Origin of the sequence: Rhizobium sp. F40D2 (assembly GCF_051810745.2) — a bacterium.
Lineage (GTDB): Bacteria > Pseudomonadota > Alphaproteobacteria > Rhizobiales > Rhizobiaceae > Rhizobium.
Genome location: NZ_JBPWQX020000002.1, coordinates 1 through 230,686, shown reverse-complemented (window position 1 = coordinate 230,686; position 230,686 = coordinate 1). Strand labels below are relative to the sequence as shown.

At 60.6% G+C, this 230,686-nt stretch carries 194 protein-coding genes and 25 pseudogenes (1 of these 219 cut by a window edge); 93 read left to right on the top strand and 126 right to left on the bottom strand.

The features are described 5' to 3' along the window. Positions 1 to 200, bottom strand: a pseudogene (lov, locus tag ACS4RS_RS25795) (blue-light-activated histidine kinase); it reaches 837 nt to the left of the window's first position. 206 nt (positions 201 to 406) lie between these two features. Between lov and ACS4RS_RS25790 the strand changes: the two are divergent. From ACS4RS_RS25790 to ACS4RS_RS25770, 5 genes and pseudogenes are all read left to right on the top strand, one after another. Continuing rightward, a pseudogene (locus tag ACS4RS_RS25790) lies at positions 407 to 1,422 on the top strand (sensor histidine kinase). Positions 1,423 to 1,770: 348 nt separating this feature from the next. Further along, entirely contained in the window at positions 1,771 to 2,295 is a 525-nt protein-coding gene (locus tag ACS4RS_RS25785) for a nutrient deprivation-induced protein (RefSeq protein ID WP_449314093.1), read from the top strand. Continuing rightward, entirely contained in the window at positions 2,288 to 2,704 is a 417-nt protein-coding gene (locus ACS4RS_RS25780; RefSeq protein ID WP_184377937.1) for a phage holin family protein, read from the top strand. The genes ACS4RS_RS25785 and ACS4RS_RS25780 overlap by 8 nt, the downstream gene beginning before the upstream one ends. Next, positions 2,704 to 3,714 carry a DUF3618 domain-containing protein gene (locus ACS4RS_RS25775; RefSeq protein WP_439012886.1) on the top strand — a complete coding sequence of 337 codons (1,011 nt, stop codon included), beginning with the start codon at positions 2,704 to 2,706 and terminating at the stop codon, positions 3,712 to 3,714. Before ACS4RS_RS25780 ends, ACS4RS_RS25775 begins: the two co-directional genes overlap by 1 nt. Positions 3,715 to 3,823: 109 nt before the next feature. Further along, positions 3,824 to 4,770 (top strand): IS630 family transposase gene (locus tag ACS4RS_RS25770; protein ID WP_439009225.1). Its coding sequence is split into 2 segments (ribosomal slippage): positions 3,824 to 4,162 and positions 4,165 to 4,770, totalling 945 coding nucleotides; the frame shifts between segments, so codons are not numbered across the junction. Between the two features lie 302 nt (positions 4,771 to 5,072). On the opposite strand, the gene ACS4RS_RS25765 is transcribed toward ACS4RS_RS25770, so the two are convergent. The 8 genes from ACS4RS_RS25765 to ACS4RS_RS25730 form a co-directional block, all read right to left on the bottom strand. After that, complete coding sequence (locus ACS4RS_RS25765; RefSeq protein ID WP_449314092.1) at positions 5,073 to 5,366, bottom strand: alpha/beta hydrolase; 294 nt, start codon at positions 5,364 to 5,366, stop codon at positions 5,073 to 5,075. 121 nt (positions 5,367 to 5,487) lie between these two features. After that, positions 5,488 to 5,772, bottom strand: a complete 285-nt coding sequence (locus ACS4RS_RS25760) for a hypothetical protein (protein WP_449314082.1) — start codon at positions 5,770 to 5,772, stop codon at positions 5,488 to 5,490. 8 nt (positions 5,773 to 5,780) lie between these two features. Further along, a complete protein-coding gene (locus ACS4RS_RS25755; protein ID WP_439012884.1) occupies positions 5,781 to 6,230 on the bottom strand; it encodes a DUF2383 domain-containing protein in 450 nt (149 codons plus the stop codon). Between the two features lie 431 nt (positions 6,231 to 6,661). Beyond that, positions 6,662 to 6,820 (bottom strand): hypothetical protein, encoded by a 159-nt coding sequence (locus ACS4RS_RS25750; protein WP_439012883.1) that lies wholly within the window; start codon positions 6,818 to 6,820, stop codon positions 6,662 to 6,664. A gap of 392 nt (positions 6,821 to 7,212) precedes the next feature. Further along, positions 7,213 to 7,575 (bottom strand): hypothetical protein, encoded by a 363-nt coding sequence (locus ACS4RS_RS25745; protein WP_439012882.1) that lies wholly within the window; start codon positions 7,573 to 7,575, stop codon positions 7,213 to 7,215. 11 nt (positions 7,576 to 7,586) lie between these two features. After that, positions 7,587 to 7,835 carry a DUF6894 family protein gene (locus ACS4RS_RS25740; RefSeq protein WP_439012881.1) on the bottom strand — a complete coding sequence of 83 codons (249 nt, stop codon included), beginning with the start codon at positions 7,833 to 7,835 and terminating at the stop codon, positions 7,587 to 7,589. A gap of 8 nt (positions 7,836 to 7,843) precedes the next feature. Next, positions 7,844 to 8,800: an SDR family oxidoreductase gene (locus ACS4RS_RS25735; protein ID WP_439012880.1), complete on the bottom strand. Its 957-nt coding sequence runs from the start codon at positions 8,798 to 8,800 to the stop codon at positions 7,844 to 7,846. 300 nt (positions 8,801 to 9,100) lie between these two features. Further along, entirely contained in the window at positions 9,101 to 9,346 is a 246-nt protein-coding gene (locus ACS4RS_RS25730; RefSeq protein WP_449314081.1) for a hypothetical protein, read from the bottom strand. 525 nt (positions 9,347 to 9,871) lie between these two features. Here ACS4RS_RS25730 and ACS4RS_RS25725 point away from each other — a divergent pair. From ACS4RS_RS25725 to ACS4RS_RS25680, 10 genes are all read left to right on the top strand, one after another. Next, positions 9,872 to 10,111 (top strand): hypothetical protein, encoded by a 240-nt coding sequence (locus ACS4RS_RS25725; RefSeq protein ID WP_439012878.1) that lies wholly within the window; start codon positions 9,872 to 9,874, stop codon positions 10,109 to 10,111. Between the two features lie 381 nt (positions 10,112 to 10,492). Next, positions 10,493 to 11,014 (top strand): sigma-70 family RNA polymerase sigma factor, encoded by a 522-nt coding sequence (locus ACS4RS_RS25720; RefSeq protein ID WP_439012877.1) that lies wholly within the window; start codon positions 10,493 to 10,495, stop codon positions 11,012 to 11,014. A gap of 245 nt (positions 11,015 to 11,259) precedes the next feature. After that, on the top strand, positions 11,260 to 13,662 hold the full coding sequence (locus ACS4RS_RS25715; RefSeq protein ID WP_439012876.1) for an FdhF/YdeP family oxidoreductase: 2,403 nt from the start codon (positions 11,260 to 11,262) through the stop codon (positions 13,660 to 13,662). Positions 13,663 to 13,678: 16 nt separating this feature from the next. Next, complete coding sequence (locus tag ACS4RS_RS25710) at positions 13,679 to 14,272, top strand: c-type cytochrome (RefSeq protein WP_439012875.1); 594 nt, start codon at positions 13,679 to 13,681, stop codon at positions 14,270 to 14,272. Further along, the gene (gene coxB / locus ACS4RS_RS25705) at positions 14,269 to 15,249 is read left to right on the top strand and encodes a cytochrome c oxidase subunit II (protein ID WP_449314080.1); all 981 of its coding nucleotides are present in this window, start codon (positions 14,269 to 14,271) and stop codon (positions 15,247 to 15,249) included. The genes ACS4RS_RS25710 and coxB overlap by 4 nt, the downstream gene beginning before the upstream one ends. Beyond that, positions 15,246 to 17,159, top strand: a complete 1,914-nt coding sequence (ctaD, locus tag ACS4RS_RS25700; RefSeq protein WP_439012874.1) for a cytochrome c oxidase subunit I — start codon at positions 15,246 to 15,248, stop codon at positions 17,157 to 17,159. The genes coxB and ctaD overlap by 4 nt, the downstream gene beginning before the upstream one ends. Beyond that, positions 17,156 to 17,758, top strand: coding sequence for a cytochrome c oxidase subunit 3 (locus tag ACS4RS_RS25695; RefSeq protein WP_449314079.1), 603 nt, complete (start codon positions 17,156 to 17,158; stop codon positions 17,756 to 17,758). Before ctaD ends, ACS4RS_RS25695 begins: the two co-directional genes overlap by 4 nt. After that, a complete protein-coding gene (locus ACS4RS_RS25690; protein ID WP_439012872.1) occupies positions 17,755 to 18,657 on the top strand; it encodes a cytochrome c oxidase assembly protein in 903 nt (300 codons plus the stop codon). The genes ACS4RS_RS25695 and ACS4RS_RS25690 overlap by 4 nt, the downstream gene beginning before the upstream one ends. After that, a complete protein-coding gene (locus ACS4RS_RS25685) occupies positions 18,632 to 19,054 on the top strand; it encodes a c-type cytochrome (RefSeq protein WP_439012871.1) in 423 nt (140 codons plus the stop codon). Before ACS4RS_RS25690 ends, ACS4RS_RS25685 begins: the two co-directional genes overlap by 26 nt. A gap of 210 nt (positions 19,055 to 19,264) precedes the next feature. Next, a complete protein-coding gene (locus ACS4RS_RS25680) occupies positions 19,265 to 19,486 on the top strand; it encodes a hypothetical protein (RefSeq protein WP_439012870.1) in 222 nt (73 codons plus the stop codon). A gap of 69 nt (positions 19,487 to 19,555) precedes the next feature. Here ACS4RS_RS25680 and ACS4RS_RS25675 read toward each other — a convergent pair whose 3' ends face one another. The 14 genes and pseudogenes from ACS4RS_RS25675 to ACS4RS_RS25610 all read right to left on the bottom strand — a co-directional run bounded on the left by ACS4RS_RS25675 (position 19,556) and on the right by ACS4RS_RS25610 (position 37,715). Beyond that, complete coding sequence (locus ACS4RS_RS25675) at positions 19,556 to 19,951, bottom strand: response regulator (protein ID WP_439012869.1); 396 nt, start codon at positions 19,949 to 19,951, stop codon at positions 19,556 to 19,558. Beyond that, a complete protein-coding gene (locus ACS4RS_RS25670; RefSeq protein WP_439012868.1) occupies positions 19,944 to 23,918 on the bottom strand; it encodes a CheR family methyltransferase in 3,975 nt (1,324 codons plus the stop codon). The genes ACS4RS_RS25675 and ACS4RS_RS25670 overlap by 8 nt, the downstream gene beginning before the upstream one ends. 84 nt (positions 23,919 to 24,002) lie before the next feature. Beyond that, positions 24,003 to 25,007, bottom strand: a complete 1,005-nt coding sequence (locus ACS4RS_RS25665) for a chemotaxis protein CheB (protein WP_439012867.1) — start codon at positions 25,005 to 25,007, stop codon at positions 24,003 to 24,005. A 137-nt stretch (positions 25,008 to 25,144) separates the two neighbouring features. Continuing rightward, complete coding sequence (locus ACS4RS_RS25660) at positions 25,145 to 25,540, bottom strand: response regulator (protein WP_439013265.1); 396 nt, start codon at positions 25,538 to 25,540, stop codon at positions 25,145 to 25,147. Between the two features lie 556 nt (positions 25,541 to 26,096). Next, positions 26,097 to 27,238 (bottom strand): annotated as a pseudogene (locus ACS4RS_RS25655) (helix-turn-helix domain-containing protein). 151 nt (positions 27,239 to 27,389) lie between these two features. Continuing rightward, on the bottom strand, positions 27,390 to 28,304 hold the full coding sequence (locus ACS4RS_RS25650) for a c-type cytochrome (RefSeq protein ID WP_439012866.1): 915 nt from the start codon (positions 28,302 to 28,304) through the stop codon (positions 27,390 to 27,392). Between the two features lie 27 nt (positions 28,305 to 28,331). Further along, on the bottom strand, positions 28,332 to 29,066 hold the full coding sequence (locus ACS4RS_RS25645) for a TIGR04290 family methyltransferase (RefSeq protein ID WP_439012865.1): 735 nt from the start codon (positions 29,064 to 29,066) through the stop codon (positions 28,332 to 28,334). 20 nt (positions 29,067 to 29,086) lie between these two features. After that, positions 29,087 to 30,133, bottom strand: coding sequence for an NAD-dependent epimerase/dehydratase family protein (locus tag ACS4RS_RS25640; protein WP_439012864.1), 1,047 nt, complete (start codon positions 30,131 to 30,133; stop codon positions 29,087 to 29,089). Positions 30,134 to 30,145: 12 nt separating this feature from the next. Then, positions 30,146 to 31,246: a CgeB family protein gene (locus tag ACS4RS_RS25635; RefSeq protein ID WP_439012863.1), complete on the bottom strand. Its 1,101-nt coding sequence runs from the start codon at positions 31,244 to 31,246 to the stop codon at positions 30,146 to 30,148. Next, the gene (locus tag ACS4RS_RS25630; RefSeq protein WP_439012862.1) at positions 31,243 to 32,334 is read right to left on the bottom strand and encodes a CgeB family protein; all 1,092 of its coding nucleotides are present in this window, start codon (positions 32,332 to 32,334) and stop codon (positions 31,243 to 31,245) included. The genes ACS4RS_RS25635 and ACS4RS_RS25630 overlap by 4 nt, the downstream gene beginning before the upstream one ends. After that, positions 32,331 to 33,461 carry a CgeB family protein gene (locus ACS4RS_RS25625; protein WP_439012861.1) on the bottom strand — a complete coding sequence of 377 codons (1,131 nt, stop codon included), beginning with the start codon at positions 33,459 to 33,461 and terminating at the stop codon, positions 32,331 to 32,333. The genes ACS4RS_RS25630 and ACS4RS_RS25625 overlap by 4 nt, the downstream gene beginning before the upstream one ends. 2 nt (positions 33,462 to 33,463) lie before the next feature. Next, positions 33,464 to 34,576 carry a glycosyltransferase gene (locus ACS4RS_RS25620; RefSeq protein ID WP_439012860.1) on the bottom strand — a complete coding sequence of 371 codons (1,113 nt, stop codon included), beginning with the start codon at positions 34,574 to 34,576 and terminating at the stop codon, positions 33,464 to 33,466. Then, positions 34,573 to 36,615, bottom strand: a complete 2,043-nt coding sequence (locus ACS4RS_RS25615) for an NAD-dependent epimerase/dehydratase family protein (protein ID WP_439012859.1) — start codon at positions 36,613 to 36,615, stop codon at positions 34,573 to 34,575. Before ACS4RS_RS25615 ends, ACS4RS_RS25620 begins: the two co-directional genes overlap by 4 nt. Beyond that, on the bottom strand, positions 36,612 to 37,715 hold the full coding sequence (locus ACS4RS_RS25610; protein WP_439012858.1) for an NAD-dependent epimerase/dehydratase family protein: 1,104 nt from the start codon (positions 37,713 to 37,715) through the stop codon (positions 36,612 to 36,614). Before ACS4RS_RS25610 ends, ACS4RS_RS25615 begins: the two co-directional genes overlap by 4 nt. A gap of 179 nt (positions 37,716 to 37,894) precedes the next feature. Here ACS4RS_RS25610 and ACS4RS_RS25605 point away from each other — a divergent pair, with 179 nt between their 5' ends. Then, positions 37,895 to 38,884: a zinc-binding dehydrogenase gene (locus tag ACS4RS_RS25605; RefSeq protein WP_439012857.1), complete on the top strand. Its 990-nt coding sequence runs from the start codon at positions 37,895 to 37,897 to the stop codon at positions 38,882 to 38,884. Continuing rightward, positions 38,881 to 39,912 carry a Gfo/Idh/MocA family protein gene (locus ACS4RS_RS25600; RefSeq protein ID WP_439012856.1) on the top strand — a complete coding sequence of 344 codons (1,032 nt, stop codon included), beginning with the start codon at positions 38,881 to 38,883 and terminating at the stop codon, positions 39,910 to 39,912. Before ACS4RS_RS25605 ends, ACS4RS_RS25600 begins: the two co-directional genes overlap by 4 nt. A 174-nt stretch (positions 39,913 to 40,086) precedes the next feature. On the opposite strand, the gene ACS4RS_RS25595 is transcribed toward ACS4RS_RS25600, so the two are convergent. After that, positions 40,087 to 40,284: a hypothetical protein gene (locus ACS4RS_RS25595; RefSeq protein ID WP_439012855.1), complete on the bottom strand. Its 198-nt coding sequence runs from the start codon at positions 40,282 to 40,284 to the stop codon at positions 40,087 to 40,089. Continuing rightward, complete coding sequence (locus tag ACS4RS_RS25590) at positions 40,281 to 40,502, bottom strand: hypothetical protein (RefSeq protein ID WP_439012854.1); 222 nt, start codon at positions 40,500 to 40,502, stop codon at positions 40,281 to 40,283. The genes ACS4RS_RS25595 and ACS4RS_RS25590 overlap by 4 nt, the downstream gene beginning before the upstream one ends. A 238-nt stretch (positions 40,503 to 40,740) precedes the next feature. Here ACS4RS_RS25590 and ACS4RS_RS25585 point away from each other — a divergent pair, with 238 nt between their 5' ends. Together ACS4RS_RS25585 and ACS4RS_RS25580 are read left to right on the top strand one after the other, a co-directional pair. Next, positions 40,741 to 41,910, top strand: a complete 1,170-nt coding sequence (locus ACS4RS_RS25585; RefSeq protein ID WP_439012853.1) for an alcohol dehydrogenase catalytic domain-containing protein — start codon at positions 40,741 to 40,743, stop codon at positions 41,908 to 41,910. Positions 41,911 to 41,922: 12 nt separating this feature from the next. After that, positions 41,923 to 42,715, top strand: a pseudogene (locus ACS4RS_RS25580) (SDR family NAD(P)-dependent oxidoreductase). Between the two features lie 54 nt (positions 42,716 to 42,769). Here the strand turns inward: ACS4RS_RS25580 and ACS4RS_RS25575 are convergent. Next, positions 42,770 to 43,057, bottom strand: coding sequence for a hypothetical protein (locus ACS4RS_RS25575; protein ID WP_449314091.1), 288 nt, complete (start codon positions 43,055 to 43,057; stop codon positions 42,770 to 42,772). Next, on the bottom strand, positions 43,029 to 43,268 hold the full coding sequence (locus ACS4RS_RS25570) for a hypothetical protein (protein ID WP_054184956.1): 240 nt from the start codon (positions 43,266 to 43,268) through the stop codon (positions 43,029 to 43,031). The genes ACS4RS_RS25575 and ACS4RS_RS25570 overlap by 29 nt, the downstream gene beginning before the upstream one ends. A 450-nt stretch (positions 43,269 to 43,718) precedes the next feature. Between ACS4RS_RS25570 and ACS4RS_RS25565 the strand changes: the two genes are divergently transcribed. The 5 genes from ACS4RS_RS25565 to ACS4RS_RS25545 all read left to right on the top strand — a co-directional run bounded on the left by ACS4RS_RS25565 (position 43,719) and on the right by ACS4RS_RS25545 (position 46,909). Next, positions 43,719 to 44,942 (top strand): protein-L-isoaspartate(D-aspartate) O-methyltransferase, encoded by a 1,224-nt coding sequence (locus tag ACS4RS_RS25565; protein WP_439012852.1) that lies wholly within the window; start codon positions 43,719 to 43,721, stop codon positions 44,940 to 44,942. A gap of 10 nt (positions 44,943 to 44,952) precedes the next feature. Beyond that, positions 44,953 to 45,411, top strand: a complete 459-nt coding sequence (locus tag ACS4RS_RS25560; RefSeq protein ID WP_439012851.1) for a YetF domain-containing protein — start codon at positions 44,953 to 44,955, stop codon at positions 45,409 to 45,411. Positions 45,412 to 45,527: 116 nt separating this feature from the next. Then, on the top strand, positions 45,528 to 46,055 hold the full coding sequence (locus ACS4RS_RS25555; protein WP_439012850.1) for a DUF4142 domain-containing protein: 528 nt from the start codon (positions 45,528 to 45,530) through the stop codon (positions 46,053 to 46,055). A 73-nt stretch (positions 46,056 to 46,128) separates the two neighbouring features. After that, on the top strand, positions 46,129 to 46,524 hold the full coding sequence (locus ACS4RS_RS25550) for a DUF2934 domain-containing protein (RefSeq protein ID WP_449314078.1): 396 nt from the start codon (positions 46,129 to 46,131) through the stop codon (positions 46,522 to 46,524). 85 nt (positions 46,525 to 46,609) lie between these two features. Continuing rightward, a complete protein-coding gene (locus ACS4RS_RS25545; RefSeq protein WP_439012848.1) occupies positions 46,610 to 46,909 on the top strand; it encodes a hypothetical protein in 300 nt (99 codons plus the stop codon). 38 nt (positions 46,910 to 46,947) lie between these two features. Here ACS4RS_RS25545 and ACS4RS_RS25540 read toward each other — a convergent pair whose 3' ends face one another. Then, positions 46,948 to 47,232, bottom strand: a complete 285-nt coding sequence (locus ACS4RS_RS25540) for a hypothetical protein (RefSeq protein WP_439012847.1) — start codon at positions 47,230 to 47,232, stop codon at positions 46,948 to 46,950. A gap of 463 nt (positions 47,233 to 47,695) precedes the next feature. Here ACS4RS_RS25540 and ACS4RS_RS25535 point away from each other — a divergent pair, with 463 nt between their 5' ends. The 6 genes and pseudogenes from ACS4RS_RS25535 (at position 47,696) to ACS4RS_RS25510 (ending at position 53,296) form a co-directional block, all read left to right on the top strand. Further along, positions 47,696 to 48,496 carry an alpha/beta fold hydrolase gene (locus ACS4RS_RS25535; RefSeq protein ID WP_449314077.1) on the top strand — a complete coding sequence of 267 codons (801 nt, stop codon included), beginning with the start codon at positions 47,696 to 47,698 and terminating at the stop codon, positions 48,494 to 48,496. 1 nt (position 48,497) lies between these two features. Beyond that, positions 48,498 to 49,106, top strand: a pseudogene (locus tag ACS4RS_RS25530) (PAS domain S-box protein); the annotation flags it as partial. A gap of 194 nt (positions 49,107 to 49,300) precedes the next feature. Further along, the gene (locus ACS4RS_RS25525; RefSeq protein ID WP_439013263.1) at positions 49,301 to 49,624 is read left to right on the top strand and encodes an ATP-binding protein; all 324 of its coding nucleotides are present in this window, start codon (positions 49,301 to 49,303) and stop codon (positions 49,622 to 49,624) included. Between the two features lie 288 nt (positions 49,625 to 49,912). After that, positions 49,913 to 50,773 (top strand): tyrosine-type recombinase/integrase, encoded by an 861-nt coding sequence (locus tag ACS4RS_RS25520; RefSeq protein WP_439008560.1) that lies wholly within the window; start codon positions 49,913 to 49,915, stop codon positions 50,771 to 50,773. Positions 50,774 to 50,786: 13 nt separating this feature from the next. Continuing rightward, positions 50,787 to 51,962 carry an IS91 family transposase gene (locus ACS4RS_RS25515; protein ID WP_439008559.1) on the top strand — a complete coding sequence of 392 codons (1,176 nt, stop codon included), beginning with the start codon at positions 50,787 to 50,789 and terminating at the stop codon, positions 51,960 to 51,962. 387 nt (positions 51,963 to 52,349) lie between these two features. Next, positions 52,350 to 53,296, top strand: a protein-coding gene (locus ACS4RS_RS25510; RefSeq protein WP_439009996.1) for an IS630 family transposase whose coding sequence is annotated in 2 segments (ribosomal slippage) — positions 52,350 to 52,688 and positions 52,691 to 53,296 — 945 coding nt in all. Because the reading frame shifts where the segments join, the coding sequence is not laid out codon by codon here. A gap of 12 nt (positions 53,297 to 53,308) precedes the next feature. Here the strand turns inward: ACS4RS_RS25510 and ACS4RS_RS25505 are convergent. From ACS4RS_RS25505 to ACS4RS_RS25475, 7 genes are all read right to left on the bottom strand, one after another. Next, positions 53,309 to 54,073 (bottom strand): FCD domain-containing protein, encoded by a 765-nt coding sequence (locus ACS4RS_RS25505; protein ID WP_439012845.1) that lies wholly within the window; start codon positions 54,071 to 54,073, stop codon positions 53,309 to 53,311. Between the two features lie 21 nt (positions 54,074 to 54,094). Further along, complete coding sequence (locus ACS4RS_RS25500; protein ID WP_439012844.1) at positions 54,095 to 55,156, bottom strand: four-carbon acid sugar kinase family protein; 1,062 nt, start codon at positions 55,154 to 55,156, stop codon at positions 54,095 to 54,097. Next, a complete protein-coding gene (locus ACS4RS_RS25495) occupies positions 55,153 to 56,145 on the bottom strand; it encodes an oligopeptide/dipeptide ABC transporter ATP-binding protein (protein ID WP_439012843.1) in 993 nt (330 codons plus the stop codon). Before ACS4RS_RS25495 ends, ACS4RS_RS25500 begins: the two co-directional genes overlap by 4 nt. Further along, complete coding sequence (locus tag ACS4RS_RS25490) at positions 56,145 to 57,152, bottom strand: ABC transporter ATP-binding protein (protein ID WP_449314076.1); 1,008 nt, start codon at positions 57,150 to 57,152, stop codon at positions 56,145 to 56,147. Before ACS4RS_RS25490 ends, ACS4RS_RS25495 begins: the two co-directional genes overlap by 1 nt. Further along, positions 57,149 to 58,108, bottom strand: coding sequence for an ABC transporter permease subunit (locus ACS4RS_RS25485; RefSeq protein ID WP_439012842.1), 960 nt, complete (start codon positions 58,106 to 58,108; stop codon positions 57,149 to 57,151). The genes ACS4RS_RS25490 and ACS4RS_RS25485 overlap by 4 nt, the downstream gene beginning before the upstream one ends. Before the next feature lie 2 nt (positions 58,109 to 58,110). After that, positions 58,111 to 59,067, bottom strand: coding sequence for an ABC transporter permease subunit (locus tag ACS4RS_RS25480; RefSeq protein WP_439012841.1), 957 nt, complete (start codon positions 59,065 to 59,067; stop codon positions 58,111 to 58,113). Between the two features lie 125 nt (positions 59,068 to 59,192). Next, complete coding sequence (locus tag ACS4RS_RS25475; protein WP_439012840.1) at positions 59,193 to 60,830, bottom strand: ABC transporter substrate-binding protein; 1,638 nt, start codon at positions 60,828 to 60,830, stop codon at positions 59,193 to 59,195. A 326-nt stretch (positions 60,831 to 61,156) separates the two neighbouring features. Here ACS4RS_RS25475 and ACS4RS_RS25470 point away from each other — a divergent pair, with 326 nt between their 5' ends. From ACS4RS_RS25470 to ACS4RS_RS25450, 5 genes are all read left to right on the top strand, one after another. Beyond that, the gene (locus tag ACS4RS_RS25470) at positions 61,157 to 62,062 is read left to right on the top strand and encodes a dihydrodipicolinate synthase family protein (RefSeq protein WP_439012839.1); all 906 of its coding nucleotides are present in this window, start codon (positions 61,157 to 61,159) and stop codon (positions 62,060 to 62,062) included. Positions 62,063 to 62,073: 11 nt separating this feature from the next. Continuing rightward, positions 62,074 to 63,258 carry an exo-alpha-sialidase gene (locus ACS4RS_RS25465; protein WP_439012838.1) on the top strand — a complete coding sequence of 395 codons (1,185 nt, stop codon included), beginning with the start codon at positions 62,074 to 62,076 and terminating at the stop codon, positions 63,256 to 63,258. Between the two features lie 352 nt (positions 63,259 to 63,610). Further along, a complete protein-coding gene (locus ACS4RS_RS25460; protein ID WP_439012837.1) occupies positions 63,611 to 64,744 on the top strand; it encodes an iron-containing alcohol dehydrogenase in 1,134 nt (377 codons plus the stop codon). Positions 64,745 to 64,758: 14 nt separating this feature from the next. Then, the gene (gene pdxA / locus ACS4RS_RS25455; protein ID WP_439013262.1) at positions 64,759 to 65,745 is read left to right on the top strand and encodes a 4-hydroxythreonine-4-phosphate dehydrogenase PdxA; all 987 of its coding nucleotides are present in this window, start codon (positions 64,759 to 64,761) and stop codon (positions 65,743 to 65,745) included. A 222-nt stretch (positions 65,746 to 65,967) separates the two neighbouring features. Beyond that, complete coding sequence (locus ACS4RS_RS25450) at positions 65,968 to 66,864, top strand: universal stress protein (protein WP_439012836.1); 897 nt, start codon at positions 65,968 to 65,970, stop codon at positions 66,862 to 66,864. Positions 66,865 to 66,975: 111 nt separating this feature from the next. Here ACS4RS_RS25450 and ACS4RS_RS25445 read toward each other — a convergent pair. Continuing rightward, positions 66,976 to 67,455: pseudogene (locus ACS4RS_RS25445) on the bottom strand (RES family NAD+ phosphorylase); the annotation flags it as partial. Beyond that, a pseudogene (locus ACS4RS_RS25440) lies at positions 67,452 to 67,712 on the bottom strand (antitoxin Xre/MbcA/ParS toxin-binding domain-containing protein); the annotation flags it as partial. The pseudogenes ACS4RS_RS25445 and ACS4RS_RS25440, both read right to left, overlap by 4 nt. Here ACS4RS_RS25440 and ACS4RS_RS25435 point away from each other — a divergent pair. Continuing rightward, entirely contained in the window at positions 67,664 to 67,837 is a 174-nt protein-coding gene (locus ACS4RS_RS25435; RefSeq protein ID WP_439013284.1) for a hypothetical protein, read from the top strand. The pseudogene ACS4RS_RS25440 and the gene ACS4RS_RS25435 sit on opposite strands and share 49 nt — an antisense overlap. A gap of 52 nt (positions 67,838 to 67,889) precedes the next feature. Here the strand turns inward: ACS4RS_RS25435 and glpK are convergent, their stop codons facing one another. The 14 genes and pseudogenes from glpK to ACS4RS_RS25365 all read right to left on the bottom strand — a co-directional run bounded on the left by glpK (position 67,890) and on the right by ACS4RS_RS25365 (position 83,589). Next, positions 67,890 to 69,392, bottom strand: coding sequence for a glycerol kinase GlpK (gene glpK, locus ACS4RS_RS25430; protein WP_439012835.1), 1,503 nt, complete (start codon positions 69,390 to 69,392; stop codon positions 67,890 to 67,892). 152 nt (positions 69,393 to 69,544) lie between these two features. Further along, complete coding sequence (locus ACS4RS_RS25425) at positions 69,545 to 71,269, bottom strand: ABC transporter substrate-binding protein (protein ID WP_439012834.1); 1,725 nt, start codon at positions 71,267 to 71,269, stop codon at positions 69,545 to 69,547. Between the two features lie 81 nt (positions 71,270 to 71,350). Continuing rightward, on the bottom strand, positions 71,351 to 71,647 hold the full coding sequence (locus ACS4RS_RS25420; protein ID WP_054184982.1) for a DUF2160 domain-containing protein: 297 nt from the start codon (positions 71,645 to 71,647) through the stop codon (positions 71,351 to 71,353). Continuing rightward, positions 71,647 to 72,558 (bottom strand): ABC transporter permease subunit, encoded by a 912-nt coding sequence (locus ACS4RS_RS25415; protein WP_439012833.1) that lies wholly within the window; start codon positions 72,556 to 72,558, stop codon positions 71,647 to 71,649. Before ACS4RS_RS25415 ends, ACS4RS_RS25420 begins: the two co-directional genes overlap by 1 nt. A 1-nt stretch (position 72,559) precedes the next feature. Beyond that, positions 72,560 to 73,426 (bottom strand): ABC transporter permease subunit, encoded by an 867-nt coding sequence (locus ACS4RS_RS25410; RefSeq protein WP_439012832.1) that lies wholly within the window; start codon positions 73,424 to 73,426, stop codon positions 72,560 to 72,562. A 2-nt stretch (positions 73,427 to 73,428) separates the two neighbouring features. Then, complete coding sequence (locus tag ACS4RS_RS25405; RefSeq protein ID WP_439012831.1) at positions 73,429 to 74,499, bottom strand: ATP-binding cassette domain-containing protein; 1,071 nt, start codon at positions 74,497 to 74,499, stop codon at positions 73,429 to 73,431. Between the two features lie 9 nt (positions 74,500 to 74,508). Next, entirely contained in the window at positions 74,509 to 75,588 is a 1,080-nt protein-coding gene (locus ACS4RS_RS25400) for an ATP-binding cassette domain-containing protein (RefSeq protein ID WP_439012830.1), read from the bottom strand. A 41-nt stretch (positions 75,589 to 75,629) separates the two neighbouring features. Then, positions 75,630 to 77,143, bottom strand: a pseudogene (gene glpD / locus ACS4RS_RS25395) (glycerol-3-phosphate dehydrogenase). A gap of 143 nt (positions 77,144 to 77,286) precedes the next feature. Further along, the gene (locus ACS4RS_RS25390; RefSeq protein ID WP_003595810.1) at positions 77,287 to 78,060 is read right to left on the bottom strand and encodes a DeoR/GlpR family DNA-binding transcription regulator; all 774 of its coding nucleotides are present in this window, start codon (positions 78,058 to 78,060) and stop codon (positions 77,287 to 77,289) included. 63 nt (positions 78,061 to 78,123) lie between these two features. Beyond that, positions 78,124 to 78,294, bottom strand: coding sequence for a hypothetical protein (locus tag ACS4RS_RS25385; RefSeq protein WP_439012828.1), 171 nt, complete (start codon positions 78,292 to 78,294; stop codon positions 78,124 to 78,126). Between the two features lie 169 nt (positions 78,295 to 78,463). Then, positions 78,464 to 78,697: a hypothetical protein gene (locus ACS4RS_RS25380; protein WP_439012827.1), complete on the bottom strand. Its 234-nt coding sequence runs from the start codon at positions 78,695 to 78,697 to the stop codon at positions 78,464 to 78,466. A gap of 52 nt (positions 78,698 to 78,749) precedes the next feature. Then, positions 78,750 to 79,220 (bottom strand): Hsp20 family protein, encoded by a 471-nt coding sequence (locus tag ACS4RS_RS25375; RefSeq protein ID WP_439012826.1) that lies wholly within the window; start codon positions 79,218 to 79,220, stop codon positions 78,750 to 78,752. 539 nt (positions 79,221 to 79,759) lie between these two features. Next, a complete protein-coding gene (locus ACS4RS_RS25370; RefSeq protein ID WP_439012825.1) occupies positions 79,760 to 80,020 on the bottom strand; it encodes a DUF4242 domain-containing protein in 261 nt (86 codons plus the stop codon). A 41-nt stretch (positions 80,021 to 80,061) separates the two neighbouring features. Continuing rightward, positions 80,062 to 83,589: an adenylate/guanylate cyclase domain-containing protein gene (locus ACS4RS_RS25365; protein ID WP_439012824.1), complete on the bottom strand. Its 3,528-nt coding sequence runs from the start codon at positions 83,587 to 83,589 to the stop codon at positions 80,062 to 80,064. 158 nt (positions 83,590 to 83,747) lie between these two features. Here ACS4RS_RS25365 and ACS4RS_RS25360 point away from each other — a divergent pair, with 158 nt between their 5' ends. Further along, positions 83,748 to 84,380 (top strand): hypothetical protein, encoded by a 633-nt coding sequence (locus ACS4RS_RS25360; protein WP_439012823.1) that lies wholly within the window; start codon positions 83,748 to 83,750, stop codon positions 84,378 to 84,380. Positions 84,381 to 84,420: 40 nt separating this feature from the next. Here the strand turns inward: ACS4RS_RS25360 and ACS4RS_RS25355 are convergent, their stop codons facing one another. Next, on the bottom strand, positions 84,421 to 85,338 hold the full coding sequence (locus tag ACS4RS_RS25355; protein WP_439012822.1) for an EamA family transporter: 918 nt from the start codon (positions 85,336 to 85,338) through the stop codon (positions 84,421 to 84,423). Positions 85,339 to 85,410: 72 nt separating this feature from the next. On the opposite strand from ACS4RS_RS25355, the gene ACS4RS_RS25350 reads away from it, so the two are divergent. Next, positions 85,411 to 86,340 carry a LysR family transcriptional regulator gene (locus ACS4RS_RS25350; protein WP_439012821.1) on the top strand — a complete coding sequence of 310 codons (930 nt, stop codon included), beginning with the start codon at positions 85,411 to 85,413 and terminating at the stop codon, positions 86,338 to 86,340. A gap of 11 nt (positions 86,341 to 86,351) precedes the next feature. Here the strand turns inward: ACS4RS_RS25350 and ACS4RS_RS25345 are convergent, their stop codons facing one another. The 9 genes from ACS4RS_RS25345 to ACS4RS_RS25305 all read right to left on the bottom strand — a co-directional run bounded on the left by ACS4RS_RS25345 (position 86,352) and on the right by ACS4RS_RS25305 (position 94,426). Next, complete coding sequence (locus ACS4RS_RS25345; RefSeq protein ID WP_439012820.1) at positions 86,352 to 86,822, bottom strand: GNAT family N-acetyltransferase; 471 nt, start codon at positions 86,820 to 86,822, stop codon at positions 86,352 to 86,354. Between the two features lie 93 nt (positions 86,823 to 86,915). Then, positions 86,916 to 87,437, bottom strand: coding sequence for a DUF992 domain-containing protein (locus tag ACS4RS_RS25340; RefSeq protein ID WP_097627832.1), 522 nt, complete (start codon positions 87,435 to 87,437; stop codon positions 86,916 to 86,918). 291 nt (positions 87,438 to 87,728) lie between these two features. Continuing rightward, a protein-coding gene (locus tag ACS4RS_RS25335; protein ID WP_439009225.1) for an IS630 family transposase occupies positions 87,729 to 88,674 on the bottom strand; the annotation gives its coding sequence in 2 pieces (ribosomal slippage) (positions 87,729 to 88,334 and positions 88,336 to 88,674; 945 coding nt in all). Between the two features lie 387 nt (positions 88,675 to 89,061). Further along, on the bottom strand, positions 89,062 to 90,231 hold the full coding sequence (locus ACS4RS_RS25330) for an IS91 family transposase (protein WP_449314075.1): 1,170 nt from the start codon (positions 90,229 to 90,231) through the stop codon (positions 89,062 to 89,064). A 13-nt stretch (positions 90,232 to 90,244) separates the two neighbouring features. After that, positions 90,245 to 91,105: a tyrosine-type recombinase/integrase gene (locus tag ACS4RS_RS25325; RefSeq protein ID WP_439008560.1), complete on the bottom strand. Its 861-nt coding sequence runs from the start codon at positions 91,103 to 91,105 to the stop codon at positions 90,245 to 90,247. A 280-nt stretch (positions 91,106 to 91,385) separates the two neighbouring features. Next, positions 91,386 to 91,550, bottom strand: a complete 165-nt coding sequence (locus ACS4RS_RS25320; RefSeq protein ID WP_003571841.1) for a DUF1328 domain-containing protein — start codon at positions 91,548 to 91,550, stop codon at positions 91,386 to 91,388. Between the two features lie 101 nt (positions 91,551 to 91,651). Next, positions 91,652 to 92,242, bottom strand: a complete 591-nt coding sequence (locus tag ACS4RS_RS25315) for a hypothetical protein (protein ID WP_037074471.1) — start codon at positions 92,240 to 92,242, stop codon at positions 91,652 to 91,654. A 69-nt stretch (positions 92,243 to 92,311) separates the two neighbouring features. Next, the gene (locus ACS4RS_RS25310; protein ID WP_439012819.1) at positions 92,312 to 92,698 is read right to left on the bottom strand and encodes a VOC family protein; all 387 of its coding nucleotides are present in this window, start codon (positions 92,696 to 92,698) and stop codon (positions 92,312 to 92,314) included. Between the two features lie 105 nt (positions 92,699 to 92,803). Then, positions 92,804 to 94,426: an ATP-binding cassette domain-containing protein gene (locus tag ACS4RS_RS25305; RefSeq protein WP_439012818.1), complete on the bottom strand. Its 1,623-nt coding sequence runs from the start codon at positions 94,424 to 94,426 to the stop codon at positions 92,804 to 92,806. A 201-nt stretch (positions 94,427 to 94,627) separates the two neighbouring features. On the opposite strand from ACS4RS_RS25305, the gene ACS4RS_RS25300 reads away from it, so the two are divergent. Next, positions 94,628 to 94,960 (top strand): DUF6665 family protein, encoded by a 333-nt coding sequence (locus tag ACS4RS_RS25300; protein WP_439012817.1) that lies wholly within the window; start codon positions 94,628 to 94,630, stop codon positions 94,958 to 94,960. Between the two features lie 92 nt (positions 94,961 to 95,052). Beyond that, positions 95,053 to 95,922 (top strand): aldose 1-epimerase family protein, encoded by an 870-nt coding sequence (locus ACS4RS_RS25295; RefSeq protein ID WP_439012816.1) that lies wholly within the window; start codon positions 95,053 to 95,055, stop codon positions 95,920 to 95,922. A gap of 78 nt (positions 95,923 to 96,000) precedes the next feature. Here the strand turns inward: ACS4RS_RS25295 and ACS4RS_RS25290 are convergent, their stop codons facing one another. Both ACS4RS_RS25290 and ACS4RS_RS25285 read right to left on the bottom strand, forming a co-directional pair. Further along, positions 96,001 to 97,584, bottom strand: a complete 1,584-nt coding sequence (locus ACS4RS_RS25290) for a DHA2 family efflux MFS transporter permease subunit (protein ID WP_439012815.1) — start codon at positions 97,582 to 97,584, stop codon at positions 96,001 to 96,003. Positions 97,585 to 97,608: 24 nt separating this feature from the next. After that, a complete protein-coding gene (locus tag ACS4RS_RS25285; RefSeq protein WP_439012814.1) occupies positions 97,609 to 98,793 on the bottom strand; it encodes an efflux RND transporter periplasmic adaptor subunit in 1,185 nt (394 codons plus the stop codon). Positions 98,794 to 98,929: 136 nt separating this feature from the next. Here ACS4RS_RS25285 and ACS4RS_RS25280 point away from each other — a divergent pair, with 136 nt between their 5' ends. Then, positions 98,930 to 99,577: a TetR/AcrR family transcriptional regulator gene (locus ACS4RS_RS25280; RefSeq protein ID WP_439012813.1), complete on the top strand. Its 648-nt coding sequence runs from the start codon at positions 98,930 to 98,932 to the stop codon at positions 99,575 to 99,577. 66 nt (positions 99,578 to 99,643) lie between these two features. Here ACS4RS_RS25280 and uxuA read toward each other — a convergent pair whose 3' ends face one another. Together uxuA and ACS4RS_RS25270 are read right to left on the bottom strand one after the other, a co-directional pair. Next, positions 99,644 to 100,831, bottom strand: a complete 1,188-nt coding sequence (gene uxuA / locus ACS4RS_RS25275) for a mannonate dehydratase (protein WP_439012812.1) — start codon at positions 100,829 to 100,831, stop codon at positions 99,644 to 99,646. Positions 100,832 to 100,875: 44 nt separating this feature from the next. Next, positions 100,876 to 101,592 carry an FCD domain-containing protein gene (locus tag ACS4RS_RS25270; protein WP_439012811.1) on the bottom strand — a complete coding sequence of 239 codons (717 nt, stop codon included), beginning with the start codon at positions 101,590 to 101,592 and terminating at the stop codon, positions 100,876 to 100,878. Between the two features lie 163 nt (positions 101,593 to 101,755). Here ACS4RS_RS25270 and ACS4RS_RS25265 point away from each other — a divergent pair, with 163 nt between their 5' ends. The 3 genes from ACS4RS_RS25265 (at position 101,756) to ACS4RS_RS25255 (ending at position 104,072) form a co-directional block, all read left to right on the top strand. Further along, positions 101,756 to 102,157, top strand: coding sequence for a DUF2934 domain-containing protein (locus ACS4RS_RS25265; protein WP_439012810.1), 402 nt, complete (start codon positions 101,756 to 101,758; stop codon positions 102,155 to 102,157). A gap of 36 nt (positions 102,158 to 102,193) precedes the next feature. Further along, on the top strand, positions 102,194 to 102,445 hold the full coding sequence (locus ACS4RS_RS25260) for a hypothetical protein (RefSeq protein ID WP_439012809.1): 252 nt from the start codon (positions 102,194 to 102,196) through the stop codon (positions 102,443 to 102,445). A 352-nt stretch (positions 102,446 to 102,797) separates the two neighbouring features. Continuing rightward, positions 102,798 to 104,072 carry an O-antigen ligase family protein gene (locus ACS4RS_RS25255; protein ID WP_439012808.1) on the top strand — a complete coding sequence of 425 codons (1,275 nt, stop codon included), beginning with the start codon at positions 102,798 to 102,800 and terminating at the stop codon, positions 104,070 to 104,072. 111 nt (positions 104,073 to 104,183) lie between these two features. On the opposite strand, the gene ACS4RS_RS25250 is transcribed toward ACS4RS_RS25255, so the two are convergent. The 3 genes from ACS4RS_RS25250 to ACS4RS_RS25240 all read right to left on the bottom strand — a co-directional run bounded on the left by ACS4RS_RS25250 (position 104,184) and on the right by ACS4RS_RS25240 (position 108,770). Then, entirely contained in the window at positions 104,184 to 106,178 is a 1,995-nt protein-coding gene (locus ACS4RS_RS25250; protein ID WP_439012807.1) for a polysaccharide biosynthesis protein, read from the bottom strand. Between the two features lie 122 nt (positions 106,179 to 106,300). Then, on the bottom strand, positions 106,301 to 106,867 hold the full coding sequence (locus ACS4RS_RS25245; protein ID WP_439012806.1) for a sugar transferase: 567 nt from the start codon (positions 106,865 to 106,867) through the stop codon (positions 106,301 to 106,303). A 667-nt stretch (positions 106,868 to 107,534) separates the two neighbouring features. After that, a complete protein-coding gene (locus ACS4RS_RS25240; RefSeq protein WP_439013261.1) occupies positions 107,535 to 108,770 on the bottom strand; it encodes an alpha/beta fold hydrolase in 1,236 nt (411 codons plus the stop codon). A gap of 556 nt (positions 108,771 to 109,326) precedes the next feature. Between ACS4RS_RS25240 and ACS4RS_RS25235 the strand changes: the two genes are divergently transcribed. From ACS4RS_RS25235 to ACS4RS_RS25210, 6 genes and pseudogenes are all read left to right on the top strand, one after another. Then, entirely contained in the window at positions 109,327 to 109,992 is a 666-nt protein-coding gene (locus ACS4RS_RS25235; RefSeq protein ID WP_439012805.1) for a hypothetical protein, read from the top strand. A gap of 51 nt (positions 109,993 to 110,043) precedes the next feature. Beyond that, the gene (locus tag ACS4RS_RS25230) at positions 110,044 to 112,581 is read left to right on the top strand and encodes a sulfatase-like hydrolase/transferase (protein ID WP_439012804.1); all 2,538 of its coding nucleotides are present in this window, start codon (positions 110,044 to 110,046) and stop codon (positions 112,579 to 112,581) included. 144 nt (positions 112,582 to 112,725) lie between these two features. Next, entirely contained in the window at positions 112,726 to 114,960 is a 2,235-nt protein-coding gene (locus ACS4RS_RS25225; protein WP_439012803.1) for a mechanosensitive ion channel domain-containing protein, read from the top strand. Between the two features lie 326 nt (positions 114,961 to 115,286). Then, positions 115,287 to 117,533 (top strand): tetratricopeptide repeat protein, encoded by a 2,247-nt coding sequence (locus tag ACS4RS_RS25220; protein ID WP_439012802.1) that lies wholly within the window; start codon positions 115,287 to 115,289, stop codon positions 117,531 to 117,533. A 181-nt stretch (positions 117,534 to 117,714) separates the two neighbouring features. Next, on the top strand, positions 117,715 to 118,506 hold the full coding sequence (locus ACS4RS_RS25215) for a hypothetical protein (RefSeq protein WP_439012801.1): 792 nt from the start codon (positions 117,715 to 117,717) through the stop codon (positions 118,504 to 118,506). Positions 118,507 to 118,788: 282 nt separating this feature from the next. Then, a pseudogene (locus ACS4RS_RS25210) lies at positions 118,789 to 119,377 on the top strand (integrase); the annotation flags it as partial. Between the two features lie 607 nt (positions 119,378 to 119,984). Here the strand turns inward: ACS4RS_RS25210 and repB (ACS4RS_RS25205) are convergent. The 3 genes and pseudogenes from repB (ACS4RS_RS25205) to ACS4RS_RS25195 all read right to left on the bottom strand — a co-directional run bounded on the left by repB (ACS4RS_RS25205) (position 119,985) and on the right by ACS4RS_RS25195 (position 124,975). Beyond that, positions 119,985 to 120,956, bottom strand: a complete 972-nt coding sequence (gene repB, locus ACS4RS_RS25205; RefSeq protein ID WP_439012800.1) for a plasmid partitioning protein RepB — start codon at positions 120,954 to 120,956, stop codon at positions 119,985 to 119,987. 75 nt (positions 120,957 to 121,031) lie between these two features. Then, positions 121,032 to 122,227: pseudogene (gene repA, locus ACS4RS_RS25200) on the bottom strand (plasmid partitioning protein RepA). Between the two features lie 2,400 nt (positions 122,228 to 124,627). Then, positions 124,628 to 124,975 carry a hypothetical protein gene (locus ACS4RS_RS25195; RefSeq protein WP_439012799.1) on the bottom strand — a complete coding sequence of 116 codons (348 nt, stop codon included), beginning with the start codon at positions 124,973 to 124,975 and terminating at the stop codon, positions 124,628 to 124,630. Positions 124,976 to 125,245: 270 nt separating this feature from the next. On the opposite strand from ACS4RS_RS25195, the pseudogene ACS4RS_RS25190 reads away from it, so the two are divergent. Further along, a pseudogene (locus tag ACS4RS_RS25190) lies at positions 125,246 to 125,537 on the top strand (PIN domain-containing protein); the annotation flags it as partial. A 144-nt stretch (positions 125,538 to 125,681) separates the two neighbouring features. Here ACS4RS_RS25190 and ACS4RS_RS25185 read toward each other — a convergent pair. The 5 genes and pseudogenes from ACS4RS_RS25185 to ACS4RS_RS25165 form a co-directional block, all read right to left on the bottom strand. Then, a complete protein-coding gene (locus ACS4RS_RS25185; protein ID WP_439012798.1) occupies positions 125,682 to 126,353 on the bottom strand; it encodes a winged helix-turn-helix domain-containing protein in 672 nt (223 codons plus the stop codon). 36 nt (positions 126,354 to 126,389) lie between these two features. Then, positions 126,390 to 127,166, bottom strand: coding sequence for a 3-oxoacyl-ACP reductase FabG (gene fabG / locus ACS4RS_RS25180; protein WP_439012797.1), 777 nt, complete (start codon positions 127,164 to 127,166; stop codon positions 126,390 to 126,392). Beyond that, positions 127,163 to 128,871: pseudogene (locus ACS4RS_RS25175) on the bottom strand (acetolactate synthase catalytic subunit). Before ACS4RS_RS25175 ends, fabG begins: the two are co-directional and overlap by 4 nt. Before the next feature lie 2 nt (positions 128,872 to 128,873). Continuing rightward, positions 128,874 to 130,235 (bottom strand): aminotransferase class III-fold pyridoxal phosphate-dependent enzyme, encoded by a 1,362-nt coding sequence (locus ACS4RS_RS25170; RefSeq protein ID WP_439013260.1) that lies wholly within the window; start codon positions 130,233 to 130,235, stop codon positions 128,874 to 128,876. 106 nt (positions 130,236 to 130,341) lie between these two features. Then, complete coding sequence (locus ACS4RS_RS25165; protein WP_439012796.1) at positions 130,342 to 131,040, bottom strand: FCD domain-containing protein; 699 nt, start codon at positions 131,038 to 131,040, stop codon at positions 130,342 to 130,344. Positions 131,041 to 131,284: 244 nt separating this feature from the next. On the opposite strand from ACS4RS_RS25165, the pseudogene ACS4RS_RS25160 reads away from it, so the two are divergent. From ACS4RS_RS25160 to ACS4RS_RS25145, 4 genes and pseudogenes are all read left to right on the top strand, one after another. Beyond that, positions 131,285 to 132,393 (top strand): annotated as a pseudogene (locus tag ACS4RS_RS25160) (ABC transporter ATP-binding protein). A 1-nt stretch (position 132,394) separates the two neighbouring features. After that, the gene (locus tag ACS4RS_RS25155) at positions 132,395 to 133,303 is read left to right on the top strand and encodes an ABC transporter permease subunit (protein WP_439012795.1); all 909 of its coding nucleotides are present in this window, start codon (positions 132,395 to 132,397) and stop codon (positions 133,301 to 133,303) included. A gap of 70 nt (positions 133,304 to 133,373) precedes the next feature. Beyond that, complete coding sequence (locus ACS4RS_RS25150) at positions 133,374 to 134,144, top strand: ABC transporter permease subunit (RefSeq protein ID WP_439012794.1); 771 nt, start codon at positions 133,374 to 133,376, stop codon at positions 134,142 to 134,144. A 28-nt stretch (positions 134,145 to 134,172) separates the two neighbouring features. Continuing rightward, positions 134,173 to 135,231, top strand: coding sequence for an extracellular solute-binding protein (locus tag ACS4RS_RS25145; RefSeq protein WP_439012793.1), 1,059 nt, complete (start codon positions 134,173 to 134,175; stop codon positions 135,229 to 135,231). A 45-nt stretch (positions 135,232 to 135,276) separates the two neighbouring features. Here ACS4RS_RS25145 and ACS4RS_RS25140 read toward each other — a convergent pair whose 3' ends face one another. Next, the gene (locus ACS4RS_RS25140; RefSeq protein WP_439012792.1) at positions 135,277 to 136,518 is read right to left on the bottom strand and encodes an aminotransferase class I/II-fold pyridoxal phosphate-dependent enzyme; all 1,242 of its coding nucleotides are present in this window, start codon (positions 136,516 to 136,518) and stop codon (positions 135,277 to 135,279) included. Between the two features lie 124 nt (positions 136,519 to 136,642). Continuing rightward, complete coding sequence (locus tag ACS4RS_RS25135) at positions 136,643 to 137,326, bottom strand: winged helix-turn-helix domain-containing protein (RefSeq protein WP_439012791.1); 684 nt, start codon at positions 137,324 to 137,326, stop codon at positions 136,643 to 136,645. Between the two features lie 913 nt (positions 137,327 to 138,239). On the opposite strand from ACS4RS_RS25135, the pseudogene ACS4RS_RS25130 reads away from it, so the two are divergent. Next, positions 138,240 to 138,455, top strand: a pseudogene (locus tag ACS4RS_RS25130) (type II toxin-antitoxin system ParD family antitoxin); the annotation flags it as partial. 151 nt (positions 138,456 to 138,606) lie between these two features. On the opposite strand, the gene ACS4RS_RS25125 reads toward ACS4RS_RS25130, so the two are convergent. Beyond that, positions 138,607 to 139,367 (bottom strand): IS5 family transposase gene (locus ACS4RS_RS25125; protein ID WP_449314074.1). Its coding sequence is split into 2 segments (ribosomal slippage): positions 138,607 to 139,040 and positions 139,040 to 139,367, totalling 762 coding nucleotides; the frame shifts between segments, so codons are not numbered across the junction. Between the two features lie 68 nt (positions 139,368 to 139,435). Here ACS4RS_RS25125 and ACS4RS_RS25120 point away from each other — a divergent pair. Next, a pseudogene (locus ACS4RS_RS25120) lies at positions 139,436 to 139,635 on the top strand (hypothetical protein); the annotation flags it as partial. Positions 139,636 to 139,839: 204 nt separating this feature from the next. Here the strand turns inward: ACS4RS_RS25120 and traA are convergent. Then, positions 139,840 to 144,488, bottom strand: a pseudogene (traA, locus tag ACS4RS_RS25115) (Ti-type conjugative transfer relaxase TraA). A gap of 178 nt (positions 144,489 to 144,666) precedes the next feature. On the opposite strand from traA, the gene ACS4RS_RS25110 reads away from it, so the two are divergent. Together ACS4RS_RS25110 and ACS4RS_RS25105 are read left to right on the top strand one after the other, a co-directional pair. After that, positions 144,667 to 144,954 carry a TraC family protein gene (locus tag ACS4RS_RS25110; RefSeq protein WP_449314073.1) on the top strand — a complete coding sequence of 96 codons (288 nt, stop codon included), beginning with the start codon at positions 144,667 to 144,669 and terminating at the stop codon, positions 144,952 to 144,954. Beyond that, positions 144,944 to 145,177 (top strand): conjugal transfer protein TraD, encoded by a 234-nt coding sequence (locus ACS4RS_RS25105; protein WP_179612401.1) that lies wholly within the window; start codon positions 144,944 to 144,946, stop codon positions 145,175 to 145,177. The genes ACS4RS_RS25110 and ACS4RS_RS25105 overlap by 11 nt, the downstream gene beginning before the upstream one ends. Positions 145,178 to 145,247: 70 nt before the next feature. On the opposite strand, the gene ACS4RS_RS25100 is transcribed toward ACS4RS_RS25105, so the two are convergent. Beyond that, complete coding sequence (locus ACS4RS_RS25100) at positions 145,248 to 145,694, bottom strand: hypothetical protein (RefSeq protein ID WP_439012787.1); 447 nt, start codon at positions 145,692 to 145,694, stop codon at positions 145,248 to 145,250. Between ACS4RS_RS25100 and ACS4RS_RS25095 the strand changes: the two are divergent. The 3 genes and pseudogenes from ACS4RS_RS25095 (at position 145,693) to ACS4RS_RS25085 (ending at position 148,494) form a co-directional block, all read left to right on the top strand. Then, a pseudogene (locus tag ACS4RS_RS25095) lies at positions 145,693 to 146,177 on the top strand (hypothetical protein). The gene ACS4RS_RS25100 and the pseudogene ACS4RS_RS25095 overlap by 2 nt on opposite strands. A gap of 123 nt (positions 146,178 to 146,300) precedes the next feature. Next, positions 146,301 to 147,704 carry an NfeD family protein gene (locus ACS4RS_RS25090; RefSeq protein WP_439012786.1) on the top strand — a complete coding sequence of 468 codons (1,404 nt, stop codon included), beginning with the start codon at positions 146,301 to 146,303 and terminating at the stop codon, positions 147,702 to 147,704. 28 nt (positions 147,705 to 147,732) lie between these two features. Beyond that, positions 147,733 to 148,494, top strand: a complete 762-nt coding sequence (locus tag ACS4RS_RS25085) for an SPFH domain-containing protein (RefSeq protein ID WP_439012785.1) — start codon at positions 147,733 to 147,735, stop codon at positions 148,492 to 148,494. A gap of 85 nt (positions 148,495 to 148,579) precedes the next feature. Here ACS4RS_RS25085 and lpdA read toward each other — a convergent pair whose 3' ends face one another. From lpdA to ACS4RS_RS25050, 7 genes are all read right to left on the bottom strand, one after another. Then, the gene (gene lpdA, locus ACS4RS_RS25080) at positions 148,580 to 149,977 is read right to left on the bottom strand and encodes a dihydrolipoyl dehydrogenase (RefSeq protein WP_439012784.1); all 1,398 of its coding nucleotides are present in this window, start codon (positions 149,975 to 149,977) and stop codon (positions 148,580 to 148,582) included. A 3-nt stretch (positions 149,978 to 149,980) separates the two neighbouring features. Beyond that, on the bottom strand, positions 149,981 to 151,210 hold the full coding sequence (locus ACS4RS_RS25075; protein ID WP_439012783.1) for a 2-oxo acid dehydrogenase subunit E2: 1,230 nt from the start codon (positions 151,208 to 151,210) through the stop codon (positions 149,981 to 149,983). Between the two features lie 3 nt (positions 151,211 to 151,213). Continuing rightward, positions 151,214 to 152,227: a transketolase C-terminal domain-containing protein gene (locus tag ACS4RS_RS25070; RefSeq protein ID WP_439012782.1), complete on the bottom strand. Its 1,014-nt coding sequence runs from the start codon at positions 152,225 to 152,227 to the stop codon at positions 151,214 to 151,216. A 1-nt stretch (position 152,228) separates the two neighbouring features. Next, positions 152,229 to 153,461, bottom strand: a complete 1,233-nt coding sequence (locus ACS4RS_RS25065) for a thiamine pyrophosphate-dependent enzyme (protein ID WP_439012781.1) — start codon at positions 153,459 to 153,461, stop codon at positions 152,229 to 152,231. Positions 153,462 to 153,525: 64 nt separating this feature from the next. After that, on the bottom strand, positions 153,526 to 154,653 hold the full coding sequence (locus ACS4RS_RS25060; protein ID WP_439012780.1) for an acyl-CoA dehydrogenase family protein: 1,128 nt from the start codon (positions 154,651 to 154,653) through the stop codon (positions 153,526 to 153,528). Between the two features lie 14 nt (positions 154,654 to 154,667). Continuing rightward, positions 154,668 to 155,855 carry an acetyl-CoA C-acyltransferase gene (locus ACS4RS_RS25055; RefSeq protein ID WP_439012779.1) on the bottom strand — a complete coding sequence of 396 codons (1,188 nt, stop codon included), beginning with the start codon at positions 155,853 to 155,855 and terminating at the stop codon, positions 154,668 to 154,670. 20 nt (positions 155,856 to 155,875) lie between these two features. Beyond that, the gene (locus ACS4RS_RS25050; protein WP_439012778.1) at positions 155,876 to 156,643 is read right to left on the bottom strand and encodes a 3-hydroxyacyl-CoA dehydrogenase; all 768 of its coding nucleotides are present in this window, start codon (positions 156,641 to 156,643) and stop codon (positions 155,876 to 155,878) included. Between the two features lie 137 nt (positions 156,644 to 156,780). On the opposite strand from ACS4RS_RS25050, the gene ACS4RS_RS25045 reads away from it, so the two are divergent. Further along, positions 156,781 to 157,806 carry an AraC family transcriptional regulator ligand-binding domain-containing protein gene (locus ACS4RS_RS25045; RefSeq protein ID WP_439012777.1) on the top strand — a complete coding sequence of 342 codons (1,026 nt, stop codon included), beginning with the start codon at positions 156,781 to 156,783 and terminating at the stop codon, positions 157,804 to 157,806. On the opposite strand, the pseudogene ACS4RS_RS25040 reads toward ACS4RS_RS25045, so the two are convergent. After that, positions 157,790 to 158,209: pseudogene (locus ACS4RS_RS25040) on the bottom strand (hypothetical protein). The gene ACS4RS_RS25045 and the pseudogene ACS4RS_RS25040 overlap by 17 nt on opposite strands. Then, a complete protein-coding gene (locus ACS4RS_RS25035; RefSeq protein WP_439012776.1) occupies positions 158,199 to 158,459 on the bottom strand; it encodes a type II toxin-antitoxin system prevent-host-death family antitoxin in 261 nt (86 codons plus the stop codon). Before ACS4RS_RS25035 ends, ACS4RS_RS25040 begins: the two are co-directional and overlap by 11 nt. A gap of 154 nt (positions 158,460 to 158,613) precedes the next feature. Here ACS4RS_RS25035 and ACS4RS_RS25030 point away from each other — a divergent pair, with 154 nt between their 5' ends. Genes ACS4RS_RS25030 through ACS4RS_RS25010 form a run of 5 tightly spaced genes read left to right on the top strand, consistent with a single transcriptional unit; the run spans position 158,614 to position 164,524 of the window. Further along, the gene (locus ACS4RS_RS25030; protein ID WP_439012775.1) at positions 158,614 to 159,759 is read left to right on the top strand and encodes an isovaleryl-CoA dehydrogenase; all 1,146 of its coding nucleotides are present in this window, start codon (positions 158,614 to 158,616) and stop codon (positions 159,757 to 159,759) included. Beyond that, a complete protein-coding gene (locus ACS4RS_RS25025) occupies positions 159,756 to 161,366 on the top strand; it encodes a carboxyl transferase domain-containing protein (protein ID WP_439012774.1) in 1,611 nt (536 codons plus the stop codon). The genes ACS4RS_RS25030 and ACS4RS_RS25025 overlap by 4 nt, the downstream gene beginning before the upstream one ends. A 7-nt stretch (positions 161,367 to 161,373) precedes the next feature. Continuing rightward, positions 161,374 to 163,239: an ATP-binding protein gene (locus tag ACS4RS_RS25020; protein WP_439012773.1), complete on the top strand. Its 1,866-nt coding sequence runs from the start codon at positions 161,374 to 161,376 to the stop codon at positions 163,237 to 163,239. After that, entirely contained in the window at positions 163,239 to 163,691 is a 453-nt protein-coding gene (locus tag ACS4RS_RS25015) for a MaoC/PaaZ C-terminal domain-containing protein (RefSeq protein WP_439012772.1), read from the top strand. Before ACS4RS_RS25020 ends, ACS4RS_RS25015 begins: the two co-directional genes overlap by 1 nt. Then, on the top strand, positions 163,688 to 164,524 hold the full coding sequence (locus ACS4RS_RS25010) for an aldolase/citrate lyase family protein (RefSeq protein WP_439012771.1): 837 nt from the start codon (positions 163,688 to 163,690) through the stop codon (positions 164,522 to 164,524). The genes ACS4RS_RS25015 and ACS4RS_RS25010 overlap by 4 nt, the downstream gene beginning before the upstream one ends. A gap of 10 nt (positions 164,525 to 164,534) precedes the next feature. On the opposite strand, the gene ACS4RS_RS25005 is transcribed toward ACS4RS_RS25010, so the two are convergent. The 4 genes from ACS4RS_RS25005 to ACS4RS_RS24990 form a co-directional block, all read right to left on the bottom strand. Beyond that, positions 164,535 to 165,986, bottom strand: a complete 1,452-nt coding sequence (locus ACS4RS_RS25005) for an efflux transporter outer membrane subunit (RefSeq protein WP_439012770.1) — start codon at positions 165,984 to 165,986, stop codon at positions 164,535 to 164,537. A gap of 440 nt (positions 165,987 to 166,426) precedes the next feature. Beyond that, positions 166,427 to 166,909, bottom strand: a complete 483-nt coding sequence (locus tag ACS4RS_RS25000; RefSeq protein ID WP_439012769.1) for a CBS domain-containing protein — start codon at positions 166,907 to 166,909, stop codon at positions 166,427 to 166,429. Between the two features lie 275 nt (positions 166,910 to 167,184). Then, positions 167,185 to 168,474: an ATP-binding protein gene (locus ACS4RS_RS24995; protein ID WP_439012768.1), complete on the bottom strand. Its 1,290-nt coding sequence runs from the start codon at positions 168,472 to 168,474 to the stop codon at positions 167,185 to 167,187. 2 nt (positions 168,475 to 168,476) lie between these two features. After that, positions 168,477 to 169,163: a response regulator gene (locus ACS4RS_RS24990; protein WP_439012767.1), complete on the bottom strand. Its 687-nt coding sequence runs from the start codon at positions 169,161 to 169,163 to the stop codon at positions 168,477 to 168,479. Between the two features lie 346 nt (positions 169,164 to 169,509). Here ACS4RS_RS24990 and ACS4RS_RS24985 point away from each other — a divergent pair, with 346 nt between their 5' ends. Then, complete coding sequence (locus tag ACS4RS_RS24985) at positions 169,510 to 170,583, top strand: efflux RND transporter periplasmic adaptor subunit (protein ID WP_439012766.1); 1,074 nt, start codon at positions 169,510 to 169,512, stop codon at positions 170,581 to 170,583. After that, positions 170,583 to 173,735 (top strand): efflux RND transporter permease subunit, encoded by a 3,153-nt coding sequence (locus ACS4RS_RS24980; RefSeq protein WP_439012765.1) that lies wholly within the window; start codon positions 170,583 to 170,585, stop codon positions 173,733 to 173,735. The genes ACS4RS_RS24985 and ACS4RS_RS24980 overlap by 1 nt, the downstream gene beginning before the upstream one ends. A gap of 585 nt (positions 173,736 to 174,320) precedes the next feature. Here ACS4RS_RS24980 and ACS4RS_RS24975 read toward each other — a convergent pair. From ACS4RS_RS24975 to ACS4RS_RS24930, 10 genes and pseudogenes are all read right to left on the bottom strand, one after another. Then, complete coding sequence (locus tag ACS4RS_RS24975) at positions 174,321 to 175,736, bottom strand: mandelate racemase (protein WP_439012763.1); 1,416 nt, start codon at positions 175,734 to 175,736, stop codon at positions 174,321 to 174,323. A 2-nt stretch (positions 175,737 to 175,738) separates the two neighbouring features. Beyond that, positions 175,739 to 176,755, bottom strand: a complete 1,017-nt coding sequence (locus tag ACS4RS_RS24970; protein WP_439012762.1) for a hydroxyacid dehydrogenase — start codon at positions 176,753 to 176,755, stop codon at positions 175,739 to 175,741. Between the two features lie 4 nt (positions 176,756 to 176,759). Then, a pseudogene (locus ACS4RS_RS24965) lies at positions 176,760 to 177,577 on the bottom strand (sugar phosphate isomerase/epimerase family protein). 11 nt (positions 177,578 to 177,588) lie between these two features. Further along, positions 177,589 to 179,459 (bottom strand): annotated as a pseudogene (locus ACS4RS_RS24960) (GH39 family glycosyl hydrolase). A gap of 44 nt (positions 179,460 to 179,503) precedes the next feature. Next, complete coding sequence (locus tag ACS4RS_RS24955) at positions 179,504 to 180,337, bottom strand: 5-deoxy-glucuronate isomerase (protein ID WP_439012759.1); 834 nt, start codon at positions 180,335 to 180,337, stop codon at positions 179,504 to 179,506. Further along, complete coding sequence (locus tag ACS4RS_RS24950) at positions 180,337 to 181,395, bottom strand: oligopeptide/dipeptide ABC transporter ATP-binding protein (protein WP_439012758.1); 1,059 nt, start codon at positions 181,393 to 181,395, stop codon at positions 180,337 to 180,339. Before ACS4RS_RS24950 ends, ACS4RS_RS24955 begins: the two co-directional genes overlap by 1 nt. Beyond that, positions 181,395 to 182,441, bottom strand: coding sequence for an ABC transporter ATP-binding protein (locus ACS4RS_RS24945; protein WP_449314072.1), 1,047 nt, complete (start codon positions 182,439 to 182,441; stop codon positions 181,395 to 181,397). The genes ACS4RS_RS24950 and ACS4RS_RS24945 overlap by 1 nt, the downstream gene beginning before the upstream one ends. Next, positions 182,431 to 183,564 (bottom strand): ABC transporter permease subunit, encoded by a 1,134-nt coding sequence (locus ACS4RS_RS24940; protein WP_439012756.1) that lies wholly within the window; start codon positions 183,562 to 183,564, stop codon positions 182,431 to 182,433. Before ACS4RS_RS24940 ends, ACS4RS_RS24945 begins: the two co-directional genes overlap by 11 nt. Before the next feature lie 12 nt (positions 183,565 to 183,576). After that, entirely contained in the window at positions 183,577 to 184,563 is a 987-nt protein-coding gene (locus tag ACS4RS_RS24935) for an ABC transporter permease subunit (protein WP_439012755.1), read from the bottom strand. Positions 184,564 to 184,664: 101 nt separating this feature from the next. After that, complete coding sequence (locus tag ACS4RS_RS24930; protein WP_439012754.1) at positions 184,665 to 186,590, bottom strand: ABC transporter substrate-binding protein; 1,926 nt, start codon at positions 186,588 to 186,590, stop codon at positions 184,665 to 184,667. Between the two features lie 188 nt (positions 186,591 to 186,778). Between ACS4RS_RS24930 and ACS4RS_RS24925 the strand changes: the two genes are divergently transcribed. Together ACS4RS_RS24925 and ACS4RS_RS24920 are read left to right on the top strand one after the other, a co-directional pair. Continuing rightward, positions 186,779 to 187,786, top strand: a complete 1,008-nt coding sequence (locus ACS4RS_RS24925; protein WP_439012753.1) for a substrate-binding domain-containing protein — start codon at positions 186,779 to 186,781, stop codon at positions 187,784 to 187,786. Positions 187,787 to 187,812: 26 nt separating this feature from the next. Continuing rightward, positions 187,813 to 189,150 carry an alpha-L-fucosidase gene (locus tag ACS4RS_RS24920; protein WP_439012752.1) on the top strand — a complete coding sequence of 446 codons (1,338 nt, stop codon included), beginning with the start codon at positions 187,813 to 187,815 and terminating at the stop codon, positions 189,148 to 189,150. A gap of 163 nt (positions 189,151 to 189,313) precedes the next feature. On the opposite strand, the gene ACS4RS_RS24915 is transcribed toward ACS4RS_RS24920, so the two are convergent. Continuing rightward, positions 189,314 to 190,372 carry a substrate-binding domain-containing protein gene (locus ACS4RS_RS24915; RefSeq protein ID WP_439012751.1) on the bottom strand — a complete coding sequence of 353 codons (1,059 nt, stop codon included), beginning with the start codon at positions 190,370 to 190,372 and terminating at the stop codon, positions 189,314 to 189,316. 144 nt (positions 190,373 to 190,516) lie between these two features. Here ACS4RS_RS24915 and ACS4RS_RS24910 point away from each other — a divergent pair. The 7 genes and pseudogenes from ACS4RS_RS24910 to ACS4RS_RS24880 all read left to right on the top strand — a co-directional run bounded on the left by ACS4RS_RS24910 (position 190,517) and on the right by ACS4RS_RS24880 (position 197,757). Continuing rightward, a pseudogene (locus ACS4RS_RS24910) lies at positions 190,517 to 192,840 on the top strand (family 78 glycoside hydrolase catalytic domain). Positions 192,841 to 192,877: 37 nt separating this feature from the next. Beyond that, a complete protein-coding gene (locus ACS4RS_RS24905; RefSeq protein WP_439012749.1) occupies positions 192,878 to 194,161 on the top strand; it encodes an extracellular solute-binding protein in 1,284 nt (427 codons plus the stop codon). A 122-nt stretch (positions 194,162 to 194,283) separates the two neighbouring features. Further along, positions 194,284 to 195,162, top strand: a complete 879-nt coding sequence (locus ACS4RS_RS24900; protein WP_439012748.1) for an ABC transporter permease subunit — start codon at positions 194,284 to 194,286, stop codon at positions 195,160 to 195,162. Next, on the top strand, positions 195,159 to 195,986 hold the full coding sequence (locus ACS4RS_RS24895) for a carbohydrate ABC transporter permease (protein ID WP_097626279.1): 828 nt from the start codon (positions 195,159 to 195,161) through the stop codon (positions 195,984 to 195,986). Before ACS4RS_RS24900 ends, ACS4RS_RS24895 begins: the two co-directional genes overlap by 4 nt. Before the next feature lie 3 nt (positions 195,987 to 195,989). Then, positions 195,990 to 196,967, top strand: coding sequence for a sn-glycerol-3-phosphate ABC transporter ATP-binding protein UgpC (locus ACS4RS_RS24890; RefSeq protein ID WP_439012747.1), 978 nt, complete (start codon positions 195,990 to 195,992; stop codon positions 196,965 to 196,967). Positions 196,968 to 197,089: 122 nt separating this feature from the next. After that, positions 197,090 to 197,338 carry a FitA-like ribbon-helix-helix domain-containing protein gene (locus ACS4RS_RS24885; RefSeq protein ID WP_439012746.1) on the top strand — a complete coding sequence of 83 codons (249 nt, stop codon included), beginning with the start codon at positions 197,090 to 197,092 and terminating at the stop codon, positions 197,336 to 197,338. Beyond that, positions 197,335 to 197,757, top strand: a complete 423-nt coding sequence (locus ACS4RS_RS24880; RefSeq protein WP_439012745.1) for a type II toxin-antitoxin system VapC family toxin — start codon at positions 197,335 to 197,337, stop codon at positions 197,755 to 197,757. The genes ACS4RS_RS24885 and ACS4RS_RS24880 overlap by 4 nt, the downstream gene beginning before the upstream one ends. A 90-nt stretch (positions 197,758 to 197,847) precedes the next feature. Here the strand turns inward: ACS4RS_RS24880 and ACS4RS_RS24875 are convergent, their stop codons facing one another. Together ACS4RS_RS24875 and ACS4RS_RS24870 are read right to left on the bottom strand one after the other, a co-directional pair. After that, entirely contained in the window at positions 197,848 to 199,140 is a 1,293-nt protein-coding gene (locus tag ACS4RS_RS24875; RefSeq protein ID WP_439012744.1) for an FAD-dependent oxidoreductase, read from the bottom strand. Position 199,141: 1 nt separating this feature from the next. After that, the gene (locus tag ACS4RS_RS24870; protein WP_439012743.1) at positions 199,142 to 200,539 is read right to left on the bottom strand and encodes an aminotransferase class I/II-fold pyridoxal phosphate-dependent enzyme; all 1,398 of its coding nucleotides are present in this window, start codon (positions 200,537 to 200,539) and stop codon (positions 199,142 to 199,144) included. A gap of 237 nt (positions 200,540 to 200,776) precedes the next feature. Between ACS4RS_RS24870 and ACS4RS_RS24865 the strand changes: the two genes are divergently transcribed. The 5 genes from ACS4RS_RS24865 (at position 200,777) to ACS4RS_RS24845 (ending at position 205,475) form a co-directional block, all read left to right on the top strand. Next, positions 200,777 to 201,859 (top strand): polyamine ABC transporter ATP-binding protein, encoded by a 1,083-nt coding sequence (locus ACS4RS_RS24865; protein ID WP_439012742.1) that lies wholly within the window; start codon positions 200,777 to 200,779, stop codon positions 201,857 to 201,859. Positions 201,860 to 201,906: 47 nt separating this feature from the next. Continuing rightward, on the top strand, positions 201,907 to 202,956 hold the full coding sequence (locus ACS4RS_RS24860; protein WP_439012741.1) for an extracellular solute-binding protein: 1,050 nt from the start codon (positions 201,907 to 201,909) through the stop codon (positions 202,954 to 202,956). A 68-nt stretch (positions 202,957 to 203,024) separates the two neighbouring features. Continuing rightward, positions 203,025 to 204,281 (top strand): ABC transporter permease subunit, encoded by a 1,257-nt coding sequence (locus ACS4RS_RS24855; RefSeq protein WP_439012740.1) that lies wholly within the window; start codon positions 203,025 to 203,027, stop codon positions 204,279 to 204,281. Next, on the top strand, positions 204,281 to 205,102 hold the full coding sequence (locus tag ACS4RS_RS24850; RefSeq protein ID WP_439012739.1) for an ABC transporter permease subunit: 822 nt from the start codon (positions 204,281 to 204,283) through the stop codon (positions 205,100 to 205,102). The genes ACS4RS_RS24855 and ACS4RS_RS24850 overlap by 1 nt, the downstream gene beginning before the upstream one ends. Positions 205,103 to 205,118: 16 nt before the next feature. Next, positions 205,119 to 205,475 carry a RidA family protein gene (locus tag ACS4RS_RS24845; protein WP_439012738.1) on the top strand — a complete coding sequence of 119 codons (357 nt, stop codon included), beginning with the start codon at positions 205,119 to 205,121 and terminating at the stop codon, positions 205,473 to 205,475. A 52-nt stretch (positions 205,476 to 205,527) separates the two neighbouring features. Here the strand turns inward: ACS4RS_RS24845 and ACS4RS_RS24840 are convergent. Then, positions 205,528 to 205,788, bottom strand: a pseudogene (locus ACS4RS_RS24840) (phosphate/phosphite/phosphonate ABC transporter substrate-binding protein); the annotation flags it as partial. Positions 205,789 to 205,802: 14 nt separating this feature from the next. Next, positions 205,803 to 205,943 (bottom strand): annotated as a pseudogene (gene tnpB, locus ACS4RS_RS24835) (IS66 family insertion sequence element accessory protein TnpB); the annotation flags it as partial. Positions 205,944 to 206,101: 158 nt separating this feature from the next. On the opposite strand from tnpB, the gene ACS4RS_RS24830 reads away from it, so the two are divergent. The 4 genes from ACS4RS_RS24830 (at position 206,102) to ACS4RS_RS24815 (ending at position 210,519) form a co-directional block, all read left to right on the top strand. Next, positions 206,102 to 206,962, top strand: coding sequence for a tyrosine-type recombinase/integrase (locus ACS4RS_RS24830; RefSeq protein WP_439009998.1), 861 nt, complete (start codon positions 206,102 to 206,104; stop codon positions 206,960 to 206,962). Between the two features lie 12 nt (positions 206,963 to 206,974). Beyond that, positions 206,975 to 208,150: an IS91 family transposase gene (locus ACS4RS_RS24825; protein ID WP_439008559.1), complete on the top strand. Its 1,176-nt coding sequence runs from the start codon at positions 206,975 to 206,977 to the stop codon at positions 208,148 to 208,150. A 387-nt stretch (positions 208,151 to 208,537) separates the two neighbouring features. Further along, positions 208,538 to 209,483 (top strand): IS630 family transposase gene (locus ACS4RS_RS24820; RefSeq protein WP_439009996.1). Its coding sequence is split into 2 segments (ribosomal slippage): positions 208,538 to 208,876 and positions 208,878 to 209,483, totalling 945 coding nucleotides; the frame shifts between segments, so codons are not numbered across the junction. Positions 209,484 to 209,577: 94 nt separating this feature from the next. Continuing rightward, positions 209,578 to 210,519, top strand: a complete 942-nt coding sequence (locus ACS4RS_RS24815; RefSeq protein WP_439012737.1) for a phosphatase PAP2 family protein — start codon at positions 209,578 to 209,580, stop codon at positions 210,517 to 210,519. Between the two features lie 141 nt (positions 210,520 to 210,660). Here the strand turns inward: ACS4RS_RS24815 and ACS4RS_RS24810 are convergent, their stop codons facing one another. From ACS4RS_RS24810 to ACS4RS_RS24750, 13 genes and pseudogenes are all read right to left on the bottom strand, one after another. Then, complete coding sequence (locus ACS4RS_RS24810; RefSeq protein ID WP_449314071.1) at positions 210,661 to 211,461, bottom strand: phosphate/phosphite/phosphonate ABC transporter substrate-binding protein; 801 nt, start codon at positions 211,459 to 211,461, stop codon at positions 210,661 to 210,663. 41 nt (positions 211,462 to 211,502) lie between these two features. Next, complete coding sequence (locus ACS4RS_RS24805) at positions 211,503 to 212,957, bottom strand: NAD-dependent succinate-semialdehyde dehydrogenase (protein WP_449314070.1); 1,455 nt, start codon at positions 212,955 to 212,957, stop codon at positions 211,503 to 211,505. 10 nt (positions 212,958 to 212,967) lie between these two features. Then, positions 212,968 to 214,044: an ATP-binding cassette domain-containing protein gene (locus ACS4RS_RS24800; protein ID WP_439012734.1), complete on the bottom strand. Its 1,077-nt coding sequence runs from the start codon at positions 214,042 to 214,044 to the stop codon at positions 212,968 to 212,970. After that, positions 214,041 to 214,841: an ABC transporter permease gene (locus ACS4RS_RS24795; protein ID WP_012556340.1), complete on the bottom strand. Its 801-nt coding sequence runs from the start codon at positions 214,839 to 214,841 to the stop codon at positions 214,041 to 214,043. The genes ACS4RS_RS24800 and ACS4RS_RS24795 overlap by 4 nt, the downstream gene beginning before the upstream one ends. Before the next feature lies 1 nt (position 214,842). Beyond that, a complete protein-coding gene (locus ACS4RS_RS24790) occupies positions 214,843 to 215,715 on the bottom strand; it encodes an ABC transporter permease subunit (RefSeq protein ID WP_439012733.1) in 873 nt (290 codons plus the stop codon). A gap of 112 nt (positions 215,716 to 215,827) precedes the next feature. Further along, the gene (locus ACS4RS_RS24785; RefSeq protein WP_439012732.1) at positions 215,828 to 216,838 is read right to left on the bottom strand and encodes an extracellular solute-binding protein; all 1,011 of its coding nucleotides are present in this window, start codon (positions 216,836 to 216,838) and stop codon (positions 215,828 to 215,830) included. Positions 216,839 to 216,886: 48 nt separating this feature from the next. Further along, positions 216,887 to 217,210: an NIPSNAP family protein gene (locus ACS4RS_RS24780; protein WP_439012731.1), complete on the bottom strand. Its 324-nt coding sequence runs from the start codon at positions 217,208 to 217,210 to the stop codon at positions 216,887 to 216,889. A 5-nt stretch (positions 217,211 to 217,215) separates the two neighbouring features. Then, the gene (locus ACS4RS_RS24775) at positions 217,216 to 218,679 is read right to left on the bottom strand and encodes an aldehyde dehydrogenase (RefSeq protein ID WP_449314069.1); all 1,464 of its coding nucleotides are present in this window, start codon (positions 218,677 to 218,679) and stop codon (positions 217,216 to 217,218) included. A 4-nt stretch (positions 218,680 to 218,683) separates the two neighbouring features. Next, positions 218,684 to 219,724 carry an LLM class flavin-dependent oxidoreductase gene (locus ACS4RS_RS24770; protein ID WP_439012730.1) on the bottom strand — a complete coding sequence of 347 codons (1,041 nt, stop codon included), beginning with the start codon at positions 219,722 to 219,724 and terminating at the stop codon, positions 218,684 to 218,686. Beyond that, complete coding sequence (locus ACS4RS_RS24765; protein ID WP_439012729.1) at positions 219,721 to 220,656, bottom strand: flavin reductase; 936 nt, start codon at positions 220,654 to 220,656, stop codon at positions 219,721 to 219,723. Before ACS4RS_RS24765 ends, ACS4RS_RS24770 begins: the two co-directional genes overlap by 4 nt. Then, on the bottom strand, positions 220,653 to 221,498 hold the full coding sequence (locus ACS4RS_RS24760; protein WP_439012728.1) for an alpha/beta fold hydrolase: 846 nt from the start codon (positions 221,496 to 221,498) through the stop codon (positions 220,653 to 220,655). The genes ACS4RS_RS24765 and ACS4RS_RS24760 overlap by 4 nt, the downstream gene beginning before the upstream one ends. A gap of 16 nt (positions 221,499 to 221,514) precedes the next feature. Next, positions 221,515 to 222,117: an amino acid synthesis family protein gene (locus ACS4RS_RS24755; protein ID WP_004676653.1), complete on the bottom strand. Its 603-nt coding sequence runs from the start codon at positions 222,115 to 222,117 to the stop codon at positions 221,515 to 221,517. A gap of 454 nt (positions 222,118 to 222,571) precedes the next feature. Next, positions 222,572 to 222,716, bottom strand: a pseudogene (locus ACS4RS_RS24750) (JAB domain-containing protein); the annotation flags it as partial. A 136-nt stretch (positions 222,717 to 222,852) separates the two neighbouring features. On the opposite strand from ACS4RS_RS24750, the gene ACS4RS_RS24745 reads away from it, so the two are divergent. The 4 genes from ACS4RS_RS24745 to ACS4RS_RS24730 all read left to right on the top strand — a co-directional run bounded on the left by ACS4RS_RS24745 (position 222,853) and on the right by ACS4RS_RS24730 (position 225,469). Further along, positions 222,853 to 223,212, top strand: a complete 360-nt coding sequence (locus ACS4RS_RS24745) for an AraC family ligand binding domain-containing protein (protein WP_439012727.1) — start codon at positions 222,853 to 222,855, stop codon at positions 223,210 to 223,212. Continuing rightward, entirely contained in the window at positions 223,181 to 223,660 is a 480-nt protein-coding gene (locus tag ACS4RS_RS24740; protein WP_439012726.1) for a helix-turn-helix domain-containing protein, read from the top strand. Before ACS4RS_RS24745 ends, ACS4RS_RS24740 begins: the two co-directional genes overlap by 32 nt. Before the next feature lie 171 nt (positions 223,661 to 223,831). Beyond that, a protein-coding gene (locus ACS4RS_RS24735; protein WP_197727565.1) for an IS630 family transposase occupies positions 223,832 to 224,775 on the top strand; the annotation gives its coding sequence in 2 pieces (ribosomal slippage) (positions 223,832 to 224,168 and positions 224,168 to 224,775; 945 coding nt in all). 55 nt (positions 224,776 to 224,830) lie between these two features. Further along, positions 224,831 to 225,469: a LysE family transporter gene (locus ACS4RS_RS24730; protein ID WP_439012725.1), complete on the top strand. Its 639-nt coding sequence runs from the start codon at positions 224,831 to 224,833 to the stop codon at positions 225,467 to 225,469. Positions 225,470 to 225,718: 249 nt separating this feature from the next. Here the strand turns inward: ACS4RS_RS24730 and ACS4RS_RS24725 are convergent, their stop codons facing one another. Continuing rightward, positions 225,719 to 226,414: an FCD domain-containing protein gene (locus ACS4RS_RS24725; protein ID WP_439012724.1), complete on the bottom strand. Its 696-nt coding sequence runs from the start codon at positions 226,412 to 226,414 to the stop codon at positions 225,719 to 225,721. Positions 226,415 to 226,686: 272 nt separating this feature from the next. On the opposite strand from ACS4RS_RS24725, the pseudogene ACS4RS_RS24720 reads away from it, so the two are divergent. After that, positions 226,687 to 226,935 (top strand): annotated as a pseudogene (locus ACS4RS_RS24720) (type II toxin-antitoxin system RelE/ParE family toxin); the annotation flags it as partial. Positions 226,936 to 226,978: 43 nt separating this feature from the next. On the opposite strand, the gene repC reads toward ACS4RS_RS24720, so the two are convergent. From repC to repA (ACS4RS_RS24705), 3 genes are all read right to left on the bottom strand, one after another. Further along, complete coding sequence (repC, locus tag ACS4RS_RS24715) at positions 226,979 to 228,283, bottom strand: plasmid replication protein RepC (protein ID WP_439012723.1); 1,305 nt, start codon at positions 228,281 to 228,283, stop codon at positions 226,979 to 226,981. A 199-nt stretch (positions 228,284 to 228,482) separates the two neighbouring features. Then, on the bottom strand, positions 228,483 to 229,472 hold the full coding sequence (gene repB, locus ACS4RS_RS24710; protein WP_449314068.1) for a plasmid partitioning protein RepB: 990 nt from the start codon (positions 229,470 to 229,472) through the stop codon (positions 228,483 to 228,485). Next, positions 229,469 to 230,686 carry a plasmid partitioning protein RepA gene (gene repA, locus ACS4RS_RS24705; protein WP_439012721.1) on the bottom strand — a complete coding sequence of 406 codons (1,218 nt, stop codon included), beginning with the start codon at positions 230,684 to 230,686 and terminating at the stop codon, positions 229,469 to 229,471. Before repA (ACS4RS_RS24705) ends, repB (ACS4RS_RS24710) begins: the two co-directional genes overlap by 4 nt.

The following is a 230,686-nucleotide window of genomic DNA, read 5'->3' as shown; positions in this document are numbered from 1 at the left end:
GCGGCATACCCTGTCAGATCGAGGAATGATTTGTTTGCCAGAACGATGGGCAGATCGGGGTTGCGTGCGTCGGTGACGACCATGGGCATCCTCGTGCGTTCGAACGCGACCGCCGCTAATTCTTTCCGATCGGCCAAGGCTGCCTTTGACGATGCCGAAGGCAGGTCTCCGTGCAGTTTCTTTGTCGAGTGGGTCGTCATGCGTCTACGCTTTATAAGTCATTGGCTGATAACGTCGTCTGCGTTCCTTTGTTTCCCCGACGATCACCTATTTGACTTACTTAAGAGGCTTTGCGAACACCGTGCCGCATAAGCATCACGCGCGATGGCAATACGGCAGCGTCAGGTATAGGATTGAGGCAAGTTCATTCTCAAGTGATTTGAACGATCAGGCGCGGAACTAGACCATGAACCGCTTTTCCCATTCCAGTCCCGCTCGTGAACGCTTTCTCGAAGCGATCCTCCGGAGTGCCATCGAATATGCGATTATCGTTGTGGATCTCGAAGGTTTCGTGACCACGTGGAATGAAGGTGCACGCCGGATCCTTGGTTGGGAAGACACGGAAATCATCGGCCAGCCCGTGGCCTTGATTTTCACGGAGAAGGACCGTGAAGGGGGGTGCCGCAAAGGGAAATGACCGCCGCTTTGACGGACGGTCATGGGGATGACGAACGATGGCACGTTCGAAAGAATGGCTCGTTGTTCTGGGCGTCGGGCCAGATGATGGCGTTGAGGTCGGATGTCGGCGAACTCGAAGGCTTCCTGAAGATCCTCAGGGATCGAACCGAGCAGAGAGAAAACGAGGAGCGCCAGCGCGTCCTGATGCACGAGCTCTCCCATCGCATCAAGAATACGCTGGCCGTCGTTCAGGCGATCATCAGCCAGTCCTTTCGAAGTGCGAGCAGCATTGCGGAAGCCGAGCAGTCGATCTCGGCGCGCATCAATGCCTATGCAAACGCCCATGATATTTTACTGCAGAAGAACTGGCTGTCGGCGACCATGGGTACGATTGTCGAGGCGACCGCAATCAATCTCGGACTTGAGCCAGACCGTATCGTAGCAAGTGGTCCTGACGTTCACCTGAACCCCCAGGCGGCGCTTTCATTCTCCCTCGTGCTGCACGAATTGGTCACGAACGCGACAAAATACGGGGCTTTGTCGGCGGACAGCGGATCTGTCAAAATCGAGTGGTCGGTGCTGCGAAAGGCCGGTGACGATCGCTTTTACCTGCTTTGGCAGGAAAGCGGCGGACCGGCTGTTGAAAGACCAAAGAGAAAGGGCTTCGGCTCGCGGCTCGTTAGAGCGAGTCTCGCCGCGTTCGGAGATGTTTCTCTCGATTACGCTCCAACAGGTATCGCCATCAGGTTCGATGCGTCGCTTCAGAAGCTGGAAGCCAAAGATTGTTCCGGCTCCCAGCTGTAAATATTTCCTCGGCGGGCCGTTCGAACCGGCGCGATACAGGCCCGTGGCATGCGGCACGAGCAGCTTGCGGCCAACAGCGCGGACGGGCGCTGAAGACGTCACGACGCTCGAACGTTATTCCGTCGAACTGCCTGGCATCTGCTTTGATCACTATGGTGGCGGGATGTTGGGACGATGGTCTTGTGGGTGCCCGGTTCGCTCGTTTCGTCTGCGCTGATGTCTGAAGCACGCTCTGCCTCCTGGGCTGTGGCGCAAAAAGTTTTTTTGGAACACACAAACCCACCGGGAACAAAGCTGGAAGATCGAGGTTCGGCGCCCACAAAGGAATCGGATCCAGGGAGGCTCTCGATGACAAATGATTTTTCCGCTCCGGTAGGAGAAGGCAGTCCGTCTGCGAACGCCTCGCCAGTGACTGACCTGAAAAACAAACTCAACGAGGATGTCAGCTCGACGAGAGAGATGATTAAGGAGGGCTCCGGCGCCGTCATCGAGAAGGTCGACGAGGTGGTTTCCGAGCAGACCCACTATGCCGCCCATCAGGTGAGCGGCATAGCAACGGCCCTCGAAAAGGTCGGGGCTGAACTGGAGGGGGCTGATCAGCGGCAGGTCGGCCGCTACGCCCGCGAAATCGGTCGCAGCATTGCCGATGTTGCCAAAAGGATCGAAGGCAAGGACCTCGGTGAAATGGCAACTTTGGCCGAGGATTTCGGGCGCAGGCAGCCAATGGCATTTCTCGGAATCGCAGCACTCGCGGGCCTAACTGCAAGTCGTTTCCTGATCGCCTCTGCAAAAAGGAACGATCAAACCCGACCGACCGGGCCATCGCAAGCGGTGAGATCAGTTTCCGGAAGCGAGGGCAATTCAAATGACTAAGATCTCGGAAAACACGCCGCTGTCCGAATTGATCAGCGGACTTCTGCGCGACGTCACTGGTCTCTTGCGAAAAGAAATCGACCTGGCCAAAACCGAAGCGGCCGAGAAGCTATCGGATGCTTTGGGCGGTGTCGAAATCCTCCTGATCGGCCTGGTTCTGGCGATCGGTGCGGTCGGCGTCCTGTTGAGTGCCATCGTCAGCGGTGTCGCCGCATTCCTCGTGGCTCAAGGGTTTGCCGAGCCGACTGCCAATGCGCTGGCGTCCGCAGCCGTCGGCGTCGTCATCGGGCTGATTGCATGGATCATGATCGCACGCGGTCTCGCCGTCTTCCGACGCAACAACCTGACGCTCGAACGAACCACGACTTCGCTTGGCCGTGACGTGCAAACCGTGAAGGATAAACTCTGATGGAAACCTCTCCAGACAAAACATCCGCTGAGCTCCAGCGAGAAATTGAGCGAGATCGGCAACGGCTTGGAGATCGAATTGACGCTATCCAGGAACGAATGTCACCCGGCCAACTGGTGGATGAGGTTCTGGCTTACGCGAGGAATAGCGGAGGCAGCGAGTTCGTCGGAAACCTTGGGCGTGCCCTTAAAGACAATCCCCTGCCTGTGGCGCTGATGGGCGTCAGTCTAGCCTGGCTGATGGCCAAAGGCGCCCCTTCGGCGACCGCATCCGCTTCTTCACGGGAACCGGAATATGAACTCTATCCCGTTCAAGGGCCGGTTCGTCGCCTTGGCCCGCCCACATCGATCGGGGGCGTGCGATACAGTCACTTCGGCGACGGCTCCGGCCGGCAACTGAAAGCGCTCACCGACGAAACGGGACGCCGCGCCGGCCATTTTATGGACGACACAGGTAAGATCTATCGCGGTTTCGTCGATGCCAGCGGAAAACAGGTCAATCAAATCCTCGACGAGACGGGGGCGATCTTCGACGCGGCATCCGGCTGGGCTGCGGAAAAATGGGAGCAAGTTAAGGCGACAGCGCACGATATAGCAGAGAGCGCGGCGGGGACGGCAAGCTCGCTGACCAGCCGAACGACATCTGCTGCGACAAATCTGCAGGAACAGGCCACGGACCTCAACACCCTGATCCTTACCCAGTTTCGCGATCAGCCGCTGGTTGGAGGGGCGTTGGCATTTGCTGTCGGAGCTGCTATTGGCGCAGCCCTTCCTAGCACGGAGACGGAAGACGAATTGGCAGGAGAGGCCTCAGACGGCGCCAAGGACGCGTTGGGCGCTCAGAGCTCCGAGCTAGTCGATCGAGGAACAGCCGCTGCATCGGACATCTATGAACGCGCAGCCAGTGTGGCATCGGACGCTCACGACGAGATCAAGGACCGCCTTTCGGAGGAGGTTGATGCGTTGAAAAGCGGAGCAGCAACCAGTCGAGATACTCCAACCCCAAGCTGACGATGTCTTTGGCGCTAGAGCGGGATGATTTTAGGTGGAATCGCAATTGGGATTCCCTTTTGGACGCAAATCAGATTCATCCTTCAGGCCGGTAAGGAGGCCGGTCTGGATGGCGAGACCTTTTTCGAATGATCTGCGAGAGCGTGTTGTCGGGGCGGTGACGCAGGAGGGGCTGTCGTGCCGGGCTGCGGCCAAACGCTTCGGTATTGGCATCAGCACCGCGATCGATTGGGTACGGCGGTTCCACACAACGGGCAGCGCAGCACCCGGCCAGATGGGCGGCCACAAGCCGCGGGCGATCTGCGGTGGCCACCGGGAATGGCTTGTCGAACGCTGCCGCGCGAGTGCGTTCACGTTGCGCGGGCTGGTCGCGGAATTGGCGGAGCGGGGTCTGGACGTGGATTACCGGTCCGTCTGGGCCTTCGTCCGGGATGAAGGGCTGAGTTATAAAAAAAGACGCTGGTCGCCAGCGAACGGGAGCGACCCGACGTCGCCGCCAGGCGGGCGCGCTGGCTGAAGCATCGCCATCGCATCGATCCGGCCCGTCTTCTCTTCATCGACGAAACCTGGACGAAGACGAACATGGCGCCGCTCAGAGGCTGGGCGCCGCGTGGCGAGCGGCTCTTGGGCAAAGCTCCTTTCGGCCATTGGAATACGATGACCTTCATCGCCGCGCTTCGAACCGACCGCGTCAGCGCACCATGGATCATTGATGGCCCCATCAACGCCGAGCGCTTCCTCATCTATGTCGAAAAGGTGCTGGTGCCAGAGCTCAAACCTGGCGACATCGTCGTGATGGACAATCTCGGCTCGCATAAAGCCAAGGCGATCCGGGTCGCCATCCGCAGGGCAGGCGCCCGACTATTCTTTCTGCCGCAATACTCCCCAGATCTCAATCCGATCGAGAAGCTCTTCGCCAAGCTCAAACACGGGCTGCGACAGGCACAGGCCAGAACCCGCAACGCCATCGACGACGCACTGGCAGCCATCCTCCAAACCGTCTCGCCAAAAGAGTGCCTAAACTACTTCAAGGAAGCCGGATATGAACGGACGTAAAATCATCCCGCTCTAAGTCGTTCACCCAAGCGAATACCAACGTTCTAGCGGTGGCGGTCGGGTTTCTCACTTGATCCAGACGGGCGATGATCGCTGCTGTGGCCTCGGCCACGGACGTGGTTGTCCACCTTCGCTTTTCGCTAGAGGGTTAGTGCCGGCGAATTTAAGAGGATGTGATCGATACGAAGCCCAGCATAGCGGGGGCAGGCGTTCAGCAGGTAGTGCCAAAGCGTCGATCGCTCGTCGGAATTCAGACGACCGAGCGCGCCCGTCACGTCGAATCGACCAGGTTTCTCTCGAACCTAAAGCAGCGACTTCTTGAGGAAAGATAACGCCTTCTGCGCGCCGGCGGTGGAAATCGTGTGACCTGTTCCCCGCTCGACGTGCAGCTCGACCTTGAAGCCGGCCGTTCCGAGCTGGGCGGCGGCGAGCCTGGAAGCGAGCGGCGGGATTGTCCTATCATCCTCGCCGTGCACGAGAAGAACGGGCACGTTCCTGCTTGCTGGCGAAACCGGCTGTGGCGGAAGAAGGCCGGAAAATCCGACGAGAGCTCCGATCTGCCAGCGACCTGAGGCAACAGCGTCGAGGGCAACGATGGCTCCCTGGGAGAGACCGACGAAGGCGATCCGGTCATGGGCGTTTCCGAAGCCTTCCCGCCGGGCGACGTCGGTGATTACGCTATCGAAGGCCTCTCTGACCGCGACAATGCGGTCGTGGTTAAGCGGATTGCCCCTCGACGCTGAACCACTGATGTCCGTAGCGATGATGATGGAAGGGAGCGTCCGGTGCCGCGAAGCGGGCGTTGGGGAGGCCGGCGATCCAGGAAGAGGCCAACGGCATAAGCTGTGCCCCAGACGCGCCTATGCCATGGAGTAAGATGATCAACGAGTGTTCAGTCAATTGCCCTCGCTCAAGATTGCCGGACAAGCCGAGGGCGCTCGACCCGATATCGGGAGCGCCTTCGCGCGATTGGACGGCCGCAGGCTCGTTGGTTCGGGCCATTGTCAAAATCAGAGCGTCTTGGCTTTCGTCTCCATCCAGGACCTGTGTTTCTCCTCGTCCTGATGAGCCTTCATGAAAAACGCCTTCGAGGCGGGGATGGCATCCTCATGACGGATCGCCCGCTCGTAGGCAGTCACCGTGTCGTCTTCATTCGTCTTCATCGCTTTCAAGATCGCGGCGTCACCCATGAGGTCGGCTAGCGCGATCTTGCCGGTCGTCAGCATCTGCTTCATGTCCCCTTCTGTCGGAGCTTCGATACCGAGTTCCCGTGCCATTGCCGTCAGGACCTGAACGTGCTGCAGGTGGTCTTCCTTGAAGACGGAAATCTGGCTGGCGAACTCCCGGCTGTCGAGGCGCTCAATGCAGGAGTCATACGCGGCGATCGCGTCGTGCTCGAGGTACAGCAGGTTCTTCACAAGATCCTTGATGTCCGCCTCGTTACCTACCATCGTGACCATGTCGTTCTCCTTTGGTTAGGGAGATCAGGGAACGGGGTTCGGGAACTCTTGTTCCAGCCGTAGGTGGAGCGTCCTGTATCGTACAGTTTTTTCGTGGGCTCCGCGCTGAAACTCCAGCCGTTCCGATGGTTTGACGTTGTTGATGCCGCCGCATCTTCAATGCAAGATGGAGAGATCATGCCCCTCGAACGCGAGCACTTCGAGTATATCGGTCATGACCAATGAAGGCTGAGATCTGCCGCTCTCTTGACGAGGGAACGCTCCTGGCTGGTGGACGAAAAAATCGCCTTCCTCGAGGAGTTCAGCAGGCTGCTTGTCAGCGGACGCGAACCATCCGTCAAGCAAGGCAAGGCGCCTCCGCAGCATCGCTGATGCAGTTCGGGCGCGGAATGATCCGCGCCCTTCGAGGACATTCACATAGAGGATTGAAGCTACTTCGAGTTCTTGTGGCTCTGCTCGCCGGCTTTGACGTGCTGCTCGTGGGAGCCACCCTGCTTGCCTGACGAGGCGCCTGTCTTTGCCGACGAAGCGCCCTTGGCTGCGCCCGACTTCGAGCCGCCTTTGGAATGCGATGTGTCTGTGGATGCCATGATTGTATTCCTCCTTGAGACCTTGATGACCTCGGGAAGTGAACTTTGATGAGAAGATCATGTTCCCAATAATTTTGATTTTACGAGACGGCCACACTGCATCCGCAATGAATGCGCTGGTCACCGACGTCTTTCAGTCCGAGCAGCCGCCGAGGGTGGAAGCTCGTCTGCCCCACCTTCTTCTGTCTGCCGTCGTTAATTCGCCGGAGTCATGGTTTTTGGATCGGTTACGTCTGCGCCCTCTCGCTCCGTGGCCTCGTGCTGCTCCTTGGCTCCCAGTGATCTTCATCTGGTCCTCCGGGCGGCCTTCGTTCGTTAGAGGCGCGGTCGATTTGACATGACGCACCTGCCGGGATTCCGGGCCTTGATCGACCCGCCGCAGCGGACATTGGCTACCGGGTTTTCTCCGTCCCCGCCGGCGTCGTAACCTGCGTCGGGCCACCACCGTTACCGCTCGGGCTTGGAGACCGGTCCGTGGCTTCAGGCGGACGGCTACTGCCGTCGGCGGCGTTGTTGTCAAAGGTACCCGCGCCGGAAGGCTGCGCGTTGATCGGATCGGGCGTCGTCGATGCGGTCGGCTTCGCATCTCGATCGATACTCTCGCCCCATATTTCGACGCCTCCCCACGCCAGCAATGCGAGTAGAATACCGAAGACAAGAACGGCGAACACGGGCTTTCCATAGCTCCCTTGCCTGGCTTCGGTGGCGGTTTCCGTGACCCTGGGCGCTCCGGGATCGTTGCGGTTGGTGACCATATTAAATCTCCTCAAGATGAGCCCGTAGACTTGTCGATCTCCTCGAGAACAAGCCTGATTTCCCGGATGGGGTTGCGCTGTGCGTCGAAGACTTCGATGGACAACATATTGTATTCGCTAGCCGGGACACCCTCCGCCGCCATTTCGGACAGGGCCCTTCGCGCCTCTTTGATCGCCGCTTCGGCGGAATCGAAATCGTACGCCATTTCCATTGGGCGAACGCCTTCATGATCGAGCAGTTGGAAATAGAACATCGCCATCGCCGGCCTCAATATCCGCCGACGATCGGCAAAATCTCGCCGGTGATGTAGCTCGACATCTGCGGGGAGGCGAGGAAGACGTAGGCGGGCGCGATCTCCTCGGGTTGCGCCGCACGCTTCATTGGCGTCTGACTGCCGAATTTGGCAACGTCATCGGCCTGCTTGTCCGAAGGGTTCAATGGCGTCCAGACGGGTCCCGGCGCCACGGCATTGACCCGAATGCCCTTTGGAACGAGTTGGCTTGAGAGAGCCTTGGTGAAAGCATGGATACCACCCTTGGTCATTGAGTAGTCCAGCAGCTCCTTCGATCCTTCCAGTCCTGTGACCGATCCCGTGTTGATGATCGCCGACCCCTTCGTCAGGTGAGGTATGGCCGCCTTCGCCATGTAGAAGTAGCCGTAAAGGTTGGTTTTCAGCGTCTCATCAAAGTGCTCGTCGGTCAGGTCCTCGATGTCGGCGGTGTGGACCTGGAACGCGGCATTGTTTACGAGTACATCGAGGCGCGAGAGGTGCTTGGCAGTCCTTTGGACAGCGTCGCGGCAGAACTCCGGATCCTTCACGTCACCCTTGATGACGAGGCATTCGCGGCCCTCCTTTTCGATAGCCGCCTTCGTGTCGGCCGCATCCCGATCCTCGTCGAGATGAACGATGGCGATGTCGGCGCCCTCCCTTGCAAACAGAATCGCCACGGAACGGCCGATGCCGGAATCGCCACCTGTTATGAGGGCGACCTTGTCCTTTAGCTTTCCCGAGCCTTCGTAGAACGGCGCGTCGTACATTGGGGCGAGCGGAAGATCAGCCTCCGAGCCGGGCTTGTCCTGATGCACTTTCGGAAACGGTGGTTCGGGATAGTGCCGAGCGCCAGCCTGCATCGCGCCGGTCGCCTTTGATTTCGCTTTCTCGTCGGCCTTTTCGACCTCAGCCTGGATATCGCGTTGCTTGGCAGTGGTGGCTTTTGATGACATCTCGCTCTCCTCTTCTCCTTGGAAGGCAACGTTGGGGGCGCAAAAAGGTCCCGATGGCGTGCAGCAAAAAGACCGGTTTCTGGTGACACGGTTGGCGCGGGCACGTTCGGTGCAATCTTCTCACTCGCCAAAGACAATCATTTTCCTGCGACGGATTCTGACCCGCCCTCGAAGGCACCGTCGTTCTCTGCGGTAGCTGTCGTAGAAGGGAACGAATGGAAAGGCGCCCTTGCGGGACCTCGGTTCCGACACTCGGGCGATGGCTTAGATGATCCGTTTCGCGAACGATCCGGATCGTTTTCAAGGCTCGGTTTTTTTCATGCAATAAACCATGACCTCTTGCTCAATTTCACGGCAAACCTGTTCGTACTCGTTGATCAGTGTCTGTTGCCTGGGATGTTGCCTTTGGAAGCGGTCCAGAGCATTGGAGGCAAGATCATAAGCCTCAAAAATCTCCCCCAACGCCTCACTATATCGATCTGCCAACGCATGACGGAGCTCGGGGAGCCTCAACATCAGTTTCCTCCGTCCAGCCTCTTTGCCCATCGATTAGCTCCGCGGTTACACCTGCGAGGCACCCGAACCGTGCGAACGGCAAATCGTTCCCTCATAGATCTATAGAACCTCGACATGGACGATTCAGCAGGTTCGTTTTGACATCGAGGCGTGGGCTTCGAAGGAAGTGCGGTGAACGCCGAGGTGCAAAGAGGACGAAGTCTCATCTTTCGCCAGGCTGGTCGTTGCCGTCGCATCGGAATGGGGCTCATCGGCAAAGGTTTCTTTCATTCCGGCTGTCTTGATCGGTCGCGATCCTGTCCGGGAGCACGCTCTTGCGCCTGAAGATGTATGGCGGACCCGTTCCGCCGCGTCTGGCTCGGGCGAGGGATTCCAACCGCAAAGGCGGTTGCGCCTATACCGAAACGGAGGCGACCGTTGGGCACTCGGGATGTCCGGTCGCGGCCGCAAGGACGGCTCATCAGAGGGAACGAAAGCCAGACGGCTTGGTTAGGTTTTCGAATGCGGCGTCTTACCCTGGTGCCGCACGATTGACATCTAGCGGAGGAGCATGTTGTGAACGTTTTGATTTTCAGCAGAGTAAGAAATAATCGAGACGCTCCCGATGCCGCCTTCGTGACCACGGATGGCGATAATCGAAAGCTCTACAGGTTTGCGCTGCAATACAATATGGGCGGAAAGAGCTGGGCGAGCGAAATATGGGCATATTCGGCTAAAGATGCCGAAGAGCGCGTGGCAGCGATGCGCCGTTCGCTGACAATGTGCGGCCAGCTTTACGGCGAGGTGGAAGCGTAAAAGCATTGAGCCAGCAAAGCGGAACCCCTAAAATACTTTAGCCACTGCTTCCGCTTGACGTCGATATGAGACCTGATCTGCCTTGCCTCGGCCCCTTCTGCTTTTCCACCGTGCTGGGCCTACATACCCATCTTTTGTGGATCGCACGACAAAGCGCACACCTCATTAGCGGCCACACGTAAAGCGGCACGCCGATGACGTGGCCTGGCCGACCAGGCCGCGCCGGCGTGGCAACGAGTACGCTTCTGCAGTTAGTTCGTGCGGAGGCCGCCCCATCTCCCCTAAAAGCGGACATCGGTCACCGGGATCAGACTTTGGTCCGCTATCGTACAGCAACGAAGAGCTCCAACGCAGCTTTCCTTCTCATCATAGGAGGGAAAAATGACCTCATTCCCAATTCGCTCTGCGTCAAATTGTAAAAGCAAAACCGCTCTCGAATCGGAGATCGTCCAGTTGACGCCGGCGTTGCGTGCCTTTGCCCGACGGTTCCTGCGCAGCGAAGACGATATCGATGATCTTGTGCAGGAAACTCTGGTAAAGGCATTGAACTCGCTCCACCTCTACCGACCAGGCACCTCTCTCAAATCCTGGCTGTTCACCATCCTGCGAAATACGTTTTGCACCAATTACCGCCGACAGAAACGCGAGCCGACCGCAATGGAAGCGGCAATGGAACAGGTCTCGATTGCGCCGAGCCAGGAGTGGGCGCTGCGCGAGCGCGAGCTTGAACATGCGCTGACGCAACTTCCAGACGACAGGCGCCGCGCGCTGATACTGGTCGCGACCGGGACGAGCTATGAGGACGCTGCACGGCTGTGCGGGTGCCGGATCGGTACTTTGAAAAGCCGCGTCAACCGTGCCCGCGGGTCTTTGCTGTCAATGCTCGGGGATAACTACGACTGAACGTCCCGCGAAGGGGCCTGTCGAAGGCCCAGCACTGTACGCAAGGCTTCCAGCCAGCTTCAGTGCCGTGGAGCCACCCGACGCCGGAATTTTCCGCCCGCCTCCATGGATCAGTTCCCGACGAACAGGCCGACGCGCATAAAGCGCCCCGATGCCTCCGCATGGAACAGTTTGGTCTCTGTCGGAGTTCGGCGTGACGGAATGTCGGTCGGGAATTCCTGCGCAGAAATTGTCGAGAGGCGAAAATGTCAGCGAGATCAAAAAATCGTCCTAAAATCGGTAAAGGCAGCCATGCAGCAGGCGGTTGGGGAGCCGCCCGATCTACGGGAGAAATCCTTCTGCGCGAGCACGTGCCGCGATCCGGACCGTCGCTGCTTGCCCATCAAAACAAGGCCGACGGTTATATGTGCGTCAGCTGCGCCTGGGCCAAGCCTGCCAAGCCTCATCCGATGGAATTTTGCGAAAACGGTGCGAAGGCGACCGCCTGGGAGATCACCAGCCGGCGTGCCGACCGCGCTTTTTTCGCAGCCCACACCTTGCAGGAGCTGGAAGGATGGAGCGATCACGATCTTGAAGAGCAAGGCCGCCTCACTCACCCGATGCGGTGGAACAGCGAAACCGACAAATACGAGCCGGTGAGCTGGGCCGAAGCCTTCGAAGAAATCGGCAGCGAGCTTCGGTCGCTTGCTCCGCAGCAGGTCGATTTTTACACTTCCGGACGGGCATCACTGGAAACGGCCTACATGTACCAGCTGCTTGCCCGCATCTTCGGCAGCAATAACCTGCCCGACTCCTCCAACATGTGTCACGAGAGCTCCTCGGTCGCGCTCCCGGAGAGTATCGGCTCCCCCGTTGGGACGGCGATCCTTTCCGATTTCGAAAACTGCGACTGCATTTTCTATATGGCCCAGAACGTCAACACCTCCTCTCCGAGGATGCTTCACGACCTGCAGGATGCAGTCGACAGAGGCGTAAAGATCGTCACCTTCAACCCGTTGCGTGAACCGGGCCTCGAACATTTCATCAATCCGCAAATGCCGAGCCAGATGCTGACTGGCCGCTCAACGCCGATCTCCTCGGAATATTACCAGGTGCGGAACGGTGGCGACATTGCAGCACTCTTCGGCGTCTGCAAGGCGCTGATCGAAGCTGACGATGCCCTGAAGGCATCTGGCATGAGTAAGGTCGCTGGCACCGATGCCGTGCCAAAAGATCCGTCAAATGCGGCAACGGTCGCCTTTGCCGCCTCGATGGCGGCAGCTGACAAGAGGCATGTGCTGGATCATGATTTCATCCAGACACACACTGCGGGTTTCGAAGAATTCGCCGCTGCTGCGCGCGGACACGACTGGGCGGAGTTGGAGCGCGTGTCTGGTCTGACCCGCGCGCAGATGACCCAGGCAGCACACACCTATGCCAAGGCCGAAGCCGTGCTGATGATTTACGGCATGGGACTGACCCAGCATGTGATGGGCGTCCAGAATGTTCATATGGTGGCCAATCTCGCTCTTTTACGCGGCAATGTCGGCAAACCCGGCGCCAATATCTGTGCTGTGCGAGGTCACTCGAACGTTCAGGGTCAGCGCACGGTGGGGATAACCGAAAAGCCTGGCCTTGCGCCGCTCGACAAGCTCTCGGAACTCTACCAGTTCGAGCCGCCGACCTGGGAGGGTCGCTCGACCGTCGACACCTGCAATGCAATCATGCAAGGCGAAGCCAAGGCTTTTGTCAGCCTTGGCGGTAATTTCCTGCGCGCCGTCCCGGAAACGGACGCGATGGAAGAAGGATGGCGAAAGCTCCGACTGAGCGTCCAGATCGCCACTAAGCTCAACCGCAGCCATGTCGTCCATGGCGAGATCGCCTATCTCTTGCCCTGTCTCGGCCGGCTTGAGATCGACGAACAGGCAAGCGGCCCGCAGGCCGTCTCCATCGAAAGCTCGGTGGCGCATTTCCACGGATCGCGGGGAAGGGCTAAGCCCGCAAGCAAGGAGCTGCTTTCGGAGCCTGCGATCATCGCCGGCATTGCAAAAGCAACGCTGACAAAGGGCCAGGTCCCCTGGGACGAATGGGTGGGCGATTATTCCAAAATTCGCGATTCAATCGAAAGGACTTATCCCGAAACTTTCAGAGACTTCAACAAACGCATGTTCCAGCCGGGCGGCTTTCCGCGGCCGGTGCCGGCCCGGCAGCGCAAATTCGCCACATCCAACAAGAAAGCCAATTTCATAACGCCGCCGCAGCTCTTTCCGGCTTTCGACATCAACCCGGCCGCCGCCGAAGTTCTCAATCTCGCTACGTTGCGCTCGAACGACCAGTTCAACACGACGATCTACGGTTACGGCGACCGCTACCGCGGCGTGGATGGCACCAGAAAGGTCGTTTTCATGAACGAAGAAGACATCGAGCGGCTGGGTTTTAAGGACGGCGACTTGGTGGACCTGACCACCGCTATCGACTATGCCACGGCGCGCCGTGTCACCGGCTTCAGGGTCGCCCGGCACGACATGCCGAAGGGATGCTGCGCGGCCTATTACCCCGAAGCCAACCCGCTTTTTCCGCTGGGCCATCATGACGCCAAGGCAAAGACCCCATCCTACAAGCTGTTGCCGGTGAGCCTCAGCCTCTCCGACACCCCGTCGCCATCCTGATCCACGAGCTGCGGCGATGAGCGAGACCAGACGTTTCCATTGGCTTGCGGCAGGAACGCTTCTCTGCATGCTGCTGATCGGCGCGACGATCGGCTGGGCACGACACCCCCGCCAATACCGGGCCGATCCGCCGGTCACCTCAGCACTCGATCAGTTCAAGCTGATGCCCGACCGCATCGGCGGCACGCCGCCGGACGTCTATTTCGCGCTTAACAAACCCTATGAGACGACCGCCTATGATCTGAGCCAGGGCAAACGTCTTTATTCCTGGTTCGGCTGCTCTAGTTGCCATGGAGATGGACGCGGTGGAACCGGTCCCTCCTTTCTCGACGGGTGGTGGTTCTACGGTTCTGAAATGGTGTCGGTCGTGGCATCCATTCGCGATGGCCGGCCCCACGGCATGCCACCCTTCGGGAAGAAGATGACGAGCGACCAGATCTGGCAGCTCGCCGGCTATGTCAGGACGATCGGTGCCTATTCGGCGCCTTACACTGCACCGAGCCGGAATGACGACAAGCATACCAGACCGTCCGAGAACCGCGCACCGGCCGCGGGACTTTTTGAGGAAGGACCGGCCGGCGTCCGCTCCGATCGAGGTGTCCAGCCTTGAAAATCGCCCCGGCCTGCGTGCTGTTACTCTCTGGTTGTGCCGGCGCGCAATCGGCGCTCGATGCGGACGGACCGTCCGCCTTGGCAATCCAAAACCTCATATTTCTGTTCTTCACGGTCTGCGGCGTCGTTTTTGTGCTGGTCATGGGCGTTATGGTCTGGGCTCTCGTTCGTGGAAGAAACGAGCCCGCTCGCAGACCGCAGACCGAGCATTCCATGGGCAGGGTCGTCGCCGGCGCAGTCGTTGCGACGTTCCTCGTCATAGCCTTCCTGACAGCCGCCAGCTTCTACGCAACGCCGAGCCTCGATCGGGGGAAGGGTGATCCGCCGACGATCCTCGTTCGGGGCCAGCAATGGTGGTGGCAGTTTTCCTATCTCGACGCCGATCCTGCAAAGGCCTTCCAGACCGCCAACGAGCTGCATATCCCCGTTGGGACAGATGTGCGCCTGCGCCTGGAGGCAAGCGATGTCATCCATTCCTTTTGGGTGCCAAACCTCACCGGAAAGCAGGACCTGGTCCCCGGACGTGAAAATGTGCTGACGCTGAAGGCCGCCAAACCCGGCGTCTACCGCGGCCAATGCGCCGAATTCTGCGGCCTGCAGCATAGTCATATGGCATTGCTGGTTATCGCCGAGGAGCCCGCGGACTATGCTCGATGGCTGGACGTGCAAAGGGGGCTAGCCACCGCGCCGACTGATGGAGAAGCGGCGGCGGGAAAGCTCGTGTTCATGAGCAAGTCCTGCGCCGCTTGCCATACGATCCGCGGCACGGAGGCAGCCGGCACCACAGGCCCCGACCTGACCCACGTCGGCAGCCGGAGTACGATCGGCGCGGGATTGCTGGATAATACACGGGGATCGGTTGCCGCATGGATTGCCGATCCGCAAACCCTTAAGCCGGGAAACAACATGCCGCTGGTCCCCGTCACAAGCGAAGAGCTGCGCCAGCTGAGCGCCTATATGAAGGGGCTCCAATGACATGGTTTGGTAAAACTCCCTCACCTGCCGATCTGGCTGCCGGCGACGAAAAGGCCGAAGCCTTGCTCCGGCGCACATGGTCGACGCCGGAAGGCGTGCTGGCTGCGCTCTCGACCGTTGACCACAAGATCATCGGCCGGCGTTATATTGCCACAGCCTTCGTGTTTCTGATGCTCGGCGGCGTCCTGGCGTTGACCATGCGCCTCCAGCTCGCCTTCCCGGAGGCCCGCTTCATCAGCGCAGACCGTTACAACCAGATCTTCACCGTACACGGGAGCAACATGATGTTCCTGTTTGCCGTCCCGGTGATGGAGGCGATGGCGGTCTATCTGGTTCCCCTGATGGTCGGCACCCGCAACATCGCCTTTCCCAGGCTGAATGCCTTCTCCTACTGGATCTTTCTCGCCGGCGGGTTGCTTTTGTGGACTTCGCTGGCACTCGACACTGCCCCCGATGTCGGATGGTTTGCTTACGTGCCACTGGCGGGGCCCCAATACGGTCTGGGCAAGCGGGCAGACATCTGGGCCCAGATGATCACCTTCACGGAAGTCTCAGCCCTTGCCGTTGCCGTCGAGATCGTCGTGACGGTCTTTAAAATGCGTGCACCCGGCATGTCGCTCGACCGGATCCCGATCTTTGTCTGGTCGATGCTTGTCACCGCCTTTCTGGTCATCATGGCAATGCCGGCGATCATGCTCGCCAGCTCGTCGCTCATTCTCGACCGGCTGGTCGGCACGCAGTTCTTCAATCCGGCAGAAGGCGGCGATGCCCTTCTCTGGCAGCATCTGTTCTGGTTCTTCGGGCATCCGGAGGTCTATATCATCTTCCTGCCTGCCGTCGGCATGGTCTCGGCGATGATCTCGACCTTCACGCAACGCCCGACCTTCGGCTATTTGCCGCTGGTGCTGGCGATGCTTGCAACCGGTGTCCTTGCCTTCGGTCTATGGGTGCACCACATGTTCGTGGCGGGCCTGCCGCGCGTCGGCAGCAGCTTCTTCACTGCATCGAGCATGGCAATCGCCATTCCGGCAGGGACCCAGATTTTCTGCTGGCTGGCAACGCTTTGGGACGGCCGCCCCATCTTCAAGACACCGATGCTGTTCATCATCGGCTTCCTCATTACCTTCGTCATCGGCGGGTTGACCGGCGTCATGGTGGCATCGGTGCCTTTCGATACCCAGGTCCATGACACCTATTTTGTCGTGGCGCATTTTCATTATGTGCTAATCGGAGGTTCGGTCTTCCCGCTCATCGGGGCGATCTATTATTGGTTCCCGAAGATGACCGGCCGGATGATGAGCGAGAGGCTTGGCCGCTGGGCCTTCGGGCTGATCTTCACAGGCTTCCACCTCACCTTCTTCCCGATGCATATGCTGGGCCTGCAAGGCATGCCACGGCGCGTCTACACCTATCCGCCAGAGCTGCCCTGGGCGGGTCTGAACCTCTTCGTCAGCCTCAGTGCCGTCATCCTGGCCGCCGGATTCCTGGTGTTTTTCATCGACGTCCTGCGTAGTGTCCGACATGGGCCTCCGGCCGGCCCCAATCCATGGAACGCCTCGACATTGGAATGGGCAATGCCCTCGCCCCCGCCGCCTTATAATTTCCGGCACATTCCTCTGGTCGAATCCCTGGAGCCGCTCTGGACGTCGGGTGAGGCGCTTCCGGTGGCAACGGGATTGCGGCTCGATCGGCGTGAACTGGTCGTCAGCAGCGTCACAGCAGGCGAACCGGAAGCACGGGAATCCTCGCCGGCCGATTCCATCTGGCCATTTCTAGCAGCCATCGCCACGAGCATCATGCTGATTGCCTCGATCTTCAGCCCCTGGGCGGTCGTCTGGGGAGCCATCCCCGTGGCGATCACCCTCACCGGGTGGTTCTGGCCCAAGCAAACGCCGGAGGACGAGTCGTGAAGGAACGTATAGCGCTCGATCTGTCAAAACTTTCCCCGCATGGCATGGGCAGCGCGAGCCTGACCTTCTGGGGCACCAGCGCCTTCATGCTGATCGAAGGCACGGGCTTTGCTTTGGCGATCGCGGTCTATTTCTACCTGATGAGCCTGGCGCCACAGTGGCCGATCAAAGCCCCGCCTCCGGACCTTCTTGCCGGCACGATCCTGACCTTGCTGCTTCTTTTAAGCGTGGTGCCGAATATGCTGGTATCGCGATGGGCAAAGCAGAGGGACCTCCGCAAGGTACGGGTGGGACTGGTGGTCATGGCTATTCTCGGCCTTCTACCCCTCATACCCCGCGCCTTCGAATTTCCTGCGCTTCATATCAGCTGGGACGACAACGCCTATGGATCGATCGCCTGGACCCTGCTCGGCCTGCATACGACTCACATCGTCACCGACATCGTCGATACGGTCGTTCTTGCCTGCCTGATGTTTTCAAAGCACGGAGACAATGCCCGGCGCTACGGCGACGTCGAGGACAACGCGCTCTACTGGAACTTTGTCGTCCTGACTTGGCTTCCCCTTTACGGATGCATCTATTGGGTGCCGCGGCTATGAAAGCTGGGAGCCCGATCCTATTCTTTCTGACCCTTACGGTAAGCCAGCCGGCGGTTGCGCATGAAGGCCATGCGCATTCGACCTCGCTTCCATGGACGACCGATCCCTGGATAGTTGCGCCACTTGGTCTCAGCGCAATCCTCTATAGCTACGGCAGCCTTCGCTTCCGGACGCGGTCCCCGGCTGGCCGACGCGCCTTGGGCCGTCGGGCTTTGACCTTCTGCATTGGGTGGCTCGTTCTTGCCGGTGCGCTTGTCTCGCCGCTGCATTGGCTAGGAGAACAGCTGTTTGCCGTCCATATGGTCGAGCACGAACTGGTCATGGCGGTTTCAGCGCCGCTCATCGTCTTGGCGCGCCCGGCAGCGATGCTGCTCTGGGGACTTCCGAAGGGGATCAGGCGCGGGGCCGGACAGGCCCTTGCCACCAGGACGGTGCGCAGGACATGGACTTTCCTCAGCCGCGGCACGGCTCCAACGTTGGTCCATGGCATTGCGATCTGGGCATGGCACGCGCCGGTTCTCTTCGACGCAGCGATCGAAAGCGTTTCCCTCCACCGCCTGCAGCATCTTTGTTTTTTTGCAACCGCCATCCTGTTCTGGTGGTCTGTCATCTGGAAGACCAACAGGGGACTTGCCGCATGGCACCTCTTTCTGACCATGCTGCACATGAGCATTCTTGGCGCCCTGATCGCGCTTTCGCCGAAGGTACTTTATGGCCTGCAGACGCAAACCTCCGGGGATTGGGGGCTCTCGCCGCTTGAAGACCAGCAGATGGCCGGCCTGGTCATGTGGGTTCCCGGCGGGATCGTCTACGCCGCTGCGGCGCTTGCCTTGGTAGCTCTTTGGATCACGGATTCGACAAAGGGAGGTGCAGGTGGAACACGCATCGTTGCTTCGTAGCCCGCTTCGCCCCGTCGTCGTCGTCGGTGCCTGTGCGCTGAGCCTTATCGCAACGTTGATATTGACCGACATCTATCGCGTGCGATCCGAAAAGCTCGCGAGTGCGATCGCCCTGACTAAGGGCAATCCCAATCGTGCCGCGGTGATCTTTCGTCGATACGGGTGCAGTGGATGTCATACCATCCCCGGTATCGACGGTGCGGACGGCAAGGTTGGAGGCGATCTCTCCGGCCTGCGCGAGCGGGTCTATATTGCCGGCGTGCTCAACAATTCAGCCGATAATCTGGTTGGCTGGATCGTTGCGCCCCAGAGCTATTCTCCCAAGACTGCGATGCCGACGACCGGCATATCGGAAAAGGAAGCGCGTGACCTCGCGGCCTATCTCTACGCGCATTAGAAACAAGCACTTTCGGCCGGAGCTCCTTACCGAGGTCGTTCGTAACGACGTTTGCGCGTCTGCAATATTTTGTTGCCATCGCACAAAGCAAGGAGGAGGATCAGCGGTAAGCGTGCCTCACGACGTCACATTCCTCATCGAGCAGCGCTTACCTGTATCCCAAGCTTGATAATAAGCGCATGATCTTCGTTTGGGAGAAAGGACGTCGAGATGGACAGATGTATTGTCGAAAAACATCTGCAGCAGGCGCTGGAGCATGTGGCCCTGGGAGGACAGCACATCGCGCGCCAGCGCGAGATCGTGGCTCAGCTGACGAACCGCGGCTCGGACGCCAGCGACGCGCGACGGCTTCTGGAGGTCTTTGAGGAGTCGCAGCTCTTGCATGTCGCTCACCTTGATAGGCTGAAAGCGGAGTTGATTTCCATGCGATGAGAAGCATGTTTACCGGCTCAAGCCGGGTCGAAGGGTAGCGGCGATGGATCCGCAGAGGATCGCGCGCGCTCAATTGCCAGGCTGGGCTCGCCTTGAAATCTCGATAGCAGACTGCACCGCTTCCAATAATTTCGTGATGTCGACGGGCTTGGCGCAGCAGGCAACCGACTTGAACCTTACCGGTAAAACAGAGGGATCATAGCCGGTGGTGAACACGAACGGGATATGGCGCTTCAGAAGCGTATCGGCAACCGGATATACCGGCTCCCCATGAAGATTGACGTCCAAGACAGCTGCGTCAAGAACATCCGATGCCGCCAGCAGCTCAACAGCACGGGTTAGAGATTGCGCCGGTCCAATGACAATGGCGCCTGCGTCGGTCAGTTCCTGGGACAGATCCTCTGCCAGCATGAATTCGTCCTCGACGACGAGGACGCGGTATCCGAAGAGCGTCCGTTCAGCCATGATGAGCAACCTCGAACAGGTTGCTGAGGGAAACAGGGATTGCGATTGTGCAATGGACCCCATCCTCATCAAGCACATAAGACGTCTTCGCATCGAGCTGGTAAGGCAGCGCGCGCTCGATCAGCTCACGACCCTGGCCGCCTCCTTGTGGGCCAGAACCGGCGGGCGGCATCTTCACCTGGCTTTCCCGCCAATCGACGTGCAGCCATGGCTTGCCGTCTTCGCCTTGTTTTTCGACACGCCAAAGGATTGCCAGATGGGCCTGAGGTTGGCTAAGCGCCCCATACTTAACGGCATTGGTCGCAAGCTCGTGCATCGACAGTGCCAATGTCTGGACAGTCGTCGATCGAAGCCTGACACCGTCTGGACCTTGCAAGATAACTCGGCTCGCCTCGCCTTCCGCCACGCCGTGAGATGCCAGTTCGGAGCGGATAAGCTGATCGAAGGTGATGCGATCCCCATCCTGCAGCCGCGATAAGAATCCCTGCACCCGCGCCATGACATCCAGCCGGTCGCGGAACTTCTTGTGGAAATCTGCCAGATCTGTGCTGGTACGCAGGGTCTTGTCGGCCATCGACCGGACGACTGCCATGAGGTTTCGCGTGCGGTGCTGAAGCTCGCCGACAAGGACTCTCATACGATCGGCAGAAACCTTTTCATCGGTGATATCGCGGCCGATACCGCCGATCTGGGTAAAATCTCCTTCCTCGCGGAAAAGCGGGAACTCGGCGTTACGCAACCATCGGATTTCGTGGTCAGAGGCGCGCCTGATGCGGTACTCGTATTCCGAACGCTCCCCTTTACGCACGCGACGAATTTCGGAAAGCGCCTGTTCCCGGTCTTCAGGGATGATCAACTCTACCCAATTGCGAAAATTGTTGTCCGTGAGGGCCTGATGCCGCTCGACACCGTAGATGGTCTCGAAGGCAGGCGCGAGATAGTTCCATTGCAGCGTGTCGGCATCGCGAATCCATAAAACGTCGGAAGAAGCTTCGCCAAACAGCCGGAACTGCTCCTCCTCCTGGCGCAAAGCTGCCTGTGCCAGTTTTCTTGCCGAGATGTCGATGCAGAACTCAGCGGTCGTCCCGTCGCCAAGATCGCGTCCGGCAAACAACATCCAGCGACGGGTGCCATCGGCGAGGAGATACTCCTTTTCATATGGGCCCATGCGGCCCGTTTCCTTCAGAGTTTTAATCTGCAATTCAGTTTCGGCGATATGCTCCGCCGGGGTCAGCCGGCGCCAGTGAAGCTCCGGGCGACCCAATTGGGAGCGCCTGTAACCGGACATCTGCAAGAAAATTTCGTTGGCGTCGACGATCACGCCTTCCTCATTGAGAAAAACCACGCCGACCGCATCAGTCTCCAGAACGCGCTGCAGGCGTTCTTCGCTGCGTCGAAGCGCCATCTCCGCCTCGTAGGTCGCCGTCAGGTCTGTGAAGGTAACGACAGCTCCGCCGATATAATTATCAACGCTGCGATACGGCAGTGCGCGGGCTGCGTAGTGCCGGTTCTCTGTGGGGTCGCTGACCTTCCGATCCACGGGCATCAGCGTTCCCAGAACAAGCCGGACATCATCCAGAAGTTCCGGATAAGCGACCCGCGAGACGACGTGGTCGAGCGGCCGCCCGACGTCGGTCTCGAGCAGGTGGAAAATTTCGGTTGCGGCCGGTGTGAAGCTTCTGACCCGCAGATCATTATCGAGGAACACCGTCGCGATCTGGGTGGCCTCGAGGAGGTTCTTCAAGTCTGAATTTGCACGATCCAGTTCAGCGACCCGGTGCGCAAGTTCGCCGTTGACGGTCTGCAGCTCCTCATTGACAGACTGCAGTTCCTCCTTGGAGGTTTCCATCTCCTCGTTGGCCGACTGCAGCTCCTCGTTGATCGACTGGTATTCTTCGTTGGACGACTTGAGTTCCTCGTTTGTGGATTCGAGCTCCTCGATGGTCGCCTGGAGCCGATCGCGCGTCAGGCGCAAGTCGGTCTCAAGACGCTGGACGTGCTCTTCGCTCGTCAGCCGTCCTCCGTCCGGCGCCGCGCCCTCGGCCGCCTGCCCTGCGTCTTGAAACAGCACGATCAGCGAGGTGACGTCGCCGCTGCCAAGGGGTTCGACGATGATATTGACGGTGTAGCTGCGATCGTCCTGGTGCAACAGCACCCTCGGCACTTCCACCTTGACGGCTTCGGCCGTGGCGCGCTGCAGGGCGGATCGCAAATCGAGCCGAAGATCGCGATGGGCAAGGCTCAGAAGGTTGAGTGTCGCCGTTCCTGACGTCGGTTCGAGATAGCGACCCGTGCGTCCTGAGAAATGGAGAACGTCATAGTGCGAATCGACGACCACATAGGCTGGTGCAAAGCGCTCTGCGACGACCTCTGCCTGCCGGCTGATCGTGGCCGATAGCCGGCCGGTCTGGAGCATCGGCGCCGGTGGCGAGAACGGATGGTCGGGGCTGCGCGGACGGGGGCTGAGCGGGAAGTCCGGAATGATCCGGGTTGCCGTTTCCAGCCTCCGAAACAGGCGGTTCTTGCGGTCGACCGGCGCAAAAAGCTTGGCGTGGCGGGTTACATTCTCCGACGATCCCAAAAACAGGATGCCGCTCGGCCGGAGAGCAAAGTGGAAGATCGGCATGACCCTGTTTTGTAATTCATTGTCGAGATAGATCAGCAGGTTTCTGCACGACAGGATGTCGATGCGGGAAAATGGTGCATCCTTGACGATGTTATGCGGTGAGAAGATACACATCTCGCGCAACTCCTTAACAACGCAATATGTGTCGCCTTCTCGCACGAACCAGCGCGCCAGCCGCTCGGGCCGTACATGAGAGGTGATCGCAGCCGAATAGCGGCCAGCGCGCGCAATTCCCAGTGCGCGTGCGTCAAGGTCCGTCGCAAAAATCTGCACTTCCGGAGGGTAATCCAGGGTAGCAACGTGCTCGCGAAGCAGCATTGCGATCGAATAGGCTTCTTCACCGGTCGCGCAACCCAGCACCCAGACGCGAAATTTGTCACTCGCCTTCTTGCCTTCGAACAGTTTCGGAATCTCGCGCTCGAGCGCTTCAAACTCGGCCGGATCTCGAAAAAACTGGGTGACACCGATCAGCAGATCTTGAAACAAGTCTTGGACTTCATCTCGGTTGGCGCGCAATCGCTCGATATAAGCATCGATGCTGCCGATCTGCAGCACCTGCATGCGTCTGTGCACGCGTCGGGTGAATGTCCCACGTTTATATCCGTGAAAGTCGTGGCTCGTGACGTTGCGGAGAACGGTGGCGATCTGCGTGATTTGCGCCTCGAGCGCGCCCGGGGCTTCATCGCCCATTCCAGCGTCTTCATTCTCGTTGACATTACTCGCGTGAAGGGCGATCTGGTTAGCAATGCTCTGGGCGGGGAGACGCAGATCCGCGATCGCCACCGCCCCTCTTCCGTCTTCGAAAGACGCATTTGCGGTTTCACCAATCTCCACGATCGACAGTCCGCCGAAGTTCTTGGTTGCCGCGACCGCAGCGGTGCCGTCATTGTCAAGCCCCAGCAGCACAACAACGATCGCCCGCTCTCCCGCATGCTCTGCCAAAGAAATCAGCATCGTGTCGACGGTCCCCCGGTGGCCGACTGGTTCGGAGGCCGGACGGACGCGGATATGACCGTCCTCGAGCGTCACGACATCGTCCGATCCACTGATATAGATGTGGTTCTGGAGGAGCCGCGCACCGTCGGCTGCGACCGTCACTGAAAGCCTGTTCTGCCGCCCGAGCAATCCAAGTACGGTCGCGGTGCTAAGGCCCTTCTGCTGGCGTACTGCCACAAGATAGGATGCGCTCAATCCTACATCGACTTCTGAAAATATCTGTTCGAGCGAGCTCAGCGACTGCTCTGAGACCGCGATACCGACGATCACGAGCGGCTGTACGTGGCGATCCGGTTGCGCCGCGCCTGCCCCTTGCTCGTTATACTCCTGTTCCTCGTAGGCCATTATCAATCCATATCTCAGTTTGCGGCCGACCCTAAACACCGGGCACGACAGAATGATACACCTTTTATGGGGCGTGTTGAAAAGTCACGCGTTTCCGAGGCGCAGTGAGGTGAGTGCAGCTTCATGCAGCGTTGCGGAGTATCTCCGATATTCCGCAGCCCTTGCCTCGTAGAGTTCGGCCACGGCGGTTCGGCCGGTCTCGCGCGCATCTCGGGCCATGCGCTCCACGAGGGTCACCCGCTCTTCCATGACCCTCAGGGCAATCCTGATCGCCTCGTCGAGTTCATCGATGTGGGCGGCAAGCGCGTCGGCAGTATAGGCATGGCCGATCTGACACCGATAACGCAGCGGCCCCGATCCGCGAACCTCGGAAAGCACGCCATGACAATCGGGGCAGGTTATGGCCGTTGGCGAAGCGATCTTGCGAAGTTCGACGCTGCCGGTTCGTGCGCCGGCCGCGATCTCGACTTCAAGCCGCAGTTTCTCCAAGGGAAGATCAACAGCCGGACCCGCAGAGGTTCCCGCGATGTCGACAAGAAGCCTGCCGAGGTCAGTTGCCGAGGCTACGTGGTCGACCTCGACCGCCTCGAGCGCGGCCAGCGGCATCTGATCCGCCTCAGCATCGAGTGGATGCTGTACTATAGCCGTTCCGCCGCTGGATTTGATTGCATGAAGACCTGCCGCGCCATCATTTAGCATTCCGGTCAAAACGAGTCCTACGACGCGTGGTCCGAACGACAGGGCAGCAGAACGAAACATCGGATCGATCGAGGGCCGGGCCATATTTTCTCGGGGGCCAGCTCCGAACATGATTGTTTCGCCGATGAGCAGCAGGTGCCTGTCGGGTGCGGCAAGATAGATGTGACCGCGCTCAATTGGCTGGCCGTCAACCGCCTGCATTACCGGAAGCTTGCATTTGGCCGCAAGCACCTGCGGCAGGAAACCTGGTGAATTCGACGGGATGTGCGTGCTGATGAAGACGGCCGCCGGAAGGTCCGCGGGCAGATCCGCAACCAAGGTCTGGAGAACGGCGCCACTCCCGGCCGAGCCGCCAATAGCAATAATATCCCTGGTTGCGCATGATGGCATGGTGATTGACCTTCGGTGACCATTCAACAGTCGGCGAGGCGACATTGTTCCGCGACGCACGCCTGCAGTTCCGTTTCTTCGACCCAGGTCTGTCGAAAAATCTGGCAATCATGCAGTCGCGCCCAGCAAGAACTCGATCAGTTCAGCCGGTTCAAGCCAACGGGGGGACCAAAGAGCGCTACAGCGATCTGTTCGAGTTCGGTTGGTTTTTCGCAGAGTGCAAACCCCTTGTACTTCGCGGGCAGGTGGGAAGAGTCATAACCGGTTGCAAAGACGAAATTGATGTCGCGCGCTTCCAGCTCGTCGGCGACGGCAAATACCAGATCATCGGCAAGGTAGACGTCGAGGATCGCCGCATCGATGTGGTGTTCCTTGATCAGATCGAGGGCGCGGCTGACGTTTGATGTCGGACCCACAACCAGCGCCCCAAGCTCCTCCAGCTTCCTGCGAGTCTCGTCGGCAAGAAAATATTCGTCCTCGACGATCAGAATATGCTTTCCCGAAAAGAGTTTCGCTTGATTGGTTTTTTGCACGGAGCACCTTTCTGCCGAGCCAGCAGTGATAGCGTCAACCCACTGGATGTACTCCACGCCTGCTGTGCCGAGCTGGCAGGCTGGCGAGCACCGCCAATAGTTTTTTTCCTTACACGGTTTGTTAAGGCAAGGCACAGATGTAAAAGGCTTCGGCACCGAAGAACAATCGCAGCCGGTAACGAAAACGAACGGGATCTGGTATTCCTCGAGCTTTTCAGCCAGCGGATAGGCCATGGTTCCGCGAAGGTTGAGATCGACGATTGCTCCGTCGAGTTCGAAGGCTCGCTCGTTAACGAGCTTCAAAGCACCTGCGACATTCGACACCGGTCCCGCGATCTCAGCGCCTTCGTCCTCAAGGGCCATCATTATGCTGGAGGCGGCCAGGTACTCGTCTTCGACCAGCAGATAGAGGCGCCCCGCCAGCGCGAGCGATTGCTGCATGACCTGCCTCCTTTGCCTGTCGAACTATTGTTGGAGACAAAAGTTGCGCCTCTCGAAGAATTAAACACTGCAAACTTGGTAGTGACGCGCTTGGAGGAATCTCGTCTTCCCCTTGTTAGGGGCGGAAAAAGCGAACACGGTTTCCAGCGTTTATCACGGTGTGTTGCGCACCCCTCAACGAAAAGCCCATCAAACGCTCGTACTCCGCCTCCGGGATGCCGTAGGATCCATGGGCCTTGAGGATGAGGCCCTCCCGATCGAGTATAATCACCTTCCCTCGCACGGACCTGATGAGCTTCTCGCCCTCCAGAACGTGGAGGGCACCCGTCACTCCGGAACGCCGCACACCCAACATGAAGGACATGTATTGGTGTGTCAGGTTCAGCACCTGGCTTTCCACCCGGTCATTGATCATGAGCAGCCAGCGCGCCAACCTCTGCTCGATTGAATATCGGCCACTGGCCACGGCCGTGTAAGCAATCTGAATTCCGAGTGATCGAGCAAATGACGATGAGAGAGAGCGCAACTGCGGCGCCTTGTGTACGAGACGAAGAAAATTGTCGACGTCAATCCGCTGAGCGGTACCTTCGATCTGAACCATCATGTTGTAAGGCGTGCGCCAATCGCCCTCCAGCAGGCCCGCGCCTGTGATGCCTTCGCGTCCGATCAGGCCGGCTTCGACCTGCGAGCCGTCGAGCGACACTGCGACAAGCGATACAATCCCGGTCTCGACGAAGGAAACCGCGTTTATCTCGCCAAACTGCTGTTCGAGCATCTGACCTTGCACCATTCGGACCTGTTTCAGATGCGGTTGGAGAACATCGATTTCACGGGAAGAAAGCGCCGAAAGAATGAGGTTCTCCTGGTGGCGCGAGGCCTTTAGCGTTGACCCCTCGCACTCTGACAGGGCCTCCAATATTGCCCTCTTGTCCAGCGGCTTTTCCACGAAGATCCGATCGGCAAAGCGCGGAGGAACGACATCTCGGCTATAGCCCGTTGCGAAAAAAAGGGGATGTTGCGTTTCGACAGCTCGTCGGCGACGGGAAATACCATCGTACCATGCAGATTGATGTCGAGAATGGCTACGTCGATCTGTGAAGTTTCTTCGATATATCTCAGGGCTTGTTGGATATTGGGTGCAGGGCCGATGATCTTTATACCGGCTTCCGATAAGGTCGACGTGAGGTCGCTTGCAAGGACGTAATCGTCCTCGACGACGAGGGCTATCTGCGCGGGCTTGGTGAAAGCCGTACTCATACCACTTGCTTCCTCGCGTCATATCCAGTTTCAATGAAAACGTTTGGATAATCGACCTGTTCCAAGTGGTCGTGCGAAGCCATATTCGCGATCTCGGGTATCTGCGTGTAAGCACCAAGATCGCTCGATTTGGGGTGGACGCCATCTCGTCCTACGGATGCGGGGTCGCGCGCGGCGGCAGCGATTTCAGGTATCGAGCGATGGCAATGCGATCGGGCTCATGGAGCTCCGCCGTGTTTCTCACGACATCTGCCATCGACCAGCCGACATAGCCGTGGTCAGGCGTCTTTCCGCTCCTGAGCATCTCTACGATATCGTTTTCCGACCATCGGCCGATGCCCTCTGGCGTGATGTTCGGATTGAAGCCGACGCCTTCCGAGCTCACTCCCCCGGCAAAGCGGGTTTTCGGTTCTATCGCGCCGAAGGCGTTGCGGGAGGAATGGCATTCTGCGCAATGGCCGAGCACCTCGACAAGGTAGGCGCCGCGGTCATGCACGGGATCGCCGTTCAGTATTTCTTCGGATCGGCCCTCGCTAAAGAATAGAAACTTCCAGAAGCCGACAAACCGCCGGATGCGAAACAGCAAAGCGAGGTCATGCGGTTGCGGTCGATCGGCAACAGGCGCAAGCGTCCGCAGGAAGGCGTAGAGATCCCTGACATCGTCAAGGTTCATTGCAGTATAGCTGGCATAGGGAAAGACAGGATAATAATGCTGCTTGGCTGGCGAGACGCCGGCGATCAGGGCATTTGCCAAATCGGCCACCGACCACGATCCTATGCCGGCCTCGCGGTCGGGCGAGATATTGGGGGTTCTGAAGGTTCCGAAGGGAGAGGCGAGCGCAAGATCCCCTCCAAGTTTCAGGCGATCTGGCTGACCAGGAGACGCATGGCAGGAGGCGCAATCGCCCGCGGCAAATACCAGCCGACCGCGCTCAGCGTCTCCTGGTGTCAGCCTCGGATCGTCGGCAGAAAAAGGCGCGTGCGGCCTGGTCAGCAACCAAGTCGTGGAGGAGGCAATGACGATTGCAGCAACTGCAATCGATAATAATCGCGCACCTTTCATCATCTTGAACCCGCAAATAGGCTGATCGTCTCAAATTGGAGGCGGCTCGACCATATACGGCCGGCGGCCGCGCCGACAAAGATAGACTTCTCGCTCGGGATTGGCTTCAACCAGAAATCCGGAACTGCGCAACATCGCCTCGACCGCCGCCTTGTTCGGGATGAACCAATTCGTGGGATCGTTGGCGTAACGCTCCTCGACGAAGAACAATCTCGGAAAATCCGGTTTGTCGAACACCGCCCATTCCGAGAAGTCATAGTTCTCCTCCGGTAGAGCGGTTCGCTCGTCGCCGCGCTGCAGGCATTGGAACAGCATCAAATCCGTAACCACATGTTGGTAGAGCAGATCGAGCGCCAGCAAAGGGTGGCGCAGATGGTAAAGCACGCCCATAAAGAGTACCAGATCAAAAGCTTCTCCAAGGGCCGGCACCTGGTAAACCGACATCTGCTTGAATTCCACGTCGAGGCCGAAATGAGCGGCGGCGAAACGGGCTTGCTCAAGATAACGGGCATCGGAATCGATGCCGAGCACACGCCCAGCGTTGCGGCGTTTCATCTCAAGTGCATAAAAGCCGGCATTACAGCCGATATCGAGCACGCTGCGCCCGCCCAGATCTTCGGGCACGACATGTTTGAAGCGCTCCCATTTGAACGCGGGATAATCGCCGAGAAAATGATCCGGAGCGGTTTCAATCTCTCCGAGCCGCATGTTTTGGAACCAGGGGCCGAGTTCGGTCACGCGGCGTTTCAGGGCGAGGTTCATCATGGCTTGCCTCCGTTTTTCGATCAGCCTCGCGCGGGAGCCGCCAGCGAGGCTACCCGGTTCAGGTGGCTGCGAGACGCCGTTGCCTGCCGCCGCGGGCGGCTGGCGAGACTGTTGGCAAACCATTCCATCGTATAGACGAGGCCTTCTGAAAGCGGCACCGTCGGCTGCCAATCGAGAAGTTCGCGCGCTCGCGCGATATCTGGGCGGCGGCGCTGCGGATCGTCCTTCGGTAGCGGCTTGTGGACGATCCCCGTCCTGCTCGGCACCATCGAGCGGATCATCTGGGCGAGTTCGTTGATCGTGAACTCACCGGGATTGCCGAGATTGACCGGCACGCCGGGGTTGGGCCAAAGGTCCATCAGCGCAGTCAAGCCGCTGACCAGATCGCTGACATAGCAGAACGACCGTGTCTGCGTGCCGCTTCCATAGATGGTCAGGGGTTTCCCAGACAGGGCCTGCACTATCAGGTTTGAAACAATGCGGCCGTCATTTGCCTGCATGCGCGGGCCATAGGTGTTGAAAATGCGGGGAACACGGGCATCGACGCGGCCGGCACGCAACATGTCGAAGCAGAGGGCTTCGGCGGCGCGCTTTCCTTCATCATAGCAGGCCCGCGGCCCCGTGCAGTTGACATTCCCGCGATAGTCTTCCCGCTGGGGATGTTCGGCCGGATCGCCATAGACCTCGCTCGTCGAAGCCTGGAGGAACGAAGCGCCGTGTCGTTCGGCAAGCGCAAGCAGGTTTCCCGTGCCGGCAACGCAGGTCATCATCGTGTGGACAGGATCCGCCTGATATTGCGGCGGCGATGCTGCGCAGGCGAGGTTATAGATCTGGTCCAGCGGCTCCTCGATTTCCAGGAACTGGCAAACGTCCGTTTCGATGAGCCGGAAGCGCGGGTGGTTGGTCAACGGACGAACGTTATCCGGCGAGCCGGTAATATAACTGTCAACGCAGATGACGGAATCACCACGACCGAGGAGGGCATCGCAGAGATGAGACCCGACAAAGCCGGCTCCCCCTGCCACCAAAACAGTCTTGGCTTTTCCGCGACGATTGACTTGCAGCATCGATACTCTCCTTCACGCTGAAATACGCTCATAAGCTCGGTTTGCCGGCAGTTTCGAAAGGATCTGGGCGAGTTCGACGGCACGGGCAGCCCCGGTATGGCCGCTCAAGACGCGCCTTCTGGCGGCAGCGGCAATCGCGATGCGGTCGGTATCGGCGAGTTCGGTCAACCCTGCCACGACATCGGCTGGACATTGCGCAACAAGCAAAGCCTCCCCAGCCGGCAGGAGTTCATCGAGCCCGCGCCAGAAGTCGCTGACAACAGCCGTTCCGCAGGCAGCGGCTTCGAAGAGCCGCACGCTCGGCGACCATCCGGCGGTGATCATGTCGCTGCGGGTCACATTCAAGGTAAACCGTTGCCTGGTGTAGAAGCTAGCATGATCAGCCGGCGCCAAATGCTCGATGCGCTCGACATTGGCCGGCCAGTCGATCTCGGCGGGATATTGCGGCCCGGCGACGACGAAGCGCATGGATGGCAGGCGACGTGCCGGCTCCAGAAGCAGGCGCTCCAATGTCGGCTGGCGATCCGGGCTGTATGTTCCAAGGTAGCCAAGATCCCAGTAAGCTGGCTCACCTGTGTTGGCATATCGGCTTTCATCGACTGAGCAGTAGAGCGCGACAGCTTTCCTCGCGCCGTATCTCTTCTCCAGCCGCGTCAGTACCTCTCCTCCGGAAAAGGAGAAGTAGGCGTCAAAGATCGGGATCTGCCGCAGCGCCAGATATTCCTCCTCGCCGCGGTCAAGCTTTGCGAGCGTTACAGGCGTGTCGATGTCGTAAAAGCAGAGCCATTTCGGCTCGAGCTTGTCGAGTTTGTCGATGAGCGCCACACCCTCAGGCACGTAGGATCCGACGATAACGGCATCGGCTTGTCTCAGCCGGTCTCGATGAAGGTCGATCATCGCGTCGATGTCGGCGTAATAGGCGAGGTCGCAGAAATCCGGTGAAGCAAGATCGCGTTGACTGGCGTACCAGGGGACGTCCCGCTCCAGGAACAGAACCCGGTGACCTTCCTGGCGAAGCCCCTTGATGAGAGCGCGGTAAGTCGTGGCATGGCCGTTTCCCCAGGACGAGGAAAGTGAAAGCCCGATAAAGACGATGTCGAGCGACCGGGTCATTCGGCTGCCTCCATCCGCGCGCCGAGACGAGCGCGGAAAATCTTGTCCACGGCTTCGGCCCGATTGGTGTAGGTGTGCTCTGTCAGCACGCGCTGGCGCGCGCTCTCGCCAATTTTCCGAGCCGACTGGCGCGACAAGCCGGCAACCAGCGCCGCCACGTCCTGTCCGTCGCGCGCGACCAGGATTTCCTCATCGGGCTTCAAGAAGAACTCGATGCCTTCCCAGTCGTCGGTAATAAGGCAGGCGCCGGCGCCGGCAGCTTCGAAGACGCGTGTCGCCGGCGAGAAACCGTTTTCCGCCATGCTGGCGCGCGATACATTGAGAACCGCCATCGGGGTCACATTGAAGGCATTGTGATTCCGCGTCGGCACATGGCCGATATAGCGGATATTGGACGCGACCGGCTTGTCCTGCCAGCCCGAACCGCCAAGCAGGAATGTGCGGTCCGGCAGACGTGACGCGGGCTCCAAAAAGAAATGCTCGACCCGCGCCTCGCGATCCGGCAAACGGTTGCCAAGGAAGGCGAGATCGGCGGAGAAGCATATGTCCTCCGGCACCGGGTGGTGCGTTTGCGGATCGAGCGCATTGTAGATCGGCACGCAGTTGGCGGCGCCCACGGCGCGGTATGCGTTGACGACCGGATCGCCGCCGCCATAAGTGAGGACAAGATCGATCCCGCAAAGCGCCCGGCGCAGCCGATGATCGGGATTGGCCTTGAGTTCGGCAAGCGTTGCCGGCGCATCGACATCCCAGAAGATTTTCAGGGCCTGCGGCCGCGCATGGCCAAGCACCTCTTCCAGAAGCAGATCGTCTTCGAAACCGACGCCGCTTGCCTTGACGACGATATCGGCCTCAGCCGCAGAGCGGCTAACGGCCTTCAAGGCGTCGATCGTGCCTTCGTAGATGACGACCTTGCACCAGTCCGGCGGATCCATGTCGCGATTCTTTTGACGATCATAGACATCGGGTTCGTAGAAAGTGATGTCATATCCTTTCGCCGCCAGCGCCCGCAGCAGGCCGCGGTAATAGGTGGCAGCGCCATTCCAATAGGCGGAGACGAGGCTTGAACCGTAAAATGCGATCTTCATTCGGCTGCCTCTCGGGATTGGAGATTGGTGGTGACGCGGTTCGTGCCGCAGCGCGTCAGGACTGCGAAAAGCTCGTCGACGCGATGCCGGCAGGTGTGGCGCGCTTTGATCGTCGTCAGACCCGCCGCGGCGAAGCTTGCGGCGTAATCGGCATCTGAAAGAACGTCACGCAGGTTCCTTTTCATATCCTCGCCGTCGCGAGCGAGAAGAAAGTCCGTGCCCGGCGAGAAGAGGTGTTCGGCATCGTTCCACGGTGCCGAGATCAATGGTATCCCGCAGGCAAGGGCTTCGAAGACGCGGATGGTTGGAATACCCGGCAGATGCTGAACATAGGGGCGTCGCGGAATGTGCACTGTCACCTTGTGCCTGGCGAAGGCGGCAGGAACATCAGAATTGGCGATCCATCCGCCGTAGGCGATACCGGCTTCGCGAAGAGCGTCGAGCGCGAGATCGGGATAACGGACGCCGCGAACGGTCGTCGTCAGGCCGAGCCATTGGGCGGGACCAATCAGGAATTCGGCGATCTCGGCCGACCGTTCATCATCACCCCAGTTGCCGATCCAGATGAGGTCTCCGGTTCTGTCGATGTTCGGCATTGGCCGAAACAAAGTATCGTCGGCTGCTTCGTGCCATGTGAACACGGACTTTCCCCAGCCTGCTTTGAGATAGCGTTCCCGCAACGTCTCGCCGAAAGCCAGCACACCGTCATAATTGCGAAGTGTCAGCCCGGCGATGTCGCCTTCGGCCGAGACTGCCCGATGATGTGTGTCGTGAAAGAGCAGCGTGAAGTTGGCGCCATTGCTCCGGATGCGGCCGAGCCGAGCCACCAGTTCAGGCTCCGTCCATTCGTGGACGATGACGACATCAACATCCCCAAGCGCGGCTTCATGGTCGAAGCTCTTTTCATAGATCTGCGAGCGGTGCTGCGGAAAGGTCTGGTAAAACCTCTTGATTGCGGAGGCGCCTTGATCTCTGACAAGGTTGGTACGGCTCCAGGCATCTTCCGGTTCCAATGCCAGGGTGTCATGGCCGCGCCGCTGGAGGTCGCGCATCACACCGCGAAGAAAATGCGCGTTGCCGTGGTTCCAGTCGGAGATGAGCGAATGGGTATAGAAAACGAACTTCATGATCACTCCGCGGCTGTCGATAGGGTGTGGCCAAGCCTGCCGGAATAGATCCCGGACATGGCTTCGCCCTGCACTTCCAGGCTGAAGCGAGCCGATCGCTCCTGCGCCTTCCGGCCGAGGGCTGCGCGCTGCTGCGGATCATCCGCGAGGCGGTTGAAGGCATCTGCGAAAGCTTCTGGATGATGCGGATTTGCAAACAGCGCGGCATCGCCCCAAATCTCCCGATAGGTTGGAATATCGGAAAGCACCAAGGCAGCGCCGGCCCTCGCCGCTTCGAGCGCCGCCAGGCCGAAGGGTTCGAAAAGGGATGGAGAGGCGACGATTGCCGCCTGCCGCGCCAGGACCGCCATCCGCTGACGCGAGATCTCGCCCAGATGGTCGGCATGGTGAAACCGCAGATATTGACCATTGGGACCGCGGTCGGCACCGGCCGCCATCACTGGCCAGCGGGAAAGAGCTGCCGCTGCATCCAGAACGGCGCCGTTTTTCCCCTCGTCCCACCAGCGGCCGGCCGCCAGGACGAAATCCTGTTTGGGTTCGCTGGAACATTCGAGCCCGCTCGCATTGTAAACCACGCTAAGGTTCTGGATCGCTCCATAGGCCGCCTCCATCGCCGCGGCATGGCTGCGGCTCGGGGCGATCACGGTGTCCGCACGGACAAAACCTGCCTCATTCAGCCGATATTGCCATTGCCAGTCACGCGGCACCGCGGTGCCGCGCATGGCGGCAAACCAGGTCACCACACAGGAATGACAGACCACGATGACCGGCAGGTCCGTCTGCATGCCGGCTGCTTGCGACGGCATATTGAGATGCAGAAGATCAACCTCCTCGCGGCGGGCGAGATCGGCAATCAAACGCGGCACTTCTGCAACTTCCTTTTCATGCCCTGCCATCCAGTCGAGCGGCGTCTCCAGCCAGTTAAGCGTGCCGAGCCCGTTTGCTTCGGCAATCTTTTCCGCCGTTGGCGCCGGCCCCAGGCCTGCGAAGACAACCTCGACATGGTTTGGCTTCAAGGCGGCAGCCAGATCCATGGCGTAAGACCAGACCCCGCCGACGGCGTCGACCGTCATCAGCACGCGGCGGTGCCGGGTATCTCGCGCGTTTGCGGTCATGCGATCACCTTCCGATTTTCCCTGCGGATCTGCTGGCCGCCGAAACGATTGGCGATTAGCCATTCGGCGAGGTGCCGGAGCCCATCGCGCCATCCGACGCGGGCGGCCCAGCCAGTTTCCCTTTCAATTTTTCCCGTATCCGCGACGAAGTAGGACTGGTCGCCGGCCCGCCACGGGCCGAAACTTGTGTCGACCGGACGACCGGTAATCTCCTCGATCTCACGCAGCACCGAAAGAACGCTGACGGCATTGCGCGGTCCCCCGCCAAGATTGAAGGCTTTGCCGGAGACACGGTCGACATTGGCCAGCAGCGAGCGGTAGGCAGCGACGGCATCGTCGACGTGAAGGACGTCGCGAACCTGTTTGCCGCTGCCGTAAACTGAAATGGCTTCATCCCCCAGCGCCCGGATCAGAAAATGCGCGACCCAGCCCTGGTCCTCGGTGCCGAATTGGCGCGGACCATAGATGCAGCTCATCCGTAAAACGGCGGCCGGTATTCCAAAGGATTTGGCGTAGTCGAGGACATACTGGTCGGCGACACCTTTGGAACAGCCGTAGGGCGTGCAGAAGTCGAGCGGCCGATCCTCGGCGATCCCCTTCGTCCGTACGGTGTCGTTTTCGGGAACATATCGGTCGTCGAGCTCGACCATGCCGAGATCGTCGAGGGCGCCATAGACCTTGTTGGTGCTGGCGAAGATGACTGGCGCCTGTCTGCCTGCCTTGCGTACCGCTTCCAGCACGTTGAGGGTGCCTCGAGCATTTGTCTCGAAATCGGCGAGCGGATCTACAATGCTCGTGGTCACGGCAGTCTGGGCGGCATAATGGAAGACAGCCTTGGCATCCTTGAAGGCGGCTTCGATGCCCATCAGGTCGCGAACATCGGCAAGGACAGGATGAACCCTCCCTCCATGCCGCTCGATCAGCCATGAGAGGTTCTGATCGACCCCCGAGCGACCCAGATTGTCCAGAATGATCACGTCCTCACCGTCGCTGAGCAGGCTGTCGGCGAGATTGGATCCGACGAACCCACTGCCGCCGGTGACGACAACAGGTGCGGCGTCAGAGCCAATGTGCGGGGCAGCGAGGGCAGCAACCTCCTCCAGTCTGGTGACGCCACCTTCCATCAGAAGACGGGCCAAGAGCTTTGGCTTGTTGTCGTGCGTAACGGCTCCGAGGTGATAGTGTCGCGGATCGAACCACAGACCTTCTTGGACCGGCACGTCCGGCGGCACATCGCACCAGGAGTACCAAAACATCCTGTCGGCCGGCACGTTAAGCGCCTTGATGAAGCGTCGCGCCTGTTCGATCTCGTCATTGCGCCAGGTGGAATAGCCCGCTTCGGTAATCCATATCTCCGCCTTGGCATTGTAGCGGTCGACAATTCCCCGCATCTCGCCCAGATGCATATCCCAGCCGCCCCAGGTGGCTTCCTCACTATCCCAGGTGCCGGGAAAGCCATGGAAGCCGACAGCATCGACGACGCCGAGCACACCGCGCCCGCCCATCAGATTGAGCCAATAGGGATCAAAGGGGCACGGGCCGCCGAGCACCGGCTTAAAGCCTCTCTGCTTGGCCCAGTAAGCGGCGCCTCCGACCATCTCGCAAAAAAGCAGGAAATCGCTGTCGTGGCGCCAATCCCAATCAAGCAGGTTGTTGGGTTCGTTCCAGAGCTCGATATGGCGGAAATATCGGCCGTAGCGCGTCAGGATATGATCGACGAAATCGGCATAGGATTTAAGGTCGATCGGGGCGCCTGACGCCTTTCCCGTCCGCGAGAGCGAAGGTGGGGTGTAATGGACGCAGGGCAGAAGGTCGATCTTGCTTCCGACGCGGGGGATCAGCCAATCGAACCATTGCTGGCCGCCGGGCGCCAAATATTCGGCCCATGAGAGATGCGTGCGGAGATAACTGGCGCCGCTAGCCAGAATATCAGGAAGCATGGCCTCCGTCCGCTCATGCTCTCCCGGTCGAAACCACTCGACGAAGCCGAACTGCCTTGTCTCCTGCTGGCTGGGTGTTGGAGAGCTGATCTTCTTCATGAAACCAGCCCCCGCTCTTCCAGTTGACGCTTCATCTCGGCGCCGCGGTCGACCGCTCCGGTCTCGCGAACCCATTCAGCGAAAGGACCAAGCGAATTTTCAAGCCGATATCTCGGCTCGTATCCAAGCAGTTCGCGGGCCTTGGAGATATCGGCAAAACAATTGCGGATGTCGCCAGAGCGAGCCTTATTCATGATGTCGGGACGGATCTGAGGCACGCCCATGGCGTCGGCGAGCAGCGTCGCAACATCGGCGATCGAATAAGCCTGGCCGCTGCCAATATTGATCACGTGGCCGGCTGCCGCCGGTTTTTCCAAAGCCAGGCGAAACGCCGTCGCCACATCCCGCACATGGACGAAATCACGCCGTTGCCTGCCATCCTCAAAGATCATCGGCGGCTGACCGTTGGCAAGTCGCGAGGCGAAATTTGCGAGCACGCCGGTATAAGGATTGGAGAGCGCCTGCCCAGCGCCGAAGACGTTGAAGAGGCGCAGGGCGACGGCGTCAACGCCGTAGGCTTCGCCGAAGATCAGGACCTGCTTTTCCTGAGCGAATTTCGTCAGAGCGTAGATGGAGGCAAGATCGACGGGCTTCTCCTCGTCGGTCGCGACCGGCGTCAGCAGCCCGTTGTCCGGGCCGAGCGGATCCCACTGGCCCTGCCTCACATGATTGGCGCGCCGCCTGACATAGCCGAGCCGCCGACCATCGGCCGTGGAATATAGCCCTTCGCCGTAGACGCTCATCGAGGAGGCAACGACGATTTTCTTGACAGGCAAGCCGATCATCGCTTCCAGAAGCACCGCTGTTCCGAGATCGTTGCTGCCGACATAGCGGGCGATCTCGTACATCGACTGTCCAACACCCACCTCGGCGGCAAGGTGGATGACACCATCGACGTCGGCGAGCGCTGCGCCGACGGCGTCCTTGTCCACGACATTGCCCCGGACGACCTCCGCTCCTTCCGGCACGCTCACTTCCGCATCGGCATGGACCTGATCGATGAGTGCATCGAAAATGCGCACGTCATAGCCCGATTTCAGAAGTTCTTCAGCGACATGGCGACCGATAAAGCCGCACCCGCCTGTTATCAATATCATCATTATTGGAGCCGTTCGGTTGAAGAAATCGCTTCAGAGATAGCCGTCGAACCGGACTTGGATGGAAAAGTTCCTTCATCAATGACATCTTTATTGACTTCATCATCTATGACTTCTTTGACATCCCCCGGAACTCTTCAGCGGCACTGCAGTTCGAGGCGTGCCATACTGGAGGACATCTGATGGATATTGCGGCAAGACCCGCGGCAGAGCTCATGCGGGCTGCAATCGTCGCCGGCCCCGGCAGTCTTTCGATCGAGACCCGCGCCCTACCGGAACCTGGTCCCGGCCAGGTCAGGATCAAACTGGAAGGCTGCGGCGTTTGCGCGTCGAACCTCACGCCCTGGGCAGGACCCGATTGGATGACATTTCCGACGGAGGCCGGCGGGCTGGGCCACGAGGGCTGGGGGACAATCGACGCCATGGGCGCCGACGTCACGGGCCTTCAACTGGGGGACCGCGTTGCCGCTCTTTCCTACCATGCCTATGCCACGCACGATATCGCCGACGCTTCGATGGTTGCAAGACTGCCTGGCGAATTGGACGGTAAGCCATTTCCAGGCGAACCGCTCGGATGTGCCATGAACATCTTCAGCCGCAGCAATATCGAACGCGGCCAGACTGTCGCCATCATCGGCATCGGCTTTCTCGGCGCCCTCCTCACCCGGCTTGCCGCAGCCGCCGGAGCAAGGGTAATTGCCATTTCACGCCGGCCCTATTCGCTTGAGGTGGCGAGAGAGATGGGAGCGGCCGAAACCATTGCGATGGATGATCACTGGCGCATTATCGAGTGCGTCAAAACCCTCACGGATGGAAAGTTCTGCGACTGCGTTATCGAAGCGGTCGGCAAACAATGGCCACTCGACTTGGCGGGCGAGCTTACCAGGGAACGGGGCCGGTTGATCGTTGCCGGCTATCACCAGGATGGGCCGCGTCAAGTCAATATGCAGCTATGGAACTGGCGCGGCCTCGACGTCATCAACACCCATGAGCGCGATCCTGCCGTTTACATGCGAGGTATTCGCGACGCCATAGAAGCGGTGCGGCTGGGGCGGATCGATCCCCTGCCGCTCTACACGCATGTCTATCCCCTGGAGAGGCTGGACGAGGCGCTGAACACGGCGCGCGACCGTCCGGATGGTTTCCTGAAAGCACTGGTGCAATTTTCATGAATGAGTTGATCGTCGGACAGGAGGCGGCCTTGGTCGTCAGACCATTAAGACTTGGCTTTCTCGGGGTGGGATGGATCGGCCGGCATCGGATGAAAGCGATCCTCGACAGCGGCGTGGCCGAGGCCGTCGCTATCGCCGATCCCTCGGCCGAGATGATGCGGGAGGCGCGCAAGCTTGCGCCAGATGCCCGGATCGCCGTTGATCTTGACGATCTACTCGACCAAAAGCTCGACGGCGTCGTGATTGCGACGCCGAGCGCGACCCACGCCCGACAGTCGATCCGCATCCTTGAGGCTGGCGTCGCCGTCTTCTGTCAAAAACCGCTGGGGCGGACGGCCTCCGAGGTAAAGGCTGTCGTCGACGCATCAAAGGCAGCCGACCGATTCCTGGGTGTCGATCTATCCTATCGCTATACCCAGGGCCTACAGCAGATCCGTGAGATCATCCGCTCAAACGCTCTTGGGAAGGTATTCGCCGCCAATCTGACCTTTCACAATGCTTATGGACCCGATAAAACCTGGTTTTACGACAAAACCCTCTCCGGCGGCGGCTGCGTCATCGATCTCGGTGTTCATCTTATCGATCTGGCTTTGTGGTGTCTCGATTTTCCGTCCGTCGTTTCGGTCACCAGCGAGCTTAGATCGGGCGGAGAAAAGCTTCGAGACGACCGCCAGGTTGAGGATTTCGCGTCTGCGACAATGTCGCTTGCCGGCGGCGAGATCATTCGTCTGACCTGCTCGTGGAGGCTTCATGCCGGCTGCGACGCGGCAATCCGTGCTGAATTCTTCGGGACCGAAGGTGGCGCCTCATTTCGCAACGTTGACGGCTCGTTCTACGACTTTACGGCCGAGAAACTGTCTCGCACATCCCGGCAAACGCTGACCCTGCCGTCGGACGATTGGGGTGGACGCGCAGCTGTCGACTGGGCAACACGACTGGCTGGCGGTCAGCGTCACGATATCGCCTGTGAGGAATTCATAGCGGTTGCCGAGGCGATCGACCGGATCTATCGCACGAGCGGCGAGTGATCCTAGGTGCCTTTGACGAGGCCGCAGACGACGATCGTCGCATACAGAATAAACGCGACCACGCCGACCGTTGCGATCAGGATGAGCGCGACCCTGCCCGCATTGAGCCTGGTGCGTTTCCCGGCGGGGGACGTTGCGGACCGCTGGATAGGATCTTTGTCCGAACTCGCGCGCTCATTGCACCTGCTCCATCGCCGGCGTCGGTGACTTCTCATCCGGTTCGCCGGGATGGGTGATCAATGTGAAGGCAAGCGCGGCCAGGCAAGCAAGAAGGAAAATCGCGACGACGAAGAGCATCATCCGCCGTGGCGCCTTTGCATTTTCGTGCTTCGTTGCCGTAGCCGGATTCCAGTCTTTCCTGCCCTTGCTCACGGCGATCCCCTCTGAGGAAGTTCGATCTGTTCATCCAGCTCGTCCTTGGGCTCGTCGCGACGTCCGCGCAGCAGCGAGGCTTCGACGCGTTTTATTTCCGCATCCGTCAGTTCCACCAAGCGACCGCTGTCATCTGGAATGCCTGGACCGCTTTCAGCAATGGTCTCGTCTCTCGGCCTGGCGTTCGTGCCGGTCGATATTTTTGCGCGTCTGTACATGACATTCTCCAATCAAAGGACAAGAAGGTTTTTGCTTCGACCGCGAAACCAACGTTCGGGGAAGTCAAACAACAGACGATGATGAAGGTTCCGACGGCCCCACAGTTCTACCGGGTTGCTTGGGCGGCCATCGCAACAGGCATGCCGACCGATGCGCCGGCCTCCTCCGCATCTCCGGGAACTTTTGCGGAAAGTCGGGGTTGGAGCGCCGTCGAGGATTGCCAAAGGAGAAACCATTGTGAGAGCCCTGACCTGGCATGGCAAGCATGATATTCGCTGCGACAGCGTTCCCGATCCGAAGGTTGAGGACGGGCGCGACGCCATCATAAAGGTGACCGCCTGCGCCATCTGCGGATCGGATCTGCATCTTTACGACGGCGTCATGCCGGAGATGCATGGCGGCGACATCATGGGGCATGAGACCATGGGCGAGGTGGTCGAGGTCGGCAAGGACAACACCAAGCTCAAGGTCGGCGACCGCGTCGTCGTACCCTTCACCATCTCCTGCGGCGAATGTTTCTTCTGCAAGCGCGGCTTCTATTCCGGCTGCGAGCGCTCCAACCCCGATCGCGCCAAAGTCACCAAACTCTGGGGCAATTCGCCCGCCGGGCTTTTCGGCTATTCGCATCTGCTCGGCGGCTATGCCGGCGGGCAGGCGGAATATCTGCGCGTGCCATATGCCGATGTCGGGCCGATCAAGGTGCCGGACGGGCTCACCGACGAGCAGGTGCTCTTTCTTTCTGATATTTTCCCGACCGGCTACATGGCAGCCGAATTTTGTAATATCCAACCCGGCGATACGATTGCGATCTGGGGCTGCGGGCCGGTCGGCCAAATGGCGATTCGCTCGGCTTTCCTGCTCGGCGCCGCGCGGGTCATTGCCATCGATGCCGTGCCTGAGCGCATGGCGCTGGCGAAAGCGGCCGGAGCCATCCCAATCGACTTCATGGATAAGGACATCTACGATCAAATCATGGAATTGACCGATGGTCGTGGCGCCGACGCCTGCATCGACGCCGTTGGAACAGAAGCTGAAGCCGCCGCCAGCTGGGACTCCCGCCTCGACCGCATCAAGGTCGCAATGTTCATGGGAACCGACCGCCCGCATGTGCTGCGCCAGGCCATCCACTGCTGCCGCAACTTCGGCACGGTCTCGATCGTCGGCGTCTATGGCGGTTTCCTCGACAAAATCCCGATGGGTTCAGCGATCAATCGCGGCCTGACATTCAAGATGGCTCAGACGCCGGTTCAGCATTATCTGCCGATCTTGATGAAGCGTATCCAAGAAGGGGAAATCGATCCCTCCTTCGTCATTACCCATCGCGGCACGCTGGAAGATGGTCCGGCTCTCTACAAGACATTCCGCGACAAGCAGGACGGATGCATCAAGGTCGTTCTGAAACCTTAGAGGAGACGCATCATGGCTCAAAGTCAATCAGGCAAAGGCCTCGCCGTCGTCACCGGCGCATCCACCGGCATTGGCTACGAACTGGCGAAATGCGCAGCGCAGGACGGCTATCATTGCCGCCGATGAGGAGCGCATCAACTTGGCAGCAGCAAATCTCAAGGATTTCGGCACGACCGTCGATGCCGTCGAAGCCGAGCTTTCGACGCTCGAAGGCGTGGATCGGCTCGTCGAGCGCATCACCGCCAGCGGCCGGTCCGTCGATCTGCTGATGGCCAATGCCGGCTGCGGCCTCGGCAAGGGCTTCCTCGACCAGAATTTCGGCGAGGCGCGCAAGGTCGTCGATACCAACATCACCGGCACGATCTATCTGATCCATGCGATCGGCAACCAGATGCGCAGCCGCGGCCAAGGCCGCATCCTGCTGACGGGCTCGATCGCCGGGTTCATGCCTGGTTCCTATCAGGCGGTCTATAACGCTACCAAAGCCTTCATCAACAGCTTCTCCTTTGCCTTGCGGGAGGAATTGAAGGAATCGGGTGTGACCGTCAGCTGCCTCATGCCGGGAGCAACGGAAACCGAATTTTTCAAGCGGGCCGGGCTGATGGACACGGCGATCGGCCAAGCGAAAAAGGACGATGCCGGCGAAGTCGCACGGATCGGCTATGATGCGATGATAGACGGCGAAGGCGATGCCGTCAGCGGCTGGAAGAACAAATTGCAGGCCGCCGTTGCTAATGTCACGCCGGCAAGCATTCTGGCCCACCAGCATTCGAAGATGGCAGAGCCGGGTTCGGGCACAAAATAGACCGCACCGTGGCGGCGACGCGGCAATCAAATCTCCGCATCGCCATTCAGCTTGTTAACTGCGCTCGACGAATTTGTTGAATCGACTGGTCTTCCCGTCCTTAGTCTTGTCCTGGTAGAGAAACGCCAGCTTGTTCTCATCGAAGATCTTGAAGAATTCGTCCCAGCCGATTTCGTCGAATTCCTCTTCCTTTTCCCCAAAATCGATGCGCAGTACACCGCCCTTGCCGCCGCTGCGGATAACTGCCGGCTTACCGTCTCTTTTCTCCGCCCATGTCTGGATCGTCTTATGGTCCGTCGTGGTCTCGAGGCGGTCACAACAACGGTTGTCTTTGCTTCCAATTGCGATAAGGGGCGAGCAGTTCGCCCGGATAGCGACGCTCGATCTCAGTTTCGCTCAAAGCAATCCGGGCAAGGGTCTCTTCTGCGTCCTCGGCCGCTTCGCTTGCTTCTTCGAGGCTGTTCATGGTTGTGAACAACTCCTCGTCCGTCATTGCCTCCAGGCGAACGGCAAAATCCTCGACAGGCTCGCTTAAGAGTGGATTGACAGACATTCGGTGCCTCTTTGCTATTGCCTCTCCAACTTCACTCCTCGCACGAAGTTCCCTCGACGGAACAGGCAACACCGCTCATGTCGCCACCCGCTCTTCCCGATATCGCCTCCAGGGAACTGTCGCGACCACCACTGAGCTTGACCAGTTTTCCCGCCCCGAGTATTTAGGACCTCTGGAACCTGCGCGAGTTTGCGCGCAATATTTGACCTAGCACCAGCCAGGTCGACTTTTGACAGTGCCAGCGCTCGGCTGGCGCCTTTTCGGATCCCGCCACTCGACAGGACCTTTCGGCGCGACCAGGCCATTTGTTCGGGGACGGGAGATTGACGAGGAGCAGAAAGCCGAGATGACGCAGCCCGTCAGAGCTTTACATTGCGTCGCGACCTTTTGGCGACCGGGCATGAAATTTCGCAAATTTGCGACCGATGACGGTGGAGGTGATCGAGTGATATGAGCCGCATCCGAGATCACATGGTCGACCAGCAACTAACGCGGCGTGGTATACACGATCGACAGGTCATCAGCGCCATGCGCACAGTGCCGCGCGAAAAATTCGTTGATCCATGCTTTGCGGAATCTGCCTACGAGGATGCACCGCTTTCGATCGGCGAGGGCCAGACCATTTCGCAGCCGTTTATCGTCGGTTTGATGATCGAAAAGGCCGGGTTGGATTGCGACGACAAAGTGCTCGAGGTTGGGACGGGCTCCGGCTATGCTTCGGCCGTCATCAGCTTGATAGCAAAGCGCGTCTATTCCATCGAGCGCCATGAGCAGCTGGCGCTTCGGGCCCGGGACAGGTTCCGGACGCTCGGATATCACAACATCGCCGTCCGTATCGGCGATGGCAGCATGGGATGGGCAGAGGCCGCTCCGTTCAATGCAATTATCGTTTCTGCGAGCCCACCCGAGGTGCCATCGGCCTTGAAGGAGCAGTTGGAGCTCGGAGGGCGGCTTATTATCCCGGTCGGCCGTGGCGATAGCCAGCGCCTGAAACGTTTCACGCGCACCGGGGTCGACACGTTCGAGGAGGAGGATCTCGGCGGGGTCCGCTTCGTTCCTTTGATTGGCGAAGACGCCTGGACTGCTACACATCCGATGTACACTGCGGCCGTCCCGTTGCGGGGAACTAATGCACCGGAGCAAAGTTCTCTGCAAAACCAGCAGAGAGAGCGCATGGGAGAAAGACAAAGGTCGCCTGAGTTGCCCGAAGGTGTGCTCGATCATGGCAAATTCCAGCGACGGTTCTGGGCAGTTCAACGCATCTCGTGGATCGTCTTTGTTCTTCTTCTGCTGGCCTGCCTGCTGGGTTTGCTCGGGAGAGGCGGCCTGTTCTCGCGTCAAATGCTGTTTTTTGCCGATGGCTCCATCGACTTTCCCGTAATCTCTCGATGGAACGCGCCAGAGGATATGGTGGTCAACTTCCAGCCGTCATCTGAAGACAGGATCTTCACGATTGATGCCGATTTTCTTCAAACCTTTTCAGTCGAGGGCGTCGACCCGCCGCAAAGAGCAACCTTCGCGCGCGACGGTAGGATAGGCTATTTGTTCCCCGGCGATCCGGCAAGACCGACGCAGGTCGTGTTCCGTCTGCAGACACATCTCGTCGGCTCCCGCCGCGCCACCCTCGGCATCGGCGAAGAGACCCGGACGCAATCGACTTTCATCTTTCCGTGAGGGCGACAACGTGGATGCGGTATTACGCGGATTGGCAATCTATTTCACACTGCTGGTGATCATTCGCCTGTCGGGAAGGCGGACTTTGGCGCAAATGACGCCGTTCGATCTGGTTATCGTGCTGGTAATCTCCGAAACCACACAGCAGGCGATGTTGGGGGACGATTTCTCCATCACCAACGCCGTCATCTTGATCCTTACACTATTCACCACAGATATCGGCCTTTCGTATGTCAAGAGATGGTGGCCGCCCGCAGCGCATATCGTCGATGGCGTGCCGACCGTCCTCGTGGCGGACGGTGTTTACGACGAACGCGCCCTCAAAGGCTCCCGCCTCCAGAAAGAAGACGTCATGGAAGCGGCACGAAGCCAGGAAGGCATCGAGAGCGTAACGGAGATCAAGTTTGCGATCCTCGAGGTGAGCGGCAACATCAGCATCATCAAGAAGCAAAAGCCTGCTGACAGTTGAGCCTTCTTCCGCCTTTGATAAAGCTTTCCGGAACTCATACGGGGTGGGATCGGTGCATGAGATGGGAACTCTCGGCTTGTCCAATAGTTTAGCGGTGATCAACCCAGGAGATCCCGATGAAACGCTTTATCATTGCCTCACTTGCCCTCTCGCTCGCCGTTCCCGCCTTCGCGCAATCGGCCGCCGAAAAGACTGGCGTCAATTCCTTGATGGGCGTTCCGCCGAAAACCGAGGATTTCGTGAAGGAAGCAGCCGCAAGCGACATGTTCGAAATTGCTTCTAGCAAACTGGCTGCCGAACGGGGCGACGATGCGACAAAAGCCTTTGCGCAGCAGATGGTCGCCGACCATCAGAAGACCAGCGGCGAGCTGAAAGCACTGGTTTCCGGCGGCAAGGTCAAGGCCACCCTTCCCAGCGCTATGACGTCAGCTCAGCAAAGCATGCTGGACAAGCTGAACGGCCTGAAGGGAGAAGATTTCAACAAGCAGTATCATTCGGATCAGGAAGCTGCTCATGAAGATGCAGTCGACCTCTTCAAGCGCTATGGCGATGAAGGTGACAACCCGGAGCTAAAGGCCTGGGCGGCAAAGACGCGCCCTGCTCTCGAACATCATCTGCAAATGGCCAAGGAACTCAACAAATAGTCAGCAATAGAGCCTCGGTGTCTTGAGATGCCCAGGTTCGCCCAAGAGGATCCAGGGCCCCTGTCGGAGGTCGATGATGAACGACGAAGAGAGAAGAACCCGCGCCTACCGGATTTGGGAAAGCGAAGGTCGTCCGGCCGGCCAAGATCTTGCTCATTGGAACAGAGCCGGTGACGTCACCGTCGATCCCGCAGCGGCGACGTCGGAATATGTGCGCTATTACTCAGGTGTCGCCCCGGCAGGCTCGTTGATCGTTAAATTCTACCACTCGGGCAACGAGATCCGAGGCTATGTTCGCAAGGTGGCGGGCGAGGACCAAGACGACACGATATTTCCCGGCGAGGAGATGGAACCCGAGGCGGCGTTTAAGCTGGCAGAGTCCCACAATGGCAACAGCAATAACCCCGTCTTCATCGAACTCGTGGAAGGGGTGGAATGGGATCCCACGTGGGGACGCCTCGCATATTAACCAGGTTAAGGTGGATATGGCTGAGCACTGATGTCCTGAATCTGGCCTTCAGAACCGATCCAACCTGCGTGTGGTTTCTTCGCTGATGACTAACTATCTGATTGAGATCCTCCTCCCGGCACCGGACAGCGATGCTCATAGCCGGTTTGACGCCGTGCGCAGGGAGCTGACCGACAAGTTCGGCGGCGCAACGCTTTACGTCAACGCTCCGGCGGAGGGCTTATGGAGTGAGGGTGGCGCCATCGAGGAAGATCGTATCATCGTCGTCGAAGTCATGGCGGACGATCTCGACCGGGAATGGTGGACATCCTACCGCAAGGCATTGGAGATCCGCTTCGAGCAAAACGAGATCGTCGTCAGGTCGACGGCGATTGATCGGCTTTGACCTTCTGCGGCAGTTGCGCATTCTCGGCCTTCCGCCCCTCAGTGCAGGTTTGGCCCGATCGGATAGTGCGGATACTTGACATGAAACGTGGTGATCAAACTGACAGCCCGAGCAGCTACATCCTCAACCAGGAAGATGTCGGCTGCGACCAAATCGTGTGCCACTGACAGGATGCCCGATCCGACCACGCGCATTACCGCCTCCAACTCGTCATCGGCCTCGGTCGCTGCCCAATCTGCATTCCGCTCAAGCGTGAGGGCCAGCTTCTTTAGCAGCGCTTCGCATTCGGGCGCCGCGAGGTCTCTTAACGAAACTGTTGACATGCCCGGGCCGCCGAAGGTCAATGCTTTTTGGAGCGATGATGGCCGGGATCGCCCTCTCCCGGCTTCGCATCGCCCTTGGCCTTGTGGCGTTTGTCAGCGGAAAGGGATCGTCCGACATCGACTCGAGGAGAGCGAGCGGCTCTTCGCCGTCAGCGGCTTCCAGCGCTTCGAAACCAGCGTCTTCGACGAGATTTACCGCCGCCATTCGCAGGAGCGGCTCGTCCTTCACCACGAGTATCGTGATCGTCATTCCGAGCACGCTCGATCTGTCCCCTTTGCCCAAAACAATACAATGTTCAGGGGTTCCGCGGCTGAAACATAACTGCCGAATTCGATCCTTTCTGGCTGACGTCCGTGAAGCCACGCCGAAAAAGTCATGCAAGTTCAAGTGCATTGCAGCCAAGGCTCCTGTGCGGCGTTTTATCAAGCTATCTTTTTGTGACCGTTGGCTTATGTTGTCCTGATGGATGTCATCGGCAGAAATAATGTAGTCGTGCGCGGCGCGGGCGACGAAGCAATGGTCTTCGAGCACGGGTTTGGCTGTGACAGCAACATGTGGCGGTTCGTGGCTCCGACCTTTGAGGGCAAATACCGAGTCGTTTTGTTCGACAATGTCGGTGCCGGCAAGTCGGACCTGAAGGCCTCCTCCTTCGAAAAGTATGCCACCCTCGATGGCTATGCGGACGACGTCGTGGAGATCATCGATGCCCTATCGCTGAAGAAGGTCGTCTTCGTCGGCCATTCGGTCAGCGCGATGGTCGGACTGATCGCGGCTAAGAAGCGTCCTGATTTCTTCAAGTCGCTTGTCATGGTCAGCCCCTCCCCCTGTTATATCGACAGCGACGGCTATGTCGGCGGTTTCTCGCAGGGTCAGATAGAGGAGTTGATGGGCTTCCTGGATTCCAATCACCTAGGATGGTCCGGTGCGATGGCGCCCGTCATCATGGGCAATCCGGACAGACCCGGGCTCGCCGAGGAGTTGACGGAGAGCTTCTGCAGGACGGATCCAGAGATCGCGCGGCATTTCGCCCGCACGACCTTTCTGTCAGACTGCAGGAATCTCCTACAGGGCTTCGAAGCCCCGACACTGATCCTTCAATGTTCAAGCGACGTGATTGCCCCAATTGAGGTCGGCGAGTACCTGCACAGGCAGCTTCTGAAGAGCAGCTTGGTAATCATGAAGGCGACTGGCCACTGCCCCAATCTGAGCGCCCCCAAGGAGACGATCTCCGCCATCGAAAACTTCCTCGGCAGGGCCGCATAAGATGGATCAAGCCGCGCCGAAAAGCCTTCAGGAGGACTTCGAGAACCTCTTCGAAAACACGATGGCGGGCAATCTCGTCGTCTCGCCGGACGGCATCGTCCTTCGGGCAAACTGTCGGCTTGCCAACTGGATTGGCCACTCGGCTCAGGATTTAGCGGGTAAACGCCTGTCGGACCTGCTGACGATCGGCGGCAGCGTCTATCTCGAGACCCACCTTGCCCCCATGCTCAGGATGCAGGGCGAGTTCGAGGAAGTCATGCTCGAGATGCGATGTTCCGACGGAGGCAAGATTCCGGTTCTGATGAATGGCTTCGAGCAGCGCGATGCCGCAGGCCAACCGCTCTTCCTCCGGCTCACCGTCATCCGTGCATCGAACCGGCTGACCTATGAGCAGAACCTGCGAAAGGCGGGCAAACAGGCACGCGAAGCCCTTGCAACGGTGGAGGGGACGCTGCTCGACGAACGGGAGACGGCGGCGCTTCGAGAGCAGTTCATCGCCGTCCTCGGTCACGACCTCAGAAACCCGCTCGCCGCGATCGACGGCGGCATGCGCGCGATCGCCAGATCACCCCTCAATGAGCAGCAGGAAAGAATCGTGTCGCTCGTCGAGGCGACGATCAAAAGAATGGGCGGTCTCATTGACGACATCATGGATTTTGCCCGCGGGCGGCTTGGCGGCGGGATCCCGGTAAGGCTGAGCGAGACCGATCTGTCCGCTGTTCTGCGTCAGGTAGTCAACGAGATTTCCGGAGCCCGCCCCGGCAGAAGGATCGAAGCGGACGTCGAGCTCCCAGTACCGATCATGTGCGACGGTCCGAAGCTCGCACAGCTCACGTCGAACCTTCTTGCCAACGCCGTCGCACACGGATCCCCGGACGGTCCGATAACAATCACCGCCCGTTCGAGGGGGCGGGGTTCGAGCTCTCGGTCGCTAACACCGGAGCCCCGATACCGGCCGATGCCATTGAGCGGTTGTTTCTGCCATTCACCAGGGTTGCGGATGACGGCAAACAAGGGCTCGGGCTTGGCCTCTACATCGCAAGCGAAATTGCCAAGGCGCATGGCGGTCGGCTGCGGGTGGCGTCGGATGAAACGCGGACGGTGTTCACCCTCGAAATTCCAGCCTGAGGTTCACGGCAGGAGCGGGAGCCATCGTCGCCTCCAGATGCTCTTAGAGCGCGTCGCGATCTTTCAGATCCGCTCCTTGCGCTTTGGCTCTTTGTTTTTACGCATGTTGTTATCGCAAAATCGCTGCGCGCTTTTGCGCGACATGCTTTAGAGCGGGATGATTTTAGGTAGAATCGCAATTGGGATTGAACGAAGCCGCTTTCGCGGCATTTGGAGGATCTGATTGCATGAAGCGCTCCTGATTGAAGGAATGGGCTGTTTTGCCCAACCTTCAATCAGGAGATGACGATGACGGAGATGAGCCCTCTACGCCGGCGCATGATCGATGACATGACGATCCGCAATCTTTCGCCAGCAACGCAACGATCGTATTTACATGCGGTAACGAAGTTCTCGCGCTATTTCGGGCGATCGCCAGACCGTCTTGGACTGGAAGACGTGCGCGCGTTTCAGGTGCATCTGGTTTCTTCGGGCCTATCATGGCCAGCCTTGAACCAGACAGTTTGTGCCCTGCGGTTCTTCTTTGGCGTCACGCTTGGTCATGGCGAGATACCGGAGCGCATTGCCTATGCCCGGACACCGGCCAAGCTGCCGACGATCCTCAACGGCGACGAGATCGTGCGGTTTCTGGAAGCCGTTCCAAGCCTGAGGACCCGTACCGCACTGACGACAGCGTATGCGGCGGGGCTGCGCGCCTCGGAAGCTGTCCATCTCAAGGTCCGCAACATTGATGGCGAACGCGGCATCATCCGCGTCGAGCATGGCAAGGGCGGAAAGGATCGCAACGTCATGCTGTCAGCGCAGTTGCTCGCGATCCTGCGGGTCTATTGGCGGCTGGCGAGACCCGAGGTCTGGCTGTTTCCGGGTCGGGACGAGACCAAGCCCATCGACGTCCAGGTTCTGTATTCTGCCTGCCGTTCGGCGTGCGCCGCGGCCGGCATCGACAAAAGGGTAACGGTGCATACGCTGCGCCACAGCTTTGCCACCCATCTTTTGGAAAGCGGAACCGACATCCGCATCATCCAAGTTTTGCTCGGCCACAACAATCTGTCCACCACGGCACGCTACACGAAGGTTTCCAATACCCTGATCCGCAGCACGACCAGCCCGCTCGACCGACTGACGCTGGAGGTGGTGCCGCCAAGCTGAGCATAGTTTCGCCATGGCGGCGGGACTGGAGGTGGCGGATATTTTTCGCCGCCACGGGGAAAGATATCGTCAAGCCCACGACACCCATCTCGGGCGTGTCGAACGCCGGGTCATGAGTGCGGTCGAGATGTGCCGGACCGCTCGCCTGGGCGGGCATGTCCAGCAATGTCAGGACTGCGCGGCGTTCCGCATCGCCTATAATTCCTGTCGCAACCGGCATTGCCCAAAGTGCCAGGGACAGGCGAGCCGTGACTGGCTTGCTGCCCGACAGGCCGACCTTCTGCCTGTCGGCTATTTCCACGTGGTCTTCACCCTACCGCAGCAGATCGCCGCAATTGCCTTCCAGAACAAACATGCCGTTTACACGATCCTGTTTCGCGCCGTCGCCGAGACGTTGCGCAAGCTTGCTGCCGATCCCAGGCATCTGGGTGCAGAGATCGGCTTCATCGCGGTGCTGCACTCCTGGGGACAGAACCTCCATTTTCACCCTCATATCCACTGCATCGTGCCGGGCGGCGGATTGTCGGCGGACCAGTCCCGTTGGGTTCCCTGCCGGGCAAACTTCTTCCTGCCCGTGCGCGTTCTGTCATCCCTGTTCAGGCGGTTGTTTCTTGAAGAGCTGAAGCAGGCCTACGACCTGGACCAGCTTCGGTTCTTTGGCGATATCGCCGGCCTGGCCAATCCGGCGGCGTTCAATCACATTGTCAAAGAAACGCGGCGTGTCGCCTGGGTGGTCTATGCCAAGCCGCCATTTGCCGGACCCGAACAGGTGCTGGCCTATCTCGGGCGCTATACCCATCGCATTGCCATCTCCAATTCCCGCCTCGTCAGCATCGATGGCGATCGAGTCACATTCCGATGGAAGGACTATCGAACGGGCGGCAGGCAAAAGGTAATGACGCTCGATGCCCACGAGTTCATCCGCCGTTTCCTGCTTCACACCGTTCCGGACGGCTTTCACCGCATTCGTCATTATGGCCTGCTTGCCAATGGCCATCGGCAACTGAAGCTGGACCTGTGCCGAAGCCTGCTCGACGTCCCGCCGCCGGAACACCCGGTCGAAGAACCGGACACAAAGCCACCACCTTTGCTGCACCGCTGCTCCTGTTGCGGCGGAACCATGACGATCATCGGCGCGTGGACCCCGCTCCAGCCGGTACGTCGGCCAGCATGGAACGACAGTTCATGATCATACCACGCGCGCCATCATTGCAACGATCAGCGTCGGCATGCCGAAGAGCCGCGGTGCGAGTGCTTTGGCCAATCGTGCCCGAGCGACGTTTCGGTCGATGCAAACCAGCCGACAGGCGCGTCAAAGACACCGCAAATACCGGCAAGAATCTCCTTCCATACCTGTCCACGGGCTCCGGCAAGGCTCAACCCTGCAAAACGCCATCCACCGCTTCGGCTAAATCCCCATAGCGCCAAACAACCCGCGCCTTCGCTCAATCCGGCTTCAATGAGGTCCGATCAGTGAATGCCGCACGCACAGCGCCCGGACCTCACAGAACCCTCCAGATTCCCTTTTGGACACAAATCAGATTCACCCTTCTGGCCGGTAAGGAGGCCGGTCTGGATGGCGAGACCTTTTTCGAATGATCTGCGAGAGCGTGTTGTCGGGGCGGTGACGCAGGAGGGGCTGTCGTGCCGGGCTGCGGCCAAACGGTTCGGCATTGGCATCAGCACCGCGATCGATTGGGTGCGGCGGTTCCACGCAACGGGCAGCGCAGCACCCGGCCAGATGGGCGGCCACAAGCCGCGGGCAATCTGCGGTGGCCACCGGGAATGGCTTGTCGAACGCTGCCGCGCGAGTGCGTTCACGCTGCGTGGGCTGGTCGCGGAATTGGCGGAGCGGGGTCTGGACGTGGATTACCGGTCCGTCTGGGCCTTCGTCCAGGATGAAGGGCTGAGTTATAAAAAAAGACGCTGGTCGCCAGCGAACGGGAGCGACCCGACGTCGCCGCCAGGCGGGCGCGCTGGCTGAAGCATCGCCATCGCATCGATCCGGCCCGCCTTCTCTTCATCGACGAAACCTGGACGAAGACGAACATGGCGCCGCTCAGAGGCTGGGCGCCGCGTGGCGAGCGGCTCTTGGGCAAAGCTCCTTTCGGCCATTGGAATACGATGACCTTCATCGCCGCGCTTCGAACCGACCGCGTCAGCGCACCATGGATCATTGATGGCCCCATCAACGCCGAACGCTTTCTCATCTACGTTGAAAAGGTGCTGGTGCCAGAACTCAAACCTGGCGACATCGTCGTGATGGACAATCTCGGCTCGCATAAAGCCAAGGCGATCCGGGTCGCCATCCGCAGGGCCGGCGCCCGACTATTCTTTCTGCCGCAATACTCCCCAGATCTCAATCCGATCGAGAAGCTCTTCGCCAAGATCAAACACGGGCTGCGACAGGCACAAGCCAGAACCCGCAACGCCATCGACGACGCGCTTGCAGCTATCCTCCAAACCGTCTCGCCAAAAGAGTGCCTAAACTACTTCAAGGAAGCCGGATATGAACGGACGTAAAATCATCCCGCTCTAGAAAGACAGGTCGAGCGCCCTGCCCTCGAACAGACGGTCGCGGGAGCCTTCGAGATGCGCCTTCATCAGCCTTTGAGCGTCATCGGCCCGCCCATCGGCGATCGCCTTGTAGATGGCGTTATGCTCTTCATAGACCTGTTCCAGCCCTTGGCGGGGGCCGAGCAGGGAAAGGCCGTGGAGATGCATTCCAACGGCAATATGCGCCTTCAGCGCATCAATCGAAGCCGTGTAATAGTGATTGTTGGCTGCCTCCGTCACCGCGCGGTGGAAGATGAAATCGGCATCGGTGCGGTGGAGCTGGTGGCTGGTCGCCTCGCGCAGATCGGCAAGGGCGCTGGCAATCTTCTGGATCGCCTGCTCATTACGGCGCTTGGCGGCGAAATAGGCGGCGGCCGGCTCGATGGTCAGGCGAAATTCGTAGCAGCGTTGAATGTCGGCAATGGTCTTGACAGGCGAATAGGCGAGCTGCGTCGTCGGCGAGCCATGGGCGCTGACGAAGGTGCCGGCGCCCTGCCGGGCATAGACCATGCCCTGATCGCGCAGGCGGGCCAGCGCATCGCGCACGATCGGCCTGGAAACACCTAGCATCGCGGCAAGTTCATGTTCGCCGGGCAGGCGTGAGTCCGGCGGATAGTTGCCGCCGCGAATACGCTCGAGCAGCTGGTCGAAGACGCGGTCGACCAGCTTGACGGCCTTGCCGCGTTCGGGCTTGCCCGGCGGGCCGGCTTGCGCGTTCAACGATTGGCCATTCACTTCAACCACGTTATTCTCCCCGGCGGTATCTTATGCCGCCTGATTCCGAAGAACCAGCTTTAACAAACTATCCGGCTTCCCGAAGCCCCCCGACTTGACGGCGCACCGAAAAGACCGCCCGTCAGCGGCCGTGACATCGAACCAGGGAATGCCGGCCTCGATTTCGCCCTTCGGCATGAGCACCCTCACCCCCAATGCTCGGAAAACCGCAAGCGCCGTGTCGCCGCCGCCGACCATCAGCATATCGGGCCCGGTATCGTCGATCACCTTTTTGACGCCTGCAGCAAAATCACCGGCGACGAGCGCCGCATCGGCGGCCATGTCGCCGCTGCAGCGCAACAGCACGGGCAGCGCCAGGCCCTCCCCGCATTCGATCTGCCCCATCGGCGCATCCACCACCATACGCAAGGCGCCCGAGGCTTCGAGCCGGTTCATCTGGGCTGAGGTGATCGGATCGCGCGAGCCGAAGGCAAACAGCGTGCGCGGGCTCGCCGCAAATTCCGTTACCGGCCGCCGTCCCTTTTCGCCGAGCCGGCGGGCGAATGCTGCACCGAGGCCGCGCGCACCGACGCCAAGCGTCGTCAGCCAGACATGCCCCTCGACGATCTGGTCGAGATCGGTATCGTCTTCGGCATCGGCAACCACAACATTGTCGGCACCCTCGAACAGATCGGCGATCGGCAGCGGCCTGTCGACACCGCGGCCGACGACGCAGCCGCGGTAGGTCAGGCGCTCCTGATCGGGAATGGCAGGCGCCACAAGAATGTTCTTCAGGCCGAGGGCACCTGCCAGCGCCAGGCTTTCCGCCGCGACATTGCCCTTCAGCCGGGAGTCGATCTTCTTCATGACGATGCCGGGCTTCGCGCCGCCAAGCACTTTGACGGCCAGCCGGATCCTTTCGGCCGCCTCGCGCTCGCCAAGGGCGCGCGAGGCGGTGTTGACGACGACGACATCGCAGCCACTGGCAATCGCATCCCGGGCCGCCGCGACATCGACGGCGACTGCAACCGAAAGGCCGACGGCGACAAAGGGCGTACCGGTATCGAGCGCGCCGGTCAGATCGTCGGCGATGATCGCGGCCTTCAGCGTCATGCAATCTCACCGGTATTGACGGCGTGACAGGCGACGAGGTGGCCGGGTTTGGCTTCCTTCCACACAGGGATGACCTTGCTGCAGACATCCATGGCGATCGGGCAGCGGGTGTGGAAGCGGCAGCCGGACGGCGGGTTCAGCGGGCTCGGCACGTCGCCCTGCAGGATCTGGCGCTGGCGAGTGCGCTCATGCTCCGGATCGGTCTCCGGGACGGCCGACAGCAGCGCCCTGGTATAGGGATGCAGTGGATTGTCGAAGAGTTCCTCGCGGGTGGCAAGTTCGGCAAGCCGTCCGAGATACATCACGCCGACGCGGGTGCTGATATGGCGCACCACCGCGAGATCATGGGCGATGAACAGATAGGTCAGTCCATACTTTTCCTGGAGATCGAGCAGCAGGTTGATGATCTGCGCCTGGATCGACACGTCGAGTGCAGAGATCGCCTCGTCGCAGACGATAAATTTCGGCTGGCAGGCAAGCGCCCGGGCAATGACGACGCGCTGGCGCTGGCCGCCGGAGAGCTCATGCGGATAACGCTGGGCAAAACGCGTGGGCAGGCCGACGTCGGTCAGCAGTGTTGCCACCTTCTCCTTGAGTTCGGCCTTGGTGCAGAGCTTGTGGAAGAGGATGGGCTCGCCGATCGCCTCGCCCACCGTCATGCGCGGATTGAGCGTCGAATAGGGATCCTGGAAGACGATCTGCAAGTCGCGGCGGAACGGCCGCATCTGCTTTTCGTCGAGCGTCGCGAGATCCTGGCCCTTGTAGACGACCTTGCCGCTGGTCGCCTTGTAGAGATTGAGGATGGTGAAGCCGGTCGTTGATTTGCCGCAGCCGGATTCGCCGACGAGGCTCAGCGTCTCGCCTTCCATGATGTCGAGGTTGACATTGTCGAGCGCATAGACCGTCGCCGAGCGCTCACCGAAGGCGCCCAGCTTGACGTGGAAATGCTTGACCAGGTTCTCGACCTTGAGCAGCGGTTGCGCAGCCATCACGCGGCCTCCTGCATTCTCTGGACGACGAAACAGGCGGCGCGGTGACTGCTGCTGCCCCTTAAGGGTTCGAGCCGCGGCACCTTCTCGTGGCAGATCGCCTCCACAAGCGGGCAGCGCGGCGCAAACGGGCAGCCCTTCGGCCGGCGGCCGGGCTCCGGCGGCGTGCCGCCGATCGAGCTCAGCCGGCTTGCCGGCGGGTCAGATAGTTTCGGGATCGAGGAGAGCAGGCCGCGCGTATAGGGATGGCTCGGGCGGGCGTAAAGCTCGTCGACCGGCGCATCCTCGACGACCGTGCCGGCATAGAGCACAGCGACGCGATCGACGAGGCCGGCGATCAGCGCCAGATCGTGGGTGATCCAGACGACCGACATGCCGAGCTTGGCGCGCAGATCCTTTACCAGGTCGACGATCTGGGCCTGGATGGTGACGTCGAGCGCGGTCGTCGGCTCATCGGCGATCAGCAGTTTGGGATTGCAGGCAAGGCCAATCGCGATCATCACGCGCTGGCGCATGCCGCCCGAAAGTTCGTGGGGAAAGGCTTGCAGCCGCTCTTCCGGGCCGGGAATGCCGACGAGGCGCAGAAGCTCGACGGCGCGAGCGCGGGCCTCGGCCTTCCTCATGCCGCGGTGATAGATCAGCGGCTCGCAGATCTGGGCGCCGACGCGCATCACGGGATTGAGAGAGGTCATCGGATCCTGGAAGACGAAGCCGATATCGCCGCCGCGCACCTTGCGCAGCTCGCCATTCGACATCGTCTGCAGGTCGCGGCCGTTGAAGGTCGCGGTTCCCTTGGTGACCTTGATCTTGTTCGGCAGGAGCCGCATCAGGCTCAGCATGGTGAGGCTCTTGCCGCAGCCGGATTCGCCGACGACACCCAGCGTCTCGCCCTTGTCGACATGGAGATCGATGCCGTCGACGACGACGGCGGGACCATTGCGGCCGTCGATCTCGACGGTGAGGCTCTTTACATCGAGCAGGCGTTCTCTGTTTTGCGTGTCGATCATTTGCTGCCCCGCGGATTGAGCGCGTCGTTGAGACCGTCGCCGAGGAAGCTGAAGGCAACCGAGGCAAGGCCGAGCACGGCCGCGGGAGCGGCGAGAAGATGCGGATAGTGCTGCCAGACGCGAAGACCGTCCGAGATCATGTTGCCCCAGCTGGGCGTCGGCGGATTGACCCCGACGCCGAGGAAGCTGAAGGCGCTTTCGAGCACCATCGCCGTGCCGAGACCGGCGCTGACCGAGACGATCAGCGGCCCAAGCGCATTCGGCACGACATAACGCTTGATGATGACCCAGTTCGACAGGCCGAGCGCCTGGGCCGCTGTGATATAGGGCCGGCTGCGGATCGACAGCACCTGTGCGCGCACCAGGCGTGCATAAGGCGGCCACGAGATCAGCGCCATGGAGCCGAAGACGAGGATGAAATCCACCCATATCGTCTGGCGGTAAAAGGGATTGAGGGTCTCAAGGTAACGCGCTTCCATCCACTGGGTGATCGGCGATTTCAGCGAGGCATTGATGACGACGACGAGCAGCAGGTTGGGAACCGACATCGTCACATCGGTCAGCCACATGATGACGCGATCGAAGGGATTGCCGAAGAAACCGGCCACCGCACCCAGCGTGAGGCCGATCAGCACAGCGAAGAAGGTGACGATGACGGCAACGAGGAAAGCGGTCCGTGTGCCGAAGACCACGCGGCTAAAGACATCGCGGCCGAGATCGTCGGTTCCGAAGAGGTGGCTCATCGACGGCAGCGCGTTGCGGGCGTTGAGGTCCTGGCCGAGATAGTCATAGGGCGTCAGGTAAGGCCCGAAGATTGCCGTGAAAGCGAGGATCAGCACGATGACGAGACCGAAGACAGCGAGCTTGTTGCGCTTCAGCCGATACCAGGCGTCGCGCCACAGGCTGACCGGCTGTTCCTCGACCGTTTCAGGGGTGGAAAGAGGGATTGCGGCCATCGTCAGCGGCTCCTTCTTGCATCATTGGCGCGCGGGTCGAGCAGTGGGTAGAGCACGTCCACCAAAAGGTTCGACACCATCACCAGGAACGAGCCGATCAAAGTGATTGCCAGAATGACGGGATAATCGGAATTGATCAGCGCCTGCACCGTCAGGCGCCCGAGGCCCGGCAGGCCGAAGACGAGTTCGACGAAGATCGCGCCGTTGACGATGGTGATCATGATCAGGCCGAGCTGCGTCACGACAGGCGTCAGCACCGGCCGCAGGATGTGGCGCAGCGCCACGACGATCTCGGGCACGCCCTTGGCGCGGGCGGTACGAACGAAATCCTCCGACAGCACCTCGATGACGGCGGCGCGCGTCTGGCGCACGATCAGCGCGATCGGCTGGAAGGACAGCACGAGCAGCGGCAGCAGGATACGCACATCGAAAATGCCGCCCCAGCCATAGGGCACGTTCGCACCCGGCAGCAGTACGATGAGGCCGACCATCAGCAAGGGACCTGCGACATAGGCCGGAATCGCCCAGAGGAAGAGCGCAGAGCCCAGAATGGCGTAATCGAGACGTGAATTCTGGTTCAGCGCTGCGATCATGCCGAGCGGAATTGCGACTGCGGTCGTCAGGATGACGGAGCAGAGCGCAAGCTGGAAGGAGACAGGAGCTGCGGCCGAGACCATTGCCCAGACCGAGCGGCCCGAGGTCAACGAATTGCCGAACTGGCCGTGCAGCAGGTTCCAGATGTAAAGGCCAAACTGCTCGATAAAGGGCCGGTTGAGGCCCGCACTTTCGCGGATGGCTTCGATGCGCTGCGGATTGTAAGCGACGTCGCCCGGCGCGCGCAGGAAGATCAGCTTGATCGGATCGCCGGCGCCATAGAAGGCCAACGCGTAGACGGCCAGCATCACCACCAGAACGGATGGAATCCAGATGGCAAACCGGGTTAGCACGTAGCGCAGCAAGGCCACCTCCCACCTGTTGTCGATGCGGTCCCTCCTGAAACCAGGCAGATCGCATCCTTTCTTCTTGAAACTTGCGCGAAGGCCTTGCGGCCTTCGCGCGCTCATTACCGGGCAGACAGTCCCAATCAGCCGATCGAAATGTTCCAGGGTTCGACGACCTGCCAGTCAAGGTTCTTGTCCAGCCCCTTGACCTCCTTGGTGGCCCAGCGCGACATCGCCTGAGAATACCACGGGATGAAGGCCCAATCGTCGCGGAACGCCTTCTGCGCTTGCTGGGCGAGAGCGATGCGCTGCGGATCGTCCGCGGCCTTGGTCGTCGCTTCGGCAAGGGCGCTGTCGACCTTGTCGTTTTTATATCCGCCGAGCTTGTTCTGCGCGTTCGACGAAGTCGATGCGATGCAGCCCGCCAGATAGGAGACGGCATCGGGAACGCGGGTGCCGACGTCGTCGCGGAAGATCTGGACCGAATTCTGGTCCGGACCGGCATAGGCGTCCTGCTGCGGCTTCATGTCGACCGCAGTGATGCCGAGATTCTGGCGCCACTGCTCGGCGATGAACTGGGCGGCGGCCTCAATGGCCGGCGCCGAGATGCCGACGAACATGATCTTCGGCAGGCGCTCGGGCCCGCCATAGCTCGATTCAGCAAGCAGCTTCTTGGCGGCTGCCGGGTCATAGGGAAAGGGCTCGAAGCCGGAATTTTCGGCGCCCGGCACCGAGTTGAGGATCTGGTCGGCCTTCTTGTGCGGCCCATCCGGATAGGACGCCTTAAACAGGCCGTCGCGGTCGACCGCCATGATCAGCGCCTGGCGGACCTTCGGATCGTCCATCGGCGCGCGCGAGATATTGAACCAGAAGTGCTGGCTCGTCGGGATCAGCGGGCCGGCGGAGAATTCCGGGCCGAGATCCTGGATGATCGTCGAGGTGACGAGCTCGGTATGGGCGTTGAACTCGCCGGATTTGATCAGCGATGTCGCCGTCACATTGTCTTCGATCGAGGTGACCTCGATACGGGCGAGCTTCGGCTTCGGACCGAAGAAATTCTCGTTCGGCTCGAAGGTGAGCTTGCCGGCGTCGATATCGATGCTCGTCAGCTTGAATGGCCCGGAGAAGGCCGGCTTGCTGTCGGGCTTGTACCAGTCGACGATCTCCTCGCCGTCACTGCCGCGCGACTGCGAGGCCTTGGTGATCGGCGCGATATGGTTTGCCAGACGCATGAAGAAGATCGGGTCGGCCGCAGTCAGCGTCACGACGACGGTTCCCTCGTCGGGTGTCGCAACACCGGTCAGCTCCTTGCCGGAGCCGGCGGCGATTTCGGCGTAACCCTTGACCTTGCTCAGCACCTGGTCGGCGCGCTGGCTCTTGGTGTTCGGCATCGAGGCGACTTCCCACGATCCCTTGACGTCGGCCGCGGTGATCTTGCTGCCATCGGAGAAGACGGCCTTCGGGTCGATCTTGAAGGTCCAGACGGTGTTGTCGGCCGATTCCCAGCTGGTGAAGACGTAAGGCTTGATGTCGCCCTTGCTGTCGAAATACATCGGGGCCGCCCACCAGATCGAATTCCAGCGGAACGTTCTGCCGCCGCCGCGCAGCGGCGACCAGTCCTGGTCGAAGGCCGGATGTGCGACCTTCAGGACCTGACCTTCATCGGCCATCACGATGCGGGCATTCATCCCGAACACGGTGAGGCCGACGCCGGCCGCAAGACCGAGCTTCAGTGCGTTGCGACGCGATAGATTGGTTTTATCAGATGGATCAAAAGACATGGCATTCCCTCCCAGGTGAATTCGGCAGCGTTCTCCCTGCACCTGCCAGGCGCAGCACAATCCGTCGCATATCGTTCTCTCGTTATTGTAAATATGTCAACAAAAAATCGCCGTTTTCCTCGAAACAAAATTTTCTTCTAAAAATGCAACAGCAATTACAATTAGATACGTTTTCGCCTCTGCATCAATCCATTTTGTCTTCTTGACAAAAGAACCGCAATGGAAAAGTTCTTAGCGCTCCATTGCAGACAGATGCATGACTATTGGATGCGCAGCCGGACGCGAAACACGGATCGGCGAGACAGAACGCGCCGAAGGAGGGGAAAATGAGCCATCACAGGATCACAGGCGTCTTCAGCGCGGCCGCAACGCCGCTGACGGCTGACAATAGGCCGGATCTCGCGCTTTTCACCGACCATTGCCGGCAGCTGCTGGCCGAGGGATGTCACGGCATTGCCCTGCTCGGCACGACGGGCGAGGCCAATTCCTTTTCCGGAGCCGAGCGACGCGCCATATTGGAGGCGGCCGTGAAGGCCGGCATTCCGGCCGACAGGCTTTTGCCGGGCACCGGCGTCGTCGCCATTCCGGAAACCGTCGAACTGACGCGGCACGCCCTGTCGCTCGGCGTCACCAAGGTGGTGATGCTGCCGCCCTTCTACTACAAGGGCGTTTCCGACGACGGCCTCTTTGCTGCCTATTCGCAGGTTCTGGAAAAGGTCGCCGACACGCGTCTGAAGGTCATTCTCTACCATATCCCGCAGGTCTCGGGCATCCCGCTCTCCATTCCGCTGATCGGCCGGCTGATTGCGGCCTTTCCGGAAACGGTGGTCGGAATCAAGGAATCTGCCGGCGATTTCAACAACATGCAGGCCATCATCGCCGCCCATCCCGGCTTTTCGGTCCTGGCGGGCGCCGATCCGCTGCTGCTTCCGCTGATGAAGGCCGGCGGCGCTGGCTGCATCACGGCCACCTCCAATCTGGTAGCGGGCTCGCTGCGTACCGTTTACGACCATGTCCATGACGAGGCGCGCGCCGCCGATGTCGAGGTGGCGCAGGCGCGCATCAACGCCTATCGCACTCTTTCCAACTCCTACGTCCAGATCCCGACCATCAAGGCAATGGTGGGGCTGAAGACAGGCAACCCTGCCTGGAAGCGCACGCGCGCGCCGCTGATGCCGCTGAGCGAGGCGGATTACGCCGCACTCGCCGAAAGCTACGCCAAGCTGCCTTGAGGAGATCCGCGATGCGTTTTACCGGCCTGCCTTCGGACGCCGTGCCCGCTTTGATGACCGGGGTCATCACCTCTCATCCCTCTGTCGCGGGCCGTGCCGATGCCTACCTGCCCTCGCCCTGCATCCAGAACCATGCGGCAAATCTCGCCTTTCTGCGCGACGGCACGCTGACCTGCGTCTGGTTCGGCGGCACGATGGAAGGCATGGGCGATATTTCGATTTACATGTCGCGGCTGGCGCCGGGCTCCGAGCGCTGGTCGGAGCCTGAGAAGATGAGCGACGATCCCGAAAAATCCGAACAAAATCCGTTGATTTTCAATGCTCCAGACGGAACGACTTGGCTGCTCTATACCTCGCAGACCTCGGGCAATCAGGACGGTTCCGTTGTCAAATGCCGCATATCGGATGACGGCGGCAAAAGCTTCGGCCCGGTCAGGATCCTCTGCGACAGCCCCGGCACATTCGTTCGCCAGCAAATCGTCGTCAACGGCAGGGGCGACTGGCTGCTTCCGGTCTTCCGCTGCGTCGGCCTTAACGGCCAGCGCTGGAGCGGCGATGCCGATACCGCAGCGGTGCTGATCTCGCGAGACGGTGGCGCGAGCTGGCAGATGCACGATATTCCAGACAGTACCGGCGCCGTGCACATGAACATCCTGCCGCTCGGCGGCGACGACATGATCGCCTTCTACCGCAATCGTTTCGCCGAGAGCATTCTTTCCAGCCGATCGTGTGACGGCGGCGAAACATGGAGCGCGCCCGAGCCGACCGAACTGCCGAACAACAACTCCTCGATTCAGGCCACAATGCTGAATGATGGATCAATTGCAATGGTTTACAACCATTCCAACACAAACACATCGGATGCGCGGCGCCAGTCTCTCTATGACGAAATCGAAGGTGGCGAGGCGGGAGAGGCCACTGTTGTCACCGATTTCGGCCGTAAGGCGGTCTGGGGTGTCCCCCGGGCGCCGCTCAGTCTCGCGATTTCAAGGGATGGCGGCAAGAGCTTTCCGGATCGCATCGATCTCGATACCGGCGACGGCTTCTGCCTCAGCAACAATTCGAAAGATCTGCTGAACCGCGAATTCTCCTATCCCTCGATCATTGAGGGCAGCGACGGAACGCTCCATATGGCCTACACCTACTACCGGCGCGCCATCAAATATGTGCGCCTCGCCCCGCAATCGCGACCCTGAACGAAGCGGCAGCCGGAAGATTGTAAACCTGCATCCGATCGCGCGTGAAAGGATGCAGGGCTACCGGCGCTGGACCGCCTCAGCGACAGGAGGTTGACAAGAGGCCTAGGCCGGCGAATGGTCGCCCAGTCCTTCGTGCCCGAAGAGCATTTCCACCGGCACAAATCCACTAATATACTGATATAACTGCAGATTATAACCCGCGAAATGCTGCTTGAAAGCATAACCGACCACATATCAGACGAGAAAAATTTGCTCGCTCTGGAATGCAGACTTGACATTGATCTTACAACTTTACAATAAAGAGGGCGACGAAATTGTCGCCGCAAGATCCTGCAGGGAGGACTGGTTCATGGCCAGCTTGGATTCGCCGATCACGATCGTTCGGCCGCATCTGATCGAATTCGGCGTCGGCACGGCGGGCAAGCTCGGCAAATGGGCTGCCGAAAAGGGCTATCGGCGCATGCTTGTCATCTCCGACGCTTTCAACGCCTCCCGCATCGACGTGCTGGAACTCAGGGGCGAAGTCACCGTCTTTTCCGAAGTGACGCCCGAGCCGGATACGGCCAACCTGGAAAACGTGCTTGCGGCGGCCAACGGCGCCGATGCCGAGCTGATCGTCGGCTTCGGTGGCGGCAGCGCCATGGACCTGGCAAAACTTGCCGCCGTTCTTGCCGGCTCCCCACAGACGCTGCATGACGTCGTTGGCCCGAACAAGGTGCATGGGCCGCGCAAGGTAGCGCTCGCCCAGGTGCCGACGACTTCGGGCACCGGCAGCGAGGCCGGTATCCGCGCGCTGGTCACCGATCCCACGACGATGGCGAAGCTTGCCGTCGAAAGCCTGCATATGCTGGCCGACATCGCCGTCATCGATCCGGCCCTGACCTTCACCGTGCCGGCGCGCACCACGGCTGCCACCGGCGTCGATGCGATGGCCCACTGCGTGGAGGCCTTCACCAACCGCAAGGCACACCCGATGATCGATATCTATGCGATCGAGGGAACGCGGCTGGTCGGCAAATATCTCGCTCGCGCCGTCAAGGATGGCAACGACGCTGAAGCGCGCGCGGGCCTGTCGCTTGCCTCGCTTTACGGCGGCTTCTGCCTCGGCCCGGTCAACACTGCCGGTGGCCATGCGCTCGCCTATCCCCTCGGCACGCGCTGGCATGTGGCGCATGGTGCGGCGAATGCGCTGATCTTCCCGCATGTTCTCGCTTTCAACACGCCATCGGCCCCGGAAAAGACCAAGGCGGTGATGGAAGCACTTGGGCGCCGGACCTCCGGCAACACCCCATCCGTCTTCGATGCGGCCTACGCTTTCTGCGCCGAACTCGGCATCGAAATGAAACTCTCCGGCCTCGGTGTGCCGGAAAGCGACCTCGACGCCATGGCCGATGATGCCTTTGCCATCCGCCGGCTGCTCGATAACAATCCGCGCGATCTCACGCGCGCCGACATTCGCTCGATCTACGCAGCTGCGTTCTAGAAGGGATTTTGATGATGGACAGGAATGCGAAAGTGGCGGTGACGCTTGGCGATCCCTCCGGCGTCGGCCCCGAAGTGATCGTCAAGGCCCTGGCATCCCTTCCGAGCGAAGAGCGCCGCGATTTCGTCATTGTCGGCAATGTCGAAGCACTGGAGCGCGCCGATCGCGTCTGCGGCACCACCCTGAAATTCGGGCCTGCCGATGCCGACGGTAACGACAGGATCGCCGTCGACGAAGTCGCGCTCGGCGCGGCCCTACCGGAGATCGGCAAGGTCAGCCCCGTCGCCGGCGATGCTTCGGTGCGTTATATCACCCGGGCCGTCGATCTCGCGATGTCCGGTGAAGCCGATGTCATCGTCACCGCGCCGATCAACAAGGAAGCGATGAACCTTGCTGGCCATCACCATGACGGCCATACCGGGCTTCTCGCCCATCTCACCGGCTCGAAGAGTTCCTTCATGCTGCTTGCCTCCGAGCGGCTGAACACAATTCACGTCTCCACGCATATTTCGCTGAAGGGCGCGATCGAACGTGCCAAGACCGAGCGGGTGCTGGCCACCATCGAAGCCGGCCATGAGCATTTCCTGAGGCTTGGCAAGAAGGCGCGCATCGCTGTTGCCGGCCTCAATCCGCATTGCGGCGAAAACGGCCTGTTCGGCACCGAGGAGATGGAATTCCTGGCGCCCGCCGTCGAGCAGGCGAAGGCGAAAGGCATCGACGTTGTCGGCCCGATCTCGGCCGACACGGTATTCGCCCGCGCCTATAACGGCGCCTTCGATCTCGTCATTGCCCAGTATCACGATCAGGGCCACATCCCGATCAAGCTCGTCGCCTTCGATACAGCAGTCAACGTCTCGCTCGGCCTGCCGATCGACCGCGTCTCGGTCGACCACGGCACCGCCTTCGACATCGCCGGAACGGGAAAGGCCAATCACGTCAACATGCTCTCGGCCATCGCCTATGCCCGGCTGATGGCGCGTTCACCGCGGCGGAAGGTGTAATTGGGCGGGAAGGCCTCCTCTGCGCTGAATGCCGGCACGGCGGTTTCGCAGTTTCAAGCTCATCGCGGAAGAACCGCTACACAAGCTTTGGCGAGGACTTCTAAAAAGACTTTTTCGCGTCGACCGGACAGCGCCCGGCGCCGTTGCGAGCCATGCGATGCGGGAGTAAAATGGCGTTCTGTGGACCAGGATCGATGGAAGCATCGTGGAAGGAGGTCCGAGATGAATAATGCGCTCTCGAATGCCGACCCGCAAAGGCCGGCGCAGCAGGGTGGGGGCACTTTTGCCGACTATGCGCATGCAGTAGCCCATGCTGATGTCCTAGCCTTGCTCCCTGATCCAGCAATTGTGCGGTGTTGCCTTGATATCGCCGAGGATGCAGCAAGTGCCATTCATGGCACCATGGCCGCTGCTCATGTGGGTGCCGACCCCGAAAAGATGATTGCCGCACCTGAGGAAATCGACCTGCAGCTGCTGAGAGAGCACGATGAGGGCTCACCGCAGGAGCGGCTGGAGCGGGTCACGCGCGCTTTTAAGGATTGGAAACACGACAAACCTGATCGCGAACGTCTCCTTCTCGACGACTGCCGTGGTGATCTCCGCCGTTGCGTGACGAGCGAATGCCGTAAGGCGGCGCTCGTCGTCGCACCGTCCCATGGCAATATGGATGCCCGTGACGCGTTTCACGACATTCTCTTCAACGAACACAAGTTGGTGCTTGTACCGCCACTCGGCAAATATGACGGCAACCTCATGGGTCATGTCGTGATTGGCTGGAAGTCGCATGAGCACGCGCAGCGAACAGTCGTTGCGGCGAGACGCTGGCTGGCGGTAGCCGATCGCATCACCGTTCTTTGCGTCAATGACAAACCCGACGGAAGCTATCAGTTCACGGCGCAGGAGCTGCTGAATAAGCTCACGTTTGACGGCGACATTGTCGCGATCAGCGCAGGCAGCCGCTCGGTCGGCGAGACGATCCTCGATTTCGCGAAATCCGCGAACGCCACCTGTTTGCTAATCGGCGCCTTCAGACATGGTTATTTCCTCGACCTGCTGCTCGGTCGCGTCACCCGCTACCTGCTGTCGCATAGCACGCTTCCGATGATGATGATGCATTAGCGAGATAGGCGTTGGCTGCCTGGCGCCGGCTTGCTGTGGTCCGCAATTGGCTTGAAGGCAAGTTGGAACCAGCGTGCGAGGGTCGCCACCACGCGTAAATTGATCTCGCCAGACACCGAACAGACGGCGATCCCAGAAGACGGGCTGGTGGAGGCTGACTGTGATCGATGGGAATTCCGGGTGAGCCGGGTTGATCAGCACGTCGCGGTCGACGCGGGCGACGACGCTTGGGACTAGCAGGATCGCGCTGCGCTTCTCCTGATACCACTTTTCGACGAAAGTCTTGCTGACAACAGCCGGCATGCTGTCCCAGCCAGGCAGCGCCGGCTCTGACAAGACCTCGTAGCTGAGGCCGCGCGGCATGGTGATCGTGACGTAATGCTGGTTGGGCGGCAGCCTGCCGCTGCCATGGACGAGCTTTTCGAGCAGCGCCGTCGAATAGTGCTCGCTCGTATAGATGATCGGGCTGCCCGACGTATTCCACCGCCCCGGCGCGATGGTCGAGCCGGTGGCATCGAAGATCGGGTAGGTTCCGTTGGGATCGCCGATGCGGACGGATGTCAGCGTGCGGTCAAGAAGCTGTGCGCTCACGCAGCGCTGCCGTATTTCAGGCTTCCAAGGATATCGAGCACGAGCTCGCCGCCGATCTCGCTCTGGATGACGACGTCGATCGGCCGCCTGTCCTCCAGCATCGCATGCGGGCGAAACAGGAAATCCCGCGCCTCAGCCTCGGTCTGCCAGACCTCGAGCGCCAGCCCCCAGACCCGCGCGAGACGGGCGAGCCTCATGCCCTCGTCGGATGAGAGCCGATGCTTGGACTTGCGCCGCTCATAAGTGGCCGGTCGAACGCCAGAAGCGGCTGCGCGCAAAATATCTGCGCCTGCGTGGCCGCCATGCCGAGATGAGTCCCGACTGGTGGTTCGACACCCATGGCATCGATCTTTCCGAACTCGGCGAGACGATTGACGAATAACTTGAACAAGGCCTCCCAGGAAAAGGGAGGCCTGATGATGATTCTGTCGCCGCTACCCCGCCGAGGCGTCCGAAATCATCCGCGAGACGGCATTCTTCCAGCCGATGATCTTGGCCTGCCGCTCGCCCTCTTCCATCAGGGGGTTAAAGCGGCGGTCGCAGGCCCAGGCCTGCGCAAAATCCCGTCTTCGGGGCCAGATGCCGGCCTTCGAGCCGGCAAGCCAGGCTGCACCCAGCGCCGTCGTCTCGCGGATCGCCGAGCGGTCGACGGAATTTCCGGTCATGTCGGCAAGGCACTGCATCGTCCAGTCCGAAGCTGCCATGCCGCCATCGACGCGCAGCACGGTTTCCAGCTGGTTGACGCCCCAGTCCTTCTTCATCGCCACCAGCAGGTCAAGTGTCTGGTAGGCAACGGATTCGAGCACCGCGCGGGCAAATTCCGCCGGCCCGCTGTTTCGCGTCAGCCCGAAGATCGCGCCGCGCGCGGCCGGATCCCAATAGGGAGCGCCGAGGCCGGTGAAGGCGGGGACGATATAGACCTGCTGCCCGGGATCGGCTTTGGCTGCGAGCACGCCCGCCTCCGACGCCTGGCTGATGATGCCGAGCCCGTCGCGCAACCATTGCACGGCGGCACCGGCGATGAAGATCGAGCCTTCAAGCGCATAGGTCGTTTCGCCGTCGAGCCTGTAGGCGATCGTCGTCAGCATCCGGTTGGAGGAGGAAACACGATCCTTGCCGGTGTTCAGCAGGGCAAAGCAGCCGGTGCCGTAGGTGGATTTCATCATGCCGGGCTCGAAGCAGGCATTGCCCACGGCCGCCGCTTGCTGGTCGCCGGCGACGCCAAGGATCGGAAGCTCCGCACCGAACAGCGCCTTGTCGACATGGCCGAAATCATCGGCGCATTCTTTGACTTCTGGAAGCATCGTGGCCGGGATGCCGAGAATACCGAGGAGTTCCTCGTCCCAGCCGCCGTCATCGATATTGTAAAGCAGCGTCCGCGATGCATTGGTCGCATCGGTGGCGTGCACACGGCCGCCCGTCAGATTGTAGATCAGCCAGCTGTCGATCGTGCCGAAGCAGGCATCGCCCGCCGCCGCCTTCTCTCGCAGGCCGTCGACATTGTCGAGCAGCCAGCGCAGCTTGGTACCGGAGAAATAGGGGTCGAGCAGCAGGCCGGTCTTGGCGCTGAAAAGCTTCTCATATCCATCGGCCTTCAGGCTCTCGCACATTTCAGCCGTGCGCCTGTCCTGCCAGACGATCGCCCGGTGCAGCGGCGCGCCTGACCGTCGGTCCCAGACGACCGTCGTCTCGCGCTGATTGGTGATGCCGATCGCGGCGATGGCGGTGGCTTCGAGACCGGCATCGGCAATCGCCTTGCGCACGGTATCGATGACGGACTGCCAGATCTCAGTGGCGTCATGCTCCACCCAGCCGGGCTGCGGATAATATTGGGTGATCTCAGCCTGGGCCGAGCCGGCCATTTTCATGCCGCCATCGAAGATAATCGCGCGCGACGATGTCGTGCCCTGGTCGATCGAAAGAATATAGCCGCTCATATCCGTCTCCGGCTCGCACGAAACCGCTTCGCCCGGCAAGAGGGCGGATGGGCAGATTTCATGAGAGAAAGATTTTGGGGTGCCACCGGCCGTGGCCGGTGGCGGGGAGTGACGGCCGGAAGCCTCGTTGCTTCCGGCCGGGAGGTCCGCCTTTACTTCGACTGCCAGCTCTTGACGAGCTCGTCGTAATTGACGGTGATCGGCTTTTCCTTCTCGTTCTCGACCTTCAGCTGCGGCGCAAGGTTGCCCTTCTTCACCGCATCTGCGTTCCAATAAGCGAGATCATGCTCTTCGGCGAGTTTCGGGCCGATATCGCCCTGGACGCCCGATTTCTCGATACGACCCATGACCTTCTCCTGCTCGCCGCAAAGAGAATCCATGGCTTCCTGCGGCGTCTTGGCGCCGGCAGCGGCGTCACCGATCGCCTGCCACCAAAGCTGAGCCAGCTTCGGATAGTCGGGAACGTTGGTGCCGGTTGGCGACCACTGAACGCGCGCAGGCGAACGATAGAACTCGATCAGACCGCCGAGCTTCGGAGCACGCTCCGTAAAGCTCTTATCGCGAATGGTGGATTCGCGGATGAAGGTGAGACCGAGTTGGCTCTTTTTCACGTCAACCGTCTTGGAGGTCACGAACTGTGCATAGAGCCAGGCAGCTTTCGCACGGTCCGTCGGGGTCGACTTCATCAGCGTCCAGGAGCCGACGTCCTGATAGCCGAGCTTCATGCCGTCTTTCCAGTAGACGCCATGCGGGCTCGGTGCCATGCGCCATTTCGGCGTACCGTCTTCGTTCATGACAGGCAGGCCAGGCTTGACCATGTCTGCGGTAAACGCCGTGTACCAGAAGATCTGCTGCGCGACGTTGCCCTGTGCCGGAACCGGACCCGATTCCGAGAAGGTCATCCCCTGAGCTTCCGGCGGTGCGTAGGCCTTCAACCAATCGAGATACTTCTGGATCGAGTAGACGGACGCCGGGCCGTTGGTGTCACCGCCGCGCGCAACGCATGAGCCCACGGGACGCGAGTTCTCGTCGACCTTGATACCCCATTCGTCGACCGGAAGACCGTTCGGCAGACCCTTGTCACCGTTGCCAGCCATCGACAGCCAGGCGTCGGTAAAGCGCCAGCCGAGCGACGGGTCCTTCTTGCCGTAGTCCATATGGCCGAAGACCTTCTTGCCGTTCTCGTCACGGCCGGTAAAGAATTCGGCGATGTCCTCGTAAGCCGACCAGTTGACCGGAACGCCAAGATCGTAGCCATACTTCGCCTTGAAATCGGCCTTGTTCTTCTCGTCGTTGAACCAGTCGTATCGGAACCAATAGAGGTTTGCGAACTGCTGGTCGGGAAGCTGGTAAAGCTTCTTGTCAGGCGCGGTCGTAAACTTGGTGCCGATGAAGTCGTCGATATCGAGGCCGGGGTTGGTAACGTCCTTGCCTTCGCCGGCCATCCAGTCGGTCAGGTTGCGCACCTGCTGATAGCGCCAATGCGTACCGATCAAGTCGGAGTCGTTGACCCAGCCGTCATAAAGGTTTTGGCCGGTCTGCATCTGCGTCTGGATTTTCTCGACAACGTCGCCCTCTTGAATGACGTCGTGAGTGACCTTGATCCCGGTGATCGCAGTAAAGGCCGGAGCCAGAACCTGGGACTCATACTGGTGAGTGGTCAAGGTTTCCGAAACGACCTTGATCTCCATGCCGGCGAAGGGCTTCGCAGCATCGACGAACCACTGCATTTCCTTTTCCTGGTCGGCGCGAGAAAGCGTCGACATGTCGCCGATCTCTTTGTCCAGGAAAGTCTTTGCCTCGTCCATGCCGGCATAAGCCGACCCGGTCATGGCCAGCAGTACCGCTGCTGTCGTCGTCAATAAATGCCTTCGCATGATATCCTCCCAGGGTTTTGCGATTGCAGTCTTCACGTCTCAGACGGCCAGAAAAATCCCGGCCGCCTGCATCAGTTTGCCTCACACGTAACGGAATACGCCGATGGCGTAGACAACGGAGAGAGCGAGAGCCCACCAGAGGCTTGATCCCGCGAGACCAAGCCAGGCAAGATGGATAAAGGCACTGCCGAGCAGCGAAAGGAAAAGCCGGTCACCGCGCGTCGTCTCGAAGCGCAGGATTCCGATCCGCGGGTTGCCGCCCGGCACCGCATATTCCCAGACCCCCATGCCGATCAGCAGCAATACGATGACGATGAAGAAAGCGGCCGTCGGCCAGGTCCATGCCATCCATGAAAAATCGGGAAGCGAAAAGCTCATCAAACCCTCCCCAGGGCGAAGCCCTTGGCGATGTAGTTGCGCACAAACCAGATCACCAGCGCTCCCGGGATCAGGGTCAGAACACCGGCGGCGGCGAGCAGGCCCCAATCCATGCCGGATGCAGAAACGGTGCGGGTCATGGTGGCGGCGATCGGCTTAGCGTCGGTCGTCGTCAGCGTTCGTGCGATCAGCAACTCGACCCAGGAGAACATGAAGCAGAAGAAGCAGGCGACACCGATCCCGCTCGCAATCAGCGGCGTGAAGATCTTCAGGAAGAACCGCGGGAAGGAGTAGCCATCGATATAGGCCGTCTCGTCGATTTCCTTCGGCACGCCGGACATGAAGCCTTCAAGGATCCAGACCGCCAGCGGCACGTTGAAGAGGCAATGCGCCAACGCCACGGCGATATGCGTATCGATGAGCCCAAAGGCCGAGTAGAGCTGGAAAAACGGCAGGGCGAAGACTGCCGGCGGCGCCATCCGGTTCGTCAGCAACCAGAAGAACAGATGCTTGTCGCCGAGGAACCGATATCGGGAGAAGGCATAGGCCGCCGGCAGCGCGGCTGCCACCGAGATCACCATGTTCATCACGACATAGCTGATTGAATTGATATAGCCGGAATACCACGCCTTCTCCGTGAAGATCGTCACGTAATTGGCGATCGTCGGGTTATGAGGATAAAGCGTCAGAGAATTGACGATTTCCGCATTGGTCTTGAAGCTCATGTTGACGAGCCAATAGATCGGCAGCAGCAGCACGATGATATAGATCGTCGGAACCAGCCACCACCAGCGCGATTCCTCGCCGCGCCGGCGCATCAGACGGCTGACTTCATCGGCGGAGAGCCCGCTTGCGATATTTGTAGCGCCTGGGATGTTTCGGCTCGCTGTCGTTTCGTTGGAGGCGCTCATTTCAATTCTCCGCGTCGTGGCTTGTCATGACGGTGTAGAACACCCACGAAAGCAGCAGGATGATGAGGAAATAGATCAGCGACATGGCAGCGGCCGGACCGAGGTCAAACTGTCCGAGGGCGGTCTTGACCAGATCGATCGACAGGAAAGTGGTCGAGTTGCCCGGACCGCCGCCCGTGACGACAAAAGGCTCGGTGTAGATCATGAAACTATCCATGAAACGCAGCAGCACGGCGATCAGAAGAACGCGCTTCATCTTCGGCAGCTGGATATAGCGGAACACTGCCCAACGGGACGCACCGTCGATCTTGGCTGCCTGGTAGAAAGCATCCGGAATGGAAACGAGGCCGGCATAGCAGAGCAGGACGACAAGACTTGTCCAGTGCCAGACGTCCATGATGATGATTGTCACCCAGGCGTCGAGCGGATCCTGCACATAGTTGTAATCGATGCCGATGGCATTGACGTAATAGCCGAACAAACCAATGTCGTTGCGGCCGAACACCTGCCAGATCGTGCCGACCACGTTCCACGGGATCAACAGCGGCAGTGCCATCAGAACCAGACATACCGGCACGCCGATGCCTGATTTCGGCATGTTGAGCGCAATGAAGATACCGAGCGGGATCTCCAGGGCGAGGATGATTAACGAAAAAATCAGGTTTCGCTGCAGGGCGGCCCAGAAACGGTCGGAATGCAGGATTTCGGTAAACCAGTCCGTTCCGTTCCAGAAGAACTGATTGTTTCCGAAAGTGTCTTGAACGGAATAGTTCACAACCGTCATCAAGGGAATGACAGCCGAGAAAGCCACCAGCACGAGGACCGGCAGAACGAGAAACCAGGCTTTGTTGTTCCAGGTTTTTTCCATGATCAAGCCTCCGGTCCGGCGCGCCAAGAGTCGGCATAGATACTGATGCCCGATGGCTCGAAGGTCACCCGGGGATCAGCCGGAATTTCCTCGTCCTCAGGAACGACGATCGCGATCGGCTGGCCGGCAAATTGCGCGCGGACGATCTTCTGCCGGCCGATATCTTCCACCTTGCTGACCGTCACAGGCATCCCCTCGCGGCCGACCCGGATAAATTCGGGCCGGATTCCAAGCTCCACCTTGGCCGCTGAGGAAGTCTTTGGCGCATAGTCGAGCGTCAGCGCGTGCTCGCCGACCCGTACCGTGCTGCCCTCTACCTTGGCCGGCATGAAGTTCATGCCCGGCGAACCGATGAAGTAGCCGACGAAAGTATGGCTCGGACGCTCGAAGAGTTCGGCCGGCGTGCCGATCTGCACGATCTCGCCGTCATACATCACCACGACTTTGTCGGCGAAGGTCAGCGCCTCCGTCTGGTCATGCGTGACATAGACCATGGTAAAACCGAACTGCTTATGCAGCCGCTTCAGCTGCGATCGCAGCACCCATTTCATATGCGGATCGATAACGGTGAGCGGCTCGTCAAAGAGAATGGCGTTCACATCCGAGCGCACGAGGCCGCGACCGAGCGAAATCTTCTGCTTTTGGTCCGCCGTCAAGCCGCGCGCGCGCCGCTTGGCCCAGCCGGCAAGATCGATCATCTCGAGGATTTCGCGGACACGCCGGTCGACATCCGCCTCGGCCACGCCGCGGTTGCGCAGGGGAAAGGCGAGGTTGTCGTAGACCGTCATCGTGTCGTAGATGACCGGGAACTGGAAGACCTGCGCGATATTTCGCTGCTGGGTCGGCAGGTTCGTAACATCCTGTCCGTCGAAGAGAATCCGCCCTTCGGACGGCTGAATGAGGCCGGAAATGATATTGAGCAGCGAGGTTTTTCCGCAGCCCGAAGGCCCGAGCAGCGCATAGGCGCCGCCGTCGTTCCACTCGTGATGCACTTCCTTGAGAGCGTAATCCTTCTCGCTCTTCGGGTTCGGCCCATAGGCATGGCGAATATGATCGAGGGTGATACGTGCCATGATCTTCTCCTAGCCCCCTTGCCTGGTGGTGGTGATCGCCCGGCCGTCCGCGCCGAACGCCATCAGGTGGCGGGTATCGATGAAAACGGAGATGTCCGTGTCCGGCTCGATATTGTGGATGCCGTGCGCAAGCATCACCCAGCGGGTGTCGGCAAATTGCAGGTGAACAAAACTTTCCGACCCGGTGATCTCCGAAACCTGTGTTCGCGCCGTCATCCGCGCCGAACTATCCGTCTGGGCGGCTGGTGCAAGATGATGGGGGTGAAAGGCTATGGTTGCCGGCCCGTCCGGTACGTTCTGAAGATGCGGAGGTACGGCAAAAATCAGAGCGCCGTCGCGCAGGAAATTGCCTTCCAATTTGACAAGATCAATAAAATTCAGCGGCGGATCGGCAAAGGTTTTCGCCGTCGTCAGATCGAACGGATGGCGATAGACCTCGACGGTCGGACCGAACTGGGTGATTCGGCCCTCGCTGAGCGTTGCCGTATTGCCGCCCAGCAACAAGGCTTCGGAGGGTTCCGTCGTGGCATAGACGAAGATCGCGCCGGATTGCGCAAAGATGCGCGGCAATTCCTGCCGCAGTTCCTCACGCAGCTTGTAGTCGAGGTTGGCCAGCGGCTCGTCCATCAAGACAAGGCTCGCATTCTTCACGAGTGCCCGCGCAAGTGCCGTGCGCTGTTGCTGGCCGCCGGAGAGATTGAGCGGCGTGCGATCGAGATAAGGCCCGAGTTTCAGAAGTTCGGCAGCCTTGCGCACCTCCAGATCGATGATCTTGGCATCCTTGCCGGCAATCCGCAGCGGCGAGGCAATATTCTCGTAGACCGTCAATGCCGGATAATTGATGAACTGCTGGTAGACCATAGCGATGTTGCGCTTCTGGACAGGCATGCCTGTCACATCGGCACCATCAAAATGGATCGTACCGCTTGTCGGCCGATCAAGGCCGGCCATCAGACGCATCAACGAGGTCTTGCCCGACAAGGTCGGCCCAAGCAGAACGTTCAGCGTTCCTCTTTCAAAAACAAGATCGGTCGGGTGGATATGATAGTCTCCTCCCACCATCTTTGCGGCCTTCCGCAGTTCCAGCATTCCTGTTCCCGTGCCTCCACGCAGCGGGGACCACACGCCGCCTATCCGACCATCGCCGGTATGGCAGCCATGTACTCCTCCAGTGATTGAGCCTGCTCCTTCGAAAGGCGCAGACCATCCTTTGTTCTCCTCCACAGCACGTCTTCGGCGTGCCGGGCCCATTCATGTTCAACGAGATAGGTGACCTCGGCCTCGTAGAGATCACCGCCGAACAGCCGTCCGAGATCGTCGAGGCCGCGAGCTTGACCGAGCAGCGTCTTTGCCCTCGTGCCGTAGCGGCGCACCAGGCGGCGGGCGTGCTGATCGGCCAGGAACGGATAACGCCGCTTCAGATCGGCGACCTCGGCATCGTATCCCCGGACCGGGAAGTCGCCGCCGGGCAGATGGCTTTTGGCCGTCCACGGGGCGCCCTTGACGCCGATTGCAGCACCGACCTTCTCCAGCGCATGTTCGGAAAGCCGGCGATAGGTGGTGAGCTTGCCGCCAAAGACGTTAAGCAGCGGCGCGGCATTTCCTTCGCCCTCCAGCTTCAGCACGTAGTCGCGCGTCGCCTCCTGCGCCTTCGAGGCGCCGTCGTCATAAAGCGGCCGGACCGCCGAATAGGTCCAGACGATGTCCTGCGGCCTGACCGGCTCCTTGAAATACTCCGAGGCGGCATTGCAGAGATAGACGGTCTCATCCTCGGAGATCCTGACATCCCTGGGATCAGCGGTGTAATCGCGGTCGGTGGTGCCAATCAGGGTGAAGTCGCCCTCATAGGGAATGGCGAAGATGATCCGGTTGTCGGGATTCTGGAAGAAATAGGCGCGAGGGTCGTCGAACTTCTTCTTGACGACGATATGGCTGCCCTGGACGAGACGGACGTGGTGAGCCTCGTTCTGGCCAAAGGCGGAGCGGATGACATGGTCGACCCAAGGGCCGGCGGCATTGACCAGCATGCGCGCCTGGTGGCTGTCATTGCGGCCTGTGACTGTATTGGTGGTCTCGATGTGCCAGAGGCCGTTTTCGCGTCTTGCCGACACCACCTTGGTGCGCGGCATGATGGTCGCCCCTTGTCGGCGGCATCGCGGGCATTCAGCACCACCATGCGGGCGTCATCGACCCAGCCGTCGGAATATTCGAAGGCCTTGGTAAACAGCGCCTTCAGCGGCTTGCCAGCCGGGTCGCGACGCATGTCGAGCACCGCGGTCGCCGGGAGCAGCTTGCGGCCGCCGAGATGGTCGTAAAGGAAGAGGCCGAGCCGGATCAGCCAGGCCGGCCGGATGCCGCCCTTGTGGTAGGGCAGCACGAAGCGCAGCGGCCAGATGATATGCGGCGCCATCGCCCAGAGGATTTCGCGCTCCATCAGCGATTCACGCACCAGGCGAAATTCATAATGCTCGAGATACCGCAACCCGCCATGGATCAGCTTGGTGGCGCCCGACGAGGTGCCGGAGGCGAAATCGTTCATCTCCGCCAGCGCGACGGCATAGCCGCGCCCGACAGCATCGCGCGCAATGCCGCAGCCGTTAATGCCGCCACCGATGACGAATATGTCGTAGATCTCCCGGCCCAATTGCCCCTCCGAGCCCGCTGCGGATTTCGCATCGCACAAAATTTGCGCGATTGCGAAAGTGAAGGCAGTTAAAACGAAAGGAATACGAATGTCAAACGAATGTTTCGCGGATTATCATTTCGGAGTGGCTTGCTGCCTCGCCCTCAGCGAAACCTGCCGTTCGTTTCGATCAGCTTCACATTGTTTTCGAGGCAGAGATTGCGGATCGACGGCACCGGACAGTGGTCGGTTATGAAAGTGTGAACCTGGGAAAGCTGGCCGATCCTGACCGGCGCGGTGCGTTCGAACTTGGTGGAGTCGGCAACGAGAATGACATGCCGAGCATTGGCGATGATCGCCTGGGCGACCTTGACCTCGCGAAAATCATAGTCGAGAAGCGCGCCATCCACGTCGATCGCCGACGCGCCGATGACCGCGTAATCGACCTTGAACTGGCGGATGAAATCGACAGCCGCTTCGCCGACAATCCCGCCGTCCGAACCGCGCACGACACCGCCGGCGATTACCACCTCGATTGCCGGTAGCAAGCGTAACCTGTTGGCAACATTGATGTTATTGGTGATGACCATCAGCTCGTGATGGTTGGCGAGCGCCTCGCCTACCGCCTCGGTCGTCGTCCCGATATTGATGAAAAGCGATGCCCCGCTCGGAATCAGCTCGACCGCAGCCATGCCGATCGCCTGTTTCTCGGACGCGGCGATCTGCCGGCGCGCCTCGTATTTGACGTTCTCGGTTCCGCTCGGGAATGTGGCGCCGCCATGAATGCGCGTCAGCACTTGCGCATCGCAGAGATCATTCAGGTCCTTGCGGATTGTCTGCGGCGTTACGGAAAAGCGGGAAGCGAGTTCTTCGACCAGGACCCTGCCGCTCGACCTCGCTATTGCCACGATTTCAGTTTGCCGGTCGGTCAAGAACATGAGCGCGCCCTTTCGATCTACTTTCGTTTTAAAGAAAGTGAACGCCCGCGCAATGCCTATCTGTCACGAAGCTCGCCCTGCGAGAAAGGTCACCGTTTTTAGAAGTGAAAAACTTCTCACTCGATCGACATCGCCTTCAACCGACATCAGCACCTTAAACCTTGCGTCGCCAGCCTGAGCCATAAGCCGGCGATGATCCACGATTTCGTGGTCAACGCGCAGACCCATACCCATGTCCTCTCCGACAGACCACCAGGTTAGATCTGCCGATGCTTTGACGATCAAAAATTGAAGGCAGGCCCGGGCTTGCGAGACCGGGGCTGCTCTGGAACCGTCGAGTGACGATGACGTCGGATATGATCAGACGAGAGGAGGACGCCGCTGTCATACGGCGTCCCAGCCTTCACGCAGCATTTGCAATATTGATCCCGCGGGCGGACTCGACCACAACCCGCAGCCGCTCTGGTTCTTTCACTCCTTGGCGATAGAGCTGCACGACGATGGCAGCGATGCGCTCGCCCTCCTCGGACGCCGGCTCCACTCCCGCTTCCGAAGCGACGACGTCGAAGACGCTCTGGCACACACGCAGATCGGCAGCGCCGAAGTAATCTGGCTTGTCGAAATCGAATGTTTTCATCGTTTTTCCGCAGGCGACGCTAAGCGGCGCCCGCATCTCCTTCGATCGACACTTACGCGACCTGCTTCTCACCTTCGATCTGCAGCGGCACCTGTGTCTGTGCGCCGTCGCCAATCGCTATCTTGCGTGGCTTCATCGCCTCCGGAATTTCGCGTTTCAGCTCGATGTGCAGCAGACCGTTCTTCAGCGATGCGTTTTCCACGCTCACATGGTCGGCAAGCTCGAAGCGACGCTCGAAGCCGCGCGTGGCAATACCACGGTGCAGGTATTCAGCTTTTGCGTCATCGGCCTTACCGCCCTTGACGAGAAGCACGTTGCGCTCCTGGGTGATGTCGAGATCGCCATCCTCGAAGCCGGCGACCGCCATGACAATGCGGTACTCATCGTCGCCGACCTTAAGGATGTCGTAGGGCGGCCAGGCGTCGACGGCCTGCAGGCGCTGCGGATTGTTAAGCAGCGAAAAAACCCGGTCGAAGCCGATGCTGGAGCGATAAAGCGGTGCGAAGTCAAACTCAGTTCTCATGACCAAAACCTCCTAGAAGCGAGATGGAAAGGAACGCGGCGGAAACCTGCGTTCCCGGCTTTCGGCCCCCTTCTGGGCTGCCGACTGCATCGATTTGGTTTTCGGTATTTTCGGTTTCAAGATCCCCTTTGAAAAAATTTGGGGTTTGGATCCTGGACCGCCGGGAGGCTCGTGAAGACTGAAAACGTGGAACAATCGCACGAGGATCGCCACGAGGCTGTTTGTGAGACCAGGAAGCTCGGGCCGATGTCGCAGCTCCGGAAAAGACCCGAGCATTTGGAGGCCAGGGAGGATCGCTGCCGAGAGGAAATGAAGCGGAGTCGACCAGCTGGCACGATCCACACTTCCTTCTGGCGGCATACGCAGCCTCGTTGCAACCTTGCAGATGAGCCGGTCGAGCCCCTGGCAGGAACCTGGATCCAGCGTCGCAGCGATCCTGGCCGACCGAAGCGGTCGTTACGGTTTGGCGAATTTTTCGCCTAACCTCTTCCAACTGGAGAGCGCGGCGACGCCTTTCTCCTCGGGCTGGCCGAGGAACGCTATGCAAACATATTGGGACCGATCTCCTCACTAACTTCTATGATCACATCCGCAGGGACATTGTTCCTCCGGGCGGCGGCGAGAATGGCTTCCGTACTAGGCGCCTCGTAAAGACAGTAGGTCTTTTTTCTGTCGGCGCTGAGGAAGGAAAAGATCCACTTCACTCCTTCCTGGTCATTGATCAGATTGATTAGCTCGACCCCCTCTTTCGACAGATCGAGTTGTTCCGCGAAGTTTCTTTCAATGATGTAGCGTGGCATGACGAGACCTTCTTCCCACCAAAAGCAACGAACTGTTGGTTCTAATGAATCGTTGGCTTCAGTCGCTGTTGCAGCCGGACCATTCCCAGTTCGACCGCGGTTGACCGGGCATTCTCCGATAGCAACATTGCTCTCTTTATCGCCGCCCGGCTACCTATTTTCATTAGCAAGTCCGCATAATCTGCCTGTGTGTGCGCGAGCCACGGCGGCGAGCCGATCTCCGCGTTCATCTCGAGCGCGTGCTCGAAGTGCTCCGACGCTCTGTCGAATTCACCCAGCGCCGCTGCCAGCATGCCCAGATAGCGGCTTGCCGCGCCGAAGCAAACGGTCGCCATACCGATCGTTACGGTCATCTCCTTATAGTCGAGCATAAGCTTATAGAGGGTCTGGGCAGCATCTGTGTCGCCGAGACCGGCGGCGACTTCCGTCAGGAACGACAGGGACGCACTTCGCTTTCCGTCAAGCGGAAGGGCAAAGCCGGTGCGGGCAAGCTCGCTCAACCTCCGCTGGGCCGCATCCCGATAGCCGAGGTCAAAAGCAATTAACGCAAAACCCGGTAGCCAGGTGGTTTGCTCCGGGCTTTCCTCAATCAACAATTTCATGACCGGTGCGACCTCCGAGAGGCGGCTCTGCTCCCGTCGGATCGCGAACATCTGCATGCCGTAAACGCCCTCCGGCGTAGCGCCAAGGATCCGCATGCCGAGCTTCAGCGCTTCTTCAGCAAGCTCCTCCGCGGCGGTGAACCTGCCATCGAGAATGGCCATCATCGCTTTTGCTGTGCGAGCGTAGAACTGGACGTTGAGATGCTGCCGCGCGGTACCAAGTTCGTCCAGCGCGTCGACCGCCCGATCGGCTCGTGCGCGATCGCCGAGTTCGGTAGAGACATAGGCGTCAATGGAAAGCGCTCGGCTCTGCAAATCGTCGTCATCGATCTCATCCGCGAGGCGCCTTATTTCCTCGATGCGAGTAAACCGGTCGTTTCTTTCCTTGGTGGACCTGACCGGTGCCGGCGTCAGGAATGGCAGAGCGGAGAGCTCCACAAGCGCAGTCTTATCGCCAACCCGTCGGGCCAGTTCTATTCCTTCATCATGGCATTTTGCAGCCTTCTTGCTGTCGCTCAGATAGGTGTATGCCCGCGCAAGGCGGCTGAGAAGCTGGCACCGTGAGCTCAAATCCGATGGTTCAACCATCTCGAGGGCTTCCTCGAGAAGCGGCACCGTTTCGGCAAGCGAATTCGAGGAGAGGAATTTGGTACCGTCCAGACCAATCACTGCGCGAATAAAGGCTTGCGTGTCGGTCGCTTTGCGGGCTAACGGCGCGGCCAGCCGGTATTTCGCCAGCGAATCCGTCATACGACCCGCCGCAAACAGCGCGTCGCCGAGTTTGAGGATCGCGGTGAGCAGGTCCCTCTGCCGCTCAGGCCCTTCAGGCAGCTGCTCTGCAATTGCCAAGGCGTTCTGGAAATTGTCGACCGCCTCGTAGTTGGCTGAGCGTGCGAGGGCGCGTTTTCCAGCCTTCATCCAGTAGGGAAGCGCGAGCTCAATCCGTTGGGCTTTCTCGTAGTGCTGGGCGATGAGTTCGGGCTGCGTGGCAGCGACATCGTCATAATGTTCGACGAGAACCCTGGCGATCCTCTCGTGGAAATGCCGCCGGCGCCGGTTGAGGAGCGATTGGTAGGCGGCATCCTGGATGAGCGCATGTCGAAAAACGAGCGCATCATGCAAGATACCGCCTGCGACGACGATCTGGCTGGTTTCGAGCTGGTTCAGTGCTGTCTCGAGCGCTCGGTCGTCAATGCCTGCGATCTTCGAAAGAAGGCCGCGATCGAATTCTCTGCCTATTACGGCGGCAATCTGCGCGATCTCCTTGGCCGTCGTCGCTAAACGATCGAGACGTGTCATCAGCGAGCCCTGCAGACTGTCCGGGATTTCTGCGTTGAGCGACGACGGCTTTCCGCTCTCGACGACCGAGCGGGTCAACTCCTCGACGAACAGCGGCACCCCGTCCGTTCGCTCCGCAATCCTTTCGGCGAGCTGTTCGGGAATGTCGGACACCATGGATTCGATCAGTTCACGCATTTGCTGCCTGGTCAGGCGCCCAACGGAGAGCGTCGTCGCCTGCGCCAGTCCGCTTGCCCAGTTCGCGTTCCATTCCGGTCGGTGGGTCACAACGACAAGGGCGGCCGCACCGTGCAGCCGGCTGACGAGTTCTTTCAGCACTTCGCTGGTTGATGGGTCCATCCAGTGCGCATCTTCGAAAACCATGAGCACCGGTGCGATCCTGGCGGCAAGCAGCAAACGGTTCACCAATGTGCGAACGAGAAGCTCCTTGCGCTGGTGGGCGGAGAGATCGGGCGGCCTGAACTCGTCGCCGACGTCGAGCGAAAGCAGCTCGGCATAGATCGCCCCCACGTCGGAAGGATTTTCGCCGTAGCGGCGCACAAGCGTGCGAAACTTTTCGATGCGCGTGTTCCGGTCATCTGCCGGCGCAAACGCCGCAACCCGGCTCAGTCGTTCGACGATCGGGTAAAAGGCCGAGGTCGCGTGATATGGTGAACACTGCAATCGGATGAGTTCATGTTCTGCCTCCTGCAGGCGTTCTTCGAAAGCCTCGATAAGCCGGGATTTCCCGATGCCAGCCTCCCCCGACAGGAAGACCGCCTGGCCTTGCCCGGCCTTCGCCAACTCCCATCGTTCAAGCAGCAGGCCGATTTCACTAACGCGGCCGACAAATTTCGAAAGTCCGCTGGCATGCGCGGCTTCGAAACGGCTATCCACCTCTCGCTGACCGCGGACTTCGAACAGAGCAACGGGCGAGGTAAAGCCCTTGAGCTCCTGCGCGCCGAGGCTCTCGATTTCGAACGACTGCCCGGCGAGGCGGCGGGTGCTTTCGGAGATCACGATCTGGCCTGGGGCGGCCGCGGCCTGCAGGCGTGCCGCCAGGTTGGGAGTGTCTCCTGCGATCGATGCCCGCTCCTTCGCGCTGCCGTCAGTGTTGCCAACGACCACGCGCCCGGATGCGATGCCGATGCGGGCCTTCAATCGCTGACCGTTCGGCGGCTGCAGGGCGTCGACGGCGGCCATCGCCGCGAGTCCGGCCCGGATTGAACGCTCGGCATGGTCCTCGTAAGCCATGGGCCACCCGAAATAGGCTAGCACGCCATCGCCGAGATATTTGGCGACGTAGCCCCCGAAGCGCGTGACGGCGCCGGCGACGCTATCCTGATAGCGGCGGGTCAACTCGTGCATGTCTTCCGGGTCGAGCTCTGCTGACAGCGCTGTCGACCCGACCAGGTCGCAGAAGAGCACGCTCAGCAGTCGCCGGTCGGCCGCAGCTTCGGATCCGGCCTCGGTAGCGGCCGAAGCAGGAGGCTGTTCGTCCAAACGTTGATCCGCAAGTTGGTTTATGGCAGCTAGAATAATCTTCCGATGCCCCAGCGAGACACCGAGCTCCTGGAGGTCGGATTCGGCAAGATGAGGGAGCGCTCGCAGATCGACATCATTTTCGACGAAGGTGTCGGCGTACTTGCCGAGACCGAGTCGACCTAGCCAATCCTCAATCGTCTGCATCGACGTTGATCCTGCTCCAGAGTTCTTAAAATACCACGAACGCCGGCGTCGTGCCACGCTGCGGCGCAGGAGCTGTTCGTCCTGGCGGGAATCGAGGAACCAATGCATCAAAGTCGTGATCGTTGACGGGGCCGCGCCTTGATCCCATCTGTGTGCGCATGGCGAAAACCGAGAAGAATGACGCCCCTGCACTCGTCGAAACGTGGACCCTGCCGCCCGCCGCCACTCTCGGGTCTTGCGTGCGCGCCAAGGGCATCCTTTTGGAAATCCGCGCGCGCCTCCCATCGTCCATCCGAAAATCGCTGGATATCAGCGGGAGGGTTTTCACGCTGGCAATGCCTGAAAGCGCAAGGAGCGAGTTTCGTCACGCCTCCGCGGTCATTGCGAAGTCGCTCGAAGGCATTGAACGCCTGCCGGTCATCCCGCGCGAAATCGAGGACATCCTGACGATCTCAACGACCGAGAGACGTCGCTGGCTGGAGGACGGCCGCCTGCCCAGCGCGGGAACGCGAACGGTGAAGCTTCGGGGCCGCGCCAGGCAGATCACCTTCCACGTCTTCGAACCACGTATGGTGGAGGATCTACTCGACCGGGGCGCTGTCGAAGAGTGGCGTGAAGAGGACGCCGCGACTGCCATGGAGAACAGGCGGAGGGCTGCTTACAAGGCGAAGCTGACACGTTCACTGAAGAAGGACAGTAAGGCGACTGCGGCACCGCAGGACGTCACCGAAGAAGCGCCCGCAAAGCTGCGGGGCTGGGAAGAGTTTGGGCGGGATGGGCTGCTTCGCTAGGCCTGGACGAAACCTGATCACCTTCCAGGGCAAATTGCCCCTATCGCTTCCGCATCACATTGACGACCAGCACACCGAGGATCGCCATGATGCCGCCGGCTGCACCGAGCGCCGTCGGCGTCTCGCCCAGCCAGACGAATCCGATCAGCGTTGCGACCGGCGGGACGCCATAGAGGAAATTCGAAGCGCGGGCAGCCGTCAACCGCTTCAGCGCGATAGCCCAGGTGAGGTAGCCGATCGCCGTCGGGAAGATGACGAGATAGGCAACGCCCCAGTTCACCTCCGCCGGGGCGGCGGCCAGCGCCCGGATCGTCGCCGGAACAGCCGGAAGCAGCGGCACGGAACCGATCAGCAGGATCCAGGCGGTGACGGCAAGCGCCGGCAGCCGACCGAGCAGCGGCTTCTGCAATACGCTGGCGATCGCCGAGCAGAGCGCTGCGCCGAGGATGAGGACGGCATTCGGATCGAGCTTGAAGCCGCCGTCTGAGGCGACCGCAATCAGCGCCACGCCGCCGAACGAAATGGCAGTGCCCGCCCAGCCCCAGCGACCGAAGCGCTCGCCGAGCGCGAATGTGGCGATGAGGGCGGTGAAGACCGGCATTGTGTTGATGATGAAGCTCGCCGGCCCGGCCGCAACCGTCTGCTCGCCGGTATTCAACAAAACCGCATAGGCGGCGATGAAAAGCACGGCGGCAATGGAAAGACGCACGACATCGCGTTTTTCCGGCATCGGCCGGTAGATGGCGAGATAGACCAGCGCGATGACGCCGGCGGCGACGTAACGCGCCGTCGCCAGCTCGATCGGCGTCAGCGGTCCGAGGCAGATGCGGATCACCACGAAGGAAGACGCCCAGAAGAGGATGGTGACGACGATCGCCGCAAAGGCCACCAGATCGAACCCGCCTTGCTGTTTCGTCGAAATCGGTGCGCTTGCCGCCATGCTCATTTTCGCCTCCATATGTTCCTGAAACAGTGAGTAACGCTTTGACGCGTGCTTGAAAAGCATCGCAATCGATGATCAAATGTGTCCATGGTTCACAGCTCACCCGTTCTTCCGCCGCTCGATACGCTTGAGACCTTTGCCCGCGCCGCGCGGCTGGGATCGTTTTCCGCCGCGGCCGAGGAAAGCGGCATCACTCATGGCGCGGTGTCGCGGCAGGTCTCGCGCCTCGAGCGCTGGATGGGGGTGCGGCTGTTTGCCCGCGAAGCCCGAGGTGTGCGCCTGACGCCGGAGGGCATGCGGTTTTTCGCGCGGGCGGAAGAAGCGCTTGCGCTGCTCGGCAATAGCGGCGAGCGCTGGCTGCCTCGCCGCAACAAGGCGGTGGTGCGTCTTTCAGTGACGCCCTCCGTCGCCTCGTTGTGGCTGTTTCAGCGCCTGGCGAAGCTTGAAGGAAACGAGCTGCATGTCGAACTGACGCTCGAGCACCGGCTGGCGGATTTCGGGGAAGGCACGGACCTTGCAATCCGTTGCGGCAAAGGCCCTTGGGCTGGCGTGCGCGCCCTGCCGTTGTGGCAGGAGAAGTCATTTCCGATCGCCGCCCCGGCGCTGGCAGACCGGCTCGGCCAGCGCTCGGACGCTCTTTCGCTGCTCGACATGCCGATCCTGCACGATTCCAACATCGAAGGCTGGCGCCGCTGGCTTGCCCGAGAGGGCGTCGATTATACGCCACGCGGCCACGACCGCCGCTTCGAGGATTACAATCTGGTGATCGATGCCTGTGCGCAAGGGCTCGGCATCGCTCTCGCCCGGCCGCCACTATCGGATGCGGCCCTCGCCGCCGGGCGCGTCGTCGCCGTGTCGGCGCGGACACTCGATTATCACGTGGCCTTTCATCTGATCCGACCGGACGATGCTCTCAGAAGCCCCGCCGTCGAATTTGCCAGCCGCTTCCTGCGCGAGGCCGGCCATGACGAGGCGACAATCGCAGCCTTTATCGCACCCGGCCGGGCGAAAACGTAAGCGGAAGATCCTTACCCCGCCGGAAACTGCAGGCGCATTTCCTTGGCAAGTTCGAAACCGGCGGCCCGATAGACCGGCTCGCCGGCATCCGAGGCATGAATGACGGCTGTGGTGCAGCCGATCGATTTCAAATAGTCGGCGGCCTTGTTGGTCAGCGCCAATGCGATGCCGCGCCGGCGAAAGGCGTCGGCGACATAGACGGACCAGATATAGCCGTGCAGCCGCTGTGCTTCCCGGATCACCTCAGGAAATGGCGATTGGTGCAGCTGGCAGGATGCGGAACCGGCGATTTCACCGTCGACGATGGCAAGAAACGACGTCAGACGCCGCTCCTCGCGGCCACTTCTGATGAAAGACAAGCTCCGCGCCGCAGCGTCGGGCCTGTAATGTTCCGATGGCGTTCCGTAGCTGTCCCAGATCTTCAGATAGTGCCCCACAAGAACCTCGTCCTCATCGGGCGTTGCCATTCGAATATCGATCATGTCGTGATCCGGCTGGGCTGCGAGGCGCGAAGCCGCCCTCGATAACGTGACGCTCCCTGCCGTATCGCGGCAGGGAGCGTGAAAAATGGCATTTCAATTGTCGGCCGTCAACGTCATCGAGGCGCTGCCGGCGGCAACGTTGAGACCGAGCTGGCCGGTCAGGCTGACCGTCTGCAGATGGATCGAGCCGGACGTGCCGCCGACCAGCAGATTGGCGCCGACACCGGCGCCGAGCGTCGCCTCGGCGGTGGCGCCGACATAAAGGCCGGCGAGCGATCCGCGATGATAGCCGGCCGTCGGCGCGAACACCGCCCAAATCAGGCGGCTGCGCGTGGTGAAGCCAAGGTCGATCCCGAGCTTTCTCACTTCGCCGGTATAACGATCCGAAAGCTCATTGCCGACGGTCGACTGGAAGATGCAATCGGCCTCCTTGGAGGAACCGAGCACATAACCCGTACCGCCCCCGATATCGCAGGTGAGGTACCCGATCTTGACGCCATTGCGCAGGTCCGGCTCTTCATATGTCCTGGTGACGAGGTCGGCGGCATTGACCGCCCCTGCGCCGACAACCGTCAACGATACCGCGGCAAACGCCGTCGCAAGAATTTTATTCATAAGTCTCTCCTTCTCAAATCGTGACGGGAGCATACCCGGCTACTCGCCACCAGATTCGGCAACAGATAACGGCCGGAACCGCAAAACGATCCGATCCCGCACCATTTTCGCATCGCATGTCAAAGCGCCTAGGAGGCGCAAGCGACAAACAGGTTTACGGTTCAGCCCCCAATGGGACATTTCGAAGGCACTAATTCGCGGCATCCGGTTATTTCATGATGTTGTCAGGGATGGTTGCCGGAAAGGCACGGTGCTGATTGGCGTCGACTCTCCGCTTAGAGCGGGATGATTTTACGTCCGTTCATATCCGGCTTCCTTGAAGTAGTTTAGGCACTCTTTTGGCGAGACGGTTTGGAGGATGGCTGCCAGTGCGTCGTCGATGGCGTTGCGGGTTCTGGCCTGTGCCTGTCGCAGCCCGTGTTTGAGCTTGGCGAAGAGCTTCTCGATCGGATTGAGATCTGGGGAGTATTGCGGCAGAAAGAATAGTCGGGCGCCTGCCCTGCGGATGGCGACCCGGATCGCCTTGGCTTTATGCGAGCCGAGATTGTCCATCACGACGATGTCGCCAGGTTTGAGCTCTGGCACCAGCACCTTTTCGACATAGATGAGGAAGCGCTCGGCGTTGATGGGGCCATCAATGATCCATGGTGCGCTGACGCGGTCGGTTCGAAGCGCGGCGATGAAGGTCATCGTATTCCAATGGCCGAAAGGAGCTTTGCCCAAGAGCCGTTCGCCACGCGGCGCCCAGCCTCTGAGCGGCGCCATGTTCGTCTTCGTCCAGGTTTCGTCGATGAAGAGAAGACGGGCCGGATCGATGCGATGGCGATGCTTCAGCCAGCGCGCCCGCCTGGCGGCGACGTCGGGTCGCTCCCGTTCGCTGGCGACCAGCGTCTTTTTTATAACTCAGCCCTTCATCCCGGACGAAGGCCCAGACGGACCGGTAATCCACGTCCAGACCCCGCTCCGCCAATTCCGCGACCAGCCCGCGCAACGTGAACGCACTCGCGCGGCAGCGTTCGACAAGCCATTCCCGGTGGCCACCGCAGATCGCCCGCGGCTTGTGGCCGCCCATCTGGCCGGGTGCTGCGCTGCCCGTTGTGTGGAACCGCCGTACCCAATCGATCGCGGTGCTGATGCCAATACCGAAGCGTTTGGCCGCAGCCCGGCACGACAGCCCCTCCTGCGTCACCGCCCCGACAACACGCTCTCGCAGATCATTCGAAAAAGGTCTCGCCATCCAGACCGGCCTCCTTACCGGCCTGAAGGATGAATCTGATTTGCGTCCAAAAGGGAATCTGGAGGGTTCTGTGAGGTCCGGGCGCTGTGCGTGCGGCATTCACTGATCGGACCTCATTGAAGCCGGATTGAGCGAAGGCGCGGGTTGTTTGGCGCTATGGGGATTTAGCCGAAGCGGTGGATGGCGTTTTGCAGGGTTGAGCCTTGCCGGAGCCCGTGGACAGGTATGGAAGGAGATTCTTGCCGGTATTTGCGGTGTCTTTGACGCGCCTGTCGGCTGGTTTGCATCGACCGAAACGTCGCTCGGGCACGATTGGCCAAAGCACTCGCACCGCGGCTCTTCGGCATGCCGACGCTGATCGTTGCAATGATGGCGCGCGTGGTATGATCATGAACTGTCGTTCCATGCTGGCCGACGTACCGGCTGGAGCGGGGTCCACGCGCCGATGATCGTCATGGTTCCGCCGCAACAGGAGCAGCGGTGCAGCAAAGGTGGTGGCTTTGTGTCCGGTTCTTCGACCGGCGGCGGCGGGACGTCGAGCAGGCTTCGGCACAGGTCCAGCTTCAGTTGCCGATGGCCATTGGCAAGCAGGCCATAATGACGAATGCGGTGAAAGCCGTCCGGAACGGTGTGAAGCAGGAAACGGCGGATGAACTCGTGGGCATCGAGCGTCATTACCTTTTGCCTGCCGCCCGTTCGATAGTCCTTCCATCGGAATGTGACTCGATCGCCATCGATGCTGACGAGGCGGGAATTGGAGATGGCAATGCGATGGGTATAGCGCCCGAGATAGGCCAGCACCTGTTCGGGTCCGGCAAATGGCGGCTTGGCATAGACCACCCAGGCGACACGCCGCGTTTCTTTGACAATGTGATTGAACGCCGCCGGATTGGCCAGGCCGGCGATATCGCCAAAGAACCGAAGCTGGTCCAGGTCGTAGGCCTGCTTCAGCTCTTCAAGAAACAACCGCCTGAACAGGGATGACAGAACGCGCACGGGCAGGAAGAAGTTTGCCCGGCAGGGAACCCAACGGGACTGGTCCGCCGACAATCCGCCGCCCGGCACGATGCAGTGGATATGAGGGTGAAAATGGAGGTTCTGTCCCCAGGAGTGCAGCACCGCGATGAAGCCGATCTCTGCACCCAGATGCCTGGGATCGGCAGCAAGCTTGCGCAACGTCTCGGCGACGGCGCGAAACAGGATCGTGTAAACGGCATTTTTGTTCTGGAAGGCAATTGCGGCGATCTGCTGCGGTAGGGTGAAGACCACGTGGAAATAGCCGACAGGCAGAAGGTCGGCCTGTCGGGCAGCAAGCCAGTCACGGCTCGCCTGTCCCTGGCACTTTGGGCAATGCCGGTTGCGACAGGAATTATAGGCGATGCGGAACGCCGCGCAGTCCTGACATTGCTGGACATGCCCGCCCAGGCGAGCGGTCCGGCACATCTCGACCGCACTCATGACCCGGCGTTCGACACGCCCGAGATGGGTGTCGTGGGCTTGACGATATCTTTCCCCGTGGCGGCGAAAAATATCCGCCACCTCCAGTCCCGCCGCCATGGCGAAACTATGCTCAGCTTGGCGGCACCACCTCCAGCGTCAGTCGGTCGAGCGGGCTGGTCGTGCTGCGGATCAGGGTATTGGAAACCTTCGTGTAGCGTGCCGTGGTGGACAGATTGTTGTGGCCGAGCAAAACTTGGATGATGCGGATGTCGGTTCCGCTTTCCAAAAGATGGGTGGCAAAGCTGTGGCGCAGCGTATGCACCGTTACCCTTTTGTCGATGCCGGCCGCGGCGCACGCCGAACGGCAGGCAGAATACAGAACCTGGACGTCGATGGGCTTGGTCTCGTCCCGACCCGGAAACAGCCAGACCTCGGGTCTCGCCAGCCGCCAATAGACCCGCAGGATCGCGAGCAACTGCGCTGACAGCATGACGTTGCGATCCTTTCCGCCCTTGCCATGCTCGACGCGGATGATGCCGCGTTCGCCATCAATGTTGCGGACCTTGAGATGGACAGCTTCCGAGGCGCGCAGCCCCGCCGCATACGCTGTCGTCAGTGCGGTACGGGTCCTCAGGCTTGGAACGGCTTCCAGAAACCGCACGATCTCGTCGCCGTTGAGGATCGTCGGCAGCTTGGCCGGTGTCCGGGCATAGGCAATGCGCTCCGGTATCTCGCCATGACCAAGCGTGACGCCAAAGAAGAACCGCAGGGCACAAACTGTCTGGTTCAAGGCTGGCCATGATAGGCCCGATGAAACCAGATGCACCTGAAACGCGCGCACGTCTTCCAGTCCAAGACGGTCTGGCGATCGCCCGAAATAGCGCGAGAACTTCGTTACCGCATGTAAATACGATCGTTGCGTTGCTGGCGAAAGATTGCGGATCGTCATGTCATCGATCATGCGCCGGCGTAGAGGGCTCATCTCCGTCATCGTCATCTCCTGATTGAAGGTTGGGCAAAACAGCCCATTCCTTCAATCAGGAGCGCTTCATGCAATCAGATCCTCCAAATGCCGCGAAAGCGGCTTCGTTCAATCCCAATTGCGATTCCACCTAAAATCATCCCGCTCTAAGACATTCATGCGGCGGCTCACGCGGATTTCCACCGACCGCAACCGCGACGGAAACCGTCGGTGGTGGCGACGTCAAAGACGGCAATAAAGAAAAACCCGGCGATGTGTTCGCCGGGTTTTTATACTTGTTCGATCCACTTTATACTCTTCGCATAAAGCGCATGACGAGAGATACGACGAACAGCACCAGGAAAATAAAGAACAGAACCTGGGCAATAGAAGCTGAAGCCCCTGCTATACCGCCAAATCCGAGGACGCCGGCAATCAAGGCCACAACGAGAAACACCAGAGCGTAATAAAGCATCGCAATCTCCTTTTACGTTGCTGCGGAGATAACGGAGGCCGCCCCCATTTGGTTCCCTGTCCCTCTCACGGCCGGCGTATGCAACGTCGCACCGGCCTGGCTTAGCCGAAATGGAAGGCGCCATTGAACATCCGGTCGCCTTCATTCGGCTCGGGAGGCTCGGCCGCATCGAGATAGGCCTTGAGCGGCCCGGTCAGGACGAACCAGATGCTTGCCCCCAGCATGAAACAAGCTCCCGCCGGATCGTCGATGCGGGCGATGAAGGGAAGGCAGGCGGAGGAAAACAGGACGATGATCCGCACCGACCACTCCGCCTCGCGTTTGGCGATGGCGCGTGCTCTCAGCGACTTGTATTCCCGGGCGCCGTAGCCGCCTCCGCTCGCCTTTACCGCCGAAAGCAGTTTTCGTGCTGACGGCAGCGCCAGCATGATCAGCGCGGCCACACCGAGCGCGAACGGTTTGCCGGCCAGGACCTGTCCGCTGGCGATCAGCAGAAAGGCGAGCACGACGAGATTCCATGTCGGCTCCAGCAGCTCCGGCGGTTGCCGTGTGCGAAGATGCCAGCTCCGCAGCAAGCCCGCCGCGCCGTGCAGTAACGGCTGATCGATATAGCGATTGATCCAGTCCATGCCGATGCGCCCGTCCCCGATTGCATGAAGAGGGCTCCGAACACCACGGAATTTGGTCATCATCGTGGCAACAACCGCCGAAACCGTCCTTCGCGTGAAGGAAGCGGCCTGCCAAGGCCTTTGATGAAACGTTTAGCGCAGTTCCTGCGCAACCTCCCAGACATGGCCGGACGGATCGGCAAATGCGGCCGTGCGGCGGCCCCAGGGACGATCGATCGGACCGTTGAGCAGCGTCACGCCAAGCTTGCGCAGCTCCGTGCAGACTGCATCGACATCATCGACCTTGATCGTCAGCAGGACGCGACTGCCCGACCCGGATGCCGCCACCAGCGAGGGCTCGACCAGTTGCGGCGCTTCGGTGACCTGGAGCAGATTGACCATCGTTTCCGAAAATTTCAGCACCGAGCAGACGGCGTCCTGGTAGACGACATCGGCGGCAAAGACCTTTTGGTAAAATGCCCTCGCCGCGTCGATCTCGTCGACGAACAGGGTGATGACCTCGATCCTATCCAGTAGCATGGGCAGTTCTCCTCCGTTGCTCCGACCGTCTGACCGATATCACGGGCCGGCTCTTTGCTGGTCGCTTCGACGCCGACGGTTTCGACATGCCGCACAAAATAATCGTCAGCTCCTGAGCCCCGGCGCCTCGTGACCGGTGCGCGCCACATATTCCGTGTAGCCGCCGCCATATTGATGGATGCCCTCAGGTGTCAGCTCCAGCACCCGGTTGGAGAGTGCGGCGAGGAAATGCCGGTCATGCGAGACGAACAGCATGGTGCCCTCATATTGCGATAGCGCCTTGATCAGCATCTCCTTGGTGTCGAGGTCGAGATGGTTCGTCGGCTCGTCGAGCACCAGCAGGTTCGGCGGGTCGAACAGCATTATCGCCATGACCAGCCGCGCCTTCTCGCCGCCCGACAGCACTCGGCACCGCTTCTCGACATCGTCGCCGGAAAAACCGAAACATCCGGCAAGCGCCCGCAATGGCCCCTGCCCCGCTTGCGGAAACCGGTCTTCCAACGCTTGGAAGACGGTGTGCTCGCCGTCGAGAATATCCATGGCGTGCTGGGCGAAATAGCCCATCTTGACGCTGGCGCCGAGAGCGACGCTGCCTTCATCAGGCTCGGCGGTACCCGTCACCAGCTTCAGCAGTGTCGACTTGCCGGCGCCGTTGATGCCCATGATGCACCAGCGTTCGCGCCGCCGCACCATGAAATCAAGCCCTTCATAGATGCTTCGGCTGCCGTATTTCTTGTAAACATTCTTGAGGCTGACCACGTCCTCGCCGGATCGCGGCGCCGGCTGAAACTCGAAGGAAACGACCTGACGGCGCCTGGGCGGCTCCACCCGGTCGATCTTTTCCAGCTTCTTGACGCGGCTCTGCACCTGCGAGGCATGTGAAGCCCGCGCCTTGAACCGCTCGATGAACTTGATTTCCTTGGCAAGCATCGCCTGCTGGCGCTCGAACTGGGCCTGCTGCTGCTTCTCGTTCTGTGCACGCTGCTGCTCGTAGAATTCGTAATCGCCCGAATAGGTCGTCAATGTGCCGCCGTCGATCTCGATGATCTTGGTGATGATGCGGTTCATGAACTCGCGATCGTGCGAGGTCATCAGCAGCGCGCCTTCGTATCCTTTCAGGAACTCCTCCAGCCAGATCAGGCTTTCGAGATCCAGATGGTTGCTCGGCTCGTCGAGCAGCATCACATCCGGACGCATGAGCAGGATGCGGGCGAGCGCCACGCGCATCTTCCAACCGCCCGACAGCGCCCCGACATCGCCGTCCATCATCTCCTGGCTGAAGCTCAGGCCGGCGAGCACTTCGCGGGCGCGTCCTTCGAGCGCATAACCGTCCAGCTCCTCGTAGCGCGCCTGCACCTCGCCATAACGCTCGATGATCTTGTCCATGTCGTCTGCCTGCTCGGGATCGGCCATGGCTGCCTCGAGCTCGCGCAATTCGCCGGCAACGAGGCTGACCGGGCCGGCGCCGTTCATCACCTCGGCGACGGCACTGTGACCCGCCATCTCGCCGACGTCCTGGTTGAAGTAGCCGATGGTGACGCCCTTTTCGCAGGAGACCTGGCCCTCATCGGGCTGCTCCTCACCGTTGATCATCCGGAAGATCGTCGTCTTGCCGGCGCCGTTCGGGCCGACGAGCCCGATCTTCTCGCCTCTGTTGAGCGCTGCAGACGCCTCGATGAAGAGGATCCGGTGACTGAGTTGCTTGCTGATATTCTCGATACGAATCATGATGTGCGTGGGACCCGGGGAAAGATTTCGGCGCCCTTATGCCACGCATGGAAATGCCAGGATAGACCCGTTCCCGCCCCTCTCGACCTGCAGAGCCTGATGCGCGAAAAGTGCTGGCGGTTTCGCACGACATTGCTCGCTTCTTTAATTTGGAACAGGATTGGATAGTATCGTGGCACGCGCCAAGGAGAAGCTGTGCCAATGAGCGTCCGTCCACCGCAATCCTTCAGACAGTCGCAGCAAAATGCAAACGGCTTCAACGTCCTCGAATACGAGCTGATGTCGGAACGCGCCGATGCGCTCGGGCGTCACGGACTGAAGGTGGAGGCAGCCCTTGCCGCACTGAAGGCTTGGACTGCCGACCGCCAGAGTGCCGAGGAACGCGAGACACTTCTCAGTGCAGCGTCCGACGCCGTCTGGGCGTTCTTCATCCAGCGTGAGATCTGCGGGCTCAGAAACAACCGCGACGCCATTCAGCGATACGGCATTCCGAACGAGGTCATCGCGAGATTGGGCGCGGTACGGAAGACGTAGCGACGACGGAGGGCGCTCCCTTCCATTTTGGGTGGAAATCGACAGCGCAGAAAGATATGGCTTGGCGCCGAACCAGGCGAAAGGGAATTGCGATGCCAAGCTCGATCCGGATTGGAAACCAGCATCTCACTGTGGACGTCTCCTCCCTCGGGGCCGAGATGCAGGCGCTCACCACCAGCGACGGGCGCTCATGGCTATGGACGGGCGACGCAGCCTTCTGGACCGGACGGTCGCCGATCCTTTTCCCGATCGTCGGCAAAGCGCCGGACGACAAGATAGCAATCGACGGCACGATCTATCCGATGGCTCAGCATGGTTTTGCCCGCCGCAGCGAATTTGCACTCGCGGAATCCACCGCGATGATGTGTCGATACGAACTGGCCGCCTCCGCGGCCACCCAAGCGGTCTATCCATTCGATTTTCAGCTGGCTGTGACGCATGCGATCGAGGGACGCGCCTTGACGGTGACGGCCGAAGTCACCAATCGCGACCAAAAGGCGATGCCGTTCGGCCTCGGATTTCATTCGGCCTTTGTCTGGCCGCTGCCGGGTGCTGCCGGGCACGCCCATGTCGTCACGCTCGACAACAAGAGCGAGCCGCCGCTTGTGCGGCTGCAGGGCGGCCTTATCAATCCTGCGCCGCTGCCCTCGCCGTTCAAGGACGGCCGGCTGGTACTCGATCACGCAATGTTCGATGAGGATGCGATGATCTTTCCGCAAGGGGCGGGCGAAGGCTTGAGTTATGGCGCCGAAGGCGGGCCGACCATGCGGTTCCGGTTCGAAAATCTGCCCAATCTTGCCCTGTGGACCAAAGCTGGCGCGCCCTTCCTCTGCATCGAGCCCTGGCATGGAACGGCGGCGGAAGCTGGAAGCTCGGGCGAGCTTTCGAAGCGGCCATCGACGACGATCCTGGCACCGGGCGCGATCGCTCGCTTCGCCTTTAGCGTCGAGATTTTACAATAGAAGGCCGCGCACCCGACAGAGCGCGCGACGCGGGCTTTTCTCCGGCGCAGTTGTTGCAGCCGTCGCCGGAGGCCGTTGTCAGTGCGCGCCGGCGCCCGCGCCAGCCCGCGGCTTCTGGGTAAGCAGCAGGGCGACGGCAGCGATGGCAAGAACCACGCCGATGACGGCGAACGTATCGGCAAAGCCCAGAATGAGGGCCTGGCGCCTGACGATCTGACCGAGAGCGACAACGGCCTTCTGCCCGGCGAGAGCGGGGTCGGAAATGCCGTGCTGCATGAAATAGGCGGTCGTTTGCGCAAGCCGGTCGCGGACCTCATCGCGGCCAAGCGTTACCGACTGGCCGATGATGTTGGAGTGGAACTGCTCGCGCTTGGTCAGCACCGTGCCGAGCGTTGCCGTACCGACGGCGCCACCGAGATTGCGCAGCATGTTGGTCAGGCCCGAGGCGGCGGCAGCATCCGTGGCTGCAATACCGGCGGTGGTGATGGCGGTGATCGGCGTCAGCACCAGCGCCTGGCCGATGGCGCGGACGATGTTCGGGATCCAGAACTGGTCGCCGGCAGTATCGGCCGAAAGCGTGACGTTCATGAAGCAGCTGATTGCGAAGATCGAGATACCGAGAAAGCCGATGTAGCGCGCATCGAAGCGCTTCATCATCATCGGAACCAGCGGGATCAGCAGCAGTTGCGGCAGACCGGTCCAGGCCAGCACCATGCCGATCTGCTCGGCATTGTAGCGCTGCACCTGGCCGAGATATTGCGGCAGGATATAGACAGTGCCGAAGAGGGCGACGCCGACCAGCACGTTGACGGCAACGCCGATGCCGAAATTGCGCTGCGTCAGCAGGCTGAGCTTGACCAGCGGTTTCTTGACGGTCAGCTCGATCCAGATGAAGGCGGCAAGGAAGACGAAGGCTAGAATACTGAGCTTGACGATGAAGGGCGAGGAGAACCAGTCCTCCTTGTTGCCTTCTTCGAGAACCGTCTGCAGCGCCGAGAGTCCAATCGCCATGGTGAAGATTCCCGCCCAGTCGCCTTCCCTCAGCAGGCGCAGCTGCATCGGCTGCTTGTCGAGCGTCAGCGCAAGAGCCACCGCCATGACGGCGCTCGGGATGGCGTTGATGAAGAAAATCGTCTGCCAGCCATAGTTTTCCGTGAGATAGCCGCCGATGGTCGGGCCGATTGCCGGTGCGAAGGTGACCGAGAGCGCGAAGATCGCCAGGCCGAGCGGCTGCTGTGGTTTCGGCAGCTTGGTCAGCACCATGGTGAAGGCCATCGGGATCAGCACGCCGCCGGCAAAACCCTGCAGGCCGCGCAGCACGATCATCGTGCCGAGATCATGGGCGAAGGCGCAGGCGATCGAAAACAGTGGAAACAGGATCGAGTTGACGAGGATATAGCGGCGGAACGAAAACACGCTGCTGAAATAGGCCGTCAGCGGAATGACGACGATCTCGCCGATCAGGTAGGAGGTGGAGATCCAGGCGCCGTTGTCGACGCCTGTTCCGATGCCGCCCTCGATATCGAGGAGGGAGGCATTGGTGATCTGGATGTTGAGGATTGCCATGAAAGCGCCGATCATGCCGGCGAGGACGGCGATCCATTCTTTGGTGCTGGCGCGCGGTTGCGGAATGGCCCCAGCGGTGGCTGCAATGCTGGACATGACACGATCTCCTGATCCTTGCGCTTATTTGCGGCTAGCATCGGCCTTGGTGTCGATGCTCGGTTGGACTGACATGCCGGGACGCAGGTCGGAGTTGGCAGCTTGCCCATCAAGGACGATCTTGACGGGGATGCGCTGCACGACCTTGGTGAAATTGCCGGTCGCATTGTCAGGAGGCAGCAGGGCGAATTCTTGGCCGCTTGCCGGTGCAACACTGTCGACATGGCCGCGATAGGTACGGCCCGGGAAGGTATCGACCTCGATATCGACCGGCTGACCGGGCCGAACATCGGTGAGCTGCGTCTCCTTGTAGTTGGCGATCACATAGACAGCACTCGTCGGCACGACCGACATCAGCTGGGTGCCGGCCTGGACATACTGGCCAACACGCAGTGTTCGGTTGCCGACGCTGCCGTCGACAGGCGCGGCAATGGTTGCGTAGGAGAGGTTCAGCTCAGCCTGATGCTGGACGGCCTGGTTGCGCGCAAGGGCCGCCTTTGCCTGGGCGAGTTCGGCATTCAGGAGATCGACCTGCTTGACGGCGGCATCGAGAGCGGCGCTGTCGCGAATGATGGTCGCCTGGGCCGCGGCGATAGCGGAAGCCGCCTGCTGCGCCGTCTGCACAGGCGCATAGCCGCTGGTCGCGAGGTTGGCATAACGCTTGTTGTTTTGTTCGGCAAAGGTCTCATTGGCCTTGTCGACGTCTACCGTGGCGCGGGCAGCGGCAATCGTCGACTGCTGTATATCGAGCGAAGCCTGCTTGGCGTTGACGGTCGCTTCGGCCGCGGCGACATCGGCCTTGGCCTGGTCGAGGGCAGCGCGGAAATCGCTATCGTCGATACGGGCAAGCGGCTGGCCGGCCTTGACCACCTGGTTATCGCTGACCAGCACATCAGCGATATAGCCCGACACCTTCGGTGCGACGGTGCTATTGTCTGCCTTCACATAGGCGTCGTCGGTCGAGACCTCGAAGCGGCCGACGGTCCAGTAGTTATGGCCGTAGTAAGCTGTGGCGGCGATCAGGACAATGGCGGTTGCGCCGAGCAGCAATCCGCGGCCGGCGCGCCTGCGGGCGGACGGCTCTGATACGACGGCAGGTTCGACGATGTGCGGTGTGCCGCCGGCATCAAGGCTTGCGGGTGCGGCTTCCGCCGTGGTCGCCGGGACAGGTGCGTTATTGTTCAAGGCCTGCAGCGTTTTGATGGACATTGTCTCTCTCCTGGGAGCGGTCGCTGTCGCTACCGGCCGCGGCCTTTGAATTCAGGTGGAATGTACTTTTGGAAACTTGCTGTTTTCCAAAATATGTATTAGAAAATGGATGTCAACGAGAATTTGGAAAATTATCATGGTCCAAAATCACGAAATCGAGAAGCGACCGCGAGGCAGACCGCAAGTCCGTTGCGACGACGATACGAGAAGCGTGATCATCGAAGCGGCCAACCGGCAGTTCCATGAGAGCGGCTATGCCGCCGCAAGCATCGCTGCAATCGCACAGGAAGCAGGGGTTTCGACCAAGACGCTCTACCGCCTGTTCCCGACGAAGGCCGATCTCTTTTCCGACATGATCACGGAGCGCACGGGACGTTTCGTCACCGCGCTCGACCCCGGCACACTCGCGGTGGCGGATCTGAGGAAAGGATTGGAGCGCATGCTGACGGCCTACGGCATGCTGGCGCTCTCGCTGGATACAATCACCGTGACTAGGCTCGTCATCAGCGAGTCGGACCGTTTTCCCGAAATCGCCACCAGCTTCTATGAGAAAGCCATCGTCAGAACCAACACGCTGATGGAGAGCTGGCTTCGCAAGCAGATCGACCGCGGGCTGATAACCCTTGAGGATCCGCATGCCGCCTGCGGCATGCTGCGCGGCATGATGATTTTCGAGCCGCAGCGCGCCGCGATGCTGCGTCAGCAACAGCCGCCTGGGATTGAAGAGATCGCCGCAAGGGCGAGGATGTGCACGGATCTGTTCTTGGAGGGTTGCGCGCTCTGAGGCACCGCTTGGGCATCAGAGCGCGACGATTTCCGCTAAAGGCGCGGCGCTGCAAACCGGGCGCCCTCAGTTCGGCGGAGCGCCCAGCGCATGAAGAATGCCGCGCAGTTCGGCGAGGCCTCGCATGCGGCCGATCGCCGGGTAACCGGGGGTGACAGTCTTGTCGAGATCATCGAGCATGCGGTGGCCATGGTCCGAGCGGAAGACGATGGTGTCCTCGGCACTGCGGCGCTTATCTTCTGCAACCAGTTCCTTGAGCACCGCCACCATGTCGACATCGCCTTCGAGATGCGCGCTTTCATGGAAGGTCCGGCCGTCGCCCTCGCGGGTCGTGGCACGCAGGTGGGCAAAGTGGATGCGCGAGGCGAAGCGTCGGGCAATTGCCGGCAGGTCGTTCTCGGCGCGCACGCCCAGACTGCCGGTGCAGTAACACATGCCGTTTGCTGACGATGGCACGGCATCGAAGAGAGCGGCATAATCGTCGCCTGTCGAGGCGATGCGGGGAAGGCCGAACAGCGAACGCGGCGGATCATCGGGATGCAGCGTCAGCTTGACGCCGCGCGCCTCGGCAGCCGGCGTCACCGCCTCCAGGAATTCGATCAGATGCCGGCGCAGCCTCGCGGCGTCGATGCCGCTATAGGCGACCAGCTTTTCGCGGAACGCTGGAATGGTCAAAGGCTCGGTGGTCGAACCAGGCAAAGCCGAGGTGATGATACGGGTGATCTCGGCCATCTCCTGTTCCGACATCGCCTCGAAGACGACACGGGCCCGTTCGCGGTCTTCCGCGGAATATTGCTTTTCCGCATCCGGCCGTTCCAGGACGAAGAGGTCGAAGGCTGCGAAGCGCTCATGATCGAAGCGCATGGCAGTGGCGCCCGTCGGTGTCATGAAGTCAAGCTCGGTTCGGGTCCAGTCCACCACCGGCATGAAATTATAGCAGACGATCGGAATTCCACAGGCGGCGACCGCTTCGAGGCTGGCGATCCACGCCTCGATTTCGGCCTTCGCCTCCCCGCCCTTGCGCTTGACGGCATCGGGGATCGGGATGCTCTCGACCACCGACCAGACCAGCGGCGAACGGTCCCCAGGCGTCGTCTCGATCAGAGACTGGCGCTCGCGCACTTCCGTTTCCGTCCATGCCCTGCCGATCGGCACCTGGTGCAGCGAAGAGACGATATTTGTCGCACCCGTCTGGCGGACATCATCCAGCGTCACCGGCGCTTCCGGCCCAAACCATCTCCAACCTTGCCGCATCCTTCTTCCTTCCTTGCCTTTTCGTTTCGTGTCTGGATCTGCCGTCAGCAGAAATAATCGGGGTACCGCGAGCGCAGTTCGTCGACATCGGGAATGACAGCACTCAGGTGATGTAGCATCGCTTCACGTGCGGCCGCAGCATCATGGGCAGCGAGCGCATCGCGGATGATCCGATGTTCGTGCACCACATTGTCCATCCGCCCGAGCACCGGCAGCGTCAGCCGCCGCGCCCGGTCGATCTGCACCTTGACCGTTTTCAGGATCACCCAGATGCCGGGATAACCTGATATCTGCGCGATCGCTTCGTGAAAGGCCTCGTCCTCTTCATGGAAGCTCGAGGCGTTGCCGGTCCCGGCATGCGACCGCTGCCGGGCGATGATGGCGTCGAGACGGTCAATATCGGCAGCGGTGGCGGTCAGAGCAGCAGTCTCGACGGTCGTGCCTTCGAGCGCCTTGCGCACGACGACCGCTTCAGGGATCGCCGAGACCGGGACCCGCGACACGACAGTACCCGACTGCGGATAGATATCGACCAGCCCGCTTTCGGAAAGCCTCAGAAGCGCCTCGCGGACCGGTGTGCGGCTGACGCCGAAATCCTCGGCGATGCGCTTTTCCTGCAGCGACATGCCCGGAGGCATCCGAAGGGAGACGATATTGGCATGCAGGCGCTCATAAATGGCGCCGGCCGTTGTAACCCGGCGCAGTCTGGCGACTCCTTGCGACGGGACGACCAAAACTTCGGTTTCTGACGCCTGCGACATAATAATACCAGGACTGTGAAGCTCCTTGGCATACTAGTATACCAGTTGTCCTGCCCTGCCAACCTGTTCCGGAGGCAATGGAGGCAATAAGGATAGATGCGTCAAGACGCACTTTTTGGAACTTAGATCGGCCGAGTGGGTTGAAATCCGCAAGGAGACGCTCATGAAAAATCCATCACCACGCAAGACAAACCAAACCAAGGCAGACGGCGCCCGGCCGGAATTCCCATCTGCCGCGGACACACGCGGACGGAAGAAGGCTCGGCAACCCGCAAATGAAATCGACGGGCAGAGTGGGCGAGCAGCGGCAGCCACCCGCGAGGAGGAAATCCGGAAAAGGGCATATTCCCTCTGGGAGAAGGAAGGCAGGCCGGAAGGCCAGCACCGGCACCATTGGACCCTGGCCGAGCGTGAACTCGATGCACGGGACGAAATCGACTATCCTCCCAATCTGGCGGCACTGCGAGAGGCCTCGCGCGAACATACCGATGCCTTTCTCGTCAAGACCGATCTCGAAGATGCCGACCAACGCGAAGCCTCCCCCGGCACGCGGGAGCAGCGTTGAACTTCTCCGCCATCTCATTTCAGGAAAGGACCCGACATGGCCGACAAACTGAACTTGAACGCCGGATTCACCGGCACACCCGCCGAGCAGCCAGAGGGATTGACCAGGGCCGCGAAGTCGGCCGCCGATGGCGTGAAGCGGGAGGCCTACGCCGTCGTCTCCGGCGCAAGGGATCACCCGCAAACCGCAAGCGCCTTGCTGCTCGGCACCGGCATTCTGGCATTCGGCCTCGGCTATCTCCTCGGTCGATCATCGACCGATAATATGACACGCCGATATTGGCGATAATGGTGACACCTTAGCGCCCGCGAGGTCCAAGCCGACCGGACGACCGCGATCATCGCGTCACCTCCGTCAATGCATCACGCCCGCCCTACATCCTCGGGCGTGACGTCGCGCGCAGCGATCCTATACGAAAATATATGCCGGCAAACCTCCGGCCAACCTGCACCTCAAACGTGTTTACTGCTGAAGCTGGCGACATGTCGGATCCCGACATTTGACAGAACCACCTCGGCCCATAGATCCTGTTGCTGGAATACCACGAGCCTTAAAGCCATAGATTGCACCCGATCCCCCCGCTTGACAGGCGTGATCACGATCCTTAGCGAGACGGCATCGGCATGGTCAGGATCGGCAAGTGAAATACCTCAGACAACTGAAGATAGAAGTGCTCCATCCCGAAAATGGGGCGGGAAGCACACTCGATCGGAACAACCGCATCGCGGTCTTTCTGTTTGCAATCCTTCCCGGACTTTCGCCGAACTTTAACTCGTTCATCCTTCTCGGATCGATGGTGTGGGGCCTCTACTGTCTGGCGACGGGCAGCCTGGCCTTGAACCTGTCGAAATCCGACCGGCTGGTCGCCATCGGCATGTCGATCTATCCGCTGGTGATGATCGCGAGCATATTCGTCAATCCGCCCTACTCCGAAGAACTGGACTGGATATTCCGACTGCTGCCGTTCTTTTCGGTCTGGCTGATATTGCCACGGATGCGCCAGTCTCCTGATGGCCGCCTCGTGCCGCTGTTTATCCTCAGCGCAGGTATCGGCATGATCGTTGCCTTTCTTTTCAGCCTGCTGCAGATCATGTTCCTGATGGAGAGGGCAGAGGCCGGGACATCGAACGCCGCGCTGCTGGGCGTCATAGGGGTTCTTTTCGGGGGCATCGCGCTTCTCAACGTTCAATCACCCAGAAGCGTCGAGCAACGAATTGCGATATTGGGATATGCCGCCGGTCTGGGCTGCGTCCTGCTTTCGGGAACGCGGTCGGCCTGGCTGGTCATTCCCGTCCATATCGTCATTTTTCTCTGGTATTTTCGCAAACACAGTTTCCATCTGAGCTTGCGCAGCCTCGCCATCACCGGCTCTTTGCTGTTTGCCGGACTTATCGCCCTCGGCAGCGGCCAAATCCTTCATCGCATCGAGGCCTTGCAGGAAAATATGGCATCGCTCGAACGCAGCGACGGCGAGGTCACGTCTCTCAGTGCGCGGTTTGCTCTTTACAAAGGGGCGGTATCGGCGATCAGCAAGGATCCGTTGACGGGTTATGGTCCGCAAAACCGGATGGCTTCGGTATTGGCGGAGCTGCCCGAAAGCATTAGGCCGCAGCTGACCTATTCGCATGTTCACAACGGTTTTCTGACCGCGGGGATCGACGCCGGCATTTTCGGCATTGCAGCGCTTTCGCTGATGCTGGCGACGCCCGTGATCGGCGCCTGGAGAAAGGAAGCCGGGCCGGGCCGGGATCTGGCCATTGCGCTCGCTTTGCTACTGGTCAGCAGCTACGTCATAACCGGCAGCTTCGGCATTATGTTCAATCAGAAGGCCCTGGATCCGATCTTCGCCTATCTCGTCGCTCTTATTTGCGCGGATCGCGGCAGCACGGGCTTTGTGCCCGTCGTCCGAAACTGATGCTTGGCGCCCGGAAGAGTGCAGCGGTTCCAAGATGAGGACACGCATAAAAGCTGAAGCGCGTTGCATGAACCAAGTTTGACGCAGACACCCTTTGACGTCTGCGATCGCTCAGGCGGCCGTATTGGTTTCGGCACCGGTAAAAGCCAGATCCGAGACCTCACCCGTCGACGAATAGCCCGAAACAAGCTCAGACAATGTCGCACGTGCAGCAGCCATATCGTTTCGATCCAATGCCGCGTTGAGCGAGTTGAGCCTTTTCAAAAGCTCCGGCCAGAACAGGAAATCCTCACGCGCCTTCATGATCCGGGGATGTTCGGTTGTTTCCGGGTTATTCCCGATCAGCAGTTCTTCATAAAGCTTCTCGCCGGGCCTGAGACCGGTCACGGATAGCTCGATATCCCCTTCGGGACTGTTCTCGTCGCGGACGGTCAGCCCGGACAGCTCCACCATCTTGCGGGCAAGGTCGGCGATGCGAACGGGTTCTCCCATATCGAGCAGGAAAACATCACCGCCCTCGCCCATCGCGCCCGCTTGAATGACGAGTTGTGAGGCTTCCGAAATGGTCATGAAATAGCGGGTTATCTCAGGATGTGTCAGCGTAACAGGTCCGCCTTCCTTGATTTGCCGCCTGAAAAGCGGCACGACGGATCCGGAGGAGCCGAGAACGTTTCCGAAGCGGACCATGGAAAAATTCGTTCGTATCCTATCGGTTGCCGATTCTGCTGCGAGCGCCTGAAGAACCATCTCCGCCAGCCTCTTGCTGGCGCCCATCACATTTGTCGGACGCACGGCCTTGTCCGTACTGATCAGCACGAAATTCGAGACGCCGTATTTATGCGCCGCGCGCGCCGCGACAAGCGTGCCCATGACGTTGTTCTTGATGCCTTCCACGGCATTATGTTCGACGAGCGGCACATGCTTGTAGGCGGCGGCATGATAGAGCGTCTGCGGTCGCCAGTTCTGGATGATATGCTCCATGCGGTCCTGATCGCGGACGGAACAGAGGATCGGAACGATCTGCAGATTTTGATGCTCGTAGAGTTCTGCGAGCTTCCGCAATTCGGCATGGATATCATAAAGCGCAAACTCGTTCTGATCGAGGAGGATCAGGCTGGAAGGCGCGTTGCGCAGGATCTGGCGGCATAACTCGCCGCCAATCGAGCCGCCGGCGCCCGTGACCATCACCACCTTGTTGCGCATCGCCTTGTCGAGCAATTCCTGCCGCGGCGCGACCGCTTCTCTTCCCAAGAGATCTTCGATCTCCAACTCGCGAATGTCGGAGACGGCGACACGTCCCTGAGCAAGCGCCGTGAGATCCGGCAATGTGCGAACATTCACCCGGGCTTTGCGGATATGCTCGAGGATTTCGTTGCGACGCTGCCGGGAGGCAGATGGGAGGGCAAGAAGCACATTATGCACACCAAGGGTTTCGGCAAGCGCCGGAAGATCCGAGGGGTCATAGATCCGCAAGCCACCCATGACGCCACCCTTGAGGCGCGGATCATCATCCAGATAGCCGACGACGTTGAGCTCGGCACTGTTCGTCAGGGCAGCTGCCAGTTGCCGCCCGGCCTTGCCCGCTCCATAGATCAGCACCTTCGCGAGCATATTCTTGTGAAGGATCCGCTGGTAGGCATCCCCGAGCCAATAGCGGATACCCAGCCTCGACAGCCCGATCCCGATCAGCAGCAGAAAAGGCTGGAGAATGCCGACGGTTCTCGGGACACCAGGCACGCTGAGAGCCGTAAATATCGTCATGAAAGCGAGGCCGTAGATCGCAATCGCCTTTAAGACGGTAATGAAAGCGGCCAGATTGGCATAACGGAAGATCGCCCGATACATGCCCATGACGATGAAGATGGGAAGCGCCATGCACAGCGAAACGAAAACCGGCAACCACTGCACGCCGGTCAGCACCGTCCATTCATTCAGGCGGAAGCAATAGGCCAGCCAGATCGTCAGAACACAAAAGCTGGAATCCACCAGCAAAGCCAAAGCGCGTTTGGCAACCCGCGGCATTGCCAGCAGCGGGGCGACGAGCGCTTGCATCGGCACTAACAACCATCGTGAGCGCGGTGTCTCAGAGGGAGAATTTTCAGGCATCGCTCACCAGCGTCTCGCAGATCAACAGACAACAACCTTCTTGTCGCTTTCTGCAACGAGCGCAACTGAAATAATCGGAAACCAAGGTCTTCCGCACCGGTTATCTATCAGAAGTAGGTAGCCTAATGCCGAATTCCCTTCCGGCGGATCACCTTGCCTGCGGTCAAAAACAGGATGCGCATGTCGAAGCCGAATGAACGCCGCTCAAGATATTCGACGTCGAATTTCACCTTCTCCGGAATAGGCAACTCGTCGCGGCCGTTGATCTGCGCCCACCCGGTCAATCCGGGCAGAAGCTTGTCGACACCGTGGGCCGTCCGCAGCTCGATCAAATCATCCTGATTGTAAAGCGCCGGCCGTGGGCCGACGAAACTCATCTTGCCTCCCAGAATGCACCAGAGTTGCGGCAGTTCGTCGAGGCTCGATTTGCGCAGAAACGAGCCGATGGGTGTCAAAAACCGATCCGGATTTTCAAGCAGGTGCGTAGCGACCGTTGGGGTGTCGACGCGCATGCTGCGGAATTTCGGCATCAGGAAGATCCGATTGAAACGGCCGACACGTTTCGACCAATAGAGGATCGGTCCCGGCGAGGTAAGCCGAACACAAAGAGCGACGATAAGGATCGGAACGAACAGGATCATCGAAGCAATCAAAGCCAGGGAAAAATCCACCGCCCGTTTCAAACCCATGTTTCGCAGCTCATCCTTGCTCGCCAGCGCTTATCGCTGTCTGCGCTATCGCCTTGCCGTACCGTCAATAAGCGTTTCGCGTCAACTGCGCTATATCGTATTCCCTGTTAGACCGCCTTTGATCAGCGCATTTCGCAGTTTCCGAACGCTCAATCACGAGATCCGGAGCCGTTGTCAGCCACTACGCCGACCCCATCATCGGCTGGGCTCGCGCCATCCCCTTTTTGATGTCGCGAACTGCTCCACATGCAAGCCGGCGTTGCGCTGCCAGGTCTCTCGACGATGTCGCTGTCGCATTCAGCCACCGCTTCTCCTGCCGCTGCGCATCAATGGTCGCCAGCGCAGCACAAGCTGGCTGCAGTACCGACGTCTTGCCGTGGACACGCAGCCCTATTTCCGACGCCGATGGCGCCTGGCGGTCGGGTTTCGTGCCCTGAGCATCGATGCGGGTTGCGTGATCGATGTCCGTCCTGCCCAGCCGCATTGGGGCTTTCAATCAAGCCGAACCCGTTCCGCAACGTTGGCCGTGGAGCGTTGATCGCGATTCTCGCTCATAGTATCGCGCTGCAAAGAAGTCGGATTTCTTCGACCAGGCGCCGTATCTCGGCTGTGGAGCCGGCATTTGCCTGCAAGCCACCAGCGCATCTCCCGGACCTCTGTCACGAGATCAGCGTCTGCAGTTCGGCGTCGGTCGAGTTAGATCGCATTTCTTTGTTGCGATCGACTGAGCGGGCCGCGTACCCGCCAGGCTTTCCACATGGGCGGCGTAATTGTCGCGCGTGTCCTGATCGACCACAGCGACGGGCGCGGCGAGTACCAAGCCGGCGACGTTTCCGGCTGCCGCCGCAGCCCCCGTCGTTGCAACAAGGATTTGGTCGCCAAGTCCGACCCTGCTATCCGTCAATGTCTGCCCCTCAGAGATGCGCCGGCCAATCAGCTGGACGATCTGCGGCGATTCAGCGAACTTGCCGTGGTTCATGCTGTCACCGGATTTGATCTTGGTGAGATCGATGACCATAATCTTGTTGTCTTCTAGTTCCTTTTTATAGGGAGGCTGCTCGGGGTCGATGGCGCCAAGCCTTGCGACGTCGCCCCAGACGCGGCGCGATACCGCAAGCGCTTTGTCGTCACGCGAGACGAACAGTGTGAATTGCGGGTGCTGTTTACCCATGTCGGCAATCTGCTGGCCGAAGACATCAACGTCGACGTCGGGTGCTGCAAGCATGACGTTCTTAAACTTCTCTGGCAAACGCCCGTTGCGGATCGCCATTTGGCGCAGGGATTCAAGCGCCAACCAGTTCCCCATTGAGTGAGCCAAGATCGATACTTCCTTCACCTGAGAATCTTTTGCCAGATATTGGAACAGCGTCTCCAATGCATTGCGTGTGTAGTTCGTACTTTCGCGGTCATAGCCGTAGGCGAGCAGGCTGCCGCGAGAGGGCCATGTCACCAGGACGGGTGCGCTATGGACCCCGGAGTCATGAACAATCTGGGCGAAGCGGTAAACCGCATCCTCGAACCGATTATTGAAGCCGTGAACGAAGACGAGCACGCTACCGTCCGGGGTCTTCCTGACGCTGGCGCTCAGCCATTTTCTGGCTTCGCCAACGTTGAGATCGTCGGCCCTTATGGTGGCGAAGTCTGTGGCCGGATTGGAAGGCAGCCGTTTCGGCCAAACGACTTGTCCCTCCTTGCGAACTTTGCTCGGTGGAATCGATATCGTCATGTCGGCGAAGGCTGGGGCCCGGGCCCGTTCCCCATTGAACATTTCGCCAGGCACTGTCGAGCGGGTTCGGGTCGTGGCGATCAGCATATCCACTTTCGCTGACTGCGGAGACGTGTCGGCTACCGGCGTAAGCACATCCTTCGGATGGCCGCCACATCCGGGAAGCAGGACAACCACCGCAGATACCACAAACCAATAAAACCAGCTCCTTAAAGCCGACGCCGTCTCACCCCCAATGCTGCCCACGGATCGCCCTCGGTTGAAACTCACTGCATTCTAAACCAACAAACCGGCAAGGGATACTTTAACTCTCGAAGGCGCTGAGCGCCGTAACTTCTAGTATATTCTGCCCCACGGTCCAGCGAACCCTCCGGCGGCTCGATCACCTCGATCTGCCGGATCAAGTTTATTCCGAAAGTTGTATCAGATATAGGCGCAAGTGAAGTGATGGCGGTAGCTAATCGCTACCTAATTATACCTATTTGCGCCAGATCAAAGCAAAGAGCTAATATACGCGCTAATAAGGGAGTGCTTGGCGATTGTGGGATTGCCATCGTCCGTCCTTGGGGTGACGGCAGGCTCCATTCCCCCGTGAACGAAGAGATAGTGCCAGTGCGCGGGCCAACTTTTCCCGCCTCTGTCAGCAATTGCGTATGACGCTTGGCCAGGCTTTCTAAATCGCGGCGATTGTCGCGATAATTGCCTCAATCAATGGTACCCAAGGGAGGACAAGATGGATATCGGAGGTTTATCGCGATTTGCGCTGGCTGTTGCCGTCGCCGGGTTACTCGGCGCGGCAGGTGCGGCGGCAGCCGAAGATGCAATCAAGGCGCCCGCCCAGAAATCGATCGGCACGGCGAAACAGGAGATTGTTCCCTCTCTGATCGTCATGAATTCCGATGGCGCAAAGCTGAACGGAACGACACTGACGCTCAACGGCATTTCGCCAAATTCGATCATGTTCGCCGACCGCCCTGTCCGCTCGGCTGGTCACGGGATGACCAAACATCTTTTGGAAGAGTGGGCGCCCGGCGGCAGTTTTGAGAAGGATCCACCGAACGCAACCGTTTCCGTTTTCGACAAGGAGGCGTCGACCGTGGAGGATGCAGTCGTAGTCCTCAAGGATCCAAAACTCGCCGGCGATACCCTCACTTTTACCGTCGAAGTCCTCGAAAGTAACATCGAGAATGCCGACGGCCCAGCATCTATGTTCATCGACATCATCGGGCTGCCGCGCACGCCGGCGTCGTTCGCAGGCGCTGCCCGGCGCACAGCTTGGCGCGGCGCGTGGTACGCGGGTGCGGCTGCAGGGGCTGCTTACGGAGCTGCTGCCCCCTATTACCGTCCATCATATCCGCCGCCGGCCTGCGGCTACTACCCCTATCCGCCCTGCTACTGAGACAGAGCGGCTGGCCTTGCGCACATTCTCCGTTACATGGAAGGAACGGTAATGGACCTGCATAGAGCTGCACAAAGAGCTGCACAAAAAATCACGCTTGGGATCGTCGTGTCCGTCGCGACGCTCCTGTCTTTCGGCGCAATCTCGAAGGCGCAGGAGACCATCGGAACCCCAGGCGCGCCCGACGCCCGGCGTGTGATCCAGGGCCTGCAGATACCGGCGCCGCCAGACCAGTTCGGCGGCAGGATTGAGCGCAACGCCGCCCAGTCGACGCCCTTCTGGCCAGCCCAGATCAGCCCGCCGAAAGGCGCACCGAACGTCCTGCTGATCCTGCTCGACGACGCCGGCTATGGCACCAACTCGGCCTTCGGTGGGGTGATCCCAACCCCGACACTTGACGCACTCGCCGCCGGCGGCCTGCGCTATACCAATCTCCACTCGACCGCGCTCTGCTCGCCGACGCGCGCAGCACTGCTGACCGGTCGAAACCATCACTCGGTGGGTTTCGGGGTCGTCGCCGAGCAAGCGACGGGCTATCCCGGCTACAACAGCCTGATACCCAAGGACAAGGCGACCATCGCCCGCATCCTCACCGACAACGGCTACACCACTGGCATGTGGGGCAAGAACCACAACACCCCGGCCTTCCAGGTGAGCCAGGCCGGCCCCTTCAACCAGTGGCCGACTGGCATGGGCTTCGACTATTTCTACGGCTTCAACGGCGGCGACACAAGCCAGTGGCAGCCGGGGCCGCTCTTCCGCAACACTACGCCGATCTACCCCTATGTCGGCCATCCCGAATACAACCTCGTCACTGCAATGTCTGACGATGCGATCGAATGGATCAACCGTGTCAACACGCTGGCGCCCGACCAGCCGTACTTCATCTACTATGCGCCCGGTGCGGTGCACGCACCGCATCATCCCACCGAGGAGTGGGTGGACAAGATCAGCTCCATGCATCTCTTCGATGACGGGTGGAACAAGCTGCGTGAGACGATCTTCGCCAACCAGAAGCGCCTCGGGGTCATTCCCCAGAATGCAGAACTCACTCCCTGGCCTGCCGACCTGATTAAGAAGTGGGATGACCTCTCGACGGACGAGAAGAAGATGTTCATCCGTCAGGCTGACGTCTATGCCGCCTACCTCGCTTACGCTGACCATGAGATCGGGCGGGTGATCCAGGCGGTGAAGGACTCCGGTGAATACGACAATACGCTGATCATCTTCGTCACCGGCGACAACGGCACGAGTGCCGAAGGCGGGCCAGACGGCACGCCGAACGAGATCGCGGTGTTCAATGGAGTCCAGGTGCCGGTCGCTGACCAGCTCAAGAACTTCTATGAAATCTGGGGCACCGATAAGACCTACCCGCATATGTCGATCGGGTGGAGCTGGGCTTTCGACACGCCGTTCAAGTGGACCAAGCAGATCGCCGGCTACTTTGGCGGAACCAAGCAGGGAACGGTCGTCTCCTGGCCCAAAGTAATCTCTGACACGGGTGGGATCCGCAACCAGTTCGCGCACGTCAACGATATTGCGCCGACGATACTGGAGGCCATCGGCATCCGTGAGCCGACTGTTGTCGATGGTGTCGCCCAGAGCCCGATGGAGGGTACGAGCCTCGTCTACACATTCGACAAGGAACGCGCCGACGAGCCGTCGCATCACCGCACCCAGTACTTTGAGATGTTTGGCGAATATGCGCTCTATCACGAAGGCTGGATGGCGGTAACGAAGGTCACCCGCCCACCCTGGGACGTGCTTGGGCCGGTCAACCAGGATCCCGCAAACTCGGAATGGGAGCTCTACGATCTGTCGAATGACTGGACCCAGGCGCGCGATGTGGCGGCAGCGCACCCTGACAAATTGAAAGAACTCCAGGACCTGTTCTGGCAGGAGGCCGCAAAGTACCAGGTGCTGCCGCTCGACGCGACGGTGGCCGCACGCATTGTCACCCCTCGGCCAAGTATTACCGCCGGCCGCACCGATTTCGTGTGGAACGGTCCGCTGACCGGGACACCGAACGGCGACGCACCGAACGTGCTTAACACCTCATATACATTTAACGCAGCCGTCGAAGTGCCCAATGGCGGTGGCGAAGGGATGCTCATCACCCAGGGCGGCCGCTTTGCTGGGTACGGCTTTTACCTGAAGCACGGCGAGCCAGTCTTCCTGTGGAACCTTCTGGGTTTGCAGCGGGAGCGGTGGGAAGGCACGCAGGCGCTTTCGCCAGGTAAGCACCAGCTGCAGTTCGATTTCAAATACGATGGCCTCGGCGCCGGCACACTGGCCTTCAACAACCTCTCAGGGATCGGCCAAGGGGGCACTGGCACGCTGAAAGTGGACGGTGAAGTCGTCGCGGAGAAGCGGATGGAACATACGATACCCACGATCCTGCAGTTCGACGAGAACCTTGATGTGGGCTCGGACACAGGGACGCCGGTCGACGACGCCGACTACCAAGTACCCTTCGCCTTCACCGGTAAGATCGACCAGATCACGCTGAAGATCGAGCGGCCACAGCTGACACCCGCGGACGAGGAGAAGCTCCGCGCGGCCATACAAGTGAAGAAGGCGAGCGAGTAGCTCGGACGGCATAGGGCGGCCCGCTACACAGCGGGCCGCGTTGCAATGACAAAGCAGATGCCTAACCCGCAAGCTTCGGCCGCTTCCCAGCGAGAAGGCAGCCACATTTTCGGGTGATCCGAAGTCACCTCAGGAGAAATATCGATGAGGACGGGCCTTCCTAACAGGATATTGCTTTGCCTGTGCCTGCTGCTGTTGACCGCACCGGTGCGCAGTTACGCCCAAAATGTGCAGACCGGTCCGCCTTCCTCAACGGTCGCACTCTCGAAAGAGCAGCTAGATCAACTTGTCACCGAAGTTAGCGACGCTGTGATCCGTAAGCTGGCGGACAAACCAGTTGCTTCCGCAACACCATCAAACCCGGTAGCCGCTTTGCCGGAAAAATCTGCTGGCACTCTGGAGCAGGACCTCGGGACGGGCACAAGCCGATTCTTCCGCCGGTTGATTGCCGTTGTCACCGCATTTCCCGAGCTACCCCAGGTCCTTTCCAGCACTTTTGATCAACTCGATGAAGCAAACTCGCATGGACGTGATACCGGGAATTTTTTATCACTGGTCTTGTTTGCCTTAGGCACCCCGATCTTCCTGCAATTCGTGGTCATCAAGTTCGGCGACCAGATCTTGAAGCGTAGACTTTCCCTGGATGAGCCCCCGACGCTTATCACTTTCGGCCTGGCCGCGCTCGTGAATATCTTGGCTTTCGGGACGGCATGGATCGTCTGCGACCTTGCGAAGGGCATCTGGTTTGCGGGAGCGGGAACCGAGGCGCGTATTGGCAAGCTCCTTCTCAACGTCGTGCTTCAATTGAGCTTCTATATGCAGGTAATAGTGGTCTGGTTCCGGCCACGAAGACCGGCCCTGCGTATCGTTGACCTTGATGAGGATACGAACCGTGCAACATACGTTTTTTTGGCAATAACTATTGCAGCGAACGCGCTTCGGAGCTGGATCTCGGTGCCCGCGACCGCAGGAATTTCTTCCGAAGCCATTGCAGCGGGTCTCCTGATCAACGCGCTATTGTTCGCCGCGATCCTCACATGGTCGGTCATTCACTGGCATCGGGCGATCGGAGAACTGATCGTGACGAGCCTCGGCTGGTGGAAAAGCGGTCAAGACCAGGAACGGGTCGTCCAAGGCTGGTTATTTTTCGCGCTTCCACTGATCACCCTGCGGACCCTCGTGGATATCTACGGTGCCGTGCAAGGCCACAATGTCGAGATGACCGCCATCAACATAGTCATCGGGGTCATTCTTGCCGAGTCTCTCTTTAAATTTTTCCGGCGCAGGCTCGCGGCAGGAGCAGCTGTGGGCTCGGCGGAAGCCCCATCGCGCCGCCTATACGGCGTTCTCATGCGCGCCGCGCGCCTTGTCATCATTATGAGTGCGGTGATCTATGTCTTGCATATATGGCTCGGAGAGGCGTTGGGCATCTTTACATCGGCGCAGTGGACGAGCTGGAAGGATGCATTGATCAGGGCGGGGGTTGTCGCACTTAGCGCATATATTGCTTGGGAGGCGATGAGATATATTCTCGGCAGATACATGGATGCGGCAACACTTCCACTTCAGACAACCGACGCAAACGTTTCCTCCTCCGAGCGAATGAGGGCGTCCCGCATCCTGACGCTTATGCCAGTCATCAAGGTGACTCTCAGCGTTTTGGTCGTGGTTGTAACAGCACTGATGATCCTTTCGGAACTTGGCATCAACACGGCCCCCCTTATCGCCAGCGCTTCGATATTTGGTCTCGCTGTCTCGTTCGGCAGCCAATCCCTGGTACGCGATGTTGTTTCAGGCATTTTCTATCTTGCAGACGACGCTTTCCGGGTTGGAGAATATATCGATTGCAACAAAGTACAGGGGACTGTCGAAGGCTTCACATTGCGCTCGGTACGGCTCAGGCATCAAAGTGGTCAGCTTCACACCGTCCCGTTTGGACAGCTCGGCCAGATCACCAATTTCAGCCGCGACTGGTCCACAGTCAAATTCCAGATCAATTTTGCCCGTCACACGGACCTCGAGCGACTTCGCATTATCACCAAGGGCGTGGGGGTCGAACTTATGGACAACCCCGACTACAAAGACGCAATCCTTGAGCCGCTCAAGTTGAAGGGCATTTCCGAGATCACCGAGAACGCGCTGGTGGTCAATTTCAAACTTATCATTCGCGCCAACAGCGCCAGCGGTATCGAGGCCGACGCTAAGTGGCGCATCCTCGAGGCCTGCCGCCGAGAAGGAATAGAACTATCTTCATCGCTGCCAAGTTCTGCCCAACTCAAACGCGATTCAGTCGACGATCGATCAATGACCGTCGCGACGCAACAGCCGAACGCAACTGATGCGAATAGTGCACCGGACCGACAGCGCGTCGCTTCGTAGGCCTCTCGCATGGTTGCATATATTGGTGCGAACAGGCATTTGTCATTGCCGTCTCGCCTCGTGATTTTGACAGACCGCCGGACGCAACTGCGGAAGAGGAGGCGCAGGAATTGAGGAAGAGACGGTCCAATCGGAAGCCCGGTCAAGCAAAGCGCAGCCTTCCGACTGCGCTTCCCACGGGCGAGCCCCCGGACCTATCGGTCCGCGCTACGGCCCGATGGAAAATAGCGATCGTTGCCGCGGGTGTCCTGATCATCATCGCCAGCGGATTCGCTGCCTGGCTGGCGCGCGGCGATGGGCCATCAATCGCTCTCGAAGCTTCGAACATGGACGTGGTTTCCTTTGTTGGCAGCGAAAGGTGCGCCAGCTGCCATCAGGCCGAGGCCGAGCTGTGGCGTACCTCCCAGCATGAGCATGCCATGGACCATGCGACCGAGAAGTCGGTGTTGGGCGATTTCCAGGATGCCAGCCTCGACCATTTCGGCATCCACTCCCGCTTCTTCCGCAAAGATGGAAAGTTCCTGGTCGAGACCGGCGGAGCCGACGGAAAGCTTGCCGATTTCGAGGTCAAATACACATTCGGCATCGCGCCGCTGCAGCAATACCTCGTAGAATTTCCTGACGGCCGCATCCAGGCGCTGCCGCTTGCCTGGGATAGTCGTCCGAAGGCCGAAGGCGGGCAGCGCTGGTTTCATCTCTATCCGAACGAAGAGATCGGTCACGACGACATCCTGCACTGGACAAGGCTCAATCAGAATTGGAACTTCATGTGCGCTGAGTGTCATTCGACCGGCATACGCAAGAGCTACGATGCCGCCGCCGACCGATTTGCCACCAGCTGGGCCGAAATCAATGTGGGTTGCGAGGCTTGCCACGGCAAGGGCTCTCATCACCTTGCCTGGGCCCGCGCTCGCCAGAGCTGGTGGCCATTCGGCAGGCAAGACGACCCGAAAAAGGGACTCGTCGTCAGTTTCGACGAGCGCGAGAGGGTGAGCTGGACGCCGGACACCACGACCGGGTTGCCGGCACGCAGCTTGCCACCCTCTACACTGCGCAAGGAGGTCGAAACATGCGGCCTCTGCCATGCGCGCCGCAGTCCGTTCTCCGAAGATTGGGTGCCGGGGTTGTCGCTGTCCGACACGCATCATATTTCGGGCCTTGATCACACCCTGTTTTATGCTGACGGGCAGATGCGCGACACGGAGGAGACTTACAATTATGCCCCCTTCAAGCAGAGCAAAATGTTTGCGCACGGCGTCACCTGCAGCGATTGCCATGATCCGCACAGTGCCACGCTGCGTGCGCCGCAAGATGGTGTGTGCGGACAGTGTCACGCGCCGGAGAGATACGAAACCGTTGCTCACCGCCATCATGATGAGCTGAAGGTGCAGCTCAGCTGTGCCTCCTGCCACATGCCGGCACACACCTACATGGTAATCGACCAACGGCATGATCACAGTTTCCGCATTCCACGTCCGGACCTTTCGACCAAGCTCGGCACGCCGAACGCCTGCAACGACTGCCACAGGGACAAGTCGTCCGAATGGGCCGCCTCTGCAGTCGAAGGCTGGTTCGGGCCACATCGCAAAGGGTTCCAGAATTATGCCGAGGCGTTCAATGTGGCTTGGACGGAACAGGCCGGCGCCGAAAAGCTCCTGGCCGGTGTTGCGCGCGATCCGGTTGCCTCACCTTTCGTGCGCGCCAGCGCGTTGACCGAGTTGAACGCCTATTTGTCCACCACCAACTTTGAGGTGGCGCGATCGGGCCTTGCCGACCGCGATCCGATGGTGCGCATCGGCGCGCTCGATATGCTCGAAGACGCCCCCGCCGATCAACTCTGGTCGATTGTGTCGACCTTGCTATCAGATCCGGTCCGCGACGTGCGTCTCAGAACCGTATCGCTGCTGGCCTCGGTTCCCACAACGAGCCAGCCAGAGACCGATCGCTCCCACTTCGATCAAGCAGCGGCCGAGTTCATCGCGGCCCAACGCCTCAATGCTGACCGGCCTGAAGGGCGCAGCGCACTGGGAAGCTTCTTCGCCCGGCGGGGGATGACTGCGGAGGCGGAAGGCGAATATCGCGCCGCGCTGCACCTCAGCCCTGAGTACGCGCCGGCGGCAGTCAATCTTGCCGACCTTTATCGAACGCTTGGGCGGGACCAGGATGGCGAAGAGGTGCTGCGCGCCGTGCTGAAGGCGGCGCCCGAGGACGCCGGCCTTCGATACACACTTGGCCTGACTCTGGTTCGGTTAGGCCGTTCCCAGGATGCGCTTGACGAACTGCGTCAGGCTAACAATCTCGCGCCCGAACAGGCGCAATACGCCTACGTCTACGCGATTGCACTGCACTCAGGCGGGCGTACAGATGACGCGATCGCGCTACTCGAAACGAGCCTCGCGCATCATCCCAATGACCGGGATACGTTGCTGGCACTCGCGACTCTCAATCGGGACAGAAGAAATTTTGACGCCGCGCTTGGCTATGCCGACCGGCTGGTATCCCTTCTTCCCAGCGATCCGGGCATTCTTCGTCTCGCCGATGATCTGCGGCGCCAGGCGCATCCCGCAAAGTGAGTTTGTGGGTCGTGATGAAATTCAGAGACGGTAGTTCAATTGGCGAACCATCGCGCGAGATTGTAACCATAAGTTACTTAAGGAATTTCGGTTTTTCGGGCAGGTTGTCCGTCAGCGAATCAAGAATTGGGTAGGATCTTGACGCTTGTCGGTCGCCGACAAAGGGGGAATGGAGACGATCATGAAAACTATCTTTGTGCCTGTAGCTGTCTTTTTGGCGGGCCTTGCCGCCGCATCGCCGAGTTCGTCGGCAGATATCACACCATTGTCGCCTCAGGCGAAGGTGATTGAAAGCCCGAGCGGATGGTCATTTACAGCGGCCCCATATTTCTGGGCTGCCGGGATTTCGGGAGACACGGCGCAGTTCGGATTGCCCGAAGTCCACATCGACTCCAGCTTTAGCGATATTCTGCAAAACCTGGACTTCGCTTTCATGGGTGCCGGCGAAGCACGATATGACCGGTACAGCATTTTCGGCGACATCATCTACACCAAGCTTGGAGCCGACGCGCATACGCGACGTGGTATCCTGGCCGATAGCGTCGATGTGACCTCGAAGACGTTCGCCGGACTTCTCGGCGTCGGCTATTCCGTGCTCGAGGACCAATCGGGCCATCTCGATATAGTCGGCGGCGTGAGGGTCTGGTCGGTCGACACAAATATTGCATTTAATGGCGGTATTCTGGACGGGCGTGAAAGGGACGACAGCGCGACGTGGGTCGACGCCGTGGCTGGCGTCAGAGGCAATTATTTCTTCACGCCGGAATTTTATCTGACCGGATGGGGCCTTGTCGGCGGCGGCGGTGCGGATCTCGATTGGGACGTGGCGCTGGGGCTCGGCTATAAATTTACCAACGCGGTCTCGGCCGTCGCTGGGTATCGGGCAATGGGCGTGAACTACAGCAACAATGACGGCTTTGTCTTCGACGTTGTCCAGCAGGGCCCGATTTTAGGGATAGCGGTTCATTTTTAAAAATGGTCTGCCTGTAGTTCGAGCTATTTTTGGTGGCAGCGTTGGCCAACCATCATGCTCTTTGCCTCTACCACGTCCGACGGTTTTGATGACAGAGTGCTGCCGCGGATCAATCAATGGCCTCCAGACCCTCATCTAGTGGGTACGCCGATGGCACAGATTCAAGGTCCTGGTGCGGGAACAGCCCAGCCTCATTGAGGGCTTCGATATCCGGAAGGCGCCCAGCCTCAAGGCAAAACGCCGACAGGTCTTGTTGTCAAATAAGTGTGACGCGCTCCTTGCGTGATCGCCATTCTCGAAATGTTCGACAGACGGAACCCTGCGCGGCTTGCAGGATCGGGCAATGCTGTTTCGCCGGCGGCTTGCGGCGGTCCGAGATCGTCGGGCTGGATCGCAGCCGCGACCCGACTGAGGACCGTGGCGGCTGGCGCGAAATCCTCGACGAGGGCCTTCTCGTCACCCTGGCCGGCAAGACCGGCCGACGAGAGATTGAGTTCGGCCGCGGCTCCTCCGACGCGACCCTCCAATTGTCGCCGTCGAGACCTGCATCAGATATACGGCCGGACCGCCAAATATTCTCTGTTCCGCCGGGCCGGTGTCAAGACAAGCATGCTGGGCCGGATCGATTACACGACCGCGAGAAGGCGCGTCTCGTCAAGAAGGCGGCACTTGCCGCCGGCATCCGCGGCGACCTCAACGAGGCCGAGCGTGCCGAAATATTCCCGGACCGTTCGCTCCGGGCCGGCTTCGCCGCCCAGGCCGAGGTCGACAGCGCTACGTGCCGAAGCAACTCCTTGATGTCAGCGCGGAAGTGACCCACAAATACCAGCGCCGTCGCGACCGCTCCCGGATTGACCTCGCCAAAGGATAGAGTTTTGAACAGGCCCACTCCCCGGCTGCGGATGGAGCCGTTAGGTGAAAAATCAATGCCAGATTTTTCGCTTAACGCGTCAATCGAAGTTGCTAAGCAAAGGCCAAATCCTGCCGGCGTCGCGGGATCGCGGATTGCGGATTGGCCTCAAGCACACTGGATCGATAGATCATAACCTGTTGAAGACATGCTACACGGAGCCTGATTCAGAAGTGAAAGCAGGTATCACTTCCGCCACAGATCACATCCGAAGCGACGAGACATCGGACGCCATTGAGCGTCACTTACTAAAAACAAACCGTCGGACTACACTAATCGGTCAAGCAGGAACCTTGCCGACACCCGCGAACCCCTTCCCACAACATTGACTTCCTCCGCTAGCTGACCGAGCAACGGGGGTCGGGCAGATGTACGCCGTGTTCGCTGATTACACATTGTCGCTCGTTCCGGGCGTCGACAATTGCCAATGGGCCGCCGGGACCGTCGTCGAGGACTTGAGGGAAGGTTACAAGCGAGGCCGAGCGGGTAGACGATCAGGCCTTTGTCTGGGCGATGTCGCGCACCGAGCCCCGGCCGGCATTGCAAATCGCGCTTAACCGCCTTCCACCTAATTTCCGTTACGGCTTCGATAGGCCTTATATAAATCCGTTAGATTTTCGGACAGGAAGTCTCCAAACGCCATCGCATCCTTGGCCCTCAAGGCGACCGTGAAAGTGCGCCCGTCGCTCTTCAGATCGGCAGTAACATACCTGTCCTCGGAAACCCATTTGGACGTGCTGACCGATTTTGATGGCACCGGTCGCCCTGTGGCCTTGATATGGGCGAGCAAGGCGTTAAACCGATCGTCGCCACTTTTTGCGCCGAATTCATCCGACTTGAGAAAGGCGAGCGCCTTCGCCAAATTGGAAGGCCGCTCCAATAGGGTCTTCAGCTCGTACCAGCGATCCCGGCCGATGCCTTTCGCCGCGCCAACAGATTCAAGCACCTCGCCCGGCATGCTCGCCACTGCCAACATCTTGGATAGAGTGGCCCTGTCTACGGAGAGCGCCGAGAGGACGATCGCATTGTCTCCATCTAATTGGAGCCGCGCAATCTCACTCGCAAACATCGCCCTTTCGAAAAACGACAGGTTGGCGCGCGCCGAATTCTCCTGCCCCTGCGCAACGAGATGGTCGCTATCTTTCAACTCCTTGACAACGGCACGAACCGTTCTTCCGAGTGCCCGCGCCGCCCGCAGCCGCCGATGGCCGAATACGACCATGTAGCGCCCCGTCAGCATCGGATGAGGCCGGACTAGAATGGGGCTGTCCTGGCCCCGGTCGCGAATTGCCAAAAGCAGCTGCCCGAATTCCTGCTCGTCATCCTCGATGCGATCACGCACGAAGGACGCATCGATCAAGTCAGGATCAAGTTCAACGATCGTCTCACCTTCGAGCAATCGGTCTGCACGTGCAGCGAGTTCGTCGATCGAACTCAGAATCGATTTGGACGCACCTTTGATCGCGTAGTTGAGAACTTCGCGGTTCTCGTCCGTCTGCGTTTCATTCATGACGTTCAAAAATGGGTTCTTTCGAGCCATCTCGTTATCCTCACGCCCCCAGTATCGGGTTGTTTTCAATAGGCAAATTCGGGGTTTTGACGGCAGTCAACATCATCACAGTCGACCCCAAGCCTTATGAATTAATCCTTGAATTTCGAAGTTGACGGCATCCATGCATTCGATCGCGCGGTCGTAGGTCTCACGGGTGAAGTTTGAGCGTTCCAACTCATAAAGAGTTCGTTTGGTCAGGCCGGCATCTGAAATCGCCGTCGTTTTTACCATCGGGCTCTTCAGGATTTCCTGGGCCAGCATCGATTGCATGAAACCTAGCATCTGGACCTGAGGAATGTCGGTAGGCTCAAAGCGCGTGATCAAGTAACGCAGCCAATCCATCCGCACATTTGCGCCGGCTTTCTTAATTGTTTTCGTAATGTTGCCGAGCATGAGGAGGAATTGCGACATCGACATCAAATCGAGCATCTGCGGATGGACGGTAATCAAAACAGACGTGGCAGCAGTTAGGGCGGTTAACGTCAGATATCCGAGTTGCGGCGGGCAATCGACCACCACGACATCATAACGGCTATCCACCTCTTCTAGCACTTTGCCAAAACGCGTGAAAAACCGCTTGCCTTCGGTTCCAGACTGCATGGCCAGCGGCGTGTCGTACTCGTATTCCTGCAGTTCGAGATTTGCTGGGATAATGTCAAGACCGGGAAAATTGGTGGGCAGTATGATGTCGGCGATACGTCTGCGTTCATCATCATAGCGGATTGAATCATAGAGCGAGGGGTTTTTATCCAACTCCGGCTGGAACCCGTGCAACGCGGAAAGCGACGCTTGAGGATCGAGATCGACGGCCAGAACGCGGTGGCCCGTGAGCGCAAGGTGCTGCGCAAGATGAGCGGCCGTGGTCGTCTTGCCAGACCCCCTTTGAAATTGACAACCGCAATGACTTGAAGCTTATCAGTTTGCTTGCGATGCGGGACATACCGCTTGGCTTCAGTTTTCCCGGTCTTGTCGAGAAAGTAGCGGAGTTCCAGCATCTGCTCGGCAGTATAGTACCTGCGATTTCCAGACATTATGGTCGGAGTCGGGCCCTTGTCGTCGAGATAGAGACGCTTCAAATTGCTTGGCGTGACGCCCAGATAGTGTGCAACCTCAGCCACCGAAAACTTACGAAGAGTCTTCCTCGCGTCGGGCGGAAAATTCTCCAGACGCAATTGATCAAGCTTGCGCGATATCTCCGCCCCTTGCATCAGGATTTTGTCATCAAATTCGAATGACGGTAACGAGCTGACCGCGTTCATCTTACCTCTTTGCCATTATGTCGATAGAATCGACGAAATCGACGAAATGGCGTCATTATCGCCGATTCTCGTTGTCGGACAAGGAAAATTGAGGACACGACCGCGCGAAAGTGGGGACTGCAGAAGGGGACGAAACCTCACGTCAAAGAGTAGGCGCGACGGGACGGGTTTTTGACGGCCGTCAAAACAGGATATTTTCATAGACTTGGCAATGAGTTACCTAAATGCACGCACCCTGGCTTAGAGGCACGCTACACTTGAGCGCCGTATACGGCCCTCGGCTGCGGAGTGCGATCTTCGGGATTCGCAGCCGCTTTAACAACTCACCCAGCCAAGTTAAGCGATAACTGACGTGACGCCCTGGTGAGACGACTACAAGCCTTAAAGCCAACAAAAACGCCCGCATGCGACATGCTTTGATCGTAGAAGGATGTCGTGGCTATCTAACCTTACTCTCATATGAAGGAAGATGAAGCAGCGGCGGTCCACGAAATACGGCCGAAACGAAGCGTTGCAACGTTTTGCACTCATTGGACACGGAAACGTCATGTCGGATTCATTTTGCCTTGGTGACAAGTGCGTTTGCACGGCTCATGTCAGCTACCGCCGCCTTGTGCTCCGGGGCCGGCCGCGAGAGCGGTCGGTGGGCGGATCCTCGCGCTGCTTTCCATAGTGGAGCGAGGGGCGATGTCCACTTCGAATGATATGAATGCAGCTCCGTCTCACCCGAATCATGGTTTTGGCAAGCCGAACCCGGTGATATAGAGACATACGGAGATAACCCGATTTTCAGGAACAGCGGGATCGCCCGGAAATGGAGCCTGACCGCACCCCAAGGCCGAATAGGAAGCGCAGCCTTAGAGACGTGCGCGTCGCCTGGTATTTCCGGAAGCACGTCGTGCCGCTCGATCACCCTTATGTTCTTCCCCGTTCCCGCTGGAGCAGCGGCCCGGCTACCGAAATGCATTGCCGCTCCGAGGATCGGCCGCGGACCAGCGCCTCGTCGAAGAGTTCTCCCGGTCCAGGCCGCCGCCGACCCATCCGCAAACGCCACGGAAACGAGCGACTTGTCGCAGGGCCGCGACCGAATAGATGTCGCTTACCTCAGGGCGCTTGCGGTCGAGGGGCTTAGGGCGGTGACCTGGCGCTTCTTACGGCCCGACAATTCGCCCGATCGACGAAGCGAACTAGTCCTTCATCTTGGAAGATTGTGGCGGGTTATCCATGCCGAGGATTGGGAGTTCTTGAGGGCGGCATAAGTAGTTGGCTGCTGCGCGCCACGCCTATTGCCGCTGGATCAATCCAATTTGGTCGAGGGTCTTTAGCGTTTGGTGAACTGAGGGTGCTGTGACTCTGGAAGTCTGCCTCCGCCGGGGCTCGATCATTGATTTTTTGAAGCTGAGGCACGTCGGATTTTGCGAAGTCTGGAACCCCACTACACGCCTCGCCACGCGAGTTGGATCATTATAGCTGAGATCGAGATCGGCGCCATGCGCCCGACAATGTCTTGACCGTTGCATCGACTTGCACCGACTTTCGTGTGACATAGCAGATTATATCGACCAGTGGGTGGCGTTCACCACCCAGGTGCCCACATAGTGCCGAGGCGCCAGCACTTCGTCGAACTCCGCTTTTGGCGGGGCACTTCAGGCGAAGAGCCGCTGTCAGGCCACATTAGGAAGTGGACGTGGAAGATACGACATCACCCCCTTTACATGGGGACAAACCTGCACGACAATGCCGTCGTTCCCACCAAACGATGATGTTTAACCTGCGTGGCAGCAGCGTTGGCGATCATGGGCGACGGAAGTGATGCTCGAGTTACTTTCCATTTAACGCGGGTTTAAGCGCGATTTCAGTGGGTTATCCTGCGACCAACTTCAAAAAAACTGTGTCAAGACGGCCGGGCACCCCTCCCCGCCGTCAAGGCTCGCACGGCAGATGGCTGCTCGCGACGGCGACCAACCTTCCCCATCAGCGCCGCATACGCGAAGGCTCATCATCGATGACGTCCAGCTCTACGGCGCGCCTGATCGATGTCGGTCCCCTCTGTGTCGGCGGCCCGATCGCTCTTGATACGACCGATCCGAACATTGTGGGCTCCATCGCGATCGACGGCACCATGGAATCTCGGCCTGAACCACGAAACGCTTCATAGTCTTTCAGGAGCCGGGACAATCGGCACGTCAGGGGAAGTGACCGTCTCCTCTTCGAACTTTGCAAGCGACGTCCTGGGTGGCGGAGGGATAATCTTCCTTGGCAGCAACAACTCGTCGGAAAGGCTTACGGCCAACGTTGACATCGCCACCACCGCGAGCCTTATCACGACCAACGCTTCGACCTTCATTAGCGCGACGACCCTAGTCGAGGGTTCCTATTCCACGAACGAGGGCCAGACCGTTAGCACTCAGGGCGCATAAGCGGCGGCGGCGCGCTCATCAAGGATGGCAGCGGCACGCTTACCGTTATCGGCTCGAATGCGTATGCCGGAGCCACGATCATCTTCGCTGGAACGCTACTCGGCAACACGGACAGCATACAGGGCGACATGGGCGAGATATTCCGGCGTTGCTCCAATTTGACCAGACTTTCGACGGCGAGTTTTCGGGCGACATTGTCGGGATGGGGCAGGTTGGTGAAGTCGGGAAGCGGCGAGCCGAGACTCATTTGAACCGCCAACCATTTCGGCGGCACCACCATTCCCGCCGGGACGCTCTCGGGCACCAGCAGCAGCATCAGCGGCGACATCGTTAACAATCCTACGCAAATCTTCGATCAGGATTTCGACGGCACCTTCTCCAACAACATATCCAGCAGTGGCGTTTTCGAGAAGCTCGGCGGCGGCAAGCTCACCTGAACCGCCGACGGCACAACCGACATTGTGGAGGGAACGCTAGCCATCAATGGCAGCTTCCTTTCTGACGTGACGATCCAGAACGGAGCCTTCCTCGGCGGCAATGGCTTGATCGGCTCGTTCCGCACCGGGAGCGACGGCACGGGCGCGCCGGGAAATTCCACGGCACGCAAGCAATCTGCGTCAGCATCATCACGGCATCTGAATTGCGCTATGGTTGCGCCAAGAAAGGATCCGCCAAACTTCTCGCACAAATCGAGGCATCCTTAACGGCATACCGGTGTCAGCACCGGATGTCTCCGCCGACGCCAGTACGGCGTTATCCGGACTGAACTAGAGGCGGTCTCAGGCAAGGCTATCGGTCCGAATGACCTGTTCATTGCCGCCCATGCCTACGCCCTGGGAGCAGTTCTTGTGACGGCGAACATCGGAGATGTCCATGCGGGTGCGCTTTAGCAGGTCGAGAACTGGACGGGTTGACTGCGATCCGACGATTTTGACATTCCTGGAGCCGATTATTCCTGGCGTGTTCTTCGTGTAGATCGTCCTGCGGGAGACGAAACTGCAACAGAGGCACCCCATCGCCAAGACATGCGAACATCAACCATCGAGATATTCAAGAGCATAGCCCGCACCGTATACAGTACGAATCCCCAGACTACCAAGTCCTGCAAACGCTCTCCGCAGCCGGCCGATATGCACATCGACCGTCCGGCTCTCCACTGCGTGCGGATCCGGCCAAACGGCCTCAATTAGTTGTTCGCGGGTGCTGACTTGACCTTGCCTTTCTAGAAGGAACCGGAGGATTCTCACCTCCATAGGCGCCAGAGCTATTCTCTTCCCCCCGACGACTACAGCGTGCGGCTCGAATATAAACGCGGCGTGGACAGCGAAGTTCGGCCGAGTCCCAGCCCCCGGCTGCGGTCTTATTCCGTGCAGAAAGGCGAGAAGCTTCGACGGCGACAAAGGACGCGTAATTCCTTCGTCGAGGCCCGCCTTGATCAATTGCAGGTGCTGCGCACGCATACCCCCGCCGATGAGCGCCCCCACGGAAAGCCCAGAGTCCTTCAGCAGCGCACATAGAGGTGCAATATCACTCGGCCAGGCTGCACAATCGAGGATAATTGCGGAAATCTCTGTCGAAGTGCAGGCCTCCAGCACATCGCCTTCACTTGCTCCGAGGCGAGCCTCGAAGCCTTCGCTACGCAGAATATGCGCAAGCAGTAAATAAAGCTCGGCGTCCTGTGAGCAAACCAAAATGACAGGTTTCAAGTCGATCGCCCCTTAGTCATTTGAAAACGTCAACTCTCAACTCGGCGTGAACTCGCCGCCGATGACATCTATGATGGCTCCGTTGACGAGCCCGGCATCTTCCGATGCCAGGAACGCAATCACGGCAGCCACATCATCCGGAGTGCCGAGACGGCCGGCCGGAATACGGGTGAGCGCCTCGATGTTCGTCTTGCTTTCCGGGGGTCCGGTCAGTGGCGTCAGGATGCGACCCGGCGCCACGACATTCGATGTTATGCCATAGGGGCCATATTGAGAGACCAGAACGCGGGATAACCCTGATAGAGCCGCTTTTGACGCCACATAGCTCGGGCCGGCGATCCGTGGTCTTGTCCGCCCCGCAAGGGAACCGACGAAGATGACGCGGCCATAACCTTTTTCCTTCATGGCAGGCAGAACGGCTCGGCAACACAACATCGTACCCGTCAGGTTGACGGTTAGCACGTCGTTCCACTCTTCAAGAGCAAGGTCAGCGACGTTAAGGGGGCCCTCGGGACCTTTTGGCGATATCCCAGCGTTGCAGACAAGAATCCCAGGTGCGCCCAACACACCGGCGACTTCCCGGAAAAATTGCGTGATGGCCGCTGGCTCACGGAGATCGACCTGTCTCGCAATCGAGCTTTCAGGTCCGAAAGCCTCGGCAAGTGCTGTGCCGGCGGCCATGACGCTTGCCGCGCCGTGGCTGAAGACGGCAACCCGATGGCCGGCTTTGAGCAGACGAAAGGCAGTGGCAAGACCGATACCGGTCGTGCCTCCGCTGATGACCGCAACATGCGGGCTGCAGCCGGCGCTCATGCTGCTCGATCCATTGCAGCAAACAGCGATAGCGGTGGATGGGCGCCAGGGTCTGTCATGACCTCGATCAGCAAAGGCCCCTCTCCAGAGAGACCGCGCTCCATGTAACGACGAAGATCGGCAGGATCGGAAATGCGAACTGCCGGGCAGCCGCAGGCTTCGGCAACTTTCTGATGGTCGACATCCGCAAAGCTGCAGGCCGTCGTGAACCTACCGAACTTGGCCGTTTCGGCGTCACGCTGAAAGCCGAGTATGCCGTTGTTCAACACGATAATGAGGATGGGGAGCCTGCTTCGCACCATGGTCTCCAGCTCCGCCCAACTATGCGCGAAGCCGCCGTCCCCGACGATCGTAACGACCGGTTTGTCGGGTTCTGCCGCTTTTGCGCCGAGCGCTAGCGGCAGGCCCCAACCAAGACCAGCAAGGCCCCGCGGCAAGAGAAAGCGCATGCCGGGCGAAAGCGCCCGCAGCTGGCCGGCAACCCACATCGAGGAATAGCTCGCATCGGCAACAACGGTCGTCTCTGCCGTCATCAACTGTTGCAGCTCGAACATGATCCGTTCGGGGCGGATCGGACCGGATCCGATCGGGCAACGGATTGCCGTTCTGTATCAAACGCGCGCCAGAACCCGGCGATCCGGGCAGTCAGCTGATTGCGCTTCGATGCGCGGTAGGCGAGATCGCGGCCGGCCAGTTCCCGGCGGAGCACCCGAATGGTCTCAGCCGCATCGCCTACCAACCTGACGGCCTCATACGTGCGACCGATCTCGGCGGGATCGACGTCGACATGGATGACCGACGCGCACCGGGGAATTTGACGCCAACTATCCGTGCCATTCTGATTGGTGCGCGTCCCGACCAGAATAACGAGATCGGCCTCTTCGACAAGCGCCACGGTATGTCGTCCGAGCGACCGCGGTCCAACGAGAGCACCGAGAACCCCGGCCGACAGGGGATGGAATTCGTCGACCGCACCTTTGCCCATATTGGTCGTCACGACGGGAAGTGAGGCCTCATCCTGTAGCGCTGACAGTTCGCCAGCGGCGCGGCTTGCGTGAACGCCGCCTCCCGCAATGATGATAGGAGCATGAGCTGCCGCGATCATCGAGGCTGCATGCTCGATGTCACTGTTTCGCGGGCGCAACCGATCGAGCGGCCAGTGACCCAAGGCAGCCTCGCGCCGAAATTGCGAAGGCGCTATCTGCTCTCGTAACAGGTCGGCGGGAAGCAGGAGAGCGACCGGCCCCGGCCTGCCCGAGGTTGCCGCAGTAAAGGCCGCATCGATATAATCGTCGATCCGTTCGGCAACGATCACCTTGCGTACCCACTTCGTGCAGGATTGGAACAATGCAAGATGGTCGAGTTCCTGGAATGCATTGCGATCAGCCTGATCACGTTCAACATCCTGGACAAGAGCGACAATCGGTACGCTCGCCTTCAGCGCTTCCGCCAACGGTGGGACAAGAAGCGTTGCGGCAGGTCCGTTTTGTGCTGCGACCACGCCGACCTTTCTGGACAGGCGCGCATAGCCGTCAGCCATGGTCCCGCCCATATTTTCCTGCCGGTAGGCGACTTGGCGGATTCCGATCCCTTCGGCGGCGAGGATGACCGCCGAAGGCAGGCTCTGAGCGAAGATATGGGTGACGTTGTGTCTCTTGAGAGACTGAGCGATACGCTCGGCGACGGTGAAAACATCAGTTGCCATGATCACGTGCCTGCTTCTGTTGGGTTTGCTTCAAGGTTTGAAAGAAAGTCTGCGAAAGCTGAAATGACCTCATCACCGTCGGCCTTGGTCATTGCCGTCGAAAGGCACGCGGCGGCGCCATTCGGAAGCAGGATGCCGCAATCGAGGAAATGCCTGGAAAGACGAGCCATCAATTCGGCCTCTTCCCGCTCGAGATAAGCCTCGCGGAAGTCAGTTGGCTCCTGGCTTTTTGGATGGATGCGAAACAATGATGCGGCCCCCGTCACGCTGAAGGCTGAGCCGCGGCGCTCGATTTCCTTTCGAAGACCTGCCCGAATGCTGTCGCCAAGGCTCTCCAGCGAACCGAATGCGGCCTCCGTCATCGCCTCCATTGCGACCCGACCTGCGACCATCGATACGGGGTTTGCCGAAAATGTGCCGCCTTGCGGAAGCAGCGGCTTGCCGCTGTCGCTCGCGAAGACCCGCATGACGTCCTCGCGACCACCTATTGCCCCCACTGGAAAACCTCCGCCGATGATCTTCCCAGCCGCGATCAGGTCGGGCTGCAGACCATAGCGGGCCGAAGCTCCCGCATATGACTGGCGTAGATTGAGGACTTCATCAGCCACGACGAGAATGCCATTTTGCTTGGCGATCGCCCCGACGGCGGCAAGGAAACTCGGTTCAGGCGCAATCAATCCGGCGCGGCTCGGCATCGGATCAATCAGGATACAGGCCAACGAAGGGGCTGCCGAAGCAATGCGACGCTCGAGATCCGCGACGTCATTAAAGCGGATAACGGTTACCTCCTCACCAACCGAGGGCGGCATCCCGCGATAGGCGGGTACAGCTGATGATCGCTGTGGGTCGTTCCAGACAGCCGGCGACACCGCCTGCCCCGTTTCCGCCCAGTCGTAGGCGCCGTGATAGGCTCCTTCGATACGTGCAACGCCTGGCCGGCACGTAAATGCGCGGGCGGCCTTGATCGCAAACATCACAGCCTCCGTTCCGCTGTTGACGAAGCGGATATGTTCGACGGCCGGAATGCGTTCGATCAATAGCTCGGCAAGCGTGATCTCGTGCTCGGTGGGGTTGGAGAAACACGTGCCGCGATGAAGAAGATCTGCAACCGCGTCGGCGACTGGAAGGAAACCGTGACCGTGGATCAGCGTCGTAAAATTATTGTTGAGATCGAGGAGCCGGTTACCATCGACGTCGACAAGATAGGCTCCCTCCCCGCGCGAAATGTAAAGCGGGGAGGGCTCGTGATCCACCGTGGCCCGCGTAATCCCCGTGGGGAACACGCGGCGCCCCCTTTTGAAGAAATGTTCGGACCGCGATCGGGAAAATCCCCGGCCGCTCCGCGATAAATCTGGGTGGAACATTCGATCTTCTCCGGCCAATGCGGGTCGCGGCGCAACCCTTCATAATTTTGTTGTAACAAAAATCATGAAGCAGGAGTAGTTGCAACAAAAAAATCAAACACCGCGATTATTGCCTTCGAGGATTCTCCAGAGCGGCCCGCTTCAGGCGCCGGTATCCGTCCCGAATATCGTTTTCCATCGCTGCCCGGACAGCAGATGGATCTCTATCAACGAGCCCCTCTATCGCGGCCATGTGGTTGTGCACTCCATGCCTGGCCTCGGCGAACTCGGGATAGAGGTTGTGGAATGAAGCCCCGACCCTCAACCATAACGACTCAATCGTTGAAAGGAGATGCGGCATCTCACAAAGCCGATAGATCGTAAAGTGAAACTCCTTGTTGTCGTGAAGAGCATCGGCATAGCGCTTTTCATCAAGCGATGACGTTATTTTCTCTTGCAAGCCCAGTAACTTGTCGATTGTCTCACTCGTCGCCCGCGGAGCACCTTTTTCGGTTGCCAGCCCCTCGAGCGCAAGCCGCATCTGAGTGACTTCGTAAAGTGCAGCAAGATCGAGATGCGGTACGATGACGGTTTTAGGACCCGCCATGACGAGCGCGCCCTCGAAGACAAGTCGGTTGATTGCCTCGCGTGCCGGCGTAACGCCGACGTTCAACAATTCGGCGACCGAGCGGATAGGCAGCTTGTGCCCGGGCCCGTAAGTTCCGCGCGTGAGAAGCTCTTTGATGGACGAGTAGACGAAGTCACTGAGGCGCCCCGCCTGATAGTCAGCCGCCTGCGATTCCTCGTTGGTTGTATTTTTGTTCAATTTTCACCTCTTAAGCGTTGACTTCTTCAAACTTTTGTTGCAACAAAAATAGATGAGACGAAAACGATCCCCTGATGTGACAGCATAACGGGATCGTGAATATTGGCAACGCCCTGGCGCGCAAGGCCATACCCACACGAGCTGCCGGCCTCGCCGGCATGACGCTAACAGCAACCCGGCCCCGCACGAGCGGGCCGGGAAGGTCTAAATGCGTGTCAAGCACGCGAATGAGGGAGATATCATTTTGATTGGTGCGTCTGTTTTCATCGATCGCATAGGCAAGGCCTATGGCAGTCAAACTGCCGTAGGCGCAGTGACCTTGGATATTCCGGCCGGCGAATTCCTGTCCGTTCTCGGTCCATCCGGATCGGGCAAGACGACGCTTCTTACAATGATCGCTGGCTTCGAAAGCCCTTCTGCCGGGCGCATCATCATTGGCGGGCGTGACGTCACAACCGTGTCGCCCGAGCGCCGCAACATCGGAATGGTTTTTCAGCGGTACGCCCTGTTCCCGCATCTGACCGTGGCTGAAAACGTCGCCTTTCCGCTGAAGATGCGCAGTATTCGCAAGGACCTCAGAGCCGAACGCGTCAACCGGGCGCTGGACCTCGTCCAACTCCCCGACTACGCCAGACGCTACCCCCACGAACTATCCGGCGGCCAGCAACAGCGAGTGGCCGTCGCCCGAGCAATTGTCTTCGAACCACCTGTTCTCTTGATGGACGAGCCGCTCGGGGCGCTGGACAAGAAGCTGCGCAAATCCATGCAGCTTGAGATCAAGCAGTTGCAGCAGCGTCTCGGCGCCACTGTCATCTATGTGACGCACGATCAGGAGGAGGCGTTGACCATGTCCGACCGGATCGCCGTTATGGCAAAGGGACAACTCGCACAAATCGGACCCCCTGCTGAGATCTACTGCAATCCGCAGAGCGCCTTTGTTGCGGACTTCATCGGCAAGATGAACTTCCTGAATGGGGAAATCCTGGGCGAGACCGCCGGTAGCCACACGATCAGGCTGGGTGACAACGTGGTCATTGATACGCCGGGCGCTGTTGCGGGTTTCGAGGCTTCGGCAAGGATCGGTGATCGCGTTCGTCTTGCGCTCCGACCTGAGCGCCTTGGCCTTGCAGCGCGCGGCGCGGGGGAAAGAACGCACTCCCTGGCCGGATCGAAACCTCGGTCTTTGCAGGCTCCTTCGATCTCCATCTCGTTCGCACCGATTTCGGGAACGGAGAAATCATTCAGGTGCAGATCCCCGCTTATGGGATGAGATCGCCCTTTGCGACCGGTACCCTCGTGGATGTCATTGCCGAGCGCGATGGCCTGCGGCTCTTTACCGATGCGGAGACATGAAATGACCATGACCGTCGACAATCTCGCACCAGCACCGCCCGTTTCAGCAAGCTGGCTGTTCTCGTACTCGGCCCGCCGTTATTCGCACGCGCTGACGCTCGTGCTGATTGCCCCGCTGATGTTCCTACTGGCAGCGGGCTTCCTCTATCCGATCGGCCGGCTCATCTCTTTGAGCGTCATGGCGCCGGAATTCACGCTCGACTACTACCGGCGGATCGTCAACGAGCCACTTTACGTCGACGTCCTACTTCGCACGCTGCAGACGGGTGCAATTGTCACTGTGGCGAGCCTGTCACTCGGATATCCGGTTGCCTTTCTCATGGCGCGCACCAGAGGCAAGACTGCAATGATCGTTGCGGCGGCGGTGTTCGTGCCGCTGTGGACCTCAGTGCTGGTGCGATCATACGCTTGGATCGTGCTGCTGCAGCGAAACGGGGTCGTCAATGGCTTGTTCATTGAAAGCGGTGTCATCCCCAGTCCTTTGAAGCTCCTCTATACCGAGGGCGCCGTCATTCTCGCGATGACACATGTTCTGCTGCCCTTCATGATCCTGCCGATCTGCAATGCTCTTCGCACTATTCCTGCCGAATATAGCCAGGCCGCCCGCAATCTCGGCGCCGGCCCGGTGGACGCCTTCATGCGCGTGACCTTGCCGCTCAGCCTGCCTGGCATCTTTGCCGGGTGCGTTATGTGCTTCATCCTGGCGATCGGCTTTTATATCACGCCGGCCCTCGTTGGCGGACCGGGGGCATTGATGATGGCAACGCTGATCGGCCAGCAAACCATCGTCCTGCTTGACTGGCCATTCGCAGCAGCGCTCGCGACGGTCCTTCTTACCACGACGCTCGCGATTGTCCTTGTGTTCCGCAAAGCCCTTTCCATCAGCAAAGGAATGAACAGTGTTAACTGAGCCAGCAGCCGCCGCGGCACTCCCCGCTTCTCCCGTCAATAGCAGCCATCGACCTTATGCTAAGGCAATCTTGCGGCTTCTCGGGGGATCTGTGATTGGCGCGATCCTGTTTTTCCTGGTGCTGCCGACGCTAGTCGTGATCCCGATTTCGCTGAATGATGGCAGCTATATCGAGTTCCCTCCGAAGGGCTTGACGCTCCGCTGGTATAGCGAATTTCTTTCCGATCCGGACTGGCGCGCGGCGACGATTTTCAGTCTGAAGACTGCGCTGTCGACAACCATCGCTTCGACCGCAATCGGAACATTGGCCTCTATCGGGCTCGTTCGCGGCAATCTGCCGGGCAAGGCTTTTCTGCAGGCGCTGGCGCTCGGGCCAATGATTGTCCCCCATGTCGTCTTCGGTGTTGCTCTCTATCTGATTTTCTCACCGCTAGGCCTGACGGGCAATTTTGCTGGTTTCCTGATCGCACACACCGTGCTTTCCGTCCCCTACGTCATCATTACCGTATCGGCGGCACTCGAGCGTTTCGACCCGTCCCTTGAACTGGCCGCATTGAATTGCGGGGCAAGCCGGAGCCGCACCTTCTTCAGCATCGTACTTCCAAACATTTCGCCGGCAGTCGCTGCTGCTTCAGTCTTCGCATTTCTGGCGTCTTTCGATGAGGCAACGGTCGCATTCTTCATCTCCGATACCGGCGGCAAAACGATCAGCCGCAAGATGTTTGAAGACATCGATTTCAATCTTACCCCAGTCATCGCATCGGTTTCGACGCTGCTCGTCGCGGTATCGCTCGTCCTCATGGGTTCCATCCATCTCCTAACTGGCCGCGGGGAGAACTAACGTGGCCATATTCACAGAGGAAAACGCGATGAAAAAACGGATCGAGATCAAAACTTTGCTGCTTGCGGCTTGCCTTGTGCTAGCTGGTGCGGGGGCAGCGTATGCTGAGGAGCAGGTGGTCATTGCGACCACGGGTGGCGCCTACGATGCAGCGCTCCGGAAATTCTGGTTCGAGCCGTTTACCGAAGAGACCGGCATCACAGTCGTTTCGGTAGCCGCAACGAATGCGGAGATGCGAGCGAAAGCTTCGGCTATGGTCAAGACTGGCAATGTGACCTGGGATCTTTATCCGGACGGCGAGATCCAGGCGAGCGCTGAAACACATCGGCTGACCTCTGAAGACCTCACCCAATTTTGCAAGCCGTTCCGCGGCCGGCCAGACTTGGTCGAGGATGCCTGTGTCAGTGCCGGGGCCAGGCTTTTTTCGACCGCAACGCTCATGGCTTACGACCCCTCTGGCTTCAAGGAAGGAAACCCGTCGAGCTGGGCTGACATGTGGGACCAGATAAAATTTCCCGGCGGCCGATCGTTTCCGAATTTCGACGATCCATGGCGGGTCATGGCTGCCGCATTGCTGGCCGATGGTGTCCCGCGCGACAAGCTCTTTCCGCTGGACGTCGACCGCGCACTCAAAAAGCTCGACGAGATCCGTCCGGCGATATCGCTTTGGTGGAAAACCGGTGATCAGAGTGTCCAAGGCTTTCGCAACGGCGACTACAGCATCGGGCAAATCTGGCTGACGCGCGCAAACACCCTGAAGGCTGAAGGCCGCCAGATCACCTGGTCCAAGCAGGCTTCTTTCCTCGTCGGTGATCGCTTGACCATCATCAAGGGCGCGCCGAACCGGGCGAACGCGTTGAAGCTGGTCGGCTACTGGCTTGATCATCCTGAAGCCCAGGCGAAAGTCTGCGAGGAACTCCTCTGCACGCCACCCAGTCGCAAGGCGATCGGATCGATGTCGCCGGCAGCACGTGCGGCACTGCCGAGCGACGATGATATCAGAGATTACATCGTCATTCCGGACGCCAAATGGATCAATGAAAATGCCGCGATGATGCTTGAGCGTTGGAACGCTTGGATCCGATGACGAATCAGCCCCAGGCAAGAAGCGCTCGGGGCTGAAGACCGATCGCTAGCCCTTGAGGGCGCGATTGATGGCAGCGGCGACGTCTCGCACTTCGGCGGCCGTGTGGCTGGCGGTCGGACATATGCGTAGCCCCGCCCTCCCCTTAGCAACCGTCGGAAAGAATATGGCCGATGTATAGTAACCGGCATCGAGCACCACTCTTGCAGCACCGATTGCCGCAAGCTCGTCACCGACGACAACGGTCCGGATAGGAAGTCGGGATCCAGCCTGTGCGGTCGGCACCAGTTCGTCGAACAGAGAAATGTATTCGGCCAATGCCTTTTGCCGCACGCCGAGTTCCGGCGTGCGATGGAGAGCCTGGGAGGCGAGGGCAGCACCAATTGCCGCAACATTGATCGAGGCCGAAAAGGCATGCGCAAGGGCAAATCGGCGAAAGATTTCCTCCTGAAACGGCGTTGCAAGCATGAGCATGCCGCCTGAAGCGCCGAAGCCCTTGCCGAGTGAGGCCGCGATTATGGTCCGCTCTCCGAGACCCTCGGGCATTTGCGTACGGGCAAAACCTTCGCCTCTTTCTCCGAAGAGCGATATGCCGTGAGCATCATCGATGTAGAGGAAGAGGCCGTATCGCTCCTGAAGTTCACGCAATTCCTTGATCGGCGCACAGCCACCCATGGAGTAGACACCGTCACAAACAAAGGCGACCGTCTCATGCTGACGGCAAATGTCTTCCAGCGCCTGAAGATCGTTGTGGCCTATGGTGCGAACCTCGCATTCTTCGGCAACGACAGGCTTGTTGAAGGCAAGTGTCGCATGGGCGAGGCGATCGAACACCATCACGGGTTTTTTGCCACCGGTCAAAACTCCGGACGCAATCAGTGGAAGAGCGCTCATGTTGGCGGCGAGAACTGTTGTGTAGGTAATGACCCTTGCGGCGAAAAGGTCAGAGAGAGCCTCCTCGAGATCTCCGAGGACCGCAAAATTGAGCCGCGTGCGGGCGCAGGACCAGTGCAGCGTTCCGTAGCGCCGAACGGTCTCGATTGCGCCCTCGATGATCGCTGGATGATTATCGAGCCCGAGATAGGAGCAGCGGACGAAGTCGATAACACGCTGCGATCGGCTCCCTGATATCGGCAGCGCCACGGCTCGACCGTCCGACGGATGGACATAAAGTGCCATCGCGCCATCGAGAAGGGCTGCGGCGAAGTTAGGATCCGCATGCCTGATCAAACTGGCGGTGTTTCTGTGAGATATCGTGGGCGACCTGGCACCCGAAGCGGCCTCTTGCATTTTGTGCTCCCAAACGTTGGACTGACCACACGCTAACCGCGAGCAATTTGTTTATGCAACGAAGTCGGCAGCAAGTTTTGGAGAATTTTCGGTGAAGATGTGAACGTGACGAGGTTCATAAACCTCAGGCGATATCCATCGCATATCCTACCTTTGGAACCGTCCGGATCACATCGCGGCCAAGGGCCCGCTTCAAAGCCCGCCGGAGGCGGCCGATATGAACATCGACCGTCCGCGGTTCGACAAACGCTCCCTGCGGCCAAGCGATACCTATCAGCTCGACCCGGCTGAGAACACGCCCCGCGTCGCCCATAAGGGCGCTCAATAGCCGAAACTCGATCGGGCTAAGGTTGATCGGCGCGCCCCGTACCAGAACACGCCGCCCCTCAGCGTCCAACTTCATATCGTCGAATACTGAAAGGGGGCGGCTAGGCGTATTCCCGGAGGAATTGCCTATTGTATTGTGGAGGTACGACAGGAGGCGTTCCGGCCGCAGTGGCCTTATAAAGCTCTCATCGACGTTGGCTTTCAGGATGTCGAGAAAGGCGGTTTTTTCGGCGACGAGCGCGATGAGGGTGACCTCGCTGGCAAGTCCTCTTTCCCTTAAGCTGAAGGCGATATCGGACAAAATTTGCGAACCCGGCTGGCAGTCGACGATGATCGCCGCTGCGTCGCGCTCCTCGACTGTCGGCACGGCTTCGCCCGGAACATCGATAAGTATTGTCTTGTATCCGGCTTCCTTCAAAATGTGCTCGAGCATCAAATAATAGTCAGCATCCCGGGATACGATTGCCAGAAGTCCGCTCATCGGCCGGCCTCACCATCTGAGACCCCTATCACCATTTTTAATATCACAAAATAATCACCGAAATGCGTCATATCGATTGGCGCCCCACGCCCTTAGCTCGAAAATGGTTTGAAAGAATCGCTAAAGCGCTCTCTCTCCGGGTATTTTTATAGCTTGCCTTTTTCTTTTGTTACAACATAATGTTGAGGTTGCGAAGATTTTCGCGCCGAAGCGCATATTTGCCAGGGACGGCACGTGATCGTGGCCCATTTGATGGGATCAACGTCCGGCATATTTTGATGGCCTGTTTCCGGACGGTAACGGGGTTTTTCAATGCGCGAAATATTCGAAAAGTGCTCACTCGGCTGCGCCGCCGCGTCCACGCCTGAGATTTGGAGTGATGGAGATGTTGGGCATACAAGTGATGCTGCTCGATCAGTTTACGGACCAAATGCGAAAACGGCGGCGGCCTGGTGCGCATTAGGCGCGCGCTTCGACGGCCGCTTCGGAGACTTCAGCTTTTGGGTGAGGGTTTACAAACATCTGGATGTCGAAGAGATGGAAGATGTCCGAGACCTCAGGCTACCATAACGGACTTTGACCGTCCCTGAGTCACTGTCCCCTTGCATGGGAAAGGCGCGTTACTCATGACATTCTAGGTCAGCGACGAGGCGCCACTCAACGTTGGCGCTCGGGAGGACGAACGATATGGTACGTCAAAACCGTGTGCGAAGAACATCTTAGCGCCTTCAAAAGTAGACCGAAGACATCTAAACTGCTGTTTCACGTCGCGAAATTGACAGCGTGGCCCAGAAGGAAGATCGGAGCCGGGGGCGGCTTAACGAAGCATTGCCCCGAGGGTGGACAGCTCGCAACCTACGTGGACTGGACGGCAGGACGTATCTTGCCAAATTTTGCCATCTGTCTATTCGTCATGAGCAACATGAAAATCTCGCTGGCGGACAATCTGAAACACTTCGTTGACCAGCAGGTCGCCGGGCGTGGCTATGGCACCAGCAGCGAATACGTGCGCGAACTAATCCGTCGCGATAGAGATCGGCAGCATTTGCGCGGCCTTCTGTTAGAGGGCGACTCATCAGGGGTGAGCGAGGCGGTTGATGCCAGCTATTTTGACAGCTTGCGCGATCGCGCCTTGCGACAAAGTCGCCAAGTGACCTTAAGGCCCGTCGTTCCTCGTCGCTCGGCTTGCGAGGACGTCGAGAATGCCGTGGAACATTATCTCGCGGGGCCGGCGCTCAAATCGCGTTGAGCTTCGCAGATGCGCTAGGAGCTGTGGACACTTATCTGAGCCATAGGATTGTTGCGGCCAGAGCGATCATGGCTTTGTAATTTCGAATGGTTTTCTCATATCGTGTGGCGATGCGTCGAAACTGCTTGAGCTTCGAGAAGCAGCATTCGACGAGATAACGCTGAGCATAGAGTTGCTTGTCGAGCGGATACTTCTTGGCACGCGAGGGGTTGTTCGGGATGACCGCTTGCGCGCCCTTGTCGGCAATGAGTTTGCGTAGCCTTTCGCTGTCGTAGGCCGTATCGGCCATGACGACCTCGGCTGGCAGGTCTTCGATCAGGAGATCGGCTTGCGGTGCATCGCCTTTCTGACCGGCGGTCAGAATGAAACGAACGGGACATCCAAGGCCACGCACGGCCATATGGATTTTGGTGCTCAAGCCGCCGCGGGAACGGCCAAGGGCCTGATCTTCAGCCCCTTTTTTGCGCCGGAGGCGTGCTGGTGGGCGCGAATAATAGTGCTGTCGACGATCAGATATTCGAAGTCGGTATCCTCCGACATCGCCTCAAAGACACGCCACCAGACACCCTTTTGGCTCCAGCGGCTGAAGCGGCGAAACACGCTGTTCCAATCACCGAACACCTCCGGCAGATCGCGCCAGGGCGAACCCGTCCGCACGATCCACAAGACCGCTTCCACAAACATGCGATTGTCACGTCCAGACGAACCGCGCGTGCGATCGTCGCCAATGATATGACGAGACATCCGCTCCCACTGGTCATCTCGAAGAATGAGACGATCTAAAACACCCATGACTGCCTCCAAAAGACAGTCTTGAATCTGATTTGCTCACCTTTGGGAAGCCCAAGAGTCCACGACTCCTAGAGTCGACTTATGCTCTGATCGCGGAGCAACCTGCATCAGGTTCATTACGTTACGCCTATGAACTCGGCTTGCCCGGTCTGCGTAGCACGATCCTATATGGCGCGGCGATCAGGATGAGTCTCACCTTCATTGTCGCCGCGCAATCCTAAAAGGGTATCCCCATATCGTCTTCTATCTCGATCAAGCCGATTACGTCTAGGTATGGCGTGTGCTGCATGCCAAGAATGATATTCCAGCTTGGCTGCAAAATACAAAAGCGCCGAGCGCGTGACGTTCCTTAGATCATCTTGTTCATGGGAAACTTCCTTAATCCCACGAAGGTGACCGCGATAGAAATCTTGGCACGGACAGTCGCGTCATAAGCAGTTCCAGCTCAGCCCGGTTCGCCACCTCAGTACTCTCAGAGATCAATCCCGCGCCCACGATTGACCGCACGTTCCCGCCGTTCCGCGATAATCTGCTCACTGCTTTCCTGGCGGACGGTCTGCTGCAGGACCTTGAACCTCTCCTGCATCGCCGCGAAGGCCGGGCGCTGCGCCGGCGGGACCCGATTGATGAGATCCTTTTCACCGCGGATGATGGCATTGCGCCCGAAGCGCTCGTCAAGCGCCTTGCTGATGGCGGCGAACTCCCGGCGAATATTGGCATCGAGAGAAGTTGCCGGGATATTTAGTTTGCGACCATTCTCCCTCGCCTGCGCTGTCAGACGCATAAGCGCGTCTTCCGCAACCTTCGACAGACCGGGAATGGCAACCGCCATGCGCCTGCGCTCATCGATGATGGTCTGACGCTCGGCTTCGAGGGTGTTTGCATAGGCGGTCCCAAGCGACCGCAGGCGGGCCGCGGCTTCCGGCACGGCCCGCATCGCCTCTTTCCGCTCCCGGCCGGACGCCAGCATCCGGTCCATCAGGCGATCCGAACCGCGCAAAGCCCCATAGGCGGCCGGATCATTGGTCACCGCAGCGGCAATGCGATCGGCGGCAAAACCTTTCTGGAGCAGCTCTTCGATCTTGCCGACGGCGCCCGACGGATCGCGCCAGATCATTGTCGCGGCGTTGGCCAATGCGCCACGCTGCTGGCGATAGAAAGGGTTGGAGAACACGCGCAATCGAGCCTCGTCGTCGACCGACGTCCTGAACGCGGTGACGGCAGCAAGCATCGGCGGCACGGCGACATTCTCCTTCCCCGGTCCGTTCTCTGTCTCTTTGCCCGGAACAACACTGGCAGCCATGACGATCTTCGAGCGATCCTGCCGCTCGGCGAGATGCTGCGCCTCGGCAAAACGTTTGACCGCTTCGAACAGTGCGGTCAGCTCCTCGCGCCGGCCGGCCGTCAGATCTTCCGGCAAACGCTCGGCCATGTTGCGTTCAGCAACCGCATCCACCTTCGCGGTGAACGCACTCCAGCCAAAGCGGGCCGTTAACGCTTCGCTGACCGCCTTGATCTCCTGCACGACCGAGCGGTCCTCGGCGGCGAGCGCAAAGGCGCTCTTATAGGCGTCGTCCCCGCCCCGGTTGCGCACCGCCTCGATCTCCATAAGGCGCGCCAGCGCGCGCTCGGAAAGCGCCGGGATCGACAATGACATGTAGGAGCGCCGCGTCTGCTCACTGAGTTCGAACCGTTCGGCATTCCGCCGGAACCCGGTCGCATGGGCCCGGGCCAAGGGAAGCAGTTCCTCCAGGGTTGCCTTTGCGACCTTGCGTTCGTTGCGCGCCGCGCCTCCGTCGACGATCAGCTCGGAGCCACGCAGCCGGCCGAGCCGGTCGGGTGCTGCGGCAAGATCATCAGTGAGCCTGCGGGGTTCGGTGCCGGCGTCCGAGGCGAGCGCATTCAGGGCGACAAGTGCTGCAGCCGGATCCCGGTAGATCTTAGTAAGCAGCGGTCGCAGCATCGTTTCCCGCTCCGTCCAGGCCGGTGAGGAACGCTGCGCCAGCCGCGCATCCGCTTCGATACTCCTGACGAAGGACGTGGTCGGCGGGATCAGATACTGGGCTTCGCCAGCGCTTGCTCCCGAGACGACCTGGGATTCGGTTCGAGCCTCGTTGTAGGCGAAGCGCCGTTCCCGCTCGATGGCAAAGCCGAGCGCCACGCTTGCCCGCTCCCAGAGCTTTTCCACCTGCTCCCGCTTTGCGGCAATCCACGTCCAGCGCCGGGAAAGGCTTTCCTCCATCTCGGCGGCAGCAAGCGAGAGATGATCGAGCCCGCGGCGGCGGGCGAAGTCTTGCGCCTGGGCGCGATAGCCCGCCTCGCTCTCAAAATCGAGCGTCGTCGTCTTGGCGCCGGAGCGCGACAAGCGTTCGACGAGACGGCTGAACACATCCGGCCGGTGACCTTCCCGTTCGATGCGCTCCTGACGCGCTTCGGCGGTTTCGATCTGTCTGGCCGTCCAGACATTGCGGTCGACTTCCCTCTCCTCGTAACGCTTCTGACCTGTCTCCTCGTCGACAATGGCAATCTGGACCTTGACCCGCTCGACACCATCCTTGCGCAGCGTGATGGTGTCGCCGTCGGAGATGCCGGCGTCCTCGAGCGCTTTCGGCAGGCTGACACCCCAGAGCCGATGGACGGTTCCGTCATCCGTCCTGACATCGGCATAGGGGCTGTCGTCGGCATCCTCGTCCTCGGGCCGGAATTTGGCTTCGCCGGTTTCGACAAGCTCGCCGGTGACACCGGCGGCATGATCGACACGCGGTTTGCGTCCCCATTCCGGTCTTGGCTCAAAATCCTCTTTCGCCGCATAAAGGTCGACGCGGTCACGATGCCGGGTCATCGACACATAGGTCAGATGCCGGTCCATCATGCCGGTGGCGAGCACGAAGCTGCGGTCGACGGTCGACCCTTGAGATTTGTGGATCGTTGCGGCATAGCCGTGGTCGACATTGTCATAACTGTCCTCGCCGAAGACGACTTTATTGCCATTGTCGAGCAGAACCGACAGCAGCGGATCGCCGCGTTTGTCGCCGGTCGCGGTGATCGTGCCGAGCATGCCGTTCTTCACATATTGTGGGCCGGAATGCCTGGCTCGTGGCTCTAGGAAGCGGGCGTTCTCCAGGAAGATGATGCGGTCGCCGACGGCAAATTCCCGCGTCCCGCGCTCGGTCCGGAAGCTGCGGCTGTCGGCGAGCGCGCCCTCTTGCGCCATCACTTCACGCAGCGCCTCGTTCAGGCGTTTGACATCATCGTTGGTGTGGGCGAGCACCAGCAGCTCATCTCCGCGAAGACGGCCATCCCTGCCCTCGGAGATCGAGCGACCGATTGCCTGTTTGCGTGCCTCTGTCCAATCGACCACAATCCTGTCGATCGTTTCCTCGCGTGTGCCCGCCTCGACCAGGTGGCCCTGCTGGGCATAGGCGTCGAGGCCCTTGTCGACTTCGCCGCGGGCAAACAGCCGTGAGGCGTCGCGCGCCCATTCCTCGCGCTGGCGGCGCACGCCGGCAAGCTCGGCAAAGCCGATCCGTTCGGTGATTGCCCGGAAGGCCGCACCTGCCTGGATCGGCTGCAGCTGCATCGCGTCGCCGACGAGAACGACCTTTACCTCGGCCTCTTCGGCAATCTTCAGCACACGGGCCATCTGCTGCGAGGCCACCATGCCGGCCTCGTCGATGACCAGCACATCGCCGCGATGGAGCGTGTCGCGCCCATTGGCCCAGGCCAGTTCCCAGGAGGCGAGCGTGCGCGAGGTGATGCCGGAACTGTCTTCCAGCCCTTCCGCCGCCTTGCCGGCAAGGGCGGCACCGATCACCCGGTGCCCCTCGCCTTCCCAGGCAAGACGCGCTGCCGCCAGCAGCGTCGATTTGCCGGCACCTGCCAGGCCGACAACGGCGGCAATACCGCTGTCACCGGAGACATGACGGATGGCATCGACCTGCTCCGCATCGAGCCGGAACGGCGTTTGAGGATCGCCGCTCTCGACGCGATCAATCGCCGCTTCAACGTGCCGCCTGGAAACACCGAAGCCGCCGCGCGCCGACAATGCCCGCGCCGACTGCGCCATGTCGTACTCGATGCGCAGCATGTCGCGGGTGGTGAACACGGCAGGCGTGGCCGCCTTCCCCGTCTCTGCATCGATCGCCTGCGGCTTCAAGATGACCAACTGGTCCGACGCCATCACCCGGGCGCGGATGTTGGCAAAATCGACCGGGTCGTCGACATAGCGGTGCAGCGCCTTGGCGATATCCTCTCGTCGAAAGTGGAGCGTTCATTGCCGAGCTGCGTCAACAGAAGCTCCGGCTCTGCCAGCAACCGGTCGGCCATCTGCTGGCGCCGGGCGAGATCGGCCGGTGCGAAGTAGAGCTCCCTGCCCTTCCGGGCGAGTGCTGCCTTCTCCGGCCCAAGATGTTTTTGGGCGATGCCGTCGAGGCCCTGTTCGGCATAGGAGCGACCATCAAGACGGACCTCATGGCCGGCGAGCGCCAGATGCCGGTTGGCCGCCTCTGTCCAGGCAATCTTCCAGGCCTTCATCGTTTCCTTGTCACCCGCCCAGACTTTGTAAACGATCTTGCCGGTCGGCCGGTCCGGCGTGACGACGCGCAACGGCTTGCCATCCTCTCCCAGAACAGCAACTTTCTTCGGCCCGAACCCCTCTTTGGTCAGCGGCCGAAGCGTCATCATCAGATGGATATGCGGATTGCCGTCCTTGTCGTGATAGACCCAATCGGCGATCATTCCTTTCGATGTGAGATTGACGCGGACGAATTCGCGAACCAGCCCGATATTCTCGGCTCGTGTCAGCTCTTCCGGCAGCGCAATAATCAGCTCGCGGGCGAGCTGCGCATCCGCCCGCATCTCGAAGGCTTCGACGGCATTCCAAAGCGCCTCGCTGGCGCCGGCAACCGAATGGCCGTCGATCGCCTTCTGCAGCCAGCCGGGGATCTGCTCCGGCAGCGCCAGTTCCTCATGCATCAGCTCGGAAGCGCCGCCCCGATAGCTGAAGGACGTGCCGGCCTGCTCGTCCACCATCCGGGCGCGGTGGCGATAGGCAGCCGCCGAGACGATGCTGCGCCCTGCTCCCCTGCTGATCACCTGCGCTCTGACGAACATGATCGCCACTGGTGTCTCCAGACTGATCCAGGCATGTCGCGACAGCGACGTATATTGCGCCCTCGAACCGATCGGCCTGACAAGGCCGATACCGTCTTTCCGCTTGCAACCTAGCTCACTTTACTATCCTATTCTAGTTAGTATAATCACTTCGCGTTCGATTATCTGAACCGGAAAGGAACCAGGAATGGCGATCAAATCATCGATCTCCGATCTCGAGGCCCAGATCGAGAAGCTGCGCGAACGCAAACGCCTACTGATAGTTAAATCGGCCGAGCGTTTTGCCCGCGCCGCGACGAAATCCGGCTTGGCAGAGATGGAGATCGCCGATGAGGAGGTCGATCGGATCATCGAGGAGATCGCCGCGCGGTTTCGCAGGGGGGAAAAGAAAGGGGGTGCTGGCCCCGCTCCTCAAACGCGCCGACCGGCAGATAGCAGCGTTGGAACGCCGCCGGCGGTTTCACATGACGGCTGAACGCAAACGCGACACACGCGAGAAAATCTTACTGGGCGGCATCGTCATCCGAGCCGGACTGTCGAAGGCGGATCGGGCGTTCCTGCTTGGCGGCTTCATAGAATTGGCAAAGCTCACCCCCGGCTCCGCCGAGCACAAGCGCCTTTGCGATATCGGAGAAGACGCTTTCAAAGCCACTTCGCTAGACGGCATTCCGTCACACATCGAGGAGGCGGCTGAATGATAGCGAGAGGGAAGCCGCATCCGGCCCTGCTATTCGTTTTCGCGCCTGTCGTGGTCACGGCGATTGCGGTCTACATTGCAGGTTGGCGTTGGCCTGGGCTCGCCGCCGGCATGCCGGGAACGGAGGTCAGCAGATCTTCAAGCGCCGCTCGCGTGTCGCGCGTCGCTTCCGCGTCAATCAGGTCCGTCAAGTTATGGTCCGTGCCGACATAACCGACATCAGTCATCGCCCGTGTGACGTGACCGAGATGGGCGGCAAGCGCATCCAGGCCGGTGCGATCTCGCCGGCCAATGAACCGTGCAAAAGTCTTCCGTCCCTGATGAGTGCTCAGATGCCACGGAAGACCACCATGAAGCGGCAGGCCGATGAAGGAGGCAAACGGACCATTGAGGCGGTCGGTGAGACCCGCTGAGCGCAGGATGCCTGTTCCATCGCGGTCAGCCGCCGGAGTCAGCCACAGTTCGTCCCGCAGCACGCGCTCCGAATGGCCACATACGCAGCGGATCGCTATTTTCATGCTGATGCGACTCGGGCCATCAATGGCTTATGCGATAGCGTCGGTCTTCGTTCTCAGCATGCTGCTCTTGGAAAGCTACCCCTCAAGTGCATCCGTCTGGTGGCTGCATATGACAATTCTTCCGGTCATGCGCGAGCCGATCTACCTGCTTTTGGCGGTACCCGGCGTTGGAATTTGGAGCGCCGCCGTGCTGTTGATGCTCGCATCGATTTTCGGGATTCGAGTGGCCTTGCATCCGCAAAGGCATCAACGGTCAGGGTTCATCCATGCCCATATCGCGCTGATTGCGACCGGCCTAACTATGGGGCGGGCAGCAGTGGCGCAAGCCGGCGTTTTCGACTTTACGCTGCCTCAATTTCAGCGAGGCGACTGGTCGTTCTGCCGCTGTCCTGTTCATCGCTTGAGACCTTCCTTCTTATATCCGTGTTTTCAGCTTGCATCTGCTGCCATCTAAGAATCATCAGGCATGCAATATCGGCGTGATAGAAAAGGGTCGAACCGCCCTGCTCAATAACAATCGGCAGAGGCTCGACGTTCTTCACTTGTCTGCAAATCCTGGGATGCCTCCTTCTTTTTCTTTGTGATTCCCGACATAGATTAAATATTATGTACGTTCCGCAGATTGTCAGGCGGGGACTGAGGTGTTGGCGATGGCGACCGCCAATCTTCACCTTGTTGTTTTTGCTGTTCTCAGCTTTGTGTTTCGTCGGGCCGTCGGCGTCCAACCGCGAATCTGTCGTCCTCAAGGTGAATGGTGCCATAGGGCCCGCGATAGCTGACTACGTGATACGGGGCATTCAGCGTGCTGGCGAAAGTGGAGCGGTCCTGATCATTCTGCAAATGGACACACCAGGTGGCCTTGATACCTCCATGCGGGAAATCATTCGCGCGATCCTTGCCTCGCCGGTGCCTGTCGCGGGCTTCGTCGCGCCAAGCGGGGCGCGGGCTGCCAGCGCCGGCACCTATATTCTCTACGCAAGCCACATTGCGGCCATGGCGCCCGGGACCAATCTAGGTGCGGCGACGCCAATCGCACTCGGCGTAACGCCTTTCGGCGGTGACGAGGAACCCGAAAAGAAGCCGAGCGAAGCTAGCGACAGGCAGGCAGAAGCTCCAGGCAACGCCCATGCAGCAAAAGCCGTTAACGACGCAGTCGCTTACATCCGCGGTCTTGCGGAATTGCGCAATCGCAACGCCGACTGGGCAGAGCGTGCTGTCCGCGAAGCTGCGAGCCTTTCATCTACTGCGGCAGTGCGCGAACATGCCATCGATTTCATGGCAGTTGATGTCAACGATCTCCTTGCAAAGGCACAAGGGCACATGGTGCGGCTCGGTCAAACAGACGTCCGGCTCGATACCGCCGGTTTGGCCGTGCAGGAATTCGAGCCTGACTGGCGCACGCGCCTGCTTTCCGTCATTACCGATCCGAACATCGCAATCATCCTGATGATGGTCGGTATCTATGGCCTGATCTTCGAATTTCTCGCACCTGGGACAATGCTTCCTGGCACGATCGGCAGCATCTGCCTCCTCCTTGGTCTCTATGCCCTGGCATTGCTGCCGGTGAGTTTTGCCGGCCTTGGGCTTATTTTCCTTGGCGTGGGATTGACTGTGGCGGAGGCGCATTCGCCAAGCTTCGGCGCTTTGGGCATTGGCGGCGGGGTAGCCACAATCCTGGGAGCAACCATTTTGTTTGATACCGATATACCCGGCCTGGAAGTGTCGCGCCCCCTACTGGGCGCAATTGCATTGGCGACTCTTGCCTTTAGCTTTGTCGTAGCTCGCCTGGCATTTACCTCGCGCTTGCGCCAGGTTGCCACCGGTGCAGAGGAGATGATTGGCATATCCGGTAAAGTTGAGAGTTGGACGGGGCTCACTGGGTACGTCATAGCGCATGGCGAACGCTGGAAGGCGGTTTCCGCCGAACCACTTGTTGCTGGTGATCCTGTCAGCGTGACCGGCCGCAATGGGCTGGCGCTCGAGGTCGCGAGCCGTCCTAAGGACACTTAACGGCACTCGGGAAGCAGGAGGAGAAGTCATGAATATGTTTGCAGATCTTGCCTTCTATTTGGTAGCCATTGTCATTTTGGTCGCCATCCTCGCATCCGCGGTCAAGATCCTGAGGGAATATGAACGAGGCGTCGTGTTCACACTTGGCCGCTTTACCGGAGTCAAGGGGCCTGGCCTGATCCTGCTTATCCCCTATGTCCAGCAGATGATGCGGGTCGACTTGCGCACGCGCGTACTCGATGTCCCCAGCCAGGACGTCATCTCACATGACAATGTCTCGGTTCGTGTCAGCGCGGTGATCTATTTCAGGGTTATTGACCCCGAGAAGTCGACAATACAGGTCGAGGATTTCATGATGGCAACAAGCCAGCTTGCCCAGACGACGTTGCGCTCCGTGCTCGGCAAGCACGACCTCGATGAGATGCTCGCAGAGCGAGACAGACTCAACTCGGATATTCAGGAAATCCTTGACACTCAGACCGATGCTTGGGGAATTAAAGTCGCCACTGTCGAGATCAAACATGTGGATATTAACGAGTCGATGATCCGCGCAATTGCTCGCCAAGCGGAAGCCGAACGAGAACGCCGCGCAAAGGTTATCAATGCCGAGGGCGAACAGCAAGCTGCAGCGAAGCTGCTGGAAGCCGCCGAAATCCTGGCCAGACAGCCGGAGGCAATGCAACTTCGCTACTTGAGCACTTTGAACGTCATCGCCAGCGAGAAGACCTCGACGATTTTATTTCCCTTCCCGATGGAGTTCGGAAATCTGATGGCCGTTAAGCCGAAGTGATCGAACGGCACTGGCTAGCTCATCGATGATAAGAAGCTGGCAGTCTGGCGGAACGCCGCCGCCCCGTGGTCTTGGGCAGCTCGGCTCAAATATGCAGAGCGCTTCCCAGGGCCTTCAGCGCCGCCTCCATCACCGCTTCGCTGCGGGTCGGATGCGCGTGGATCGTGCCGGCGATGTCTTCCAGCCGCGCGCCCATCTCGATCGCCAGCGCAAAAGCCGCAGAGAGTTCGGCAACACCTGCCCCAACCGCCTGCAGGCCGAGAACGAGGTTGGTGTCGGCGCGGGCGACGACACGCACGAAGCCCTCCTCCGAGACCATCGTCATTGCCCGTCCGTTGGCGCTGAACGGAAACTGGCCGGTGCGGATTTCATAACCTTGGGCCCGCGCCTCCGCGGGCGAAAGGCCGGCGCTGACGATCTCCGGATCGGTAAAGCAGATGGCGGGGATGCAGCGCTTGTCCCAGGCCCGCTTCTTGCCCGCGATGATCTCCGCCACCATCTCGCCTTGCGCCATGGCCCTATGGGCCAGCATCGGCTCACCGGTCACGTCGCCGATCGCGTAAATCCCCCGCATCGAGGTGCGGCAGTGGTCGTCGATCCTCAGATAAGGGCCGGCACGATCGAGATCGAGTTCTTCGAGACCGGAACCGGCCGTTCGTGGGCGGCGGCCGACGGTGACCAGGATGAGGTCGGCCGGCAGGGTTTCTCGCCGGCCATCGGAGGTTTCGGCGATTAGTGCCTCGCCGTTTTCGGTTAGACCGATCGCCTTCGCGCCGGTCAACACGCGGATACTCTTATCGGTCAGCCTGCGCAGGACGGGCCGCACCAGCTCGGCATCATAGAGCGGCAGGACCTGTGGCGTCGCCTCGACGACCGTCACCTCCGAGCCCATCTTGGCAAAAGCGGTGCCGAGCTCCAGTCCGATATAACCGCCGCCGACCACCACCAGCCTCTTCGGCAGCTCTGCCAGCGACAGCGCCTCCGTCGAGGAAATGACCCGGCCGCCGAACGGCAGGTTGGCAAGCTCCACCGGATCGGAGCCGGTGGCGATCACCACGGTCTCGGCGCGGATGATCTGCTGGCCGGTTTCCGTCTCCACCTCCACCGTCTTGCCGTCGCGGAAGTGAGCTCGGCCATGGACGATCTTGACCCGGGACTTCTGCAGCAACCCCGAGACGCCGCCTGTGAGCCGGCCAACAATGCCGTCCTTCCAGGCAATCGTCCTGCCAAGATCGATTGAGGCGCCTTCGACGCGGATGCCCATCGGGTTCTTGCCGGCGAGCATCTTTTGCGTCGCGTCGAATTCCTCGGCCGCATGGATCAATGCCTTGGAGGGAATGCAGCCGACTGTCAGGCAGGTGCCGCCCGGCTTGCCGGCCTCGACGATGACGGTATCAATGCCGAGCTGGCCGGCGCGGATGGCGCAGACATAACCGCCGGGACCAGCGCCGATGACGAGGAGCTTGCAGACAATTTCTTTCATGGCTCAGCCTTCGATGAAAATGAGCGCCGGGGTTTCGAGCAGCGTACGGATGCGCTGCACGAAGGTCGCCGCATTCCAGCCGTCGATGATGCGATGATCAAAGCTGGAGGAGAGGTTCATCATCTTGCGCGGCACGAATTGTGCGCCGTCCCAGACCGGGCGCGTGGCAATCTTGTTGACGCCGATGATCGCCACTTCAGGATGATTGATGACCGGCGTCGAGACGATGCCGCCGAGTGCTCCGAGCGAGCTGATGGTGATGGTCGAGCCCGAAAGCTCGTCGCGCGTCGCAGTGCCCGAGCGCGCCGCGTCCGCCAGCCGGTTCATCTCGGCGGCGCAATCCCAGATGCCGCGGGCTTCCGCATGCCGCACCACCGGCACGGTCAGGCCGGCCGGCGTCTGGGTGGCGATGCCGATATGGACGGCGCTGTAACGCGTGATGACGCCGGCATCGTCGTCGAATGTGGCATTGACGTCGGGCTGCTCGGAAATCGCCTTGACCAGCGCCCGTATAAGGAAGGGCAGAACCGTCAGCTTCGGATGACCTTCTCTGCGGTCGCCATTCATGGTCGCACGCAATTCCTCGAGCGCGGTCATATCAACTTCCTCCACATAAGTGATGTGGGGGATGCGCGAGGTGGACAGCACCATCTTCTCGGCGATGCGGCGGCGCAGGCCGGTCAGCTTGATCTCCTCGGTCGCCGTCTTCCTGGCAAAACCGGTCTTGGCCGCCGCAGGCGCGGTTCCCTGCGCCAGGAATTGTTCGATATCCTCGCGCAGGATGCGCCCGGCAGGTCCCGTCCCCTGCACTTGCCTGAGATCAACGCCGCTTTCCCTTGCAAAAAGCCGCACGGAAGGCGCAGCGAGCGGCTTTTCAGCCGGTGCAGCCGCAGGAGCCGGCGTTGCCGGGGCGGGCTTCGCCGTCTCGATTTTCGCCGTCTCGGCAACCGGCGCCTGCGAGATCTGCACGACCTGAGCCTCGCCCACATCGCCTGCCGTCTCGATCCGCACCAGCGGCGCCTTGACCGCGATACGGTCTCCGACCTCGCCGGCAAGCCAAATGACGGTGCCATTGACGGGAGAGGGAATTTCCACCGTCGCCTTGTCGGTCATGACGGCGGCGATCACCATGTCCTCACGGACCGGATCTCCCGTCTTCACGTGCCATTCGACAAGTTCGGCCTCGGCGACCCCTTCCCCGACATCGGGCATCTTGATGATGAATTCGCCCATGGCTCAGGCCTCCATGACTTCGGCAAGCGCCCGCCCGACACGGGCAGGACCGGGGAAATAATCCCACTCCTGCGCATGCGGATAGGGCGTGTCCCAGCCGGCGACGCGCACAACAGGCGCTTCGAGGTGATAGAAGCAATGTTCCTGCACCAGCGACACGACCTCGGCGCCGAAGCCAGACGTCAGCGTTGCCTCATGCACGACGACGCAACGGCCCGTCTTGATGACCGATTTGACGATCGTATCGAGATCGAGCGGCAGCAGGCTCCTCAAATCGATCACCTCGGCGTCGATGCCGGCATCTTCGGCCGCGGCAAGCGCCACATGCACCATGGTGCCATAGGCCACCACGGTCACCGCCGATCCCACGCGCCGCAGTTCGGCTTTGCCGATCGGGATGGTGTAGTGGCCGTCGGGCACCTCGCCGAGCTCGTGTTTCGACCACGGCGTCACCGGCCGCTCGTGATGGCCATCGAAGGGACCGTTATAAAGCCGCTTCGGCTCCAGGAACATGACGGGATCAGGATCCTCGATCGCCGAGATCAGCAGGCCTTTGGCGTCATAGGGGTTGGACGGCACGATGACCTTCAGCCCGCAAACATGGGTAAAGAGCGCTTCCGGGCTCTGGCTGTGTGTCTGGCCGCCGAAGATGCCGCCGCCTGTTGGCATGCGCACGACGATCGGGCAGGTGAAATCGCCGTTGGAGCGGTAGCGGATGCGCGCCGCCTCCTGCGTCAGCTGGTCGTAGGCCGGATACATGTAATCGGCGAACTGGATTTCGACACAGGGTTTCAGCCCATAGGCCGCCATGCCGATCGCCGTGCCGACGATGCCGGATTCGCTGATTGGCGTATCGAAGCAGCGGGTCCTGCCGTATTTTGCCTGCAGCCCTTGCGTGCTGCGGAAAACGCCGCCGAAATAGCCGACATCCTCGCCGAAGACCACGACATTGTCGTCGCGCGCCATCGAGATATCCATGGCGCTGCGCACCGCCTCGATCATCGTCATCCTGGTCATGTCAGTACCCCGCCTTCTGCCGCTGGCGGCGGATATGCGGCGGCATCTCGGCATAGACGCCCTCGAAAATATCGCGCACCGAAGGCCTGCCGCCGGCATGCAGCGTGCCATGCGCCTCCGCCTGGCGCTGCGCCTCGATCACCTCGTCCATGATTTCGGCTTCCGCCTGCACATGCCGCTCCTCCGACCATGCGCCCTTGACGATCAGATGTTTCTTCAGCCGCAGCACGGGATCGCCGAGCGGCCAGGCCTCCGATTCCGTTTTCGGCCGATAGGCGCTCGGATCATCGGAGGTCGAATGCGCGCCGACGCGGTAGGTCACATATTCGATCAGCGTGGGGCCGAGATTGCGCCGCGCCCGCTCGGCCGCCCAGCAGGCGACGGCATGGACGGCGAGATAGTCGTTTCCGTCGACCCGCAAGGCCGGAATGCCGAAGCCGAGACCGCGGGCGGCAAAGGTGCCGGAACCGCCGCGGGCAATGCCCTGAAAGGTGGAGATCGCCCATTGATTATTGACGATGTTGAGGATCACAGGCGCCTTATAGGTCGAGGCGAAGACGAGCGCCGAGTGGAAATCCGATTCCGCCGTCGATCCGTCGCCGATCCAGGCGGCGGCGATGCGGCTGTCGTTCTTGATCGCCGAAGCCATCGCCCAGCCGACGGCCTGCACATATTGGGTGGCGAGATTGCCCGAGATGGTGAAGAAGCCATGCTCCTTGGACGAATACATGATTGGCAGCTGCCGGCCGCGCAAGGGATCGCTTTCGTTGGAGTAGATCTGGTTCATCATCTCGACCATCGGATAGTCGTCCGCGATCAAGAGGCCTGCCTGGCGATAGGTCGGGAAATTCATGTCTCCCTTGACGAGCGCCTTGCGGAAGGCGCAGCTGACGGCTTCTTCGCCGAGATGCTGCATGTAGAAGGAGGTCTTGCCCTGGCGCTGCGCCATCAGCATGCGGGCGTCAAAGGCGCGCAGCTTCATCATGTTGCGAAGCCCGCTCAGCAGCTCCTCGTCGGAGAGCGACCCAGCCCAGGGACCGACCGCCTCGCCGTCGCGGTTCAAGACGCGGATGATCGAATAGGCGAGATCGCGGATATCTTCCGAGGCGACATCCACCTCCGGTCGCGGCACGGAACCGGCCTTGGCGATCTTGACGTTGGAAAAATCGGGCTGGCCGCCCGGGCGGACGGCAGGTTCGGGGACGTGCAGGCTCAAACGAACGGAATCCACCATGTCTTTTCTTTCCTCCCTTTGCCGGCCATGCTTCCCTCCCCGGAAGCAGGGCTGGAGATGGTTCTTATAGATTGCGGGCGATCACCATGCGCTGCACGTCACTTGTTCCCTCATAGATCTGGCAGATGCGCACATCGCGATAGATGCGCTCGACCGGATAATCGGCCATGTAGCCGTAGCCGCCATGGATCTGGATCGCATCGGAGCAAACGCGCTCGGCCATCTCCGAGGCAAAGAGCTTCGCCATCGAGGCTTCCGACAGGCAAGGCAGCTCGGCCTCCCTCAAGGCAGCGGCATGAAAGACGAGCTGGCGCGCTGCCTCGATCCGCACTGCCATATCGGCAAGGCGGAAGGCGACGGCCTGATGCTCGAAAATCGGCTTGCCGAAGGCCGTGCGCTCCTTGGCGTAGTCGCGCGCCGCCTCGAAGGCCGCCCGCGCCATGCCGACCGCCTGCGCTGCAATGCCGATCCGCCCGCCTTCGAGATTGGCAAGCGCGATGCGGTAACCTTCACCTTCCGCCCCAAGCCTCAGCTCGACGGGAATGCGCATAGCGTTGAAAGCGATCTGGCAGGTGTCGGTGGAGTGCAGGCCGAGCTTTTCCTCGACGCGGATCACCTCGTAGCCCGGCGTGTCCGTCGGCACGATGAAGGCGGTGATGCCCTTCTTGCCGGCATCGGGATCGGTGACGGCAAAGACGATGATGACATTGCCGTTCTTTCCCGAGGTGATGAACTGCTTGGCGCCATCGATCACGTAGTGATCACCGTCGCGCCGTGCCCGGCTCTTCAGGTTCGAGGCGTCGGAACCGGCCTGCGGCTCGGTCAGCGCAAAGCCGCCGATCCATTCGCCGCTTGCCAGTTTCGGCAGGAAACGCTGCCGCTGCTCCTCGGTGCCGAATTTCAGGATCGGCACGCAGCCGACGGAGCTGTGCACGCTCATGATCGTCGAACACGGCCCGTCGCCGGCGGCAATCTCCTCAAGGGCTGCAGCATAGGCGATAACGCCGGTGTCCGACCCGCCATAGGCCTCCGGCACCAGCATGCCGAGCAGCCCGAGTTCGCCCATCTCCTTCAATTCCTCCCGCGGAAAGAGATGCTCCCGGTCGCGCCTGGCTGCTCCAGGCGCCAACCGGTCACGGGCAAAGTCGCGGGCGAGATCCGTGATCTGCTGCTGAAGGTCGGACAGGATCATCTGCTTGTCCTCCCCTAGTGCCGCTCGATGGCGACAGCCGTCGCCTCGCCGCCGCCGATGCAGAGCGCGGCCATGCCGCGCTTCAGTCCGTATCGCTGCAGCGCCGACAGCAGCGTCACCAGAATCCGGGCTCCCGATGCGCCGATCGGATGGCCGAGCGCGCAGGCGCCACCATGCACGTTGACCTTTTCATGCGGCAGGTCGAGATCGCGCATCGCCGCCATGGCGACGACGGCAAAAGCCTCGTTGATTTCGAAAAGATCGATGTCGGAAAGCGCCAGGCCGGTCCGGTCGGAGAGCTTCTGCAACGCGCCGATCGGCGCGGTGGCGAAAAGATTGGGCGCCTGCGAATGCGTGGCATGGCCGAGGATCGTGGCAAGCGGCCTCAGGCCACGCCGTTCCGCCTCAGAGCGACGCATCAGCACCAGGGCTGCCGCGCCATCGGAGATCGAGCTGGAATTGGCGGCGGTCACCGTGCCGCCGTCGCGGAAGGCGGGTTTCAGCGTCGGGATCTTGTCGAACCTGGCCTTGCCCGGCTGTTCGTCGCGGCTCGCCACCTGCTCGGCCTTGCCCGATTTGACCGTGACCGGCACGATCTCATCTTCAAACCAGCCGTCCGCAATCGCCTTCTGCGCCCTTGTCAGAGAGGCGATGGCGTAGCTGTCCTGCGCCTCGCGCGTGAACTGATAGGCCTCGGCGCAATCCTCCGCGAAGCTGCCCATCAAGCGCCCCTTGTCATATGCATCCTCCAGCCCGTCGAGGAACATATGATCCACGACACGCCCATGGCCGAGCCTGTAGCCGGCGCGGGCTCGATCTAGGAGATAGGGCGCATTCGTCATGCTTTCCATGCCGCCGGCGACAGCCACAGAAGCGCTGCCGGCGGCGATCAAATCATGCGCCATCATCACCGCCTTCATGCCGGAGCCGCACATCTTGTTGACGGTGCTCGCCGCCGTCGCAAAGGGCAGGCCGGCATGGATGGCCGCCTGGCGCGCCGGCGCCTGCCCCTGCCCCGCCGGCAGCACGCAGCCGAAGACGACCTCCTCGATCGCCTCGGCCTCGACGCGGCTGCGCTCAAGTGCTGCGCGGATCGCGGCTGCTCCGAGCTCTGGTGCGGCCGCCTCCTTCAGCTCTCCCTGAAAGCTGCCGATCGGGGTGCGCGCCGCACCGGTGATGACGATAGGATCCTGCAATGTCATCTTTCCTCCTTGGGCGACGCTCAACGCGCGCCCATCCGCAATGCGCCGTCGAGGCGGATGACCTCGCCGTTCAGCATGTTGTTTTCAACAATATGGCGCACCAGCCCGGCAAATTCCGCCGGCCGGCCGAGCCGCGGCGGAAAGGGCACGCTCTTCCCGAGTGCGACTTGTACCTCGTCCGGCATACCAGCCATCATCGGCGTCTCGAAAATGCCGGGCGCGATCGAGACGACGCGAATGCCGTAACGGGCAAGCTCACGGGCGATCGGCAAGGTCATCGCCGCCACCCCGCCCTTGGAGGCGGCATAGGCCGCCTGGCCGATCTGCCCGTCGAAGGCGGCAACCGACGCCGTATTGACGATGACGCCGCGTTCGCCTTCGCCATCCGGCTCAGCATTCTGGACCGCGGCGGCGGCGAGCCGGATCATGTTGAACGTGCCGATGAGATTGATGCCGATGGTGCGGGCAAAACTTTCCAGCCGGTGCGGCCCGTCGCGGCCGATCACCTTTTCGGCCGGCGCGACACCGGCGCAATTCACCAATCCGCGCAAGCCGCCGAACGCTTCGACCGCAGCCGCAACCACTGCCGTAGCCGCCTCGCCATCGGTCACATCGGCCTTGACGAAGCGCGCGTCACTTCCGAATTGCCGGGCGATCTCTTCGCCCGCTTCGGTATTGAGATCGGCGATCGTCACGCGCCCGCCGGCCTCGACGAGTGCGCGCGCCGTCGCAGCACCGAGTCCGGAACCGCCGCCGGTGACGATGAAACTTGCTCCACGGATCAGCATCGATCTGTTCCTCCCTGCCGGCCATGCCCTCCTCGAAGCGCAACCGACAGGGATGATTTTATTCGCTCCACCTATTGCAAGCGATGACGAAACTGCTTCATTGTTTCGGCCAGTTTTGCCATAGAACGAGGATTGATATGGCCGAGATCGAGCGACGCATGATCGCGCCGGGTTTCGTCGAGGAGGCGCTCGACAGCCTGCGGCGGCTCGGCAAGCCGACTGCACCGATCCTTGCCCGCCTCGGCCTGCCGCCCGTCATCGACCAGCCGGTTTCGGCCGAGACCTATGGCGCGCTCTGGCTCGCGATCGCCGCCGAACTCGACGACGAATTCTTCGGCATGGGCGCGCGGCCGATGCGCAGCGGCAGCTTCACGCTGCTCTGCCATTGCGTGCTGCACGCGCCGACGCTCGGTCATGCGCTGCGCCGGGCGCTACGCTTCCTCGATATCGTGCTCGACGATCCCCGCGGGCGGCTCGTCGTCCGCGACGGTCTTGCCGAGGTCGAACTCAGGGACGCCGGCGCTCCGCGTTCGGCCTTCGCCTACCGCACCTACTGGATCATCCTGCACGGCATCACCTGCTGGCTGGTCGGCCGGCGCATTCCGATCCGCCTCGTCGATTTCCGCTGCGCCGAGCCCAGGCAAGGCGCCGACTACCGGCTCTTCTTCGGGGCGCCGGTACGCTTCTCGCAAGCCATCAGCCGGCTCGGCTTCGACAGCGCCTTGCTCGATCTGCCGGTGGCGCGCAGCGAACAGGCGCTCAAACAATTCCTGCGCAGCGCGCCCGCCAATATTCTGGTGCGCTATCGTTACGATGCCGGCATCGCCGCCGCCGTCCGCCGGCGCCTGAGCCAGGCCACACCCAATGCCTGGACGAGCTTCGCCGCACTTGCCGCCGAGATGCGCATGCCGCCCTCGACGCTCCGCCACCGCCTGCACGACGAGGGGCAAAGCTACGCCGCCATCAAAGACGATATCCGCCGGGATCTCGCCGTCGACTTGCTGCTGAACACGCCAAAGACCATCGGCGAGATCGCCGTGCAGCTCGGCTATTCCGAACCCAGCGCCTTTTTCCGGGCCTTCCGGAAATGGATGGGCAAGAGTCCGGAGGCTTTCCGGCGGGAGGAAGCGGAAAATCAAACCTATGTCAGTCGAACCGCTTGACGCGGCCCGACTGGCTTCGCGCTTTCGCGAACATAGCGGCAATCTTCATCACGAAGGATTTGCTGAAACGGCCAAGAGCCTCCTGATGAGGCTCGATGTACCAGGACTGCTCGACAATATCGTAATTGTATTCGTCTATGACGATCCAGCTCTGCTTGAGATCACCAAGACCGGCACGCCGGCGCTCGATGTCGGGAATTTCAAGGGCAACCCTCCCCGCCTGCGGTGGCTGTGTGGTGACCGCCAGAAGCACAAGGTGCGTATTTCCATCGCCCGCACTGCGGATTGCAACAACGACACAAACTGGTCGCTGTTTACGCCCTTCGGTCTCGCCACGCTGCTGCTGTCATGCCCAGAGATTGGGATAGGATATTACTTCCCCCGGGCGAAACTCATGGCTCATCGTCGTAGCCTTCACCCTTCGCCAGCCGCTCGATCGCTTCGCCGAACAACTCGGCATGTTCGTCCGGCATCTCCGCGAGGTGATGGGCGCGACGCGGGTCCATGCCACTGCGCATCCGCTCGTAATGTTCATAGCTCATCAGCACGAAACGCGGCTTGTTGTGCCGGGTAAGAACGATCGGCTCCCGGCTCGCAGCATCGGTGACATCGCCGACCTGCTTGTTGAGATCCCCTGTCGTGAATTGTCGCATGATAAACCTCCGGCTTTAATTCCATATATTCCATATTTCCCATATTTTCAAGAAAATGGCGTCCGTATCATGCGAAGGCTCTCACCCGCATCACAATCAAGGACACTTTGAACCTTCCGCAACCCGCGCTACATATTTTAGCGGGAGGAGTGCCATGTTTGATTTTTCGCTCGGCGACACCGCGGACGCGATCCGTGAAACGACGGCCCGGTTTGCGGCCGATCATATTGCTCCGCTGGCTGCGGAGATCGACGAAAGCAACACGTTTCCGCGCCAGCTCTGGCCCCAGATGGGGGCGCTCGGCCTGCATGGAATCACCGTCGAGGCAGAATTCGGCGGCGCCGGTCTCGGTTACCTCGAACACGTTGTCGCCATGGAGGAAGTCTCCCGCGCCTCGGCCTCGGTGGGCTTGAGTTACGGCGCCCATTCCAATCTCTGCATCAACCAGATCCGCCGCTGGGCCTCGCCGGAACAGAAACACCGCCATCTGCCGAAGCTGATCTCGGGCGAACATGTCGGCTCGCTCGCGATGTCGGAGGCCGGCGCCGGTTCCGATGTCGTCTCGATGCGCCTACGGGCCGAGAAAAAGGGCGACCGCTATATCCTGAACGGCACCAAGTTCTGGATCACCAATGCGCCGCATGCCGACGTGCTCGTCGTCTATGCAAAGACCGATCCGGCGGCTGGTCCGAAGGGCATTTCCGCCCTCATCATCGAAAAAGGCCTGCCCGGTTTTACCGTCTCCAGAAAACTCTCCAAGCTTGGCATGCGCGGCAGCGACACGGCCGAGCTGGTGTTTCAGGACTGCGAGGTACCGGCCGAGGCGCTGATGGGCCGGGAGGGGGAAGGCGTGAAAATCCTGATGTCCGGCCTCGATTACGAGCGCGCCGTGCTTGCCGGCGGCCCGCTCGGCATCATGCAGGCCTGCCTCGATGTCGTGCTGCCCTACGTGCGCGATCGCAAGCAGTTCGGCAAACCGATCGGCGATTTCCAGCTGATGCAGGCCAAGATCGCCGACATGTATGTCGCGCTGAATTCGGCCCGCGCCTATGTCTATTCCGTCGCCCGCGCCTGCGACGCCGGCCGGGCGACACGCACCGATGCGGCCGCCGCGATCCTCTTTGCCAGCGAGAATGCGGTGAAGGTTTCGCTGGAGGCGATCCAGGCGCTCGGCGGCGCCGGTTATACCACGGAATGGCCGGTCGAGCGCTTCCTGCGCGATGCCAAGCTCTATGATATCGGCGCCGGCACCAACGAGATCCGCCGCTACCTGATCGGCCGGGAGCTCATTGCGTCATGACGGTGATTTCGACTGCGATCGACCGCGACAGCGACAGCTTCAAGGCCAATGCCGTCAAGAACAGAACCCTGGTAGACGAGCTGCAAACGCTTTCGGCGAAAGCGCGCGAGGGCGGATCGCAATCGGCACGCGAGCGCCACTCAAGCAAGGGCAAACTCCTGCCGCGCGACCGGATACAGGTGCTCCTCGATGCCGGCAGCCCCTTCCTGGAGATCGGCACGCTGGCCGCCAACGGCATGTATGGCGACGAGGCGCCGGGCGCCGGCATCATATCAGGCATTGGCCGCGTTTCCGGCCGCGAGGTGATGATCGTTGCCAATGACGCGACGGTGAAGGGCGGCGCCTATTACCCCCTGACGGTGAAGAAACATCTGCGGGCGCAGGAGATCGCCCTGCAGAACCGGCTGCCCTGTCTCTATCTGGTCGATAGCGGCGGCGCCAATCTTCCGCATCAGGCCGAGGTCTTCCCCGACCGTGACCATTTCGGTGCAATCTTCTACAACCAGGCGCAAATGTCGGCCGAGGGAATCCCACAGATCGCCTGCGTGATGGGAAGCTGCACCGCCGGCGGCGCCTATGTGCCGGCCATGTCCGACGAAACGGTCATCGTGCGCAATCAGGGCACGATCTTCCTCGCCGGCCCGCCGCTGGTCAAAGCCGCCACAGGCGAAATCATCTCGGCTGAAGAACTCGGCGGCGCCGAGACCCATGGCCGCCGCTCCGGCGTCGTCGATCATGTCGCCGAGAACGACGAACATGCGCTGCTCCTGGTGCGCGATATCGCAGCCAGCCTCAACAGCGTCAAATCCGTCGATATCGACGTCCAGCCGCCGCGCCCGCCGAAACTCGATCCCGAGGATCTCATCGGCCTCATTCCGGATGATGTGCGCTCGCCCTATGACGTGCGCGAAGTGATCGGCCGGATCGTCGACGGCTCGGAACTGCATGAGTTCAAGCCGCTCTACGGCACGACGCTCGTCTGCGGCTTTGCCCGCATCTGGGGCATGCCGGTCGCCGTCATCGCCAATAACGGCGTGCTGTTTTCCGAAAGCGCCCTGAAGGGCGCGCATTTCATCGAGCTTGCCTGCCAGCGCCGCGTGCCGCTGCTCTTTCTACAGAATATCTCCGGCTTCATGGTCGGCGGTCGCTATGAGGCCGGCGGCATCGCCAAGGATGGGGCAAAGCTGGTGACGGCGGTTGCGACCGCGACCGTGCCGAAAGTCACCGTCATTATCGGCGGCAGCTTCGGCGCCGGCAATTACGGCATGTGCGGCCGCGCCTACCGCCCACGTTTCCTCTTCACCTGGCCGAACAGCCGCATCAGCGTCATGGGCGGCGAACAGGCAGCCTCCGTGCTTGCCACCATCCGCCGCGACGCGATGGAGGCGCGCGGCGAGGACTGGCCGGCCGACGAGGAAGAGGCCTTCAAGGCGCCGATCCGGGCCGGTTACGAAGCTGAAGGCAATCCCTATTATGCGACGGCAAGGCTTTGGGACGACGGCATCATCGACCCGCGCCAGACGCGCGATGTGCTCGGCCTTGCCTTTTCCGCCTGCCTGAATGCGCCGATCCCGAAAGGGCCGCGCTTCGGCCTGTTCAGGATGTGAGGCGGCGATGATGGAAAGCCTTCTCATCGCCAACAGGGGCGAGATCGCCCGCCGCATCATCCGCACGGCAAAGATGCTCGGCATCCGCACGATCGCAGTCTATTCCGAGGCCGATGCCGGCCTGCCCTTCGTCAGAGAAGCGGACGAGGCAATCACCATTGGACCGCCGCCGGCCCGCGAAAGTTATCTCTCTGAAGCACGCATCCTGGAGGCCGCCCGGAAGAGCGGCGCTGCCGCCATCCATCCCGGTTACGGTTTCCTGTCGGAAAATGCCGAATTTGCCGAAGCGGTTGAGAAGGCCGGCATCGTCTGGGTCGGCGCGCCCCCGGCTGCCATCCGCGCCATGGGGCTCAAGGACGCAGCGAAGGAATTGATGCAGGCGGCCGGTGTGCCCGTCACCCCCGGTTATCTCGGGTCGGACCAGAGCGATGCAAGGCTTGCAGCCGAAGCCGATGCCATCGGTTATCCCGTGCTCATCAAGGCGGTTGCAGGCGGCGGCGGCAAAGGCATGCGCCGCGTCGACCGCGCGCAGGATTTCGCCGAGCTTCTCGCCTCTTGTCGCCGTGAGGCAGCGGCCTCCTTCGGCGACGACCGCGTTCTCATCGAACGTTATATCGCCAATCCGCGTCATATCGAGGTTCAGGTCTTCGCTGACCAGCTCGGCAATTGCGTTCATCTCTTCGAGCGCGATTGTTCGCTGCAGCGCCGGCATCAGAAGGTCATCGAGGAAGCTCCTGCCCCGGGTCTCGATGCCGCCACTAGGGCGGCGATCTGCGATGCCGCGGTAAAGGCCGCAAAAGCAGTCAACTACGTCGGCGCCGGCACCATCGAATTCATCGCCGACGCCTCCTCCGGCCTGCATGCCGACCGCATCTGGTTCATGGAAATGAACACGCGGCTGCAGGTGGAACATCCCGTTACCGAGGCGATTACAGGCGAGGATCTGGTGCTCTGGCAGTTGAAGGTCGCCAGCGGCGAGCCCCTGCCGAAAAGCCAGGACGAGATCGCCGTCAACGGCTCGGCCTTCGAAGCCCGGCTCTATGCCGAAAATCCCGCGGCCGGCTACCTGCCTTCGACCGGCCGGCTCGAACATCTCAAACTCCCGACGTCCGTCCGCGTCGACAGCGGCGTCGATGCGGGCGATGAGATCACCGCCTTCTACGATCCGATGATTGCCAAGATCATCGCGCATGGGCCGAACCGTGAGGCAGCGCTGTCGAAGCTCGCAGCCGCCTGCGCCGGCATCGAGGTCTGGCCGGTCAGATCGAATGCCGGCCTTCTCGCCCGCATCGCCGCCGACCCTGAGTTTCGCGCCGCACGGATCGATACCGGCTTCCTCGACCGCCACGGCGAAAGCCTTGTGGCGAGCGAGCCGGATGAAACTGTCATAGACAGAGCAGCCACGGCACTTTCGAAGAGCATGGATGGCGATCCCTGGTCCGCACTTTCCGGCTTCCGCATCGCTGCGACGAGCGACAGCCGCGTGCGCGTGCGCATCGACGGTCATCTCCATTGGGGACGTGCGCGCGCCGGCCTCGAAGCAAATACCGTCGAGATCGACGAAACGATGGTGCTCTTCGATGCCGGCAATGCCTGGCCGATCGGCCTGCCGCGCGCGAGCGAAATCGAGGCAAATCACGGCGTCGGCGACGGCGCCATCCTGTCGCCCATGCCCGGCCTCGTCATCTCGGTAGATGTCGCCGAGGGCGATCCAGTCGCCAAGGGGGACCGCCTGCTGACGGTCGAAGCCATGAAGATGGAACATTCGCTGCGGGCGCCCTTCGACGGCATCGTCGGTAAATTGCAGGTTTCCCCGGGTTCCAGGGTTTCGGAAAATCAGCTGGTCGCCAGCGTCATGAAGGGAGAGGAGTGATGGCCGGCCGTTATTTCGACGAGTGGACGGTCGGCGACCGCATCGCCCACGAAATCCGCCGTACGGTTACCGAGACCGACAACCTGCTGTTTTCGACGCTCTCGCATAATCCGCAGCCGCTGCATCTCGATGCCGAATATGCAGCCGGCACCGAATTCGGCCGGATCGTCGTCAACGGCACCTTCACCTTTGCGCTCACCGTCGGCCTTTCGGTCGGCGACACCACGCTCGGCACGCTCGTCGCCAATCTCGGCTACGACAAGGTGACGATGCCGAAACCGGTCTTCATCGGCGATACGTTGCGGGTAGAAACCGAGGTGACGGAACTGCGCCGCTCGAACTCCCGCACCGACGCCGGCATCGCCACCTTCCGGCACATCACCCTCAACCAGCGCGATGAGATCGTCTGTCAGTGCCTGCGCACGGCGATGCTGAAGGTGAAGATGTCGTGAGGCTGCGCTCGCTGCTCTTTGCGCCCGGGGACCGGCCGGAACGTTTCGAAAAGGCGCTCGCCTCGGGCGCCGATGCCGTCATTCTCGATCTTGAAGATTCGGTTTTGCCTGCGAATAAGCCGAGGGCACGCGAAAGCGTGCACGAATTCGCCCTGCGCCATTCCGGCGAGACCGCTCTCCTGATCCGCATCAATCCCCTCGCCTCGCCTGAATTCGAAGACGATCTTGCCGCCCTGACCGGCCTCCATCCTTTAGCGCTCATGCTGCCGAAGGCCGAAGGCGCCGCTTCCGTGCTGAAGCTCGCAAGCTCGCTCGCATCGGCTATTCCCATCCTGCCAATCGCGACGGAAACGCCGGCCGCCATCTTCGAGATCGGCAGCTACCGGGAGGTGTCGGCCAGCCTCTGCGGCCTGACCTGGGGTGCCGAGGACCTGCCGGCCGCGATGGGGGCTACGACCGCGCGGAGGACCGACGGCCGTTATACGCCGCCTTACGAGCTTGCCCGCTCACTCACGCTATTTGCAGCGCAAGCCGCCGCCGTTCCGGCGATCGAAACCGTCTATCCCGATTTCCGCGATCACAACGGTCTGAGGGCCTATGCCGGCCGCGGTCGGCGCGACGGTTTTTCCGGCATGATGGCCATCCATCCGAGCCAGATCGAGACGATCAACCACGCTTTCACGCCGGATGCGTCCGAAATCGCCTGGGCCGAGAAAGTCGTCGCCGCCTTCGCCGCCAGGCCCGACGCCGGCGTCATCCAGCTTGACGGGCGCATGCTTGACCTGCCGCATCTCAAGCTCGCGCTCCGCCTTCTGAAGAGCGCTGGACAATAGCCTCCGCCGATCAGCCCGACTTTGCGGTCGGCTTGAAGGCGACCTGCTGCGGCTCGAGGTAACCGGCGCCGATGGCGACGTAAAGGTCGACATAGTCCTTGGCGACTTGCTGCACTGTGGCGGCAAGGCTTGCCTCGGCATCGGAGACCGAACGCTGCGCCTCCAGGACATCGAGCAGTGACGAAGCGCCGTCCTTGTAGCTCGCGGTCGAAAGCGCCAGCGATTCCTGCGACGTCTGGACCTGCCGGCGCAGCGGCTCCAGCGTCTGCGTGTCGCGGCGCACCGCCGTCAGCGCGTTTTCGACCTCTTCGACGCCGTTCAGCACCGCCGCCTTCCAGGCAAGATACTGGGTTTTCGCGTCGGATTTCTCGATATCGACATTGGCGCGCAACGTGCCGCCGTCGAAGATCGGCAGGTTGAGCGAGGGTCCGAACGACCAGCTGGTCAGACTTGCGCCTTTGGCGCCCGATGATTTGACCCAGCTCGGCGAGATCGAGCCGGAGAGCGAGATCGACGGGTAGAGCTGGGCTTCGGCTGCGCCGATATCGGCAACGGCAGCCGCCAGGTCGCGTTCGGCCTTGCGAATATCGGGACGGTTGCGGATCAGATCGGCGGGAATGCCGGCGCGCATGTCACCGCGGAAGACCGGTTGCCCGGCGCTCTTTTGAAGCTCACCCATCAGCGAAGATGCCGGCATTCCGAGCAGCGTGGCAATGTGATGGGCCGATTCCGTGAAGCTCTTTTCCAGCCCGGGAATATCGGCCTTCGTCGACTGCACCAGGCCTTCGGCCTGAACGACATCGAGGCGGGAGGCCGCGCCGGCCTTGAGCTGCAGCTGCGTCAATTCGTAGGTCTGCTGGCGGGATTTCACACTCGCTTGCGAAAGAGCGATGCGCTCCTGGTAATAACGGGCGTCGATATAGCTCTCGACGAGATCTTTCAGAAAAGTGAGCTTGGCGTTATCGGCCGTCGCATAGGCGGCTCCGAGCGAGGCAATTGCGCTCTCCTTCGAGCGACGATATTGGCCAAAGAAATCGAGCAGCCAGGAGAGGCTGGCCTCCCCGCCCGTCGTGTTCGTGGTGCCGACCGTCGTGCGCAGCCGGCCCTTTTCGCCGGATAATGTGTGCGAAGCATCGACCGTCAGGCTCGGCAGGCCGCCGGCGCCGGCGACGGTGACGTTGGCAGAGGCCGAGTTGATGCTTTCGAGCGCCTGCAGAACATCGAGGTTCTCGCTAAGGCCATGCGCCACCAGGCCGTCGAGCCGCTTGTCGCGATAAGCCGTCCACCACTCGGCCGTCACGACATTGCCGTTGCTCTTATTGCTCCCCTCTTCAAATTTGGCCGGAAGCGGCATTTGCGGGGGAACATGATCCGGGCCGCTGACGCAGCCTGTCAACAGAAGTGTCAGTGCGGATGCGGCGTAGCGGAGGGATGATAGTCTTGTGCGAAGCGACGTACTCACGGGCGAGCCTTCTGAACCGGGATCGTGGGTTCAGGCTTAGCGAGACCAGCGTTAATGGCGGTTAAGAAACTGTAAAGTTAGGTAAAATCCGAGTTCCGTCGCACATCTCGGTTCAGCAGAGCTGCGCGGCCTCGTCCTCGATGAGCAAGAGCTGCATCGAGCCCGGATGGAAGGAAGGCACCGCCATTTTCTCATTCATGCCGCGAGCGCGTCGGGAAGATAGCGAAGATGCACCGGCAGCTTAGTCGCGATCTCCTCGTCGGTCAGATCGTCGAGCGGCTCCCGGGTGCTGCCCGCCTTGTACCAGCGAACTATCGCCTCAAATCGACAAAGCAGATGCTGCTCAACATAAAAGGCATCAGGGCGTGCCCCGCTGCTCTTGGTCGCCGACCGGCCGCTGCGCTGGCGGATGATGGGGTCCGGCCGACCAGCTTCCGGTGCTAGTCCGTCGGCTCAAGCAAATCGTCCAGTTTTTCGACGACGGCCCGAACCACGTCGGCGCGGCTGACGATGCCAACCAACACGCCGTCACGCAGGATAGGGACGCGCTTGATCCCATGTTTCAGCATCAGATCGGCCAACTCCGCAAGCGAGGCTTCCTCATCAGCAGAGATGATGGCCGTGTGCATAATCTCGCGGACGTGTTGCTGGTTGAGGCGGATTTCGGCGAGGAACTCCGGGGCGAGCGTCTCGCCTTCCGCCAGCATGCGTAGCCATTGCGCTCGCGCACCTTGAAACTGCGCGCCGAAGTGGCGCATCACGTCGCCTTCGCTGACCAATCCAAGCGGCCGGTTATCGGCATCCACCACCGGTACGGCGGTGACGTGATGGATAAGCATGCAGCGGGCCGCCTCGGCCACGGTGGTCCCAGGCGACACCGTAACTAAATCTGTTGTCATCACCGACTTGGCGGGGATCGTCATGTGTAAGGCTCCAGCTAGAAGAGCATGCACAATACCGGACCGGCTTGGCGGCCGCCTTGACGTAGCGCAATGCGCGATGGCGCGGTTGCCGCCCTTCGCGACCATCGCGCCCCCCGATGGTGATGTTGTCACTGATGATGGTAAACGCTCCATGTCGGTAACGCGGAACATCCGGCGCGAAGTTTGAAAAGTAAAGCTTCGCCGCCCGCTCCCTCGCGCCCGTCGTTTTTACTTCGGAATGGGCGACCACCGCCTCACGCTTCGTCGATTGGTCCTCAGGCCTGTTCGTCGGCCGAACCGTAGGGCATCGGGCGCCTCGGAAGCTCCAGCGTGATCGCCAGGCCGCCGGCCTCCGGCAGCGAGGCATGCACGCGCCCGCCATGACGCTCGATCGCCTGCCGGGTGATGGCAAGGCCTAGTCCGTATCCGCCTCTCGGCACGGCGTCTTTGCCGCGGGAAAACGGCTGGAAGATACGTTCGAGTTCGTCCCGGCCGACACCTGGCCCCTGATCCCCAACGCGGATCGTAAGGCGGTCGGACCCTACCTCGCAGGATACTGATATGCGCGAATGCTCGGCCGTATATTTGACGGCGTTGCGGACGACGTTTTCGAGCGCCCTGTAGATCAGTTCGCCTTCGACCTCGGCCCGGAAGATGCCGTCGACACTCGTCGTGATCGTCACCTCGCGGGCCTGGGCTTCGAATGCCGCATCGCCGAGGATTTCATTCAGCAGCTCGATGACGTCGAGGGTCTGCGTCTTCAGCGGCCGGCCGGATCCCGCCGTCAGCCTGGCGAGGGTCAGAACCTCGCCGACCAGCGTATCGAGCCGTTCGACTTCCCGGTCCATACGGTCGAGCATGGCGCCGAGTTTGGCCGGGCTTTGCCTGAGAACGCCGACGGCAGCCTGCAGGCGGGACAAAGGCGAACGCAGTTCGTGGGAGACATCATGGAACAGCCTCTGCTGCGCATCCTGGAGTTCCTGAAGCCGGGCGGCGCTCGCATCGAAATCATAGGCAAGCGCCGTCACCTCATCCTTTCGGCCAGCCATCTTGTCGCCGATGCGAAAACCGAAGCGGCCATGGGCAAGCGCGCTCAAGCCGTCGCGCAGATGCACGACGGGGCGAATGAGATATCGGGCGAGCGCGCCGGCCGCGATCGTGCTGGAGATCAGGATGGTGAACCACGGCATGAACGGGCCAAGATTGTCGAAGATGGAACTGGCCGGGGCCGACACGGAAAGCCGGTAGCAGACGCCATCCTTCAGCACGGATCGGGTGGTCACCGTGTTCTTAGCAGCGCAGGCATCGGCTTCCGCAGGTTTCGAAAGGCTGAGGCCGAGCGGCTGCGTCTTCTCGCTTGTGCTGACAAAACGGGCAGCGGCGTCTTCGCCATCCTGAACCAGAATATTTGCGGTCAGGTTCAGCACGATCGTCCGCCGCTCCTGTTCGAGCTCGCCCGCGAAGGGAACCGCCTGAAGCAGTTTGACGATAAGGATGATGACAGCGAGGCTTGCCGCCAGCGTCAGCCAGATGATCCTGAAGAATTTCCAGAAAAGCCGGGGCATGGTCAGTCCACGAGAAGTTGATAGCCCTGACCGCGAACGGACTGGATCCAGGATTGTCCGTCCTCCCGCAGCCCGAGCTTCTGGCGAACGCTGCTGATATGGACGTCGATACGCCGGTCGAACGGCGTGAGCGGTTTGCCGAAGGCCCGCTTTGAAATATCCTGCTTCGACACCAGTTGGCCGGCGCTGCGGGCGAGAACCTCGAGCAGGCTGAATTCGGTGCCGGTCAGCTCCAAGGTCTCGCCGCGCCATTCAGCACTTCTGCTGCCGGAGTGGATCACCAGCTGCCCCGCCCTGATCGTGTCGGTCGATGCGCCGGCTGCCGGCTGCCCCGCGCGGCGCAGGATGGCGCGCAGCCTCGCCGCCAATTCACCCGGCGAGCATGGCTTCGGCACATAATCGTCGGCACCGAGATTGAGGCCGGATATCCTGTCCACGTCATCGCCTCTTGCGGTCAGCATCAGAACGGGGACCTGGCTCAGTTTCCGGATCCTCTGCAAAACTTCGATCCCGTTCATCCGGGGCATCATGATGTCGAGAACGATGATATCGACCGTATTGCCGGCGGCCGCGGCAATGGCGGCGCGACCGTCGGTATCGGTTATGACGTCATACCCTTCTTCGATGAGATATTCCTGCAGAAGCGTCGTCAGCTCGGCATCGTCGTCGATGAGGAGAACCTTGTTCATTCACTTCGTCCGTCATTAGAACAGGATGATTTCAGGTCGGGTCCGCCTAAAATCTGAATCCTGTTCTACATTAAAGAGTTAGAGCATGATGTCTTGAGAAAACCGCTCATACTTTTCGGCATCATGCTCAAATCCCGGCAGCCATACAGCACATGCACGCTCAAGCGGCCAGGTTTTACCCAACTTAACACTAACTTGACCGCACTTAACGTTCGCCCCGTTACTTATCCTGCCATGACATCGACGCGAGCCGGGATCGGATTGCCGTGCATGAGCCGCAATCCGTCATCGAGTTGATCGCGGATCGGGAAAAGGCAGCGACGCCTTTGACCACAAGGAGTGATCGTTGAGAAAACCATCCAGGCTAGGCGCCGCCGCTCTCGTTGCGGCCGCGCTTTTGTTCCCCCTGTGCAATGCAGCCGCCGAACAGGCGGCAGCACCTGCTCTTACCGTCTCCCTGACGACGCCGGTGCAGCGGGACTGGCCGGAGACCGTTCCGGCAAGCGGCTGGCTGAAGCCTTGGCAGGAAGCAATCATCGCCTCCGAAACCGGCGGCCTGCGCATAACCGATGTCCTGGTCGACGTCGGCTCCGTGGTCACGAAGGGACAGACGCTCGTCCGGCTTTCCCAGGAGGGCGTGCTTGCCGATCTTCGCAAGCAGGAGGCCGCCGTCGAGAACGCCAAGGCAAGTCTGTCGAAGGCCAATGCCAATGCCGACCGGGCGCGGCAGCTGCAACCTTCCGGCGCGCTTTCCGACGAGAAGATCGTCGAATATCTGGCCGACGAGCAGACGGCAACGGCAAGTCTTGCATCCGAAGAAGCCGCGCTCGACAGCGAAAAGATCAAGCTTGCGCAGACGACAATCACGGCCGTCGACGACGGGGTGATCACGTCGCGTTCCGCCAATCTCGGCGCCGTCGTCTCTGCCGGCACCGAGCTGTTCCGCATGGTTCGCCAGCAGCGTGTCGAATGGCAGGCCGAAGTGTCAGCACGCTATCTCCCGCGCATTTCGGAAGGCTTGAGCGTCAGGATCAACGGACCGGACGGCCAGGTCATCGACGGCAAGGTGAGACTTGTCGGGCCTTCGGTCAGCACCGATACCAGCCGGGCAATCGTCTATGTGGCGCTTCCCACCGACGTCCGGCTGCGCACCGGTCTCTATGTCACCGGCAATATCGAATTGCAGACGTCGCCGGCGCTGACCGTTCCCGAGACGGCGATCGTGTTCCGGGACGGCATCAGTTACCTCTTCACTTCAGGTGAGGATCAGCGGGTCAAAAAGGTCAGGGTGGAAACCGGCCGCCGCAACAATGGCGAGGTTGAAATCGTCTCCGGCATCGATCGCTCGGCGAAAGTGGTGAACTCGGGCGGCGCGTTCCTGTCCGACAACGACCTCGTGAAGATTGCGGAGACGAACTGATGAACTTCTCAGCCTGGTCGATCCGCAATCCCGTACCGGCGATATTGCTGTTTGTGATGCTGACAGCCGGCGGGCTCTTGGCCTTCAAGCAGCTGCCGATCCAGAATTTCCCCGACATGGATCTTCCCACGATCAATGTCACCGCGACGCTCGATGGCGCGGCGCCGACGCAGCTCGAAACGGAGGTTGCCCGCACCATCGAGGACAGTCTTGCCGCGCTCAGCTATCTCGATCACATCACCACGACGATCACGGACGGCACCGTTTCGGTCAAGGTGTCCTTCAAGCTGGAAAAAGACAGCGAAACGGCCCTGAACGAAGTCCGCAATGCCGTCGACAGCGTCAAGGGCGACCTACCGGCGCAGATGGAAACACCAAGCGTCACCAAGGTCACTGTACAGAGCTCCGCGCTGGTCACCTATGCCGTCGGCTCGACCGCTCTCAACGAGACCGAGCTTTCCTGGTTCGTCGACAATGATCTGACCAAGGCGCTGCTTTCGGTGCCGGGTGTCGGGCAAGTCAACCGCATCGGCGGGATCGACCGCGAGGTGCACGTGGATCTCGATCCTACGACGATGGCGTCGCTCGGCGTCACCGCCGCCACCGTATCGTCGCAGCTCAAGGCCGTGCAAACGGATACGTCTGGCGGCCTCGGCGAAATCGGCGGTACCCGCCAGACCTTGCGCACGCTCGGCGCGGTGCCATCGGTCGAGGCGCTGAAGGGGCTGAAAATCCCGCTCGCCAACGGCCAGCAGGTTCGCCTTGATGACGTCGCATCCATCAGCGACAGCTTCGCCGAGCGCTCCTCGATGGCCTATCTCGACGGCAAGCCGGTGATCGCGGTCGAGATCAAGCGCTCGAACGGATTTTCCGACAGCGGTGTCGCCGCCGATGTCGACCAGGCGATCAGGGAGTTCGCCGGCAAGCATTCAAACGTTGAGATCGACGAGGCCTACAGCACGATCGGCCCGATCATCGGCAACTATGATGGCTCGATGCACATGCTCTACGAAGGGGCGATCCTTGCGATCATCGTCGTCTGGCTTTTCCTCCGGGACTGGCGGGCGACGATCCTCTCGGCCGTAGCGCTGCCCCTGTCCGTCATACCGACCTTCCTTGTCATGTATCTCGCCGACTTCAGCCTGAATATCGTCACGCTGCTTGCGCTGTCGCTCGTGGTCGGCATTCTCGTCGACGATGCCATCGTCGAGATCGAGAACATCGCCCGCCACCTGCAGATGGGCAAGCGACCGATCGATGCCGCCCTCGAAGCGGCCAACGAGATCGGACTTGCCGTTATCGCAACCACCTTCACGCTGGTCTCGGTCTTCCTGCCGACGGCGTTCATGAGCGGGATAACGGGCCTTATTTTCCGCCAGTTCGGCATCACCGCTGCCGTCGCCGTCCTTGCCTCGCTCGTCGTCGCGCGTCTGCTGACGCCGATGATGGCCGCCTATTTCATGAAGGCCCATCCGACCGAGGAAAAGGACGGCCGGATCATGCGTGCCTATATATCAATCGTGAAGGCCGCCATGCACCGCAGGAAGACGACCGTGGCCGTCACCGCCGTCGTCGTCGCGCTCTCGCTTTCGACCATTCCCCTGTTGAAATCGGGCTTCCTGCCCGCGTCCGACGACGCGCGGACCCAGATCACGCTGACCATGCAGCCGGGCGCCACCATCGAGCAGACCGACGCCACCAGCAGGAAGGCCGCGGATATCATAGGCAAGCTTCCCGACGTGACCCGTGTCTTTTCCGCAGTCGGTTCGGTGTCCTCGGGCGGCGGTCCCGACGCCGGCACCACGAGCGATGTCGGATCGGCGACGATCGTTGCCGTGCTGCCGCCCATCGACGAGCGCAATCGCAAGCAATCGGAAATCGAAAACGACATCCGGCAGGCGCTTTCGGTCCTTCCCGGCGTGCGTGTGGAGGTCGGCGGCGGCGGCAATGGCACGAAACTCGAGATCACGCTGGCTGGCGACGATGCAAATGTCCTCGACAGCGCCAGTACGGCGCTCGAGGAGCAGCTCCGCTCACTGCAGGGCATCGGAGCTGTGACATCGACTGCAGCCAGACAGGCGCCCGAGATCCAGATCACGCCCGACTTTGCGCGCAGCGCCGCACTCGGGGTCACGTCGAGCGCCATCGCCGAGGCCGTGCGCGTGGCGACCAACGGCGAATATTCGGCCGACCTGCCGAAGCTCAACCTGCCTCAGCGGCAGATTCCGATCGTCGTCCGTTTCTCGCCCGAGGCGCGCACCAATCTGGACGACATCAAGAACATGCGGGTGGCGGGAACCAACGGCAACGTCGATCTCGGATCGATCGCCGATGTGAGGATCGGCGGCAGCCCGTCGGAGATCGACCGGATCGACCGGATGCGTAATGTCACCCTTTCCGTCGAGCTCAACGGCCGCATCCTCGGCGACGTCAACCGCGAAGCGCAGGCGCTGCCAGCACTTCGTCATCTGCCCTCGGGCGTCACCCTGGTCAACCAGGGCGAACTTCAGCGCAGTTCGGAGCTGTTCCAGAGTTTCGGGCTGGCGATGGCGATCGGCGTGTTCTGCATCTATGCGGTCATGGTGCTGCTCTTCCACGATTTCCTGCAGCCACTCACGCTTCTGATGGCGCTGCCGCTCTCGCTCGGCGGCGCGTTGGTGCCGCTGGTGGTGACCGGAACGAGCTTCTCCATGCCTGTTGTCATCGGCCTGCTCATGCTGATGGGCGTGGTGACGAAGAACTCCATCCTGCTCATCGAATATGCGATCATGTCGCGTCAGCGGGGCATGTCGAGATTCGACGCCTTGGTGGATGCCTGCCACAAACGCGCACGGCCGATCGTCATGACCACCATCGCCATGGCCTCGGGCATGCTGCCGGCGGCACTCAGCCTGATGGGCGGCGATTCCAGCTTCCGCCAGCCGATGGCAATCGTCGTTATCGGCGGCGTAGTGATGTCGACGCTGCTCAGCCTCATCGTCATCCCCGTCATCTTCACCTTCGTCGACGATCTCGAACAGATCCTCAAACGGGCTCTGCGTCGGATCGGACTGGCCGAGGACCTTGCCGGGGATAAACCGCATGCGTCCAACGATCACGCGGCGATCGCCTTTCAGCCCGAGATTTCGAAACGGGGACAAGCTCAGAGATGATGCCCCACAGGTGATTGGGCAGACGCTGCCCCACCGCGCAAGGCCGGCGACGGCACCCTCTTCGGTCGCGTTCCCCTCCCCCGGAACAAGACCGCGGGACGTGTTCCCACGCAGGCGGCATCATGCCGCCTGCGCGTCCTGCATCTTCTGGAAACGCTAGTGCGATCACCAGTTTCCCCGTCTCGATCGGCAGCAGCGCAGCTCGCGCGCGTCGTCGCGAGAACCTTTACCAAACTTTACACTTCCTTAACTGCGCTTGACATCCGCACAGTTATCATCGGTCGACCTCAGCTCAATCCGGAGTGCCGTGTGTCCAAGGCATATCGAAATATTCTGCTTGGCCGCTTTGCGGAGGGGAGAGTCATACTCGCCGCGATTTCGCGGCGGGCGCGTCAGTTTAACTCGAAATTCTACGACTATAAGATCGCCAAAGTTCTTCTACTTAGCGTCCAAGATAATTACGTCTTGATCTCTCATTTTCTGAGTGAAGCGATACAGCCAGGCCGTGCGGAGAGCCTACGCAAAGAACGCGATGCTCTGTCGGAAGACATTTCAATTGGTGGGACGGGGTGATTGATAGCGCGCTCACGAAAGCGGCTTCATCGCCTCGAAATCGGGCAAGGCGCTGCTGGCGTAGCCGATCCCCCCGAGCGAAGCGATAGCGATCCTTCCGTCGCGGATCGACAGCAGCGGTCCTTCGGCACCCTGCTCGTAAATATCCGGGTGGGCAGAAGCAAAACGCGCCATCTCCGCCTGCGGCGCACCCTGCATGCCGGCCACATAGTGATGGCCGTTACGCTCGACATGGGAGAGGCCGAGCAGCGAAACCAGCGCCAGATCCTGCTGCACGGCAAGCCCGGCCTGGCAGGTCAGGTCCTCGCCGGAGAGGAACAGGTTCGGCACGCCTGTCGTCCTGATGCGGATCGCTTTGAGGAGCGAGCGGTAGATGCCCTTGCAGGTCTTCGAGGAGACGCCGGTATAGCCGAGCTCACGGGCGTGGGCGAAAGCCTCGTCGCCATCGTCGCTCTCATCGATCAGGAAGGGCAACTCCGCCGCCAGAGCCCCAAGTGGCGTCTGCATGGTGATCGCGCGCGAGAACGGCTGTTCGATAAAGGCAATGGCCGCACGCAGCCGCGCCAGCCGCGGTATCGCCGCCATGCGCGCCAGCAGGTCGGCAAGCGGTTCGGCAGTGGCGAACTGCTCATTGCCATCGACCGTCACCCGGTAATCGGGCAGATGGTCCAGCACCGCGGCAATTCGCACCAGCCGGTCAAGATCGGCATCGACCTCGCCAGAAAGTTTGATCTTGAACCAGTGGTTGCCATAGCGCGCAATCACCGCCTCGAGGCTTTCCGGCAGACCGTCATCAACGGGATGGACGATATCGCTCTTGGTCATCGGGTCGAGCAGCCCGATCGTATGCCGGGCCGAGATCGAACCGGCGGGGCGAAGGCCGGCAAGCGTTGCCGAAGCGGCATGCGCATCGATATCGCCGGGCAGCATCGGGCCGCCGATGCCGACCAAGTTGCCACGCACCGCATCGAAGAAGGAAATGCCGGCAAGACGGCAATAGGCATCGAGTGCTGCGCGGGCGATAAGCGAAGGTCCGAAGCCGGCCGCCAACGGATTTCCGGGCAGGCGCAACACGGTTTCCATCTCGTTCAGCCGGGCGGCGGCAAACAATGTCGTCGGCGCCGACGCTTCGAGCGACGCGGCGGCTGCATCGCGGATCGAACCGCGCAATTGATCGACATTCTGCGCCGGCGTCAGTGCCGGATTTTTGTCGAACCATTTCGGCACCATCATTTCGGCGGCGCCGCCGACGGCCGTCTTTCCCTTCTCATCCTCGACACGCACCCTGAGAAAGGCCTGCGGTGCGTTTTCGAGGGTTGCCGCGCCGAAGCGGAACGGCAGGCGCAGGCGGGTATCGCGCTCGAAGGCGTCGATCTCGACAATTCTGATGCGCGGCGCCGTCACGGAACCTCCGATCTTTCCGTCCATGTTTACGCCATCCGGTCGAGCATGGCGCGCGACACTTCGTGTTGGAGCGGTTCCCGGCGCAGCAGCCGGCCGATCTCGTCCACCATGGCTTGGCCTTGGGCGAAATGCGCCTCTTCGGTGTGGCCGGCGGCATGCGGTGAAATCGTGACATTGGCAAGCGCCGAGTCGCGGAACGGGCTGTCCGACGGCAGCGGCTCCTTGTCGAAGACATCGAGAGCGGCCTCGATACGGCCGGACCGGATCTCGGCGAGCAATGCCGCCTCATCGACTAGGTCTGCGCGCGCCGTATTGATGAACAATGCGCCGGGGCGCAACAGCGCCAGTTCGCGGGCGCCGATCATGCGGCGCGTTTCCGGCAGAACGGGCGCATGCAGGGTAATCACATCGCTTTGCGCCAGCGCATCGTCCAGTCCCGTTCTGACGACGCCGAGTGCTGCGGCCTCGCTGTCATTGAGATAGGGATCGACGACCAGCACGCGACAACCGAATGGCACGAGCAGGCGCATGACCGCCCGCCCTACATACCCGGCGCCGATGATGGCGACCGTTCTGGCGCCGAGCAACCTTTGCGGCACGGCGGCGCGAACATCGAGCCATTCGCCGCCGCCGCGCAATGCATGATGCAGCCGGTGAATGCCGCGCATGGCGAGCAGCGCTTCGGCGACGACGAACTCGGCAACCGAGGCGGCGATTTTCGAGGCGGCATGGCTGACACGAAGGCCGTCGTCGAACAGCCGGGCGGGAACGAGCGTGCGGACGCTGCCGGCCGAATGGGCGACGAGGGCAAGTTGCGGATGGCGCTGACGCGCGGCGGGATCGAAGGACGGCGTGCCCCATCCGGTCAGGCAGGCCGTGGCGCCCTGCAGCAGCCGCTCGACATCGGCGGCATCGATCGTGGCGCCGGCCGGCCAGCGCACGTCGCCCAGCGCATTCAAATCAGCGGTCGCCGCATCGTCCAGCATCATGCGGCGGGTCTTTTCGGTCAAAAGGACGGCAATGACGGGTGCTTGTTTGCTCATGCTTCTACTCTTTCACTGCGGCGATCAGGCGCCTGAGATGGGCGAGATCGGCGCGGGCCTTGTCGAGCGCCTGTTCCCGGGGGATCCGGTATTGGGAATGCATCGAGAGCACCCCGGCAAAACCGGTGGCGGTGAGATGCGGGATGATGTCGTTCCAGGGCACCATGCCATCGTCGAGCCCGTACCAGTCCGAATGCCAGGCACGCTGGCCCTGCGCCCCATAGGCGCCGGGAAACCAGCCGCAATTCTTGACGCCCATGCAGCAGAACCACGGGTCGAGAAGGTCGAGGGTCAGACGCCAGTTCTCGCTTCCCTCGCGGATGATCTGGTTGGCCGGATCGGGATAGGCGCCGATCCTAAGGGATCGCGCCCGGCCAGCAATTGCATCGCCAGCGCGCCGGAGCTGTGCAGGGTCCCGCCGTGCAGCTGGATCGTCAACTTGACGGCGAAGCGTTCGGCGAGACGCTCGAAACCATCGAGGTCACGCTGTGCCTCATCGACCTGCACCTTCCAGCGCCGGGACGGATCATAACGCCAGAAGCCGAGCCGGACCTGGCCGATGCCAGCCTCGCTGCAAAAGCCGAGAAGGCGCGACGCAGCAGCGTCGGGCCGCGTGGAATCGATGGTCGCCATCGGGATGCGGAGGCCGGCTGCGGCAAAGAGCTTTGCGGCCTTGACGATTTCCTCCGGCCGTTCGGGAGAAACGGCATGGCCGTCGCGAACGAGAAGATCGGCACAGTCGAACCCGAGGCCGGCCGTGATCTCCGCCGCCGTCTTCAGCGGCAGACCTTCGAGGGTCTTGGTGAAATAGGCGATATCCATGATATCCCTGCTCATCGACTGGAAACACAGAGCTCGCTGTGGCGGCCGAAGGCATCGCGGGCGCGCACCGCATAGCGCGCGCCCTCCGGCGGCGACATGTGCAGGAATGCCGTCGAGAGCAGCGGCGCCGGACTGACCTTTTCAAAAGCCTCGCCGCTGGTGCTGGTGAGGACATCGTAGAAGATGGCGGGGGGCTCGCATCGCCGGCCGCCCAGAACAGCATGCGCTCCTCCCGGCCGCCGAAGCCGAGGTAGCGCTCGACGACGAGACCGGTGGGGGCTGCCGGCGGTGCGCCGATATCGGGAACGACGAGCACCTGCGTCAGCGACGGCAAGGGCACGTCGAGATCGACACTGACCCGGCCGTCGTCGCAGGCGACGGTGCTGATCGGATGCAGCAAGGCCGGCTCCTGGGCGCGGCGCAGTTCGGCAAACTGCGCTTCATCAGGAACTGGCGGCGCGCCGACCGGCTCGAAGGGTCCGCGCGGATTGCTTTCGTCGCGCTGACCTTCCCAGACCTCCATCGGATTGGTGAATTCCTCGTCGATGCGCAGCAGGCAGAGCGCATGGCGGCTGGGAGCGAGCCCGTCGACCTCCAGGCGGACGGCGGTCCGGCCCGAACGGTTGATGGCATCGACGCTGTGGAGGAGGCTGATGGAAACACCGCCGCCCGGCAGCCGTGTCGGCAGGATCGCCAGGCCATCCTGATCGGGCGTCAGCGGCGGCTCGGCCGTCACCTTGCAGACGGTATCGCCGAGCGTCGCCAGCAGCTCCATCGATGTGAGGCCGGGCTTCTTGATGATGTCGAAGGGCGGCGCACTGTCGATGTCGGTCACCAGCTTTCCCAGATCGGTCTTGTGCTCCCACTGCGCCTTGGTGAAATTGCGCTGTCCGAAATAGGCAAAGATCGTGCGCTGGCTCCAGCCGCCGATAAAGGCGTGGTCATTGCTGAGGAAGGTGAAATTCGCCACTTTCGGGGCAATGATGCGCCGGTCGTGCTGCTCGATGATGCGGGCGATGATCCCGGCGTAATAGGCCTTGCCGTGCCAGCTGTGATGATCGCTCCAGCCCAGCTGCGGATCGCATTCGTCGTTGATGATCGGCAGGCCCGCCAGCCGCGGATGATGCTCTTTCAGATAATCGACGACGAGAAGCGTGCGATCGACGATGGCGTTCGTCTTCGGCGTCAGATCGTCCTTGCTCCCGTTGACGCCCTTCTCGTGGATCGAGATGTAGTCGATGCGCGGCGGGCCATCGCCGGTCAGGTTGCTCGTGCCGCTGTCGCAATGGGCCATCAGGGCGCAAAAGATCGGCGAGAGCGTGCGGGCAGTGCCCGGCCCGCCCATCGGCAGGCCGGGATCGATGGCGTCGAGGCCTGCGGCGCAGGCATCGTAATAATTGGTGTAGCCCTTGATCCCGTAAGTCCACCAGCCGGAGTCGGCCTCGTTCGTCGTTTCGAAATACCATGTGCGCAACTCGTCCATGCCGTAGCGCGCGCCGTAGCGGTCCACCGTCGCTGTCACCAGATCCCGCCAGCGCCTGACCTGGTCCATGTCCTCATAATTGGTGAACAGGCCGGACGGATTGCCCATCAGCTCGAAGAACGGCTTCAGGCGGTGTTCGATCATCACGTCGAGCGCACGGTCGAGCAGCGACCAGTCGTAGCCGCCCGTGCCGCCGGTGGCGCGCAGCAGATTGTAAAGGTAGTGGACCCGCAAATAGCGGATGCCCTCGTTCGGCAGGCCGCCGATATAGGCAAGCATCTGGCGCATCTCGGGTTCGAGCAGCAGCTCGGCAGGCGAAAAGCCGGTGCCGCGCCAGAACCGGTCGAACGGGCGCACCGTTTGGCTGGCATCAACATTTATTCGCGTCCGTTCACGCATGGATCGTTCTCCTTGAAGGGAAAGGCTGGCAGCGCAAAGCCGGATTATTTAAACTTTTCGCGCATTACATCGATGCCGGGGATGGTCTTGGCCAGATGTTGATGGGCGGGGTCGAAGCGCTGGATCAGCCCGCGGCGGTGCTTGCCGACAAGGATGGTGAAGATATAGCCGCGATGCCCGGGCGAGGTGACAGTCGGGTGGTAGCCGCGGTCGACCAGGACAGTATCGCCGTTGCGGGTCATGAGGATCTTGACCGGACCGTCGTCATCATAAGTGATCTGACTGCCAAAGCCGGTCTCCGGCTGGAAACGGTAGTGATAGAGCTCCTCGTGCAGGGTCTCGGCATCGCCGTCTTCGGTGTCGTGCTTGTGGGGAGGATAGCCCGACCAGCAGCCCTCGCCGGCATAGAGTTCGCTCACCAGCAGGTTTCCGCAGCGGCCGTTCTGGCGTTGGCCGAGCAGGTGGGCGATCCGACGCTGGCTATGCGTGTCGGGCGAGCCGACATTGACCGCGTCGACCTCGTCGGGCGTGACCCGGAACGGGACGTAACGCGTCTCGCAGAGGCCGCCGGCGATGGCGACTTCCGCCGGGCCGCCACGGGCCGATATCCGGACATTGGCGTCGACGGGCGCGTAAACCGAATCCGCATCGCCTCCCCAGATATCGGCTCGCCGGCCCACAGCTTCGAAGCTGATGTCATCCACCTCGATATCCACCTGCCCCGACAGCACGACGTAGAGGCTCTCGTGCAAGGGCAGCCGCCGCGTGTCCCGGCCGTCGGCCGGAAGCGTGGCGAGGTCGAAATAGATGAGATCGAGCGTCCTGGAGGAGGTATCCACAATGGGACGCTGCTCGGAGTGTGGAATAAATTCGGGCATCAATTGAACTCCGCAACGGTACGGTCGGCGAAAGGGTTGAGGGTCAGGGTTTCGGCGTGATGGCAGGCCACCGCATGTCCGCCGGCGGTGACGGTTCGCAAAGCCGGCACCTCCTGCCTGCACAGCGCGGTGGCGTAGCGGCAGCGCGGATGAAAGGCGCAGCCGGGTGGGGCATGCGCGGGGTCGGCGACCTCGCCAGCCAGCCGGATGCGCCGGCCGTGGCGGCGCAGCCTCGGATCGGCGATCGGCACCGCCGAGAGCAGCGCTTCGGTATAGGGGTGGCGCGGATGCGAAAAGATCTGCTCCGTCGGCGCCTTTTCGACGACCCGGCCGACATACATGACGGCGATGTTGTCGGAGATGTGCCGGACGACCGAGAGGTCGTGGGCGACGAAGAGATAGGTCAGGCCGAACTGTTCCTGCAGGTCCTGCAAGAGGTTGATGGTTTGCGCCTGGACGCTGACATCGAGCGCCGAGACGGCTTCGTCGGCGATCACCAGGCGCGGATTGGACGCCAGTGCCCGGGCAATGCCGATGCGCTGGCGCTCGCCGCCGGAGAAGGCATGCGGATAACGGCGCATATATTCGGGCCGCAGGCCGACGCTCTGCATCAGCTCGGCGACCCGGTGCTCGAGCTCCAGGCCCTTGGCGATACCGTTGACAACAAGCACCTCGCCGATGATGTCGATGACGGGAAGACGCGGATTGAGCGAGGATTGCGGATCCTGAAAGACGATGCGCAGGTCGCGGTGGATTTCCTTGAGGGCGGACCCGGACAGGGCCGCGAGATCCACCGTGCCGCCGCTGCGGTCGCGATAGCGGATTTCGCCGCTGGTCGGCTGGTAGATGCGCAGCACGGTGCGGGCAAGCGTCGACTTGCCGCAGCCGGATTCCCCGACGATGCCGAGCGTCTCGCCGTCCTCGACACGAAGCGAGACGCCGTCGACCGCCTTGACATGCCCGACCACGCGCCGGAACGCGCCCTTGCGAATGGGGAAATGCATCCTGAGATCGTTCAGTTCGAGGAGCGGGCTTGGTTGCGTCATAATATCGGCCATCATTGTCTTCCCTCGTAAAGCAGGCAGCTGGCGACGTGCCCCTTGCCGATGAGGACGGCTTGCGGATCCTCGCGGTCACAGAGGCCCGCCCTCGCCTCTCGGCATCGGGGATGAAAGCTGCAGCCTTCGGGCCGGTCGAAACGCGAGGGCACCATGCCTTCGATGGTCGCCAGCCGTTCGCTCGGCTGTCCGTGCAGGCGCGGCACCGATTGCAGCAGGGCCTTGGTGTAGGGATGAACCGGTGCGTGGAAGATCGTGTCGACATCACCCGCCTCCACCACCCGGCCGACATACATGACGACGACCTCGTCGGCGATCTCGGCGACGACGCCGAGATCATGGGTGACGAACAGCACCGAGAGCCCGAATTCGGCCTGCAGCGAGGCGAGCAGATCGAGGATATTGGCCTGGGTGGTCACATCGAGCGCCGTGGTCGGCTCGTCGGCGATCAGGAGCTTGGGGCGGCAGGCGAGCGCCAGCGCAATGCAGACGCGCTGGCGCATGCCGCCGGAAAACTGGAAGGCATAACTTTCCATGCGCTCGGCCGGCCTTGGAATGCCGACGAGCGCCAGCGTCTCGATCGCATGTTCGCGCGCTTCCTTCTTTCCCATCTTGAGATGCAGGCGGATGACCTCCACCATCTGGTTGCCGATCGTATGGACGGGAGACAGGGCCGCCGTCGGCTCCTGACTGATCAGGCCGATCTGGGCGCCGCGGATCGCCCGCATGTTGCGGCCGCGCGGATCGAGCGAGGCGAGATCGATGGCGGGAGCTGCCGGATCGGGCCGGTAGCGGATTGCGCCCGAGACGATCCGCCCGCCCCGCGGAACCTGGTTGAGGATCGAGCGGCCGGTGATGCTCTTACCCGAACCGGATTCGCCGACGACGCAGACCGTCTTGCCGCGGGGGATGGAGAAGGAGACGCCGTCGACCGCCCGCACCGTGCCCGCGCCGCCGAAGAAATGGGTCCTGAGCTCGTCGACCTCGATCAGCGAGTCGCGATCGGCGCGCCCGCCGCCGGCGGCGAAATGGGAATCAGTATTCATAGGGATCTGCAGCATCGCGTAATCCATCACCGAGGAAATTGAGGGCGAGCACGGTGACGATCACCGCAAGGCCGGGAAGAAACAGCCAGGGCGCGCTCGAAACCGCGAGAATGTTCTGCGCCTCCTGAAGCAGCACACCCCAGCTCACGACAGGCGGACGCAAGCCGATGCCGAGGAAGGAAAGCGCGGTTTCGGCGAGAATCATCGTCGGGATGGCAAGCGTCACCGAAGCGATGATGTGGCTCATGAAGGACGGCACCATGTGCCGCCAGATGATGCGCATCCGCGAGCAGCCATCGAGATGGGCGGCGATGACGAAATCTTCCGTCTTCAGCGACAGGAAACGTCCGCGCACCACTCGCGCCAGATCAGTCCAGCCGATCAGCGACAGGATGACGGTGATCCAGAGATAGACCAGGATCGGATCGGCGCTGATCGGAACGGCAGCCGCAAGCCCCATCCACAGCGGAATGGTCGTGATCGAGTTGATGAGCTCGATGCAGCGCTGGATGACGTCGTCTACCCAGCCGCCATAGAGGCCGGAGATGCCGCCGAGGATGATGCCGAGGATCAGGCTGATCGCCACACCGATGAGGCCGACCGACATCGAAACCCGGGTGCCGTGCACCGTCCGGCTGAAGACGTCGCGGCCCAGCCGGTCGGCGCCGAACAGGTAGAACGGCTTGCCCGCCTCGACGGGGCCGATCAGGTGGCGGTTCAGATCGAACAGCCCCCAGAGCCGGTAAGGCTCGCCTTTGACGAAGAGGCCGACGGGAATGACAACGGCCGGATCGGGCACGTAATTGCGGCTGAGCGCGATCGGATCGATCTTCATCGAATAACCGTTGACATAGAGCGGGTGAAATCCCCCCGCCGCGTCGTAGCCGGCAAATCTCAGCTGCTGGGGCGGCGCATAGGTGTAACGGGAATCGTAGGTTTGCGACGAAACCGGGGCGAGAACCTCGGCAAAGAGAGCGACCAGATAAATCAGCACGATGACGACGCCTGCCGCCAGCGCCAGCCGGTGGCGGCAGAAACGCCACCAGATGAGCTTCCACTGGCCGGCGGCGGCGGCGGTATTTCTGATCGGTTCTGGCGATAGCGCGATGGCTTGATCGGTCATATCTGTCGTCCTTCAGCCGTTGCGGATACGGGGATCGAGCCAGGCAAGCAGCAGGTCCGAGATCAGCGTACCGATCAGCGTCAGCATGCTCATCAGCAGGATGAAGGTGCCGGCCAGATACATGTCCTGGGCAAACAGCGCGTTGAGCAGAAGCGGCCCGGTGATCGGCAGGCTAAGGACGATGGAGACCACCACCGAACCCGAGACGAGGTGCGGCAGCACCCAGCCGACAGTGGAGACGAAGGGGTTGAGCGCAACGCGCACCGGATATTTCAGCAGCAGCCGGATTTCGCTCAAGCCCCGCGCCCGCGCCATGTCGACATAGGGCTTGTTGAGCTCGTCCAAGAGGTTGGCGCGCATGATGCGGATCAGCGCCGCCGTCGCACCCGTGCCGAGCACCACGACCGGGATCCACATATGCGAGATGAGATCACCGAGCTTGGCCCAGCTCCAGGCGGCATTGATGTAGGCTGGCGAAAACAGCCCGCCGACGCTCTGGCCGAAATACTGCGCCGAGACGAACATCAGCACCAGCGCCAGCAGGAAGTTCGGAATGGCAAGACCGAGAAACCCGAAGAAGGTGGCGAAATAATCTCCGACCGAATACTGCCGCACTGCCGAATAGATGCCGATCGGAAAGGCCACCGCCCAGACGAAGAACAGCGTGGCGACCGAGACCACCATCGTCAGGCCCATGCGCGCCCAGATCAATTCGCTGACCGGCTTGTTCCAGTCGAGGGACTGACCGAAATCGCCGCGCAGCAGGATGCCGCTGATCCATTTCCAGTATTGCACCGCCCAGGGCTGATCGAGGCCATACCGTTCGCGCAGGCCGGCGATGGCGCCAGGATCGACGGTTTCGTTCTGCGAGGCGAGACGCGCCGTCATCGCGGTCAGGAAATCGCCCGGCGGGAGCTGGATAATGATGAAGGTCACGACGGAGATCGCGAACATCATTGGGATCATGTAAAGCAGACGTCTGATGATGAAGCCGGCCATGTTCAAGCTCCTTCGACCGGCGATCGCCGATCGGTTTGGGTGATGGGGCGGGGCTGCTGCCGGAATGGCGCCCGCGGACGCCATTCCGGCCGATCATGGGTCTATTGCTGGTAGTAGAAGGTCTCGGGCTTCGCCGGTCCCGGCGTCATGTAGAACGACGTGCTGGGGATGACCTTGGGGACGTTGCGCATATTGGTCTTGACGATGCCGACGCGGTCCGGCTCGAGGTTGGTGCCGATCACGTAGAACTCGTCGCGGGTGATCGCCAGCAGCTCCTTCATCGCTTCGAGTTGCTTTTCGAGCGTCGGGGCTTCCTGCACCTGGCGATAGAGATCCATCTGCTTCTTGGCGGCCGGGCTCGGCTCCTCAGCGTTCGGATCCTTGGGATTCTGGTAATAGAGGCCCCAGGCGGTGGCGAAGCTCGATTCATATTCGTGCGGGAAATACCATTTGGGATCGAGCAGCCCGAGGAAGTCGTAGCCGCCGCCGCCGACCCAGGCGAGACCGTCATTGTCATTGTTCTGCAGGCGGGAGAAGATCAGCGAACGCTCGGCCGGGCGCGGCTGCATGTCGATACCAACCGCCCGCCAGTAACGCTGGATCATTTCGAGCGCGTCGACCTGGATCGGGCTTCCGGTCAGCGCATCGATCGCAAAAGTGATCCGCTTGCCGTCCTGACCGAGGCGATAGCCTTCGGCGTCTTTTTTGGTCAGGCCCGCCTTGTCGAGATACTGGTTGGCGAGATCGACATTATATTCCAGATATTGCGTCGCCATCTTCTCGTCATAGAGCGCGGTGCCTTCGCGGGGTGCGGCCTGATAGGGCTTGGCCTGTCCGGCATAGATCAGCTGGTTGAGCTCCTCGCGGTTGATGGCGTAGCTGAGGCCGATGCGGAAATCCTTGTTGGAGAAGACGGCGCGCAAGGCCGGATTCTTGTGGGTCTCGTTGAGGGTGATCAACAGGGCGTTCGACCAGGCCGGCCGGGCGATGAACAGGCCGTAACCGGCCTTCTGCTGGTTCTGCACGATCACCGTGCGGGCGTCCGTCGTCTCGATGAAGCGGTTCTGCATGTCGATTTCGCCGCTGATCGCCTTCAGGATGATCGCCTGCGTATCCTGCAACACGTCGATGGTGATGCGATCGAAGTAGGGCAGCTGGTTTCCTGCCGTATCCACCTTGGCATAATAGGGATTACGTTCGGCGACGACCTGGGTGGTGCCGTTATAGGGCGCGGTGAGCACCCAGGCATCGAGCGTCGGCCGGCCGAGATCGCGCCAGCGGCCGGGAAAGCCGATCTTGTTGTTGAAGAGCTGGACCCAGTCGGTGGCACCGGCCGCCTTCACCAGGGCATCTACGCCGTCCGGATTGAAATCCTTGTGGAACTGCTTGAGGTAATGCGCCGGCGCGGCCGCCAGAATATCGGAGCCGCGCACCGTCGCCATGTTCATCAGGAACAGGCCGTTCGGCGCGGCAAACTTGAAGACGACCTTGTCGTCGGCAAGCTTTTCGACCTTGACGGTCTGACCACCGGCCGTCAGCCAGTCGGGGGCGGCAGGCGTGATCTTGGTGTTGCGCAGCACATTCTCGTTCCACCACACCAGATCGTCGGCGGTGAAGGGCTCGCCATCCGACCAGCGCGTGCCTTGCCGCAGGGTGAAGGTATATTCGGTGGCATTGTCGTTGACTTCGACGCTCTTGGCGATGTCGGGGATCACCTCGGTCCATTCCGGGTTCCAGCGGACCAGTCTCGTATAGCCGATCGAACGCTCGATCTCGCTGTCGCCGCCGCCGAAGGTGGCCGTGCGCCAGGTGCCGCCATAGGTGCCGACCGATTCAAGCGGCGTTAGCACCAGCGGCTCCTTCGGCAGCCGTTTTTCCACCGGCGGCAGCTTGCCGGCATCGACCATCGCCTTCAGTTCCGGCGACTCCTGAAAGCCGAAAGCGGTGCCGGCCCAACCGGCGCTGATGAGGACCGCCGCGGCAACGGTCGAAACAACCTGCCGCCGTAGAATTCTGACGTGTTGCATTCTCTCCTCCCAAAATTCTGCTTAGGTTATCGTTAACGTATTCTCCTCAATTCAGAACGTTAACGTTATCGTTCTATCTTGTCAAAAAGATTCGTATTGGCGGAATGCACACCCGCAAAGGCTTGGCTTTCTCCTGATTTATGTTAGTTATCGTTACCGTAAATTTCTCACCCCCTTAGAGACAGCCCTTGAGCAGCCCCAAAGAACCGGATTCCAAAATAACCATCGCCGATGTCGCCCACGCCGCAGGCGTGTCGCCGATGACGGTATCGCGCGTGCTCAACGGCCGGGGCGGCGCGAGCGCCGAAACCAGCCAACGCATTCTCTCAGCGGCGAGCGAACTCAATTACCGCCCCAACCCCTTTGCGCGCGGATTGCGCTCCGACCGGTCGAAGACCATCGGCCTTCTTGTTCCCGACATCACCAACCCGTTCTTCCCCGAAGTCATCCGGGGGGCCGAGGATGCGGCGAGCGCGGCCGGCTACAACCTGCTTCTGTCAAACGTCGTCGAGAACAGCAGGCGCGAGGAGGAACTCATCGAAGCGCTGCTCAGGCATCGGGTCGACGGGATCATCGTCTGCAGCGCGCGGCTGCCCGATGCAGCACTTCACAAGGCGTTGGCACCCCACCGCGCCGTCGTGCTCATCAATCGCGAGGCTCCGAATGAAATCGCCGGAACCATCGTCACGGACTACGAAACCGGCGCGTCGCGGGCGATCGACCATCTGGTCGAGCGCGGGCGACGCAAAATCGCGATCGTCGCCGGGCCGCGCAGTTCCTTCGGCGGCAAAAGCCGCCTCGTCGGCTTCCGCAAGACGCTGACGGCCCATGGGCTGAAGGCGCATGGCATCGTCTACTGCGATCCGACGGCGGCGGGTGGACAGACGGCGGCGGCGCAATTACTGGCGGAAACGCCCGATATCGATGCCCTCATCTGCTACAACGACCTCAATGCGATCGGCGCCATGAAGGCCTGCCGGGCAGCCAACATTTCGATCCCCGAGCAGATTGCCCTGATCGGTTTCGACGACATCCCGACGGCCGAACTGCTGTCTCCGGCGCTCACCACGCTGCGGGTGCAGAAACGGGAAATGGGAGAGGAAGCCGTGCGCCTGCTGCTCAGCCGCATCGCTACCAAGAACCGTCAGCACGGCATCGTCATCGTGCCCGAACTCATCATCCGCGAAACGACCTGATCGACGATCAACTGAAGAGATATCCCATGGATGGCGACAATCTGCAGTCACTGGCCTTGCCCGAGGAGAAGAAGGCCTGGTTCGTCCATGACCGGTTCGGCATCTTCGTGCATTGGGGCCTCTATGCCCTGCCGGCACGCCATGAATGGGTCAAGAGCCGCGAAGAACTTGATGACACCGACTACCAGAGATATTTCGATCATTTCGATCCCGATCTCTACGAGCCGCGCGAATGGGCAAGACGCGCCAAGGCCGCCGGCATGAAATATGTGGTGCTGACCACCAAGCATCATGAAGGCTTCTGCCTCTGGGACACCAAGGCCACCGACTTTAAGGTGACCAACACGCCTTATGGAAAGGATCTGCTGCGCCCCTTCGTCGACGCCTTCCGCGCAGAGGGCCTGAGGATCGGCTTCTACTATTCGCTGATCGACTGGCAACACCCCGACTTCACGGTCGATCCGCGCCACCCGCAGCGCAATCATCCCGATGCGTCGAAAATCAACGAAGGCCGGGATATGCTCCGTTATGCCGCCTTCATGCGCGAGCAGGTGCGCGAACTGCTGACCGAGTTCGGGCAGATCGACATCATGTGGTTCGATTTCAGCTATCCGCAGTGGAAGCTTGGGGAATTGGTGGGAAAGGGTCATCGGGATTGGGAAAGCGAGAAGCTCGTGCGCCTGGTGCGCGAGCTCGCCCCCGACATTATCATCAACAACCGGCTCGACCTCGCCGGCCTTCTCCCCGACATCGTCACGCCGGAACAATATATGCCGCGCGCCTGGCCGAAGCGCGACGGCAGGCGCGTCGTCTGGGAGGCCTGCCAGACCCTCAGCGGTTCCTGGGGTTATCACCGCGACGAGGATACCTGGAAAAGCACGGAGCAGCTGGTGCAGATGCTGGTCGGCACCGTCGCCATAGGCGGCAATCTGCTGATGAATGTCGGGCCGACGGCACGCGGCACGCTCGACCACCGGGCAATATCAGCGCTCGCCGCCTATGAGGAGTGGATGGCGCTGCACGAGCGCAGCATCGTCGGCTGCACCCAGTCCGATTTCACCGCTCCGCCCGACTGTCGCCTGACCCAGAACGGCGATCGCCTCTATATCCACCTCTTCAACTGGCCCTATAAGCATCTGCATTTCGATGCGCTGGCCGGGAAGATCGAATATGCGCAATTCCTGCACGATGCCAGCGAAGTCCCCTGGCTGCGCCCGTCCGCCAATACTTTATGGGCGAACACCCAGTTCCCCGTCGGCGAGGACGAATTGACCTTCGTCCTGCCGGTGCGCCGCCCCAAGGTCGTGGTTCCGGTCATCGAGGTGAAGCTCAAGGCGGGGAGTGCCGCCGGCCTTCAGGCATGAGACCAGGTTTGCCCGAGCGGGAGTCCTCATACCGCCCGCTCAGGAGAACGGCTCGGTCGGCCCGGCCGCCGGCCTGGTGAACCAACAAGGTCCTTCGGCGGTCATATAGATATGGTCTTCCAGACCGATCCCGACTGGCGGATCGACGGAGCCGGGCTTGCCGTCAGCCCTGTTTCGTATCGTCTGGTCGGATCAGGCTGCCGCGGCTGACGAGCGACGGTATCTGGAGAATATGCTCGGAGGCGGTGCGGCCTTCTATTCTGGAAATGAGGGTCCGGGTCGCGACCTGACCGATTTCCCTTCCCGACTGATCGATGCTGGCGAGATCGACGAGGCCGAGGGCTGCGGTCGAGGAATTGTCATATCCGATGACCGCGAGGTCTTCGGGCACGCGCACGCCCATCTCCATCGCCAGGCTCAGCAGCGTGATCGCATCGAGATCGCTCCAGCAGAACACAGCACGCGGCCTGTCCTTCCGCGACAGGAATTTTCGCATCGCGACTTCCCGCTTCGGCGAGGCGATCGGAATTTTGCCGATCGGTACGGAGGCGCCGAGCCCGCCGCGCTGCATCGCCCGGCGGTATCCGATCTCACGCTGGCGGACGACGGAAACCGCATGCCCTTCGCGCTCGCCGAGACTGAGCATTTCGATGTCGCTATAGCCGCAGGCAATCAGCGCTTCGACCGCGATCTCCGCCCCGCGCTGATCGTCGGCATTGACGGTGTCGAAGGCCGTGGCGCCGGCATCGTGATAGCCGACCGCGACAATCGGGATCTGCACTGCAAACCGCGCGATGATCTCCGAGGGCAGGCGCGGCGCAACGAGGATCAGACCGTCCATCTTGTAATCGATCATCGATTCGATCAGCGACGTCTCCAGTTGCACGCGCGCATCGCTGACGCCGATCATCGCCTGATAATGCGAAGGCGCCAGCACCGCGTTGACGCCGGCGATCACCTCCGGGAGGAAGGGATTGCGTATGTCGATCAGCAGCACGCCGATGGTGAAACTGCGGCCGCGCAGGCCCCGCGCCGCCCGCGAGGGGCGATAGCCGAGCGCCTCGATCGCATCTTTCACCTTTGCGCGCAGCGCTTCGCTGACGCCGTAGGCGTTTCGCATGACCTTGGAAACCGCTGCGACCGAGACGCCCGCATGGGTTGCCACTGTCCGGATCGTCACGCGATCGTTTCGCTGCGGCTTTTGTTTGTCTTCGACTGACATGGGCTCTCTGGCTTGCGGCTGCGAGCCATCAATAATCGCCCGCCAGACCACCATGGCAGACCGGCGATGAAATTTCTATTGCGCTTCCAAAGAAAATGTAGAACGTTATATGGAGAACGTTCTACATTTCGTCGGGAGGATTTGATGAACTTTAAGCCGGCAGCCATCAGCGGCAATCTCGTCTCGCGCACCTGGTCGGGAGAGATGATCGCGCCCCTGTCGGATCGCGGTCAGGGAACCGCCGCAAGCTTCGTCTCCAAAAGCTTCGAACATGATGGCGCCCGGCTTCCGGTCGAACTGTTCATCTCCGCACTCGGCCTTTACCGCTGCTTCATCAACGGCGCGCGCGTCGGCGACGACCTATTGACGCCGGGCTGGACGAATTACGACGACCGCATCGCCTATCAGCGCTACGATGTTTCCAGCCTCATTAACCCGGGCCTCAACCGCATCGAGATTTGGCTTGCCGACGGATGGTACCGGTCGCCCCTCATGTGGGGCGCCAAGCCGATCCCGAACTGCTGGGGCGACAGGATCGGCGCCATTGCGGATCTGGTGGGCCCAGGCGGCGTTATTCTTTCCACCGATACGAGCTGGCGGAGCGGCAGGCTGCCGATCCTGAAATCGGGGATCTATTTCGGCGAGATCTATGACGCGCTGCTGGAAAACCCCACGGAAACGCATGGCACCGAGAGATTGCCGTTCGATAGGGCACTGCTCGTCGCGCATGAGACGGCACCGGTGCGAGAGTTGCAGCCGCTCGCCGCCGTCGAAAGCTGGACCGACGACGACGGCAGGACGATCTATGACTTCGGCCAGAACGTCGGCGGTTACGTCAGATATACAGTCCGCGGCGTCGGCGGTGCCGAAGTGCGGGTGGAGCATTCGGAAGTGCTCGGCCCCGACCGCCATTTCGACAATCGCAATTATCGCACGGCCACCGCGCACACGCTTTACACAATGCGCGGGGACGGCGACGACGGACCTATGCGCCGCATTTCACCTTCCACGGCTTTCGTTATGCCAGGGTGACGATCACGGGAAATGCCAAGATTCTTGAAATCGCATCGATCCCGATCTCGTCGGTGACCGAGCCTGCCGGCGGTTTCACCTCCGGCAATCCCCTCGTCAATCGCCTCGTCCAGAATACCATCTGGTCGCAACGCGCCAATTTCGTCGAAGTGCCGACAGATTGCCCGCAGCGCGACGAACGCCTGGGCTGGACGGGCGACGCGCAGGTATTTGCCGCAACCGCCTGCTGGCTGAGCGACAGCCAGTCGTTCCTCAGGAAATATCTGCGCGATGTGATGGCTGACCAGCGCGACGACGGTGCCGTCTCGCATTTTTCGCCGGACCCTACACGCCTGCATCCCGCCGACTTCCCCGGTTATGCCGGCTCGACCGGCTGGGGTGACGCGATCGCCGTCATCCCCTGGGTGCTCTACACCCATTACGGCGATCGCGCGGTGCTGGCGGAGTGCCTGGATTCGATGGTGCGCTGGGTCGATTTCGTCTGGTCCATCTCGGATGGCCCGATCGTGCGTCCGCCGTCGCATTGGGGCGCCCGCGGCTTCACCTTCGGCGACTGGCTGCAACCGGTCGGCGACAACAGAAAACCGCGCCCGACAATTGCCGACGACTGCGCGGCCACGCTCTATCACTTCATCTCGACAGACCTTCTGGCAAAGATCGCCGCCGTTCTCGGCGAACATGCGCTTGAAGAACAGATGAAGCAGCGCGCCGGTGAGATCCGGCGGGCATTTGCCAACGAGTTCATCACGCCGGCCGGACGGCTCGCGCATAACGACCAGACATCCTATGCGCTGGCCTTCCTGCATGATCTGATCCCAAAGGAGCATCATGAGGCTGCCCGGTGGCATTTCCGGCAGGTGATCGTCGATGCCGACTACAGGATCGGCACCGGCTTCATCGGCACCCCTGCCCTTCTGCCGGCGCTGACGAAGCTTGGAATGGACGATCTCGCCGAAAAGGTCTTCCTGCAGGAAGACGTGCCGGGCTGGCTCTATCAGGTCTCGAAGGGAGCGACGACGATCTGGGAGCGCTGGGATTCGATGGCGCCTGACGGCACCATCTACGAACCGGACATGAACAGCTACAACCACTATGCCTATGGCGCCGTCTGCCAATGGCTGTTTGAATGCGTCGCCGGAATTTCGCCGAGTCCGAGCGCACCGGGATTTGCCGAGGTGATCGTCGATCCCGCGCCGATCCCCGGCCTCTCGCCGGTTGCCGCCCATCATGACGTCAGCCAGGGGCGCATCGAGGCCGGCTGGCACTGCAGCGGTAACGAGGTCACCTATGTGCTGACCCTTCCGGAGGGCTGCATCGGCCGCTTCCGGCCCGGACGGCGACATCAGAACCCGTCGCTGAACGGAAAGCCTGTCGGCGAGGAGGCCGTTCTCGCGCCGGGAACGCACCAGCTGGTCTTTTCTCTACCCGAATTTTGAGGAGCATACACGTCACACCGTTCAGAGGAGGAACGTCATGACACATCGGATAAAGCGCATTCTTGCGGGCGCATCCACGCTTCTGGCGTTGGCTGCGGCCGGCCCGTCGCATGCAGAAACCACACTGTCTTTCCTGATAGACAACAATCCCGACACGGTCGCAGCGGCCGAGGCCCTGGTTGCCGCCTATCAGACCAAGGCGCCCGACGTGACGATCGAAATCGAGCAGCGGCCGGGCGGCGGTGAGGGCGACAACATCATCAAGACGCGCCTGGCGACGGGAGAGATGTCCGATATATTCCTCTATAATTCCGGTTCGCTTTTACAGGCGCTGAAGCCCACGCAGAAACTTGTCGATCTGAGCGGCCTGCCCTCACAGGCAAAGGTGGACGAAAGCTTCAAGGCGGTGGTCAGCGCCGACGGCAAGCTCTACGGCGTTCCTTTCGGCACGGCGATGGCCGGCGGGATCCTCTACAACAGGAAGATCTATCAGGATCTCGGCCTCTCCGTTCCGAAGACATGGGCGGCTTTCATGGCAAACAACGCCAAGGTCAAGGCATCCGGCAAGGTCGCCGTGGCGCAGACCTATCGCGATACCTGGACCTCGCAGCTGTTCGTTCTGGCCGATTATTACAATCTGCATGCCGCTGTGCCGAACTTTGCCGCCGACTATACCGCCAACAAGGCGAAATATGCCGAGACGCCGGCGGCGATGAAGGGCTTCGAACGGCTGAAGGACGTTCACGACGCCGGCCTGATGAACGAAGACTTCGGCGCGGCAAGCTACGACGACGGCTTGAGAATGGTGTCGACCGGCGAGGCAGCGCATTATCCGATGCTGAGCTTTGCCGTCGGCGCGCTCAAGCAGAATTATCCGGAAAACCTCGCAGATGTCGGCTTCTTCGCGCAGCCGAGCGATGATGCGGCAACGAATGGCCTGACGGTCTGGATGCCGCCGGGCCTTTACATTCCCGCGACCAGCCAGCATGCCGAGGAAGCAAAAAAATTCGTCGACTTCGCCGGAAGCGTCGCGGGCTGCAAGATCATGGTGGAAACCAACGCGGTCCAGGGGCCTTCCCTGGTCGACGGCTGCGATCTGCCGGCCGACGTGCCGCCTGCGATCAAGGATATGCTTCCCTATTTCGAGGCCAGGGACAAGACGACCCCCGCCTTGGAATTCGTTTCTCCCGTCAAGGGACCGGCGCTCGAACAGATCACCGTCGAGGTCGGCTCCGGTATTCGCCAACCCGCCGAGGCGGCGAAACTCTATGACGAGGATGTGCGCAAGCAGGCCAAGCAGCTCGGCCTGCCCAACTGGTAGAGCGGTCTTTCGGGGCTACAGCGCCGCGCATCGTTTCGGACGCGCAAAGAACGCTGTAACACTTATGCAGTTGGCGGCCTCGCGCTTAATGAGCGAGGCGCCACCCGAGCGAAGAGGGAGCCATGATCGAGACACGCCGCCCGGCGCGCAAATCGCCCTACCCGCTGTGGTTTTTCATTCCCGCCGCCATCATATACGGCGTGCTGTTTCTTTTCCCGACGGTATCGTCTCTCTGGTTCAGCCTGACGCGCTGGGATCTTTCGACGGCCGAATTCATCGGGCTCGAAAACTTTCGACAGTTCTTTTCCGAGCCCTTCCTGGTCAAGGGGCTCGTCAACACGCTGATCTACGCGGTGACGACGTCGGGCCTGAAGACGGTCTGCGGTCTGCTGCTCGCCGTGCTGCTGACCAGCAATATTTTCGCCCGCGGCTTCCTGCGCACGCTCGTCTTCTTTCCCGTGCTGGTGTCGACGATCGGCATCGGCATCACCTTTACGGTGATGATGCATCCGACCAGGGGCATCATCAATGTCACGCTCGAAGCCCTCGGCATTCCGGGGCCGGGATGGATCACCAATCCGGCGCTCGCGCTTTTTTCGGTGGCCCTCGTCGATGTCTGGAAGGGTGTCGGCCTCGCGACCCTGATCTTCATCGCCGGCCTCGCTGCGATCAGCCCCGATTATTATGAGGCGGCGAGAATCGACGGCGCGACTCGGCTTCAGCAATTTTTCCGGATCACCCTGCCGCTTGTGCGTCCCGCCACCATCGTCGTGGTGACATTGTCGCTGATCGGCGGGCTTCGTTCGTTCGACCTGATATGGGCGATGACCCGCGGTGGACCGGGTTTCTCCTCGGATGTGATCGCCTCGGTCATCTACAAGCAGTACCAGGCCGGTTTTTATGGGCTGTCGACCGCCGGAAACGTCATCCTGTTTGCGCTGATCGCCGTGATCATCCTGCCCATCACCTTATGGTTCAACCGGCGCGAGGTCGAAGAATGAGAAGCGTCCGCCCTTACGTGACCGGCGCGATCGCCCTGGCCGTCGCGGCCGTGATCTTCGTGATGCCCTTCGTTTTCGTCGCTCTTCAGGCGGTCAAATCGAAATCCGAAGCCTCCCGCCTCGATTTCGAATTGCCCGGGCAATGGCTGTTCTGGGATAACCTGATCGCCGTCTTCAAGGCCCGCGACTACCAGCTCGCGCTCGCCTATTTCAACTCGACCCTGATCACCGTCGTCTCCGTCAGCATCCTGCTCTTGCTGTCGGCGATGGTCGGATATGTGATGCAGCGCCGCAGGACCGTCTGGAACAAGGTGGCTTCGGTTGCGCTGTTCATGGGTCTCATGATGCCGCCGGCCGTCGTGCCGACCATCGGCCTCTTGCAGGAGATCGGTCTCTTCAAAACCATGACCGGAATGATCCTGATCCAGGTCGCCTATAATCTGTCCTTTTCGATCTTGCTCTACCGGTCGTTCATCTCGACCATCCCGCGCGATCTCGACGAAGCGGCGCTGATCGACGGCGCCAAGCCGCGGCAGATCTTCTTCAGGGTCATCCTGCCGCTTCTGAAACCGGTAACGGTGACCAATATCGTCGTGCAGTCGATCGCAATTTTCAACGATTTCACCAACCCGCTTTATTACCTTCCCGGCAAGGAGAACGTGACGGTGCAGCTGACGCTCTATAATTTCCAGAGCATGTATACGAGCCAGTACAACCTGCTCTTCATGAACATCCTGCTGGTGACGATCCCGCCGCTGATCGTCTTCATCTTCTTCAACCGGCAGATCGTCGCGGGCATGACATCCGGCGCAGTCAAAGGGTAGAAAATGGCTGAGCTCACTCTGAAACAGGTCCGTAAGAGCTTCGGCGCCCTCGAGGTCATCAAGGGCATCGATCTCGAGGTTGCAACCGGCGAGTTCGTCGTTTTCGTCGGCCCGTCGGGATGCGGAAAATCGACGCTGCTGCGCATCATCGCCGGTCTGGAGGAGACGACGTCGGGCATGCTGACGATCGGCGGCAAGGACGTGACCCATGCCGAACCCTCCGAGCGCGGCATCGCCATGGTATTCCAGAGTTATGCGCTCTATCCGCATATGACGGTTGCCGAGAATATCGGCTTCGGACTTTCGCTCGCCCGCCGCCCGAAGGCGGAAATCGCCGCCAGGGTTAACGCAGCCGCCGAAACGCTGCAGCTCACCCACCTCCTGCAGAGAAAGCCGAAGGCGCTCTCCGGCGGCCAAAGACAGCGCGTCGCTATCGGCCGCGCGATCGTGCGCGATCCGAAGGTCTTCCTGTTCGATGAGCCGCTCTCCAATCTCGATGCTTCGCTCAGAGCCCAGATGCGCCTCGAGATCGCCGACCTCCACGCCCGGCTGAAATCGACGATGATTTATGTCACCCACGATCAGGTCGAAGCCATGACGATGGCCGACAAGATCGTCGTCCTGAACGGCGGGGCGGTCGAGCAGATCGGCAGCCCGATGGAGCTCTACCGCAATCCCGCTACACCCTTCGTCGCCGGCTTCATCGGCAGCCCGAAAATGAACCTCTATAGCGGCGAGACGGCACGGCGCTTCAACTGCACGACGTACGGCGTGCGCCCGGAACATATCAGGCTCTCAGAAAATGCCGGACGGTGGCAGGGCACGATCCGGCATGTGGAACGCCTCGGCGCCGACGCGATCCTCTACCTCGACGTCCCCGAGCTCGGCGAAATGGTCGTGCGCGCCGAAGGCGAGACGCAATTTGCACCTGGCATGATGGTCTGGGCAAATCTGGTCGAGGGGGCGGAACACAGGTTCTGACAATGGCCAAGCGAGCCATCGTCTCGACCCGGCACGCCATGTCGCTGACGCCGCACCCGGCCAACACCTTGAAAATCTGCAATCAATGATTAATATGCAATCATTGATGAATGGGAGTAGACATGGCAAGCATGACCATCCGCAATCTTGACGATGGGCTGAAACAGCGGTTGCGTATGCGCGCCGCAACACATGGCCGCTCCATGGAGGATGAAGCGCGGGATATATTGCGCACCGCGCTTGCGGCCAGCGAGCCAGCAGCCCGTAATCTCGCAGATGCCATTCGCACGCGCTTGCTCTCGGTTGGCGGCGTCGACCTCGACATCCCACCTCGAGAGCCAATCCGTGAGCCTCCGGACTTCTCTGCATGATCGTTCTCGATACCAATGTTATTTCGGAGCTGCTCACGGCCGCTCCAAATGCGGCCGTGATCGATTGGCTCGCAACGCAGCATCCTTCTTCCATCTTCACGACGGCGATAACGGAGGCCGAGATCCTCTATGGCCTGCGTCTCCTTCCCGAGGGACGGCGCCGACGCGATCTGGAGGCAGCAATTTTGCCGATATTCAGCGAGGACATTGGCGGGCGCGTCCTGCCATTCGATCGCGACGCTTCAAACGTTTATGCCACTGTCGCTACCGATCGCCGAAAAGCGGGTCGGCCAATCAGCCAATTCGATGCCCAGATCGCCGCCATTTCCATTTCGCGTGGCGCCTCGCTTGCGACACGCAATGTCTCCGATTTCGCGGGAATAGATCTTCAAGTCATCAATCCGTGGAAGCACAAATAGAAGTGCGAAAGTGCGGATACCGAAGTGTGAGCGGCTTTTACATATAGGCAATATTCATCGCATACCGGACGACCCCAAGCCGTCACCAGGTCAGAACCGCCCGGGACGCAGCGGGTTGAGATCGATGGCGGGGCTCTGCCCGGCAACAAGCTGAGACACGAGATAGCCGGTCAAAGCGGCCAGCGTCAGGCCGAGATGGCCGTGACCGAAGGCGTAGGTAAGGCGAGGCAAGCGGCGCGAGCCGCCGATGACCGGCAGCGAATCCGGCATGGACGGCCGGAAACCCAGCCACTCGTCGCTGCCCTGTCCGGCGGCCGGCAGCAGCATTTTCACGCCGTCACGGATCATCGCCGTTCGCCTGGGGTTCAAGGGAGCGGCAAGCCCGCCGAGTTCGACGGTTCCCGCCGCGCGTAACCCATCCGCCATCGGCACCATGTAGAAGCCGTGCTCGGGATAGCAGACCGGACGCGACAGCAGATTGCCCGCCTGCGGGAACAGGACGTGATAACCGCGCTCGGTATCGAGCAGGACGCGATCGCCTACCGATGCCGCAAGCTTGCGGGACCGGGCGCCGGCGGCCAGGACGGCGTGGTCGGCAAGCATTGCCTTGCCGGCGATCCTGAGACCGATGCCGTCGTCGCGTTGCTCGATTGTCGAGACTTCGCCGCGGATGATCTCTCCTCCGCCATTGACGAGCGCTTGCGCCAACGCAAAGCCGAGCTGCCTGGGGCTCGAAAATACATAGGCGTCCCGGAACAGCACACCCTTGTGGTAGAGCGGCGCAAGATTGGGCTCCAGGCTTTGGATATCGGCGCGGCTGAGCTGCTCCATGGCGACGCCATGGCGTTGACGCAACGCGTATTCGGGATCGGCAGCCTGGAATTGCGCTTCCGTCTTGTAGAGATAGAGGCAGCCGTCATGCCGCTTCAGCCGTTCGGCGCCTGCCTGCATCAAAAGCGGCTGCCAGGCGGCATCGGCATGGGACAGCAGCACCGCCAGTGTCGCGGCGATGCGCTCGACCTCGGCTTTCGTGCTCGATGCCAGGAAGGCGCAGAGCCACGGCGCCAGTTGCGGCAGGTATCTCCAGACGATCGCCAGCGGACCGAACGGATTGAGCAGCATTCCCGGCACACGCCAGATGACGCCTGGAGTCGCGACGGGAACGACGCCGTGCGGCGCAAAGGTGCAGGCGTTTCCATAGGAACAGGCCTGCCGGTAGGATGCATCGCCCAATGGCGGCGCCGGATCGACGATCGTGACACGATGCCCCGTCCTCTGCAGCCAGAGGGCCGAGCAGAGGCCGACAAGTCCCGCACCGACAACAGCCACATGCCGGCGCTCGGCGTCGGGCAAGGGCTGAAGCTCGGGGAGCGGCCTATTCATCCTAGACCAGGCCGGCCAGAGCGCGGGGACGATCGTTCAGCGTCGCGGCGATGATGCGCAGGGCCCTTGCCAGTTCCTCCCGCGACGATGCGCAGCCGACATTGACGCGCACGGCATGTTCGACGGGCTGACGATCACAGGCAAAGGCGGTGGCAGCCATGACGGCAACGCCGTGGGCGCGCAGATTGGCGGCGAAATCCTCGCAGCGCCATGGCACCGGCAGTCTGAGCCAGAGGAACATGCAGCGCGGATCGGCGGAGAAAGAGTGGCCGGCCAGGATCGTCGTCACGATCGCATGGCGGGCGCGCAGCTCCGCAAGCTGGGACTTCAGGATCGCTTCGGCCGTGCCGTCCTCCAGCCACCGGGTGGCAAGAAGCAACGGCAGCGGCGAAGGCATCCAGGCGGTCGTGCGCACCGCCTCGGCGGAGAGCAGCGCACGGCCGGGCGGGCAAGTGAGATAGCCGACGCGCAGACCCGGCGCCAAAGCCTTGGAAAGCGCTGAGATATGGTAGGTCCTGGCCGGGGCGAGCGTGATCAGGGCGCTTGCCCGGGTCCCGAGCATCGGGCCATAGACATCGTCCTCGATGATGACGAGATCATGCTTTTCCGCGACCTCGACCAATTCCCGCCGACGCGACTCGCTCATGGTGACGACGGTCGGATTGTGCATCGAGGGAACCGTGAAGACGGCGCGCACCGGCTCCCGCCTGCAGATATCGTCGAGCTCCGCCGCCGACATGCCCTGATCGTCACTTCCGATGCCGATAATGTGGAAGCGGAACATCTGGGCAAGCGCGATCAGGCCGTAATAGGTCAGCCGATCGCAGACGATGGTGTCGCCGGGCTCGATCAGGCTGCTGATGACAGCGAGAAGAGCGTGCTGGGCGCCGCTGGTGACCACGATATCGTCTTCGGACGGGTCGAAGCCGTTGAGCGATATCCACTTTCTCGCAGCAAGGCGCGCCCAGGCCGGCCCTTCCGGCGGCTGGTACTCCTGCATCTGGCCGAAGCGCGGATCGGACGAAAGATCCGGCAGGGATTGGGCGAGGCGCTGCTGGAAATCGTCGACGGCCGGCCGGTTGACCGTCAGGTCGATGACCCCGGCCGGGCTCGCCGCCCGATCGACCCGTGGCATGGCGCCGTCGCCTGTGACGATCGTGCCGCGCCGGGTGCTGCCCATGACAAGATTGAGGTTCTGCAATTCGCGATAGGCGCGCGTGACTGTGGAGACGTTGAGCGAGCGCTCCCGTGCGAGATCGCGTTGCGGCGGGAGCTGGCTGCCGGGCGGCAGGGCGCCCGAGCGGATTCGCGCCTCGAGCTCGCTGGCGAGTTCCAGATAGGCCGGTATCCGCGTTTCCCGCTCCTGGTTTGTCTGGCTCAGTTCCGATCGTTCAGACATACAATTCCTGCAATCCGTTTAGTTTTCGTCAGCTTGGCGTGGCCTATTTGATCGTCGGCTCCACGATCCAGCTTGATTTCGTGCGATATAACACGCTTTCCCAATGTTTTCGAGGCCTGCAGTTGTTGCCATACAAAATTATTTGTGTGGCTTGACAAACATAAATCGACCGGGACAATATGGACCAGCATCGAGACAAAGAGGCAGGGACCCGGCCGGTGCAAACAGGAGGAATTCATGAGCGAGCGCTTCATTGCTTTCGAAGGCGTGCGTAAATCCTATGACGGTGTCAGCTATGTCGTGCGCGGTCTGGATCTCGACGTCGCCAAGGGCGAGTTTCTGACCCTTCTCGGACCTTCCGGATCCGGCAAGACCACGACGCTGATGATGCTGGCCGGCTTCGAGGCTCCGAGCAGCGGGACCATTACCCTTGCCGACAACAGGATCGACAGCGTTCCGCCGCATCGGCGTAATATCGGCGTGGTCTTCCAGAATTATGCGCTCTTCCCGCATATGACGGTCGGCGAGAATGTCGCCTTTCCGCTGAAAATGCGCCGGCTCGGCAAGGCGGAGATTACCGAACGGGTTCGCCGCGCGCTCGACATGGTGCGCATGGCGAGTTTCGAAGCGCGACGGCCCAACCAGCTTTCGGGCGGACAGCAACAGCGCATCGCGCTTGCCCGCGCGCTGGTCTTCGAGCCGCAGCTCGTGCTGATGGACGAGCCGCTCGGTGCGCTCGACAAGCAGCTTCGCGAACATATGCAGCTCGAGATCAAACATCTGCATGCCCGCCTCGGCATCAATGTCGTCTACGTCACCCACGACCAGGGCGAGGCGCTGACCATGTCGGATCGGGTCGGTGTGTTCAATGACGGCATACTGCAGCAGATCGCCGCCCCGCATGCGCTCTACGAGACGCCGGCAAATCCCTTCGTCGCAACCTTTATCGGCGAGAACAATGCGATATCGGGCGAAGTCGTCGCAATCGACAAAACCCTCTGCCGGCTTCGCTCGCCCGACGGTTCGATCATCACCGGCCAGGCCGGAGAAGGGTTGAAGGAAGGCGCGCGCGCAACCCTGGTCCTGCGGCCCGAACGGATCCTGCTGGCACCTGGTGCCGACATTCCGAACCGGTTCACCGCCATGCTCAAGGAAATCATCTATCACGGCGATCATGTGCGGTTACGTGTCGCCGCATGCGGCTGTGACGACGTCTTCATCAAAGTCGCCGCCGCACAGGATATGCCGGTTCGGTCGCTCGGCTCGAGCACCCTCATCGGCTGGGCGCCGGGGGATTGCCGCGCGCTCGCGCTCTCCTGACCCAGTGCTCATTCTTTCGTAACGCAGCAACAAAAAGGGGAACCACCATGATGCGTTTAAACTGCATGCTTCTCAGTTCCGTCATGGCTCTTGCGACCGCAGGAGCAGCATTTGCCGAGGATACGCTGACCGTCACCTCCTGGGGCGGCGCCTATACGAAGAGCCAGGATGAGGCCTTTTTCAAGCCCTTCGCCAAGCAGACCGGCACCAAGATTCTCCAGGACGAGTGGGACGGCTCGACAGCCAAGCTGAAAGGCATGGTCGAGACCGGCCAAGTGACCTGGGACGTCGTCGACGTCGAACCCAGCCATGCGCTGCAAGGCTGCGACGAAGGCTGGCTCGAGACGATCGACTATTCGAAACTCGGCGGCAAGGACGCCTTCATCGACGGCGCGGCGATGGATTGCGCGGTCGCCACCATCGTCTTCGGCACCATCTATGCCTATGACGCCGCCAAGTTCCCGAATGGCGGGCCGACGACCATGGCCGATCTCTTCGACACCGCCAAATTCCCGGGTCCGCGCGCCTTGCGCAAGTCGCCGAAGACCACGCTGGAATTCGCTTTGATTGCCGACGGCGTCAAACCGTCTGAGGTCTACGACGTGCTCGGGACACCGGAGGGCGTCGACCGCGCCTTCAAGAAGCTCGACACGATCAAGAAGGATGTGAAGGTCTGGTGGACCGCCGGCGCGCAGCCGCCGCAGCTTCTCGCCGATGGTGAAGTGGTGATGACCACGGCCTGGAACGGCCGCATCTATGACGCCGTCAAGAACAGCGGCAAGAACTTCAAGATCGTCTGGGACGGCCAGGGAATGGACTTCAATCTCTGGGCCGAGCCGAAAGGCTCGAAGAACAAGGAACTGGCGGATAAATTCGTCGCCTTCACCGTCAATCCTGACGTGATGGCGCAGCAGTCGAAATATATTTCCTATGGCCCGACCCTGAAGGCAGCCATCGCGAAAGTTCCGCCGGATATTCTCATCGATCTGCCGACAGCACCAGAGAACACGAAGACCGCATTTGTCGTCTCCTCCGAATTCTGGGCCGACCATGACGAGGAGCTGACCGAACGCTTCAACAAGTGGCTCGCACAGTAACCTCGTCGGGCGGGCGAGTGTCCCCCGGCTTCGTCCGCCCCTTTCTCTACCGCAAAAAGGCATGAGCGATGGTGACCGCGACAATGAATGAAGGCGACGGCTCGATGATTGCCGCCGGCATACGGGTGAAAAGCCTCGGCAGTGCAAAAAGCAAGGCGCAGCTGAAAGCGCTGCTGTTGGTCGCGCCTCTGCTGATCTTCCTGCTGCTCGTCTTCGTCCTGCCGATCGTCCTGCTGTTGACGCGCGCGGTCGACAACAGGGCGGCTTCCGCCGCTCTGCCCTATACGATGTCAGCTCTATCAGCCTGGGATGAACAATCTCAACCCGACGAAGCGCTGTTTGCCGCCTTTGCCGCCGACCTGAAACAATCGCCCCGCGATCAGATCGCCGAGGTGGCCAAGCGTCTCAACTATTACGAGACCGGCATGCGCTCGATGCTGTTGAAAACCGCGCGCACGATCCGCAACGCCGAGCCACCCTATAAGGCCGCCTTCATCGCCATCGATCCCAAATGGGAGACGCCGCATTACTGGACGATCATCAAGAACGCGTCGCCGCCCTTCACCGATTACTATCTGCTCGCCTCGCTCGACCTGGAGCGCGACGCCTCGGGCGCGATCGTCAGGGTCTCGGCTGAAAATGCAGTGCATATCGACGTGCTGATCCGCACCTTCGTCGTCAGCGCGTCGGTGACCGTGATCTGCCTGTTCCTCGGCTATCCCCTTGCCGCCCTGATCGCCCGCTCGAAAGGCGCCGTTGCCAATACGCTGCTGATCCTGGTGCTGCTGCCGTTCTGGACCTCGCTTCTGGTGCGCACCAGCGCCTGGGTCGTGTTGCTGCAGGGGCGCGGCGTAATCAACTCGGCGCTCATCTGGCTGGGCCTGGTCAACCCCGAGCGGCCCCTCGACTTGATATACAATCGCATCGGCGTCCTGATCGCCATGACCCATATTCTGCTGCCCTTCATGGTGCTGCCGATCTACAGCGTCATGAAAAGCATCCCGCCGGTCTATTTGCGGGCCGCCTCGTCGCTCGGCGCGCCTCCGGCATCGGCCTTCTTCCGCGTCTACCTGCCGATGAGCATGCCCGGCGTCAGCGCCGGCGGCTTGCTCGTCTTCATCCTGGCACTCGGCTACTACATCACGCCGGCTCTGGTCGGCGGGCCTGGAGATCAGATGGTGAGCTATTTCATCGCCTATTATTCCAACCAGGTCACCAATTGGGGCATGGCGGCGGCTTTGAGCACGATCCTGCTGGTGGCGGTGCTCATCCTCTACGCCGTCTACAATCGCATCGTCGGCATCGACAGGCTGAGGATAGGCTGATGACGAACTTCCTTTCCTTCCCGCGGCTGTTTTCGATCCTCCTGTGGCTGGCCGGTGGCCTGGTGATCCTCTTCCTGATCGCGCCGATCGTGGCGATCGTGCCGCTCTCCTTCAATGCCGAGCCGTTCTTCACCTATCCGATGCCCGGCCTGTCGCTGCGCTGGTACCGTGAGTTCTTCGATTCCAACGTCTGGCAGCTGGCGCTGAAGAACAGCATCATCGTCGCCGTCTGCGCCACTGTCCTGTCGACCTTTCTCGGTACGCTTGCCGCGATCGGCCTCAGCCGGCCATCCTGCCCGGCGCGGGCAACGCTGACCGCCATTCTGATCTCGCCGATGATCGTGCCGGTCATCGTTTCGGCGGTCGGCATCTATTATGCCTTTGCCGCCGTCGGACTGCTGAACAGCCTGACCGGGCTGGTGCTGGCGCATACGGCTATCGGAGCGCCCTTCGTGGTGATCACCGTGACGGCGACGCTCGCCAGCTTCGATCACAATCTGATGCGGGCAGCATCCAGTCTCGGCGCAGCCCCTGTCGAAGCGACCCTGCGCATCATGCTGCCGGTCATCGCGCCTGGAGTGGCATCCGGCGCGCTCTTCGCCTTCGTCACGTCGTTCGACGAGGTGGTGATTGCGCTCTTCATCGCCGGCTCCGAGGAACGTACCCTGCCGCGCCAGATGTGGAGCGGCGTTCGGGAAACGCTGAGCCCGACGATCGCCGCCGTCGCAACCCTCCTCATCCTGTTTTCAACACTGTTTCTCGCCACCATCCAATGGCTGCAGCGACGCGCCGAACGCCAGAAGATTGCGCATAGGGACTAAACTCGGGAGTTTGAGCATGCAGATCGATCGCTACGAAACCGGAAAACGGATGAGCCAGGCCGTGACCTATCGCGGCTTCGTCTTCCTCGCAGGCCAAGTCGCAATCGACGCGCCCGGCGCCTCCGTCCGCGAGCAGACGACCAATGTCCTGGCGCGGATCACTAGGCTTCTCGACGGCGTGGGCAGCAATTCGACACGGATCCTCAGCGCGACGATCTGGCTTGCGGATATGTCGAAGTTCGAAGAGATGAACGCCGTCTGGGACGCCTGGGTGCCGTCCGGCCACGCGCCGGCGCGCGCCACCGTTGAAGCCAGGCTGGCCGCGCCCGAATTTTCCGTGGAGATCGGCATGATCGCGGCGATAGGGGAGTGATTGGTCAGCGCTTGCCGTCATCTTGCCAGGACGGACAGGAATTAAGAAAAACTCAAGCTTTCAATGGCGGCAATGCGTCGCCGGCCAGCGACAAGAGGGGCTCGTAGTCGGCTTTGGAAAGCACCGTGAAATCAACGAGGCCGAGCGTGGCCCGCGTCGCCACCAGCGCTGGCTCCTTGACAGCGGCGGCAAGCGCACCACGCAGGAGAAGGGACCCTCTCGTCCGAGGCATCATCTGAAGTAATGAATGGCGAGCCTGGGCTTTGGGCGTCTCGGCAAAGCGAACCCTTTGGACATATCTTGGATCGAAGCGGCAGAAAGGACTTTGGTGGGATCGCCTTCCGACCCGTGAAGGCAGAAGACCTCGCCGCCATGAGGATCACGGCCAAGCCCTTCTTGCACCTTCAGCTCGAGGCTGTTCATGCCGCCGCGCATGTCCGTCACGCCGCCCGCGATCCAGATCTTCAAACCCGCCGAAAACGCAATTAGAGCGGGATGATTTTAGGTAGAATCGCAATTGGGATTGAACGAAGCCGCTTTCGCGGCATTTGGAGGATCTGATTGCATGAAGCGCTCCTGATTGAAGGAATGGGCTGTTTTGCCCAACCTTCAATCAGGAGATGACGATGACGGAGATGAGCCCTCTACGCCGGCGCATGATCGATGACATGACGATCCGCAATCTTTCGCCAGCAACGCAACGATCGTATTTACATGCGGTAACGAAGTTCTCGCGCTATTTCGGGCGATCGCCAGACCGTCTTGGACTGGAAGACGTGCGCGCGTTTCAGGTGCATCTGGTTTCTTCGGGCCTATCATGGCCAGCCTTGAACCAGACAGTTTGTGCCCTGCGGTTCTTCTTTGGCGTCACGCTTGGTCATGGCGAGATACCGGAGCGCATTTCCTATGCCCGGACACCGGCCAAGCTGCCGACGATCCTCAACGGCGACGAGATCGTGCGGTTTCTGGAAGCCGTTCCAAGCCTGAGGACCCGTACCGCACTGACGACAGCGTATGCGGCGGGGCTGCGCGCCTCGGAAGCTGTCCATCTCAAGGTCCGCAACATTGATGGCGAACGCGGCATCATCCGCGTCGAGCATGGCAAGGGCGGAAAGGATCGCAACGTCATGCTGTCAGCGCAGTTGCTCGCGATCCTGCGGGTCTATTGGCGGCTGGCGAGACCCGAGGTCTGGCTGTTTCCGGGTCGGGACGAGACCAAGCCCATCGACGTCCAGGTTCTGTATTCTGCCTGCCGTTCGGCGTGCGCCGCGGCCGGCATCGACAAAAGGGTAACGGTGCATACGCTGCGCCACAGCTTTGCCACCCATCTTTTGGAAAGCGGAACCGACATCCGCATCATCCAAGTTTTGCTCGGCCACAACAATCTGTCCACCACGGCACGCTACACGAAGGTTTCCAATACCCTGATCCGCAGCACGACCAGCCCGCTCGACCGACTGACGCTGGAGGTGGTGCCGCCAAGCTGAGCAAGTTTCGCCATGGCGGCGGGACTGGAGGTGGCGGATATTTTTCGCCGCCACGGGGAAAGATATCGTCAAGCCCACGACACCCATCTCGGGCGTGTCGAACGCCGGGTCATGAGTGCGGTCGAGATGTGCCGGACCGCTCGCCTGGGCGGGCATGTCCAGCAATGTCAGGACTGCGCGGCGTTCCGCATCGCCTATAATTCCTGTCGCAACCGGCATTGCCCAAAGTGCCAGGGACAGGCGAGCCGTGACTGGCTTGCTGCCCGACAGGCCGACCTTCTGCCTGTCGGCTATTTCCACGTGGTCTTCACCCTACCGCAGCAGATCGCCGCAATTGCCTTCCAGAACAAACATGCCGTTTACACGATCCTGTTTCGCGCCGTCGCCGAGACGTTGCGCAAGCTTGCTGCCGATCCCAGGCATCTGGGTGCAGAGATCGGCTTCATCGCGGTGCTGCACTCCTGGGGACAGAACCTCCATTTTCACCCTCATATCCACTGCATCGTGCCGGGCGGCGGATTGTCGGCGGACCAGTCCCGTTGGGTTCCCTGCCGGGCAAACTTCTTCCTGCCCGTGCGCGTTCTGTCATCCCTGTTCAGGCGGTTGTTTCTTGAAGAGCTGAAGCAGGCCTACGACCTGGACCAGCTTCGGTTCTTTGGCGATATCGCCGGCCTGGCCAATCCGGCGGCGTTCAATCACATTGTCAAAGAAACGCGGCGTGTCGCCTGGGTGGTCTATGCCAAGCCGCCATTTGCCGGACCCGAACAGGTGCTGGCCTATCTCGGGCGCTATACCCATCGCATTGCCATCTCCAATTCCCGCCTCGTCAGCATCGATGGCGATCGAGTCACATTCCGATGGAAGGACTATCGAACGGGCGGCAGGCAAAAGGTAATGACGCTCGATGCCCACGAGTTCATCCGCCGTTTCCTGCTTCACACCGTTCCGGACGGCTTTCACCGCATTCGTCATTATGGCCTGCTTGCCAATGGCCATCGGCAACTGAAGCTGGACCTGTGCCGAAGCCTGCTCGACGTCCCGCCGCCGGAACACCCGGTCGAAGAACCGGACACAAAGCCACCACCTTTGCTGCACCGCTGCTCCTGTTGCGGCGGAACCATGACGATCATCGGCGCGTGGACCCCGCTCCAGCCGGTACGTCGGCCAGCATGGAACGACAGTTCATGATCATACCACGCGCGCCATCATTGCAACGATCAGCGTCGGCATGCCGAAGAGCCGCGGTGCGAGTGCTTTGGCCAATCGTGCCCGAGCGACGTTTCGGTCGATGCAAACCAGCCGACAGGCGCGTCAAAGACACCGCAAATACCGGCAAGAATCTCCTTCCATACCTGTCCACGGGCTCCGGCAAGGCTCAACCCTGCAAAACGCCATCCACCGCTTCGGCTAAATCCCCATAGCGCCAAACAACCCGCGCCTTCGCTCAATCCGGCTTCAATGAGGTCCGATCAGTGAATGCCGCACGCACAGCGCCCGGACCTCACAGAACCCTCCAGATTCCCTTTTGGACACAAATCAGATTCACCCTTCTGGCCGGTAAGGAGGCCGGTCTGGATGGCGAGACCTTTTTCGAATGATCTGCGAGAGCGTGTTGTCGGGGCGGTGACGCAGGAGGGGCTGTCGTGCCGGGCTGCGGCCAAACGGTTCGGCATTGGCATCAGCACCGCGATCGATTGGGTGCGGCGGTTCCACGCAACGGGCAGCGCAGCACCCGGCCAGATGGGCGGCCACAAGCCGCGGGCAATCTGCGGTGGCCACCGGGAATGGCTTGTCGAACGCTGCCGCGCGAGTGCGTTCACGCTGCGTGGGCTGGTCGCGGAATTGGCGGAGCGGGGTCTGGACGTGGATTACCGGTCCGTCTGGGCCTTCGTCCAGGATGAAGGGCTGAGTTATAAAAAAGACGCTGGTCGCCAGCGAACGGGAGCGACCCGACGTCGCCGCCAGGCGGGCGCGCTGGCTGAAGCATCGCCATCGCATCGATCCGGCCCGCCTTCTCTTCATCGACGAAACCTGGACGAAGACGAACATGGCGCCGCTCAGAGGCTGGGCGCCGCGTGGCGAGCGGCTCTTGGGCAAAGCTCCTTTCGGCCATTGGAATACGATGACCTTCATCGCCGCGCTTCGAACCGACCGCGTCAGCGCACCATGGATCATTGATGGCCCCATCAACGCCGAACGCTTTCTCATCTACGTTGAAAAGGTGCTGGTGCCAGAACTCAAACCTGGCGACATCGTCGTGATGGACAATCTCGGCTCGCATAAAGCCAAGGCGATCCGGGTCGCCATCCGCAGGGCCGGCGCCCGACTATTCTTTCTGCCGCAATACTCCCCAGATCTCAATCCGATCGAGAAGCTCTTCGCCAAGATCAAACACGGGCTGCGACAGGCACAAGCCAGAACCCGCAACGCCATCGACGACGCGCTTGCAGCTATCCTCCAAACCGTCTCGCCAAAAGAGTGCCTAAACTACTTCAAGGAAGCCGGATATGAACGGACGTAAAATCATCCCGCTCTAGCAACAAACAGCAGCAAAAATCTACTAAACCTTAACTTGTGATTGGTAATAGGTCACAAACACGTTGAGGGGTTATCTCATGAGCGAGACATCCAGAGCGCGAGCCTTTTTGATAGGCCTTACTGGATGCGCTTACGCGATTGTTCCGATGCTGGCTTGGCTCGTTGGCCTGTCGGTGGATCCAAGAGGTTTCGCGCGGCTAAGCATGGTCGCCCTGATTTTTCTTTTGGGCTTCGGCCTCCTGTGCCATTGGCGTAGAATCCCGTCACTGCTCTGCATTGTTGAATGCACTGGAATGGGCTTATTGCTAACGAGCCCGCTTATCGTATCGACCTACGTTGCTTTTGCTCTGAAGCTGCCTCTACAGGATCAACAGCTTCTACAACTGGATCGCTTTCTTGGCATCGACTGGTTGAGTTTGATTGCTTACTTCGACGTGCATCCGCTGCTAGCAAAGTCACTGATGTTTGCATACCAAGCATTCCACTATCAGCTTTTATTCCTTCCAGTGGTGCTGAGCTTGTGCGGCCATCGCTCTCGCGCATATCAGGTCGTGGGGACATATGGCCTGATATGCGTCATCGCGAGTATCATCACCATTTGGTATCCGGCGCTCGGAACCTACACTGATTTTTCTCTCCGTCCGGGCGATCTCAAAAACATCAATGGCATACTCGGCGTCGAATACGTCCCGCAAATTTTAGCCGTCAGAGATGACCCAAATTTTGTGCTGCAATTGGAGCATGCAAGTGGCATTATCTCATTTCCGTCGGTCCATGCGGCGGTAGCGGTGTTGTGCATTTGGGGCGCATGGAAAATGCGATGGACAAGATTTCCGATGATTTTCCTAAATACGCTAATGCTGCTAGCTGCCATCACGGAAGGCGGACACTATGTCGTCGATTTGGTTGCTGGAATCGGTGTTGCGGGTTTCAGCATAGCATCGGTGCGGTGTTTTTCGCGTAGCGGCGGCGTTCAATTTTATCGCAGCCAATTTGATGGGAATGTCCAACAGATCTGACGAAGCCCGTGCTGATCAACGGCTAGATCTGCGTCTTCAGTCGTCCGTGCTTTAATCGACCGGCCTCTTATCAAACCCGGAGGAAATCCGCAGTGGCGGATCAATGGAAGCACCCTCGACGCCCTGACGTCCGTTGCCCCTTCAAGCCGTTAATTGCGGCAATGCCTCGCCGGCCAATGAGAGAAGCGGCTCGTAGTCGGCTTTGGAAAGCACCGTGAAATCAACGAGGCCGAGCGTGGCCCGCGTCGCCACCAGCGCTGGCTCCTTGACAGCGGCGGCAAGCGCACCACGCAGGAGATGGACCTTCTCGTCCGAGGCATTGCCTGAAGTAATGAATGGCAGGCCGGGGCCTTTCGGCGTTTCGGCGATGATGCGGACCCCTTCGACATGGCCAGAATCGAAGCGGCGAATGTTGGCATAGGTTATGCAATCGATCGCCGCGCTATCCGCCCTGCCCTCGACGACGGCGGCGATGCTGCCGCTGTGGCTGCCGGTTTCGATGATCCGGCCGAAGAAACGGCCCTCGCGGGCTAGCGGAGCGACGGCCGCGCCAAAGAGATTGCTGCCGGAATTGCTGTCGGGGCTGTTGATAGCAGCCGTGGTGCCACGCAGATCCTCCAGCCTGCGAAGGGAAGCACCCGTGCGGACGATGATGAAGCTGCGCATCAGTGGGCCGTCACAGCCGGGATGATCATACACCGGCGTCGCCACCAGGCGAACTTTGCCGCGCAGGCGGCTGGCAAAGGGATAGCCGCATGTCTGCGAGAGGAGAAGATCCGGCCTCACCCAGGCTTCGTCGTAGGCTACCGTCCGATCGAGCGTCTCCGGCAGGTCCGTCAGGCCGGCCTGCGAGAGATAATGGCGAAGGAACGACCAGAGTTCAGCGGTCGCATCCGCGAGCGGCTGGGGTGTGAGATACATTGCGATACTGGCGAAATGCATGCTGGTCTTTCTTTCGCGGCATGCACAAATGTCGACCAAGGTCAGCCAATGCCACCCAAACATACATACTTAAGTTCGGTATATTCGTCCAACCCGTGCCTGGACCCTTCGCGACCGAGGCCCGACATTTTCACGCCGCCAAACGGCGCCTCGGCGGTGGAAACGAGACCGGTATTGACGCCGACCATCCCGTATTCGAGCGCTTCGGCGACGCGGAAGACCCGCGCCAGATCGCGCGCGTAAAAATACGAGGCAAGCCCGAATTCGGTGTCGTTTGCCTGTTCGATGACATCTCGCTCGTCGCGGAAACGAAAGAGCGGCGCAAGAGGCCCGAAGGTTTCCTCGCGGGCGACCTGCATGCCGCTTGCCACATCGCGCAGAATGGTCGGTTCGAAGAAGTGGCCGCCAAGCACGTGGCGCTTGCCGCCTGAAACGATCCCAGCACCTTTTGCGACGGCATCGCCGATATGGGCTTCGATCTTGGCAACGGCGTTTTCGTCGATGAGCGGGCCAAGCACGACATCACTGTCGAGGCCATTGCCGACCTTCAGTGCCGAAACCGCCGCCGCCAGCTTGGCGGCAAATGCCTCGTAGACGCCATCCTGGACATAGAGCTGGTTGGCGCAGACGCAGGTCTGGCCATTGTTGCGGAACTTGGCGATGATTGCGCCTTCGACGGCCGCGTCGAGATCGGCATCGTCGAACACGATGAAGGGTGCGTTGCCGCCAAGCTCGAGGCCGAGCTTTTTGATCGTCGGCGCGCATTGCCGGTAAAGCAGCTCGCCCGTCCGGGTGGAGCCGGTGAAGTTCAGGACCCTGATGTCCCGGCTTGCCGTCAGCGTCCCGCCAATTGCGGCAGCGTCACCAGTGACGATGTTGAGCAGGCCAGACGGCAGGCCGGCGCGCTCTGCAAGAATGGCGATGGCGATTGCCGAGAACGGCGTCTGCGGCGCCGGCTTGAGAACGACGGCGCAGCCGGCGGCAAGTACCGGGCCGACCTTGCGGGTGATCATCGCGTTCGGAAAATTCCAGGGCGTGATCGCCGCCACCACGCCGGCAGGCTGGCGCAGCACGAGAATGCGCTTGTCCGGTTGATGCGCTGGTATGGTCTCGCCGTTGATGCGTCTTGCCTCTTCGGCGAACCATTCGATAAAGCTTGCGCCATAGGTGATCTCTCCCTTGGCCTCAGCGAGCGGTTTTCCCTGCTCCAGCGTCAGGATCATCGCCAGATCGTCGCGGTTTTCGATCATCAGGCGGTGCCACGCCTTGAGAACCGCGGCGCGCTCACCGGCGGTCCTCTTCGCCCAAAGCTTCTGGGCGATGACGGCGGCGGCGATGGCATCTTCCGTTTCCGCGGCCCCGAGGTCGGGGACCGAGCCGAGCGGTTCGCCGGTCGCCGGATTGCGCACCGTCGTTGCTTGGCGGTCTTCCGCTTCGATCCAGCGGCCGGCGACTGGGCATGCCTGTCGGAACAGCGAGAGATCACCAAGTTTCATAGGACGACTTTCAACAGAACACGTGGGCAGCACCCGGATCGAAATCCAGATGCACCGTATCGCCGCGGCTGAGCCCGGTGATCGCCTCGTGGCCGAATGGCAAGCGAACCGCCAGCGCCTCGCCATTCGCCGTTTCGGTGGAAACGTGGATATTATTGCCGAGGAAGGTGATGTCGCTGACAGTCGCGGCGAGGCCCGCTCCCGCTTGAGCACGCGACAGCCGAATGCGCTCCGGCCTCAGCATCAGGGCTGCTTTTGTGCCTGAGGTGCCTTTTCCGTGTACCGGAATGCTGTTGAAGACGGTTCCCCGGCCAAGCGAAATGGTGGCCTGTCCGCCGGATGACGACAGCAGGTCGCAGGATATGAAGTCGCTGTCGCCGATGAATTCGGCAACGAAGCGGGTCTTGGGATTGGCGTAGAGTTCGGGGCCGGTGCCGATCTGGTCGATGACGCCCTTGGAAAACACCGCGATGCGGTCGGAGAGCCGCAGCGCCTCTTCCTGGTCATGCGTGACGTAGAGGATCGTCACCTCGGTCTGCTGATGGATACGGCGGATCTCATGCTGGATTTCCTCGCGCAGCTTCTTGTCGAGCGCCGACAGCGGCTCGTCCATCAGAAGCACCGGCGGATCATAGGCAAGGGCCCTGGCAAGCGCGACGCGCTGCTGCTGGCCGCCGGACATTTGCGCGGGCTTGCGATCCTCGAAGCCTTCCAGACGGACGAGGCGCAGCATCTCTTTCACCCTGCTGTCGATCTCGGCCTTCGACTTGCGGCGGACCTTCAGCGGAAAGGCGATGTTTTCGCCCACCGTCAAATGCGGGAACAGGGTGTAGCGCTGGAACACCATGCCGATGTTGCGCTTGTGCGACGGCGTGGCGAGCAGGGTCTTGCCCTCCAGCGTAATGTCGCCTTTCGTCGGATTGTCAAATCCGGCCAGAATATAGAGCGTCGTGCTCTTGCCGGATCCGGATGGCCCGAGGAAGGTGAGAAACTCCCCGCGCCGAACGTCGAGCGTGACGTCGTGCACGGCGACCACGGGGCCGTATTCCTTGCGTATGCCACGGATCTGAAGGAATGGTTCGTTCATTGTTTCAGTACCTTACGCACGACGGCAACCAGGGCCATCAAGATGATCGTCAAAAGGATGAGAAGGGTTGACGCCGCTGCGACAACAGGTGTCAGGTCTTGCCGCAGCGTCGCCCACACTTTCACGGGCAGCGTCTGCAGGGTCGGGCTGGACATGAAGATCGCCACCACCACTTCGTCCCAGGATGTCAGGAACGAGAAGACGGCCGCCGAAAACAGCCCATGGCTGATTGCCGGAAGGGTGACCCTGATCTTTGCCTCAAGGGGCGAGGCGCCGCAGAGCACCGCCGCATCCTCGATCGACTTGTCGAAACCTTCAAGCGCACTCGATATCGACAGAATCGAGAAGGGCAGCGCCAGGACGAGGTGCGAGATGACAAAACCCGTCAAGGTGCCGCCAAGGCCGATCCTGAGAAAGAAGGCGTAGAGGGCAACGGCGAGAACCACGACCGGGAGGATCATCGGCGTGAGGAACAGCGCTTTCAGCGCATCGCGGAACATGAACCTACCACGCACCAGTCCGAAGGATGTCACGAGCCCGAGCAGCACCGACAGGATCGTCACGATGACCGCAATCTTGAGGCTCGTCAAAGCCGATTCCAGCCAGCGCGGGTCGGCGAAAAGCTCGCTGTACCACTGAAACGTCCAGCCCGGCGGCGGAAAGATCAGCCATTGCGAGGAGCCGAAGGACAGCGCCGCGATGAAGACGATCGGCAGCAACAGGAAAGCTGCGGTCAGAAGCGTTATGCCGAGAAGGAGGTATTTCCACCAGCCGAGACGGTCGAAATTGAGCAACATATCAACGCCCTCCCGGGTTCTGGTTGCCGAAGAAACGCAGCTGCACGGCATAAAGCGAAAGGGTCACCACGAGGAGAACCAGCGCCGCGGCGCCGCCCATTCCCCAGTTGACCAGCGACTGTACGAACTGCGCGATCAGCTCTGCGAGCATCATGTTGGCGGTGCCGCCGAGCAGTGACGGCGTGACGAAATAACCAAGTGACATGACGAAGACCATCAGGGCGCCGGCCGCCATGCCGGGCATCGCCAGCGGCAGCAGCACCCGCGTCAGGCACTGCCAACGATTAGCGCCGCAAAGGGCCGCCGCCTGCAGGATCGACGGGTCGATCTTCTTGATCACGCCGTAGAGCGGCAGGATGATGAATGGCAGCATGATATAGGTCATGCCGATCGTCACGCCGGTCAGATTGTTGACGAGCGCCAGCGGCTGGTCGATCAGGCCCATTCCCATCAGCATCTTGTTGATGAGCCCGGTCCGCTGCAGGAGCACCATCCAGGCATAGGTGCGGGCCAACAGGTTGGTCCACATCGACAGCAGCAGGATCGCAAAGATCACCGAGGTCAGCCGTCCGGGCATGATCGCCAGCGCCCAGGCGACGGGAAATCCGATCGTGAGCGAAATCACCGTGACGAGACCCGAGACGATGAAGGTGTTGGCGAAAATCTTCAGATAGGTCGAAGACCCGATCAACTGCGCATAGTTTCCCAGACCTGGCACAGGTTCCAGCACGCTTCGCATCAGCAGTATCGCCACCGGCACGACGAAAAAGATACCGACGAAGGCGAAAGCCGGAACGACCCCGCTGAAACCTGTCGGCCTGCGTATTTTCGGCAAGGGCGCAACTACGCCGGAGGCATCGCTAAACGTCGACATGACAGTCCTTCCCACCCGTCAATTTCCGCGGGCGCCGAGGTGCGACCGATTTCCCACCGGCGCTGCGGGGGCACGGCGACCTTCGCCGTGCCCGTTGATCTCAAGCTTCGGCTTATTTCGCCTGCCAAGCGTACCACTTCTCGCCGATGGCATCGCGATTATCAGCCCAATAGGTCATATCGGCATTGACCTGGCTTGCGGTCTGCTGGTCCGGCAGGGTCTTGGCGGTTTCCGGGTCCATCAGCTTGGCCGAGTCGACATTGATCGGCGCATATCCGGTGGCTTTTGCCAGGGCGGCCTGCGGTTCGGCCGAGGTCGCCAGTGCAATGAACTTCATCGCAGATTCGACATTCGGCGAGCCCTTCGGCACGACGAGCGCATCAGCAGCGGTGATGTTCTGTTCCCAGGAAGTTTCAACCTTGATGCCGGTCGCAGCAAGCGCCGTCATGCGGCCGTTCCAGACGCTGCCGAAGGGCGCTTCGGCGGATGCCAGGAGCTGCTGCGACTGTGCGCCGCCCGACCACCATATTATATCCGATTTGATCGTATCGAGCTTCTTGAAGGCGCGGTCGAGGTCAAGCGGATAAAGCTTGTCGGCAGCCACGCCGTCGGCAAGCAGCGCCGCTTCGATCACGCCGGGAGCAGACCACTTGTAGAATGTGCGCTTGCCGGGGAACTTTGTCGTGTCGAACAGGTCTGCCCATGTCTTCGGGCAGGCTTTGACGGCATCGGCATTGCAGCCGATGACGAAGGAATAATAGAAGCTGCCGACCGAATAGTCGGTGACGAAACGCGGATCGAGCTTGGATTTGTCGATGACGGAGAAGTCGAGCTTCTCGAGCTGGCCGTTCTTGCCGGCCTGGGCGGCATAATCGCCTTCGACGTCGACGACGTCCCAGGTGACTTCGCCGGCCTCGACCATGGCCTTCAGCTTGCCGTAGTCGGTCGGGCCGTCCTGCACGACGGTGATGCCGGTCTTTTCGGTGAAGGGGCTCGCCCATGCCGCCTTCTGCGCATCCTGGGTCGTTCCGCCCCAGCTCGAAAAGACCATGTTGTCGGCCTTGGCCGGCGCGGAAACCGCGACGAATGCGGCAACCGCCGCGAAAGCAAATGTCGTTTTCATGTTCCCTTATCCTTGTTGTGGTTTGTCCTACGGGTATGCGTTATGTCGTCAGTACGCGTTGCTCCTGGGAGAAAAGCTTGCTGGCTTCATAATCTTGTTTTCCGCCACCTCGATGAGGTCGCGAATCTTGGGCAGGAAGGTCTGCCACCGGGGGTCGGCGAGAAGCCGCTGGCGTCTCGCCTCCCTGTCATCCAGGCTCGTAAAGGCCCAGATGTGGACGATCTCGTTGATCGTGCCGATCTCCGAGAAGAAGTAGCCGACCAGCGTGCCGAGATGGCTCTTCTGGATCTCGATACCCTCTTCCTCGACGACCTTGAGATATTGCGGGATCGTGCCGTTCTTCAGCCGATAGGTGCGGATTTCATAAAACATCGGCGTCACCTCATCACGAAGGGATCGGGGATCGGATCGTCCGAGGTCCTCAGCCAGATCGTCTTGGTGCGGGTATAATCGAGTGCTGCGGCCATGCCGCCTTCCCTGCCGTGGCCCGACAGGCCGAAGCCGCCAAAGGGCGCGATCGGCGATACCGCGCGGTAGGTGTTGACCCAGACGATGCCGGCGCGAATGCCCTTCATCAGCCGGTGTGCCCGGGTAAGGTTCTGGGTGAAGACGCCGGATGCCAGGCCGTAGCGGGTATCGTTGGCAAGCCTCAGCGCCTCTGCCTCGGTCTCGAACGAGACGACGGAGAGGACCGGCCCGAAGAATTCCTCGATCAGCGAGGGCGAAGCGACATCGTCGCAATCGAGGATCGTCGGCGGGAAATAATAGCCTTCGCCATCGATCTTGCGCCCGCCGGTGACAAGCCGGGCGCCGCTTTCGATCGATCTCTCAACTAGAGCGCCGATATTGTCCTGCTGGCGCTTGGTGGCAAGCGGGCCGACTTCGGTCGCCATGTCGAGCGGCGCGCCGAGCCGGATCGCCTGCGCCTTCTCGCGCAGCAGCGCGACGAATTTATTCTTGACGCTGCGCTCGACGATCAGCCTCGAGCCGGCAACGCAGCTCTGCCCGGTCGCAGCGAAAATGCCCGCGACCTGGGCGTTGGCGGCACTTTCGAGGTCGGCGTCGGCAAAGACGATGAACGGCGACTTGCCGCCGAGTTCAAGCGAGGTGGAGGCGAGGTTTTCGGCCGAGTTGCGAACGACGTGCCGGGCGGTTTCGGGACCGCCGGTGAAGGCGACATGCGCGACCTTCGGATGACGGCCAAGCGCCGCACCGCAGGAGGCGCCGAAACCGGTGATGATGTTGACGACCCCGGCGGGAAAGCCGGCTTCATGCACCAGGCGGGCAAATTCCAGAAGCGGAGCCGGCCCGTCTTCCGAGGCCTTGACCACCATGGTGCAGCCGGCGGCAAGCGCCGGGCCGATCTTGACCGCGGACAGGAAGAGCTGGCTGTTCCACGGCACGACCATCGCAACGACGCCGATCGGCTCGCGGCGAAGCCAGACATCCATAGCAGGCTTGTCGATTGGCAGGTAAGAGCCTTCGATCTTGTCTGATATGCCGGCATAATAACGATAATATTCGGCGACATAGGCGATCTGTGCGGATGTCTCGCGGATGATCTTGCCGGTGTCGCGCGTCTCCAGTTCCGCCAGGACCTGAGCATTGGCGGCAACGAGATCGGCGAGCTTATAAAGCAGCTTGCCGCGTTGGGTGGCCGTCAATTTCGCCCACGGGCCGTCATAAAGCGCCCTCTCGGCAGCGTTCACAGCCCGATCGACATCCGCTTCTCGGGCTTCGGGCATATCAGCCCAGACCGCGCCGGTCGCCGGATCGATGCTTGGATAGGAAGCCTCGCCATCTGAGAATTCGCCGTCGATATAGTGTTGGAAACGCCGCATGGTCCTACTCCTGAAATGCCGGCATGACCTCGGTGATGAAGCGCTCGAGCGACGCCTTCTTGCGCTCGAAACTCATGCCCGTGTCGATCCAGAAGGAATATTCGTCGTAGCCGAGCGCTTCATAGGCTTTGAGCCGGTCGATAACGGTCCGGGCGTCGCCAACGACATTGTTGGTGCGCATGACCTGATCCGACAGCATCGCGTTCGCTCGGATCTGCTCGTCCGGAATCCGTTCGATCAGGCCCTGGGTTACCGGCTTCTCATTCTTGAACCAGGCGAAGAAGTAGTTGTAGTAAACGCTGAGTTCATGGGCGGCCTGGGCGACGTCGTCTTCCGAGGAGCCGACATAGGTGTGGCGCAAAAGCATGATCTTCGGCCGCTCGACATCGGGGTTCTTGGCGCAGGCATCGTTGAAACGGTCCATCAGCGACTGGACCTCGTCATCGCCCTGCCAGAGCGGAGTGACCTGAACGTTGCAGCCGCTGGCGACGGCAAATTCATGCGAGTTCGGATCGCGCGCGGCGACCCAGATCGGCGGGTTCGGCTGCTGGAGCGGCTTCGGCGCCGAGGTGGTCGCGGGGAACTTGAAGAACTCGCCGTCATGGGCGTAGTCGCCGTCCCAGATGCCCTTGACCGCCGGGATGAGCTCGCGCATGCGCTGGCCGGCGCCCCAGGCGTCGAGGCCGGGCAGCAGCCGCTCGTATTCGAAGGAATAGGCCCCGCGCGCAATGCCGATGTCGAGCCTTCCGTCGCAGATGATGTCGGTCATCGCCGCTTCGCCGGCGAGCTTGATTGGATGCCAGAAGGGAGCGATCACCGTCCCTGTCCCGAGCCTTGCCCGCGAAGTGCGGCGCGCGAGATCGGCAATGGTCACGAACGGATTGGGGGCAATGGTGAAATCCATGCCATGGTGCTCGCCCGTCCAGATCGCATGCATGCCGCCCTTGTCGGCGATCTCGCAGAGCGCGACGAATTCCTCATAGAGGCTCTTATGACTCTGGCTGGCGTCGAGCCGTTCCATATGGACGAAGAGGGAGAACTTCATGCTTTTGCGCCCTTGGCTGGAATGGGATGAATGGTGCCGCCGGTCTCGTCGCCGAAATAGACGCCGAAATTGCCGATCGAGCTTTCCATCGCGAAGCGGTTGACGATATCGGCGGTCGAGCTGGTCTTGAATTTTGCCGCAGCCAGGGCGTCAGGTTTTACAAACCTGCCGCCGGCGGGCTCACCGTCTCCGGCAACGGCGTGATAGACGATGTGCTGTTTCCCGTCGCTCTTGCCCTCATAGACCGAATAGAGAAAGCCGATGCTGACCTTCAGCCCGGTGAGCGTCTCCAGGTAATGTTGCAGCGCCTCGGTCGGGTTGCCGTCATGGGCGTCGACGCTTGGCAAGGAGAGCACATCCTCGCCGAGCAGCAGAACTTCACCGCGGCGCTCGACGACGGCCGCGAGTTCGATATTGCCTTCGCTTGCCGCGGAAACCGCCTTGCTTGCGAGCGTCGGCGTGAAATAGCCGCCGCGCGCATAGCCGAGACCGTTGCGGCCGCTATTGTCGAAGGATTCGATGCGGCCCATCAGAATGACATGGTCGCCGGCCTCGACGACCTCTTCCATGGCGCATTCGAACCAGGCCGCCACGTTCGAGAAGATCGGGCAGCCAGCCGATCCCTTGGCCCATTCGACCGCCGCAAATCTGTCTTCGACCGGCCGCGCAAAGGTGTTCGACACGTCCTTCTGCGTTTCCGACAGCACGTTGATCGCAAAATGCGGCGTTCCGGTCATGGTGGCGAAATTGCGCGACGTCTTGGCAAGGCAGACGAGGAGCAAGGGTGGGTTGAGAGAAACCGATGTGAAGGAGTTCGCGGTGAAGCCGATCGGATTTCCATCCCCGTCGCAGGCGGTGACGACGGTCACGCCTGTGGGAAAAGCGCCGAATGCATCTCGCAATGCTCTTGGGTCGACAGTCTGCATCGTCATCGTCCATCCTCCCCGAACGACAGCCACTCAGCGAGCAGCGAATTTACGATATCCGGGGCGGTCAGGTTCACCATATGACGATGACCGTCCACGATACGGGCCCAGCCCTTCGGCGCGAGAGCCGCCATTTGCGTCGCCATCATGGGCGTCGAATTCGGATCGTCGGACCCCGTCAGGAACAGGGCCGGACCAGCCACGTCTCTCCAGCGATCGGCATAGGTCTCGTCTCCGCCGGCAAAGGCAGCGTAAGCGACAGCATAGCCTTCCGGATCGACGAGGTTGAGCCATTTCCGCGTCAATTCCCGCGCAACGACGCTGTCGGGATCATCGCCGAACCAGCGCGCCAGGGGACCTTCCTTGTCCACGCCCGTCACCGGAATGGCCGCGGCTCGTGCGAGCACGGCAGCCTTTGCTTGCCGGTCGCGCCTGTAGACGCCGTTGAGGTAGGCGACACGGCTGATACGTTCGCCGAACGTCGCCGCCGCCCCTCCCGATATCAGCGCTCCCATGGAGTGGCCGGCGACATTCGCAGCCTCGATCGCCATCTCGTCGAGAAAGCGGCCGAACCAGGCGACAAACTCCTCGAGGCGGCTGCCCGCCGGCAGTTTTGCACTCTCGCCATGTCCCGGCATGTCGAGGGCGATGACGCGATGGTCGGCCGACAAAAATTCGATTTGCGGAGCCCAGGCCTCAAGGCGCATGCCGACGCCATGAATGAGAACCAGCGGTTCACCGCTGCCGGCCTCGTGATAGGCCGTTCCGCTTGCCGTCTTCTTTCGGGGCAAGTCACCGGCGGCGCTCTTTGCTGCAGCGGCGCCTGAGATCGATCCGGCTGTCAGCATCTTAGAGCCCACCTTTTCAAACGCCCGCAGGATTGGCGACGTCCTGCCCAAGATCCTTCAGATCCTGGTAGCGGTCGCCAATGCGATGATGCGGACGCCCGCCCACCGAAGCGCCGAGAGCCACGACGATCTCGTCGGCGGCAGGCGCATCGGGGATCGAGGTCTGGATTGTGAGATAGTGCGAACGGCGGCCTTCGTCGTTCTTGTCCATCAGCGGGATCATGATCGGCGCATTGGCAGGACCGCGCGTATTGCAGAAGGCGAGATAGGACTTGGCGCCGACGGCATGGCGATAGAAATTGCCGAAGCGAAGCGTGTGGATGAGCGCGGAGGCGTGTTCGATCTCACCGTCCAGACCGACGACGGCGGCCTTGCCATAGGCTTCGACGGCATCGCCGGAACCGACGGCATCGATGATCATCTTGGTCAGCAACTCACCGAGAACCGGCGCACCGGCGTGGATTTCGGGCTTGAGGTCCTCGACGAAGCCGCGCCCCGCCCAGGGGTTCTTCACGACTGCGAAGGCAGAAAACAGCTTCAGCGGCACCGCCGCGGCCTTGCCGCCTTCGATCAGCGTCGTTTCGATCTGCAGTCCCGTCTTGCGAATTTGAATAGCCATCAAACACCTCATCTCTTTATTTGGTATTATGGTATACCATAATATATGAGTGTCAAGTTGGTTTCGACGACGACGCTGGCGGCCGCGAATCTGCCAATCCAGCGCGTGTGCGCTTAGGAACGCCCGGAAGCGCTCTTCATTCAATTCGTTGTCAGGAGCCGCACGGGCTTCACGCCCACAGCGACGCGACATGTCAGGAGCTCAAAACTATCCCAGTCCATATGATCGCCATATATATTATTGATTATGGCATACCATCACATCGTGCAAAGTCGGGTGTCAAGCTGGGAGTTTGGATTCCTCATTGCCCTGAACAATCAAGAGGGACGGATATACGCTAGCTCACAGGTGCTGCGTGGAGATGGGACCACTCTAGGTTTGAATATGCAGCAACGGGTAGGGTTGCCGGTCAATGTTACAGATAGTTTACGAGCTTCGGCCCGGCCTGTGATTTTCAAATCTGCTTCAGCCCCTTCAGGCTGACATGGCCATGTTTGCCAATGATAACGTGGTCCTGGACGGTGATATCGGCACCTTCGCCGCCTCGATGATCACCTTCGTCTGTCGATGTCGGCGCGCCACGGCGGATCACCGCAGGGTGGTTGTATGCCATCGTGCTACCGCACTTGTTGCTACCTCTTGGAGCCGCCGAAGTAGCGAGACCGTCAATCACTATAAAATATGATATAAAAGGGCTGCAAAATCGCCTGGAGGGTACGGGCATTGGTCCTTGGCATGAAAAGAACTGAAATAAAATTATGGCAAAGCAATGCTATATCCGGTGTTGACTTGTCTAAAGTCTCGCAAAGTTATCATCGCTTTCCAAAGCATTTTCACGACACGTACGCAGTTCACCTGCATGAAAGCGGGACGATGATATTCGCGTATGGTCGAGAGGAGGTGGCGTTAAGGCCGGGAAGTATCAATTTGATCCATCCTGGCGTCGTACATTCTTGCCTTCCTGGAAACGAGCAGCCCCTAAGTTATAGATGCCTGTTTCTGCCAGGAAAATTCATGGACGATTACGTGATTTCATTGGGGAAGAGAGCTTCGTATCTCGCTCATGTTTCATTGCAAGATTCTGAGTATTTTTAATGCGTTGAGTGCGGCTCACAGGCGGCTTGAGGTTGATGATGGCTTTCTTGGATGTGACACGATCCTGGCGCTTTGCGTTGAGATGCTGGTGTCTCAACGCCATGAGCAAGCCTCGTGGCGTGTCGACAACAGAGAACCGAAACATATCAAAGTGATTCGTGATTTTTTGCATGCGCATTACAACGAGCGTGTGTCTTTGACTGGTCTCGCCGATGTCGTGGGCCTGAATCCAGTCTATCTCGTTAGGTCGTTTCGGTCATCCATGGGGATGCCTCCGCATGCCTATCAGAGACAGTTGCGGATTAGTCATGCACGGAACTTGCTTCGGGCCGGTACACCGCCCGCCGAGGTGGCAGCACTCGTCGGCTTCGCCGACCAGAGTCACCTGACCCGATTGTTTAAACAAACCACAGGCGTGACACCCGCATTTTTCGCGCGAAGTTTATAGCGTTCAAGACGAATGGAATCTCCTGTGTGAAACCCTCCTGCGACAGCGTCCGACAAGACGCAGGTGGTACACAACCGTTCGCCCTAGAGCGCGTCCATTGAACGCGGAATCGGAATTTTGGTGACATGCTTTGTTTGGCGTGATTCCCTGCCTTCGAATCAGGAGGTATGAATGTCACGAGCGTTCAGCGATGATCTTCGCATTCGAGTTCTGGCTGCGTCTTCGGACGGGATGTCTGCGCGTTCGGCGGCTGCGCGGTTTGGGATCGGGATTTCGACGGCCATTGCCTGGATCGCCAACGCGCGACAGGGTCAACTGACCGCGGGCAAACAGGGTCGACGCTCAGGGTCCAGACTGGATGAGCATGAGGCCTTTATCATCGGCCTTATCGATGACGAGAAAGACATCACGCTCAACGAAATGGTCCTGCGCTTGAGTGAGGAGCGGTCTGTCGTGATCGGCCGCAGTGCTCTTGACGTGTGGCTTCGCAAGCGGGGCTGGACCTTTAAAAAAAGACCGCACATGCATTGGAGCAGGAGCGAGACGACCTTTTGAAACGGCGGCAGGCCTGGTTTGATGGTCAGCTCGATCTCGATCCCGCCAAGCTTATTTTTATCGATGAGACTGGTCTCTCCACGAAGATGTCTCGATTACGCGGGCGATCCCAATGCGGCGAACGCTGCCGGTCAGCGGTTCCTCATGGCCACTGGAAAACCACGACCTTTACAGGGGCGCTTAGGCTTTCCGGAATGACCGCACCGATGGTACTCGACGGACCGATGAACGGCGTGGCATTTTTGGCCTATATCGAGCAGGTTCTGGTGCCGACACTCAGGCCCGGCGACACCGTTATCATGGACAATTTGCCTGCACACAAAGCCGAAGGTGTTCGGCACGCCATAGAAGTTGCTGGTTGCAGGCTGCTCTACCTCCCGCCCTACAGCCCCGATTTTAACCCAATCGAGATGGCCTTTTCCAAACTGAAAGCGCTTCTGCGGGCCAAGGCCGAGCGCTCCGTCGATGCCTTGTGGGATACCGTCGGTAAAATCGTTCCCCTCATCAAACCGCAGGAATGTGCAAACTACTTCGCCGCTGCGGGGTATGACCCGGATTAAAGCGGACGCGCTCTAGGTCGCCAACAGTCCGGGTGAACAAGCAGGAGGAATAAAAATGCCCGCCACCGGTACACTCGCTATGTTCATCGCTGCGGCATTGACTTTGCTGCTGATTCCCGGACCAGCAGTTTTGTATATCTTTGCTCGTTCTGTTGAGCAGGGACGTCTTGCTGGTGTTGTTTCAATTCTCGGAATCCACGTTGCGACGGGGGTACATATAGTTGCTGCAGCGTTGGGGCTTTCAGCCATGGTCGCCTCATCGCCAACAGCGTTGGAAGTGGTGAAATATGCCGGCGCGGCATACCTGATTGGAATAGGGATCAAGAAGATTTTTTCCCGAGCTGTTTCTTTCGATCCGACAGTGCCCGTTAAATCATATCCCTACGGTCATCTGTTTCGCGACGGATTTGCAATCAACCTCCTCAATCCTAAGACGGTTCTGTTCTTTCTGGCATTCTTGCCTCAATTCATCGATCCGTCACGTGGATCGGTTGCAGCTCAAACCCTCGTACTTGGAATGATTTACACCATTATTGGAATTATGACCGACAGTAGCTACGCAATGGTGGCGGGAGGCTTCGGAAACTGGCTGAAGCGCAACGTCAGCTACCTTACTATCGAACGCTATGTGAGCGGCATTATTCTCGTCGGTCTGGGGTTCATGGCCGCTTTCTTCGGAAGTAAAAGCGCGTGACATTCTTGAATTGCGATTTTTATGGCACTTCAAGCTAGGCTTCGCCAGTTACCGGCGCGAAAATGAAGCGCTGGGGGGAGTAGACAACGCAATTGTTCAGCCTCCCAACGAATGAGGACGATAGAATGTCTGTACCGACGCGGCGCCGGCCAGGAACGGATTGCGGATGCAGTCCCACAGGCATCGACAACGTCGATGCGAGGCCCCCTGCTAACAGCCTCCTAAGACCGCGATGGTTGACCTGCCTACCTATTCGGTAGGCTTCTGGGCGGACAGGACCGCTTCGGCAATTGCGCTGGCGGCCGCGACATGATCCATCGCAGCCCGCTGCGCCCCCTCGCCGTCGCCACGGCGGATGGCGTCGATGATCTTCGACATCTGCAGCGGCCCCTCGATGCCGCGCCGTTCCGTCTTGATCGTCATCGAGCGCAGATGGTTGATGCGCACGGTGAGGAGGTTGACGACACCCCAGGCGACATGCCTGTCGACCCTGGTGAACAGCGTTTGATAGAAGGAAGAGGTATTGGCAAGCACAGCCGCCATATCCTGGTCGCGATAGCTGTTGCGGATCTCGGTCAGGGATTCCTCGAGCGCAGCGACGATCTCGGGGCTGCCGCGCTCCGCGCACAGCCGCGCCGCCATGCCTTCGAGCGCACCGCGGATCTCGTAGATCTGTTTGGCTTCCTCGATATCCAATAGGGCGACGATCGGTCCCTTGTTCGGAAGATTGGCGACGAGCCCTTCCGATTCCAGGTGTCTCAAAACCTCGCGCACGACCGTGCGGCTGACGCCGAGCTGGGCGCAGAGGTCGCGCTCGACAAGGCGGTCTCCGGGACGGAAATATCCGTTGACGATGGCCTCGCGGACCTTGTCGAGCGCCAATTCCCGCAATGTCTTTGCAGGACGCTCGACTCTGATTGCTGCGTCCTTCAGAGCACCGCTCATGCTGCACCTCAGTGTTTGGATTGACTTCGCAAGCTCGAGCATTGCCGCGGCAGCCGAATTCAGAAATCGTATTATGGCCTACCAAATACTGTAGCTGTCGGCGGCCAGTAATTCAACAGCACGGTGCGGACGCTAATAGGATTGTCAGCCTAATTGGGCCTTGCCCTGACGATCTCTTCGACCACGGCCTTCGCCTGCACCCGGATGTCAGGGACGGCGGTGATCTCCCAGAAATGCCCCGGATTGCGCTCGGCCGGGGCGCGTTGGTCGCGGATGGCATCGAGGCGGCTGAGCGTATCCTGACGGAAATCGAAAGCACATGTGCCGATCTCGCAGAGTTCCCTGCTCGTGGAAATATTCCGAAAGAGCTCCCAGGTATCGGCATTACAGAATATCGGGAGCTGCACCGCAAACCCTGGCGCATGATCCATCGCAGCATAGGCAGCGACGTTGTCGTTTACTGCGTCATCGATGGACGCCGCGACATGCAGGCTTTCCTGGAGCGAAGGCTGATCCGCTGACATTCGGCATATCGACCTCCGGCGGTCTCCCAACCCTGCCCCCTTATCCAGCTTTTCGGCTGGCTGGAGCGTTTGCCCGCAGAAGCGCCATGAGCATCGGACCGATCGCAAACTCTCCCTTTTCACTTCGCCGCGTCAAGTCGCGGAGATAACCACCGGCCGAATTGATATGGCCGCCGCGCTCCAGGATGCATGCCATCACCGTCGCGGCATTTTCCGGCCCCATTGCATTTGCCGCCTCCTCGTAGGCTGACGGACTGACGCCGAGCATCGATCGGACGGTCACGGCCGCGGCCATCAGGTCGCGCCAGTTGCGAATTTCGCCATTCGCCCCGTAGGCAAGGATTTCAGGGCAGGCCTGCAAAACCAGGCCGAGCGGGAAGGATTTCAGCCCGCTCGCATCATCGCGCGCCTTCGGCCGTCGACCTTGCCTCTCCTCCTGTCTGCTCGGATGGGCAATCTCAGCTCTCCCCTCTTCCAGCGTCACGGCCCCTCGCTCATTGTCTTGCTCTGGCGTTGCGCCCTGCTTCGTTTCGAAGCGTGGTTCAAGTTCAGAAGTGGATTCGGGGTTTGAATTCTGTATGTGACGCTCGAAATAATCGGCATTGCCGCGCCGTTTTGCGGATTTCATTCGAATTTCCAGCTGCTTAAGGACCTCTGTCCGAAGCCCCGTCAATTCATCCAGCAAAAGTTCGAGCTGTGCGGTCGTCGGCGACCGGGGCAGCCCCTCGACCAGATCGCGAAATTCCTGGTACAGGCCCTGCCAGGCTCCTTGAACGTCTTCTTCGATGGCCGCTTCGATCAGCTTTGCGATATCGCGGCGGCAAAGCGTGATGCGTTCGCGCAGACGCTGGACATGCAGCCGCTCGGCCATCACTTCGCCCGCAAGCTGTTCGATCTCCTCGGCGCGGGCAAGCAGCGGCGCCAGCGAGAAGCCGAAGGCCTCATTGACCTCCCCTGCCCTGTCCCTGCGGACATACCGCTTGCCGTTCGGGCTGTCCTTGCGCAGCAGAAGCCCCGCCTCGACGAGTGCCGCAAGATGCCGCCGAACGGTCTGTTCGGCCATACCATGCGTCCTCAGCGAAAGCTGTATGTTCGACGGGAAGACGATCAAGCCGTTTTCCTGCGCCAGCTCGTTTTTCGGATAAAAGCTCAACAGCGCATTGAGCACGGCAAGCGCCCGATCGCTGATGCCGAGCAGCGGCCTTGCTTCGCACAGCGCACGAAACAGTTTCCATTTGTCGACCGACTGATCAGGCTTGATCTCACCTGCCATGACCTGGCTTGCGAGCATGCCAAGCGTCATCGATCGCCGCCCGAAGGGCGTCGTTATGCTTCCGGTTTCCATCTCTTCCACCTCAACGAGGCAAAAGAAATCCGCTCGCCAAAACGGCGCCAAAAACTCTTGACAGCGATTCTCGGAAGTGCGATTCTCGGAGGTGTTCAAGACTACGAGGAAAGCTTCCGTGACGGTGACGTTCGGGGGCTTTTTTCTTTTGCGCGTTATCTCCTATCCGAATTGTCAGCTGACAATCGGTCTAACTGCCTCATTTTCCCTTATTTTCCTCTTCGAACTCGGCGGCGAGGCCAACCAACCGCTGAGCCAGGAATTCTGAAAACGCCGCCGATTTGACGGTGATGCGAAAGGTTTTCCCGGATCGGGTCACCGAAGCAAGCTGCGCGCCGCCCTGGGTCCGAAGCGTCTGCTCGGCCCGCTGCGGCGCGCTCTTTTCCTCAAGCGCCTTCCAGATCGCGTCGAAGCGGCCATTGCTCTCCAGGGTTTGGAAAGCTGCGGCGCTGATTGCGGCCCGTGCCTTCTTCTGCCCGCCCGCCTCCCGGAATTTCTCGGCAAAGGCCAGCCAGCGCGGTCGCCCGACTTTTGGCGCCGGTCCGATGGCGAGAATGATCTCGGGATCGATCGTCTGTGCCACCTGCAGCAGCCTTGATGTTTCCGGCTTGTCCGTCGCCAGAGCCTGGGCAATCATGTCGCGGTTGAAACCATGTTCATCCATGCGCCGTGCAAACAGCGCCCGTTCGATGAAGCTTAAGTCGACCCGCGGGCCATTTTCCTGACCTTGTGCGAGGATCAGTTCCTCATCCGTAAGCTTGCGCACCACGGCCTTGATCGGAACCCCGATCTCCGCAGCCGCGCGCAGTCGCCTGTGGCCGTAGGCGGCCTGGTAATGCCCGGCCTTGAGCGGATCCGGCCGCACCAGGATAGGAACCTGCTGCCCGCTTTCCTGGATCGACTGTTTCAATCGCTCGAACTCGGGATCCTCGTCGACCGGGATGCGGTCGCGGATAAAGGACATCTCGACGGCAGTCGGATCGATCTCCAGCACCTTGTCGCCGGAGGCAAGCGATTCACGCAGCGCCTTGGCGGTCGCCGCTTCCTCACCCAATCGCCCAAGTGACAGGTTCATCGCCTTGACCGCGCCCGAGGGCCGATGCGGCGGCGGCGCGCTCTGCGCATCCGGCCGTGACGGCTCCACGGCGCCGACCATGCTTTTCAGGATATCGCGACCTTTTGGGCTCATGTCCTGCTCCATGCACTGCGAATGAGTTGCTCGACCTCGGCATTGACGTTGTCGACGGATTCGACGCCGCGGTCATAGGTCTGGCGATGCATCGTCTCGCGTCCGGCCTCGTAGATCGTCTGCTTGGATAGGCCCGCATCCGAAACCGCCGTCGACTTGACCATCATCGAGGTCAGCACACGCTCGCCGAACAGGCTGCGCAGGAAGGCGACGATCTGCGCCTGCGGGCCATCATTTGCCTCATAGCGGGTGACGAGATAACGCATCCAGTCGTAATCGAGATTGCCGCCGGCCTCCTTGACCACGGACAGAAGGTCGGAGGTCATCGTCAGGAACTGGTTCATCGACGCGACGTCGAGCATCTGCGGATGAACGGTAATGAGCACGGCCGTAGCGGCGCAAAGAGCAGACAGCGTCAGGAAGCCGAGGGTAGGCGGGCAATCGATGATGACGACGTCGTAACTCTCTTCCAGCGAATGCAGCGCATTGCCGACCCGCATGAAGAACATGTCCTTGTCATCACGGTTGGTGTCGGCCAGGGCCTTTGGGGTATCGTGCTCGAACTCGTGCAGTTCGAGATTGCCGGGAATGAGATCGAGACCAGGGAAATAGGTCTGGCGGACGATGCCGGCGACGTCGCGGCGCGTCTCGTCATACTTGATGGCGCCATAGAGCGTCTCGTTTTCACCGACGTCGAATTCCGGCTGATAACCGAGCATCGCCGACATCGACGCCTGCGGGTCGAGATCGACGGCAAGCACGCGATAGCCGCGGAGCGCCAGGAACTGCGCCAGATGGATGGATGTCGTCGTCTTGCCAGAGCCGCCCTTGAAATTGGTGACGGCGATCACCTGGAGATGGTCGCCGGGACGGCGCATCGGCAGATAAGAAGGTTTGGTGCGCCCGAGATGTTGGCGCATCGCATGAATTTCCTCAAGCGAGAACACCCGGCGGCCGGACGCCGTCTTTTCGGGATTGATGGTTTCCACCTGGGCGGCGAGGTGGCGAACATAGCTGTCGGTCACGCCGAGCAGCTTGGCGGCCTCGGTGCTGCTGAAGCGCCGCAGCGATTTGCGGGCGTCGGGCGAAAACAACCGCTCGAACAGCACCTGGAGCTGGCTGCTGAGCATCGTCGAGTCCTGCGCAATCGTCTCGTCGATCGAAACCTGACTCGCTCTCCTGGCTTTCTCAACAATCGCGGCCTTGGTCGGCAT

Coding starts and splice junctions, on each gene's coding strand:
- ACS4RS_RS24865 (WP_439012742.1), top strand. CDS start 200,777: ATGAGCGAGCGCTTCATTGCTTTCGAAGGCGTGCGTAAATCCTATGAC.
- ACS4RS_RS25490 (WP_449314076.1), bottom strand. CDS start 57,152: ATGATCGACACGCAAAACAGAGAACGCCTGCTCGATGTAAAGAGCCTC.
- ACS4RS_RS25365 (WP_439012824.1), bottom strand. CDS start 83,589: ATGCAGACGATTGAGGATTGGCTAGGTCGACTCGGTCTCGGCAAGTAC.
- ACS4RS_RS25370 (WP_439012825.1), bottom strand. CDS start 80,020: ATGCCACGCTACATCATTGAAAGAAACTTCGCGGAACAACTCGATCTG.
- ACS4RS_RS24970 (WP_439012762.1), bottom strand. CDS start 176,755: ATGAGCAAACAAGCACCCGTCATTGCCGTCCTTTTGACCGAAAAGACC.
- ACS4RS_RS25740 (WP_439012881.1), bottom strand. CDS start 7,835: ATGGCGATGTTCTATTTCCAACTGCTCGATCATGAAGGCGTTCGCCCA.
- ACS4RS_RS25230 (WP_439012804.1), top strand. CDS start 110,044: ATGGACCTGCATAGAGCTGCACAAAGAGCTGCACAAAAAATCACGCTT.
- ACS4RS_RS24905 (WP_439012749.1), top strand. CDS start 192,878: ATGACACATCGGATAAAGCGCATTCTTGCGGGCGCATCCACGCTTCTG.
- ACS4RS_RS24860 (WP_439012741.1), top strand. CDS start 201,907: ATGATGCGTTTAAACTGCATGCTTCTCAGTTCCGTCATGGCTCTTGCG.
- ACS4RS_RS25400 (WP_439012830.1), bottom strand. CDS start 75,588: ATGCTGGAACTGCGGAAGGCCGCAAAGATGGTGGGAGGAGACTATCAT.
- ACS4RS_RS24805 (WP_449314070.1), bottom strand. CDS start 212,957: ATGAAACTTGGTGATCTCTCGCTGTTCCGACAGGCATGCCCAGTCGCC.
- ACS4RS_RS25780 (WP_184377937.1), top strand. CDS start 2,288: ATGACTAAGATCTCGGAAAACACGCCGCTGTCCGAATTGATCAGCGGA.
- ACS4RS_RS25065 (WP_439012781.1), bottom strand. CDS start 153,461: ATGGTGGATTCCGTTCGTTTGAGCCTGCACGTCCCCGAACCTGCCGTC.
- ACS4RS_RS24930 (WP_439012754.1), bottom strand. CDS start 186,590: ATGCAACACGTCAGAATTCTACGGCGGCAGGTTGTTTCGACCGTTGCC.
- ACS4RS_RS24755 (WP_004676653.1), bottom strand. CDS start 222,117: ATGGCTATTCAAATTCGCAAGACGGGACTGCAGATCGAAACGACGCTG.
- lpdA (WP_439012784.1), bottom strand. CDS start 149,977: ATGAAAGAAATTGTCTGCAAGCTCCTCGTCATCGGCGCTGGTCCCGGC.
- ACS4RS_RS25665 (WP_439012867.1), bottom strand. CDS start 25,007: ATGCCATCATGCGCAACCAGGGATATTATTGCTATTGGCGGCTCGGCC.
- pdxA (WP_439013262.1), top strand. CDS start 64,759: ATGGACAGGAATGCGAAAGTGGCGGTGACGCTTGGCGATCCCTCCGGC.
- ACS4RS_RS25050 (WP_439012778.1), bottom strand. CDS start 156,643: ATGCTGATCCGTGGAGCAAGTTTCATCGTCACCGGCGGCGGTTCCGGA.
- ACS4RS_RS25060 (WP_439012780.1), bottom strand. CDS start 154,653: ATGATCCTGTCCGACCTTCAGCAGCAGATCACGGATCTCGCCCGCGAC.
- ACS4RS_RS24795 (WP_012556340.1), bottom strand. CDS start 214,841: ATGTTGCTCAATTTCGACCGTCTCGGCTGGTGGAAATACCTCCTTCTC.
- ACS4RS_RS25310 (WP_439012819.1), bottom strand. CDS start 92,698: ATGCTACTGGATAGGATCGAGGTCATCACCCTGTTCGTCGACGAGATC.
- ACS4RS_RS24995 (WP_439012768.1), bottom strand. CDS start 168,474: ATGCCCCGGCTTTTCTGGAAATTCTTCAGGATCATCTGGCTGACGCTG.
- ACS4RS_RS25290 (WP_439012815.1), bottom strand. CDS start 97,584: ATGTCCAGCATTGCAGCCACCGCTGGGGCCATTCCGCAACCGCGCGCC.
- ACS4RS_RS25500 (WP_439012844.1), bottom strand. CDS start 55,156: ATGACGCTGAAGGCCGCGATCATCGCCGACGATCTGACCGGCGCGCTC.
- ACS4RS_RS25355 (WP_439012822.1), bottom strand. CDS start 85,338: ATGGAGGCGAAAATGAGCATGGCGGCAAGCGCACCGATTTCGACGAAA.
- ACS4RS_RS25285 (WP_439012814.1), bottom strand. CDS start 98,793: ATGTCCATCAAAACGCTGCAGGCCTTGAACAATAACGCACCTGTCCCG.
- ACS4RS_RS25320 (WP_003571841.1), bottom strand. CDS start 91,550: ATGCTTTATTACGCTCTGGTGTTTCTCGTTGTGGCCTTGATTGCCGGC.
- ACS4RS_RS25170 (WP_439013260.1), bottom strand. CDS start 130,235: ATGTTCCACCCAGATTTATCGCGGAGCGGCCGGGGATTTTCCCGATCG.
- ACS4RS_RS24980 (WP_439012765.1), top strand. CDS start 170,583: ATGAACTTCTCAGCCTGGTCGATCCGCAATCCCGTACCGGCGATATTG.
- ACS4RS_RS24775 (WP_449314069.1), bottom strand. CDS start 218,679: ATGCGGCGTTTCCAACACTATATCGACGGCGAATTCTCAGATGGCGAG.
- ACS4RS_RS24810 (WP_449314071.1), bottom strand. CDS start 211,461: ATGCATTTCGCCAGTATCGCAATGTATCTCACACCCCAGCCGCTCGCG.
- ACS4RS_RS25045 (WP_439012777.1), top strand. CDS start 156,781: ATGGCCGAGATCGAGCGACGCATGATCGCGCCGGGTTTCGTCGAGGAG.
- ACS4RS_RS25195 (WP_439012799.1), bottom strand. CDS start 124,975: ATGTCGCCGCTGATGCTGCTGCTGGTGCCCGAGAGCGTCCCGGCGGGA.
- ACS4RS_RS25025 (WP_439012774.1), top strand. CDS start 159,756: ATGACGGTGATTTCGACTGCGATCGACCGCGACAGCGACAGCTTCAAG.
- ACS4RS_RS24830 (WP_439009998.1), top strand. CDS start 206,102: ATGACGGAGATGAGCCCTCTACGCCGGCGCATGATCGATGACATGACG.
- ACS4RS_RS25535 (WP_449314077.1), top strand. CDS start 47,696: ATGGATGTCATCGGCAGAAATAATGTAGTCGTGCGCGGCGCGGGCGAC.
- ACS4RS_RS25380 (WP_439012827.1), bottom strand. CDS start 78,697: ATGAAAACATTCGATTTCGACAAGCCAGATTACTTCGGCGCTGCCGAT.
- ACS4RS_RS24990 (WP_439012767.1), bottom strand. CDS start 169,163: ATGAACAAGGTTCTCCTCATCGACGACGATGCCGAGCTGACGACGCTT.
- fabG (WP_439012797.1), bottom strand. CDS start 127,166: ATGAGCGCCGGCTGCAGCCCGCATGTTGCGGTCATCAGCGGAGGCACG.
- ACS4RS_RS25555 (WP_439012850.1), top strand. CDS start 45,528: ATGAAACGCTTTATCATTGCCTCACTTGCCCTCTCGCTCGCCGTTCCC.
- ACS4RS_RS25145 (WP_439012793.1), top strand. CDS start 134,173: ATGAAAAAACGGATCGAGATCAAAACTTTGCTGCTTGCGGCTTGCCTT.
- ACS4RS_RS25225 (WP_439012803.1), top strand. CDS start 112,726: ATGAGGACGGGCCTTCCTAACAGGATATTGCTTTGCCTGTGCCTGCTG.
- ACS4RS_RS25645 (WP_439012865.1), bottom strand. CDS start 29,066: ATGATGAACCTCGCCCTGAAACGCCGCGTGACCGAACTCGGCCCCTGG.
- ACS4RS_RS25670 (WP_439012868.1), bottom strand. CDS start 23,918: ATGGCCTACGAGGAACAGGAGTATAACGAGCAAGGGGCAGGCGCGGCG.
- ACS4RS_RS25640 (WP_439012864.1), bottom strand. CDS start 30,133: ATGCTGCAAGTCAATCGTCGCGGAAAAGCCAAGACTGTTTTGGTGGCA.
- ACS4RS_RS25235 (WP_439012805.1), top strand. CDS start 109,327: ATGGATATCGGAGGTTTATCGCGATTTGCGCTGGCTGTTGCCGTCGCC.
- ACS4RS_RS24770 (WP_439012730.1), bottom strand. CDS start 219,724: ATGAAGTTCTCCCTCTTCGTCCATATGGAACGGCTCGACGCCAGCCAG.
- ACS4RS_RS24890 (WP_439012747.1), top strand. CDS start 195,990: ATGGCTGAGCTCACTCTGAAACAGGTCCGTAAGAGCTTCGGCGCCCTC.
- ACS4RS_RS25470 (WP_439012839.1), top strand. CDS start 61,157: ATGAGCCATCACAGGATCACAGGCGTCTTCAGCGCGGCCGCAACGCCG.
- ACS4RS_RS25550 (WP_449314078.1), top strand. CDS start 46,129: ATGATGAACGACGAAGAGAGAAGAACCCGCGCCTACCGGATTTGGGAA.
- ACS4RS_RS24785 (WP_439012732.1), bottom strand. CDS start 216,838: ATGAAAACGACATTTGCTTTCGCGGCGGTTGCCGCATTCGTCGCGGTT.
- ACS4RS_RS25620 (WP_439012860.1), bottom strand. CDS start 34,576: ATGACCGCAAACGCGCGAGATACCCGGCACCGCCGCGTGCTGATGACG.
- repC (WP_439012723.1), bottom strand. CDS start 228,283: ATGGAAACCGGAAGCATAACGACGCCCTTCGGGCGGCGATCGATGACG.
- repB (WP_439012800.1), bottom strand. CDS start 120,956: ATGGCTCGAAAGAACCCATTTTTGAACGTCATGAATGAAACGCAGACG.
- ACS4RS_RS24895 (WP_097626279.1), top strand. CDS start 195,159: ATGAGAAGCGTCCGCCCTTACGTGACCGGCGCGATCGCCCTGGCCGTC.
- ACS4RS_RS25250 (WP_439012807.1), bottom strand. CDS start 106,178: ATGCCTGAAAATTCTCCCTCTGAGACACCGCGCTCACGATGGTTGTTA.
- ACS4RS_RS24815 (WP_439012737.1), top strand. CDS start 209,578: ATGAGCGAGACATCCAGAGCGCGAGCCTTTTTGATAGGCCTTACTGGA.
- ACS4RS_RS25035 (WP_439012776.1), bottom strand. CDS start 158,459: ATGCGACAATTCACGACAGGGGATCTCAACAAGCAGGTCGGCGATGTC.
- ACS4RS_RS24855 (WP_439012740.1), top strand. CDS start 203,025: ATGGTGACCGCGACAATGAATGAAGGCGACGGCTCGATGATTGCCGCC.
- ACS4RS_RS25015 (WP_439012772.1), top strand. CDS start 163,239: ATGGCCGGCCGTTATTTCGACGAGTGGACGGTCGGCGACCGCATCGCC.
- ACS4RS_RS25140 (WP_439012792.1), bottom strand. CDS start 136,518: ATGCAAGAGGCCGCTTCGGGTGCCAGGTCGCCCACGATATCTCACAGA.
- ACS4RS_RS25565 (WP_439012852.1), top strand. CDS start 43,719: ATGAGCCGCATCCGAGATCACATGGTCGACCAGCAACTAACGCGGCGT.
- ACS4RS_RS25775 (WP_439012886.1), top strand. CDS start 2,704: ATGGAAACCTCTCCAGACAAAACATCCGCTGAGCTCCAGCGAGAAATT.
- ACS4RS_RS25755 (WP_439012884.1), bottom strand. CDS start 6,230: ATGGTCACGATGGTAGGTAACGAGGCGGACATCAAGGATCTTGTGAAG.
- ACS4RS_RS25315 (WP_037074471.1), bottom strand. CDS start 92,242: ATGATGACCAAATTCCGTGGTGTTCGGAGCCCTCTTCATGCAATCGGG.
- ACS4RS_RS25135 (WP_439012791.1), bottom strand. CDS start 137,326: ATGAGCGGACTTCTGGCAATCGTATCCCGGGATGCTGACTATTATTTG.
- glpK (WP_439012835.1), bottom strand. CDS start 69,392: ATGAGCGGCTATATTCTTTCGATCGACCAGGGCACGACATCGTCGCGC.
- ACS4RS_RS25345 (WP_439012820.1), bottom strand. CDS start 86,822: ATGATCGATATTCGAATGGCAACGCCCGATGAGGACGAGGTTCTTGTG.
- ACS4RS_RS25615 (WP_439012859.1), bottom strand. CDS start 36,615: ATGAAGAAGATCAGCTCTCCAACACCCAGCCAGCAGGAGACAAGGCAG.
- ACS4RS_RS24940 (WP_439012756.1), bottom strand. CDS start 183,564: ATGACCGATCAAGCCATCGCGCTATCGCCAGAACCGATCAGAAATACC.
- ACS4RS_RS25220 (WP_439012802.1), top strand. CDS start 115,287: ATGGACGTGGTTTCCTTTGTTGGCAGCGAAAGGTGCGCCAGCTGCCAT.
- ACS4RS_RS25030 (WP_439012775.1), top strand. CDS start 158,614: ATGTTTGATTTTTCGCTCGGCGACACCGCGGACGCGATCCGTGAAACG.
- ACS4RS_RS25085 (WP_439012785.1), top strand. CDS start 147,733: ATGAATATGTTTGCAGATCTTGCCTTCTATTTGGTAGCCATTGTCATT.
- ACS4RS_RS25425 (WP_439012834.1), bottom strand. CDS start 71,269: ATGCGAAGGCATTTATTGACGACGACAGCAGCGGTACTGCTGGCCATG.
- ACS4RS_RS25295 (WP_439012816.1), top strand. CDS start 95,053: ATGCCAAGCTCGATCCGGATTGGAAACCAGCATCTCACTGTGGACGTC.
- ACS4RS_RS25245 (WP_439012806.1), bottom strand. CDS start 106,867: ATGGGTTTGAAACGGGCGGTGGATTTTTCCCTGGCTTTGATTGCTTCG.
- ACS4RS_RS25055 (WP_439012779.1), bottom strand. CDS start 155,855: ATGACATTGCAGGATCCTATCGTCATCACCGGTGCGGCGCGCACCCCG.
- ACS4RS_RS25545 (WP_439012848.1), top strand. CDS start 46,610: ATGACTAACTATCTGATTGAGATCCTCCTCCCGGCACCGGACAGCGAT.
- ACS4RS_RS24870 (WP_439012743.1), bottom strand. CDS start 200,539: ATGTCTGAACGATCGGAACTGAGCCAGACAAACCAGGAGCGGGAAACG.
- ACS4RS_RS25745 (WP_439012882.1), bottom strand. CDS start 7,575: ATGGTCACCAACCGCAACGATCCCGGAGCGCCCAGGGTCACGGAAACC.
- ACS4RS_RS24790 (WP_439012733.1), bottom strand. CDS start 215,715: ATGTCGACGTTTAGCGATGCCTCCGGCGTAGTTGCGCCCTTGCCGAAA.
- ACS4RS_RS25110 (WP_449314073.1), top strand. CDS start 144,667: ATGGCGATCAAATCATCGATCTCCGATCTCGAGGCCCAGATCGAGAAG.
- ACS4RS_RS25590 (WP_439012854.1), bottom strand. CDS start 40,502: ATGTACAGACGCGCAAAAATATCGACCGGCACGAACGCCAGGCCGAGA.
- ACS4RS_RS24875 (WP_439012744.1), bottom strand. CDS start 199,140: ATGAATAGGCCGCTCCCCGAGCTTCAGCCCTTGCCCGACGCCGAGCGC.
- ACS4RS_RS24945 (WP_449314072.1), bottom strand. CDS start 182,441: ATGAATACTGATTCCCATTTCGCCGCCGGCGGCGGGCGCGCCGATCGC.
- ACS4RS_RS25265 (WP_439012810.1), top strand. CDS start 101,756: ATGAAAAATCCATCACCACGCAAGACAAACCAAACCAAGGCAGACGGC.
- ACS4RS_RS24725 (WP_439012724.1), bottom strand. CDS start 226,414: ATGAGCGGTGCTCTGAAGGACGCAGCAATCAGAGTCGAGCGTCCTGCA.
- ACS4RS_RS24800 (WP_439012734.1), bottom strand. CDS start 214,044: ATGAACGAACCATTCCTTCAGATCCGTGGCATACGCAAGGAATACGGC.
- ACS4RS_RS24780 (WP_439012731.1), bottom strand. CDS start 217,210: ATGTTTTATGAAATCCGCACCTATCGGCTGAAGAACGGCACGATCCCG.
- ACS4RS_RS24740 (WP_439012726.1), top strand. CDS start 223,181: ATGTTTCATTGCAAGATTCTGAGTATTTTTAATGCGTTGAGTGCGGCT.
- ACS4RS_RS25390 (WP_003595810.1), bottom strand. CDS start 78,060: ATGTTCTTGACCGACCGGCAAACTGAAATCGTGGCAATAGCGAGGTCG.
- ACS4RS_RS25630 (WP_439012862.1), bottom strand. CDS start 32,334: ATGAAGATCGCATTTTACGGTTCAAGCCTCGTCTCCGCCTATTGGAAT.
- repB (WP_449314068.1), bottom strand. CDS start 229,472: ATGAGCCCAAAAGGTCGCGATATCCTGAAAAGCATGGTCGGCGCCGTG.
- ACS4RS_RS25730 (WP_449314081.1), bottom strand. CDS start 9,346: ATGGGCAAAGAGGCTGGACGGAGGAAACTGATGTTGAGGCTCCCCGAG.
- ACS4RS_RS25605 (WP_439012857.1), top strand. CDS start 37,895: ATGGATATTGCGGCAAGACCCGCGGCAGAGCTCATGCGGGCTGCAATC.
- ACS4RS_RS25300 (WP_439012817.1), top strand. CDS start 94,628: ATGAGCGTCCGTCCACCGCAATCCTTCAGACAGTCGCAGCAAAATGCA.
- ACS4RS_RS25600 (WP_439012856.1), top strand. CDS start 38,881: ATGAATGAGTTGATCGTCGGACAGGAGGCGGCCTTGGTCGTCAGACCA.
- ACS4RS_RS25410 (WP_439012832.1), bottom strand. CDS start 73,426: ATGGAAAAAACCTGGAACAACAAAGCCTGGTTTCTCGTTCTGCCGGTC.
- ACS4RS_RS24950 (WP_439012758.1), bottom strand. CDS start 181,395: ATGGCCGATATTATGACGCAACCAAGCCCGCTCCTCGAACTGAACGAT.
- ACS4RS_RS25075 (WP_439012783.1), bottom strand. CDS start 151,210: ATGGGCGAATTCATCATCAAGATGCCCGATGTCGGGGAAGGGGTCGCC.
- ACS4RS_RS25690 (WP_439012872.1), top strand. CDS start 17,755: ATGAAAGCTGGGAGCCCGATCCTATTCTTTCTGACCCTTACGGTAAGC.
- ACS4RS_RS24955 (WP_439012759.1), bottom strand. CDS start 180,337: ATGCCCGAATTTATTCCACACTCCGAGCAGCGTCCCATTGTGGATACC.
- ACS4RS_RS25465 (WP_439012838.1), top strand. CDS start 62,074: ATGCGTTTTACCGGCCTGCCTTCGGACGCCGTGCCCGCTTTGATGACC.
- ACS4RS_RS24850 (WP_439012739.1), top strand. CDS start 204,281: ATGACGAACTTCCTTTCCTTCCCGCGGCTGTTTTCGATCCTCCTGTGG.
- ACS4RS_RS25675 (WP_439012869.1), bottom strand. CDS start 19,951: ATGGCTGAACGGACGCTCTTCGGATACCGCGTCCTCGTCGTCGAGGAC.
- ACS4RS_RS25280 (WP_439012813.1), top strand. CDS start 98,930: ATGGTCCAAAATCACGAAATCGAGAAGCGACCGCGAGGCAGACCGCAA.
- ACS4RS_RS25735 (WP_439012880.1), bottom strand. CDS start 8,800: ATGTCATCAAAAGCCACCACTGCCAAGCAACGCGATATCCAGGCTGAG.
- ACS4RS_RS25720 (WP_439012877.1), top strand. CDS start 10,493: ATGACCTCATTCCCAATTCGCTCTGCGTCAAATTGTAAAAGCAAAACC.
- ACS4RS_RS25375 (WP_439012826.1), bottom strand. CDS start 79,220: ATGAGAACTGAGTTTGACTTCGCACCGCTTTATCGCTCCAGCATCGGC.
- ACS4RS_RS24880 (WP_439012745.1), top strand. CDS start 197,335: ATGATCGTTCTCGATACCAATGTTATTTCGGAGCTGCTCACGGCCGCT.
- uxuA (WP_439012812.1), bottom strand. CDS start 100,831: ATGCGGCAAGGTTGGAGATGGTTTGGGCCGGAAGCGCCGGTGACGCTG.
- ACS4RS_RS25710 (WP_439012875.1), top strand. CDS start 13,679: ATGAGCGAGACCAGACGTTTCCATTGGCTTGCGGCAGGAACGCTTCTC.
- ACS4RS_RS25325 (WP_439008560.1), bottom strand. CDS start 91,105: ATGACGGAGATGAGCCCTCTACGCCGGCGCATGATCGATGACATGACG.
- ACS4RS_RS25610 (WP_439012858.1), bottom strand. CDS start 37,715: ATGATGATATTGATAACAGGCGGGTGCGGCTTTATCGGTCGCCATGTC.
- ctaD (WP_439012874.1), top strand. CDS start 15,246: ATGACATGGTTTGGTAAAACTCCCTCACCTGCCGATCTGGCTGCCGGC.
- ACS4RS_RS25485 (WP_439012842.1), bottom strand. CDS start 58,108: ATGGCCGCAATCCCTCTTTCCACCCCTGAAACGGTCGAGGAACAGCCG.
- ACS4RS_RS25715 (WP_439012876.1), top strand. CDS start 11,260: ATGTCAGCGAGATCAAAAAATCGTCCTAAAATCGGTAAAGGCAGCCAT.
- ACS4RS_RS25260 (WP_439012809.1), top strand. CDS start 102,194: ATGGCCGACAAACTGAACTTGAACGCCGGATTCACCGGCACACCCGCC.
- ACS4RS_RS25460 (WP_439012837.1), top strand. CDS start 63,611: ATGGCCAGCTTGGATTCGCCGATCACGATCGTTCGGCCGCATCTGATC.
- ACS4RS_RS24845 (WP_439012738.1), top strand. CDS start 205,119: ATGCAGATCGATCGCTACGAAACCGGAAAACGGATGAGCCAGGCCGTG.
- ACS4RS_RS25000 (WP_439012769.1), bottom strand. CDS start 166,909: ATGACGATCCCCGCCAAGTCGGTGATGACAACAGATTTAGTTACGGTG.
- ACS4RS_RS25450 (WP_439012836.1), top strand. CDS start 65,968: ATGAATAATGCGCTCTCGAATGCCGACCCGCAAAGGCCGGCGCAGCAG.
- ACS4RS_RS25090 (WP_439012786.1), top strand. CDS start 146,301: ATGTACGTTCCGCAGATTGTCAGGCGGGGACTGAGGTGTTGGCGATGG.
- ACS4RS_RS25635 (WP_439012863.1), bottom strand. CDS start 31,246: ATGACCCGGTCGCTCGACATCGTCTTTATCGGGCTTTCACTTTCCTCG.
- ACS4RS_RS24765 (WP_439012729.1), bottom strand. CDS start 220,656: ATGACGATGCAGACTGTCGACCCAAGAGCATTGCGAGATGCATTCGGC.
- ACS4RS_RS25405 (WP_439012831.1), bottom strand. CDS start 74,499: ATGGCACGTATCACCCTCGATCATATTCGCCATGCCTATGGGCCGAAC.
- ACS4RS_RS25475 (WP_439012840.1), bottom strand. CDS start 60,830: ATGTCTTTTGATCCATCTGATAAAACCAATCTATCGCGTCGCAACGCA.
- ACS4RS_RS25435 (WP_439013284.1), top strand. CDS start 67,664: ATGAGAGCCGATGCTTGGACTTGCGCCGCTCATAAGTGGCCGGTCGAA.
- ACS4RS_RS25760 (WP_449314082.1), bottom strand. CDS start 5,772: ATGGCCCGAACCAACGAGCCTGCGGCCGTCCAATCGCGCGAAGGCGCT.
- ACS4RS_RS25070 (WP_439012782.1), bottom strand. CDS start 152,227: ATGACCAGGATGACGATGATCGAGGCGGTGCGCAGCGCCATGGATATC.
- ACS4RS_RS25515 (WP_439008559.1), top strand. CDS start 50,787: ATGGCGGCGGGACTGGAGGTGGCGGATATTTTTCGCCGCCACGGGGAA.
- ACS4RS_RS24745 (WP_439012727.1), top strand. CDS start 222,853: ATGAAAAGAACTGAAATAAAATTATGGCAAAGCAATGCTATATCCGGT.
- ACS4RS_RS25270 (WP_439012811.1), bottom strand. CDS start 101,592: ATGTCGCAGGCGTCAGAAACCGAAGTTTTGGTCGTCCCGTCGCAAGGA.
- ACS4RS_RS25215 (WP_439012801.1), top strand. CDS start 117,715: ATGAAAACTATCTTTGTGCCTGTAGCTGTCTTTTTGGCGGGCCTTGCC.
- ACS4RS_RS25340 (WP_097627832.1), bottom strand. CDS start 87,437: ATGAATAAAATTCTTGCGACGGCGTTTGCCGCGGTATCGTTGACGGTT.
- ACS4RS_RS25680 (WP_439012870.1), top strand. CDS start 19,265: ATGGACAGATGTATTGTCGAAAAACATCTGCAGCAGGCGCTGGAGCAT.
- ACS4RS_RS24915 (WP_439012751.1), bottom strand. CDS start 190,372: ATGTCAGTCGAAGACAAACAAAAGCCGCAGCGAAACGATCGCGTGACG.
- repA (WP_439012721.1), bottom strand. CDS start 230,686: ATGCCGACCAAGGCCGCGATTGTTGAGAAAGCCAGGAGAGCGAGTCAG.
- ACS4RS_RS24885 (WP_439012746.1), top strand. CDS start 197,090: ATGGCAAGCATGACCATCCGCAATCTTGACGATGGGCTGAAACAGCGG.
- ACS4RS_RS25785 (WP_449314093.1), top strand. CDS start 1,771: ATGACAAATGATTTTTCCGCTCCGGTAGGAGAAGGCAGTCCGTCTGCG.
- ACS4RS_RS25570 (WP_054184956.1), bottom strand. CDS start 43,268: ATGTCTGTCAATCCACTCTTAAGCGAGCCTGTCGAGGATTTTGCCGTT.
- ACS4RS_RS25520 (WP_439008560.1), top strand. CDS start 49,913: ATGACGGAGATGAGCCCTCTACGCCGGCGCATGATCGATGACATGACG.
- ACS4RS_RS25650 (WP_439012866.1), bottom strand. CDS start 28,304: ATGATGAAAGGTGCGCGATTATTATCGATTGCAGTTGCTGCAATCGTC.
- ACS4RS_RS25420 (WP_054184982.1), bottom strand. CDS start 71,647: ATGAGCTTTTCGCTTCCCGATTTTTCATGGATGGCATGGACCTGGCCG.
- ACS4RS_RS25305 (WP_439012818.1), bottom strand. CDS start 94,426: ATGATTCGTATCGAGAATATCAGCAAGCAACTCAGTCACCGGATCCTC.
- ACS4RS_RS25155 (WP_439012795.1), top strand. CDS start 132,395: ATGACCATGACCGTCGACAATCTCGCACCAGCACCGCCCGTTTCAGCA.
- ACS4RS_RS24935 (WP_439012755.1), bottom strand. CDS start 184,563: ATGGCCGGCTTCATCATCAGACGTCTGCTTTACATGATCCCAATGATG.
- ACS4RS_RS25360 (WP_439012823.1), top strand. CDS start 83,748: ATGGCGAAAACCGAGAAGAATGACGCCCCTGCACTCGTCGAAACGTGG.
- ACS4RS_RS25625 (WP_439012861.1), bottom strand. CDS start 33,461: ATGAAGTTCGTTTTCTATACCCATTCGCTCATCTCCGACTGGAACCAC.
- ACS4RS_RS25100 (WP_439012787.1), bottom strand. CDS start 145,694: ATGAAAATAGCGATCCGCTGCGTATGTGGCCATTCGGAGCGCGTGCTG.
- ACS4RS_RS24975 (WP_439012763.1), bottom strand. CDS start 175,736: ATGGACGGAAAGATCGGAGGTTCCGTGACGGCGCCGCGCATCAGAATT.
- ACS4RS_RS24900 (WP_439012748.1), top strand. CDS start 194,284: ATGATCGAGACACGCCGCCCGGCGCGCAAATCGCCCTACCCGCTGTGG.
- ACS4RS_RS25385 (WP_439012828.1), bottom strand. CDS start 78,294: ATGGGTATGGGTCTGCGCGTTGACCACGAAATCGTGGATCATCGCCGG.
- ACS4RS_RS25350 (WP_439012821.1), top strand. CDS start 85,411: ATGGTTCACAGCTCACCCGTTCTTCCGCCGCTCGATACGCTTGAGACC.
- ACS4RS_RS25105 (WP_179612401.1), top strand. CDS start 144,944: ATGACGGCTGAACGCAAACGCGACACACGCGAGAAAATCTTACTGGGC.
- ACS4RS_RS24760 (WP_439012728.1), bottom strand. CDS start 221,498: ATGCTGACAGCCGGATCGATCTCAGGCGCCGCTGCAGCAAAGAGCGCC.
- ACS4RS_RS25495 (WP_439012843.1), bottom strand. CDS start 56,145: ATGGCTGCGCAACCGCTGCTCAAGGTCGAGAACCTGGTCAAGCATTTC.
- ACS4RS_RS25020 (WP_439012773.1), top strand. CDS start 161,374: ATGATGGAAAGCCTTCTCATCGCCAACAGGGGCGAGATCGCCCGCCGC.
- ACS4RS_RS25415 (WP_439012833.1), bottom strand. CDS start 72,558: ATGAGCGCCTCCAACGAAACGACAGCGAGCCGAAACATCCCAGGCGCT.
- ACS4RS_RS25750 (WP_439012883.1), bottom strand. CDS start 6,820: ATGGCATCCACAGACACATCGCATTCCAAAGGCGGCTCGAAGTCGGGC.
- ACS4RS_RS24730 (WP_439012725.1), top strand. CDS start 224,831: ATGCCCGCCACCGGTACACTCGCTATGTTCATCGCTGCGGCATTGACT.
- ACS4RS_RS24920 (WP_439012752.1), top strand. CDS start 187,813: ATGGATGGCGACAATCTGCAGTCACTGGCCTTGCCCGAGGAGAAGAAG.
- ACS4RS_RS25540 (WP_439012847.1), bottom strand. CDS start 47,232: ATGTCAACAGTTTCGTTAAGAGACCTCGCGGCGCCCGAATGCGAAGCG.
- ACS4RS_RS24825 (WP_439008559.1), top strand. CDS start 206,975: ATGGCGGCGGGACTGGAGGTGGCGGATATTTTTCGCCGCCACGGGGAA.
- ACS4RS_RS25330 (WP_449314075.1), bottom strand. CDS start 90,231: ATGGCGGCGGGACTGGAGGTGGCGGATATTTTTCGCCGCCACGGGGAA.